Genomic DNA, 230,686 nt, shown 5'->3' on the forward strand with positions numbered 1-230,686 from the left:
TGCGAACCCACTCGAACCCTGCTCTAAAGAGGAGTTTCTCCGCCTCCTTCGCTGTGAGAACTACTTGCTTAGCCAACGCTTACCGGCATTGACGTGGTGAAGACGCGTCGCTTGGCAATGCGCTTGATCTCGGCCGGACGCAGCGTACTCCAATACAAGTCGATTGCCTCCTTGATGTTCTTCATCACCTCATCGAGGCTATCGCCTTGGGTGTGGCACCCCTTCAGCTCTGGCACGTAGGCGAAGTAGCCGTCCTTGTCGTGCTCGATGATGACTTGTAGTGTGTGGTTCATGGTCGATGAGCAAATGTAGCCCGACGCCCCACCTTTGCCGCACCATGTCCAACATGATCGCAGCGGTTACCGAGGTCCGCATCACCAACAAAGGCAAGCACCCCCTGCCGCAGTACGCCACGCCGCACAGCGCCGGCCTGGACCTGCGCGCCAACCTGGAGACCCCGATCGTGCTGGCCCCCGGCCAACGCGCGCTGATCCCCACCGGCCTGTACCTGGAACTGCCCGAGGGCACCGAGGCCCAGGTGCGCCCCCGCAGCGGCCTGGCCTTCAAGCACGGCATCACAGTGCTCAACAGCCCCGGCACCATCGATGCCGATTACCGCGGCGAGGTGGGCGTGCTGCTGGTCAACCACGGGCACGAGCCCTTCACGGTGAACGACGGCGAGCGGGTGGCCCAATTGGTGGTGGCGGCGTACGTCAGGGTCGCATTCGCGGAAGTTGATGACCTTCGCGGCTCGGATCGCGGGACGGGCGGCTTCGGCCATACCGGGGTCCGCTGAGCAGAGAAGCCGAATGAAGATCATCGTCCCCATGGCGGGCATGGGCAAGCGGATGCGTCCGCACACCCACACCACCGCCAAGCCCCTGCTGCCCATCGCGGGCAAGCCCATTGTGCAACGTCTCGTGGAGGACCTGGCCGCCGTGGCCGGGGAGCCCGTGGAGGAGGTGGCCTACATCGTGCACCCCAGCTTCGGCGCCAAGGTGGAGCAGGGCCTGGTGGCCATCGCCGAAGCGATCGGGGCCAAGGGCAGCATCCACTACCAGGAAGTGGCGCACGGCACCGCCCATGCCATCCTCTGCGCCGAGAGCGCCTTGAGCGGCCGCATCATCGTGGCCTTCGCCGACACCCTCTTCCGCGCGCAGCTGGAATTGGACAAGGACTGCGACGGCGTGATCTGGGTGAACAAGGTGGACGACCCGCGCCCCTTCGGCGTGGTGAAGCGCGACGACCAGGGCATCATCACCGAATTCGTGGAGAAGCCCCAGGTGTTCGTGAGCGATCTCGCGATCATCGGCATCTACTACTTCGCCGATGGCGGGCGCCTCCGCACCGAGATGCAATACCTCATCGACAACGACATCAAGGAGAAGGGCGAGTACCAGCTCACCAACGCCATGGAGAACATGAAGCGCAAGGGCGCTCGTTTCAAGGCCGGCGCGGTGGACGTGTGGATGGACTGCGGGAACAAGAACGCCATGGTGGACACCAACACCAAGGTGCTGGGCTTCATGAAGGACGACCCCGCCCTGGTGAGCAAGAGCATGAAGGCGGTGAACAGCGTGGTGATCCCGCCCTGCTTCATCGGCGACGGCGTGGAGCTGGCGAACAGCATCGTGGGCCCGAACGTGAGCGTCGAGGAGGGGGCCCGCATCAGCGGCAGCGTGGTGCGCGACTCGATCCTGCGGGGCGGGGTGCGTGTACAGGACGCGGTGATCGCCAACAGCATGATCGGCGAACGCGCGAGCGTGACCGGCCGTGCCATGGACCTGAGCCTGGGCGACGACGCCACCGCTGGGTGAACGGGCGCCGGATGTGCGACCTTTGTACCCCTCGGCGGGATCGATGTCCCCGGCTATCTTGAGCCGACCAAGCCGCATCCGCCCCTCCCCGAACCGACCCTGCATGCGCCATCCCCTCCCGCTCCTGAGCCTGCTGCTGGTGCTGGTCACGGCTTGCGGGGGCACGCGGCAGGCCACCGTCGCCCCGCCGGCCGGCGGCCACGCGGAGCCCGGCGACCACACGCAGGCCAGCGACCAGCGCGCCCGGGTGATGCGCCTGTTCATGGACGCCTCGCAGGCCCGGTTGAACGGCCAGCCCGGCAAGGCCACCGCCCTCTTCGAGCAGTGCATCAAGCTGGACCCCGCCAACCACGCCGCCATGTTCGAGATGGCCAAGCTGCTGCACATGCAGCAGCGGCCCACCGAAGCGCTCGCCTGGGCGAAGAAGGCGCAGTCCGGCGACCCGGACAACATCTGGTATCGGTTCCTGCTGGCCGACCTCTACGGGCAGTACGGTCAGTTGGACCGATCGGCCGAGACCTTCCAAGGCATCGTGGACCGCTGGCCCGAGCGGCATGAGGTCCGCTTCCAACTGGCGCACACCCTGGCCATGGCGGGCCGCACGGATGAGGCGCGCAAGGTGTTCAAGGACATCCGCACGCATCTGGGCAATGGCGAGGAGGTGGTGACGCAGGAGTACGGCATGCTGGCCAACGCCGGCAGGCTGCAGGAGGCGCGGGAGGTGCTGGAGACCGCCTTGAAGGACGACCCGGACAACGTGGCCTATCTGGGCATGCTGGCCGAGCTGTGCGACGAGATGGGCGAGGGCGAGAAGGCCCTGGAGCTGTACCGCCGCGTGCTGGAGGCCGACCCGGACGACAGCATGACGCGGCTGGCCCTGGCCGAGCACTACTACGCCAAGGGCGATATGGACCCCGCCTTCGAGCAGCTGGGGCTGGCCTTCGGCGACCCCGACCTGGACGTGGACCCCAAGATGCAGGTGTTGCTCGGATTCTTCGAGATGAGCACCGGTGGCACCGACGACAACAAGGACCTGGTGCGGCGGGCCTACACGCTGATCGACGTGCTGGAGCGCACGCACCCCGAAAGCGGCAAGCCCAGCACCATCCGCGGCGATTTCCTGATGCGGGACGGGCGCATCCCGGAGGCGCGCGATGCGTTCCGCAAGGCCCTGGTGCATGAGAAGGACAAGTTCCCCATCTGGATGCAGGTGCTGCAGATGGACCTGCAGGCCGGCGACCACGCGGCGCTGCGCGATGACGCCCAGACCGCCGCCGAGCTCTTTCCCACCAGCCCCGAACCGTGGCTCTACCTGGGCATCGCCCAGTCCCAGTTGAAGGCCTACGACCCGGCCATCGAGGCACTGGTGACGGGCCGCGACCTGGTGGTGGACAACGACCCCTTGCTGGCCTCGTTCTGGACCAGCCTGGGCGACACCTACCACAGCGCGGGTCGGCACGACCGCAGCGACGAGGCTTTCGACCAGGCCCTGCGCCTGGACCCGCGCAACGCCACCACGCTGAACAACTACGCCTACTACCTGAGCCTGCGCGGCGAGAAGTTGGAGCGAGCCCGGGAGATGAGCGAGCAGAGCAACAAGCTGGCCCCGGGCCAGACCTCCTTCGAGGACACCTTCGCCTGGGTGCTGCACCGCATGGGCCGCCATGCCGAGGCGCGCACCTGGATCGAGAAGGCCCTGGCCAGCGGCGGCGCCACCAGCGGCGAGGTGGTGGAGCACTACGGCGACATCCTCTATGCCTTGGGCGACCGCGCCGGTGCGGTGGAGCAGTGGCGCAAGGCGCTGGCGCTGGGCGGTGCCAGTGAGGCCATCGGCAGCAAGGTGAGCTCCGGTCGGCCCGCCGAATGAACCTGCGGCCCATGACCCGGCCCGCCGCCCGTCCCCTCCGCTGCATCCTCGGCCTTCTCCTGCTCCTTGGCCCGGGCTGTCGTCCGGTGAAGCAGGTGTTCCAGGCGGACCGTGAGCTGCCCCTGCGGTCGGCGGAGAAGGTGGTGGAGAACGCGCTCGCCGCCCTGCCGGCCGATGTGCATTACTTCAGCGCCAAGGCCGATGTGGACCTGGTGATGCCCGATGCGTCCCGCTCCTTCCGCAGTGCCGTGCGCCTGGTGACCGACAGCGCGCTGTGGGTGAGCATCACTCCGGCGCTGGGCATCGAGGTGGCCCGTGCGCTGGTGACGGTGGACAGCGTGAAGGTGCTCGACCGCCTGAAGGACACCTATTTCGTGGGCGGTCGCGACAATGCCTGGGCGCGGTTCGGCATCGATCCGGACCTGGACCTGTTGCAGCAGGCGCTGCTGGGGCGGCCCATCGGGCTGGACCCTCGGGAGAAGTACCGCGTCGACCGCGAGGATGGACACTATGTGCTCACAAGCCGGGAGAAGCGCCGCTTCGTGCGGGCCGCGGAGGACATCCTGCCCGGGGACACGCTGGCCGACGACCGCGACATGAAGGAGCGGCGCCTGGAGCGCACCCTGCGCAAAGCGGGCGAGCGCGAGGCCGTCGTGTTCCGCTACTGGGTGGAGCCCGATAGCTTCCGGGTGGTGCGTGTGCTGGTGAGCGACCTGGCACGCGATCAACACGCCGATGTGCGTTATGCGGAGGTCGGCACGGGCGAAGCGCCACCCTTCCCCCACCGCATCTCCCTTTCTTTGTCCGACCCGGTCCGCCATGCCTCAGGCACCCTGCAGCTCACCCGCATCGACACCATCGGTCCGCTCCAGCTCCCCTTCCGGGTGCCGGAGAAGTTCGTCCCGATGGAGTAGGCGCCTGCTCGCCGGCCTGCTGCTGCTGCTGCTGCTGGTGCCCGGTGCGGCGCAGGACCGCAAGAAGCTGGAGAAGAAGCGCGATGCGCTGGACAAGCAGATCCGCACCACCAACACCCTGTTGGAGCAGGCGCGCAAGGAACAGCAGAGCGCCGAACGGCAGCTGCAGCTCCTGGACCAGCAACTTCGGACGCGCCAGGAGCTGATCGCCACGCTGGGCGGCGAGGTGCGCGAGGCCGACCAACGCATCGCCGAGGACGAGGCGGTGGTGAAGGCCCTGGAGGAGGACCTGGGCGTGCTGCGCGGCGAATACGGCCGCATGCTGCACTATGCCTACCGCAACCGCAGCGCCTACGACCGCCTCAGCTACCTCTTCGCCGCCGAGAGCTTCCAGCAGGCCTGGAAGCGCAGCCGCTACCTGGACCAGCTGGCCGAGCACCGCCGCCGGCAGGTGGAGCAGATCACCGCCACCCAGGCCGACCTGGAGGCCCGCATCGCCCGCCTGCGCGACCTGCGCAGTGAGAAGACGTCCCTGCTCGGCGAGCAACAGCAGGAACGTGCGCGGCTGGACCGCGACAAGGACGGTCGCGAGACCACCCTCGCGCAGCTGCGCAAGGAGGAGAGCCGGTTGAAGAGCACGCTTCGCAAGCAGGAAGGCCAGCGACGCGACCTGGACGCCGCCATCCGCAAGGCCATCGAGGCCGAACTGAAGCCCAAGGCCGGCGGCACCACCAGCAAGGGCGGCAAGCTCGACCTCACACTGACCCCCGAAGCGCGGGAGCTGAACGCCGACTTCGAGAAGAACAAGGGGCGGCTGCCGTGGCCCGTGGCCAAGGGCGTCATCACCAGCCGCTTCGGCAAGCAGCCGCACCCGGTGCTCAAGGGCATCGTCATCGAGAACAACGGCATCGACATCACCACCGAGAAGGGCGCCTCGGTCCGGGCCTTGTTCCGCGGGGAGGTGAGCAGTGTGATCGTGATCCCCGGGGCGGGCAAGGCCGTCATCGTCACCCACGGGGCCTACCGCACGGTGTACAGCAACCTGCGCGACGTGGCGGTGGCCAAGGGCCAGAAGGTGGACACCAAGCAGGCGGTGGGCACGGTGCTCAGCGAAGAGGGTACGGCCGTGGCGCACGTGGAGATCTGGAAGGTGACGGCCGAGGGCCTGGTGAAGGTGGACCCCTCGCCCTGGCTCGCACAGCCCTGAGGGGAAGCCCCGATCGGGCTACTTTTGTGGCGGCCAGCGCCCCACACCACCGGACGCCCGCCCAACGACCATGAAACTCGGCATGTGGGAGATCATCCTCATCGTTCTGGCGCTGCTGTTGTTGTTCGGCGGCAAGAAGATCCCCGAACTGATGCGCGGGCTGGGCAAGGGCATGAAGGAGTTCAAGGACGCGCAGAAAGGAGACGCGCCCTCGGACGAGAAGCGCTGAGCCTGCCGATCCGCTGATGCGCCCCACCCGCACCCTGCGTGAGGCCCGGGAGGCCATGGCCTCGGGGACCACGGTGCGCGCCCTCACCGAGGCGGCGCTCGCCGAGGCCCGGCGGCAGGCCCACCTCAACGCCTTTCTGGAGCTCTTCGAGGAGAGCGCGCTGGCGCAGGCCGACCGGGTGGATGCCGCGGTGCGCCAAGGCACGGCCGGACCGCTCGCCGGGCTGATGCTCAGCATCAAGGACAACATCTGCTACAAGGACCACCGAGTGGGGGCCTCCAGCCGCATCCTGGAGGGCTTCACGAGCCTCTACAGCGCCACGGTGGTGGAACGGCTGTTGGCGGCCGGCGCGGTGATCATCGGCCGCACCAACTGCGACGAGTTCGCCATGGGCAGCAGCAACGAGAACAGCGCCTACGGGCCGGTGGCCAACCCGCTGGACCCCACGCGGGTGCCGGGCGGCTCCAGCGGTGGCGCCGCGGCCAGCGTGGCCGCCGGCATCGTGCATGCGGCCTTGGGCAGCGACACGGGCGGCAGCATCCGGCAGCCCGCCTCCTTCACCGGCACGGTGGGGCTGAAGCCCACCTACGGCCGGGTGAGCCGCTACGGCCTCATCGCCTTCGCCAGCAGCTTCGACCAGATCGGGCCCTTCGCCCGCACGGTGGAGGATGCCACGGCGGTGTACAACGCCATGGCCGGGCAGGACCCGCTGGACAGCACCACCAGCGCCCGGCCCTCCCCGCCCGTCACGCTGCGCGATCCCGGCACCCTGCGCATCGCCTACTACCGCGAATGCGTGGAGCGCCCCGGGGTGGCCCCGGCGGTGCGCGAGGCGATGACCGCCCTGGTGGAGCGCCTGCAGGCCGAAGGCCACCGGGTGGAACCCGCCGAACTGCCCCTGCTGGACCACCAGGTGCCCACGTACTACATCATCGCCACGGCCGAGGCCAGCAGCAACCTGGCCCGCTTCGACGGCATCCACTACGGGCACCGCAGCAAGGCCGCCAAAGGGGTGGAGGAGACCTACCGCCTGAGCCGCAGCGAGGGCTTCGGCCCGGAGGTGCAGCGTCGGATCCTGCTGGGCACCTTCGTGCTGAGCGCCGGTTACTACGACGCGTACTACGCCCAGGCCCAACGCGTACGCCGGCTGATCCGCGATGCCACCCTGCGCACCCTGGCCGACCACGACCTGATCCTACTGCCCACCTGCCCCATCACCGCGTTCGAGCAGGGGGCGTTGACCGCCGACCCCATCGCCATGTATCTGCAGGACATCTTCACGGTACAGGCCAACCTGGCGGGCAACCCGGCCATCAGCGTGCCGCTGGGCACCGATGGCCAGGGCCTGCCGTTCGGGGCGCAGCTCATGGCCGCCCCTTTTAGGGAGGAGGTGCTCCTGCGGGCCGCAGCCCACCTGCTGCCCGCCTGACCGGCACGGGGTTATCCACACCCTGTTGGATCGGGGGCGATCCGCTACATTTGCCCTTCGTTTTCCGAACGGGCACCGCCGTGCAAGCGCTCAAGGACCACTCCATCGAATTCGTCGGGCTGAAGGACGGCCTGCACGACTTCCGGTTCGTGCTGGACGATGCCTTCTTCGCCGCCGCGGCCGACGAGGAGCTGCATGGCGGGGCCTGCACGGTGGACGTCAAGCTGGACAAGAACCCCAACCTGCTGGTGGCCGATCTGCACATCGCGGGCACCGTGCGCATGGACTGCGACCACTGCAACGCCCCGCTGGACCAGCCTGTGGACGGCAAGCTCCGGCAGGTGTACCACCTCAACGGCCGGCAGCGCTTCGACGGGGACGACGACGTGATCGGCCTGGACCCGGCGGACCATGCGATCCAGCTGAGCCACCCCATGTACGAGTGCCTGCGGCTGGCACTGCCGGCCCGGCGCGTGCACGCCCCGGGCGGGTGCGACCCGGCCGTGGACTCCATCCTGAACGAACAGCACGCAGGCCCGGCGGGGAACGACCCGCGCTGGTCCGCGCTCAACGCCTTGAAAGACAACCGCTGACCTGAACTCCTGAGCCATGCCCAATCCGAAGCGACGCCATTCCAAGACCCGCACCATGAAGCGGCGCACCCACCAGCGCGCCGGCACCCCCACGGTGAGCAAGGACCCCAACACGGGTGAGATGCACCTGCGCCACCGCGCCTACAAGGTGGGCGAGGACCTGTACTACCGCGGCAAGGTGGTGGTGAGCGGCACGGCCGCCGAGTGAACCCACCGGTGAGCTTTCTTCGCGCCTTCCGGCCACGATGAGGATCGGACTGGACATCATGGGCAGCGACCATGGGCCCGAAGTGCCCATGAAGGGAGCCGTCATGGCCGCCCGCGAGCTGCCGGCCGACGTGCAGCTGGTGCTGATCGGCGACCCGGAGGCCATCGCCGCCGGGCTGGCCCGTGAGGGCGTGGACCCCGCGCGCTTCGAGGTGGTGGCCAGCCACAACGACATCACCATGCAGGACAGCGCCACCAAGGCGCTGCAGTCGAAGCCGGAGAGCAGCATCAGCCTGGGCTTCGGGCTGATGAAGGCCGGCCGGCTGGACGCCTTCGCCAGCACGGGCAACACCGGCGCCATGCTGGTGGGCGCCGTGCTGAGCGTGAAACCGATCCCGGGCATCATCCGCCCGTGCATCCCCAGTGTGGTGCCCAAAGAGAACGGACAGTACGGGATCATGCTCGACGTGGGGGCCAATGCCGACTGCAAGCCGGACGTCCTCACCCAGTTCGGGCTGCTGGGCCACCTGCTGGCCAAGCACGTGTACCACATCGACGAACCCAAGGTGGCCCTGCTCAACATCGGCGAGGAGGACAAGAAGGGCAACGCCACCGCCCTGGCCGCCTACGGCCTGATGAAGGAGCAGACGCAGTACACCTTCATCGGCAACGTGGAAGGGCGCGACCTCTTCAACGACAAGGCCGACGTGATGGTCACCGACGGCTTCACGGGCAACATCGTGCTGAAGGCGGTGGAAGCCTTCCACGACCTGCTGAAGCTGCGCGGGGTGCACGAGCCCTTCTTCGACCGGTTCGACTACGAGAACTACGGCGGCCTGCCCGTGCTGGGCGTGAACGGCAACGTCATCATCGGCCACGGCATCAGCAACGAGGTCACCATCAAGAACATGGTCCTGTTCACCCGCGACGTGGTGGAGAGCCGCTTGAACGACCGCATCCGCGAAGCGCTGGTATGAGCCGCCGCATCACCGCCGCCGTCACCGCCGTGCATGGCTGGGTGCCCGACCGGGTGCTGAGCAACCACGACCTGGAGCACATGGTGGACACCAACGATGCGTGGATCACCGAACGGACGGGCATCAAGGAGCGGCGCATCATGGACCGAGGGGTGGGCACCTCGGAGGTCGGGGTGCGGAGCGTGCAGGCCATCTGTGAGAAGCGGGGGATCGACCCCAAGGAGATCGACCTGCTGATCTGCGCCACGGTGACGCCGGACCACCAGTTCCCGGCCACGGCGAACATCATCTGCGACCGGATCGGCGCGAAGAACGCCTGGGGCTTCGACCTGATGGCGGCCTGCAGCGGCTTCCTCTACGGCCTTACGGTCGCAGCCCAGTTCATCGAATCGGGTAAATACCGCAAGGTGGTGGTGGTGGGCGCCGACAAGATGAGCAGCATCATCGACTACCAGGACCGGGCCACCTGCATCATCTTCGGGGATGGCGGGGGTGCGGTGCTGCTGGAACCCAATGAGGAGGGCCTCGGGATCCTGGACAGCGCATTGCACGCCGATGGCTCGGGCTGCCAGTTCCTGCACCAGAAGGCGGGCGGCTCGGTGAAGCCCGCCACCATCCGCACGGTGGAGGCGCGCGAGCACAACGTGTTCCAGGAGGGCAAGTCCGTGTTCAAGTTCGCCGTCACCAACATGGCCGACGTGAGCGCCCAGGTGATGGAGCGCAACGGGCTCACCGCGGCGGACATCACCTGGCTGGTGCCGCACCAGGCCAACCTGCGCATCATCGACGCCACGGCGCGCCGCATGGGCTTGGACGACAGCAAGGTGATGATCAACATCGGGCGGTACGGCAACACCACGGCGGGCACGCTGCCCCTGTGCCTGTGGGAATGGGAGCCCCGATTGAAGAAGGGTGACAACCTGATCCTCAGCGCCTTCGGTGGCGGATTCACCTGGGGGGCGGTGTACCTGAAATGGGCCTACGGGGGGTGAACCCCGGGACGTGATACATTGGCGGTCCTTTGGCGGCCGACCGACCGCCGGAACGGCTGAACGAACAATGAGCGAACCGATGAACCTAGCGCAGATCCAGGAGCTGATCAAGTTCGTCGCCAAGAGCGGCGTAAGCGAGGTGGAGATCGAGCAGAAGGACTTCAAGATCACGATCAAGACCCCGGCGGGCAGGAAGGAGGTGCAGGTGATCGCCGCACCGGCCCCGGTCTATGCGCCACCCGCTCCGGTGGCGGCCGCTCCGGTGGCAGCCCCGGCCCCACCCCCAGCAGCGCCGGCCCCCGCCAAGGAGGAAAGCCGCTACGTGACGGTGAAGGCGCCCATGATCGGCACCTTCTACCGCGCTGCGGGCCCTGGCAAACCGGTGTTCGTCAACGTGGGCGACAGCATCGAGAAGGGCAAGCCCATCTGCATCATCGAGGCCATGAAGCTCTTCAACGAGATCGAGAGCGACGTTTCCGGCAAGATCGTGAAGGTGCTGGTGGACGATGCCAAGCCCGTGGAGTACGATCAGCCACTGTTCCTTGTCGATCCGTCTTAGCCTATTCACCACAGAGGCACAGAGAGCACGGAGGAATGCCAGAAAGGCACGCAGGCACCCCCTCAGCTCAGTCGGCCGTGGTGATGTTCGACTTCTCCGTGTCCTCCGTGCCTCTGTGTTGAACCAGACCGGAAGCATCCCATGTTCAAGAAGATCCTCATCGCCAACCGCGGCGAGATCGCCCTCCGCGTGATCCGCACTTGCCGCGAGATGGGCATCAAGACGGTGGCGGTCTATTCCACCGCCGACAAGGAAAGCCTGCATGTGCGCTTCGCCGACGAGGCCGTCTGCATCGGCCCGGCCGTGAGCAAGGAGAGCTACCTGAACATGCCGCGCATCATCGCGGCCGCCGAGATCACCAACGCCGATGCCATCCACCCCGGCTACGGCTTCCTGAGCGAGAACGCCAAGTTCAGCAAGCTCTGCCAGAAGCACGGCATCAAGTTCATCGGTGCCACGCCCGAGCAGATCGAGGCCATGGGCGACAAGGCCACCGCGAAGGCCACCATGATCAAGGCCGGCGTACCGGTGGTGCCGGGCACCGAGGGACTTGTCACCGACATCGCCGTGGCCAAGAAAGAGGCCAAGCGCATCGGCTACCCGGTGATCCTGAAGGCCACGGCCGGCGGCGGCGGCAAGGGCATGCGCCTGGTGTGGAAGGAGGAGGAGTTCCAGGACGCCTTCGAGAAGGCGAGCCAGGAGGCGGGTGCCGCCTTCGGCAACCCGGGCATGTACATGGAGAAGTACATCCTGGAGCCGCGCCACATCGAGATCCAGATCGCCGGCGACCAGTACGGCACCTTCTGCCACATGAGCGAGCGCGACTGCAGCATCCAGCGCCGCCACCAGAAGCTCGTGGAGGAGACGCCCAGCCCCTTCATGACCAAGGCGCTGCGCAAGAAGATGGGCGAGGCCGCCATCAAGGCCGCCGCGAGCGTGAACTACGAGGGCGTGGGCACCGTGGAGTTCCTGGTGGACAAGGACCGGAACTTCTACTTCATGGAGATGAACACCCGGATCCAGGTGGAGCACACCATCACCGAGGAGGTGATCGACTACGACCTGATCCGCGAGCAGATCAAGATCGCCGCCGGCATCCCCATCAGCGGCCTCAACTACGAGCCCACGCGCTGCAGCATCCAGTGCCGCATCAACGCGGAGGACCCCTTCAACAACTTCCGGCCCACGCCCGGCAAGATCACCAGCTACCACAGCCCGGGCGGCCACGGGGTGCGGGTGGACACGCACGTTTACGCCGGCTACACCATCCCGCCGAACTACGACAGCATGATCGGCAAGCTGATCGTGAGCGCGCAGACGCGGGAGGAGGCCATCACCAAGATGGAGCGGGCCCTGAGCGAGTACGTGATCGAGGGGGTGCACACCACCATCCCCTTCCACCTGCAGCTGATGCAGAACGAGAAGTTCCGCGCCGGGGAGTTCACCACCAAGTTCCTGGAGGACTTCGAGATCAAGCGGCCGGGCTGAGGGGTGAGAGGACCGGCCGTTCCGGCACCGGCAACGGGCATCCGCAGCGTGGGCGGGCGGCCTACCTTCACAGCATGCGGTGGCCTCTGCCGATCGTCCTGCTCCTGCTGTCCATGGCGCTGCGCGCCCAAGAGGCGGCCACCGACCGGGTGGAGCCCGCCACCATCACCATCGGACCGGGCCTGGGCTTGGACTTCGGCGGGTTGGGCGCACAGCTCAGCGGGCGTCCTCTGCCGATGCTGAACCTGCTGCTGGGCGTGGGCTACAACCTGAACGGGGCGGGCATCAACGCCGGCGCGGCCTGGCGCATGCTGCCGAAGAAGCGGTTCTGCCCGTATCTGGTGGGGTTGTACGGCTACAACGGGGTGATCAACATCCGGAACGATGAGGAGTACACGAAGACGTACTACGGTCCGTCGGCGGGTTTGGGGCTCGAGATCCATCCGCGGCGGCGCAGCGGACACCTGCAGCTGGCGGTGTTCCTGCCGTTCCGCTCGGCGGAGTTCAACGACGATCTGGAGCGCGTGAAGGCCGACCCGGTGGTGGACCTGCGCGCCGAGCCCCTACCGGTCGCCTTTTCCCTGGGCTACCACTTCGGCCTCTGAGCCGGGCCGGGACAGGCGCCGGGCGGTGAGGCCATGGGCCGTGGCCTGCACCAGCAGCGCGCGCGTTGCGCCCAGTTCGTGGAGCACCTGGACCGCCTCAGCTTCGTCGGCCACGGGGCGGGTATTGCGGCGGGCGTACCACTGCAGCTGCGGCTCCGAGGGGATGCCTTGCAGCAGCACCACCTCGTCCGGCCGCGCGAGGTGGGCGATCACGCGGCCCTGCTCCCAGGCCATGGCGTAAGGAGTACCGGTGGACCGGCCATCGCCGGGGCGGTTGAGCCGGGTGTAGGCCAGCACGCCCAGCAGCACGGTGGCGGCCAGGGGCCACAGGAGCCGTGCCGGTCGCTCGCGGGCGAAGGCCACCAGCGCCCATGCCGCGGCGGTGCACAGCGCGAAGCCCGGCTTCAGCAGGGCGAACTCGTGGATGGCGTAGCGCGTGAACACCAGCAGGTACAGCGCCGCGGGCAGGAGGGTCGATACAAGTACGGTCCGCAGGGGCCGCCAGCGCGGCCGGGCGAGCAGGACGGTGCCCGCCAGCAGCAACAGCAGCGGCCCCCAGGCGGTGAGGAGGTTGCGGCCCATGTGGGCCAGGCCGTCGCCCACACCGGCCGACGCCTCCCCCGGCATCACGCCCCGCTCGGCGTAGCGATGGAGGTAGTAGGCCCACAGGTCATCGGCACCCACCACCGAGGCGTAGAGGCCCAGGCACAGCCCGGTGACCACGGCGGCCACGGCGACCAGGGCCAGGGCGGCCCGCCCCCACGCGGCCTCCCCCTCTTTCCTCCAGCGCAGCAGGAACAGACCGGCCAAAACGGGCACCACGAAGGCGGCCACCCACTCGGTGGCGGCCAGGGTGGCTGTGGCGGCCAGCAGCGGCAGGGCCCACCGCCAGGACGGCCGTGGAGCGCGCCACAGGCCGGCGAAGGCGTGCAGGCACCAGGCCCAGGGCAGCTGCGCGGCCATGTCGCTCATATACACGTTGCCGTGGTACCACAGTGGCGCCGGCATCAGCAGGTAGAGGGTGGCGGCCACCACGCCGAGCGTCCAGCGCCGCGGGTCGGGGGCCTGCATGCGCGCGAGGAAGGCCGCGAGCAGCCAGGCGGTGAGGGCGTGCAGGAGGAGGTTGACGAGCTGTAGGGCCAGGGCGGTGGGCGCGGTGCCCGACAGCGCGAACACGGCGGCCGGGGCCCAGTAGGCCAGGGGCAGGTGCGAGAGGTAGTAGTAGATGCCGTCGGCCTCGGTGAGGTCGTAGTGCAGGCCGGTGACCCCGCGGTCGCCAGGGTGGGGCCAAGTGACCGCCGGGCAGCCATGGTGGCGCAGGAACCCGTCCTGCCGCCACACTTCCTGCACGATGAGGACCAGGGCGGTGCAGAACTCGTGGTTCTTGCTCAATGGCCGGTCCAGCTGCGGCAGGCGGACCAGCACGCTGAGGGCGAAGGCGGCGAGCAGCGCGAACGCGGCGGTACGAGGCACCCGCCGAAACTAGGTGTTGGCCTGCACCCTCTCCCCATCAGCATCGCCAATGGAACGACCACCCACCCTCCTCGCGCGGCCAGCACGGTCTCCACTTCAGCCTTGGCCCGCATGGTCGCGCTTGCGGATGATGAAGTTGCCCTTGGCCTCGCCCCGTTCGTGTTCGGCCGGCGGGTTCAGCTCGATGTCGCGCAGGAAGCTCTTCAAGCGCTCCCACGGGCTCAGGGCCAGGAACTCCCGCTCGCGCCGGGCGTTGCTCTCCTCCTTGGTCTCGAAGCGGATCTCGGGCTTGCCGGGCTCGGCCATGGTCCCGAAGGTATGGCGGACCGGGGGCGGGCCTCAGGGCTCCAGCCCCACGATCTTGCCGTCCTTCATCACCCACACCTTGGTGCCGTGCATCCTGGCCACGCGGCGGGCTTCCTTGGCGGAACGCTTCAGGGCGCGGGTGATCGTGGCGAAGTAGTCGTCCGCTTCAGTCTTTTGCTTGGCCCTGCTCATGGGTGGCGCTGGATCAGGATCGGCGTAGCTCCAGAGTTCTCAAACATGGCCCATTTGTCGGCCAGCGGTTTGTAGGATAGCTCAAAGTTATGCAGGCCGCGGAAAAAGCGCCGACGGACATCAGCCTCAGGCACATGATGACCACCCTGCTTGACGCGATGCGCCACGCGCTTCACGGCCAGTTCCGGGGTTTTCAGCCGCAGGAAAATGACCTCCACGTCATACCCCTGTTGCTTCAGGCGCTTCAGCCGTTCCACGTAGGTGAGTCCGCTCAAGGTACTTTCCAAAGCGAAGGACTCGCCAGCCGCTGAAAGTCGGTCCAGTTCCTGGAGCAGCAAGCGTCCAGCCGCTCTTGCCGCACGTTCCGGCTTCAGTGGGGAAAGACCGGCCGCGATCGAGTCGGCATTGACGAAATTCTCGATGCCCGCATCTTGAAGGAGGTAGTTCCGTGCGAACGTGGTCTTCCCCGCCCCATTGGGCCCTGCAATGATGATGCAACGGGGCTGGGGCTTGGCACGCTTGGCCATGCCTCAAAACTACGCGCCCACCCGCACCTGCTTCTTCACCCCCTTCTCCCCCAACATCTCCTTCGCCGCCGCGACCAAGGCCTTGTCGTCGAAGCCGCACTCGGCATAGAGCTCGGGCTGGGTGCCGTGCTCGATCCAGCGGTCGGGGATGCCCAGGCGTTTGACGTGGGCGCTGTAGCCGTGGTCGCCCATGAACTCCAGCACCGCGCTGCCCATGCCGCCCTGGATGGCGTGGTCCTCGATGGTGATCACCTGCTTGAACTTGGCGAACACCTCGTGCAGCAGCAGCTCGTCGATGGGCTTCACGAAGCGCATGTCGTAGTGTGCCACACTGTATCCCTCGGCCTCCAGCGCATCGATGCCCTTGGCGGCGATGTTGCCGATGTGGCCGATGCTCAGCACCGCGAGATCCGTGCCGGAGCGGAGCTTGCGGCCGGTGCCCACCTTGATCGCCTTGAAGGGCGTCTTCCACTCGGTCATCACCCCTTCGCCGCGCGGGTAGCGGATGCTGAAGGGGCCCTGGTCCGGCAGCTGGGCGGTGTACATCAGGTCGCGCAGCTCCTCCTCGTTCATCGGCGCGCTCACCACCATGTTGGGGATGCAGCGGAAGTAGGCCAGGTCGAAGTTGCCGTGGTGGGTGGGGCCGTCGGCGCCGGCCAGGCCGCCGCGGTCCAGGCAGAACACCACGTTGAGCTTCTGTAGCGCCACATCGTGCACCACCTGGTCGTAGGCGCGTTGCATGAAGGAGCTGTAGATGTTGCAGAAGGGCACCAGGCCCTGCGTGGCCATGCCCGCGCTGAAGGTGACGGCGTGCTGCTCGGCGATGCCCACGTCGAAGGCACGGTCGGGCATGGCCTTCATCATGATGTTGAGCGAGCAGCCGGTGGGCATGGCGGGCGTCACGCCCACGATCTTCGGGTTCTTCTCGGCCAGCTCCACGATGCTGTGGCCGAAGACGTCCTGGTACTTGGGCGGCTGGGGGCTCTTGGGCACCACCTTGATGATCTCGCCGGTCTCCTTGTTGAAGAGCCCCGGCGCGTGCCACACGGTGGCGTTGCCGGCCTCGGCGGGGGCGTAGCCCTTGCCCTTCACGGTGATGGTGTGCAGGATCTTGGGGCCGGGGATGTCGCGCAGGTCGCGCATCACCTTCACCAGGCGCTCCACATCGTGGCCGTCCACCGGGCCGAAGTAGCGGAAGTTGAGGCTCTCGAACAGGTTGCTCTGCTTGAGCAGGGCGCTCTTCACGGCGTTCTCCACCTTCTGCACGATGGCCTGGGCGTTGGGCCCGAACTTGCTGATGCGGCCCAGCAGGTTCCACACCTCGTCCTTCACCTTGTTGTAGGTGTGGCTGGTGGCGATGTCGGTGAGGTACTCCTTCAAGGCACCGACGTTGGGGTCGATGCTCATGCAGTTGTCGTTGAGCACCACCAGCATGTCGGTGCCCGCGCCGCCGGCGTGGTTGAGGGCCTCGAAGGCCTGGCCGGCGGTCATGGCGCCATCGCCGATCACGGCCACCACCTGCCGGTCGGCCTCCCCCTTCAAGCGGCTGGCCACGGCCATGCCGAGCGCGCCGCCGATGGAGGTGCTGCTGTGGCCCACGCCGAAGGTGTCGTACGGGCTTTCGCTGCGCTTGGGGAAACCGCTGAGGCCCTTATGGATGCGGTTGGTGTGGAACACCTTGCGCCGGCCGGTGAGGATCTTGTGCCCGTAGGCCTGGTGCCCCACGTCCCACACCAGCTGGTCGTAGGGTGTGTTGAACACGTAGTGCAGGGCCACGGTGAGCTCCACCACGCCCAGGCTGGCGCCGAAGTGGCCGCCCTTGACGCTGACCACGTCGATGATGAAGCGGCGCAGCTCGTCGCACACCTGCTCCAGCTGGGGCTCGGGCAGGGTGCGCAGGTCGGCCGGGAGCTCGATGCGCTCGAGCAGGGGGTAGGTGCCGGGGGGCTGTTCCACGCGGTGGGGGCGATGGGGAAGCAACAAATGTAGCGGAAGGGCTGTTCGCGGGCCGGACCATGAACGGCATGCTGTGGGCGATCCGTATGCGCGGGGGTGGTGGTGCGTGGGACCGCTCCATACATTAGCGCCCGCTCGACGGAACCCTCCGGCGCCCCACGGATGTCGAACCCCCAGGATTACCTGCCCATCGCGCTGCAGACGCTGATCGCCGTCGGCTTCGTGGTCACCACCCTGCTGCTCACCGGCAAGATCGGTCCCAAGCGGGCCGGCAAGCACAAGGAGGAGAACTTCGAGTGCGGCATCGAGCAGTACGGCAACGCGCGCAGTCCGTTCTCGGTGAAGTACTTCCTGATCGCCATCTTGTTCGTGCTGTTCGACGTGGAGATCATCTTCCTGTATCCCTGGGCCGTGAACTTCAAGGACCTGGGGATCGTTGGCTTCGTGGAAATGGTCCTCTTCATCTTCTTTGTGGTGGCCGGCCTGTTCTACGTGATCCGCAAGGGGGCCCTGGAGTGGGACCGATGAACCTTCAGCCATGAAGCAGGACGACATCGCCCCCCGCCCCGCCCTCGGCAAGCCCACCATCGTGCCCTCCCCCGAAGGCCATTCGGGTCCGGGGTTCATGACCGTATCGCTGGAGAAGGCGGTCGGCATGGCGCGCAAGAACAGCATCTGGCCGCTGCCCTTCGCCACCAGCTGCTGTGGCATCGAGTTCATGGCCACCATGGGGGCCAACTACGACCTGGCGCGGTTCGGCATGGAACGGCTCAGCTTCAGCCCGCGGCAGAGCGACCTGCTGATGGTGATGGGCACCATCGCCAAGAAGATGGCGCCCATCCTGCGCGACGTGTACACGCAGATGGCCGAGCCCAAATGGGTGCTGAGCGTGGGCGCCTGCGCCAGCAGCGGCGGCATCTTCGACACCTATAGTGTGCTGCAGGGCATCGACCGGGTGATCCCCGTGGACGTGTACGTGCCGGGCTGCCCCCCGCGCCCCGAACAGATCATCGACGGCATCCTGAAGATCCAGGAGCTGGTGGGCCAGGAGGGCATGCGCCGCCGCTACAGCAAGGAGTACGAGGAGCTGTTGAAGAAGTACAAGATCGATTGAGCGTGCCCGCCTTCACGATACAGGCCGAACGGGATCAGCTGGTGGTGGACCGGCTGCGGGCCGCCTTCCCGGACGGGGTGGTGGCCGACAAGCAGTTCCACGACATGCGCTGCATCACGGTGCGCAAGGACGTGCTGCATCCGGCGCTGCGACTGCTGCGCGACGAGCTGGACTTCAACTTCCTCACCACCCTGTGCGGCATGCACCATCCCGGCGGCGATGGAGAAGAGGAGCGCCTGGGCCTGGTGGTGCACCTCAACAGCTTCCGCCACCGTCACCGCATCCGCCTGAAGGCGCACACGGCGATGAAGGACCCGGTGTTCCCCACCTTCACCGACCTGTGGCCCACCACCAACTGGATGGAGCGCGAGGCCTGGGATTTCTTCGGGATCTCCTTCACGGGCCACCCCAACCTGAAGCGCATCCTCAACATGGAGGACTTCCCGGCCTTCCCGCTGCGCAAGGACTATCCGCTGGAGGACCCCACGCGCGAGGACAAGGACAACAGCATGTTCGGCCGATGAGCACCCCGATGCGTCCCGACCACTGGCAGCACGACCTGGTGAAGGCCGACGAGCACAAGGAGCTCAACGTGCTGAACCTGGGCCCCACCCACCCGGCCACGCACGGCATCTTCCAGAACGTGCTGACGATGGACGGCGAGTACATCCAGAGCGCCGAACAGACCATTGGGTACATCCACCGGGCCTTCGAGAAGCTGGCCGAGCGCCGGCCCTTCTACCAGATCACCACGCTCACCGACCGGTTGAACTACTGCAGCTCGCCCATCAACAACATGGGCTGGCACATGACGGTGGAGAAGCTGCTGGGGATCCAGACCCCCGAGCGGGTGGACTACCTCCGCGTCATCGCCATGGAGCTGTCGCGGATCGCCGACCACATCATCTGCAACGCGGTGATCGGGGTGGACACCGGGGCGCTCACCGGCTTCACGTACATCTTTCAGGACCGCGAGCTCATCTACGACATCTTCGAGGAGATCTGCGGAGCGCGGCTCACCACCAACATGGGCCGCATCGGGGGCTTCGAACGCGACTTCCCCGAGGCGGCCTGGCGCAAGATCCGGCACTTCCTGGAGCACTTTCCCAAAAAGCTCAAGGAGTTCGAGAGCCTGCTCGCGCGCAACCGCATCTTCATGGACCGCACCATCGGCTGCGGCGCCTTCCCGCTGGACCGTGCGCTGGCCTACGGCTTCACCGGTCCCAACCTGCGCGCCTGCGGGCTGGACCACGACGTGCGGGTGATGGACCCGTACTGCAGCTACGAGAAGTTCGACTTCACCATCCCCATCGGCACCGGCGGCGACACCTACGACCGCTTCATGGTGCGGCAGAGCGAGATGTGGGAGAGCCTCTCCATCATCCGCCAGGCCGTGGAGAAGTGCGACCGCCTGGCCGACAAGACCACCTACAAGGCCGACGTGCCCGAGTGGGTGCTGCCGCCCAAGGAGGAGGTCTACAACGAGATGGAGGCCCTCATCTACCACTTCAAGATCGTGATGGGCGAGAGCGAGGTGCCGGTGGGCGAGGTGTACCACTGCGTGGAGGGCGGCAACGGCGAGCTGGGCTTCTACCTGGTGAGCGACGGCGGACGCACCCCCTTCCGCCTTCATTTCCGCCGCCCCTGCTTCATCTACTACCAGGCCTTCCCCGAGATGGTGAAGGGCGCCATGCTGAGCGACGCGATCCTCACCATGAGCAGCATGAACGTGATCGCGGGAGAACTGGACGCATAGGCCCATGCACCGCAACGACGCAGCGGTCGCAACGGAACCGCAACGGACCGTGGAGGAGAACGATCTCGCTACCCGGGTGCTCGACGCGGCGTTCAAGGTCCATCGCGCATTGGGCCCCGGCCTTCTGGAAAGCGCATACGTGCATTGCCTGCTCCATGAACTGAAGATGACCAGACTCTCGGTCCTTCATCAACATCCGCTGCCCTTGCGTTACGGCGATGTACAGTTGGATGCGGGCTATCGGTTGGACCTGTGGGTGGAGAACAGGCTGATCGTCGAGGTGAAAGCGGTCGAAGAGCTTCACCCGATCCACACGGCCCAGTTGCTCACCTACCTGAAGCTCACGGGCAACCGGCTCGGATTGCTGATCAACTTCAACGAGATCCTGCTGAGGGACGGTGTCCGCAGGATCGCCAATGGAATGCCACAATGAAGCTGCGTTCGTCGTTGCGACCGCTGCGCCGCTGCGGTGAAAGAACAGGCTCTTCCGGCCGGACCTCGAATACTTATTTTGTCGCATAGATGTCCGTCCGCCTCACGCCAGTCACCACCACCGAAGGCGTGGCCCCGTTCGCCTTCAACGAGGCCGCGCTGGCCGAGTGCCGCGCCATCATGGCCCGCTATCCGGAGGGCCACACCAAGAGCGCGCTGATCCCCATCCTGCACATCGCCCAGGCCGGCAACGACGGCTGGCTGAGCGTGCCCGCGATGGACGCGGTGGCCGCCCTGATGGGCATCCGCCCGATCGAGGTGTACGAGGTGGCCAGCTTCTACAGCATGTTCAACCTGCGCCCGGTGGGCCGGCATGTGCTGGAGATCTGCCGCACCACCCCGTGCATGCTGCGCGGCGGCGACGCGCTCATCGCCCATGCGGAGAAGCGGCTCGGCATCCACGCGGGGGAGACCACCAAGGACGGGCTCTTCACCCTGAAGGCCGTGGAATGCCTGGGCAGCTGCGGCACCGCGCCCATGCTGCAGTGCGGCGCGAAGTACCACGAGGACCTCACCCCGGAGGCGTTCGACGCGCTGATCGAGCAGCTACGCTCGACCACCCTCCGCAGCAACTACACCGACCGCTGACCATGGGCCGCAAGCTCCTGCTCGAACACGAGAACGTCCCGGGGATCGCGGGGCTGGAGGTGTACCGCGCCAAAGGCGGCTACCGCAGCGTGGAGAAGGCCCTGCGCACCATGAGCCCCGAGGCGGTGGTGGAAGAGGTGAAGAAGAGCGGCCTGCGAGGTCGCGGTGGTGCGGGTTTCCCCACGGGCATGAAATGGAGCTTCCTGGCCAAGCCGCCCGGCGTGCCCCGCTACCTGGTGGTGAACGCCGACGAGAGCGAACCCGGCACCTTCAAGGACCGCTACCTGATGGAGCGGATCCCGCACCTTCTGATCGAAGGCATGATCACCTCCAGCTTCGCGCTGGGGGCGAACCTCGCCTTCATCTACATCCGCGGCGAGTACTTCTTTGTGACCCGCATCCTGGAGCGGGCCATCGATGAGGCGCGCGCCGCCGGCTGGCTCGGCAGGAACATCCTGGGCACCGGCTATGATCTGGAGATCCATGTGCACGTGGGGGCTGGAGCCTACATCTGCGGGGAGGAGACGGCCCTGCTGGAGAGCCTGGAGGGCAAGCGCGGCAACCCGCGGATCAAGCCGCCCTTCCCGGCGGTGAAGGGCCTGTACGAGTGCCCCACCGTGGTGAACAACGTGGAGACGATCGCGGCCGTGGTGCCCATCGTGAACGACGGCGGCGAGGAGTACGCCAAGATCGGCGTGGGCCGCAGCACCGGCACCAAGCTCATCAGCGCGGGCGGCAACATCCGGCGGCCCGGGGTGTACGAGATCGAGCTGGGGGTGAGCTGCGACGAGTTCATCAACAGCGACCAGTGGTGCGGCGGGGTGGACGGCCGGGCCTTCAAGGCGGTGGTGCCGGGCGGCAGCAGCGTGCCCATCGTGCCCTACGAGCTCTTCCTGCGCACGGCCACCGGGGAGGCCCGCCTGATGACCTACGAGAGCCTGAGCGACGGGGGCTTCGCCACCGGCACCATGCTCGGTTCCGGCGGGTTCTACGCCTACAATGACGCGCAGTGCATCGTGCGCAGCACCTGGAACCACACGCGCTTCTACCACCACGAGAGCTGCGGCCAGTGCAGCCCCTGCCGCGAGGGCACCGGGTGGATGGAGAAGGTGCTGCACCGTATCGAGCACGGTGAGGGCCGCCGGGAGGACATCGACCTGCTGTGGGACATCCAGCGCCGCATCGAGGGCAACACCATCTGCCCGCTGGGCGATGCCGCCGCCTGGCCCGTGGCCAGCGCCATCCGCCACTTCCGCGATGAGTTCGAGTTCCACGTGCGCCACCCCCAGAAGGTGAAGGACCCGCGGCACTTCGAGAAGGAACCGTTCGTGCGCACGCCCAAGCCCGCAGCCGTCTAAGCCATGCCGAAGGTCACCATCGACAACATCGAGATCGAGGTCCCCCGAGGGCACCACGATCCTGCAGGCCGCCCGCATGATCGGCGAGCGCGACAAAGCGCACCGCCATGTGGTGCCGCCCACGATGTGCTACTACAGCAAGCTGAAGACCAGCGGCGGCTATTGCCGCACCTGCATCGTGAAGGTGACCAAGGGCAGCGACAAGGACCCGCGCCCGATGCCCAAGCCGGTGGCCAGCTGCCGCACGGCGGTGATGGACGGCATGGTGGTGGAGAACACCACCAACCCCGACCTGCTCGACGCGCGCAAGGGCGTCACCGAGTTCCTGCTGATCAACCACCCGCTGGACTGCCCCATCTGTGACCAGGCGGGCGAGTGCCACCTGCAGGACCTGGGCTACGAGCATGGCCTGAGCAAGAGCCGCTACGCCTTCGAGCGCCGCACCTTCGAGCCCATCGACATCGGCGACACCATCAAGCTGCACATGAACCGCTGCATCCTGTGCTACCGGTGCGTGAAGGTGGCCGAGCAGCTCACCGACGGACGGGTGCACGGGGTGATCAACCGCGGCGACGTGGCCGAGATCAGCACCTACATCCAGGAGGCCGTCGACAACGACTTCAGCGGCAACATGATCGACGTGTGCCCGGTGGGCGCGCTCACCGACCGCACCTTCCGCTTCGCGAGCCGCGTGTGGTACACCAAGCCGATGGACGCGCACCGTGACTGCCCCACGTGCAGCGGTCGTGTGGTGCTGTGGATGAAGGGGGACGAGGTGCTGCGTGTCACCGGCCGCAAGGACCAATGGGGCGAGGTGGAGGAGTTCATCTGCAACGGCTGCCGCTTCGACCACAAGGATGTGAAGCACTGGACGGTGGAGGGCCCGCGTGCGGTGGACCGCCACAGTGTGATCGGCGCCAACCATTATGAGCTGGCGCAGAAGCAGAAGCTCCTCACCAAGGCCGCCCCGGACAGCACGCCCGTGGGCCGCCCCAACGAACTCCCCGGCCGATGATCGCCATCGTGATCTTCCTGGTGGCGCTGCTGCTGGTCACCCTCGGGGTGGCCGCCTATGCCACCTATGCCGAGCGCAAGGTGGCAGCCTTCATGCAGGACCGGATCGGCCCGGACCGGGCCGGGCCCTTCGGCCTGCTGCAACCCATCGCCGACGGGGTGAAGATGATCATGAAGGAGGACTTCATGCCGGCCTCGGCCAACCGCTGGCTCTTCTTCCTGGGCCCGGCCATCGCCATGACCACCGCGCTGCTCACCGGGGTGGTGATCCCCTGGGGCGGCACCCTGGACCTGGGCGGCACCGCCTTCAAGCTGCAGGTGGCCGACCCGGACATCGGCATCCTCTACGTGTTCGCCATGGTGAGCATCGGGGTGTACGGCATCATGCTCGGCGGCTGGGCCAGCAACAACAAGTACGCCCTGTACGGCGCCATCCGCGCCGCCAGCCAGATGGTGAGCTACGAACTGGCCATGGGCATGAGCATCGTGGCCCTGGTGATCCTCACCGGCAGCCTGAGCCTGAACGACATCGTGGAACAGCAGCGCGCGGGGCTGTGGAACATCGTGTACCAGCCGCTGGGCTTCCTGCTGTTCGTGATCTGCGCCTTCGCCGAGTGCAACCGCGCGCCGTTCGACCTGCCGGAGTGCGAAACGGAGCTCGTGGGCGGCTACCACACCGAGTACAGCTCCATGAAGCTGGGCTTCTACCTCTTCGCCGAGTACGTCAATATGTTCATCAGCAGCGCGGTGATCAGCACGCTGTTCTTCGGCGGCTACGATGTGCCCTTCCTGGACGGGCTGGGGCTGCCGCAGAACGTGACGGTGGTGCTGGGCACGGTGGCGCTCTTCCTGAAGATCACCTTCTTCATCTTCCTGTTCATGTGGGTGCGGTGGACACTGCCGCGCTTCCGCTACGACCAGCTGATGAACCTGGGCTGGAAGAGCCTCATCCCCCTGGCGATCCTCAACGTGCTGCTCACCGGCGTGGGCTATTACCTGAAGAACGGCATCTGAGCCATGGCGACCCCGATCACCCAGCCGCTGACCAAGCGCTCCCAGGTGGTGAGCCAGAAGCGGATGACGCTGATGGAGCGCATCTACCTGCCGGCCATCATCAAGGGCATGGGCATCACGCTCAAGCACTTCTTCCGGCTGCGGAAGGCCACGGTGAAGTACCCCGAGCAGCTGCGTCCGATGAGCCCGGTGTACCGCGGCATGCACGTGCTGAAGCGGGACGAGCAGGGCCGCGAGCGCTGCACGGCCTGCGGCCTGTGCGCGGTGGCCTGCCCGGCGGAGGCCATCACCATGGTGGCCGCCGAGCGCAGGAAGGGCGACGAGAGGCTGTATCGCGAGGAGAAGTACGCCGAGGTGTACGAGATCAACATGCTGCGCTGCATCTTCTGCGGCGACTGCGAGGACGCCTGCCCCAAGGAGGCCATCTTCCTCACCGACCGGCTGGTGCCCACGGACTACACGCGCGGCACCTTCGTGTACGGCAAGCAATGGCTGGTGGAGCCGCTGGACCCCGCCCTGCGCGTGGATGTGAGCAAGCGGCAGCCCAAGGCGGTGGCCGAATTCAAGAAAGACCGCAACTTCGCGCACAATCGCTGAGGCCCACGCCGGCATGCTCACCCTCTTCACCCTCTTCGCGGCGATCTCGGTGCTGAGCGCCCTGGTGGTGGTGGCCGCGCGCAGCCCGGTCAACAGCGTCATCGCCCTCATCGTCTGCTTCCTGAGCATCGCCGGCCACTACATCCTGCTGAACGCCCAGTTCCTGGCGGTGGTGCACATCATCGTGTACACCGGCGCCATCATGGTGCTGTTCCTGTTCGTCATCATGCTGCTCAACCTCAACCGGTCCACCGAACCGCAGAAGTCCCTGGCCACCCGCGTGGCGGCCGTGGTGGCGGGCGGGCTGGTGCTGCTGACCCTGCTGGCGGCCGTGCGCCAGGGCATCAGCGTGGAGCCTGCGCGTGACTTCGACATCGGCACGGGCCTGGTGCGCAGCGTGGGCCGCAGCCTGTTCAACGAGTTCCTCCTGCCCTTCGAGGTGAGCAGCGTGCTGTTCCTGAGCGCCATGGTGGGCGCCGTGATGCTGGGGCGGAGGGAGAAGAACCCGCAGGCCGCATGAACGAGGTGGTGAGCGCGATCCGGCTGGTGCCCCTGGAGCACTACGTGATGCTCAGCTTCGCGCTGTTCAGCATCGGGCTGGCGGGCGTGCTGTTCCGGCGCAACACCATCATCATCCTGATGTGCCTGGAGCTGATGTTCAACAGTGTGAACCTGCTGCTGACGGCCTTCAGCGCGCACCACAGCGATCCGGGCGGGCAGGTGTTCGTCTTCTTCATCATGCTGGTGGCGGCGGCGGAGGTCACCGTGGGCCTGGCCATCCTGGTGATGATGAAGCGGAACGTGGACAGCGTGGACATCGACCAACTCAACCGCCTGCGATGGTGAGCGCGCAGCTGCTGGCCCCCCTGGTACCCGCCCTGCCCCTGGCCGGCGCGGTGATCATCGCCGCACTGCGCCGCCGGCTCAGCGGGCATGCCGCCGGCCTGCTGGCCACGGCCCTCATCGGGGGCGCCTTCCTGTGCAGCGTGTTGCTGTTCCTGGGCTTCGACCCGGCGGGCGGGGCGCAGGTGGCGCACCTCTTCGACTGGATCCGCGTGGCCGACATGCGCATCGGCCTGGCCTTCCAGGTGGACGCCCTGAGCCTGACGATGATGCTGATCGTGACGGGGGTGGGCACGCTCATCCACCTCTACAGCATCGGCTACATGCACGACGACCCTCGGCAGAGCACCTTCTTCGCCCTGCTGAACCTGTTCACCTTCGCCATGCTGCTGCTGGTGATGGGCGCCAACTATGCGGTGACCTTCATCGGCTGGGAAGGCGTGGGTCTGTGCAGCTACCTGCTGATCGGCTTCTGGTACACCAACCCGGCCTACAACTACGCGGCCCGCAAGGCCTTCGTGATGAACCGGGTCGGGGATGTGGGCTTCGTGCTCGGCCTGGCCCTGGTGTTCCAGGTCTTCGGCACGCTGGACTACACCACGGTGATGGAGCGCGCGGACGGCTTCGCCACGGGCGCCCCGGCCCTCACGGCGATCACCCTGCTGCTCTTCGTGGGCGCCATCGGCAAGAGCGCGCAGCTGCCGCTGTTCACCTGGCTGCCGGACGCGATGGCGGGCCCCACGCCGGTGAGCGCGCTGATCCACGCGGCCACCATGGTCACCGCCGGCATCTTCCTGCTGGTGCGCAGCAGCGCGTTGTTCGTGCTGGCGCCGCTCACGCAGGACGTGGTGCTGGTCACCGGGCTGGTGACGGCCCTGTGCGCCGCCACCATCGGGGTGTTCCAGAACGACATCAAGAAGGTGCTCGCCTACTCCACGGTGAGCCAGCTGGGCTACATGTTCGTGGCGCTGGGCCTGGGGGCCTTCAGCGCGGGCCTCTTCCACGTCACCACGCACGCCTTCTTCAAGGCACTGCTCTTCCTGGGCGCAGGCAGCGTGATCCACGCCCTGGGCGGCGAGCAGGACATCCGGCGCATGGGCGGGCTGCGCACCGCCACCCCGTCCACCTACCGCACCTTCCTGGTGGGCACGCTGGCCATCGCTGGCATCTTCCCCCTCAGCGGCTTCTTCAGCAAGGACGCCATCCTCGCCCACGCCTATCAGCACAGCCCGTGGATCTACGCCCTGCTGGTGGCCGGTGCGGTGCTCACCACCTACTACATGTTCCGCCTGCTCTTCCTGGTGTTCTTCGGCAGCTACCGCGGCCAGGCCCACCCGCACGAGAGCCCCGCGGTGATGACCGCACCGCTGTGGGTGCTGGCCGTGCTGAGCGTGGTGGGCGGGGCGCTGAACCTGCCCCATGTGTTCGGCGGGCACGAGCCCATGAAGCACTTCCTGGCCACCGCCGCATCGGGCGTGGGCCTGGAGCACCTGCACCTGAGCGCCCTGCTCGAATGGTCGCTCATGGGCTTCAGCACGGCGCTGGTGCTGCTCACCATCTGGATCGCCTACGGCCGCTTCGCGAAGCAGGCGACGCTGGACCCCGAGGCCGATGCCCTGCCCGTGCCGCAGCGCTGGGCCGCGCGCAAGTGGTACCTGGACGAGCTGTATGAACGCCTGTTCGAGAAGCCTTACGGCTGGCTGAGCACCAACCTCTCCGCCTTGATCGAGCAGCGCGTGATGCAGCCACTGATGGTGGGCGTGGGCGGCACCGCCGAGCGCATCGGTGAACTGCTGCGCCGCGTGCAGACCGGCAACCTGAGCACCTACCTGTTCGCCATGGTGGCGGGCCTCCTCCTCTTCCTGTTCCTCACCCTCAACGGCCTGTGATGCTGCTCGCCGCGCTGCTGCTGCTCCCCTTCGTCACCGCCACCCTGCTGCTGGTGGCGCGCCCCGAAGCGCAGGCGCGCATGCTGGCCATGGTCAGCACGCTGGTGACCGCCGTGGTGGTGCTGCTCATCTGGGCCGGATATCCGGGCACCTCCGTCACGGTAGTGGATCGGGATTGGGCGCCGGCGATCGGCCTGCGGCTGGTGCTGGGCTACGATGGCATCGCGCTGCTGATGCTGGTGCTCACGGGCCTCATCTTCCCCTTCATCATCGGTGCGGGCTTCAAGCAGCAGTTGGACCGTCCCGCCACGGTGAACGCCCTGCTGCTGTACGCGCAGAGCTTCCTGTTCGGCGTGTTCGCCGCGCAGAACGCCTTCCTGTTCTACATCTTCTACGAACTGGCGCTGGTACCCGTGTTCTTCCTGCTGCTGTTCTGGGGCGGCGAGCACCGGCGCACCATCACCGTGCGCTTCTTCCTGTACACCCTGCTGGGCGGCCTCAGCCTGCTGTTCGGCCTGGCCTGGTGCGTGCTGCAGACGCCCGCCCCGTACAGCGCCGACTTCACGGCGTTACACGCCCTGCGCCTTGGCACCGATGTGCAGCTATGGCTCTTCTGGGCGCTCTTCCTGGCCTTCGCCATCAAGCTGCCGATCTTCCCCTTCCACAGCTGGCAGCCGGACACCTACACGATGGCGCCGCTGCAGGGCACCATGGTGCTGGGCGGGGTGATGCTGAAGATGGGCCTCTACGGGATCCTTCGTTTCGTGATGCCGATCGTCCCCGAGGGCGTGCTGTTCTGGCGCGACCTGGTGATCTGGCTCAGCATCGGTGGCGCGCTGTATGCCGGGGCCATCGCCTTCCGCCAGCGCGAGCTGAAGCGGCTGGTGGCCTGGAGCTCCCTGAGCCACGTGGGCCTGCTGTGCGCCGGCCTGTTCGCGTGGAACAGCTACGGGGTGAGCGGGGCGCTCTACCAGGCCCTGGCCCACGCGGTGCTGCTCGTGGGCCTGCTCTACATCGTGGGCGCCGTCACCGCCCGCACCGGCACCGGCGACCTGGGGGCCATGGGCGGCCTGAAGCTGCGCACCCCGCGCCTGGCCGCGCTCTTCCTGCTGGTACTGCTGAACGCCGTGGCCCTGCCGCTCACCCAGAGCTTCGTGGGCGAATGGCTGATGTTCAACGGGCTGTGGCAGCACAATGGATGGATGGCCTTCGCAGCGGCCTGCACCATCGTGCTGGGCGCCATCTACATGCTGTGGGCCTATCAGCAGGTGATGCTCGGTCCCGACAGCGGCCGGCCGGCGCTGGCCGACGCCGACCGCGACGACCACCTCTACCTGGTGCCGCTGATCGCCATCAGCCTGGTGCTGGGCGTGTACCCCGGCCCCGTGCTGGACCTGCTGGAGGCCCCCGTGCAACAGATGCTCAACACCCTCACCGCCCTGAACTGAGATGAGCGCGTTGATCCTGACCTCGGTGCTGGGCGTGCTGCTGCTCTACCTCGGCGTGTTCGGCCACAAGCGGCTGCTGGCCCCTGTGGCCGTGCTGGGCCTGCTGGGCGCCATCGGCGTATCGGCCACCGGCTGGTGGATGGACGTACCCCTGTTCTCCCACATGGTGCGGTTCGACAGCGCCGCCGCGGCCTTCAACATGGCCATGACCGGCCTCACCATCCTGCTCTTCCTCTTCGGTGTGGACTACTATGCCCGCATGGAGCGCGACGTGGCGGAGCATTACGCGCTGATGGTCTTCTCCCTCACGGGCGCCTTCCTGCTCACCAGCTACACGAACCTGCTCGTCCTCTTCCTGGGCATCGAGGTGCTCAGCATCCCGCTGTACATCCTGGCGGGCGGCAAGAAAAGCAGCTACCGCAGCGGCGAGGCGAGCTTCAAGTACTTCCTGCTGGGCTCCTTCGCCACGGCCCTGTTCCTGATGGGCATCGCGCTGGTGTACGGCGTCACCGCCAGCTTCGACCTGGGCCGCATCCAGGAGGTGGCCGTGGCGCAGGGTGCGGCGCCCACGCCCCTCTTCCTGCTGGGCCTCTTCTTCATCACCATCGGCCTGTCGTTCAAGGTGGCGGCCGTGCCCTTCCACTTCTGGAGCCCCGACGTGTACGAAGGCGCCCCCACGCTGGTCACCGCCTTCATGGCCACGGTGGTGAAGATGGCCGCCTTCGCCGGTTTCCTCCGCCTGGTGCAGTTCACCGCCCTGCCGCCCACGCTCGCCACCGCCCTCCTGGTGATGACGGTGCTCACCCTCTTCATCGGCAACATCGTGGCGCTGCGGCAGACCAACTTCAAGCGCCTGATGGCATACAGCAGCGTGGCCCACACCGGCTTCCTGCTGCTGGTGGTGCTGGGCCACACGGCCGCCAGCACGAGCACCCTCTTCTACTACACCTTCACCTACGGCCTGGCCACGGTGGGCCTCTTCGTGGTGATGACGCTGGTGAAGCGGGCGGCCAACGGCAGTGAGGAGGTGCGGAGCTTCCGCGGCCTCTATCAGGCGCGGCCCTGGCTGGCGATCACCGCGCTGCTGCTCTTGTTGAGCCTGGCGGGCATCCCGCTCACGGCCGGCTTCGTGGCCAAGTACCAGGTGTTCCTGCTGGCGCTGCAGGCCGGCTTCCTCAAGACCACCGTCCTCGCCGTCGCCATGGCCCTGGTGGGCATCGCCTACTACATCGTGGTGGTGCGCGAGGCCTTCACAGCGGACGAGCAGCCGCTGGAGGTGCAGGTGACCCCGCTCAACGGCCTGGTGGTGCTGCTCTGCGGCATCGCCGTGGTGGCGCTGGGGGTGTGGCCGATCCAGTTGCCGTAGGGGGAGCGGACCTACGCTCCAGGGTATGCCGGTCACCGACCCTCGACCCTACCCCCGCCCGAAGCGTTCCCGGTACGCCTTCTCCAATCCCTCCCGGTGCTCCGGCGCCGCGATGCCGATCAAGGCCTGCGCGCGCTGCTGCAGGTTCCGGCCGTAGAGGTAGGCCACGCCATGCTCGGTGACCACGTAGTGCACATGGGCGCGGGTGGTGACCACCCCGGCGCCTTGCTTCAGGAAGGGCACGATCTTGCTGGCGCCCTTGCCGGTGGTGCTGCACAGGGCGATGATCGGCTTGCCGCCCTCGCTCAGCGCAGCGCCACGCATGAAATCCATCTGGCCGCCCACCCCACTGAACTGATAGGTGCCGATGCTGTCCGCGCACACCTGACCGGTGAGGTCCACCTCGATGGCGCTGTTGATGGCCACCACCTTGGGATTCTCGCGGATCACCTTGCCATCGTTGACGTACTGCGCATCGAGGAAGGTGAAGAAGGGGTTGTCGTCCACCAGGTCGTAGAGGCGGCGCGTGCCGAAGGCGAAGGCGGTGGCCACCTTGCCGCGGTGCTTCTTCTTGTACTTGTTGGTGATGACGCCGCGCTCCACCAGGTCGATGATGCCGTTGGAGCACATCTCGGTGTGGATGCCGAGGTCCTTGTGGCCGCCGAGCGCGCCGAGGATGGCGTCGGGGATGGCACCGATGCCCAGCTGGAGCGTGCTGCCATCTTCGATCATGGCGCTGACGAGCTCTGCCACGCGCCGCTCCCTCGGGCCGATCTGCGCGGCGTAGTCCACCTCGGGCAGCAGGTCGTTCACCTCCACCAGTGCGGCGAACCGGCTGATGTGCACGTGGCCGTCTCCGAGGGTGCGCGGCATGTTCGGGTTCACCTGCGCGATCACGGTGCGGGCGTTGCGCACGGCACTGCGGGCCACGTCCACGCTCACCCCCAGCGAGCAGAATCCATGGCGGTCGGGCGGCGACACCTGCACCAGGGCCACATCCAGCGGGAGGATCCCACGATCGAAGAGGCGCGGGATCTCGCTGAGGAAGACCGGCACATAATCCCCATGGGGGCCGTCCACCATGCTGCGCATGTTGGCGCTCACGAACAGGGAGTTCAGGAAGAAGGGCCCTTGCACCTCGGGCCGGTCGAAGCCGAGGTCGCCGAATGTGCTGATGGCGGTGAGCTCCACGTCACGCAGCTCGGCGTGGCGATCGAGCAGCGACCGCACCAGGCGTACGGGCGTGGCGGCACTGCCGTGGATGAAGACGCGGTCGCCGCTGTGTACCAGGCGCACGGCCTCGGTGGCGGACATCCACGGGAGGGACATGCCACAAAGGTCGGGGTGCGCAGTGGTCTGCGGGCCGGATGACGGCCAAACGGGGTCTCCACGGTCGCTCGCGGTTCCAAGGATGGGAGTTCACTTGCTCTTTCATTTATTTTCCATGGAATATATTTGCAGGCGAAATGAACGAAGCCCTCTGGAGCGCTGTTCCAGGATCGGGACCGACCACGACAGCACCATGGACCGCAAGGACTTCCTCCGCAAGAGCCTCATGGGCACGGGCATGCTCGTGAGCGGCACGGCCGCTGCGCAGCTGATGCAGAACGACATCGATGAACTGAGACCCCTGGAGCCGGTGGGCTTCGACCACCTGCCCCCAACACCCCCCGAACGCATGGGCAACATGGTCCTGCACCGCGCCGGCGACCGCGGCACCGCCGACCACGGCTGGCTGAAGGCCAACTTCAGCTTCAGCTTCGCCAACTGGTACGACCCCACCCGCATGCACTTCGGCGTGCTGCGCGTGATGAACGACGACATCATTGCCGCGGGCAAGGGCTTCAGCACCCACCCGCACGACAACATGGAGATCATCACGATCCCCCTGAATGGCGCGCTACAGCACAAGGACAGCATGGGCAACACCAGCATCATCCACGCGGGTGAAGTGCAGGTGATGAGCGCCGGCACGGGGATCCTGCACAGCGAGTTCAACCCCTACGGAGACCGTGATGCGAACACGCTGCAGATCTGGCTCTTCCCGAAGAGGCGGCAGGTGACCCCGCGCTACCAGCAGATGACGCTGGACCCGAAGGACCGCGTGAACCAGTGGCAGCAGGTGCTGAGCCCCGACCCGGATGATGCGGGCGTGTGGATCCATCAGGACGCCTGGTTCCACATCGGCAAGTTCGACGCGGCGAAGACGACCACCTACGACGTGAAGCGCACCGGCAACGGCGTGTACGCCTTCGTGATCGAGGGCAGCGCCACCGTCAATGGCCAGCAGCTGGGCAAGCGCGATGCGCTGGGCGTGTGGGACACCGCCACGCTGAACATCGAAGCGGGCCCCACCGGCGCGGAGATCCTGCTCCAGGATGTGCCGATGCAATTATCCTGACGCGATCGCCACGGGATCGTACGGGCGCATCATGATGCGCCCTCTGCAACCAAAAAACAACCACCTCAACAACCATGGAAACAGCCACTGCGACCACCACCAAGTGGGCCATCGACCCCAGCCACTCCGAGATCCAGTTCAAGGTGAAGCACCTCATGATCAGCACGGTCACCGGGAGCTTCAAGGAATTCGGCGCCGACGTGGAGCTGGAAGGCGATGACCTCAGCAACGCCCAAGTGAGCTTCTGGGCCAACACCGCCAGCATCTTCACCAACGACGAGAAGCGCGACGGCCACCTGCGCAGCGGCGACTTCTTCGACAGTGAGAAGTTCCCCAAGCTGAGCTTCACGAGCACGCGCATTGAAGGCAGTGGGAACACCTGGAAGGTGACGGGCGACCTCACCATCAAGGACGTGACCCGGCCCGTGACGCTGGACGTGGCGTGGAGCGGCCAGGCCAAGGACCCCTGGGGCAACGCCAAGGCCGGCCTGAGCCTGAGCGGAAAACTGGATCGCAAGGAGTTCGGCCTCACGTGGAACGCGGCGCTGGAGGCCGGCGGAGTGCTGGTGAGCGACGAGGTCCGCATCGTGGCGGAGGTGCAGCTGGCCAAGCAGGGCTGAGCCCGACGCACGCCCACGGGGTGAAGGGCCTGCTCCACAAAGGGCGGGCCTTTCGCGTGGAACGGCCGAACGATCCGCATCTTGCGGCATGGCCGCTCCGCTGACCACCCCCGAGATCCTCGACCTGCGACGCGCACTGCCCCGCACCACGGGCCCGGAGCGAGGCCGGATGCTGGAGGCCGCGATGGCCCGCCACCCGCGCTCTTCGACCGCCCTCAAGGAATGGCACGACCTGCTGCTCTTCCTCCTGGCCCACCCGGCGGATCAGGCGGAACATGACCAGGCCATGGTCGCCCTGTCGCGCGTGATGGAGCGCACACGGTCCGGCGGCCCGGGCCCCGGCCTCACGAACAGTGGCGTGGCGGGCACCCCCATCCAGGGCATCTACAGCCTGTCGCTCGTGCGGTGGATGCTCTCGCGATGGAGCGCGCACATGCGCCGGGTGGCCACGGACGCGACGCTGGATGATCTACGCGAGACCCTGCGCCCCCTGCTGCCCCAGGCCGAGCAGGAATCCGTGGACCGGCCGGTGGAGGATAGCACCGAGCTGATGGCCGCGCTTTTCAGCCCCGATCCGCACCGACAGCTATCCGCGCTGGTCAACATCCTGGACGGGCTGCCTGCTCCCGAAGCGCTGCGCGAGGCGCTGTGGAGCCGGATGCTGATCACCGTGGCCGTGGACGGCCCCCCGGGCTGCGACCTGACCACGGCCCGCGCACCGGCGGCGGCGCCCTTCTGCCATCCGCACGGGCTGAGCAAGGGGGTGGACCTCCGCGCCGTGCTGGACAGCCCGGTGCCGCCACCGCTGCGGCTCACCGCGGCGCAGCAGAAGGACCTCGTGGACACGGCACGCACCGTGCTGGCCGTGCAGGAGCGCGAGACCGACCCGGTGACCTGGGCCGGCGCGGTGGAGCTCTTCGACCTCGGCCGGGGCTTGCGCATCGCGCTCTTCCACCTGGATGCCGCGCATCGGCTGCCCTTCGACAGCTATGTGGGCTTCATGGCCTTCCGCAACGGCGTGGCCCTCGCCTACGGGGGCGCTTGGATCTTCCCGGGCCGCAGCAAGGTGGGCATCAACGTGTTCCCCGCCGTGCGCGGGGGCGAGAGCGCCTGGTTCTTCGCCCAGTTGCTTCGCCTGTACCACCAGCGCTTCGGCGTGGCCTGCTTCGAGGCCGAGAACTACCAGTTGGGCCACGACAACCCGGACGGGCTGAAGAGCGGCGCCTACTGGTTCTACTACCGGCTCGGCTTCCGCCCGATGACACGGCCACTGCAACGCCTGGCGGAGCGGGAGTTCAGCAAGCTCGCCTCGCGCAAGGGCCATCAGGTGCCGCTGAAGCTGCTGAAGGACCTCGTTGCCGAAGGAATGGAACTCCCGGTGGGCGCGCAGAACGGACCCGTACTGGACACCGCCTCGCTGTCCGCAGCCCTGCCGGTGCGTGTGGCGGGCCTGCACGGCGGCGACCGTGTGCGGGCGATGCGGTGTGCGCTGGAGCGGCTCTGCCGCTGCCTGCCGGTGGGGGACCTGAGCACATGGACCGCGGACGAGCGGACGGCGCTGTACCTGTGGGCGTTGCCGCTGGACCTGATCGACGACCTGGAGCGCTGGAGCCTGCCGGAGCGCCGGGCCCTGGTGGCACTGGTGAAGGCCAAGGGCGAAGCCACGGAGACCCGCCATCAGCTGCTGCTGCGGAAGCACGCGCGCCTGCGTGCCGCCTGGGCGACGGTGGCCCGGTGACCGATGTCACTGTTCCGGTGGTGCCTCCGTGCCCAGCTTGGTGGTCCCAAACCCAAGGGCCATGGCGAACGCTCACTACGACGTGCTGATCATCGGCGGAGGTACGGCCGGCATCATGACGGCCGCACAACTGCACCGCAAGGACAGAAAGCTGCGCATCGCCATCCTGGACCCCGCCCGGGACCACTGGTACCAGCCCGCCTGGACGCTGGTGGCGGCGGGCACCTTCGCCATGAAGGACACCCGGCGCGAGGAGGCCACCGTGGTGCCCGAGGGCGTGGACCTGATCCGCGAGGCCGCCGCCTCATTCGAACCGGACGCGAACACGGTGCGCACCACCAACGGCAGAGGCTACACATACGGCCATCTCGTGGTGTGTCCGGGCATCAAGCTCGACCTCGACGCGCTGCCCGGCCTGCGCGAGGCCCTGGCCACCGATGTGGTGTGCAGCAACTACATCGACCCGGAGAAGACGCGGCGCGTGATGGAGGACTTCACGGGCGGTGTGGCCGTGTTCACGCAACCCGCCACGCCGATCAAGTGCGGTGGCGCGCCGCAAAAGGCCGCCTACCTGGCCGACGAGTTCTTCCGCAAGCGCGGTGTGCGCGACCGCACCAAGCTCGTCTTCGCCACCCCGGGCTCGGTGATCTTCGGCGTGCAGCCCTTCCGCGCGGCGCTGGAGGACGTGGTGCGCAAGAAGGAGATCATCCTCAAGACCTTCTACAACCCGATCCGCATCGATCCGGAGAAGCAGGAGATCCACTTCAAGTGGAGCAAGCCCGGCGACAACCACTGCGTGCTCACCGAGGAGCAAGGCCTACCGGAGAAGATCGAGGGGGAGAGCACCATCGTGATGCGGTACGACATGCTGCATCTGGCGCCTCCGCAAAGCGCGCCCGACGTCGTGCGGAACTCGCCCCTGGCCTACGCCGACGGGCCGAACAAGGGCTGGTTGGAGGTGGACATCCACACCCTGCAGCACAAGCGGTACCCCAACATCTTCGGCCTGGGCGATGTGGCGGCGCTGCCCACGGCCAAGACGGGTGCGGCCATCCGCAAGCAGGCCCCGGTGGTGGTGGCGAACATCCTACAGCGCATCAAGGACGGCGCGTTGAGCACCGAACAGTACAGCGGCTACAGCAGCTGTCCGCTCGTGACAGGATACGGGAAGATGCTCCTTGCCGAGTTCAAGTACGACAACGTGCGGGACAGCGACCCGCTGCTGAGCCGGTTCTTCGACACCAGCAAGCCCTTATGGAGCATGTGGGTGCTGAAGAAGTACCTGCTGCCCTGGCTGTACTGGAACCGGATGCTGAAGGGGACCATGTGAGGTCCGTTCCGGGGCCGACCGGCTATCTTCGCAGCCCGTTCGAAAGCCCTGATGGACAAGCGTTTTCCGCAGTACGACGAGCTCGACCTGCCCAAGGTCGCCGAGGAGGTATTGACCCAGTGGGAGGCCGAGGACACCTTCGGCCGCAGCCTGGAACTGCGCAAGGATGCGCCGCCCTTCGTGTTCTATGAAGGCCCACCCAGCGCCAATGGACTTCCCGGCATCCACCACGTGATGGCGCGTGCCATCAAGGACATCTTCTGCCGCTACCAGACGCAGAAGGGCCACCGCGTGGACCGCAAGGCCGGCTGGGACACGCACGGCCTGCCCATCGAACTGGGCGTGGAGAAGGAGCTCGGAATCACCAAGGAGGACATCGGCAAGAGCATCTCCATCGAGGAGTACAACGCCGCGTGCAAGAAGGCCGTGATGCGCTACACCGATGTGTGGAACGACCTCACCAAGCGCATCGGCTTCTGGCTCGACCTGGACAAGCCTTATGTCACCTACCACACCAAGTACATCGAGAGCGTGTGGCACCTGCTGAAGCAGCTCCACGACCAGGACCTGCTGTACAAGGGCTACACCATCCAACCTTATTCGCCCGCAGCAGGCACGGGCCTCTCCAGCCACGAGCTCAACCAGCCCGGCACCTACAAGCCGGTGAAGGACACCAGCGTGGTGGCGCAGTTCAAGGTGAAGCGCGATGCGAACAGCGAGTGGCTCTTCAAGGACGCCTTCGGCGACGTGTTCATCCTCGCGTGGACGACCACACCCTGGACCCTGCCCAGCAACTGCGCGCTCACCGTGGGCCCCAAGCTGGACTATGTGCGCGTGAAGACCTTCAACCCCTACACGCACGCGCCGCAGACGGTGGTGCTCGCGAGGGCGCGGTTGAACACCTACTTTAAGGAGGACCACAAAGACGCCTGCTTCGACGACCACAAGAAGGATGGCAAGAACATCCCGTGGAGCATCGATGGTGAGTTCTATGGCCACCAGCTCGAAGGCGTGCGCTATGAGCAACTGCTGCCCTATGCCACACCCGAGGGCGGCGATGCGTTCAAGGTGATTAGCGGCGACTTCGTGACCACAGAGGATGGTACCGGTGTGGTACATACGGCGCCCACATTTGGTGCGGACGATGCGCGGGTAGCAAGAGAACACAGTATCGCACCGATGCTCGTGCCCCCGGTTGAACCCGTGACCGAGTTCGTTCTCGGCCCGACCGGGTATTTCGCATTGCCTTTCTCTGGCTCCACCTTCTATCAAGCATTCGTTTCTGGCGCGACCGTCTCAAACATCGCCCAATCGGGAAGCTTGAGTCAGCCTGAAAAAGTCACACTAACAACCTACTGGAACAAGGCTCAACAACGGCCTCTCAATCATGAGGAAATCGTGCAGGTGATCAGCCTCACAAAGCCTCATGCCCAAGAGCTAATTGGCGAACAGTGGAATAAAGCCAGAGAGGGTAAACTTGTTCCTCTCGTTGACTTGCAGGGTCGTTTCAATTGGGCGGTTCGAGACTTCGCAGGCGAGTACGTGAAAGCCGAGTACTACACCGCTGAAGAACTGGTCGCCGAGGCCGAGAAGCAGGGCCGCGACAAGTACCTCAGCGTCGATGAGCGCATCGCCATCAAGCTGAAGACGGAGGGCCGCGCCTTCAAGGTGGAGAAGGTCGAGCACAACTACCCGCACTGCTGGCGCACCGACAAGCCCGTGCTCTACTACCCGCTCGATAGCTGGTTCGTGCGTGTGACCGCGAAGAAGGACCGCCTGATCGCGCTGAACAAGACCATCACCTGGAAGCCCGAAAGCACGGGCACGGGCCGCTTCGGCAATTGGCTGGAGAACCTGCAGGACTGGAACCTGTCGAGATCACGCTACTGGGGCATCCCGTTGCCCATCTGGCGCACCGCCGATGGCGATGAAGAGCTGTGCATCGGTTCGCTGAAGCAATTGAAGGAGGAGGTCGCCAAGTCTTTGAAAGCAGGCGTGATGAAGGAGGATCCATACGCTGCGTTCAAAGTCGATGACATGAGCGACGCCAACTACGACACGGTGGACCTGCACCGTCCTTACGTGGACCACATCGTGCTCGTATCGCCCAGCGGCAAACCCATGCACCGCGAGACGGACCTCATCGATGTGTGGTTCGACAGCGGCGCCATGCCCTACGCGCAGTGGCACTACCCCTTTGAGAACGAGGCCACCTTCAAGGAGAAGTTCCCCGCTGCGTTCATCGCGGAAGGTGTCGATCAGACGCGCGGCTGGTTCTACACCCTGCACGCCATCGCCACGCTCACGCAGGACAGCGTGGCCTACAGGACCGTGGTGAGCAACGGCCTGGTGCTGGACAAGGTGGGGCAGAAGATGAGCAAGCGCCTGGGCAACGCGGTGGACCCCTTCAAGACCCTGGACCAGTACGGCGCCGATGCCGTGCGCTGGTACATGATCAGCAACGCCTCGCCGTGGGACAACCTGAAGTTCGACGCCGAAGGCATCACCGAGGTGCAGCGCAAGTTCTTCCGCGCGCTCTTCAACACCTACACCTTCTTCGCGCTCTACGCCAACATCGACGGCTACGACGGTACCCGTGAAGCCGCGTTCACCGAGAGCGACCGCTGGATCCTCTCACGCCTCAACAGCGTGCTGAAGCTGGCCGATGCGAGCTACGCGGACTACGAGCCCACCATCGCTGCGCGAGCCATCCAGGACTTCGTGGTGGAGGACCTCAGCAACTGGTACGTGCGCCTCAACCGTCGCCGCTTCTGGAAGGGCGAGCTGGGCGCCGATAAGAACGCTGCGTTCCGGACCCTGCACCGCTGCCTTGAAGTGGTGGCGATGCTCAGCGCGCCCATCGCACCGTTCTTCAGCGACCGCCTGTACCGCGACCTGAAGGGATCGAGCGTTCACCTCAGCGATTGGCCGAAACCTGACGAGTCGCTCATCGACACTGAACTCGAGCAGCGCACCGCGCTCGCGCAGAAGCTCACCTCGCTGGTGCTGAGCATCCGCAAGAAGGAGGGGCACCGCGTGCGTCAGCCACTGCAGAAGATGCTGGTGCCGGTGACCGATACCGCCATGCGCACGCGCCTCGAGGCCATCCGCGACCTCGTGCTGAGCGAAGTGAACGTGAAGGAGCTGGTGATCCTCGATGCGAGCGAGAGCAAGCTCAGCAAGAGGATCAAGCCTGATTTCAAGAAGCTCGGTGCCCGCATGGGCAAGCTGATGAAGAGCGTGGCCGCTGCGGTGAACGCCTTCGACCAGGCGCAGATCGCCTCGCTTGAAGCCAACGGCCGCATGCCGTTGAACGTGGAGGGCCAGGAGGTGGAGCTCCTGCGCGACGACGTGGAGATCACGGCCGAGAACGTGCCGGGCCTCAGTGTGGCCAGCGATGGATCGCTCACCGTGGCACTGGACATCACACTGACGGAGGAGCTGATCAGCGAGGGCATCGCCCGCGAGCTGGTGAGCCGGATCCAGACCCTGCGCAAGGAAAGCGGATTCGAGGTGACGGACCGCATCGAGGTCCGGATCGGGGCGGGTGCGGAGGGTCCGGTCTCCGGGGCCGTGATGCGCCACGGCGCCTACATCGGCGCCGAGGTTCTTTCCTTAACCCCTGTGGATCAGCTACTTGGCGACCCCGATGGCCTGGCCGGTGCGGTGGTGCACCCAGTGGACCTGGAGGATGGGGTGGGATGCCGGATCGCCTTGTCCCGCGTGGCCTGGTAAGCCCCCGGGGGCTATATTCGCGGATCCTTAATCCGGAGGGTCCCATGGCCAAGAAACCCACCCCCAAGTCCGCCGCAAAACGGAACGCGCCGAAGAAGAAGCCAGCCAAGCCCTTGAAGAAAGCGGCCAAGCCGGCCAAGAAGGCCGGCGAGCCCCAAGCCCGTGGCGAAAAAGGCCGTGAAGAAGGTGGTGAAGAAGGCCGCCCCTCCCAAGAAGGTGAAGCCCCTTGCGAAGAAGGCCGCGCCGGCCAAGAAGGCGAACGCCAAACCGGCCGCGAAGAAGCCGGTAGCCAAGAAGGTGGTGGCCAAGAAGCCCGTACCCGTGAAGAAAGCCCTGACGAAGAAACCCGCCGCCGCTCCGAAGCCTGCCGCGAAGCCCACGCCGAAAGCGGTGAGCAAACCGGCCCCCGCGCCCAAGCCCGCTCCCGCCCCGAAAGCGGTGGCTGCGCCCAAGCCGGTGCCCGCACCCAAGCCTGCGCCGGTGGCCAAGGCCCCGGCTCCGGCCCCCAAACCGGCTCCTGCCAAACCCGAACCCCGATCCAGGTCCGCCAAGGCGGCCACCGAGAAGGAGGAGAAGTCCTCCGCCCCTGTGGTCCGGATGAGCGGAGCCCCCGTGATGCCCAAGGCCGCCCCGATCGTCAAGAAACAAGTGTCCACGTTGGAATCCGCAGACAAGGAGCGCTACAGCGATGATGAGCTCGAGGAGTTCAAGCAGATCATCCTCAAGAAGCTGGAGGAAGCGCGCAAGGACTACGACCTGCTGAAGCAGACGCTGGCGAACACCGACAACAACGGCACGGACGACACGAGCCCCTCGTTCAAGATGATCGAGGACGGCAGCGAGACGCTGAGCCGGGAGGAGACCGCCCAGCTGGCCGCCCGCCAGGAGAAGTTCATCAAGCACCTGGAGGACGCCCTGTTGCGCATCCGCAACAAGACCTACGGCATCTGCCGCGTCACCGGCCGTCTGATCAGCAAGGAGCGTTTGCGCCTGGTGCCGCACGCCACCCTGAGCATCGAGGCCAAGCAGCAGATGGGCAGCTGATCGCCCGGGCATCAACCCCGAGGGCGTGAAGCGCGCGATGCTGATCACGGCGCTGGTCCTGTTGGCGGACCAGGTGCTGAAGGTGTGGGTGAAGCTCACCTTCTACTACGACAGCGCCATCCCCATCCTGGGCAGCAAGGGCTACCTGCACTTCATCGAGAACCGCGGGATGGCCTTCGGGCTGGAGTTCGGCGGCGACAGCGGCAAGCTGCTGCTGACGCTCTTCCGCATCGCGGCGGTGGTGGTGATCGCACTGATCATCCGGAACGCCGTGCGCAAGGGGGCCTCCACCGGGCTGGTGCTGAGCCTGTCCTTGATCCTGGCCGGCGCGCTGGGCAACATCATCGACAGCACCTTCTACGGGGTGCTGTTCAGCGCCAGCACGCCGTTCCAGAAGGCGGTGCTGCTGCCCGAGGGGGGCGGCTACGCGCCGCTGCTCCACGGGGCGGTGGTGGACATGTTCTACTTCCCGCTGTGGGAGGGCCGGCTGCCGGCCTGGCTGCCGCTCTGGGGCGGTCAGCACTTCGTGTTCTTCCGGCCGGTGTTCAACCTGGCGGATGCGGCGATCACCGTGGGCATGGGGCTGTTCATCCTGCAGCAGCGCCGACCGGCCCTAGCCGCGCCCGCAGGGCCGCCCCCGGGACCCGAAAGCCCCGCCGAGGCCGCACCGCCGGCTCAGTAGCTGGTATCGATCCGCAGGCCGAAGAGGCCCTGCATGCCCACACCGCTGCGCACCCCCACACCGGGCACGTCCCAGAAGGTGACCATGGGCCGCAGTTCGTGGTACAGGTGCACCATGCGCCAGAAGCCCCGCTTGCGGCCCAGCCGCAGGTCGATGCCCAGCGGGATGTAGCCACCGTACCAGGCCCCGTCGCCCTGTGCGTAGCGCTCGCGGCGCGTTTCATCGGTCAGTTCCTGGTAGGCGAGCTCGCCGTTCCCGGAGGCGCTCTCCAGGGTGCGGTCGATGCGCTCCTCCACGGTGATCTCGCTGTTGAAGGCGGCCCCGCCCAACACCCCGATGCCCCCGAAGAAGGTGACCCGGTTCGTGTTGCGCGTGCGGAACAGCAAGCTGGCGTCGAAGGCCAGCAGGCTCGCCTGGAACCCGCTGGTGATGGTGCTGGTGCGCACGCTGTCCACCGCATAGGCCTGGCCGGTGACCACGGAGGTGAGGGTGTCGTAGGCCGCGCGGTCGGTGCGGGACCAGCTGTTACCGGTGGTGACGCCGGGCACGAAGGTGTAGCCCAGCCGCAGCTCGGGGCCGCGGCGCCGGCCGTTCACCACGCGGCGGCCGAGCACAATGCCCAGGTCCATGGCGATGCTCACCGAGCCATAGCCCTGCATCAGCAGCTGCTCCTGGTGGCTGCTGAGGTCCTGGCCCAGGATCCGCGACCCCTCCGTGAGGCCCCGCAGCTCCGCGATGGAGAAGGGGGTGAAGGTGCTGCCGAAGGCGCCGATGGCGGCCTGTCCGTAGGCGACCGCGGGCGTGCGGGTGCTGTCCTCCTCCTGGGCCATGGCGGAGAACGGGACCATCAGCATGGCGACCAGGGCGGTGCGGGTGCGGAGCATCATGGGGTGTGAAAGTGGTGGAACATCAAGGTAGTGCGGACGGTTCGCCGCGCCCATGACGGCCCTCAGGCGCTTGCGGGCCAGCGGTACAGGTCACTCCCCTGGCCCAGGGCGTCCCGCGGCTTCCTGCCGGCGCATCCACTTCGGCTTGCGCGGCGGACCCCAGGTGAAGGCATAGCCCATGCGGAAACCGATGTAGGCCAGGTGCCCGGAGAAGGTGCCTTCTGACCGCTGCGCCGTAAGGCCGTACATATTGTACCCACCTCCCCAGAAGGGGGTTGCGGATGCACGACCCTCCAAGGTCAGCATGAGCCGGTCGAGGCTGGGCAGGCTGTAGGATGCGTTCAACCGGAAGCCCACCAACGGAAAGATGTCCAGCCCGGCCCCCAGCCCGCCAATGAAGACGCCGATGGTGCCTGTATCCGTGGAGGCCGTATACCCGAAAACGGTGGTGATATCCGTGTTCCAGCGCGGGTTGATGCCTGCTTCCACGGTGGCGTCCAGGCGCCAGCGTTCCCGCACATGCAGCGGGATGCCCGCGAAGGCCAGGCACTCCCAATAGTAGAACTCCGGCAGAAAGCGGTTCTTGCCTTCCACCCGGGCCGTGGTGGATCCCGGTGGGGTTCCGTGCGCGGGGTCATCCACCTGCGCCTCCACATTGAAGAACGGCTGGGTCACATCCACCAGGGCCCCGTACGACCATCGCTTCCGCGTGTGGCGTTCGTAGGAGAAGCCGACGTTCCACTGCGTGAGCCCGACGATCCGCAGCTCGCGCGGCGGGCCGCTGGTGTGCGTACTTCGGGGGGGCAGGGACCAGAACCGCCCGACCGAGATGCCGAAGGCGTTGTTGGTCCAGACTTCACGCACCGGCTCTTGAGCGGCGGCCCCGAACGAACGGGCCAGAAGGACCGCCGTGAGCGTCCCGCACGAGGTCCTCCGGACGGTGCTCATCGTTCACTCCGCTTTGCGCAAATGACGGGGCACCTTGCCCGGCCCGAAGCCCAGAGCGTAGTGCGCCTTCAGGCCGATGTAGTTCATGCCTTGCTTCCAGGTGCCGCGGCTTTCACTGCTGGTGCCCGGATAGGCCAGGTAGGTGCCGCTGTTGAAGTCGTCCACCCTCGACCACTGCACGAAGGCAGTCACCCCCAGGCGGTTCTTGTTCGCGAACTGCCACTCCTTGCCCAGTCCCAGGCGCAACAGCGGTACGAAGCCATTGCGGTGCTCAGCGGTCATCGTGAAGATGGTGTACCGCACCCCTGCGCTATCCGGGTGGGTGACGCTGCGTGATCCGAATCGCGGATAAAAGTCAAGCTGCGACCATCCCACACCAACAGCAAGATGCACGATGAAAGGTGATCGCGATCGAGAAATGGCATAGTCGGCGCCCAACCAGAGCCCCATCAACCCCATCCGTTCTGCTTGATAGGTTTCCTGCCGTGTGAAGTGGTCTACCCGATCAGGACAGGTCTAGGTCAAATGTAAGTGTGGTTGTTGGTGTCGAAATGAGGGGTCCAGGGGAGACTCATCACTCGTTGTTCTGTTGATATCTCAGGCTGCCACGCGGTAGCATGCTGCTGGTGTGCGGTAGCCGAGCGAGGAGTGCTTGCGCTTGTTGTTGTAGCGTTCGATGAAGCGGGCGCAGCTCTGGTAAAGTGCGATACCATCCATGGGCGGAGCCAGGTACAGGTGACCGTGCTTGAGCGTGCGCCAGAAGCGTTCGATGAAGACGTTGTCGATCGCGCGCCCCTTTCCGTCCATGCTGATAAGGACGCCTTCAGCCACGCCTCCCTTGCGGAACAAGGCCGTGTACGCCTCGCTGGTGAACTGGCAGCCTTGGTCGCTATTTATGATCTCTGGCTTACCGTGCATGGCGATCGCTTCGCTGATCATGCCCGTGACCCACTCGGCTTCCATGGTGTTGGAGATGCTCCAGTTGAGCAGGTAGCGGGTATGCACGTCGATCACCGCGACCATGTACATGAAGCCTCCCTTCACCGGCAGGCAAGTGATGTCCACGGCCCACACCTGGTTGCGCCGCTCGATCTTCAAGTCGCGCAGCAGGTAGGGGTGCTTGTACTTGGCCGCATCGATCACGGTGGTGCGCGGCATGCAGTACACGGCCTTGTTCCGCATCAGCCGCATGAGCCGCCGCACGCGGGCGCGCCCCACGGCAAAGCCATGGTCGGCCAGGTCCTTGGCCAGCATACGCGTGCCCTTGGCGGGGTCTTCCAGGTGGAGCAGGTCCATCAAACGCATGAGCTGCAGGTCCTCGTCAATGACTGGTCGTGGGGTGTAATAGAGCCCGCTCCGGTGGATCTCCAGCACAGCGCATTGCTTGCTGATGCTCAGTCCTCCCTGGTCCCCAGGCTTGGTCGCCAGTTCGCGGTCCACCAGCGTACGCCGCACATCCAAGGGCATCACAGCAGTTTTTTTTTGAGCCAGTTCACCGTCACGGTGAGTTCGCCGATCTGCTGATGAAGCTGCGCCTTCTCCTGTTCATGGGCCTTGGCGTCCACCACTGGGCCATCACCGAACACCTGCTCGGCGCCCTCCAGGAACTCCTTCTTCCAAGCGGCTATCTGCGTGGGATGCAGCCCATGGCGCTGGGCCAGTTCGCTCAATGTCTCGCGCTCTTTAAGCGCTTCCAGCACCACCTTCGTCTTGAAGGCGGGGCTATGCTTGCGGTAGGTCTTCTTCATGGTGCCGTTCAGAAATGTACTGACCGCCACCTGTCCTGATTCACCCTACCACCTCACTTCGGCGAGGGTCATAAAAGCCGGTTCTTCGGACTACCCCCAGAGCAACGAAAAGGTCGACTCAAGTTTCCGATGTTTTCAACATGCTCAGGTTCCCTGCGCCGATCGGGCAAGGGATCATATGACCACAGGTGCAAGTCGGGTCTGTTCAGGGAACTGTGTCAATTGACCTTTGTTGATGTTGTTGTAGTGGATTTCAACGAGGGGGTTCGGGGGAGACTCACAACTTGTTCGTTGCTGTTGATCGGGTGTTGATCCGGTCGGTGAAGAGGATCTCGATGGTCAAGTATATGGACCGCCAGTTGAGCAGGGGACGCTGCCACTTATCGCGGGCGATGCGCTGCTGCACAAGAAAGATAAGCTTGAGCACCGCGAGATCGCCATCGAAGACCCGCTTGGTCTTGGTGGCCTTGCGCAATTGGGCGTGGTAGCCCTCGATGATGTTGGTGGTGTAGATCAGCTTGCGTAGTGGCTCGGGGTAGCCCAGGAAGGTGCTCAGACGCGGCCAGTTGTTGGTCCAGCTCTGCACAGCTCGTGGGTAGCGCTCTTCCCACTTGGCGGCGAAGGCTTCCAGGGCCAATAGCGCGGCCTGCTCGTTGGGGGCCTTGTAAATGGGCTTCAGATCGGCCAGCACGTTCTTGATCTCCTTGGAGCCCACATGGCGTAGCGTGTTGCGGATCTGGTGCACGATGCAGCCCTGCACGGAGGTGTGCGGGAACACCGCCTCGATCGCATCGTCGAAGCCCTTGAGGTTGTCTGTGCAGGCGATCAGGATGTCCTGCACCCCGCGCTGCTTCAGGTCGCTGAGCACACCCAGCCAGTGCCGCGCGCCCTCGCTCTCCTCCACGTACATGCCCAGCACGTCCTTGTACCCATCGAGGTCCACGCCCAGCACGGTATACACCGCGCGGCTGCGCACCTGGCCCTCGTGCTTGATCTTGAAGAAGGCCGCGTCCAGCCACACGATGGCGTAGATCGGCTCCAGCGGGCGGGCCTGCCACCTGCGCAGTTCCTCGATCACCGTGTCGGTCACGGCGTTGATCAGCGCGTCGTTGGTCTCCACTCCGTAGATCTCCCGCATATGGGCGCTGATGTCGGAGTAGCTCAACCCCAGGCCGTACATGCTCAGGATCTTCTGGTCCAGCTCGGCGTTCAGTACGCGCTGGCGCTTCTCCACCATGCGCGGCTCGAAGCTCCCATCGCGGTCCCTCGGCGTGGCGATCTCCACCTGCCCGCCGGAGGTCTTCAGCTGCTTGGGCGTATACCCGTTGCGCCGGTTGCCTTCCTGCTCCGGGGCCTTCAGGTGCGCGTGCATCTCACCCTTCAGGCTGGCTTGCACCACGCGCTTGATCATGTCGGTGAATGCCCCGCCCTCGCCCAGCAACGGCTTGCCAGCGTAAATGGCCTCGGCGATCTTCTGCTCCCAGGGCTCAAGCTCGATGTCATACTTGCTCCGCTTGGGTTTCCAGGGTCTCTTCTTCTTGGTCGGGTCTTCCATGGTTCGTGTCGGTTGGTTGAAGGTCGGGATCTTCAGCCAACTGACACAGTTATCCTAACAGTCTCTGCAAGTCCTTTCTTTTCACGATCCATTAACAACGGTTCTTGCCTCGTTCCATCGCGCCGACCATTCATATAATGACCTGAACCCTGATCCAAGGTCCTGTATGCTTTTCGACTGCACAGGCAATGGGCCTTGCGGCCAGGTTTGGGTGCGTTCGGTATTCCGGCTTGCCGGTTGGGCGGTGAGCGGAGGTTCAATGCCTGTCCGACCGTAATGTCGGATGACAAGTTGGTTGCAGTAGGCGCAGAACAAGCGCAGCTTGCACCACTGCACCACCCTGATGTGGAACCATGTTCGCCGCGCTTAATCCAGGTAGTTCCTACCCGCAGCGGTCAGCTTGAGTACGAAGAGCAATGCTCAGCGGGTGAGGACCGTAGCGATCATGTTCACCCCGACATCCCGGGCGAACTTGGCGGTATGCCAGCCCACGTTCAGGGCGATCTGGTAGAGGCTTTGTGTGTCCTTGCGCAGAATCGCTTGCTTGAGCTGCTGAAGCCTGGGAACATCATCCCCGATCATGGCGAGCACATTGGCATCCTGCAATTCCACCTCCAGCCGTTTGGCCTCTTCCTCCAAGGCACGCCATTCCGCCTCACCAAACTCGGGCAAGGGCTCATTAAAGTTCAAGCGGAGCTGAACGTGCCGGTTGTACCGCAGGTCCAATTGGGTCATCACAGGACCTTCCACGCGGGTAAGGAAGGCATCCTGGAATCGTTGGGTGGGCACTGCGGTCACCTGGACCTTGATCTTCTGGTACTTGCTCCGGACCAGGTCCTTGGAGATGTAGGTGATCAACCGGGTGTGGAACGTTGTGTTCGTGCAGAGGTACTCGTTGTCATAGGACATCAGCACCAGCTTCTCGGTGAATGCGGTGCGCACCCCGTTGGCCTCCTCACAGTTCCCGACCTCCAGATTCCCGTTGAAGAAGAGGATCTGATTCGTGCGTACCTGCTTGGGGTTCACCTTGAACTCCACATCCAGGCGTTCCAGCTTATCACCAATGGCCTGCCGGCCACGGCCCTCTGTTCGCTGCAGGATGTACAGGTGATGGACGTACACGTAGAAGTCGTTGATATCGAAGCCCTTCAAGAAGGCGAACCGGGCTGCGGATTCCTTCAGGGAACGCAGCGTCAACGGGTTGAGGATGCGGTCGATCTCCAACCGGAAGCCGAAGTATCGTTCGAGGTTGGTCATGATCCGATTTACGACCGTGGAAGGTAGAGATCAGCCTCCAGCAAACCAGCCTCCGCCGATCGGATCCTTGGGATCCTTAACCGCCTCGACCGGAACAAGCGCACCCGCCGAATGGACCGTGCTGCATTCTCGTGATATCCAGTCAACAGGGATCGCGCAGAACCAGCATACGTGCTACCCACCACACTAGTCCGAGCGCACGGGCTCCGCCTGCCTCTTTACCTATTCACTTAAAACCCCCAAACCCACCCCGCCCGCGCCTAGCGCGGGCCCTGGACCAAGGGCCTGCCGCCGCGCCTCCGGCGGGCGGGCCTCGCTGTACAAAAAGAACCGGATCGGGACCCACGTGGAAGAACTTGAGGGGTGAGGGGCGGGGGCAGTTGCACCAACGCGATGCAGCGGGTTAGTGGGCTGGGTGACAGGTCGCCGGTACCTCGAACCCCCTTCCACTCGCCCAAGTCGACCATTTGCTCAACCACATATACCAGTTGAGCGATCCGATGTTCAGATCTGCCCGCTAGTCATATTCCTTGCCTGACTATCTTCACCTCACTTGAACAAGTCGCCATGAGAACTTCCTCTACCATATTGGCTGCGCTGATCTTCCAGGCCTTGTCCTGCTCCAACACCCTGTTCGCGAACGACCACTCTCCTGGGCTCTTGTCCGAATTGAACGGCGGCAACCGCTCGGTAGCCCCAGCGGGTTTCGAGGAGAACAAGGGCCAGGTGACCACCACCACGGGAGTGCCGGCCCCTGAGGTGCGCTTCCGCTACACGCAGGGTGGCACCACCCTCTTTCTGCTACGCACCGGCATCGCCTACCAGTTCAACCGGCTGCACCGGCCTGTGGGCCTGGATGAGTTGGAGGAGGAGGCGCGCTTCGACCCCACCAAGCGAATGCAGCACGACGCCTTGCGCGCGGAGACGCGGGTGGAGTCCTACCGCATGGACATGCTGCTGGAGGGCGCTGACCCGGATGCTCGGGTGAGCACTGAGGGCCGCAGCACCGATTACACGCAATACTACACGCACGATGTGCTGGATGTGCACACCTACCGCCGCATCACCTACCACGAGGTGTACCCCGGCATCGATTGGGTGCTGTACACCACCGAGGAGGGCATCAAATACGACTTCGTGGTGCGGCCCGGTGCCGACCCGGCGCGAATCATGCTGCGCTTTCTGCACCACGAGGAGCTACGCGTAGAGGCCGATGGATGCCTGACGCACGGCAATCGCTTGGGTCGCTTCACGGAGGCGGCGCCGGTGAGCTACCAGAACGGTCATTCGGTGGGCACCCGCTTCGTGCTCCAAGAGGATCACCAACGGCCCGGGCAGGCCCTGGTGCATTTCGACCTGGACCCCTACGACCGCAGTAGCACTTTGCGCATCGACCCCGCACGCATTTGGGGGACATACTATGGGGGTAGTGGCTTTGATTACGGCTACTCCTGTGCGGTAGATGGTGGTGGCAATGTCTTGTTGGCAGGTGAGACGCATTCTCCGAACGCGATTTCTTCAGGAGGCCATCAGCTCATCGCAGGTAGCGTGGTTGATGGGTTTCTGGTAAAGTTCGACGGATCTGGTAACCGGCTTTGGGGCACCTATTATGGCGGCGAAAGCTGGGATTCAGGTAAATCATGTGCTGTGGACGCAGTAGGTAATGTATTCTTAGCTGGTTACACGGCGTCATTAAATACAGTCGCTAGCGCTGGGCATCAAAATTCCATTGGTGGCAATAACGATGCGTATCTCGTGAAGTTCAATGGAGCGGGTATCCGGCAATGGAGCACATATTACGGTGGCCCAGGTGATGATATTGGCTACTCATGTGCGGTAGATCTCAGCGGCGAGGTTTATCTATCAGGATATACGGAGTCTTCGTCCGCAATCGCAAGCGGCGGCCATCAAAACACCTTTGGTGGTCTGCGTGATGCTTTCTTGGTGAAGTTCAGTGCATCTGGGATTCGGCTATGGGGCACCTACTATGGCGGGAGTGCATTTGAGGATAGCTATGCCTGTTCCGTGAACAATAGTGCCCAAGTGTACCTCGTAGGGGTGACGGAATCAACGGCTGACATTGCCTCCGGCGGTCATCAGAACGTGTTTGGGGGTGGCCTAGTCGATGCATTTATCGTGAAGTTTGATGCGACAGGCGCCCGTCAATGGGCCTCATATTATGGTGGCCCAGGTGATGATGGTGGTGTCGCTTGTGCTTTTGACGTCGATGGAAGCGCGTATATGGTGGGGGCTACGACATCCGCAACAGATATAGCGAGTGGTGGTCATCAAGGATTTTTGGCTGGCGATTGGGATGGCTTTGTCGTAAAATTCGATGGTACTGGCATTCGTGAATGGGGAACATATTATGGTGGTATTGAGGAGGAAAGAGCACTTTCCTGCGCAGTAGATGACAATGGAAATTTGTACGTAGCAGGTACCACAGAGTCTGCAACCGGTATTGATAGCCTTGGCTTCCAAAATGTATTCGGCGGGGATATTGATGCATTCTTGGTTAAGTTCAGCTCCACGGGTGCGCGAAGCTGGGGCACCTATTATGGGGACACTGGCCTAGATAGGGGCTTTTCCTGTTCCACTGATGGAAGTGGGTCTGTCTACGTAGCTGGCTCTACGTTCTCGAGTACTGCGCTCGCCAGTGGTGGGCATCAGGATACGAATGGCGGTGGTTTGGACGCCTTCCTTGTGAAGTTTCAGGGCGGAACTGGTGTGGGAATTGGAGAGGTTGGGTCCGTTTCCATTGATGTCTACCCCAATCCGGGCGTTGGCCTCTTCACCGTGCGGCTTGAGCAGCCACCCGGTCCGGGCGTTCGCTATCGAGTGCTGAATGCGGCGGGTACTACAGTGCTCGCGGGTCGCCTCACGCAGCAGGTCGCCACCATTGACATGATTGTGCAGAGCACTGGGGTTTACGTCCTTCAGCTATTAACGGCAGATGGGGTCCGCAGTGCGCCGCTTATCCGGTATTGAGGTGGGGCGCCTGTGCCCTGCGGGGTGTGGCAGTTCCTCGCTACGGGTGAAGCGAGGCGATTTACCCTCGGCGGACGCGGTCAAGCCGTGATCAAGTCCCCTCCTTGTGCGGAGCAGCGGTCGCTCGCTGCTCCGCACAAGGAGGGGTGCGGGGAGGTTATCGCTTCGTGGGGTTCACGGCGTGACCGAGGTGATACCTCCCCCGACCCCTCCTTGCCCGGCGCGTGGAGCGTCCCACGCGCAGGTGGGGGGTTCATTGCGGCACGCCCGAAGGGAGGCGTGGCCCTCTCCCCGAGCCGGACGGGATCACCGGACGACGCCATGGGATCACAGGACGATGCCGGGCGATCATGAGATGTCGCCGTCCGATCATGGAACAACGCCGGCTGATCATGGGACGCCGCCAGCGGACCACAGGACGACGGCGTGTGATCATGTGACGCCGCCAGCGGACCACCGAACGATGCCGGGCGATCATGTGACGATGCCATCGGACCACAGGACGATCGCCTGCGACCATGTACCGACGCCATCGGACCACCGGACGATCGCCGGTGATCATGTACCGACGCCTTCGGACCACCGGACGCTCGCCTGTGATCATGTGACGATGCCATCGGTCGATAGGACGACGGCGGATGATCATGTGACGAGGCCATCGGACCATAGGACGATGCCGCGCGATCATGTGACGACGGCGCGGAATGGGACCGTGGACCCCGGGGGCGGGGGTGCGGAGGGCGGGTGCGATGCGATCCGCTGAAGCCCTTGCCGGGCGCAGGCAGTGGGCGGGTTGCTCCCGGCCCGCCGGGACCGGAACGGAACCCCGGCCAGCCGGGAGCGCGGCAACGGGCCGCCCCCCCTGCTACGCTAGAAGGGCCACAAACCAATGCTCTTGTGGGTACAGCATCGAAGGCCCTCACACATGAACAAGGTGTACTACACCGTGAAGCTCGGGCACACCCGGGTAACGTTCGAGGCCTTGGTGGACAAGGTGCGGACGAACATCAGCCGGCTCACCGGCAACGCGTCCTACGCCACACCGATGCCCGCCCTGGCGGTGCTGACGGCGGCGGCGGACCGACTGGATGCGGCCGTGCAGGCCTACGAGTTCACCCGCAGCCGGCTGGACAAGCAGGAGCGCGACATCGCGTTCGCCGAGCTGAAGGGCCTGCACAAGGACCTGGGGGGCTACGTGCAAACGGTGAGCAACGGCGATCCGGAGCTGATCACCAGTGCCGGTTTTGAAATGGAAGCGCAGGGCAAGCCGCTGGGCCTGCTGCCGGCGCCGGTGGACGTGCGCGCCACGGCGCCCCAACCCGGGCAGCCTGGAGCCAACTCTTCATCTTCGGCGAGGGTCACAAAAGCCGGTTCTTCGGACTACCCCCCAGGCGGTTCTTGTTCGCGAACTGCCACTCCTTGCCCAGCCCCAGGCGCACCAACGGCACGAAGCCATTGCGGTGCTCCGAGGTCATCGTGAAGATGTTGTACCGGATGTCCGGTTGATCGCGGGTCTGGACGCTACGGGCACCAAAACGTGGATAGAAGTCCAAGCTGGACCAGCCAAGTCCGAAGCCAACGTGCACATAGGGTAACTGAGGGCCTCTGGATAGGCCCAGATCGCCAGTGGCCCAGGCCACCGCCAGCCCCATACGCTCGGGGGAGTAACCCTCACGCTGTGAGGGATAGTCAACACCATACACTTCCTTGGCGTTGATCTGCCACCTGAAGGTGAACGGGAGCCGGAGGTACTCGAGGCCCACCCCGAGTGCCAGCCTACCGCTCCCCACCCGTTCCCGAACGCCCAAGGACAGGCCATAGCCATGGCGTATCGGCCGCTCATCAGGTCGTAGGGGCCCGATTGATGATCGAACTCGACCGCCCCGCCATAGAGGATGTTCCCGGAGACCACCATCGCCTTGGAAGGCTCGTCCTGCGCCATGGTCCGTGCAGGAGCCAGCCATCCTCCGATCAAGTACACAGCGAGAACGAGCGCCCATGAGCGCCAAGATTATGCGGCGCGCGGTCGCGTTGTCCGGATCGGTCGAAGACCGCACTTCAGCCGCCCGTGGTGAGCGTGCGAGCACCCTGGCCCTGAACAAAGCCCTTCCGCACCAGCAGCTCCGCGATCTGCACGGCATTGGTGGCGGCGCCCTTGCGCAGGTTGTCCGCCACGATCCACAGGTTGAGGGTGCGGGGCTGGCTCTCGTCCCGGCGGATGCGGCCCACGAAGACCGCATCGCGGTCGTGCGCGATCAGCGGCATGGGGTATTCATCCTTCGCCGGCTCATCGCGCAGCTCGATGCCGGGAGCCTCGCTCAGCAGCCGGCGCACCGCGTCCAGCTCGAAGTCGCGCGCGCACTCGATGTTCACCGCTTCGCTGTGGCCGCCGGTGACGGGCACGCGCACGGCCGTGGCGGTGACGCGGATGGCGGGGTCGAGGATCTTCCTGGTCTCGTTCACCAGCTTCATCTCCTCCTTGGTGTACCCGTTGTCGGTGAACACATCGCAGCGCGGGATCACGTTGCGGTCGATGGGGAAGGGATAGGCCATGTCGCCGCTGATGCCCTTGCGCTCGTTCTCCAGCTGCTGCACGGCCTTCATGCCCGTGCCGGTGACGGCCTGGTAGGTGCTCACGACCACGCGCTCCACGCCGAAGGCCCTGTGCAGCGGCGCCAGCGCCATCACCAGCTGGATGGTGCTGCAGTTGGGGTTGGCGATGATGCGGTCGTCCGCGGTGAGCACGTCGCCGTTCACCTCGGGCACCACCAGCTTCTTGTCGGGGAACATGCGCCAGGCGCTGCTGTTGTCGATCACCGTGCAGCCCACTTCGGCGAAGCGCGGGGCCCATTCCAGGGAGGTGGCGCCTCCGGCGGAGAACAGGGCGAGCTGGGGACGGGCGGCGATGGCGGCCTCCATGCCGATCACCGGCACCTCGCGCCCGCTGAACCGCACCGTGCGTCCGGCGCTTCGGTCGCTGGCCACGGCCAGCAGTTCGTCCACGGGGAAGCGGCGCTCCTCGAGCACCTTGAGCATGACCCCACCGACCAGCCCGGTGGCACCGACGACTGCGACCTTCATGATGAGCGGTTCACGTTCAACGCGGGTCGAAAGTACTACCTTGCCTCCCACGCCGAACGCCATGATCCGCGCCACTTTCCGCGCCTTGTCGGGCTCGTTCGCCGCCCTGGCGACGCTGGTCGCCTCCGCCCAGTTCACGGACGACTTCGACGACAACGACTACACCAACGGGCCGGTGTGGAACGGGGATGCCGCGCTGTTCGTGTGCGTGGGCGGACAGCTGCGCAGCAACAGCCCGGGCGCGGCCAACTACCACCTGAGCACGCCCAGCACCCAGGCCGCGGGGGCGCAGTGGGAGTTCTTCATCAACCTGAAGTTCGCCACCAGCGGCGCCAACTACGCGGACGTGTACCTGATGAGCAGCGCCGCCGACCTGGCCAGCGGGGTGGACGGCTACTACGTGCGCATCGGCGGCACGCAGGACCGGGTGGAGCTGTTCCGCAGCGATGCGGGCGCGGGCACTGCGCTGATCGCCAGCGCCGACGGCATCGTGAACAGCAGCAGCGACAACCCCTTCCGCATCCGGGTGAAGCGCGATGCCGGCGACCTGTGGACCCTGGAGACCGACGATGGCGCCACGGGCACTTACGCCCTGGCGGGCAGCGCCACCGACGCCACGCACGGCAGCTGCACGCACTTCGGCATCCGCATCGAGCAGAGCACCGCGGCCAGCCCGGTGAACAACCATTTCTTCGACGACATCGGCGTGGGCCCGATCCCGGTGGACGTGACGCCGCCTGCCGTGGTGAGCGTGACCGCCACGAGCGCCACCAACGTGGACGTCGTCTTCAGCGAACCCCTGAACGGCGCCGCCCTCGGCAGCTTCGACATCCTGCCCTTCATCGGGGTCAGCGCCGCGGTGCTGGATGGTCTGGACCCCGCCCTGGTGCACATCACACCGGGCATCGCGCTCACCAGCGGCAGCACCTACACCCTGGTCGCCAGCGGCGCCGAGGACCTGGCGGGCAACGCGGCCGCATCGAGCAACACGGACTTCAGCTGGTTCGTGCCCGATGAGGCGCTGCCGGGCGAGGTGGTGATCAACGAGATCCTCGCCGACCCCACGCCCGTGTTGGGCCTGCCGGAGGCCGAATACGTGGAGGTGCTCAACACCAGCAGCACCAAGACCTTCGACCTGGGCGGTTGGACCTTCAGCGACGGCGGTACGCCGGCCGCGCTGCCCTCGGTGCTGCTGCCCCCCGGCACCTTCGCCATCCTCACCGACGACGCGAACGCGGCCTTGTTCGCGGGTTTCGGCACAGTGGTGTCCATCGGCAGCTTTCCGGCGCTGAACAACGACGGCGACCCGTTGGCGCTGCGCGACGACAACGGCCAGCTGATCGACACGGTGACCTACGCGCTGGCGTGGTACAACGATGCGGTGAAGGACGACGGTGGCTGGAGCCTGGAGCGCCGGGACCCCACCACACCGTGCAGCAGCGCGGCCAACTGGACGGCGAGCACCGATCCGCAGGGCGGCACCCCGGGCGCGCAGAACAGCGTGTTCGCCATCGTGCCCGACACGCAGGCCCCCGCACTGGTGGCCGCGCAGGTGCTGACGCCCGACCAGCTGAGGCTGCTGTTCAACGAGCCGATGGACCTGGCCTCCCTGGCCGCCGGCACCTACACCCTGGACCCGCCCGTGGCGGTGAACACCGTGGTGGTGGAGAACCCGCTGGCCGTGCGGCTCGACCTGGCCGCCGCGCTGGTGGTGGGGCAGCTGTACACCGTGACCGCAGCCGATGTACAGGACTGCCCCGGCAATGCGATCGGCACGGCCAACACCGCGCAACTGGCCCTGCCTGAAGCCCCGACCGCCGGCGATGTGGGTGATCAACGAGCTGCTGTACGACCCACGCACCGGCGGCAGCGACTTCGTGGAGCTGTACAACCGCAGCAACAAGACGCTGAGCCTGGCCGACCTGGTGCTGGCCAACGAGACCGACGGCCAGATCGGGAGCCCCCTGCCGGTGAGCACGCTGCCGGTGCTGCTGCTGCCCGGGCAGTACGTGGTGCTCACCGAGGACCTTCCCTACCTGGTGAATACCTATCCGCAGACCGTGGCGGAGCGCGCCCTGCAGACCGACCTGCCGAGCTACAACAACGGCGAGGGCGTGGTGGTGCTGCTGGCCGCCGGGGGCGATACGCTGGAGCGCTTCGCCTACGACGACGACCTGCACTTCGAGCTGCTGAACAGCATCGAGGGCGTGAGCCTGGAGCGCGTGGACCCGGCGCGGCCGGCGGAGGACCGCACCAACTGGCACAGCGCCGCAGAGCTCGCGGGCTGGGCCACGCCGGGCTTCCTGAACAGCCAGTTCAGCGAGGCCCCGCGGCCCACGGCCGAGCTCACCATCGAGCCGGCCATCTTCAGTCCGGACAACGATGGGTTCCAGGACCTGCTGACGGTGAGCTACCGCTTCGAGCAGCCCGGCTTCACCGGCACCCTCACGGTGTTCGACCTGGCCGGCCGCCCCGTGCGCGAGCTGCTCAACAACGCGCTGCTGGGCGTGGAGGGCGCGGTGAGCTGGGACGGCATCCGCGACGACGGCAGCAAGGCCCGCATCGGCCCTTACGTGCTGGTGCTGGAGGCCTACGACCTGCAGGGCGAGGTGGAGCGCATCCGCCGCACGGTGACGCTGGCGCACCGGTTGAACTGAGGGGCCTAGGGGGCGTCGGCCGCGGCCTTCGCCGCCTTCTCCAGCTTCTCCAGCCGCTCCACGATGCGGTCGAGGTTGCGGAAGTGGATGTAGCTCTTGCGGTACTTGGCGGCCTCCCACGCCGGTGAGCCCATGTAGGCCTCGCCCGCCTTGGTGTCCTTGCTGATGCCGCTCTGCGCCGCGATGATGGTGCCATCGGCGATCTTCAGGTGGCCGATGATGCCCACCTGCCCGCTGAACATGCAGTTCTTGCCGATCCTGGTGCTGCCCGCCACCACGCCGCCGGCCGCGTAGTAGGTGTTCTCACCCACCTCCACGTTGTGCGCGATGTGGATGAGGTTGTCGAACTTGACGCCCCTGCGCAGGATGGTGCTGCCCAGCGTGGCCCGGTCGATGGCGCAGTTGGCCCCGATCTCCACATCGTCCTCGATGACCACGTTGCCGATCTGCGGGATCTTCGCCGCCGCGTTGGGCCCCGTGGCGAAGCGGAAGCCGTCGCTGCCGATCACCGTGCCACTGTGAATGATGCAGTTGGCCCCCACCACGCAATCCGAGTAGATGGTGACGTTGGCGAACACGGTGCTGTTGTCGCCGATGCTGACGTTGTCGCCGATGTAGGCCTGCGGGTAGATCTTCACGTTGTGGCCGAGCTTCGCGTGGGCGCCGATGTAGGCCAGTGCCCCGATGTAGCAGTTGTCGCCGACCGTGGCGCCGGGCTCGATCACCGCCTGCGTGGAGATGCCCTTCTTGTCCAGCTTGATCGTGTTGTACATCGCCAGCACCTTCGCGAAGGCGGCCTGGGCATCGGGCACGCGCACCAGGGTGGTCTTCACCGGGGCGGTGAGCTCAAAGGCCTGGCCGATGATCACCACGCTGGCGGTGGTGCCGTACACATACTGGGTGTAGGAGGGGTTGGCGAGGAAGGACAGGGAGCCCTCGCCCCCCTCCTCGATCTTCGACAGCCGGCTGACGGTGGCGTTGGGGTCGCCTTCCACGGTGCCTTGGAGGAGCTGGGCGATCTGCGCGGCGGTGAACTGCATGGGGAAATGATGTGGGGCCAAGGTAGGGGGGAGAGTGGCGAGTGGCCACCCGCGATCCTGCGTGCCAAGTGGCGAGTTGGCGAGTTGGCGAGTGGCGAGTGGCGAGTGGCGAGTGGCGAGTTGGCGAGTTGCGAGTGGCGAGTGGCGAGTGGCGAGTAAATGCCCCAGTTCCGGCGCGCTTCGCCGAGGGGCATTTACTCGCCACTCAAAGGCCGCAGGCCGAACTCGCCACTCGCCACTCGAAGGCCGCAGGCCGAACTCGCCACTCGCCACTCTTCCCATCTTGGCTCGAAGACGGATCATCACGGGCCCAGCCCATCCCCGATCTTCGCCCTGCATGTCCATCGACGTCCGCGAGAAGGTCCGCCTGCTGCCGCACACCCCCGGCGTGTATCAGTTCTTCGACGCGGAGGGCTCCATCCTCTACGTGGGCAAGGCCAAGGACCTGCGCCATCGCGTGGGCAGCTACTTCGCCAAGGACCATACCGACGGCAAGACGCGCCTGTTGGTCCGGAAGATCGCGGACCTGCGCGTGATCCACGTGCCCACCGAGTTCGAGGCGCTGCTGCTGGAGAACAGCCTCATCAAGCAGCACCAGCCGCGCTACAACATCCTGCTGCGCGACGACAAGAGCTTCCCCTTCATCCGCGTCCGCAACGAGCACTTCCCCCGCGTGGAGGGCATGCGCAACCCCGAGGAGGACGGCAGCGCCTACTTCGGCCCCTACGCCGGTGTGCGCACCATGAAGACCGTGCTGGGCCTCGTGCACAAGCTCTACAAGCTCCGCACCTGCAGCTACGACCTCTCCCCGAGGAACATCGAACAGAAGAAGTTCAAGCGCTGCCTGGAGTACCACATCGGCAACTGCAAGGCCCCCTGCGAAGGGCTGCAGTCGCAGGCCGAGTACGATGCGAACATGGAGCAGGTGTTGCAGATCGTGAAGGGGCGGGTGAGCGGGCTCATCAAGGTGCTGAAGGAGCAGATGCACGGGCACGCCGAGCGGCTGGAGTTCGAGGCGGCCGAGGACTACCGCCAGAAGCTGGAGCGGCTGGAGCAGTACCGCGCCAAGAGCATCGTCGTCAACCCCGACATCGGCGACGTGGACATCTTCGGGCTGGTGAGCGACAGCGGCAGCACCTACGTCAACTACATGCGCGTGATCGACGGCGCCGTGGTGCACGGCATCACCATCGAACTGAAGCGCAAGCTCGATGAGAGCGACGTGGAGATGCTGCAGGCCGCCATCGCCGAGCTGCGCCAGCGCTACAAGAGCCTCGCCCCGGAGGCCATCGTGCCCTTCGGGCCGGAGATCGAGGTGCCCGGCGTGCGCTTCACCGTGCCACAGCGCGGCGACAAGAAGCAGCTGCTCGACCTCTGCGAACGCAACGCCCGCTACTTCATGCTGGACAAGCAGAAGCAGGAGAAGCTCACCGACCCGGAGGGCGCCACCACCCGCATCCTGGAGCAGCTGCAGCAGGACCTGCGGCTCAGCGAGCTGCCGCGCCACATCGAGTGCTTCGACAACAGCAACACCCAGGGCACCGATCCCGTGAGCGCTTGTGTGGTGTTCAAGGACGCCAAGCCCAGCAAGAAGGACTACCGCCACTTCAACATCCGCACGGTGGAGGGGCCGGACGACTTCGCCAGCATGGAGGAGGCCGTGGAGCGCCGCTACAGCCGGCTGGTCACCGAGGGCGAGCCGCTGCCGCAGCTCATCGTCATCGACGGCGGCAAGGGCCAGCTGGGCGCGGCGCTCACCGCCCTGGAGCGCTTGGGCCTGCGCGGAACGATCGCCATCATCGGCATCGCCAAGAAGCTGGAGGAGATCGTCTTCCCCGGCGACCCGGTCCCGCTGCACATCGACAAGCGCAGCTCCTCGTTGAAGCTCATCCAGCACATGCGCAACGAGGCGCACCGCTTCGGCATCACGCACCACCGCGGCAAGCGCAGCAAGCGCATCATCCGCACCGGGCTGGAGGAGATCCCCGGCATCGGCCCCGGCACCGCGCAGAAGCTCCTCACCCGCTTCGGTAGCCTCAAAGGCATCCGCGAAGCCCTGCCGGAGGATGTGACGGCCGTGGTGGGCGCAAAGAAGGCGGAGGCGGTGATCCGGGGGTTGGCGGAGGGGAACTGAGCAGAGCATGGCGTGCGTTTCAATACTCCTCCCCTACCGCATTTCAGCAGAAGCCGATGAAGTGGAGCCGCTGAACGCGGCCATCGCCAGCATGACCGGGCAGACCTTCACGGACTGGGAGCTGCTCCTCATCGACAACGCTTCCTCCGCGGAAAGCGCAGCCATCGCGCAGCACTGGGCCGCGCGCGATGCGCGCATCACCCTGGTGCACGAGCCCCACGTCGGCATCGCGCACGCGCTGAACACCGGCCTGGCGCATGCACGAGGCTCCCTCATCGCCCGCATGGACGCCGATGACGTGAGCCATCCGGAACGGTTGGCGAAGCAGGTGGCCCACCTGGAGGCTCATCCGGACATCGGCGTGCTGGGCACGGCCACACGCTTCGCCAGCACGGTGCCCGAGCACCGCGGCATGCTGGCCTATGTGGCGTGGCAGAACAGGATCCTGAGCCCGGATGCGCACGCCGTGAAGCGCTTCGTGGACGCGCCGCTCGCCCACCCCACGGTGATGTTCCGCCGCGCGTTGGTGGAGCGGCACGGCGGCTACGCTACCGGTCCCGTGCCGGAGGACCACGAGCTGTGGCTGCGGTGGATGGACGCCGGCGTGCGCATGGCGAAGCTGCCCGACGCGCTGCTCACCTGGACCGACCACGCGGCCCGCCTGAGCCGCACGCATCCGCACTACAGCGTGGACGCCTTCTTCCGCACGAAGATGCATTGGCTCGCGAAGTGGCTGCTGCGCACCCTGAGCGGGCGGCCGGTGATCGTGGCGGGCACCAGCGCCCTGTGCCGCGAGCGCGCGCAGCGGCTGACCGCCGAGGGCATCCCCATCGCGGCGTTCACGGACGTGAAGCCGCGCGCCGTGCCGGGCCACGCCTTCGTGCGCAGCGACGCACTGCCGCCCGCGGGCGAGGCCTTCGTGGTGAGCCTCATCAGCCAGCGCGGGGCGGGCGACCGCATCGCCGCCTTCCTGGCCGGCCGCGGGCTGGTGGAGGGCGAGGACTTCGTGCTGGCGGCCTGACGGCGCGCCTGCGCCGCGGCGTTCCTTTGCCCCATGGAAGCCACCCCGCACGTGGTGAGCCTGGAACGGACCGCCGGCCTGCGCGCAGCGTTCCATCGGGGCGTGCTGCGCGACCCGGCGGTGCGCGCCCGGCACCTGCACCGGCTGGCCGACGCGCTGGAGCGGCTGGAGGCCGATGTGCTGGAGGCCATGCGGGGCGACATGGGCAAGCCGCCGATGGAGGCCTACATGGCCGAGGTGGGCGTGGCGGGCGAGGAGCTGCGCCACGCGGCGCTGGAAGTGGTCCGGTGGTCCAGGCCCCGCCCGGTGCCCACCCCCTTCAAGCTGCAGGTGAGCAGCAGCAGCATCCATCCCTGCCCGCTGGGCGTGGTGCTGATCGTGGCGCCGTGGAACTACCCGCTGCTGCTGGTGCTCGCCCCCCTGGCGGCGGCGCTGGCGGCCGGCAACTGCGCGGTGGTGAAGCCCAGCGAGGACGCCCCGCGGACGGCGGCCCTGGTGGACCGCCTGGTGCGCGAGGCCGGCCTGGAGGAACTGGTGCACGTGGTGCAGGGACCGGGCCATGCCGTGCTGCCGCCCCTGCTGGACGCGGTGCGCTTCGACCATGTGTTCTTCACCGGCAGCGCCGCCGTGGGCGCGCGCATCGCCGCCCAATGCGCCCCGAAGCTGGTGCCCGTCACCCTGGAACTGGGCGGCAAGAGCCCCGCCATCGTGGACCGCAGCGCGCACCTGCCCGGCGCGGTGCGCCGCATCGCGTGGAGCAAGTTCTTCAACGCCGGGCAGACCTGCGTGAGCACCGACCACGTGCTGGTGCACGCCGACCGGTACGAGGACTTCCTGAAGGCCTTCGCGCAGCAGGTGGAGCGGATGTTCGGTCCCGACCCGCAGCGCAGCCCCGACCTGGCCCGGATCGTGAACGACCGGCGCTGGCAGGTGCTGCGCGGCCACCTGGACCACGGGCGCGTGCACCTGGGCGGCGGCCACGACCGCGCCACGCGCTACATGGCCCCCACGGTGCTCACCGAGGTGCCGCTGGACAGCCCGCCGATGCGCGAGGAGATCTTCGGCCCCCTCCTGCCCGTGCTGCCCTGGCGCGACCGCGATGAGCTGGCCGCCCTGACGGCGCGGAACCCCGAGCCGCTCAGCGCCTACCTCTTCGCCCGCGACGCCGGGCTGGAGCGCTGGTTCACGAACGAGCTGCCCTTCGGCGGCGGCTGCATCAATGACACCATGGTGCACTTCGGCAACGCGCAACTGCCCTTCGGTGGGGTGGGGCGCAGCGGTCAGGGGCGCTACCACGGCCACGCCGGCTTCGACCGCTTCAGCAACCTGAAGGGCGTGATGCACAGCAACGACCGGCTTGACCCCGGCGTCCGCTATGCGCCCTACCGGCCCTGGCAGCTCAAGGTGCTGCGGTGGCTGTTCCGGTGAGCGCCGGCGGCGGTGACATCCGTCACCGGCCCGGCGCGCGGGCTGCGGAGAGCTTTGCGGCATGGATGCCCGCACCACACCCCTGTCCCTGGCCCTGCTGCTGCTCACCGGAACCCTGGCCCCGCCCGCCGACGCGCAGGTGATCGCAGACCGTTCGCTCGTGCTGGAGGAAGTGACCCTGGCCGGCATGCCGGGCCTGCAATCCTTCGCCTGGGGCACGCACAACGGCGAGTGGCTGCTCCTGGGCGGCCGCACGGACGGGCTGCACCGCCGCCAGCCGCCGGTGGCCTTTCTGGCGGCGGACAACAACACGACCGCGTGGGTGGTGGCGCCGGCCACGGGGCAGGTGTGGAGCGCACCGCTGAGCACCCTGCCCACCGGGCTGTTCGAGCAGCTGCAGTGCACCAACATGGAATCCGCGCAACGCGACAGCATGCTCTACATCGTGGGCGGCTACGCGTACAGCGCTACGGCGGGGGACCACATCACGCACGACCGGCTGACGGCCGTGCATGTGCCCAACGCCATCGCGGCCATCAAGGCGGGCACTTCGCTCGCGCCGCACTTCCGGCAGCTCGCCGATGCGCGCATGGCCGTCACCGGCGGCTACCTAGGGCGGCACAATGACCTCTTCCTGCTGGTGGGCGGGCAGCGCTTCATCGGCCGCTACAATCCGATCGGCCCTGACCATGGGCCGGGTTTCGTGCAGCAATACACCAATGCCATCAGACGCTTCCGGATCAGTGACGACGGGGTGAACCTGTCCATCACCGACTTCAGCGAAACGGTGGACACCGTGAACCTGCACCGCCGCGACTACAACCTGGTGCCGCAGGTCTTCCCCGACGGCACGCACGGCTTCACGGCCTTCAGCGGCGTGTTCCAGTACGTGGACGATGTGCCCTGGTTGAACACGGTGGACATCACCGACAGCGCGTACACGGTGGTGCCCGGCTTCGAGCAATGGCTGAACCAGTACCACACGGCGCACCTGCCGATGCACGACGCCACGGACAACAGCATGCGCACGCTCTTCTTCGGCGGCATCGGCCGCTACCACTATGTGAACGGCGTGCTGGTGGACGACCCCACCGTGCCCTTCGTGAACACGATCAGCCTGGTGACGCGCGCGTCGGACGGCACGATGGTGGAAGAGGCCGTGGGCACCATGCCCGGTCTGCTGGGCGCCAGCGCCGAGCTGATCCCTTCGCCGGGCCTGCCGATGACGGACCATGAGGTGCTTCAGCTGGACCAATTGCCGCCGGACAGCGTGCTGGTGGGCCACATCGTGGGCGGCATCGAGAGCACGGCCGAGAGCATCTTCTTCATCAACACCGGCACGCAGAGCGATGCCAGCACCCGGCTGTTCCGGGTGTGGCTGCTGCCTTCGGCCAGCGCGGTGGGGGATGTGAGCGGCACCGATGACCAGGCCCTCACGCTGCGCCGCATGGAGGCGGACCGCCTGATCGCCGTGCTGCAACTGCCCGCCGGTGCGCGCACGGTGGTGGACCTACTGAACAGCGCCGGCCGCCGTGTGCGGGGCATCGCGGAAGCACAGCTGCCCAAGGGCCGGCACGAGCTGGTGGTGGACCTGCGCGGCCTGGCCCCGGGGGCCTACACGGTGGAGGCCCGCACCCCGGACCGCCGCTGGAGCGCCCGCTTCGTGCGCTGAGTCAGGCGAGCACCTGCTCGGCGCGCTTGGGCCGCAGGCGGTCGCGCACCAACCGCAGGTGGGCCTGGTCGCACTCCAGCGTGGCGGTCACGCGCACCGGCAGCCGGGTGATCCAGTGCCGGTGGCCGGTGATGCCCTCGCGGGCGCAGAACTCGTCCACATGATGCAGGAAGTGCTCCGCGGTGGTGGGCGCGTCGGGTCCGAAGAAATCCCAGTGGAAGCGCAGGAGCGGCATGGCGGCGGGTGGGCTACTTTGCACAAATGTGGACACGTCGACCCGTCGCCCGCATGGGGTGTCGCCCTGTTGGTCGGTCAGGCGAACCAACCGCTGATGCGGCGGAACCCGCCCAAGCGCCAGCCGAAATGCTGTTCACAGCGGACGACGACATCGTGCAAGGTGCATGGCTCGACGCCTTGCGCACGCAGCTGCAGGCTCACCCTTCCCACGTGGCGCACATGCCGGACCAGCTCCATCCAACATCGCCAGAACGGGATGTCCGGGTCATAGATGTGGCCCGGCTCGCTGCTCACCCCATTGAGCTCGATGATGCTGAAGCTTCCCGCACGCAGAGCGTTCTCGTCGAAGCATCGCACATCCATCCGGCCATAGTGCACACCCGCGGCGGCGGCGATGACCCGATCGACCGCCTGCTCCAGTTCCGGGGTGCGCAGATGGCCGGCGTCCATGAAGCGGGTGCCCCGGCAGTGGTTGCCGATCGGCTCCACCCTGATGGTGTGGCCCGGTGGAGGCACGGAGCGCAGCAGGTCGGCCGCGTAGGACCCGAGGCGGCCGATCTGCTGGCGGCCGCGATGGGTGCGGGCGAGCAGGGAAGCCACGTTTTGCGCACCATCCCCGGTGACCGATAGGAACCGTTTGCCGGTGATGGAGAGGAGCGTCGTGCGCGCATGGCCCGGATCGCGCACGAACAGGAGGCCGTATTCGTGCTCACCCTGCGCCAGGTCCTGGATGAGCATGTCCTGTTGTGCGTGCTCGATGGCCGCCCAGAGTTCGGCCCCGTCCCGGACCAAGCACACACCTTGACCGCGTTCACCCACATCCGGTTTCACGATCATCGGGAAGCGGATGCCGGCGGCCCCCATGTGGTCGGCCACCGCCTGCGCGGGGGTCCCGGGGGTGACCAGGATGGTCGTGGGATAGCTCCCCCGGGGCAGAAGCGCGTAGATCGCGCTTTTCCGCTCGCCGAAGAAGCCGCCTAGATCGATGGCCGGGTTCACATTGGTGAAGAAAGCCGCCCGGCGCATGCGGACGGCCTGCCAGAGGTAGAGGGGGAACACGGGCAGGTAGATCGCCCACCACGGCCAATGTTCGTGGTTCAACCGCTGGGCGAGCCGTCGCATCATCCGATCATGCGCACGGTGCGCTGCGCGCCGTTCACCAGGTCGTGCATGTGGAGACGCCATTCGCGTTCGTTGTGCACCACCGTGGCCAGGCACACCGTCTCAAGCCCTCCTGGCCGCGCCATGCGGATGGTGCGGTCCTGCGCCGCCAGACCCTCACCGCCGCTCTGGTGGAAGCGCATCAATCGGTCTTCCGGCATCTCTCCTTCGGTCCGGTCCATGGCCTGATGGAACCACGCCTCCCGCTGGCGGCGCGTGTCCGCATCGTACAACGTGGCGGAGGACCAGATCCTGGGCAGGCCGGGGTCCCGTTCCACCTGTTCCAGGTCGCCGCCGGTCCAGACGAGGTCGGTCACGGATGGCTTCTGGTGACCGATGACCACCAAGGTGAACGGTTCGAGACCGGTCGGGTCGAAGCCCTCAAGGAACGATCGGAGCCCGCCGGCCTTGGCGAAGAGCAGGGGCACAAGCCCGCGGCTGTGTCGGTAGGGTCCGCCGGGCGGATGCGCGCGATGCCCGCCGTTCAGGAGGTTCAGGCTGTAGCCGTCCGCCGAGGTCAGGATCCAGGTGCCACCGCTCCGCTCATCCACCGGATAACAGGCGCGCAGGGTCGTGTCCTGCACGGGGAGGCCCATGCCGCCGCGGTACCGCGATTCGTCGCGGCTGGACGCCATGACGAAGCCGCCCGGGTGCGGCAGGTAGGTGAGGGTGCACATCAGCGCGCGCGATGATTGCGCGTGGCGGCCGCCACCCCGAGCTCCACGGGATGGGCCACCTGTGGCAACTGCTGCTGAAGGACGATGCGCACCATGGCCATGTGATGCACGCAATGGTCGGCCACGTAAGTGAGCTCGCGCACCAGGCTCGTGGCCTGCCGAAGCGAGCCCTCATCATCGGGCAGCTCACACTCCAGGGTGAGGGGCGCGTCCCCCCGGATGCGTTGGACCTGGTCCAGGCACCAGGCGATGGCCGCGCGTGCGGCCTGCACCCGGCGCTCCATCTGGGGGTCGCGCTCCCGACGATCGTAGTTCAGCAGTCCGCTTTCGCGCTGGCGCAGCAGACACTGGTAGCACTCCACCACGTGCCGGATGTGCTGACCGATGGTGCCACCGAAGAGCAGCTCACGCTGCTGGGATAACGCGGCATCATCCAGTTGGTCCAGCAGGTCGTCCGCTTGATGCAGCAGCGCGCGGTTGTAGGCGATGGTGCGGTGCATGGATGCTCGGGTTCGGTCCGAACGGGGTTCAGCGGGTCCGAAGGGCCGTGCGCAGCTGGTCCCGGTCGCGCCAGAGCGCAAAGGAACTGCATCCGGCCACGAGCAGGGCCAGAGCGAAGAGGGTCCCTCCGTCGCCCATGATCTCGACGCCCAGAACAGTGAGGTGGCTCATGAGGGCGCCGCCCATGATGGCCAGCGCAAGCCCTGCGCCCACCCAGGCGGTGCGGGGCGGGATCAGCAGGACCGCCGCGAACAGTTCGGCCACGCCGGACGCGATCCGCCCCCAGGGCTCCATGCCCAGCGTGCTGAAGATGTGGACGGACTCCGGCGCGGCGCTGAACTTGAACCACAGCGTCTGTAGGAGGATGACGGCCGCGGCCACGTCGGGCAGGCGGAGGAGGACGGGTTTCAGGGTGCGCATGGGATGAGGTCGATGATCAGGGCCGGTGCTTGAAGGCGGCCCAATGGCGATCGGCGGCGGGCAGGAGCCGATCCTCCGCCTTGTTCCAATCCTCCAGGGTGTTGGTGAAGAAGCGGTTGTAGAACAGGAACACCCGCCCGTCCTTCAGCTTGAAGGTCTCGGGGTCCACGACCACCTTTTCGTTCTTGGCCCCCATGGCATAGGCGCACCAACCGCCATAGGCCGGCAGGTAGGAGGCCGGGGCCTTGGCGAACAGGTCGCGGTGCGCCGGGCTCACGAAATGGAAGATGGCACCGCCGTAAGTGAAGGAGAAGCGGGCATCCCCCTTCGCGGCCCGATGGTCCACGGTGTAGGACACAGGGTCGTAGCCGTCCACCCACAGCCCGTCGTCGTCCACGTTGAACCGGGGAAGTGGATCGGACTGTGCGGAGGCACCGAGGAGGGCGATGGCGGCGGCACAGGTGAGGAGCAGGCGCATGGGGTACGGCGTGATGCGGCAAAGGTCCCCCTGCGCACCGGCGCGGAATGTCGGCCACCCGACAAGGGCTCAGGCGAGCCGGATCCTTCGGCGTGAATAGTGCAGCAGACCCTCGCGCTCCAACTCGCCCATCAGCTCGGCCACCGTCTGCCGGGTGCTGCCGATCAACTGCGCGATGTCCTCCTGCCGCAGGTGGTTGGGCACTGATCCGTCCGGCTCGCGTTCGGCGCCGAACAGCTGCACATACCGCCGGAGGAACTCGATCAGCCGGGCCCGCACATCCTTGAAGACAAGGCTGTCATACCGTTGCTCCAACGCGCGCAACTTGTCCCCGATGTGCGAGGCGAGGCGCAAGGAGACCTGGGGGTTCCGGGCGAGCACCTGTTCGAAGTCGCTGCGTGTGAAGGTGCAGATGGACACATCGTCCGTGAGCGCCACGGCATGTTCCCCGGCCCGCGATCCCCGACCCTGTGAGGGCAGGTGGCCGAAGAGGTCATGATCGCCGAGCACATCCTTCACCACCTCATTCCCGTCGCTGTCGGTGTGCACGATCTTCACCGCCCCGGTCTTGAGGATGAAGATGCGGTCGGTGGTGTCCTCGGTGAAGAAGATGTGCTCTCCGCGGCCGGCCTCCTTGTACCGCGAGATGATGCAGAGCTTCGCGATGGCCTCGTCGTCCAGCTGATCGAACAGGCGGTGGTTCTGGAGGTACCAGAACTTCTTCTCGGGGCCGGTGGCGCCTTCTGGTGTCATGGTGGGGGCGGACCCTTGCCGGACCGGTTGAGCGCACCGGTTCTTCGGAGCACCTGCTACTTTGCACAAAGGTGGACACGCTGCTGTACTTCCTGATGGCCATGGTGGCCAGCATCATTGGCTCCCTGCAGGCCGGGGTGGTGAACACGGCCGTGCTGGCGCACACCGTGAAGTGGGGGCGCACTGCAGGGCGACGCATGGCGGTGGGCGGCTCCATCCCGGAGTTCGTGTACGCCGGGGTGGCCTTCTGGGGGGCGGGCTGGTCGGTGGAGGCGCTGGGCCTGGGCTCGCACGGCATCACCCTGGTGATCTCGACCATCCTGCTGGTGCTGGGGCTTTACTTCGTGTTCCTGTTCCGCCCGCGGCCGGCGGGGCCCGGAGAGGACAAGCTGACGGGCGATCTGTGGCGTGGCCTCCTGCTAGGCCTGGCCAACCCGCAGCTGCTGCTGTTCTGGTGCGGGGTGAAGCTGCTCGTCGTAAGCCTCGGCCTCACGCGGGACGGGGCCGCACCCCTGCTGGCCTTCGCGCTGGGCGCCTTCGCCGGTGCGCTGGTGCTGCTGCTGGTCCTGGTGCGGCTGGGCGTGAAGGCGCAGGAGACCATGTCGCCGCAGGGGTTGAGGCGCCTGTTCCGGGGCATCGGGCTGCTGCTGCTGGCCAGTGGGCTCTATGGCCTGCTGCGCGCGCAGGGCTGGATGCCGTGAGACCTCAGGCCAGCCGGTCGCTCAGCAGGCGCATCTCCATCAGGGGGGCCATCTTCTCGTACAGCATGCGGTAGGTGGCCTCGGTGATGGGCATGTCCACCTTCAGGCGCTGGTTGATCTCGTGCACGCACTTGACGGCGTAGTAGCCCTCGGCCACCATGTTCATCTCCAGTTGGGCGGCGCGCACGCTGTAGCCCTTGCCCACCATGGTGCCGAACTCGCGGTTGCGGCTGAAGGTGCTGTAGGCCGTCACCAAGAGGTCGCCGAGGTAGGCGGGCTCGTTGATGTCGCGCGATGGGGTGCACGGCGGCCACGAAGCGTTCGATCTCCTGGATGGCGCGGCTCACCAGCACCGCGCGGAAGTTGTCGCCGTAGCCGAGCCCCACACTGATGCCGGCGCACACCGCGATCACGTTCTTCAGGATGGCCGCGTACTCCGTGCCGTAGATGTCATCGCTGAGCGTGGTCTTCATGAAGCGGCCGTTGAGGGCGGCGCCCATGGTCTTCGCCCGCGCAGGGTCCTGGCAGGCGATGGTGAGGTAGCTGAGGCGTTCCAACGCCACCTCTTCGGCGTGGCAGGGGCCGCAGATGACACCGAAGTCGCGTTCGGCCACACCCCAGTGCTGGAAGAGGTGGTCGCCCACGATCTGGTTGGTCTCGGGCACGATGCCCTTCACGGCGCTGAAGAGCGTCTTGCCGTGGAGCTCGCTCGGATCCAATTGCTCCAGCGTGGCCTTCAGGAAGGCGCTGGGCACGGCGATCACCAGCACATCGGCGGCCTTCACCACCGCATGGAGATCGGTGTCCATGGCCAGGCGGTCCACCTCGAACTGGGCGGCGCTGATGTAGTCGGGGTTGTGGCCGTACTTGGTGATGTGGGCGATGGTCTCCGCGCGGCGCACCCACCAGCCCACCCGTTCGGCATTGGCCGAGAGCAGCTTCACCAGGGCGGTGCCCCAGCTGCCGGCGCCGATGACGGCGATGCGTTGGGCGTGGCTCATGGTGGGCGAAGATCGGTGATGGCCCCCAGCCGACGCACAGGGGCCCCGCGGATGCGCGGACCGTTCGTCGGGACGGTTAGAACGTGACGTCCACCACCACCTCCTGGCCGTCGCGCAGCACGGTGACAGGCGCGGTGTCGCCCTTCTTGAACTGGCCCAGGGCCTTCATGTAGCCCATCATGTCGCCCACCTCCAGGGCGCCCATGCGCACCACCACATCGCCGGACTTCAGCCCGGCGGCGGCGGCGGGTTTTCCCTCGCTGACCCCGTCGATCCGCATGCCCTTGCCGTCGTACATGTAGTCCGGCACCACGCCCAGGGTCACCTTGAAGCGCGGCGTGCTGGCGCTGTCCGCGTCCTGGGTCTTGGTGAAGGCCAGCTTGCCGTCGTCGTTCAGCGTGGTGATGAGGCTCTCGATGTAGCGGGTGACGCGCAGCATGCCGTCGTAGTTGATCTTCTCCTCATCGTCGCTGGGCTTGTGGTAGTCGCCGTGCGTGCCGGTGAAGAAGTGGATGGCGGGGATGCCCTGCAGGTAGAAGCTGGTGTGGTCGCTGGGGCCGATGCCGCTGGTGGTGGTCCTCACCTTGAGCGCGCCGGCCTGCACGCGGGGCAGTTCGGTCCATGCGGGCGAGGTGCCCGCCCCGTTGATGCCGATGCTGCTGTCGGCCTCCAGGCGCCCCACCATGTCGAGGTTGATCATGTAGTTGAGCTCGGCCAGGGGCACCGTGGGGTGCTTGGTCCAGTAGTTCGAACCGAACAGCCCCTTCTCTTCGCCGCTGAAGGCGATGAAGAGGTAGTCGTTGGCGCGGGCCTCGTCCAGCTCGGCCAGGTCGCGGGCCAGCTGCAGCATCACGGCCACGCCACTGGCGTTGTCGTCGGCACCGTTGTGGATGGCGGGCTCGCCGCGGTGCAGGCTGCCCTCATCGCCGAGGCCCAGGTGGTCGTAGTGCGCCGATCGCCACCACATGGGGCTTGCCGTTGTCCAGCAGACCCACCACGTTGTGCGCGGTGCTGGTGGGCCGGTCGATGGTGACGGTGAGCGACACCGGGTTGCCATCGCGGACCAGCTCGGTGTGGCGGTCGCCCTTCAGGAAGACCACGGGAACGGGCAGCGGCGAGGCCTTGGCGCGCAAGGTGGACGAGGGGTCCTCCACGGCCTTGTCGTCGTTGTAGAAGAGCACGCAGCTGGCGCCCAGCTCCACGGCCTTGGCGGCGCGGGCCTGCAGGTCGTGGTAGGCCAGGAACTTGGAATGCGGGTGGATGCCATCGGGCGAGCCCACGGCGATGGCGGCGCACTTGCCCTTCAGGTCGATATCGGCGAAGTCGTTGCGGTCCAGCTCGGGCGCATGGATGCCGTAGCCGCAGCGCGCCACGGTGGCCAGCACGGCCCCGGTGCCCGAGAAGGACAACGGGTGGTACTGCTCGTTGATCGCGAGCCGTTCGCGGCCCAGCTGGAACACCTGCTTGTCGCCCAGCCGGGGCTGCGCGGCGAAGGTGAAGGCCTGCCGGTAGGTGGCGCTGTCGCCATAGGGCATCAGGCCGATGGAGGCCATCTTCTGCACGATGTAGTCCCCGGCCATCCGTTCCCCCTTCGTGCCGGCCTCACGGCCCTCCAGCAGGTCGCTGGCGAGGTACTGGACATCGTACTTCATCTGGTCGCGCGCCTCCTGGTCGCCGAGCAGTTGGGCGTGCATCGGCGCGGAGGCGAGGAGCAGGAGGGCAAGAAGGAGCGTGCGGTGCATGGCGTGAAATGGGCCGCGAAGGTACTGGCACGGTCGGGGGTGTGCACCTTTGCGCCATGCGCGCTGCGATCCTTCCCTTGCTGATGACCGCTGTGCTGGCGGGCTGTTCGGAGACCACCCCGGAGGACCGCACCGTGCCCACGCCGGGCGGCCGGTGGACGGACCCGCGGCTGCAGGCCGTGCTGGAGGCGCAGGACCACCGGCGCACGCAGGACCTCTGCGCCCTGCTGAAGGACAGCGTGGCCGGCGTGCGCGAGGCGGCGGCGCTGGCCCTGGCGAGCGTGCAGGACAGCGCGGCGCGCGCCTGCCTGCTGGAGGCCCTGCGCGATGCCGACGCCACGGTGCGCGGTGCGGCGGGCCTCGCCCTGAGCGGAGTGGCGGACAGCGTGGCCCTGGTCGAGCTGCTGAGGCTGGCGGAGCAGGAACCGGACTCCGCGGTGAAGGCCCAGCTCTTCAGCGTCGGCTTCGCGGCCGAGCTGCGGCTGCACAAGCACGACCCCGACTGGTTCATCAGTTATCTGGAGAGCGACGAGCGCGGCATCCGGTTGCGTGCCGCGCAAAGCCTGTCCCGTCTGCCGCGCGAGGTGCTGGCCCCCACGGCGCACAGCGTGCTGCATGCCGTGCACGTGGAGCGCGACCCGGCCGTGCGCCAGTTCCTGGTGGCCTCGTTGAAGCACCATGCCCTGCCGGCCGTCACCGATACGCTGCTGCGGCTGGTGCAGCGGGACAGTCTGCCGCAGGTGCGGATCGCTGCGGTCCGTGCGCTCGGCGCCAAGGAGGACACGCTGCTGGCCCCCGTGCTGCTCGAGCGCGCGACCACCGACCCCGACCCCGGGGTGCGTCGGGTGGCCGTGGAGCAACTGCAGCGCTACCACCTGCACCTGGACGGCGACGCCATCTGGAAGGCCGCCCAGGAGAGCGCGGACTACCGGGTGAAGCTGCCGTTGTACGGGCTGGTGATGAAGCACGCCGGTCCGGAGACGCGCGTCATCTGCCGCATGCTGATGGAGAGCATGCGACGCCAGGACCTGGGGCCCTACCTGAACGCGGCGTTGTTGACCGCGATGGGACCCGTGCTGCCGCAGGACACCTTGTTGGCGGTGGTGCTGGGCGACCGGCCGGCCGTGGAACGACAGGCGGCCCTGGAGGCCTCGATGGCGCAGTTCCAGGAAAAGCTCAAAGCGGGGGAGATCGACCAGGCGGGGCGCGACAAGTGGCTCGTGGGGCAGTTGCGGCAGGTGCTGACCGCGGGCGATGCAGGCCTGATCGCCGCGGTGTGCGAGCGGCTCGCCGAGGAGCGGCCGGAGGTGCTCCGGCAGCTGCTCACCGAGGCCGTGGTGGCGCAGGTGCGCGGCGCGCTGCATCCGGTGCGCGACCTGGAAACGCTGCAGCTGTTGGACCAGGCCCTGGCCCGGCGCGACGGGAAGGGATCACCACCACATGCCGCGCCGCTGTTCAACCATCCGATCGATCGGGCGCGGCTGGGCCTGCTGCGCGATGGTCAGCGCTACCGCATCGTCACGGCCAAAGGCACCATCGTGCTGGCGATCGAGCCCGCCACGGCGCCGGGGAGCTGCGTGGCCTTCGATTCGCTGGTCACGGCCGGCTACTACGATGGCAAGGCCTTCCACCGCATCGTGCCCAACTTCGTGGCGCAAGGGGGCTGCCCGCGTGGCGACGGCTTCGGCGGCATGCCGTGGACGCTGCGCACCGAGGTGGGGCCGCAGGGCTTCGTGGAAGGGGCCGTGGGCCTGGCCTCCGCCGGGCGCGACACCGAGAGCTGCCAGTTCTTCATCATGCTCTCCCCCGCCCCGCACCTGGACGGCCGCTACACGCGGTTCGCGCGGGTGATCAGCGGGCTGGAGGTGGCCCGGCGCTTGGAGGTGGGCGATGTGATGACCAAGGTGGAGCAGGTGCGGTGATGCACACCTGCGGCCTGGGCCGATCCACACCGCCGACGGAAGCCCGCTGTGAAGGCAACCAGGCCGGGGCCTGTTCGTCCGGGTTGTGATGCGGAACCTGACCATGCTGCTCGGCACGCTCCTCATGGCGACCCCATGGAGCTCCAGCCCCGCACAAAGCCTTCAGTGGGCCGGGCAATGGGCTGGGACGTACAACGCGCCTGTCCTGGCCATGTGCACGGATGCCTCGGGGGATCTCTGGGCAACCGGTTTCTATCAAGGGGACACGGACTTCGACCTCGGTCCCGGGACCATGAACCTGTCCGGCTCACCCGGCGGTGCTTGGATCCCGATCGCCAAGTACGACCCGAGCGGCTCGCTTCTGTGGACGGGCCGCCTCGGCAATGGCACGCCCGGATCTGCCTTGACCTGGGGCTCCAACATCGCATCCGACGACGCGGGGGGCCTCATCGTGGCCGGGCAGTTCTCAGGAGCCAGTGACTTCGACCCCGGTCCGGGGCAATACATGTTGGATGACATTGATCTGGACCTCGTGTATAAGTCCGATGTGTTCGTTGCCAAACTGGACACATCAGGGGCGTTCCACTGGGCGGTCCAGTTCGGAGACTCCGCGACCGACCACTGCCGGGACATGGTCCTGGACGGGGACGGGAACATCCTGCTCGCCTTCGATCTGGCGGATACGGCCGATATGGACCCCGGGCCAGGGACAGACATCCTGCCTGTGCCGAGCCCTGGGACCGACGTACTGGTGAAGCTGGATCCGAACGGCGGGCTGCTTTGGTACCGCGATCTCGGTGCCATCGGTCCAATACCATGGATCGCCTTAGGGACGGACACGAACAACACCATCTGGGTGACCCGTAACGGGGATATCCGCACGTTCGATGAACAAGGCAACCTGCTCTGGGCCTTGCCCATGGAAATGATCCCCGTGGACATGGCCGTGGACGAACACGGCAATGGCCTCATATGCGGTTCATTCGAAGGCACGTTGGATATGGACCCCGGGCCAGGAGTGACGACCGTATCGGCCAGTGGTAACTCCGATCTGTTCTGCGCCAAGTTGGATCCCACAGGTGATCTGGTCTGGTCAATCCACTTGGGCGGCTCGGCATACACCACCGGTACCGGGATCGCGCTCGGGCCCGATGGGCATGTTCACCTGACCGGCATTTATCAAGCACCGCTGGACCTCGATCCCGGTCCAGGGACGTGGCCGGCGGTCCATTCCGGTGAGGGGGATATCCTGGTCATCACGTTGGACAGCACGGGCGCTTTCCTGAATGGATCCACTCTTTCCGCGCCAGGCTTGGACAATGCTTACGGCTCCGTGGTCCTCGCGTCATCGGACCTGGTCCTTTACGGTTCCTTTGAAGGCACGTTGGACGTGGATCCAGGACCGGGGGTCCTCCACCTCAACAGCTCGGCTTATTCGGACGGGTTGATCGCACGCTATAGCGGGATGGCCACCTCGGCCGGGCAAGGCGCCGACGAGCACCATGCGCGCGCGATGCCGAACCCCACGGACGGAGCCCTGTGGTTGCTGGACCTACCACCGAACACATGCGGGGTAAGCGTTCTGAACGCGCAGGGGGCGGAGGTGATGCGCATGGCTCCGACCAAGGGAGACCGATCGATGCGCCTGGACCTGAGCCCCTTGGCCGCGGGGCTTCACCACGTCCGGGTGTTGACCACGAGCGAGGTGGTCACGATCAAGGTGGTGCGTTCCGGTAACTGATCCCTCTCGGTCGAACTTCTCCGGCCGCATCTGTGGGAAGAGCAGGCATGTGGTGGCCCGGCGCTTGGAGGTGGGCGATGTGATGACCAAGGTGGAGCAGGTACGATAGCCGCAGCGTCGCACAGGCGTCCCGCCTGCGCAGGTGCGAGGCATAGGCAGGATGCCTGTGCGACCTTACTCGAACTTCTCCGGCCGCATCTGCGGGAACAGCAGCACCTCCTGGATGGCGGGGTTGTTCGTCAGCAGCATCACCAGGCGGTCCACGCCGATGCCCACACCGCTGGTGGGCGGCATGCCGTACTCCAGGGCACGCAGGAAATCCTGGTCGATGAACATGGCCTCGTCATCGCCGCGCTGCTGCAGCTTGAGCTGCTCCTCGAAGCGTTCACGCTGGTCGATGGGGTCGTTGAGCTCGCTATAGGCGTTGGCCAGCTCGAAGCCGTTCACGAACAGCTCGAAGCGCTCGGTGAGGCGCGCATCGTCGCGGTGCTTTTTGCACAGCGGGCTCATCTCCACCGGGAAGTCGGTGACGAACGTGGGCTGGATCAGCTCCGGCTGCACCAGGGCGCTGAAGAGCTCGTCGATCAACTTGCCCTTGCCCATCATGGGCGCCACCTCGATGCCGTGCTGCACGCAGAGCCGGCGCACCGCCTCCTCGTCCATCGCCAGCACATCGGCGCCGGTCTTCTCCTGAATCGACCCGCACATGGTGATGCGCTTGAAGGGTGCGGCGAAGTGGATGGTGTTCGCCCCGAAGGTGGCCGTCGGGCCTCCGTTGGCCGCGACGCACACCCGCTCCAGCATGCGCTCCATGTAGTCCATCATCCAGCGGTAGTCGCGCCAGGCCACGTACAGCTCCATGATGGTGAACTCCGGGTTGTGCGTGCGGTCCATGCCCTCGTTGCGGAAGTTGCGGCTGAACTCGAACACGCCCTCGAAGCCGCCCACGATGAGGCGTTTGAGATAGAGCTCGTTGGCGATGCGCAGGTAGAGGGGGGTGTCCAGCGCGTTGTGGTGCGTGACGAAGGGGCGCGCGGCGGCACCGCCGGGGATGGGCTGCAGCACGGGGGTGTCCACCTCCAGATAGCCGCTCTCGGCCATGAAGGCGCGCATGGCGCTGACGATGCGCGAGCGCTTGAGGAAGGTGTCCCGCACGCCGGGGTTCACGTTCAGGTCCACATAGCGCATGCGGTAGCGCTGTTCGGGGTCGGTGAACGCATCGTGCACCTGGCCCTGGTCATCGGTCTTCACCACGGGCAGCGGGCGCAGGGCCTTGCCCAGCACGGTGAGCCGCTTCACATGCACGGTGATCTCGCCGGTGCGGGTCTTGAAGACGTGGCCCTGCACACCGAGGAAGTCGCCCAGGTGCAGCAGGTGTTTCCACACCTCGTCGTACAGGGTCTTGTCCTCGCCGGGCGACACTTCGTCGCGGGCCACGTAGATCTGCTGGTCCCCGGTGTGGTCGCGCAGCACGGCGAAGCTGGCCTTGCCCATCACCCGCACGCTCATCAGGCGTCCGGCGATGGTCACCTGGGCGGGCTCGCCGCCCTCCGTGAACAGACCCTTGACCCGGTCGGCCGTGGCAGTGACCGGGAATTCGGCCGCGGGGAAGGGGTCGATGCCGAGGGCGCGGAGCTTCTGCAGCGCGTCGCGGCGAACGAGCTCCTGGTCGGAAAGGGCGTGGGACATGATCGGACGGAAGGGGCCGCGAAGTTACCGGGCAACTCACGAAGCCGCCCGACCGTATGAGCGGCCTAATTTCGACCCGTCAACGCCACACCATCCCCGCCGGGCTCCGGCGTTCCGCGCATGCACACCCTCATCGACGCCTTTCCGAAGCAACTGAAGGAAGCCCTGGAGATCGGCCGCAAGGCCCAGTTGAAGCCTGCCGGCGGGCCGTACGGCAACGTGGTCGTCACCGGCCTGGGCGGCAGCGGCATCGGCGGGCGCATCGCGGCGCAGCTGGTGCACAAGGAGGCCAGGTGCACCATCGAGGTGTACAACAACTACTACCTGCCGGGCTACGTGGACCACAAGAGCCTGGTGATCGCGTGCAGTTACAGCGGCAACACCGAGGAGACGCTGGCCGCCATGGAGCAGGCATTGGGCAAGGGCGCCCGTGTGGTGGTGATCACCAGCGGGGGCACCATGCTGGAGATGGCGAAGGCCCGGGGCCTCGACCACATCGTGATCCCCGGCGGCAACCCGCCCCGCACCATGCTGGCCTACTCGCTGGTGCAGCAGTTCTTCGTGCTGCATCACTTCGGCATCATCGGCGACGGCTTCGAGGGCGCGATCCGCACTGCGGCGAACATGCTGGAGGACGAGAAGGAAGCCATCAAGAAGGCAGCACTGACCCTCACCGAGCAGCTTTTCGGCAAGCGGTTGGTGATCTACAGCGAGGCGAGCACCGAGGCGGTGAGCATCCGCTTCCGGCAGCAGGTGAACGAGAACAGCAAGGAGCTCTGCTGGCACCACGCCATCCCGGAGATGAACCACAACGAACTCGTGGGCTGGGCCGGAGGCAAGGACGACATCGCCGTGCTGATCTTCCGCCACAAGGAGGATCATGAGCGGAGCCAGATCCGCATGGAGATCAACAAGGAGGTCTTCCGCAGGCACACCCCGCACATCCACGACGTGTGGAGCCAGGGCGACACGGCCTTCGCACGGCAGCTGTACCTGATCAACCTGGGCGACTGGGTGAGCTTCTACTGGGCCGAGAAGAAGGGGGTGGACCCCACGGAGATCGCGGTGATCAACATGCTGAAGGGGAAGCTGGCGGAGGTGAAGTGATCGGCCTCACCGCAGAGGCGCCAAGACGCAGAGGGCGCAAAGGAATGATGCATAACGAGATCAGTTCGCAGATCATTCAGGCTTCTATCGAGGTTCATCGCGAACTGGGTCCTGGTCTACTCGAGGGCGTCTATGAGCTGTGCCTAGTACAAGTCCTAAAGGACATGGGCTTACGTGTCGAACAACAGGTTCCGGTGCCCATCGCATTCCGCGGCAAAGACCTGGGGGCGGTACTCCGGCTTGACCTGATCGTCGAAGGCCTGGTCATCGTTGAAGTGAAGGCTGTTGAGGCCTTGCACGATAGTCACATCGCTCAGTTACTGACCTATCTGAAGTTGACGGGATGCCAGTTGGGCTTGCTCATCAACTTCAATGAAGCGCTTCTGAAGAAAGGCCTGCGTCGCGTGGTGAACGGGCTACCAGAATAAGGCCGTCCTTGGCAATGCCTTGCGACCTTTGCGACCCCGCGCCTCTGCGGTGAACATGCGACAGATCCACTTCCGCGACCTCGGCCTCATCGACTACGCTGCGGCGTGGGACCTGCAGAAGCGGCTCTTCCAGGAGACGATCGACATCAAGCTGGCCAACCGCACGCTGCCTGTGGAAGAGCAGCGGCCGACCCGGGACCACCTGCTGTTCTGCGAGCATCCGCACGTGTACACCCTGGGCAAGAGCGGGCAGCAGAGCCACCTGCTGTTGAACGAACAGGGCCTGCGGGAGAAGGGCGTGCAGTTCTTCCCCATCGACCGCGGAGGCGACATCACCTACCACGGCCCCGGGCAGTTGGTGGTGTACCCGATCCTCGACCTGGACCATCACTTCACCGACATCCACCGCTTTCTGCGCACGTTGGAGGAGGCGGTGATCGGCACGCTGGAGGCCTATGGAATCCGGGCCGGCCGCATCACAGGGCTCACCGGGGTGTGGCTGGACGCCGAGGACCCGGTCAGGGCCCGGAAGATCTGCGCATTCGGCATCCGCGCCAGCCGCTGGGTCACCATGCACGGACTGGCGCTGAACGTGAACACGGACCTGACCTACTTCGGGAACATCGTGCCCTGTGGCATCCGCGACAAGGGCGTCACCAGCATGGCGCACGAGCTGGGCGAGGCGGTCGACCTGGACGCCGTGAAGCAGCGGATGACCCTGGAGCTGGCCGACCTGTTCGACGTGGAGCTGGTGGGAACACCCCGTTGAGCACCGCGCCCTACCTTCACCGCATGCCGCTGGCATCCACGCCCATGGAGCGGTGGGAGCGCGACCTGCAGGTCGCGCTCTTCCTGCTGGTGGCCGTCTGCAGCTTCCACCTGCAATGGGCCTTCCATGGAGAAGACCCGGTGCGCTTCCTGAGCCACAAGACGGACACCCTGGGCTATTACCAGTGGCTGCCAGCGGTGTTCGTGGACCATGCGGTGGACAAGATGTACTGGTGCCACCAGCTGGAGGACGGCCGGTGGCTCAGCATGTTCACCCTCGGGGCCGCCGTGCTGTGGGCGCCCTTCTTCCTGCTGGGCCATGCCGCGGCCTGGGCCTTCGGCTATGCGATGGACGGCTTCTCCGCGCCGTACGCGGTGGCCTTCATGTTCGGCTCGGCGCTGTACGCCGGGGCCGGCTGTGTGGTGGCCTTCCGGCTGGCACGCGGGTACAGCGCCACCATGCCCGCGTTGGCCGCCACCGTGCTGCTGTTCGCCGGCACCAACCTGTTCCACTATGCCGTGGTGCAGAGCAGCATGTCGCACCTGCTCTCTTTCCTGCTCATCGGCACCTACGCGTGGTGCTCTGTGCAGTTGCTCCATGGAGGCCGCGCGGTGCATGCCCTGCTGCTGCCCGTGAGCGGCGCCCTTCTCCTGCTCATCCGTCCGTTGAACGGGATCTGCCTGCCCCTGCCCCTGCTGCTGGCGGGTGGCGTCAGCGGGCTTGGGGTCCTGTGGAGGAATGTGCTGGAGCACCGCCGGGCCTTCCTGGTGGGGTTGGGCCTTTCGCTCGTGCCCTGGATGCTGCAGATGGCCTACTGGTTCCAGGCGACGGACCAGCTGCTCGTCTTCACATACGGCCGCAAGGGAGAGCACTTCGAGTGGGACCGGATGGTCCCGGGCATGGTGCTGTTCAGTGTCCGCAACGGCTGGCTCGTATACTCCCCGCTCTTCATCCCCGTGCTGGCCGTGCTGGTACGCGCGGCCTGGGTGGGCCGACCTCCGGCACGCACCGTGCTGCTCCTGGTGATGGCCACACTGCTGCTCTACAGCGCATGGTGGTGCTGGTTCCTGGGATGCTCCTTCGGGCACCGCGGGTTCGTGGACCTCTACGGCCTGCTGGCGGTCCCGCTGGCATGGGCGGTGGGGGCGGTCCAGCGGCGCGGCCTGTCCGTCCGGCTTTTGGCCGGCATCGTGGTGGTGGTCCTGCTTCACCTTAACATGGGCCTCACCGCGCGCTACGAATGGCTGTGGTCCGAGCCCGGCTGGACCTGGCAACACCTCTTCGCCGAGGTATCAGCCCTGCTGCGGATCGGTGGGTGAGGGATTCAGCGGTGCAGCCATCGCGCGGCAAGCCGCCCTCCGTCCGAGCACGTCCACAATACGGTGAACACACCTGGCGCACATCCGCCCAGGTCGACCACGACCGAGGAGCCGCGCGCATCCAGGGATCGGGCGCGCTGACCGGTGGAGGTGAACACATCGACACGGCCACCGCAAGACCGTGGCGGGCACACCGTGATCGAGCCGGGGAACGGCCCTTGCGCGACGAGGAGGCGATCCGGCGTGGCCTCTTCCGCCGTTCCGGCGATCGGTTCGGCCAAGGGACTGCTCCACAGTCCTCGACCGAAGGTGGCCGCATAGAGCCTGTCCGTCGCGTAGCTCACTTCCAGGTCGTTCACCTGCACGCGCGGCAGACCGTGGTCGTAGGCGGTCCAATCCTGCAGGCCATCCTCCGTCCGGAACACGCCCAGGTCGGTGCCGATGTATACGGCGTTGGTGCTTCCCGCCACCGGTGCGATGCAATTGACCGGCACGTTGGGCAGAGTTCCCGAGATGTTGGACCAGGAGACGCCCCCGTCATCCGAACGGAAGACCTTGGTCCCTGCCGTGTATCCACTGAAGGTGACCCATAGTCCGGAGGCGTCCGCCGCACTGACCGCCACGCTGGTCATCGCCAGTCCGGGCACACCGGAAATCGCGGAGGTCGACCGCACCATCCAGGTCGATCCCCCGTCCGTGGTGCTGTACAGGGTGTCGTACGTGGCAGCGTGGATGACCGCGCTGTTCGATGGGGCGATGGACAGCGAGCGCAGGGGTGTGCTGCTGTTGAGCGAGGAGATGGGCATCCACGAAGCGCCTTGATCGGCCGTGCGCCAGACCTCGTTCAGGCCGATGAGCAGGACATGATGGTCCGCCGGGTCCATCACCAGGGGCGTCACCCATGCGCCCGGGCCGTAGCCATGCTGTTGAAGAAAGTCCGAGAACCCCGGAATATTGTCGGCGATGCGCTCGCGGCTGGACCAATTGTCGACCGTTCGGTATAGCAGTCCGGTCAAGGCGCAGGAATACTGCACGTCAGCGTCCAGCGGGTCGATGATGCACTCCATGTGATCGCCCGGGATGTGATCGGTCCAGGATCCGCCCTGGAGCTGCTTCAGACCATTGTCCTGCAACCCGCAAAGCGCCCTGTTGGGCTCGCTGGCGGACAGGCCCACCCGGTACATCTGGCTGATGCCCATGCCACTGCTGCGGTCGTACCAGGTGAGCCCTTGGTCGTTGGTGAGGTGCAGACCGCCGTCACTGCAGGCCAGGACAACCTGGGGGTACTGGGGGTGGAAGACCAGGCAATGTTTGTCCGAGTGAAGGAAGGGCGTGCCGTTGGGATTGTGTTGCGCATCGGTGGTCCACATGCTGTTGAGCTGCCAGCTCGCACCGGCGTTCCCACTGCGCCAGAAGTTGATGCCACCGATCCATTGTCGCACGGGGTCCAGCGGATCCAGTGCGGCGACCAGGTCGAACACGCCCTGCCCACCGCACGCCGATGCATCGAAGCTTCTGTTCAACAGGTTGTTGGAGCAGGTGCCATCGATCGCCTGCGTGTAACTGGCGCCACCGTTGGTGGAGTAGTGCACGCCTTCCAAACCACCGAGGCCCTGCAGATCGGCGGCCACGGCCATCACCAGGTCGGGCATCGCGGGGGTGACGGCGATGGCGATGCGGCTCGCTCCGCTGAACGCGGAGACCTGGGACCATGTCGTTCCTCCATCCACGGACCGATGGACCTGTGCCCACCCGGCCGCGCTCAGGGTGGATGCATGAAGGACGTCGGGGTCGTCCGGCTTCAACTCCAGGTCAATGAACCAGCCCGTCAGCACGTTGGTCCAAGTGGCGCCCGCATCCGTGGTGCGCCAGACCCCGTTCGATGTGGCGGCGAACAGCACCTGGGGGTTCGTGGGATGGATGATCAGTCGACCGATCAACCGTTGATCCTCCAACGCCATCTGTAGGCCCGTGGGGGACCACGTCGCACCTCCGTCCACGCTCTTCCACACACCGATGCTCTTGGTGCTGGAAGGCACCACCAAGGCCGTTTCCGCATCCCCCGTGGCGATGTAGAGCACGTCCGGGTCGGTCGGATCGACCGCGATGTCACTGACCCCGAGCACGGGCATGTCGCTGTTGGCGGTGGCCCAGGAGAGCCCTGCGTCCTGTGTTCTCCACAGCCCCCCGCCTGGAGTGCCGGCCCAGAACGTGGCGGGGTCCGTGGGATGAAAGGCGATGCAGTTGACGCGTCCCAAGCCACCGAAGCCGGCGAACGCGAAGCTGGTCGGGCCCTCCTCCACCCAGTCGGCAGCGGCCTTGGGAGCGGCGGGATGCGCGGACACGTGGTCGGCCCACGCCTTCATCAGCACATCACTCGAAGGGAAGCGGCCATCGGGCAGCACGCGCGGTTCCCAGTAGGCCTCCCAGCGTTTGTACTTGGTGAAGCCGGATCCGCGCAGGACGGGACGCTCGGCGAACCGAGCCTCGAACGACGCGCGCAGGACATCGAAGGGCGGACCGGACTGCGCGCAGGGCTCCCCGTCCGGAAAGGCCCAGCATCCCACGGTCACGGCACCAAGGATCACATTGCGCCAGCTCATGTGCGTCCGGCCGTGTCCAGCCCGGCCATTACGAATGTAGTGCCCACCCCGGTGCGGACCGACGCCCGGCCTTCGCGCGAGGCCCTACCTTCGGCCATCCCTGCCCGCCATGCGCCTGCTGAAGAAGATCCTGCTCTGGACCATCGGCCTCGTCGCGTTCCTGATCGTGCTGGCCTATGCCACCGGCAACGGCCACATCCCCCGTGGCGTGCGCTACACCTACCTCATCGGCCGCACGGCGCCGGAGATCGACGACCGCGACTTCTTCCCCTACAGCACCATCCCGAACGCCGCGCCACAGCCCTGGCCCACCGGCGCGCGATACGGCCGCCTGGCCCTGAAGCCCGAGCAGGAACAACAGCTCAACGAGCTTTACAGCGTGGGCTTTGCCGTGTTCCAGCACGACAGCCTCATCTTCGAGAAGTACTGGAACGGCTGGGACGCCGACAGCGTCAGCAACAGCTTCAGCGTGGCGAAGAGCTACGTGAGCGTGCTCACCGGCATCGCGATCAAGGAGGGCGTGATCACGAGCGTGCAGCAGCCCGTGAGCGACTTCCTGCCGGAGTTCACCGCGATGGACCCCTGCCACGGGGCGATCACGATCGAGCATGTGCTGACCATGAGCACCGGGCTGGACTGGGGCGAGAGCGGCGCCGACCCCTTCAGCGACAACGCCAAGGGATACTACGGCACCAACGTGCGCGAACTGAGCCTCGACCAGCCCTGCCGAATTGCGCCCGGGCAGGAGCTCGACTACATCAGCGGCGCCACACAGATCATGGCCGAAGTGCTGGAGGCCGCCTGGAAGCGTCCGCTGGACGAACTGGTGGCCGAGAAGCTCTGGGGGCCGCTGGGCTGCGAGCATCCGGCATCCTGGGGCAAGGACCGCGCGGACGGCGACTTCAAGGCCTTCTGCTGCCTGTACGCCACGGCGCGCGACTTCGGCCGCATCGGCCAGCTATATCTGGACAGCGGGATGTGGAAGGGCCGCGAGATCGTGCCGCGCGACTTCTTCCTCGCTTCGGTGACGCCGGCGAAGGTGATGGACAAAGGCCGGCCCAACGCCCGCTACGGCTACTTCTGGTGGCTGGCCGAGCTGGAGGGCAGGCCCATCCACTACTGCCGGGGCTTCCACGGCGAGTACGTGGTGGTGATCCCGCATGAGGACCTGGTGCTGGTGCGCACCGGCATGAAGCGCGAGGAAGTGAACGAGGAGGGCCACCCGCAGGACGTGTTCCACTGGATCGCGATCGCCCGCGAACTGGCCGGGCGCAAGGGTTGACGGTCGATGCGCAAGGACATCCACCCCCCCAAGGTCGAAGGCGTGGCCATGGCCGTGGTGCGCGAGCCGGACCCCGAAGGCGGCGAAGGCTGGTACGTGTATCTCGTGAACCGGAACGGCTTCGCCCTGGAGAACGTGCTCATCAGTTCGCGCGGCTACGGCGAGCTCGCAGGCGAAGCGCGTCGCACCAGTGAGATGCGGCACTTCCTTGGAAAGCTCGGTCCACAAAGCTGGGCGCGCATCGAACCCATCATGGAGGAGCTCTTCGGCCTCAACAACCAGTACTGGCTGAGCTTCTATGCGAACGGACAACTGCACGACAAGAAGTACATCTTCCTGCCGGAGAGCATCCAGGAGGCCAACTTCACCCCGCTGCCGCTGATGAAGGTGCGCGGGGTGATGATCGAATGAGCACCGCACCGATGCCGCGCCGTCGACCGTTGCTCCTGTTCGCGCTGCTGCTTGCGGTGGCCGCCGCCGCGCTCACCCTGCTGCGGCGCGATGCCGTGAAGCAGGAGCTCCGCGACCTGCGCGATACCGTGCGACGGCCCGCCGGACCCGCTTCGAAGGCCATGCCCTCCGAAGGCGGCGCACCCCTCATATCCGACGGCCGCACACTGACAACGAACGACCCGCCGCCGTTCGATCGGCCGGTGGCCGCACGCTCCGGACCATCCATCGCCATCGGCGACCGCAGGGTGCGCCCCAACCTCCACTTCGACATGGAGTCTTCGGCGGACAGCGCCATGCTGGTGAGCGGGACCGCGCGAAGCGGGCGACGTTCAATGTATCTGCGCGCCACTGATGAATATGGCCCCTCCATCCGACGACGGGCCGGTGATGTGGGCGCACCGCTCACATCGATCGGGGTGGGTCTCTGGTGTTCTTCGAACGAACCGGGCCTCTCGATCGTGGTCACCATCATCCGCGGCAAGAACGAGATCGCCTGGTTCGGGAAGGACCTGAAGGCGCATGAGCACACGCCTCGGACCTGGCAACGCCTTCAAGCGGAGTTTCCCCTGCGGGGGTCCGGGGTTTCTCCGGATGATGTGGTGACCTTTTATCTGTGGAACCGTCATCACCACGAAGTATGGATCGACGACATGGACGTGGTGTTCCGCAGCGGGGATGTCCTGGGCCGGGACAGCATCCGCGCGCACGACCTGGAGGACAGCGCTCGCACGACCCGTCCGCTACCCTTCGCCACCGTGGAGTGCCTGGGTGCGGCGGATCCCGTGCAGGCCGGTGTGCGGGTCGGCGATGCCCCGCCTGAAGCGACCGCGCTCATTGCGCTGCCCGACGGGCCCTACCGGTGGCGCTACGCTCCGGGTGACGGCGTCGCGCGATTGATCGATGGCGCCGGACAGGCGCGCTACCTCGTGCGCCCGTGGTGCACCACCACCGGCGATCTGCTCGGCTTCGAGCGGGTCCAGGTGTCCGCTGATCCAGGCGGGCTGCGCATCGTGGGATACGACGTGGACCCCGCAGCGGACGGCGGCCACAGGGTCGCTGATACACCCGCCCCCCGCGGCGCACTGATCCGCATCACCGCCCCATGAACCGCGCGCGCTCCCTTCCGCATCGCATCGCCATGGCCTTCGGCGCAGGTCTGCCCTTGCTGTTCGCGGCCTGTGGCGTGCGGCCCGCGCAGGGGCCCGGTGCGCTGCAGGAGTTCACCGCCCTCACCAACTGGCCGGTGAACGACACCGGTGTGGCGGTGATCGCGATGGACTACACCGATGCGCTCGACAGCGGCTTCGTGGTGCCCAGCGCACGCCAGGTGGCCGAAGGGCGCTTCACCTTCCGCTTCACGTTGCGCGACACCACCGGCACGGGCGCGCGGTTCCACTACAAGCTTTACTACCTCAACGACAGCTACAAGTTCACCCACACGGCCCCTGACGGTAAGCAACACCACCTGGCCCACGAGAACTTCTACGGCAGCTGGGAGGATGCCGGCGAGGGGTTCCGCCTGAGCCCTCCGGCCTCCAGGGAGGGCATCACGGTCACCGACGCGTTCCGCATCCGGGGCGATCCGCGCGACCAGCCCGAACACCGCGATGACCGGGGCCGGCCGGCGCGCTGGTCACGCAACCCACGCGTCGGCGAGTACGTGCTCATGCTCGTGGTGGTGCCCGAGACCGACTTCGCCCGCACACCGCCCGCCGCAGAGGTGCAGGACATCCGCCGCACGCTGGAAGGGCGGCACATGGACCCTTTCTGGTACTGGATCAGCGGCCCGGGCGCACGCCTCAATGGGGCGGAGGTGCGCATCGCGTCCCAGCGGCTGAAGGTGGAGGCGCGACCCCCGCTCGGCGCAGGCATTCATGTTCGGCCCGAACACGCAGGGGACCGATCGGCCTTCTCGGCGGTCTGCGGCAACGACCCGAAGCTCTCAGCCCAAGCACCGTTCGAGCAATTCATCCACTACGTGGACGCCAGCACGCGGTTCGCCAACATCCCGCTGATCGCCGATGTCCTGGGCAACGAATACACCCCGGCGGACCACGACCGCTACCGCTGCTTCTTCCCCGCGGACCAGATGGTGGGCCTTCGCCCCATGGTGGCGCCTACGCCGTGCAGCACGGTGCGCAGCGATCCGGAGCGCCACGTGATCGAGCTGCGCAACCCCGCGAGCACCGATGGCGACTGGCGCAAGGAGAACGTGGGCATCCGTTCGCGGCACGGCCTGGCCTATGGCCGCTACCGCGTGAAGTGCAAGCTCACGCGGCTGCTGAACGACTCGGACATGTGGGTGGGCCTCACCAACGCCATCTGGCTCATCTACGACGGGGCGCCAGGCGGTCTGCGCCGTCCATGCGGGAAGGACGGCTACATGGCCAACTACTATGGGGGCGACAACGACCAGCGCGTGCCCCGCGTCGCGTACTCGGAGATCGACTTCGAGATCCTCAAGACACCATCGTACTGTCCGGACCGCGCCTTTCCGCCCACCTACCCGCAGCAGTTGGCCCTGCCGGACGACCGCAACGCCTGGACCTACAGCACCAGCGACACCCGCACCGACGGCCGAGGCATGATCACCGTGGCCTGCACCAACTGGGACATGGCCTGCCACGACCCCGAGGACTTCGACGTGGGTTGCCACGCGATCGATAAGGATGGCAACACCTATGTGAACCATCGCTGGGACCACAACTACCGCGCGATCACCCAGAAGACCGAGGCGCCGGACCGCGAGCTCTTCGGGGGCGACCACTACTGGTTCGAGATCGACTGGCGGCCGCAGGAGATCTTCTGGCGCATCGGCCCGGACCTGGAGCACCTGCGCACCGTGGCCTACATGAACAACACGGTCACCGAGGTGAGCAACGTGCAAATGCATCTGATCGTGACCCAGGAGTGGCACAACACGCGCTGGTGGCCGGGCACGCCGTTCGACCAGGGCTACATCCCCTTCCCCGCCAAAGACCTGGTGGGCGAGGTGCAGGAGGTGATCATCGAATGATCCGCGCTCCACACGTGCTTCTGCGTTCGTTGGTGGTCCTGTCCGCGACGATGCTCTTCCTGTGGCCGCATTGGCATGCCGCGCTGCGCGATCCCGGGGCTTACAGCTTCAACGTGGGATATGACGGCACGAAGAACTACTTCACCGTGGCCTGGCATCTGAAGCATGACAGCAGCATGCTGGCCTTCGAGGGGATGAACGCGCCCTTTGGAGAGCACATCGACATGCCGGACGCCATTCCACTGCTGAGCAACGGGCTTCGGGTCGCATCGCTCCTGCAGCCGTCCCTACGGGAGGAGGGTGTCACGGCAGTGAACCTGTTCATGCTCATTGGCATCCCGCTCACCGCGATACTGATCATGGAGGTGATGCTCATCCTGCTCGTGCCCTGGTGGTTCGCTATGATCGCCGCGGTCGGGATCGCGCTCACCTCACCGCAGCACTTCCGTCTCCTCGGACATTATGCGCTCGCCGCATCGTGGGTGATCCCGCTCATGTTGCTGCTTGTCCTTCGCTGGGAGCGCGGCGGGCGCCGGTGGGGACCGCTCGCCCTGCTCATCGGCGTGCTCCTGCTCGTCCATGCGGTCCACCTGTATCTCGCGGCCATGGCGGCGGGAATGGTCGCGCTCCATGGCCTTTGGATGCTGGGGCGTCAAGGCGGGCTCAGGCCATCCCTCCGCCTGCTTGCCAGCGCCGCTCTTCCGGTCTGCATCTATATGCTCCATCTGAAGGCCACGGACCCGCACCCCAACAGACCGGAGCACCCCTCCGGGTTCACGGAGTATACGGCCGACCTGGGCGGACTTCTCCGGCCCTATGAATGGGTGGCTTCGCCCCTGGACACCGCACTGTTCGGAGAGCCGGTACAGATCACGCAGGAGGCGCAGTGCTACCTGGGCGCCGCTACGTGGGTCGGTGGTCTGGTCCTGCTGTGGCTTGGGCTTTGGCTTGTCCTTGCCCGAAGGCGCACGGGAGGTGCACAATGGCCCGCCATCCCGAGCCCCGTGCGCCCCGTGGTCGGGCTCTTGTTCGCTTCCTTCATGTTGTTGCTCTTCGCCTTCGGGCTCCCTTTCGTTTGGCTTCCGGATGATGTGCTATGGCATATGCCCCTTATCCCCCAGTTCCGCGCCCCGGCACGATTCGCCTGGCCGTTCTTCTTCGTATGCGGGGTCGCCATACCGGCTCTGCTCTGGCACATTCGGAGAACCGCCACTTCGATGGCACCGAAACGCTTGGCGACTGTTGCGCTGTGCGCATTCCCGGCCCTGGCCCTGTTCGAGGGGTATTATTTCCAGAACTTCTTCGGCCGATGGGCCTCGGAATATCCGAACGAGTTCTCCGAAGGAGGCGCGCCACCCGGCATGAACGAACTGTTGATGTCCATTCCTGCCGACCGGCCTCGTGCCCTCATCCCGTTGCCCTATTTCCAGCAGGGCGGCGAGTACCTCTCGATCCCCTATGAGAACCCCTCGTTGCGCGCCGCATGTGTCTTCGCCTATCGCACCGGTGTGCCGATGCTGGCCGCGAGCATGTCCCGCACATCCATCGATGAGGTCCGTGAGCAGATCGGTCTGCTAACACCGCCATGGTATGATCGTCCACTGGGGAAGCGGTTCAACAGCACCGACGAGTTCTGGTTGTTGACCTGTGGTTCCCCGCTGAAAGAGGCGGAGTCCCGGCTGTTGCAGGATGCCACATCCATCGGAAAGGCCGGTGATCTCACCCTTTGGAAGATCAGCTATTCCGACTTGTTCAAGGATGAACGCCAGCAGATGAGCGCCCGTGTGCGCGGGATGCTGGACAGCTTGATCTTGAGCGAAGGGCGGTTCGTCTCGGACACGGATGCGATCGTCATTCACAGGAGCTTTGATGACCGCAGCGCTCACAGGGCCGTTGCTGGAGGGGCCTACGAAGGCGTGAAGAGCGACCACAACGTCATTCTGGACGTGGCGGCAGGGACCCTGCGCCCCGGAAGGCGTTACGCCCTCAGCTTCTGGTACTATAACCGGGGCCCGCAGAAATGTCACGCGTTCATCGGCGTTCGGTTCAGGGACCCCATGACCGGCAGCGAGTCCTATGCCGCAACGGCTTCCGCTATCGGAGCCACCACGCTATGCGACGATTGGTCGTTGATCCGGTCGGAGTTCGATGCACCCTCTCGCGAGCTGGAGGTCGGCCTGGTCATCAACGGGTCGACCCCTCGTGCGGACAGCATCTGGGTGGACGAGGTGCTCCTTCGCGAAGTGTCCGTTGACGTGGTCGCGCCGCTCGGAAAGGGGCTCGAAGACGGTCTGCTCTGGAACGGTGAGTTGATCCTGCCACGTCCCTGATGAGGCGCGTCGGCGCTCCGGGTACACTGCTGCAGGCAACGCCGCCTGGCAGCCCAGGCCATGCATGCTGTGAAGCGGACCGCGCCGCTCTTTCGAGCATCGTGCGCGCTCGACCAGGGACCTTCGGTGCGGGCCCGATCAGAAGGCCGGAGGCACCTCCTGTTCGAGGAAGTCGACCGTGATGGCGCCAAGGTCGACCCGGCCTGATCGGTTCCAATAGTAGATGCTGAGCACGTCACCGCGGCTGAACAGCTCAGGGGTCAGGTACAGCACGGAGAGATACGGCGCCCCCCCTTCCGGCCGCACCACGCTGCTGAGGTCGTAGCCCCGATATCCATAGGAGTGGTCGCCACGGTCCATGGTGATGACGAAGGCGCCGTCGGCCCCTGGACCGATGGAGTGCACAGTGGCCTTCAGGGAGACCCGGAGGTGGGCTCCATCGGTCAGCTCCTCGAAGGGGATCCGGATAGCCGGACTGAACGCGTCGGGGCCCTCCATGACGTGGTGAACATCGGAGAGCTCCTCCAGGCCGGGTGCGTTATTGAGCAGCACCCGATCGCCCAGGATGGCCGCCTTGCGAACGACCCGATGAACGGGTAAGACGAGCGGGTCCGTAGGCAGGGGCGCCATGCGGTCCACGAGCAACCGTTGGTCCGCGTCGGGAATGCCATGGGTCATCCCGAAGATCGCCGCGTAATAGCTGAAGCTCATCCGTGAACCCGGGAGAAGCCCGACATAGGCCTGCCAGGTCTGGAAAAGCGAAAGACAAAGTACACCGGCGAGTGCGGCATGGCACGGCCAGCGCAGCCCTCGCGGCCATGTGGCCGAACCTTGGATCAATGCGCCCAAGGGCACCGCAAGAACGGCGATGCTCTGCATCAACCCACGGTGGCCGAAGCTTTCAGAATACCACCAGTTGGACCAGCTGGTAACGACATAGGTGTTGAGCGAGACGAAGATGACCAGGGACCATGCGGCCTCCGGACCGACCCTCCAGGTCCGAAAAAGCCCAACGACGGCAAACACCATGAGGGGGGTGTAAACGAACCACCCCTTGCGGAATCCGAACAGGGCTTGGATGGTGTAGGGCGGGAAGAACCGGAAACCCTCATCAGGGCTGGCGTAGCTCATGTGAAGGAACTCCCCGGACGCCAGCTTCCAATAGACCAATTGCGCGGATCCGACACCGAGGATGACGAGACCGGCGATCATAAGGTCCGTTCGATGCATCCGGATCCGCTCCAACGCTTTCCGCATGAACTGGCGCGGCTTTGCGTCCAGGCTCCACAGGAGGGGGATGACGACCAGCACGATCTCCACGGGCCTGATCAAGGCGGCGATGCCAATGATCGCCGCGCACAGCACCAGATACCCCCTCCTGCCCGTAGCCTGCCAACGGATGGTCGCATACAGTGTGCCCGCATGCAGGCTGAACAGATAGACATGCGACATGGTGTTCGAGAAAAGAACCTGGTGCAGGTAGTTCGTGGCGAGCACCACCAGGACCAGGGTGACCGAGACCACGCGGTCCGTCCACCAATGGGCCAGTACGGCGGCCAACCACCTGAGCCCTATCCACACGTAGACCATCTCGCCCGCCACCAGCGCGAGCTGATACGGTCGTGAGAATCCATCAGCGGCATATCCGAACAAGGGGGCGAGGACATGGCCGAGGGCGAAGAACGGCGCCCACAGCACGGAGAGGCCCATGGTGTACTTCATGACCCAATGGCCGTTCTCCACCTGATGCGCCTGATAGAATCCCCCGCCGCCCAGTCCCCCGTACTGGTCCAGCGCCTGGTGAAGCCATTCCTGGTCGAGGAGATAGGGGTCGTTGTGGATGAGCACTGCGGGCAGATACAGGTAGTAGCCCAGTGCGTCCCACGAGATCACATTACCGGGAGGGTCCCGAAAGAGCAGAAGGATGAGCAACATCCAAAGCGCCACGACCGTCCAACGAGCCCATGGACCGGCCTCGTTGCGACCAGCGGCCCAAAGACACACGCGGGCAATAGGACCCTGTTCCCGGGTGATCATTCACAAGCCGTACTTGATGATGCACCAGATCGCTCGGAAGCCGTCCTTCCAGCCGATCTTCTTGCCCTCGGCGTAGGTGCGGCCGTAGTAGCTGATGCCCACCTCGTAGATGCGGATGCCCTTCACGCGCGCCAGTTTGGCGGTCACCTCCGGTTCGAAGCCGAAGCGCTGCTCCCGCAGGTCGAGGCCCTTGGCGATGTCGCTGCGGATCAGCTTGAAGCAGGTCTCCATGTCCGTCAGGTTCAGGTTGTTGAACGCGTTGGACAGGAAGGTGAGCACCTTGTTGCCGATGCTGTGCCAGAAGAAGAGGATGCGATGCGGATGGTGGCCCATGAAGCGGGAGCCGAAGACCACATCGGCGAACCCCTCCACCACGGGGCGCAGCAGCAGGTTGTACTCGCGGGGGTCGTACTCCAGGTCGGCATCCTGCACGATGAGGTACTCCCCGGTGGCCTCGCGGATGCCGCGGTGGATCGCGGCTCCCTTGCCCACGTTGCGCGGCTGCTCGAAGAACCGGATGCCCAGGGACGGGTGCTCGGCCATGTAGGCCTGCACGGCCGCAGCCGTGCCATCGCGGCTGCCATCGTTCACCACGATCACCTCCTTGGTGATGCCGTGGTCCAGCACCACCTCACGCACCTTTTCGAGGATGCGGTGGATGGTGCGCTCCTCGTTGTAGGCCGGAATGATGATGGAAAGTCGTCCTGGCGTCTGCATCAGCGGCGAAGATCGGTGGCCAGGTTCAATGCCGCACCTCTAACACCGCTATGCCCAGTTCGATAGGAGGCGAGGGAACGTAGGGCCATGCAAGATATCGGACGGAGTCCCCAGGGAAAAGCCGTCCGGTGAACAACAACTCCACGCCGGTACGCCGGGGTCGTCCATAGGTCGGCGTCTGCAAATGTGAGGGCACGCTCAACTGTGACAGGATCCTTCCGTTGCGCCACACCTGCATGATGTGACCGATCCAGTTGGTGTTCCCATGCTCCGTGGCATCTATGTGGCCCGACAGTAAAAAGGGCGGTGCACCCAAGCTATCCTTCACCACCCACGTCAACGAGGGGAACACCTCCCCCGCATGGTCTCCTCCGGTGAACGCCGCGGAATGGACCGTATGTGTGAAGGGCCCTAGCGCACGGGCATCACGGTAAAGGGCCAGGCGGGTGGCATCCCAATGGACCACGAGCCGCCAATGCACGCTGTCCACCAGATGATGCGAATCGGCCTCCACCAGGTAGAGGTCGGCCGGTTCGAACAGGGTATCACTGCGCTGCTGATGGCTCAACGCATACAACTGCCGGGAGTGGATGTAGTAGCCCATGCACCCCGCTGTCTCGAAACAGGTGCGGACGGTGAGGTGCCCGCGCTCACTGGAGCGCTGCTGAACGATGTCCTCGATCAGGTCCACCGCTTTCCGGAGCTCACCGGTGGAGTACCACTCCACCGAATGGGTGAGGTTGGCGGCCCGCACAGAGTGCACCGTGAGAGGCAGGGCGAGGACCAGGGCGAACGTCCCGGCCCATCGACCAGGAGGACGCCAGGCCTGCAAGGACAGGACCAGCAGCACGGCGGCCAGGGGAAGAAGGTTCAGCGCTGTTCGCGTCCGGGGCAATGGAACATCGAGCCAAGCATGCTGCACGAGGAACGCGAGCACATTGAGGACCAACATGAGCACGACGAGGGCCATCGTACGCTCCTCGGTCGTAAGCGTCCTGCGATGACGGGGGATGGCCATCATCACCGCCAATGCCATGGACACCGCATATACGCCCGCCCACCGTAGCGGGGCGATGGGCGATGACAGGCGGTACAGGGCCTGCTCCATCAAGGTGGCGATGCTGCACGACCAGAAGGCCTCACATCCATAGTTGAGCGAACCCGCGCCATGCAGGGCGAACAGGTTGGACAGCATCAACAGGACGGGGGGGGTCGTGGACACCACAAGCACACCGAGTCGAAAGCGGACGAGCTTCACATCATCGCGTTGCCATAGGGATAACAGGGTCCATGCCCCCGCGAAGGCCAGCAGGAAATTGATCATGATGATGTGCGCGAGCGCTGCCAATGCGGCGAACACGCAAGCCCTGAGGAAGACCGAGCGCTGGCCACGACGCAGATGATCGACCGAGGACCAAATTGCGAGAAGCAGAAACGCATTGCCCATGGCATAGCCTCGCGCCAGGGAGAAAAAGTCCAACAGGTAGGGATGCATCACCAGCAACAGGAAACCGCCCACCATGAGGCCCGGCGCCACGGACCCCTGCGCAATGCGCAGGGCCGCGTAGAGATAGCCCGCGAAAGCCAACACGCTCGGAAGGCGCAGCGCGGCTTCGGAATCGCCGAGTAAACGCTCACAGAGCCACATCCCCCATACGTTCAGCAGATGGTGATTCCCCCCCATCTGATCGAACTCCCTAAGGAAGAACACGTTCTTGCGCACATGCTCTAGATAAGTATAGGTCTCGTCATAGCTGAATGAGACGAGGGCGCTGCGTAACGCCACATACCCCAACAACAGGGCGGCCAACACAAGCAGTATCGCGGATGCCGCCTTGTTCGAACGATCATGCGCATTCATGTCCGCCCAAGGATACGGCAGCCCCCGGGAAGCGGGTGATGGCTGGTTCTTGGCCGAGGCCAGGAAACGTGGAGCGCACAGCGCGGAAAGTTCAATAGGCACGTGCGGGCGGGGACGCTGAACGAACCGTCCGTTCGCCATGGGACTGGGCCGGTCACTGAATGACCCTCGTCGTCGGAGCACCCCGCTCACTACCGCGACCCAAGGGGCCGCGCCTTCGACAGGTATGGATGGTAAGCAGGTTGTTCCCCCCGGATGGAATTGGAAGCCCGATCCCTTGCAGTATCACACCACCATCTCCGGCTCGTTCCCCATGGCCACCAACCGGCCCTCTGTCTTGGCGCGGATCTCCTCCACGGTCACGCCCGGGGCGCGTTCGAGCAGCACGAAGCCGTCAGCGGTGATGTCGAACACGCCCAGGTCGGTCACCACCTTCCTCACACAGCCCACACCGGTGAGCGGCAGGGTGCAGCGCTTCAGCAGCTTGCTCTCCCCGGCCTTGTTGGTGTGCAGCATCACCACGATGATGTTCTGCGCACTGGCCACCAGGTCCATGGCGCCGCCCATGCCCTTCACCATTCTGCCGGGGATCTTCCAGTTGGCGATGTCGCCGTTGTCGGCCACCTCCATGGCGCCCAGCACGGTGAGCTGCACCTTCTGCGCGCGGATCATGGCGAAGCTGGTGGCGCTGTCGAAGATGGCCGCTCCTGGTTTGAGGGTGACGGTCTGCTTGCCCGCGTTGATCAGGTCGGCGTCCTCCTCCCCCTCGAAGGGGAAGGGCCCCATGCCCAGAATGCCGTTCTCGCTCTGCAGCTCCACGTGGATGCCCGGTGGGATGTAGTTGGCCACGAGGGTGGGGATGCCGATGCCGAGGTTCACGTAGAAGCCGTCGCGCAGCTCGCGGGCGATGCGCTGGGCCATCTGTTCCTTGGTGAGCGCCATGGGGTCAGGGCTGGATGCGGTGGATGCGCACCTGCACGGTGCCGAACTGTACGGCCCTTCGCGGTGCGTTCCAAAAGTAGAGCACATGCCGCACCGCACCGGGCACGGGCCGCAGCACACGCAGCGCGGTGAAGCGCTCACCGCGCCACCGGGGTCGCTGCAGTGCAGGCCGCACCTCCTCATGCTCCAGTTCGCGGCCCGTGCTGTCCTGCGCCACCACGGCCAGCACCAGGTCGTGCAGGGGGCCGTCCGCGTTCAGCGTGCACGATACTTCGACCGCGCGGGGTTCCGAGGTCGCCGGCACGACCACCAGGTCGAAGTAGCCTTTGGGCCGGAGCGGGGGGTCGACCATCAGGCTGTCCACCGGGGTGATCGCCAACGGGCGGACGCGCCGCAGCAGATGCAGGCCCGTTCCGCCGTGCACATCCTCCACGATGAAGCCCTGCATCGCGGCATCGAGGTGTCGGCCGTCCGCGATGCGCACATCGTGCAGACCGGCGGGAAAGTCCGTCGTGTGCGGCACTGGCGCACCGTAGGTCCTTCCGTTCAACGGCACGGCAAAGCCCAATTGGTGGTAGGCACCAAGGATCGGCGGGCGGCCCAACTGGCGTTCGAGCACCGCAATGCGCTCCAGGAAACGAGCGGGTACGCTCTGCTCGGCCCAAAGCGCGGTGTGATCCACGTTGATGCCGACCAGGGTGCGCCACGGTAGCCACAGGAGGGCGATCGCCGCGAAGCGGAGCTGGGGCCGGCGCAGTGCGGCACCGTCGAGCCCGTGGGCGACCACCATCAGCCAAAGCGGCACCAGATGAAGCCCGGCCCTGTCCTCAGCGTGGTTGACGCCAAGCCACCCGGCCATGGCGACACGCACCAAGGCATCGCCCAGCAGCAGGCCGGCGAACACGGCCAAGGGTGTCGCCCAGCTGCGGCGCCGCGCCACGTCGACAGCGACGGCAAGCACCACGAGCATCACCGCACCGCGCCACGGCCACCCGTCCGTGCCAAGCACCCAGCGGCACAACGAGGCCACGGTGACGGCCACGAAGCCTTCCGTGCTGCCGTGATAGAGCAGGCCCTGTGCCCGCAGGTCGAAGGCATGGTCGACCGCGATCAGGAACGGCACGATGCCCACGACGGACCAGACCGCGACCTGGACGCGGTGCAGCGAGGCGTTGCGCAGAACGATGATGCCGATGCCGGCCAGCACCACACCCCACAGCGGGATCAGGGCCAGCACGGCGGCGTTGGCCAGCGCCAGGCCCGTCAACGCCTGCAGGAGGGCGATCGTCCGGCGCTCGCGCATCCAGCGGACAAGCCCGTCGAGCGCCATGGCGAGGAAGGCCAGCTCCAACGCGTAGCCACGGAAGAGCGCGAAGAACTCGAACACGAAGGGACTGGCCAGCAGTGCGGCCCAAGTGCACCCGCGCACAACGCGATCGCGCAGGCCCCGGCCCAGCCGCCAGATGGCCCAGGCATACAGCGGAAAGGCCAGCAGGCTCCCCAGCCGTGCGCAAAGCAGGGAGGTTCCGAACAGGTGCACGAAGAGCGCACCGATGCCCGAGCTCAGCACATGGTTGTTGGCATCGGGATGGGCGTGCGGTGGAAGAAAGACGCCGGGCTCCGCATACCAATAGAGCGATGCGCACTCATCGTGGACAAGGGGCACCATCGCGGCACGCGCCACAAGGATCGCCCACAGCGCGAGCGCGGTGAGGGCATAAAGCCGTTCGTCGCGCCGACCGTTCGCCATGCGGCGGGGTTGATCGCTCAGCCGCGCTTGCGCACGGTGCGCTGTTCGATGCGCTTCTCGTACCGTTCGCCTTGGAAGATGCGGTGCACGAAGATGCCCGGCGTGTGCACGTGATCGGGCTCGAGCTCGCCGGGCTCCACCAGCTCCTCCACCTCGGCCACGGTGATGGTGCCGGCCATGGCCATCATGGGGTTGAAGTTGCGGGCCGTGTGGCGGTACACCAGGTTGCCGAGCCGGTCGCCCTTCCAGGCCTTCACCAGGGCGAAGTCGGCACGGAGCCAGCGCTCCATCACGTACATGCGGCCGTCGAACTCGCGCGTCTCCTTGCCTTCGGCCACCTCGGTGCCGTAGCCGGCCGGGGTGAAGAAGGCCGGGATGCCCGCGCCGCCTGCACGGCAGCGTTCGGCGAGGGTGCCCTGCGGGATCAGCTCCACTTCCAGTTCACCGCTCAGCATCTGGCGCTCGAACTCGTCGTTCTCGCCCACGTAGCTGCTGATCATCTTCCGGATCTGCCGTGTGCGCAGCAGCAGGCCGAGTCCGAAATCGTCCACCCCGGCATTGTTGCTGATGCAGGTGAGGCCCTTGACGCCGCTTCGCACCAGGGCCGAAATGCAGTTCTCCGGGATGCCGCACAGCCCGAAGCCGCCCACCATCAGGGTCATGTCATCGCGGATGCCTTCGAGGGCCACGTCGGCATTGGCCACCACCTTGTTCATGCTCATGGCATAGGGAATGCGGCGAAGATAGCCGGAGGCACCGGCCGGCCGGCCTCACTCCCAGGTCGGACCATCGTCCTCGATGGGCCCTTGCTGCAATCGTCCGCGGCAGTCGAGCAGCTCGGTATCGAAGCCGGCCGGCCGCTCGAAGTCGGCGGTGGACAGACCGATGGTGCTGTCGGCGTACACCTTGTTCATGTAGTAGCCGTAGATCGGCAGGGCCATGTTGGCGCCCTGGCCCTTGTCGGTGCTGCTGAAGCGCACACTGCGGTCCTCCGCGCCGGTCCACACGCCGGTCACCAGGTCGGGGGTGATGCCGATGAACCAGCCGTCGCTGTTGTTCTGCGTGGTGCCGGTCTTGCCCGCCATGGGCGCCTTGATGTTGGCATACTTGGCCCGCGGGCCACCGCTGCTGCGGATGCGCATGCCGGTGCCGACCACCTTGCCGGTGCCGCGGTTGTAGGCGCCGTCCACCACGCCCTTCAGCAGGTTGAGCATGATGTAGGAGGTCTGTTCGTCCAGGGCCTCCTCGGTGCGCGGCACCAGGTCGAAGATGGTGTTGCCGTTCTTGTCCTCGATGCGGGTGAAGAGCACCGGCTCGATGTACACGCCCTTGTTGGCGAACGCGGCGAAGGAGCTGGTCATCTCCATGAGGGTGAGGTCGGCCACGCCCAGGCACAGGCTGGGCACGGGCTCCAGCGGACTGTTGACGCCCATGTGCCGGGCGAGCACGGTCACCGCCTCCGGGCTGTACTGCTTCATCAACCAGGCGGTGATGGTGTTGATTGAGTTGGCCAGCGCGTACTTCAGGGTGACGAGGCCGCCATACTTGGCATCGCTGTTCTTGGGGCACCAGTCCGGCTGCCCCTCGGGCATGTCGAAGCACACCATCTGGTTGGGCAGCTCCTTGCAGGGGTCGAGCCCTTCGCGGATGGCGGTGGCGTACACGAAGGGCTTGAAGGTGGAGCCCACCTGGCGACGCGCCTGTTCCACGTGGTCGTACTGGAAATGCTTGAAGTCGATGCCGCCCACCCAGGCCTTGATGAACCCGGTGCCCGGGTCCACGCTGTACAGGCCGCTCTGCAGGAAGCTCTTGTAGTAGCGGATGGAGTCCATGGGGCTCATCAGCGTGTCCACTTCACCACGCCAGCTGAACACGCGCATGGGTACGGGCTTCTCGAAGAGGGCGGGGATCTCCTTCTCGGGCACCACGGGCCACCACGTGTCGCAGCCGCCGAGCTCGGGCCTGCAGTGGAAGTGCTTGCGACCCTCGTGCATGGCCTGTTCGATCACCCGGGCAGGCCGTTCGCAGTTGGGGCACTGCTTCCCGGTGAGGTTGCGGTAGCGCACGCTGCGCTTCATGGCCGTCTCCAGGATGCCGGCGATCTCCTCCTCGCTCACGCGGAAATCGAAGGGGCGGTTCTTCTTCTTCGCCAGGTCCTTGAACAGGTCGGGCTGCAGTTCGCTGCGCAGGTGCTCGGCCAGGGCCCACTCGCCATACGCCTGCATGCGGGGGTCCAGCGTGGTGTACACCTTCAGGCCATCGGTATAGAGGTCGTAGGGTTCTCCGTCAGCGTTCGCGAAGCGGAGCTTCCCCTCTTCGTCCGTGGAGGCCAGCAGGGCCTGCAGCTTGGCCCGCAGCACCTCGCGGAAGTAGGGGGCCGGGCCTTCGGCGTGGTCGATCCGCTGGAACCGAAGGCCGAGGGGCAGGGCCTTGAGGGAGTCATAGGCCATGCGGTCGATCATACCGGCGCGTTCCATCTGGGAGAGCACCACCATGCGGCGGTGCAGGGTGGTGTCCGGCCGGCGTACCGGGTTGAAGAGGGCCGGGTTCTTGCACATCCCCACGAGCAGGGCGGCCTCCTCGATCCGCAGGCTGTCAGCGCTGGTGTTGAAGTACACATGCGCCGCACTGCGGATGCCCACCGCCTGGTTGATCCAATCGAAGCGGTTGAGGTACATCGCGATGATCTCGTCCTTGGTGTACTGGCGCTCCAGCCGCACGGCGATGATCCACTCCTGGAACTTCTGGAAGATCCGCCGGAAGCTGCTGGCCGGCCTCTCGGTGAAGAGCATCTTGGCCAGCTGCTGGGTGATGGTGCTGGCCCCGCCCTTGCTGCCCATGTACGCCGCGGCGCGCGCGGTGCCGCGCAGGTCGATGCCGCTGTGCGCACGGAACCGTTCGTCCTCCGTGGCGATCAGGGCGTTCACCACATGCGGGCTGATCTGATCGTACTTCACCGGGATGCGGTTCTCCCGGTAATACTGGCCCATGAGGGTGCCATCGCTGAACAGGATGGCGGTGGCCAGGTCGCTGCGGGGGTTCTCCAGGTCGTCGGTGCCGGGCAGGTCGCTGGCGCCCGCCACCAGAAGGGCCGTCACGATGCCCAGGACGGGGCCGACCAGCACCACCCAGAGCAGCAGGGGCAGCAGGCGGCGCTTGCGCGGAGCGCTCATCGGTGGACGAAGTTAGTGGCGGGCCTGTGAGGGGCTGATGCTGACGCCCACATCGAGCACGCCGTGAAGGGTGTCGTGACGCATCGCCTGTTCCAGGCGCAGGCAGTAACGGCCCGAACGCGGGAAGCGGTCGCCCAGGCGATACAGGATGTGGGCCTGGAAGCGGTCGGCGAAGATGTAGCCGGTGCCACGGCCATACCACTGGCCCATGGGGTCGGCCAGCTGGCATTCCACCGTGTCGCGCCAGACCCGTCCCGCCGGGTCCGTGAGATCCACGAACAGATAGAGGTCGTTGTACGGATAGTCGCCGGTGTGGCGCACATCGATGAACACGTCATGATGGCTCACCGTGTCGGTGATACCGAAGCAGAAGGTGGGCGCATAGGCGTTGTGCCAACCGTGGGCCGGCAGCGGCACGTCGCTCTGGTAGATCTCCGTCCGACCGCACGCGGCCAGGGTCACCAGCAGCAACAATGGGATCAAGGCGCGGTTCACGCCTGCGGTGGTTGGGCGGGCGGTGGGCCGGCAGGCTTGTCGGGGCGTGGTCCACGGTCGCGGCGTCCGCGGCGGTCACGTCGTCCACCTCGCTCGCCGCGCGGCTCGCCTTCGCCCTGCGGGCGAGGGCTGGCCTTTCGGGGTTCAGCACCGCTCCCTTCGGGTTTCGGCCGGGCCGGACCGCCCTCGCGGGGCCGGTCGCGGTCCTTGCGTTTCTTGCCACCGCGCTTGCCACCGCTCGCCCCGCGCGACTTCATCTTCTGGTCGAACCGGGTGAGCTCGTCCTGACCCACCACGTTCTCGTAATCCGGCGCCTTCTCCGCAGGCACGGCGGGCGCGTCCACCATGTTCAGGTCCACCTCGGGCTCGATACCCTGCTTGTTCTGCGCCAGGATGTCGCGCACCACCTCCACGGGGAAGGAGGCCATGATGAAGGGCTCGCCGGGGCGCTTGAAGCCGTAGAACATGCGCTCGGTGAAGATGTCGGTCTTGATGTGTGCGCCGGTGCCCTGGCGCGTCTTGAGCTTGGCGTTCTGCGAGGGATAGCTCTTGATCGCCTCGATGTACATGTCCAGCTCGTAGTTCAGGCAGCATTTCAGCTTGCCGCACTGGCCGGCGAGCTTCTGGGGATTGAGGGCCAGCTGCTGGTAGCGGGCCGCACTGGTGGTCACGCTCCGGAAGTCGCTCAGCCAGGTGCTGCAACACAGTTCACGACCACAGCTGCCGATGCCACCGATACGGCCTGCCTCCTGCCGGGCACCGATCTGCTTCATCTCCACACGAACATGGAACCGGTCGGACAGGCGGCGCACCAGGTCACGGAAGTCGATCCGCTCCTCGGCGGTGTAGTAGAAGGTGGCCTTGGTGCCATCGCCTTGGTATTCCACATCGGTCACCTTCATGTCCAGCCGGGCCTCGCGGGCGATGACTCGAGTGGCGAACAGGGTCTCGTCCTCCAAGGTGCGGGCGGCGTGCCAGCGGTCCAGGTCCTCCTGGGTGGCCTGGCGGATCACCTTGCGGAGTTCGAAGGTGTCCTGTTCCTTCTCCTTGCGTGCCATCTGGGCACGCACCAGTTCGCCGGAGAGGCTCACCACCCCGACGTCGTGGCCTGGACTGGCCTCCACCACCACGGCGTCACCGGGCACCACGCCCAGCGAAGGCGGGCAGCGGTAGAAGGTCTTGCGTGTGTTCTTGAAGCGCACCTCCACCGCATCGAAGGGCTGCTGGCCTTGCGCCAGGGGCACCCCCGTGAGCCAGTCAAAGACCCCGAGCTTGTTGCACCCGCTGGTGCTGCAATAGCCGTTGCTCTTGCACCCGGCCGGTTTACCGTCCGCTCCGCTGCTGCAGCTCGCACATCCCATCCCTCTGATGCTCCGGTGATCGCGCTCCTATGAACGATCGGGCCGGCGCGGCACGAAGATAACCGCCGGAGCGAGGCGCTGCGCACCTCACGCGCGCAGGGTGCGGTGCACGCTGTAGCTGAGGTCCATGAAGAGCACCTTGGGGTTTGCATTGCGTTCCAGATGCTGATGCGCGGTCTCCAGTTCGTTCCGCAGGCCTTCGGCGCGATGCTCCGAGAGCATGGCCGCGAACCGGGGGATGAACTCCTCTTCCTGACCCACGGCGCGGACCAGATCGGGGGCTCCGGCCGCCCGCAGCAGGCTCATGCGCACCAGATGGAGACCGTACCGCATCAGGCCTTTCTGCCGTTCGCGGCCCATGCGGGCGAAATGCTCGGCGAACTCGGCCGCCTCGTGCACCTTCAACCCATAGCAGGCCCGCATCCAATCGCGGAACAGCACGAAGAGCTCCTCCTCGCTCTTCTCGGCCATGGCCGAGGCCTCCAGCAGGTCGCCACCGCTGCGCACGACACAGGCGCGGACCTCCTCGGGCCTCAGGTCCGGGTGGCGTTCGCGAAGAGCCTGGGCGAGGTCATCCTCGTGCAGGGCGGGCACCTTCACCAATTGGGCCCGGCTCAGGATGGTGGGCAGCACTTGGTCCGCCTCTGAGCCCACGAGCAGGAACACGGTCCCGGGCTCCGGCTCCTCCAGGACCTTCAGCAGCTTGTTGGCGGCCGGGGGGTCCATCAGTTCGGGCAGCCACACGAGCATCACTTTCCAGCGGCCGCTGTAGGCCTTGAGGCTCAGCTTGCGGGTGATCTCCGCAGCAATGTCCACGCCCATGCGCAGCTGCTTGTTCTCCCCATCCAGTTGATCCCGCCAGATGGCCGCGTCCAGAAAGGGCTCCTTGAGCACGGCGGCGCGCCATTCCGGAAGCAGGTGCTCGCAGGTCCTTGGCTTCTTCTCCTGGAAGAAGATCGGGAAGCTCAGGTTCAGGTCGGGGTGCGCCAGCTTGTCCATTTGCCGGCACACCGGACACTCGCCGCAGCTATCGGCAGGCCCCGGGGCCTCGCAGAGCAGGTAGCGCGCATAGGCCAGGGCCAGGGCCAGGTTACCGCTGCCGCGAGGCCCCAGGAAGAACTGCGCATGGGGCACACGTCCCTCGCGCGCATTGCCGATGAGCCGCGCCTTCAAGGCCGTTTGACCGATGATCCGACTGAAGCGCACGGGACGAAGGTAGAAGGTGAGTGCCGGGTATCAGGAGGCGTTGCGTGTTGCTCGGTTGTGTGGGACGCGTTGCAGACGCAACGAACGCGCAACACGTCAACGCGCTAACACGCAACGACCTCCTCTCACTTGGTACTTTCGCCGCCATGCTCACCATGGCCACCTTTTCCTTCGCCGGCAAGAAAGCCCTTGTCCGCGTGGACCTCAACGTACCCCAGGACGCCACCGGCAAGGTCACCGACGACACGCGCGCACGCGCCATCGTGCCCACCGTGAACAAGATCCTCAGCGACGGGGGTAGCGCCATTCTCATGAGCCACCTGGGCCGTCCCAAGGGCAAGGTGAACCCCGCCATGAGCCTGAGGCCCGTGGCCGCACACCTGAGCGGCTTGCTGGGCAAGCCCGTTCATTTCGCCATCGATTGCGTGGGCCCCGACGCCACGGCCAGGGCCGCAGCCCTGAAGCCGGGCGAGGTACTGGTTCTGGAGAACCTGCGCTTCCATCCTGAGGAGGAGGCGGGCGATGAGGCCTTCAGCAAGAGCTTGAGCGAGCTGGGCGACGTCTACGTGAACGATGCGTTCGGCACGGCCCATCGCGCACACGCCAGCACTACGATCGTGGCGAAGTTCTTCCCCACTTCCAAGTTGTTCGGCTACCTGATGCAGGCCGAGATCGACAGCGTGGGCAAGGTGTTGGGCACCCCCCAGCGCCCAATGACCGCCATCGTGGGCGGCAGCAAGGTGAGCAGCAAGATCGATGTGCTGCAGAACCTCATCGGCACCTGCGATGAGCTCATCATCGGCGGTGGCATGGCCAACACCTTCGTGAAGGCGATGGGCGGCCAGACCGGCGCCAGCCTCGTGGAAGATGACCTGCTCGACACCGCCCGTCGCATCATCAAGGACGCCGAGGCCAAGGGCGTGAAGCTGCACATCCCTACCGATGCCGTGGTGGCCGATGCCTTCGCCGAGACCGCCAACACCGACCAATGCGCGGCCAACGCCGTGCCCGACGGCTGGATGGCCTTGGACATCGGTCCCAAGAGCATCGAGGCCTGCCGTGCCGCCATCCTCCGCAGCAAGACGCTGCTGTGGAACGGCCCCATGGGCGTGTTCGAGATGAAGCCCTTCCAGCAAGGCACCATCGCGATCGCGCAGGCGGTGGCGGATGCGACCAGCAAAGGCACGTTCAGCCTGGTGGGCGGCGGCGACAGCGTGGCCGCGGTGAATCAGTTCGGCCTGGCCGACAAGATCAGCTACGTGAGCACCGGCGGCGGGGCCATGCTCGAGTATCTCGAAGGCAAGGTGCTGCCGGGGATCGCGGCGGTGCAAGGTTGAACAGGCATCCTGCCTGTTCCTTGGACCCATGGTGACGCTCGAGGACATCACCCCTGCGGACATCATGCGCATCCACCGCGGCCTGTCGCACCCGGAGTTGATGGGTCTGGGGTGAACGGTGTCGCGCAGAGCTGGTTTCCCAGCTTCCCAGCTTGCTGGCCGGTGAAAGGGGGCGTACCTTCGCGTCATGAAAATGACCTTTGAGCTCCCGCCCGACCTGGTGACCCGGTTGAAGATGAAGGCCGCGCAGGATGGGTCGAAACTGAAGGACCTGATCGCGGAGGCCTGTCGCCGCCTGCTGGCCGAGGAGGAGCGCCCCAGGAAGCGCAAGCTCCAGGGAAGTCCCTTTCCGGTGATCAAGGGCGGCAAGTCGAGAAATGCGGAGGACTTCTCTCCGGACCGGGTGGACGAACTGCTCTGGGGCGGCACGCGATGAGCAAGCCCACCCTTCCCGATGTCAACGTGTGGCTCGCATTGAGCCTGGAGGCACATCCGCTGCATCCGAAGGCCATGCACTGGTTCGAAGGTGCGCGGACCGGCTCCGTTCACTTCTGCCGATACACCCAGCAGAGCACCCTGCGCCTGCTGACCGCGGCTGCCCTTACCAGCCCGCTCGGTCTGAGCCCGCTCACCAACAAGGCGGCCATCAAGGCCATGCAAGGGATGCTGGATGATCCGCGCATCGCGTTCGCAGATGAGCCCGTAGGTCTTCATCCCGCCTGGATGGAGCTCGCTGCGACCAGCACCGCGTCGCCCAAGCTCTGGATGGATGCCTATCTGGCCGCCTTCGCTCGAACAGGTGGCTATGCGTTGGTGACCAACGACAAGGCGTTCAAGCAGTTCGAACATGTGCCCGTGCAGCTTCTTCGATGATCGGTGATGATCGCCCTCCACCCCATCACCCCCGCGGACATCACGCACATCCACCGCGGCCTGTCGCACCCGGAGGTGATCCGCTACTATGCCGTGCGCTTCATGACCCTGGAAGCCACGCAGGAGCAGATGGACTGGTACGCCACCATCGAGCGTGAAGGCACCGGCAAGTGGTGGGCGGTCCGGTCCGCGGAGGATGGTGAGTTCCTCGGCGCCATCGGCATCAACTTCATCCACCCGGTGCATAAGCGCTGCGAGTTGGGCTACTGGCTGCTGCCGGAGCATTGGGGCAAGGGCATCAGCAGCGAGGCGCTCGGCCGTGTGCTGGACCATGCGTTCCACACCCCGGGGCTGCACCGCGTGACGGCCGAAGTGGAGCCGGAGAACAGCGCAAGCGCCCGGGTGCTGCTGAAGCACGGGTTCCGGCACGAGGGCACCCTGCGGGAATGCGAGCGCAAGGACGGCCGGTGGATCAGCCTGGACCTGTACGCGAAGCTCGCCCCTGATCAGGGCTGAGGCCGGAAGCGCTACCTTCGTCACACCCACGGACCCGGCCTCGCGCACCAGCGGTGTCGATCACCCCACGGGACCAACATTTCCGCATGGCCGATTCGTTCAACAAACGCGAGCAGGAAAAGCGCCGTCAACAGAAGCAGGAGGAAAAGGAGCGCCGTAAGGCCGAGCGAAAGGCCAACAGTGCCGGCGGAGGCCTGGACAACATGATCGCGTACGTCGACGAGCACGGCCGGATCACCGACACCCCGCCCGACCCCACGAAACGTCAGGAGGTCAAGGCAGAGGACATCGAGCTCGGTGTGCCCCGCCGCGAGGATGTGCCGCCCGAACCGCTGAAGGGCCGGCTGGACCGCTTTGATGAAGGCCGGGGCTTCGGATTCATCCAGGACAACGGCTCGCGCGAGCGCTATTTCGTGCACATCAGTGCCATGCTCGAGGAGGTGCGCGTGGGCGACACGGTCACCTTCGAGCTTGAGCGTGGCCCGCGTGGCATGAACGCCGTCCGCGTGAAGAAGGCCTGACCAGGCGGCCGCGCCCCGGTGCTCACAGGCGCTCTTCCAGCTCCTGTTCCACCTGTTCCAACGTTCGGCCCACCCACTTGGCCTCGCCCAGCGCGGGCACGAGGAGCGGTGCGAAGGCGCGAAGCGGGGTCGCGACCACCGACCCATCGAGCGCCTCGTGGACAGCGCTCCGGCGCGCGCCCTGCCACGCGGCGAACAGATTGATGAGCACGCTCAGCACGAAGGCCTTCCGGACCAGGGCGAAGGCCACCCCGGCCACCTTGTTGGGCAGACCGAGCTGTGCCGCGTCGATGGCCGTGGTGAGCGCACGCCCCAACACGTGCACCGCCAGCAGCACCACCAGGAAGGTGACCAGGAAGCTCACCACCTCCTGCGCTGGGTCAAGGCCGAGCCAGGCCGCCACCCGATCATTGAGGTGAAGGCCCGCCCAGATGCCCGCCACCCAGGCCAGCAGACCGGCGAGCTCGCGCACGAACCCATGCAGGAACCCCTGCACGGCGCCAATGCCCAGCAAAGCCACCAAGACCCAGTCCAGCCAGTTCATGGATGTGAATGTGGTGAATGTGCGCGAGGTGACGATGCGATCGGTCCGATGGCATCTTTGCGCCCCGCAGGAAGCCACATTCGCTCATTTCCACCTTTTCACATTCCACCCTTTTGGACCTCACCTTCGACAAGCGATGGCGCGACCTGCTCAAGCACATGGAGCAGCGGTTCGGCGTACCCGTCGACCTCAACGGGTTGATCTTCCTGGTGGGGGTACAGGAGCTCGGGCAGCACGCCCGCGAGTTCAAGAAGGACGAGAAGGTGAACCTCATGCACATCGGCATCTGCGTGTTGCTGCTGCCCTACGGCTATTACAGTGAACTGGGGCGCGATGCTGATGGTTGGCCGCACTTCGAACGCGCGCGGGAGCTGCCCCCTCTTTCCGACAAGGAACAGGAGCGTCTGATGAAGGAGGCCTTGCTGGACTACTTCGAGCGCTGATCACGGTCACGCGCTAGCCCGTGCGTGGTCACTGCCCGCGCGAGCACGAAGGATGGGATCATGAACGGCCGTTGTGCCCGCTGACCGAACTCGCGGGCGGCACTGCGCACTACGGTGTCACAGGCACCAGGGTCACCTCCTCCTCGGCGGTCTCCTCCTCCACGATCTTGATGATGCCCTCGCCCACCGCACTGTCCTTGAAGCTCACGATGTCCAACACAGCGAAGCCGGCCTGGCCCTGCTCGTAGAACCCGGTGAAATCGAACTCGACCCAGCCATCATTGCCGGTGAGCTTTTCCTGGGTGAGGCGCGTGGGGTCGCCCAGGGGATATACCGGATCGGCGTACAGCTTCACGTAGGCCTCGGGCACCGCGCTGCCGTTCTGGTCCTGGATCCGGATACGGGCGATGGTGGGCTTCTCCTTGTTGCAGGAGGGCAGCAGTGGCCAGCACAACAGCACGGCCAGCGTCATCACCGGGGCACGAAAGGTCGATCGCCTCATCGCAGTACTTTTGGGCGCCTGGCCAGCGAAGGCTCGGCGAACCTCAAAAGTAGCGCCCAAAGCGATGTTCCTGCAAATCACCCCGACCAAGCTCACCGTCGCGCTCGCGATCCTGATGCTCCCCGCCACCCTGCCCGCTCAGAGCGCCAAAGGCATCAAGGGCACCGCCAAGCGCCCCCGCGTGGAAGTGCGCACCAGTTGGGGAACGATGATCGTGGAGCTCTACAATGAGACCCCCCAGCACCGCGACAACTTCCTGAAGCTGGTAAAGGAGCACTACTACGACAGCCTGGTCTTCCACCGGGTGATCCCGGGCTTCATGGTGCAGGGGGGCGACCCGGACAGCAAGCGCGCCGCGGCCGGCATGCCGCTGGGCACGGGGGGGCCGGGATACACCGTGCCGGCGGAGATCCTCCCGGGCCTCTACCACACGAAGGGCACCCTGGCCGCAGCCCGGCAGGGCGACCAGGTGAACCCCACCAAGGCCAGCAGCGGCAGCCAGTTCTACATCGTGCAGGGCCGCCCCTACCAGCCACAGGAGATGGACATGATCGCCAAGCGCAACGCCACGATGGGGACCCCGGTCACCTATGACGATGCGGCCAAGGCGCGGTATGCCAGTGTGGGCGGCGCCCCTCATCTGGACGGTGCGTACACCGTGTTCGGCGAGGTGGTCGAAGGGCTCGATGTGGTGGACAAGATCGCGGCCGTGCAGCGCGATGGCCGCGACCGCCCCGCCGAGGACATCCGGATGTGGATGAAGGTGCTGCCATGAGCATCCAGGAGCGCATCCTCGCTCTGGAGGCCGAGGTGAAGGCCGCCGCCGCGGAGTCGACCGAAGCGGTGGAACGCTTCCGCGTCGCCTTTCTGGGCCGTAACGGAGCGGTGACCGCGCTGTTCGACGATTTCAAGCAGCTGGCCGCCGAGGAGAAGAAGGCCCTCGGTCAGCGCCTCAACCAGCTCAAACAGGCCGCGCAGGCCCGATTGGATGAACTGAAACTGGCGGTGGACCAGCAGCGCGTTGACCACGCGGGACTGGATGATACCACGCGGCCGGCAGCCCTTGATCCGGCCGGCAGCCTGCACCCCATCACCCTGGTGCGCCGGCGCATTGTGGACATCTTCGCCCGCATCGGCTTCACCGTAAGCGAAGGCCCTGAGGTGGAGGATGACCACCACAACTTTGGTGCGCTCAACTTTCCGCCCGAGCACCCTGCGCGCGATATGCAGGACACTTTTTTCGTGGCTCCCGGGACGGGCGCCCCGGCAGCTGCAGCGGACGCCCTGGCCCTGCGCACCCACACCAGCAGCGTGCAGGTGCGGGTGATGGAAGGTCAGCGGCCGCCCATCCGCACGGTGAGCCCCGGGCGCGTGTACCGCAACGAGGCCATCAGCGCGCGGGCCCACTGCATGTTCCACCAGGTGGAGGGTCTCTACGTGGACAAGGGTGTGAGCTTCGCCGAGCTGAAGGGCACCCTGGACCATTTCGCCAAGGCCATGTTCGGGCCCGAGGTGGTCATCCGCATGCGGCCGAGCTACTTCCCCTTCACCGAGCCCAGCGCCGAGGTGGACATGAGCTGCACCATCTGCGCCGGCGCGGGTTGCACGGTGTGCAAGCACAGCGGATGGGTGGAGATCATGGGCTGCGGCATGGTGGACCCCGCCGTGCTGAGCAATTGCGGGATCGATCCGCTCGTCTACAGCGGCTTCGCCTTCGGCATGGGCGTGGAGCGCATCGCCCAGTTGCGCTACCGGGTGCCCGATCTGCGCCTCTACTGGGAGAACGACGTCCGCTTCCTGGAGCAGTTCAGCGCGGAGGCTTTCCGCGGCTAGCGCGTCCCGCATGCAGGCGTCCTCCGCATCCAACGCCGCTCCAACGCACGCCACGGATGTCTTGATCGTGGGCGGCGGCCCCGGCGGATGCACGGCGGCGCTGCAACTGGCGCGGCACGGCGTGCGCTGCACGCTGATCGAGAAAGCCGTGTTCCCCCGGGACAAGGTGTGCGGCGATGCACTGAGCGGGAAGGTGATGCGGGTGCTGGGGCGCATCGACCCCGGCCTGGTGGAACGGGTCAACGCCAATGCCCACCGCATGGCCAGCTGGGGGGTCACCTTCGTGGCCCCGGGAGGCCGGTCGCTTCGCGTGCCCTTCTCCCGCCACACTGGCGTGGGCGAGCCGCCAGGAGCGATCCTGCCGCGGATGGACTTCGATGCGATCCTCGTTGACGCGGTGCGGCGCGGCCAGGCCACCCGCCTCCTGGAAGGCACACAGGCCGTCTCCTACACGCGCACGGGCGGTGGCTGGGAGGTCCTCGCACGCGGTGCCCAGGGACCGGCCACGATCCGTTGCCGGCTCCTCCTCGCGGCGGACGGTGCCCACTCGCACTTCGCGCGCCAGGTGGCCGGCCTGCCCATGGAGCCGCGCCACCACGCCGCCGGGGTACGCGCCTACTACCGCGGCATCACCGACCTCGACCCGCACGGCTTCATCGAGCTGCACTTCCTGAAGGAGCTGCTGCCCGGTTACCTCTGGATCTTCCCACTGCCCGGAGGCCGTGCCAACGTGGGCCTGGGTCTGCGCAGCGATCACGTGCGGACACGCCGGCTGGACCTGAAGGCCGAGCTGGAGCGCCTCGTCACCACCCACCCCACCCTGAAGCACCGGTTCGCGAACGCCGCGGCCGAGGGACCCGTGCAGGGGATGGGGCTTCCCCTGGCCAGCAAGCGCCATCCCTTGAGCGGCGAGGGCTACCTGCTGATCGGCGATGCCGGGCACCTCATCGACCCCTTCACGGGCGAGGGCATCAGCCATGCGATGATCAGTGGCGCGCACGCCGCCGATGTGGCGCACGAGGCCCTCCGCGAGGGTCGTACGGACCCTGCGTTCCTCAGGACCTACGATGCGCGTGTGTGGAAGCGCCTGGGCCAGGAACTGGCCATCAGCACCCGGCTACAGGACCTCGCCCACCGGGCATGGTTGTTCGACTTCGTGGTGAAGCGCGCGAACCGCAACCCCGCTCTGGCGGACACCATCAGCAGCATGTTCACCGACCTCGACCTCCGGGCGCGGCTCAGGAAGCCCGGCTTCTATATGGACCTGGTGCTGGGCCGGAAGGTCAAGGGCTGACCCAGCGAGCGACCCTGCGCTCCCCGTTCACATCGAGAACGGCCAGGTAGGCACCGGCCCGCCATCCAGCCGTTTCCACGCGAAGGGTCGATGGGCCCTCGGCCAGGGAGACCTGCCGTTCAAGAAGTCGCCGACCCATTGGATCGAAGCATCGCAAAAGACCCTGCTCCTCGATGCGCGAAGCGACCTGGAACTGCACCGCGTTCGGCAGCACCGTGGCCGTCAGCTCGGTAAGCTGTTCTTCGGGCAATTGCACGAGGATGATCTTCTGCCGGTCCACTTCGTTCAGGCCATCCAGGTCAACCGTACCACCATCGAGGGCGATCACCCACTTCATGTCCCCCGTATTGCTGGCGCCATTGAACACCTTCGAGCCGGGTGCGAAGCGGATGCGCGCGCCGGGGCCGAGCCGGGTGTGAAGGTCCTGTCGACCCGTGATCCCGGGCCCCTCCTTCAAGACCACCATGCCGTGCATCACCAGTTCACCACCGTATCCGATCACCACATCACTGCCGGTAAGCAACGCCAGCATGCCGCGGTTGCCTTCTCCATAATGCAGGGTGGCGCCCGCAGCGACCTCCAAGGTGCTGCCCCTGCGGAACATGAAACACGAACGCGACCCTTCGAAACCCAGGTGACCATCCTGGTGCACATAGCGATCGCCATCACCCCAGAACAGTTCCACGATCTGCCAAGCGAGGCAGAGGTCGGCACCGTTGTTCACCACCGTGAGCGTGTGGAAGACACTGTCGTTGTTGAGCACCGCTCCCCCGCGCAGCTGGGTGAATGGCTGAAAGTTGAAGCCGGTGTACGGTTCCAGTGTGAGCGTTACCGCGGTGGGCTGCGCCACGTTCGGCAGTGGTGTCACATCGAAATAGCTCACATGCGCCGGCGAGGGGTAGGTCGTGTCCTCATACATCACCAGGAAATTGGAGCCGCTCACCGGCCAAAGGGTGAAGCTGGCAGGGCCTGTCTGGAACTGGGGCAGGTCCGCCTCCACAAGCCGATCCAGGTTCCCCTGCTGAAGCAGGTCTTCCGCCCACGGCCACAGCAAGCGGAACTGTTGCCCGGGACCAGGGGAGGCCAGCGTGAACTTCAGGACCAGCTCTCGCAGCGCATTGTCCGTAAAGCCCTCCGTGGGCACACAGAGGGAGAGCGGCGACCCGAACTGACCGGACCCATAGCTGGCTTGATACCAGCGCAGGTCGCTTCCCGCTCCTGTGCTGTCCGGTATGCGCACCGCCGCGCGGATGCCCGAGCAAAGGCCCTCCGTGCAGGTCGCGCCCTGATCAAGGGTCGTACCCGACAGGGGAAAGCCATCGACCACGAAGGCGTACTGATCATCGGCGACCAACGGTATCGCGGTGGCCGAGTCCATGAGCAAGCGCAGGAACACCGGTCTGGCAGGGTCGGCATCATCGAAGTCGATCCGGGCCTCCACATCCTGGCCAATGACATGCGCAAGGGAGAGACAGATGGTGCTGTCCACCGGTCCGTTCCACGTGTCGTCAAGCGTCTGGTAGGCCTCCCAGTCGGCATAGGTGAGCACCACGACCGTCGTGTCCCATGGGCAGGTACGTGTGACCGTGTCGGAAGCCTGAAAACCCGGTAGGGTGATCTGTGCGGAGGCGACGAAGGGAAGCAGCACGAGCAGGCTTATGGAACGAAGCTTCATGCGAGCGGCATTTGCATGAAGATAGGTCGAACGCATGGGATGCTGCCCGGGTGGTCATACAGACCGCTTCCGCCACCACTCCATCACGGTCACCGCCTGAAACAGCCCGGCTTCAACGTGGACCTGGTCCTCGGGCGCCGGATCAGCGGCTGAGCGGGTTCTGCCCCGCTGGATCCCCGGCCTTACCTTGGCTTCCGGCCACCTCCTGATGCGATCGCTCCTCTTATTCCTGTCGTCCGCGCTGTTCACCGGCCAGGCCTTCGCCCAAGGGACGTGGACGACGCTGAACATCCCGCCTTCCGGGCGCCACGACGACGTCTTCTTCATCAACGACACGGTGGGCTGGGCGGCGGGCGGTCCGGCCGGCACGATCCGCCGCACCGAGGACGGTGGCGCCACGTGGGACCTGCAGTACACCTCCGGACAATACCTGCGCAGCATCGAGTTCATCGATGCCCAGCACGGCTATTGCGGATCCTTGAGCGGGTCGCTGTTCCGCACAGTGGACGGCGGGGCCACCTGGACCGATGTGGCCCCACTGATCACCCCACAGCCGCCCGGCATCTGCGGCCTCTCCGCACCCGCTCCGACCACCATCTATGGCGTGGGACTCTGGGCCTCTCCGGCGTACGTGGTGAAAAGCAGCGATGGCGGCTTCAGCTGGTCCTTCATCAACATGGGCGCACACGCCACGGCGTTGGTGGATGTGCACTTCATCAGCGCGGACACCGGCTTCGTCACCGGCACGGCCGCGCCGGCGGGCAACGGTGGCGTCATCCTGTACACCACGGACGGGGGGCTCAGCTGGCAGCCGAAGCACTTCACCGGGGTCACCTCGGACATCGTGTGGAAGATCCAGCGGCTGGACGCGGACCACTGGTACGCCTCGGTGTACAGCGAACCGATGAACGACGACACGCGCCTGCTGCGCAGCACCGATGGCGGGCAGACGTGGAGCACCATCGTGGCGGCCAACAGCTATACCTACGTGGAGGTGGTGGGCTTCATGGACACCCTGCAGGGCTGGGTGGGCGGGGGCAACCTGCTGTACGGCACCACCGATGGCGGCCTCACCTGGGCGCTGGAGACCGTGGGCAACAACTACAACCGCTTCTTCCGCCTCAACGATTCGCTGGCCTACATGTCCGGCACCTACATCTACAAGTACTCCAGGGACATTGGCACGGGCACGAACGCGGCCGTTGCGGCGCCGGAATACCATGCGCTCAGCGCCACGCCCACGATCACGGACGGGCCCTTGATCGTCGTGCTGCGGCTGGACCGCAGCACCATCGCGGACCTGAGCGTGCTGCGGGCGGACGGCGGTCTGGTGCGGCGCCTGCTGCATGCGCATAGCGCCCTTGGCGAGCACAGTTTCTCCGTGGACCTGGCCCAGGAGGCTCCAGGCACCTACACCGTGGTGCTGAAGACCAACGAGGGACTGCGCTACGTGAAGGTGGTGGTGGAGAGGTAGCGCTATGCCTGAGACTGAGTTGGCCGAGGACACCACTATCAGCCTCTACTTTCGTCTTTGAGATACCATCTGCCGTGAAAGCGATCGTCTCTGCCCTGATGGCGCTCATCCTGACTGCATACGTGCATGCACAGATCCCCTCCGTGGCCTGGACACGCTCGCTTGGAAGCGGCTATTCGGACGCCGGGCACTTTATCCATCAGTTGCCCGACAAGAGCTTCTTTCTTGCAGCAACGAGCAATTCCGCAGATGGACAACTCGGCAACACCTCGGGGCCGGCCAACGGGGAGGTGGTATTCATCGGCCTCGACAGCTTAGGACAAATGCAATGGGGAAACCGCATCGGTGACCTCGGCCTCGTTCAGATCATGCATGGCGCCGTGATGCCCGATGGGAACTTTGTCTTCGCCGGTAGCATCTACGATGCAGGGCAGGTGATCATCGATAGTTGGGGCGACAAAGATCTCTGGGTCGTGAAGGTCACCCCCGCCGGCTCTGTGATCTGGGAGCGCTTCTATGCTGGCCTTGTGGACCAGAACGACCAGGGGATCCATGTAGCCGCACGATCGGATGGGGGTTGCTTCGTTTCCGGATTCCGCGGACAAAACGACTGGGAAGCGTGGGTCATCGCCTTGGACAGCGCTGGCACTGAACTATGGGAGAGCACTTATGGCGGCAGCTCCGTGGACATTGGTCAATCCATCATAGCTACTGCGGATGGCGGTGCCCTTCTCGCAGGGTGGACCGGATCCAGTGATGGCGACGTGAGCACGCCGCTCTATGGTCAATACGATGGTTGGCTGGTGAAGCTCGATGCGAACGGGGATATCGAATGGGACCGCACGTATGGCGGTTCGGCCGTGGATCAATTCCTCGACATCCGTGGCTTGTCGGGCGGGGACTACCTTGTCCTTGGCACATCGAACTCTTCCGATGGAGATCTTCCGCAGAACCACGGTAACTGGGATGTGTGGCTCATGCGCGTGGACGCCTCTGGTGCGATCATATGGAGCCGTTCCTACGGCGGAAGCCTTCCGGATAGTCCGTCTGACATGATCCCATATCAAGGAAACTGCCTGATCGCGGGAAGCACCACCTCATCCGATGGAGATGTTAGCGTTTGCTACGACGTGTTGGTGAACCAGGCGCCCTATGGTGGCGGGGATGGCTGGCTCCTATTGGTGAACCCAAATGGTGACCTGCTCTGGGAGAAGTCCGTGGGCGGAAGTGATGGAGATCTCCTATACGCACTTGCGCCTACTGACGATGGCTTCGTCGCGACTGGGATGTCAATATCGGCGGACCACTTCGTTCCTGGGAACGTGGCTTATCAGGACATCTGGACCGTGCGGTTCAATGGAAAGAGCACCCTGCTCACTGGCACGCTCTACGTGGATGCGGACAACGATACCAGCATCAGTGTTGACGATCCCCGTATCGGTAGGCGGCTGGTGGAGCTGAGCAACAATGCCGAACTAGCCCTTTCAGAAGCCAGCGGCCATTATGAGTTCGCGGTGAACGGCCCGGCCCAGCACATCATCACAGGCCCAACGATCGCGCACTTCACACAAGACCCAGCCACGCACTCCCCAAGCACTACGGGCAATGAACCAGCAGTGAGCGGCCTCGACTTCCGGTACACGGCCATGGTACCAGCGCAGGATCTCCAGGTCTTCCTCACGCCCGTCTCACCCTTCCGTCCAGGCTTCCCCGTCCGCTACGATGTGCTCTGCCGCAACGTGGGAACGACGAGCATTGGCGCAGACCTCAGCCTCGCGCTCGATGATGGCCTCGACTTCGACTCCGCGTCGATCGCACCAGGAAGCATCAATGGCAGCATGCTCACGTGGGCGCTCGGACCGTTGCTTCCGCTACAGAACATCCAACTCGCCGTGTACTGCACGCAATCCATTGGGGACACGCTGGGAAGCCCGGTGACCACCACGACGGAGATCACGCCCATCGCAGGCGATCTCGTTCCCGGGGACAACACCGTTACCACGAACAACCAGGTCACCGGCTCCTTCGACCCCAACGACATTCTGGTGGAACCGACCGAAATGCTCGTGAGCGCATTGGCCGATGCCGTTCTGGACTACACGATCCGGTTCCAGAACACAGGCACCGATACGGCATTCACCGTTGCTGTGGAAAACCACCTGCCAGCGAACGCGTACCTGCCCAGCTTCGAGCTCATCGACGCTTCGCACCCATTGGCGCTGACCTACTACGACTTCGATCACAAGATGCGCTTCCAGTTCGACAACATCCTGCTGCCGGACAGCAACGTGAACGAATTGATGAGCCATGGTTTCGTCCGCTACCGCATACGACCTCGTACCGATCTCCTTGTCGGCGATTCCATCCGGAATACCGCCGCGATCTTCTTCGACCTCAATGCCCCAGTGATCACGAATACGGCGCGAACAGCGATCATCACCACTTCGGATACCACCGCGGCGGATGCAGTCGCGCAGATGCACCTGATGCCCAATCCGGCGGCTGATCATGTTCTGCTTGCCGTGGAAGAGGACTTGGTCGGTGGCCTGCTCCAAATGCGCGATGCCAGCGGACGCATGGTATTCCAGGAGAGGGTGTTATCAACCCGGCAGACGTTCGATCTCTCCCGCTTGGCCGATGGGCATTACTTGTTGATGGTGCGCGCGGATGGCGCAGCACATAGGTGCAAACTGATCAAACAGGCCCGTTAGGCCGGGCTCAACTTCAGCATGTTCGCCATGCCCTTCTCAGCGATGGGCATGCTGGCGATGTTGATCACCAGGTCGCCCTTCTGCACCTGATTGCGGCGGCGCAGCAGGTGCTTGATGTCGGCGATGGTGTGGTCGGTGCTGACCGTCTTGTCGTAGTAGTGCGCGCGCACGCCCCACACCAGGTTCAGCATGCACAGGATGGCCGGGTTGCTGGTGAAGGCGTAGATGTTGGCCTTCGGGCGCATGCTGCTGATCTTGAAGGCGGTGTAGCCGCTGTGGGTCATGGTGACGATGGCCTTCACGGGCATGGCCTCGGTCATGCGCACGGCGGCGATGCTGATGGCGTCGCTCACCGTGCGTTCGTTGCTCTCCAGGGGCGGGTTGGGCACGTTGTACATGCCCTCGGCCGTTTCCATCTCCACCAGGATGCGGTTCATGGCCTTCACCACCTCCACGGGGTGTTTGCCCACGCTGGTCTCGGCGCTCAGCATCACGGCATCGGCATGATCGAGCACGGCGTTGGCCACATCGTTCACCTCGGCGCGGGTGGGCGTGATGTTGGTGATCATGCTCTCCATCATCTGCGTGGCCACGATCACCGGGCGGTGCATGGCCAGGCAGCGGCGGATGAGGTCCTTCTGCACCAGCGGCACCTTTTCCATGGGGATCTCGACCCCCAGGTCGCCGCGGGCCACCATCAGCGCATCCGATTCCCGGATGATGTCGTCGATCTCCAGCAGGGCCTCGGGCTTCTCGATCTTGGCCACCACCCTGGCGTGCTTGTCCTGGGCGCGGATGATGTGCTTGAGCTCGATGATGTCGCGTGCGCTGCGCACGAAGCTCAGGCCCACCCAGTCCACGTTCTGCTCCAGGGCGAAGTCCAGGTCCTTCAGGTCCTTGTCCGTGAGGCAGGGCAGGCTCACCTTGGTGTTAGGCAGGTTGAGGCCCTTGTTGGCGCTGAGCGGCCCGCCGTTGAGCACGCGGGTGGTGACCCGGCTGCGGCCGTCGGTGGACACCACCTCCAGGCGGATCTTGCCATCGTCCAGCAGAGCGATCTCCCCGGGCTTGACGTCCTGTGAGAACTGCGTGTAGGTGGTGCTCACCAGGCCGGGACGCCCCTTCACGGGTTCGGTGGTGATCACCAGCTCGCTGCCGTCGGGCAGGTCGATGGCCCCGTTCTCCATCTCGCCCACGCGGAGCTTGGGGCCCTGCAGGTCCGCCAGGATGGCCGTGTTGAGGCCGAGCTCCTCGTTGAGCCGGCGGATGTTGGCGATGAGCTCGCGATAGAAGTCGTAGGAGCCGTGGCTGAAGTTCAGGCGGGCCACGTCCATGCCGTTGCGCATGAGCTCGCGGAGCACGTCGACCGGCGCACTGGCCGGTCCGATGGTGGCGACGATCTTGGTCTTGGGGTCGTTGTGGGGCATCGGGGTCACTGCAGGAGTTTGTGGCCGGCGCGTAGCTGGTCGAAGGGCACCGGGTAGGCGGCCAGCACGAACTCTGCGGCGCGTACACGTTCCAGCAACTCCTCGGGCGCCTCGGGCGCCTGCTCGTCCACCACCAGGAAATAGTCGGCCGACCGCTGGTCCTTGATGAGCGGGCCCGCGCCTCCCCGGTTGTTCACCAGGGTGTAACGCACCTGCGTCTCGGGGTCGTCATGGTCGAAGGCCGCGTGGCGCGAGGTGCCCTCCGCTGAACTGTCGAGGATGTCGCGGTCGCGGCGCGTCAGGGCGATCCCCAAGCTCAGGTTCAGGGACCAGCACAGCCGGTAGTCGTTCACATGGCTGCTGATGCCGATCACGTGCACTTCGGGGTCGGGCTCCACATCAAGGCGGATGCGCGTGGTCTTGGCCATGGACGGTCAAAGGTAGGCCTGGCGCGAGGGGTGGCCGCGAGCCCGGGCCCCCACCTATGCACCACGGGGTGTTACCCACCTTGGTCGGGCGTGGTGCTCGGCACCTCCCTGTCGGCGCCTCCTTCGCGGGGCCGTCCGCCCCGGCCGCGGCCTCGACCACGACCGCTGCTGCGCCGCTTCTCCATGGTGCGGAAGGCGGCGTCGGCGGCCTCCTGTTCGGCCTTCTTCTTGCTGGGGCCTCGCCCGCTCCCGCGCACATCGCCGTCCACCTTCACCTCGCAGAGGTAGGTCTTGCCGCGGACACCGCGGCCTCCTTCCTCGGTGATGTGGAAGTCCACCCGCTTGCGGTGTTTCTGGCCCCACTCCAGCAGGCGGCTCTTGTTGTCGCGGTCCTCCTTCTCCAGTTCACGCAGGTCGTACTGGCTGATGATCAGCTTGACGATGGCCTTGCGCGCCCGATCGAAGCCCTGCTCCAGGTAGATGGCGCCGAAGATGGCCTCTAGCGCGTTGCCGGGCACGCTGGTCTCGTGCCCCCGGGTGACATTGCTCTCCATCACCTTGCCGATGTCCACCCGGCGGGCCAACTCGCTCAGTTGCTGGCGGCTCACGAGCTTGCTGCGCATGCGGGTGAGGAAGCCCTCGCCCTCCTTGGGGTAACGCTCGAAGAGCAAGCTGCCCACCACCGCGTCCAGGATGGCATCGCCGAGGAACTCGAGGCGCTCGTTGTCGGGCAGGTCGGGCCGGTCCTCGGGCACCGCGCTGCTGTGGCGCAGCGCCTGCTTGTACAGGACCAGGTCGGCGGGGCGTATGCCGAAGGAGCGCTTCACCCAGGCCAGGATGCGCCGGTCCTCGGCCGAGGCGCGGGCGCGGAGCAGCAGCGAGCGGATCAAGCGGTACTAGCGGTACTTGCGGAAGATCACCGCGGTGTTGTGGCCGCCGAAGCCGAACGTATTGCTCATGGCGGCGTTCACCGTGCGCTTTTGCGCGGAGTTGAACGTGAAGTTCAGCCGGTGGTCGATCTCGGGATCGTCCGTGAAGTGGTTGATGGTGGGGGGCACCGTGTCGGTGTGCACGGCCATGATGGCGGCCACGCCTTCCACCGCCCCGGCTCCGCCGAGCAGGTGCCCGGTCATGCTCTTGGTGGCGCTGATGTTCAGCGCGTAAGCGTGCTCGCCGAATACACGCTCAATGGCCTTCACCTCCTGCGGGTCGCCGATCGGTGTGCTGGTGCCGTGGGTGTTGATGTAGTCGATGTCCGCAGGTGCGAGACCGGCGTCCTTGAGGGCGAACTTCATGCACAGCTCCGCGCCGAGGCCTTCGGGGTGCGGGGCGGTGATGTGGTACGCATCGCTGCTCATCCCCCCCCCGATCACCTCGGCGTAGATCTTGGCCCCCCGGGCCAGCGCGTGATCCAGGTCCTCCAGCACGATGGCCGCGCCGCCCTCGCCCAGCACGAATCCATCACGGTCCTTGTCATAGGGCCGGGACGCCGTGGCCGGGTCGTCGTTGCGGGTGCTCATGGCGTGGAGGGCGTTGAAGCCGCCCACGCCCGCCTCGTAGATCGCCGCCTCGCTCCCGCCGGTGACCACGGCCGGGCACAGGCCCAGGCGGATGGCGTTGAAGGCGTCGATCAAGGCGTTGTTGCTGCTGGCGCAGGCGCTGGCGGTCACATAGCTGGGGCCGCGGAGCGTATGCTTCATGCTGATCAGCCCCGCCGCGCTGTCCGCGATCATCTTGGGGATGAAGAACGGGTTGAAGCGCGGGGTACCGTCGCCCTTTCCGAAGCCGATGCACTCGTCCTGGAAGGTCTTCAGCCCGCCGATGCCGCTGCCCCAGATCACCCCCACGCGGTCGCGGTCCAGCTTGTCGGAGAGCAGACCGCTGTCGGTGATCGCCTCATCGGCGCACACCAAGGCGAACTGGGCGTACGGGTCGGTCTTGCGGGCCTCCTTGCGGTCCATGAACGCCTCGGCATCGAAGCCCTTGACCTCGCATGCGAAGCGGGTCTTGAACTTCGATGCGTCGAAGCGCGTGATGGGCGCGGCGCCGCTTCGGCCGCTCACCAACCCCTCCCAGTAGGCGGCAAGCGTGTTGCCGATGGGGGTGAGCGCGCCCAGACCGGTCACAACAACGCGTCTGAGCTGCATGGGGAGAGCCCGATGGGCCCGGGCTTACTTCGCGTTCTTCTCCACGTAGTCCACGGCCTGACCCACGGTCTGGATCTTCTCGGCCTGGTCATCGGGGATGGCGATGTTGAACTCCTTCTCGAACTCCATGATGAGCTCGACGGTATCGAGGCTGTCAGCGCCAAGGTCGTTGGTGAAGCTCGCCTCCATGTTGACCTCGCCCTGGTCGACCCCGAGCTTGTCCACGATGATTGCGATGACCCTGGATTTGATGTCCGACATGACAGTGTCGTTTAGTTGATGAGGGTGCAAAGGAAACACTTTTTCGATGCGGCCTCCGTCACCGGACCGACAGGTAGGGCACCAGCACCTCGACCAGCGGCTTGCGCATCAGGTCAGGCACACGGCAGTCGGGGGCCGCAAAGCCCATGGGTATCAACAGGTAGGGCCGTTCATTGGCCGGGCGGTCCAGCAGGCGTGTCAGAAAGTTCATGGGGCTGGGCGTGTGGGTGAGGGTCACCAGGCCCGCGTGCTGCGCCGCCGCCAGCAGCAGGCCACAGGCCAGCCCCACGCTCTCCTCCACGTAATAGTGCTTGCGGCGCGTGCCATCCGGGTTCTGCCCATGAGCCTGCTTGAAGACCACCACCAGCCAGGGCGCGGCCTCCAGGAAGGGCTTGTGCCAATCGGTGCCCAGTGGGGCCAGATCGGCCAGCCATTCGACGGACATGCGCCCGTGGTAGCTGGCGTGCTCCTCCTCCTCGGCCGCCTCGCGGATCCGGCGTTTCAGTTCAGGGTCGCCCACCAGGCAGAAGGTCCAAGGCTGCTTGTGCGCACCGCTGGGCGCGGTGGAGGCCGTGGCGATCAGCTCCTCCATCAGCTCCCGCGGCACCGGCCGGTCGCTGAAGTGACGCACGCTGCGGCGGTGGGCCATCAGTTCGCGGAAAGCGACGGCCCTCCGGAGCATGTCCTCCGCGGGATATTCGGTCGGGAGATGGGGCACGGTACGGGGTCCTTCCGGGCTGCTCATGCCTCGAAGGTCGGCACTGGCGCGGAGTGCGCACCTTCGCAGCGTGAAGCGCATCGCCATCCTGGCCTCCGGAAGCGGCAGCAACGCCCAGCGGCTCATCGAGCACTTTCAGGGCTCTTCCGTGGCCGAGGTGGTGCTGGTGGCGGGCGACCGCCCCGAGGCCGGGGTGTTCGCCCGTGCGTGGGACCTGGGCGTGCCGAGCTACCGCTTCACCCCGGCCCAATTGCGGGATGGCACGGTGCTCCGCGAGCTGCAGGCGCTGCGTGTCGACCTGGTGGTGCTTGCTGGTTTCCTGCGCCTGGTGCCCGCGGAGCTGGTCCGAGCCTATCAAGGCCGCATGGTCAACATCCATCCCGCCTTGCTTCCCCGCCATGGCGGCCGGGGCATGTGGGGCCACCATGTGCATGCGGCAGTGCTGTCGGCCGGCGACACCGAGAGCGGCATCACCATCCATCGGGTGAACGAGCGCTACGATGAGGGCGAGCACCTCTTCCAGGCCCGCTGTCCCGTGCTGCCCGGCGATACGACCGAGACCCTGGCCGCGCGCATCCACGAACTCGAGCATGAGCATTTTCCCCGGGTTGTTGAGAGCCTTGTTGATCCCAAGATGAACCCATGAACCGCGAGTAGCGAGTGGCAAGCCGTGTATGCGCTCGCCACTCGCTACTCGTTACTCCAACCCATGCAACTCGACCCGGCACAGATCGGAAAGGCGTTCCTGGTGCTCTTCGCAGTGATCGACATCGTGGGCGGCATCCCGCTGATCCTGCAGGTCCGCCAGAAGGCCGGCCGTATCTACCCCCTGCGGGCCACCCTGGTGAGCCTGGGCATCATGGTCACCTTCCTGTTCGTGGGCGAGGGCATCCTGCGCGTGGTGGGTGTCGACGTCCGGTCGTTCGCCGTGGCGGGTTCGTTGGTGTTGTTCTTCATCGCCCTGGAGATGACCCTCGGCATCCGGCTCTTCAAGGAGGACACCTCCGCCCCTGGCCTGCCCAGCGACGACCCCAAGGTGTACAGCATCGTACCGCTCGCCTTTCCGGTGATCGCCGGGGCCGGCACCATCACCACCATTCTGTCGCTGCGCGCCGAGTACGCCCCGGTGAACATCCTGGCGGCCATCGTGCTCAACATGGGCCCGGTGCTGCTGGTGCTCTTCCTCACCAACCGCATCGAACGGCTGCTGGGCCGCGTGGGGCTCATCGTCATCCGCAAGGCCTTCGGCGTCATCCTTCTGGCCATCAGCGTGAAGCTGTTCACGGGCAACATCACCTACCTCTTCCCGGCGACATGAGCGTGCAGGTGACGGCCTACACGGACGGCGCGGCCAGCGGCAACCCGGGGCCGGGCGGCTATGGGGTGGTGCTGGAGAGCGGCAGCCACCGACGCGAGCTTTGGGGCGGATACCGCCACACCACCAACAACCTAATGGAGCTGCTGGCGGTCATCGCCGCGCTGGAGGCCCTGAAGCGACCCGGCATGGAGGTGACCGTGGTGAGCGACAGCAAGTACGTGGTGGACAGTGTGGAGAAGGGCTGGGTGTTCGATTGGGAGAGGAAGGACTTTGCCAAGCGAAAGAACCCCGACCTCTGGAAGCGGTTCCTGAAGGTGTACCGACAGCACAAGGTGCGCTTCCACTGGATCCGCGGCCACAACGGCCACCCGCAGAACGAACTCTGCGACCGCCTGGCGGTGGCCGCCCGCGAGCAGCGGGGCCTGCCGGCGGACGAGGTGTACGAACAGCTGGGCGAGGGCGGTTGAGCACGCGCACTACCATCTGTGTTCATCCGTGTCCATCTGTGGTTCCGACGGCCGCTCGGCGAGGGTGGTTGATCACCACCACCGTGCGGCGCCCTATTTTCGCCCGCCATGCCGCGCAAGCTCTACGCCCACATCAACCAGGCCGGCGCCCCCGTGGTGCTGGAGCGCCGCACGCCCGACGGGCCCTGGGTGCCCGAAGGCACCGCCGACCTGGACCTCAGTGCAGCGGACAAAGGCACCTTCAGCGTGCTGCTGGACGGTCGGTCGGTGCGCGCCACCGTGGTGAAGGAGGACCGCGCGGCGGGTGTGGTGAAGTTGCGGATCGGCGGCAAGCTCTACACCGTGCGGCTGGAGGACGAGCGCGCCCGCCTGGTGCAGGCCCTCGGGTTGGACAAGTCCCGCGGCGGAGTGGTGCCGGAGCTCAAGGCTCCCATGCCGGGGCTGGTGCTGAACGTGCTGGTGAAGGCCGGTGACGTGGTGCGCAAGAACGACGCCCTGCTGGTGCTGGAGGCCATGAAGATGGAGAACGTGATCAAGGCCCCGGGCGATGCCGTGGTGGCCCAGGTGCATGCCGTGCAGGGCAAGGCCGTGGAGAAGGGCCAGTTGCTGCTCGGCTTCGCGCCCGTGAGCTGAACGCACATCACGCATCCGGATCGCGTTCGGCGCGGAACTTGCCGCGGTCACCGACCTGATAGCGGACAGCGTCCGCCCCTGTCGGCCGAACTACCTTTCGCACATGGACCGCAAACGCTTTCTCACCCGCTCGCTGCAGGCCGCCGCGGGCGTGGCCTTGGCCCCTGCCGTGCTGCGTGCTTCCGCTTCGGGTGCCGGTGATCTGCACTTCGTCCAGGCGCCCCTGCCCTATCCCTACGAGGCGCTGGAGCCGCACATCGATACGCTCACCATGCAGATCCACTACGGCAAGCACCATGCGGCCTACGTGAAGAACGCCAACGAGGCCCTGGCCGCCGAAGCCGTGCCGGCCACCACCGCCGAGCAGCTCTTCGGCACCATCGGTGGGGTGAGCACCAAGCTGCGCAACAATGCCGGTGGCGCCTGGAACCACGACCTCTTCTGGAGCAGCATGGCGCCTGGCCGGGGCGGCGACCCGGGCGGCGCGGTGGCGGATGCGCTCGCCGGCGCCTTCGGGTCGCTGGAGAAGTTCAAGGAGGACTTCTCCGAGGCGGCCATGAAGCGCTTCGGCAGCGGCTGGGCGTGGCTGGTGCTGCAGGAGGGGAAGCTGGCCATCGGCAGCACGCCCAACCAGGACAACCCGCTGATGGAGGTGAGCGACCTGAAGGGCCGCCCGCTGCTGGGACTGGACGTGTGGGAGCACGCCTACTACCTCAAGTACCAGAACAAGCGCAACGAGTATGTGGCCGCCTGGTGGAACCTGGTGAACTGGGAGGCCGTGGCCGGCCGGATGGGTTGAGCGGTCCGCTCAGTCCTCCACCAGCTCGATGTCGAAGTCCACGAGATCCACGAACTGCTGCACCCGCTGATCGATGTCCTCGCGGGTGATCTCCGCCAGGCGTTCGATGCCGAACTTCTCGCAGGTGAAGCTGGCCAGGGCGCTGCCCACGATGATGGCGCGCTTGAGGTTGTCGAAACTGTGATCCTGCGTACGGGCCAGGTAGCCGATGAAGCCCCCGGCGAAGGTGTCACCGGCGCCCGTGGGGTCCACCACATCCTCCAGCGGCAGAGCGGGCGCGAAGAACACGCGGTCGGGACCGAAGAGGAGGGCCCCGTGCTCCCCCTTCTTCACCACGAGATATCGGGGGCCCATGGCCAGGATGCGCGCCGCGGCCTTCACGAGGCTGTGCTCACCGCTCAACTGGCGCGCCTCGGCGTCGTTGATGGCCAGGATGTCCACCCGCTGGATCACCCGCTTGAGGTCCTCCAGGGCGCTGTCCATCCAGAAGTTCATGGTATCCATCACCACCAGGGCCGGACGCTCGGCCATCTGGTCCAGCACCTTGGCCTGCACCTTGGGGTCCAGGTTGCCGAGCATCACGTACGGGGCCTGGGTGTAGGTGGTGGGCAGCTTGGGGTCCAGGTCCAGCAGCACGTTCAGCCGGGTCTCCAGCGTGTCGCGGCTGTTCATGTCGTAGTGGTAGCGGCCGGCCCAGAAGAAGCTCTCCTTACCCGGCAACACCTCCAGCCCCTGCAGGTCCACCCCCCGGCGGCGCAGGTCGTCCATCACCGCAGCGGGGAAGTCATCGCCCACCACGCTCACTAGGCCGATCTTGTCCAGGAAGATGCTGGCCGCCAGGGAGATGTAGGTGGCGGCCCCGCCCACGGTCTTCTCGGCCACGCCGAAGGGGGTCTCGATGCGGTCAAAGGCGACGGTGCCGACGGTGATGAGCTGCATGGGGAGGGGGGCGGGTTGGTTCACGCAGAGGTGCAGAGGGCGCGGCGGAGGGTCCGCCAGATCCCGGGCGGATACACTCCTTCAAAAGGAAGAAAGCCGCTCGCGCGGCTCTCTTCATTCGCTCCCCGGGCTGGACTTGAACCAGCGACCCCATGATTAACAGTCATGTGCTCTAACCAGCTGAGCTACCAGGGAAGGTGTCCGTTGAAAACGGAGCGCAAATGTAAGCCGCGCCCGGGCATCGGCCAAGTGCCGGGGCCGCCCGATCGGGGAAGGCCCGTTCCCGCCACTTGCTGACCACCGCCCGCCACTTGCTCATCCCGCCTATGGAAGGCCTGGGGGCCGCGGCAGTTTTGACCCATCGAACGCCAACGACCCCACCCCATGAACGCCCGCCTCCTCCTCACCACCGCCGCCACCATCCTCTCCGCCGGCTGCCTGTTCGCCAGCAAGCAGGTCACCTTCCACGGCAAGATCGAGACCCTCGACGGCGGCGCCCGCCGCACCGTGGTCCTCGTGGAGCGCGCCAACGGCGAGCTCGATAGCCTGGTGGTGGGTGCCAACGGCAGCTTCAAGCTCCAGGTGGAGGCCGACAGCCGGCTGCGCCTCACCTTCCGCCAGAACGGCTACATCACCAAGGTCGTGGAGGTCAACACCATCAACGCCTTCCCCAAGTTCAAGGCCGAGAACGACCGCGACGTCCGCTTCTCCGTGGAGCTCATGCCCCAGAGCCCCTCCAACGACCTGGTCTTCGCCGCGCCCGTGGGCCACATCACCTTCATCAAGGGCAGCGGCCTCATGAAGGTCCACTACGACCACACCCTGGTGACCCTGCCCGCCACGGACGTCACCGCCGCTCGCTGATCACATCACTCCATGGGACGGGGGTCCTGTTGACGATGGAGGGGCTGCCTGAGGGTGGCCCTTCCGCGTTCCGCAGGAAAAGCGAAGAGGGCCGCCCCTTCCGGAACGGCCCCCTTGCCGGAGTTCGTGGCGGATCAGGCCGCCTTGGCGCCGGTGGCCAGGAGCTGGAAGTCGTTGAGGACGACCTCGCTCACCTGGCGCTTCTGCCCGTCCTTGCCTTCGTAGCTGCGGTGCACCAGGCGCCCCTCGAGCACCACGCCGGTGCCCTTGCGCAGCATGCGCTCCACCATCTCGGCCGTGCGGCCCCAGGCCACCACGGTGTGCCATTGGGTGGTGCTCACACGGTCGCCGTTGGCGTTGCGGTGGCTGCTGTGGGTGGCCACGCTCATGCGGGCCACTTTGCGTCCTTGCGCGATCTCGCGCACTTCCGGATCGTACCCGAGGTGGCCGATCAACTGCACTTTGTTCTTCAGGGTGTTCATGACCTCGTTGGGTTTGGGGGTTGATGAGGGGTCGTTGAATGGTCGGAGGACGTGATCAGGCGGCGGCCTCCACGGCGGGTTCGTTCTTGTTCACCACCTGGAACTCGCTGAGCACCACTTCGGTGATGTAGCGCTTCTGGCCGTCCTTGCCTTCGTAGCTGCGGTGCACCAGCTTGCCCTGCAGGGCCACACGGCTCCCTTTGTGAAGCAGGCTGCCCACCTGATCGGCCTGGGCGCCCCAGGCCACCACGGTGTGCCACTGGGTGTCGGTGATGCGCTCACCGCTCTTGTTGGTGTAGCTCTCGCTGGTGGCGACGCTCATGCGGGCCATCCGGCGTCCGCCGTTCACCTCCTTGATCTCCGGGTCGTTGCCCAGGTTGCCGATCAGCTGCACAAGGTTCTTCATCGTGTTCATGGTCTCAGGTGTGTTTGAGGGTTTGTGTGTTCGTTCTATGTCGGCTTGTCGTAGAAACCGCTGCAAACCTTCACCCCTCGATCACCCGGACTCGGTAAGTCGTCATTTGTATGCGACAGCAGTCGTTTGCCACCATTTGTTGGACGGATATTCCCGGGTGGAAAGGCTGCTGATCTTCAGTACCTTGCTGGGCACGCGGACCCGTTGATCCCCCGGCAGGCAGCGGAAGCGCCGAACGAGGCGTCAACGGCTACGGAAACCACCTGAACGGTGCGTGAACTCACCGAGCGCGAGCTGGTGGAAGGCTGCCTGCGCGAAGACCGTCGCAGTCAGGAGGCCCTCTACACGCGGTATGCGCGGCGCATGTACGCCGTGTGTCTCCGCTATGCCCGGCACGAGCTGGAGGCGCAGGACATGATGCAGGAAGGCTTCGTGCGGGTGTTCGACAAGCTCGGCGGCTTCAGGCAGGACGGTTCGTTGGAAGGATGGGTCCGCCGCATCATGGTGCATACCGCCATCAACCAGTATCGCCGTAAGTCGTTCCAGCAGGAGCGCTTCGGGCTGGAGAAACTGCCGGAGGACCCGGTGGCGGCCACCGCCCTGGCCGACCTGGGTGAACGCGAGCTGCTGGCGCTGGTGGCCGGACTGCCGGACGGCTACCGGACGGTGTTCAACCTGTTCGCCATCGAGGGCTACGACCACGCGGAGATCGCATCCATGCTGGGCTGCGGGGAGAGCACCTCGCGCAGCCAGCTGGCCAAGGCGCGCCGCATGCTTCAGGAACGCATTCACGCCATACACCAGACGACCCATGAGGGAAAGGCATCCGATCGATGACGTGTTCCGACGCGGCCTTTCGGCCGCCGAGGTGGAGCCCCCTGCCGCGGTGTGGGAGGGTGTGATGCGCCAACGTGCCGGGCGCCGGCGCCTGGTGGTGGTGTGGCGTCGCTTCCGGTGGATGGGCCTGCTGGCCTTGCTGGTGGGGGCTCCTGTCGTGTGGTGGGCCACCACACCGGCCTCCGTTCGCCCTGCACTCGCCGCCGTCCAGACGTCCGAACCACGTTCCGACCCATCGGGTGCTGCCACAGGAGTCCTCCCCGGCGCATCCATGCCCGACCCCGGAACGAACACCCCGCCGCCCCCCTCTCCGGCCCGGATGACGGATACCCCGTCCACAGCCGGTCCCGCCACGACCAGGAAGGCCGAAAGCCGCCCGGAGGTCGCCGCCGTCCGCCCGGAAGAGACCCTCGCTCCCATCGCACCGGTGGGAACGACCAGCCATGTCGGGGCCTCCGAACACAACGGACGCGAGCGGGTCTCCTCTGGAGCGCGCGAGGTCCCCGAGAGGGAACGCAGCGCATCGACGAGCACCTTCGGCGGCTCGGCGGCAGGGGCCCTGCGGATGGCGGACCGCTTGACCGGTGGCGACGCGGAGCGCATGCAGGGAAGGCGCCCGGATGTGCGGCACGCCATGCCCACCGCGGCTCCAAGTTCACGCACCCCGCCCACCGGCTATGTGCTGCCCCGCGCGGACTGGTGGCTGGCCGTGGTGGCCGGGCGATACGACCGAACGCGGCGTTGGAAGGGCAGTGACGTCGAACTGGTGAACGCGCGCTCGGCCGTGGAGGGCCACGCCGGTGAATGGCATTGGGGGCTGTGGGCCGGGCGTCGGTGGCGGTCGGGCACCTGGTTCGGCGCCGGGGTCGAGCACACCGGTGGCCGCAGCGCTTACGAACGCTTCGACCAAAGCCAGCAGGTGAGCGCGTTGGTGAATACCAGCGTGGTCATCTTCGATAACACGGTGCTGGCCACCCAGAGCGATACCCTCTTCGTGGTTCAGGAGCGGTCCGAGACCACGGCGATCACAGGCAGGTCATCCACCTGGCGTGTGCCACTGTTGCTCGGCTGGGAGCGAGGTGTACGCCGGTGGGTGTTCGGCGCCCACCTGGGGCTTGCCGCGGAATGGCAGCGCATGCGCGAGGGCTACCTCTTCGTGGAGGAGTTGAGCGAAGGGGGCGCTGTGGTGCAGCGCACCGAGCGCGTGCGCGATGCGGACCGGTCATTCGGCCTGGTCTCCGCTCAACTCGCGCTGGATGGCGGATTCCAGCTCACCGAGCATTGGCGGATCACCGCCGGGCCGGTCTATCAGGCGGGCTTGGGCGTCGTCCTCGGAGAAGGCGCCGTTCAGGCTCTTCCCGCGCGACTGGGTGGACAACTGCGGCTCAGCATCGATCTTCCGCACCGGAACCGATGAAAGGAACGTCCTCCATCCTCGTGCGAGTAGCGCTGCTTGCGCTGGTGCCGATGCTGGGCGCCCGTAGTTTGGCGCAAGGCCAACCCTGTGGGGCGGGTGTCACGGTCCAGGTGACCGCAACCCCCACGGGTGCCCATACTTGGTCGTTGGTGGCCACGGTGGATGGGGCCTCGGCCGTATACAACTACGCCTGGAACCCCGGAGATGGCCAAGGAACCTCTGGCGGTGGCACCGCGTTCGATCACACGTTCGGGGCACCGGGGTCCTATTTGATGTGCGTGAGCGTGGATGTGCTGGACCAACAAGGCGATTTCTGCACCGCCACGGGATGCGTGGTGATCAACAACACCGGGCTGCCTCCGACCGTGTGCGACTCCACGGAGCTCGATTTCGCGGGCAGCTTCGACAATGGCACCTTCACCTTCGCGCTGGAGAGCATCATCACCACGCCCATAACAGGGGTCGTATGGGACTTCGGCGATGGCGCTACTGGCTCCGGGACGTCCGTCTCCCACAGCTTCACCGGCAACGGGCCATACGCCGTGTGCATGACAGTGACCCTGCTCGACGCCGTGCTGCAGGACAGCTGCACCGTGCAGTCCTGCAACTGGGTGTACTTCGGGCCCGACACCATCCCCTGCGGACAGGTGTTGCAGCCTGATTTCGACCACCTGATCAATGGGAACACGGTGGCGTTCATCAACACCTCACTGACGTCCGGCGCGCTGCCCAACCTGTTGTGGGACTTCGGCGACGGCACGACGAGCACGGAGCTGCAGCCCGTGCACACCTATGCGCTTCCGAACCTCTACTCCGTGTGCCTCTCCGTGACCATAGATGGTCCTCTGGCCCCCGACACCTGCACGTTGTCCGTGTGCCTGCCCGTTGAACTGATGCCGCTTGTGGGCATCGACGAGGAGGACGCCCACGTGTTCACCGTTTCGCCGAACCCCTGTGCCGACGTCCTTGCCGTACGCTCGGAGCCGGGCTCCGCGATGTGGTCCGTAGAGGTGCTTGACACGCAAGGACGACGTTGCTGGTCCGGGACGCTGAACACGGGCCTTGACCATGTGGACGTTTCGGGCTTGAGCGCCGGACCCTACCTGTTGCGCGTGCGGAATGGACAACGTGCGCGGGCCGTGCGCTTCCTGAAGGAATAGACCCGGGCGCCGCGTGTGGTCCGATGGACGTCTACGGTCATGTAGCCCCACGCCCATGAACCTCCGCGCCCTTACCCTTGCTTCGATCGCCAGCCCGCTGCTGGTGCTGGCCAACCCCTGTGACAGCCTCGTCGCGGACTTCCAGGCCGACATCATCGGCACGACCGTCACCTTCACCCCGGGGGGGGGGCCCGGGCGCGGGGGGGGGGCGCGGGGGGGCAGGGAGGCGGGGGTTGCCCTTGGGGGCGGCCCAGGGGGGGGGGGATCGACAACTCCTGGAGCTATCAGTGGGACTTCGGCGATGGCACTGGAGATTGGACGCCGACAACGACGCACACGTACCCGGGCGCCACCGTCTTCCAGGCGTGTCTGAAGGTCTGGACCTGGGACCCCCTGGCGCAGGACACCTGTTTCGCCACCTCCTGCCAGATCATCGACCTCACCGGCGGTGACCCCTGCGCCCAGCTGCAGGCCGGCTTCTTCGCCAACGCGGGACCGGGCTTCGTGCAGTTCTCCAACGCCACTACCGGCACGGGCCTCTCCACCTCCTGGGTCTGGAGCTTCGGGGACGGCAGCACCTCCAACGACCCACAACCCTTCCACACCTACGCACAGCCGGGCACTTACACCGTCTGCCTCACCGCCATCAGCATCCTCCAACAACCCGGCGGCGGCGTCATCACCTGCGTGGACAGCACCTGTGCGCCGGTGATCGTGCCAGGGACCAACAACCCTTGCGACAGCCTCAACGCCGACTTCCAATTCAGCGCACAGGGCACCTACGTGGCCTTTCTGCCACAGGTGATCGACAACACCTGGAGCTATCAGTGGGACTTCGGCGATGGCACCTTCGACTGGGGCCCCAACGTGAACCACCCCTATCCCGGACCCTCCGTCTTCCAGGCCTGCCTGACCGTGTGGACCTGGGACCCCCTGGCGCAGGACACCTGTTTCGCCACCTCCTGCCAGATCATCGACCTCACCGGCGGTGACCCCTGCGCCCAGCTGCAGGCCGGCTTCTTCGCCAACGCGGGACCGGGCTTCGTGCAGTTCTCCAACGCCACTACCGGCACGGGACTCTCCACCTCCTGGGTCTGGAGCTTCGGGGACGGCAGCACCTCCAACGACCCACAACCCTTCCACACCTACGCACAGCCGGGCACTTACACCGTCTGCCTCACCGCCATCAGCATCCTCCAACAACCCGGCGGCGGCGTCATCACCTGCGTGGACAGCACCTGTGCGCCAGTGATCGTGCCAGGGACCAACAACCCTTGCGACAGCCTCAACGCCGACTTCCAATTCAGCGCACAGGGCACCTACGTGGCCTTTCTGCCACAGGTGATCGACAACACCTGGAGCTATCAGTGGGACTTCGGCGATGGCACCTTCGACTGGGGCCCCAACGTGAACCACCCCTATCCCGGACCTTCCGTCTTCCAGGCCTGCCTGACCGTGTGGACCTGGGACCCCCTGGCGCAGGACACCTGCTTCGCCACCTCCTGCCAGATCATCGACCTCACCGGCGGTGACCCCTGCGCCCAGCTGCAGGCCGGCTTCTTCGCCAACGCGGAACCGGGCTTCGTGCAGTTCTCCAACGCCACCACCGGCACGGGCCTCTCCACCTCCTGGGCCTGGAGCTTCGGGGACGGCAGCACCTCCAACGACCCACAACCCTTCCACACCTACGCACAACCTGGCACTTACACCGTCTGCCTCACCGCCATCAGCATCCTCCAACAACCCGGCGGTGGCGTCATCACCTGCGTGGACAGCACCTGTGCGCCGGTGATCGTGCCGGCCAGCAGTGGATGTGACAGCACCTACGCGGCGACCTACACCGCTATGGTCGCGGGCAGTTCGGTGGCCTTCTATGGACTCTCCACGTTGCCCACCGTTGGGTGGTCGTGGGACTTTGGCGATGGGACTTCGGGCGGTGGCCAGAACACGCAGCACGTTTATCCCGGACCCGGTGCATACTACGCCTGCCTCACCACGTGGTATTGGGGGCCACTGGGGCAGGATACCTGTTGGGCCACGCACTGCCAATGGATCAGCATCGCTTCCGCGGCTTCCTGCGACAGCCTGTTCGTAGCGGACTTCGAATGGACGGGGCTGGGCACGGCGATCGCCGTCCAGAACACCACCCAGGCGAACGGGCCCATCCTGTCCGTGAGCTGGGACTTCGGCGATGGCGCCACGGCCACGGGCGGATCGGCCGCCCACACCTATGCAGGACCGGGCACCTACACGGTATGCCTGACGGTGGTGGGCCTCGACCCCTGGGCGCAGGACAGCTGCACGGTGGTCCTCTGCGAGAACGTGCTCGTGGGCGGCCTGGCCATCGGGGTGGGCGGGCAGGGTCCGACGCCCGTTCTGGTGCCGCAGCCGTTCACCGACCGGTTGGTGGTGAGCGGGCTTTCGGGCAGCACGGTGAGCGTGGAACTGGTGGACGGCACAGGACGGACCGTGCTGCGCGGTGCGGGCCGCGCTGGATCCGAACTGGAACTGAACACCAGCAGCCTCGCGCCCGGGGCCTATGCCGTAATGATCACGGTCGACGGCCTCGTCGTTCGGTCGCGTGCGGTCAAGGCATGGCGTTGACCGCGGGGCACGCCTATCTTGGCGCCCCAACCGAGACCGCGCCGATGAGCATGCGCAAGACCATCCTGGTCCCCACGGATTTCACCAAAGTGGCGGACTGTGCCATGAACCACGCCATGAAGCTGGCGGAGCGCGTCGATGCCGGCGTGACCCTTCTGCACATCGTGGATAAGGCCACCCTGACGGACGAGGCACGGACCAAGCTTGAGATGGAAGCCAAGCGGGCCTCGCAATGGAGCGCGACCGTGCAGGTGGACGCCTTGGTGCGGGTGGGCAACGTGTACGAGGACATCGGTGAGGCCGCCGCGGAGATCGGTGCTGCCTTGATCATCATGGGCACTCATGGCATGCGAGGCATGCAGTTCATCACCGGAAGCCGGGCGCTACGGGTGATCACCAATAGCTCGGTGCCTTTCATCGTGGTGCAGGAGCGCAACATCAAGTCGGAGGGATACCGGGACATCGTGGTGCCCCTCGACCTGCACAAGGAGAGCCGGCACAAGCTCAGCCTGGTGGCCGACATGGCCAAGTACTTCAACAGCAAGGTGCATGTGGTGGTGCCCAAGGAGAGCGATGAGTTCCTCCACAACCAACTGCATAATCACATCAAGTTCGCCGGGCAGTTCCTGCGCGAGCGCGGCATCGAACATGAGGCCCACATCCTTCAGGAGGACAGCGACGACTTCGTGAAGGGGGTGATCCGCTATGCGGTGAAGATCGACGCGGACCTCATCGCCATCGTGAACATGCTTCAGAACAGCATCTTCGGGGTGCTGGGCGTGCCCAACGAACAGGAGATCATCACCAACGAGCCGATGATCCCTGTGATGTGCATGAACCCCTTGAACAACACGACGTCCGATATGCCGATCTGGGGGCCATAGGCCTCAGGCGCGCATGCCGATCACCAGGATGTCGTCCACTTGTTCGTGGGCGCCTTTCCAGTCCATGAAGGCCTCCAGCAGGGCGCGTTTCTGGGCCTCGAGCGGCTCGTTGCTGATGGCCACCAGCAGTTCGCGGAAGCGGCGGTAGAGGAACTTCTTGCCTTTGGGCCCGCCGAACTGATCGGCATAGCCGTCGCTGAAGATGTAGACCACATCGCCCTCTTGCAGTTGGATGCGGTGATCGGTGAAGGACTGGCCGTGCAGTTCGAAGCCCCCGATGGGGATCTTGTCCGGTGCGTATTGGATGACGTCACGGTCGCGGACCAGGTAGAGCGGGCAGTTGGCCCCTGCGTATTCCAGGGTCCGGGTATCAGGGTCGAACACACAGAGCGCCATGTCCATCCCATCGCGCACGATGGATTGGTCGCGGTCCTTGTGCAGCGCATCGAAGGCGATCCGGTTCAGCGAGCGCAGGATGGTGCTGGGGTGGAGGGCCTCGCTTTCGCGCACCGCCTGATTGAGGCCGTTGTGGCCTACAAGGCTCATGAACGCCCCGGGGACACCATGGCCGGTGCAGTCCACCGCGGCGAACACCGTACGGTCGGCCACGCGCTCGAACCAGTAGAAGTCGCCCGAAACGATGTCCTTGGGCCTGTAGAACACGAAGGAGCGTGGCAGCAGTTCGCGGATCTTGCGCTCCGGCGGCAGGATGGACTCCTGCAGACGTTTGGCGTAGCGGATGCTGTCGGTGACGTTCTTGTACAGCTCCACCACCTTGCGGCTCTGGCGCTCCACCTCCTCCTTTTGGCGCACCACCTCCTCGGTACGCTCCCGCACCTTCTGCTCGAGGACCCGTTCGCGTTCGCCCAGCTCGGCGCGCATCTTCAGCAGGGCGTGGCCCAGGACATCCTCCTCGCTCAAGGGCTTGTAGTCGGCGTCGAAGTCACCGGCGGCCACCGCGTGGCTGAAGTCCGTGGTGCGTTTGAGGCCCTCGATCAGCCCCATGAGGGCGCTTGTCATCTCGCCGATCTCGTCGTTGCCGGTGCGGATGCGGCCCCGTGGGAACACGCCCCGGCCGAGGCCCAGGAGCACGGTGCGTAGCCGTTGCACCGGGCCCACGATGCCCCGGATGATCACCACCGCCACGATGAGCCCCACGGCGATGAGGCCCATGCCCAGATAGAGCACGAAGAACTTCAACGAGTCGAAGCTCCTGATCATGCCGCTGCTCAGCTGGCGGCGCTTGCTCTCCTGCATGGCCAGCAGCACATCCAGGTCGGCAAGCACCTTGTCCGTCTGCTCATCCAGCGGCCCACCCTCCTCGGCCAGGTCGTTGCGCTCCAGGAAGACCAAAGGATCGCTGTAGCTCTCCATGTCGGGCAGCATCTCCTTGATGCTGCCATGCAGCAGGAACATGGCGTCCATCTCGCCGAACACACGGTTGGCCAGCTCCACCTCCTCGCGGTCCCAGTTGGCAGATAGGGTGTCGATCCGGTCCAGGAGGGCGGGCAGGTCCTCACCGGTGACCTCCACCAGAGAGGTTTTCTCCCGGGCGTCCGGGCGGCTCTCCACCAGGGCCCAATGCTTGACCAGCATGTGGGCGTTCACCACCAGGTTGCGCAGCCGCACCAGGGCATCGACGCTGGGGCTGTACACCTGGTTGATCTCGTCGTTGATCTGCCGGCTCCGCTCCAGGGTTCGGTTGGTGAGCAGCAGCACCAAGGCGGCAAAGAAGATGAACAGGCCGAAGCCCATCCCGATCTTCCTGCCGATGGTCATGCGCAGCCTGGCCATGGCGGTCAGCGGTCCTCCTCCGGACCCAGTTCCTCGAAGAGTTTACGGTAGTGCTCGGAGCGTTCGGCGTCCTGCAGGCTGTAGTAGATCCCCTCGAGCCCCAGGAGCGTTTCGCGGCGCTTGGGGTTCATCCGGAACGCCTTCAGCATGTACGGGAGCGCCTGGAGGAAGAACTCGCGGCTCACCTCCTGGATCCGCTGCAGACTGGGGATGTCGTACTCCGCCCCGACCCGCTGGATGTTGTACACGCCCCGGTTGTAGTAGAGCGTGGCCAGGTTGTAGTTGGCGCCGTAGTTGCCGGTGTCGATCCGCAGCACCTGCTCATAGGTGGCCACGGCCTTGTCGTACCAGGACAACTGCTCCCTGTCCTGGTTGTACAGCTTGGTGTATACCGTACCGAGCGCGTTGTGGAATTCCACATCCTTGGCCGCGCGATCGGGTGGTGCGCCCCGGCGGTCGGTGGCAGCGGTGTATTTGCCATACAGCGCGAGGGCGTCGTCCGGCCTCAGTTCGTTCAGGGCCCTGGCCGCATCGTTGAAGTAGGTCTTGCTCAGGAAGTCATATGCCTGTGCCGCGTTCTCTGTGTAGTCACCACCCTGATCGTGGGCCAGGCAGCGGTCAAGGCTCGCCAGCGCGCTGTCCCGATCGGCCTCGCCCTGCGGGGTGCCGGTCTTTGCCTTGTAGAGGTCTTTGAGGATGAAGCCACGCAGCAGCCAGGCCTCCGGGTCGCGCTGGTGGCCGGGCTCCAGCACCGCCTCGTCCACCAGGGCGCGGGCCTCGTTGAGCGCCCCGGCCTGGTACTTGCGCAGCGCTTCGGCCAGCAGGTCCGTCTGCGCCACGCCCAGCGCTGGCAGGGCGAGCAGCAGGAGGGCGGTATGGAGGCGGCCGCTCATGTCATTCCACCACACGGTGGGCCAGTTGTTTGAGGGTCAGGGCCACTTCCAGCTTGTGCTTTCGCGCGTTGGTCACGCTCAGCTCGTACTTCAAGGTGCTGGCCACCTTCACGAAATTGGCCACCGCGCCATCCTCCAGGGCATCCGAGTACTCCGTGACGATCAGGGTGGGCTTGTTGGCCAGGTTGCGATAGATCTCCGGCATCAACGCCAGGTCGTGCTGGCCCACGAACAGGATATGGCAACGGTCGACGTTCGGTGAACGGGGCAGCTTGCGCACCTCGATGGGCTGTTTCCCGATGGCCTTCGTGCTGTACTTCTTGATCAGCTCCTGGTACAGGTTGGCCCCACCGATCACACCGATCACGAAGGTGCCCGAGCTCATCCCCGGGTCCTTCCACTCCACCAACTTGGCGATGTTGTAGATGTAGCTGGCCTGCACAATCGCCGTGGTATCCTTCTCCACGTCCAATTGAGGCGGGGCGGCTGCGAGCACCGGGCCCACCAACAGAAGCATCAGCGCACGCCATGCCCATGCCGGCATTGTCCGCGGGCTACCTTTGCCCGTCGCGTCCCACATGGCCATGATCTTCCCCAACAGCGGGCAAAGTAGATGCCGTTGGAAGGCCTGTTCGGCGCTGGCCCTCAGCATCTTTTCACACGGCATTGTTCACGGACAGGCCTCGGACCTGTCCCGCTTCGAAGCGGAGGCCCGCGAGAACGCAAGAGGATACGAGTGGCTGACGTGGAGCTCCACCGCCATCGGGCATCGCCTCACGGGCAGCCCGCAAGGCGCGCGCGCACAAGCGGCGGCCGACAGCCTGTTCCGCCTGGCCGGCGTGGCCCGCGTTTCCCAGCACCCCTTCGCTGCCCAGGCGTGGGCGCGTGGCACCGTGATGCTGAAGCTGAGCGATGATGTGGGCACGGAGCACCTGGCGGCCGTGGCCTTGGCCCAGACCCCGGACAGCGCCGATGTGGAGGGCGAACTGGTGGACCTGGGCAATGGACTGGCGGAGCAGTACACGCAGCTGAACGACCGCGTGGCCGGCCGCGTGGTGCTCATGAACATCGGCCTGGTGGACGCGCCCAACGGCACCGGCAACCTGCACCGGAGCGAGAAGGCCGCCTTGGCCATCCGGCATGGCGCCATCGGCATCGTGTTCGTCAATAACGTGGACGGCGGGGTGCTGCTGACGGGGACCGCCTCCATCGACGGGGCCACCATCCCGGTGCCCGCTGCCTGCATCGCCTCCGAGGACGGACGGCGGATCCGCGAGCGCCTCCAAGCGGGTGCTTCCCTGCGCGTCGGCCTGCGGATGACCAATCGCATCGGCACCGTGCAGGCGCGGAACGTGGTGGCCGAGATCCCGGGATCGGACCTCGCGCAGGAGGTGGTGGTGCTCGGCGGTCACCTGGACAGCTGGGACCTCGCCACGGGTGCCACGGACAATGGGTTGGGTGCCTTTTCCATCGTGGACATGGCCCGTGCCGTGGTGGCCAGCGGGCATCAGCCCCGGCGCACCCTGCGCTTCGTGCTCTTCATGGGCGAGGAGCAGGGCCTCCTTGGTTCAGAAGCGATGATGACCGATCTCAAGGCCTCCGGTGAACTGGAACGCGTGCGGTGCATGATCAACATGGACATGACCGGCGATCCCTTCGGCTTCGGCGTGGTGGGGCCGGCGGGCTGGGGCCCGCTGGTGGACACGCTGATGGCACCGATCCATGCGATGGACACGGCGTTCAGGATGGACCTGAAGGAGCGGGCCTGGCTGCACAGCGACCACCAGTCGTTCCTGCTCGCCGGCGTACCGGTGATCAACCCGCTCTGCGACCTGGGCGGGCACGTGTACGGCTGCTACCACAGCAGCTGCGACGACGTGCACCTGGTGGACCCGCGGGACATGGTGAACAACGTGCGCTTCGTGGGGGCCTTGTTGCTGCAATTGGCCGATGCGCCCGCACTTCCAGGGCACTTCACGGAACAAGAACTGGGTGCACGGTTACGCGCGGACGGGCTGGAAGAAAAGCTCCGGATGGCCGGGCAATGGCGCTGGTGAGGGACCGCCCCGGTCAGGCCTTGCCCCCGCCGCCTTTGTCAGGGGTGACCACGCCCTCAAGGTCCCGGTCGAAAAGATAGAGACCGCCCTTGTCGTTCCCGATCAGGTTGAGCTTGTCGATGAGCGTACGCGCCAACGCCTCCTCCTCGATCTGCTCACTGACGTACCACTGCATGAAGTTGTGCGTGGTGTAGTCCTTCTCCTTGAGGCAGGTGTCCACCACTTGGTTGATGGTGGCCGTCACGTGCGTCTCGTGCTCCAGCAGGCTGCGGAAGATGTCGGTGATGCTCTTGAAGTCCGTGGAAGGCTGCTTAAGCGCAGGCACCAAGGCCCGGCCACCGCGTTCGTTCACGAACTTGATCAGCTTCAGCATGTGCATGCGCTCCTCGTCGCTGTGGCGGTACAGGAAGGCGGCCGTTCCGCTGAGGCCCTGGTTCTCGGCCCAGCTGGCCATGGCGAGGTAGGCCTGGCTGCTGCTGGCCTCAATGGCGATCTGCCCGTTGAGGGCGGTCTCGATCTTCTTGGATAGCATGGTGCAAAGGTAGCGGGCCGATCAGCGGTTGTTGAAGTGGTTCATGGCTTGAGCGACGCCAAGCAGGCCCACCTGCACCACCGCCTTGGAAGCCAACTCCAAACGCTCGGGCAGCTGAGTTTGTTCCTCGGCTGTCCAATGGGCCAGGACGAAGTCGCTCTGGCGTCCACGTGCAAAATCACTTCCAATCCCGAAGCGCAGTCGCGGGAATGCCTCCGTGCCGAGCACCTCGATGATGTGGCCGAGGCCGTTGTGGCCGCCCGCCCCACCGCTGGAGCGAAGGCGCACCTTGCCGTACGGCAGGGCCAGGTCATCGCTCACCACCAGCACCCGCTCCACGGGCACGTCCTCCTGGTCCATCCAGTAGCGCACGGCCTTGCCGCTGAGGTTCATGAAGGTCTGGGGTTTCACCAGGATGAAGGTGCGCCCCTTGTGACGGAATTCGGCGTGGTCGGCGTAGCGGGCCGGGCCGAACCGCACCTCGAAGGACCGGGCCAGATGGTCCAGCACGTCGAACCCGATGTTGTGGCGGGTACCGGCGTATTCCGGGCCGGGGTTGCCCAGGCCCACGATCAGGTGCTTCATGGGGTTCAACGCGCACGGACCCCGTGGGTGCGGGGTCCGTGCAGGGGGTGTTCGGCCCGATGGGCCGGGTCATCACTTCTTGGCGGCGGGCTTGGCCTCGGCCTTCTTGGCGTCGGCAGCAGGAGCGGCGGCGGCCGGGGTGGCAGCGGCGGCAGCGGCCGGGGCGGCCTCGGCCTCCTTCTTCGGCACGCTCACCTTCAGCACCACCTCCTCGGGTTTGTTCAGCACCTCGATGCCGGCGAACTTCAGGTCGCGCACCCGCACGTTCTGGCCGATTTCCACATGCTCCACATCGAATTCCAGATGCTCGGGGAGCTGGCTCGGCAGCCCCACCACATCCAGTTTGCGCAGCGTCTGGTTCAGTTTGCCGCCTTTGCGCACACCGGCGGGCTGTCCCTTCAGGCGCAGGCTCAAGGTCACGCGGGCCGGCTTGTCCTCGGCCATTTCGATGAAGTCCGCGTGCAGGATGGCGTCCGATACGGGATGGAACTGCGTTTCCTGCAGCTTGGCCATCACCTTGCGGCCTCCCAGGTCCAGCTCGATGCGATAGGCGTCGGGGGTATGCACCACCTTGCCCAGGGCCGCCTCGTCGGTGGCGAAGTGGGTGACAGGGCCACCGCCGTAGAGGACGCAGGGCACCTGCTTCTCGCGGCGAAGCTGGTCGGCGTTCTTGGTGCCGGTGGTGGTGCGCACGGCGCCGGTGAGTTCTACCTTCTTCATGGGTCGGGGGGTTAGGCGATGATGAAATGGCTGCTGATGCTCTCGTGGCTGCGGACGCGCTTGATGACGTCCGCGAACAACTGGGCCACGGTGAGCTGCTTGATCTTGGTGGTGCGGGCCAGCTTTTCGGGCCCGATGGGGATCGTATCGGTGACGATGAGCTCCGACAGGCTGGAGCGTTGCAGGCGGTCGCAGGCCTCGCCGCTCAGCACGGCGTGCGTGCACACGGCGCGCACGCTCTTGGCACCCAGGTCGGTCATCATATCGGCCGCCTTGGTCAGCGTGCCGGCCGTGTCCACCATGTCGTCGATCAGCACCACGTCCTTGTCCTTGACGTCGCCGATCACGGTCATCTTCTCGATCTGGTTGGCCACTTTGCGCTGCTTGTAGCAGATGGCCATATCGCAGCCCAGGTGCTTGCTGTAGGCGTTGGCCCGCTTGGTGCCGCCGGTGTCGGGCGCCGCGATCACCAGGTCCTTCAGGCCGAGCTCCTTGATGTAGGGCAGGAAGATGCTGCTGGCGAACAGGTGGTCCACCGGCACCTCGAAGAAGCCCTGGATCTGGTCGGCGTGCAGGTCCATCGTCATCACGCGGTCCACGCCGGCGGCGGTCAGCATGTTGGCCACCAGTTTGGCGCCGATGCTCACCCGCGGCTTGTCCTTGCGGTCCTGACGGGCGAACCCGAAGTAGGGGATCACCGCCACGATGCGTTTGGCGCTGGCACGCTTGGCGGCATCCACCATCATCAGCAGCTCGAAAAGGTTGTCGCTGGGCGGAAAGGTGCTCTGCACGATGAAGACCAGTTCGCCGCGCACGGTCTCCTCGAAACTGGGTTGGAACTCCCCATCGCTGAAGCGGCTGACGGAGACCTCCCCGAGCCGCTCGCCGGAAAAGGCGGCGATCTTCTCGGCCAGGTACCGCGTGGCGGTACCGCTGAAGATCTTGGCGGATTCGTACATGGCTTCCCGCGAAAGGGCTGCAAAGGTAGTGATCTCCGGGAGGTTATCAACGATCGTTGGTGGACCCAAGGCAAGGGGGTGGCCGCGCCTTTGAGCGACCTTCGTGGCCGACCTCATTCCGGATGCCCGCCCGACGCCCCTCCCCCACCGACGGTGAACTGGCCCCGCGCGTGCTGGCCGCCGTGCGGCGCGCCGGCCATGCCGGGGTCACCAGCCAGCAACTGGCCCTCCAGCTGGGCTTCCGCGACAAGGACCAGCGCTACTTGCTCTATGACGCCCTGGAGTCCCTTTTGGACGACGGTCGGGTCCGCAGTGGTAAAAAGGGACGGTACATCGCGGCCGGCGGGGCCGACACCCTGGAGGGTTCCATCGATATCATCGGCAGCGGGGGCGGCTACGTGCGGCCCGATCCGACCGGCGACATGGGCCAAGGCGACGTGTTCGTGCACCCCCGGAACGTGGGCACTGCGCTGCACGGCGACACGGTGCGCGTGAAGCTCACCGGTGGTCGTGGGTCACGGCCCGAAGGACGGGTGGTGGAGGTGCTTCGCCGCCGGAGAACGGAATTCGTGGGCACCGTGCACCTGCGTCAGGGGCGATTGATGCTGGTGGCCGATGACCAGCGGGTGCAACGCCCGTTCCTGATCCCGGTCAACGAGGGCCGTGGAGCCCGGGAGGGCGACAAAGCCATCATCGCCCTGGGCGATTGGAAGGACGCCCGTGACCTGCCGCGCGGCAGCGTGGTGCGTGTGCTGGGCCGCGCAGGGGAGCACCAGGTCGAGATGCACGCCATCCTGGCCGAGTTCGGACTGCCACTGGAGTTCCCTGAGAGCGTCCTTGCCGCGGCCGCCACGATCCCCGACGGATGCACTCCCGAGGAGATCGCCCGCCGACGGGACATCAGGAGCATCCCCACCCTCACGATCGATCCCGAGGATGCCAAGGACCTGGACGACGCCCTGAGCGTGAGACGGTTGGACAACGGTCATTGGGAGGTGGGCGTGCACATCGCCGATGTGAGCCACTATGTGCACCCCGGTTCCGTGGTGGACATGGAAGGGGCCGCGCGCGCCACCAGTGTCTACCTGGTGGACCGCGTGGTGCCCATGCTGCCCGAGCGGTTGAGCAACGACCTGTGCTCGCTCAACCCTCACACGGACAAGCTGAGCTTCAGTGCCATCTTCGAGCTGGACGACCGCGCCCGGGTGAAGGCCGAGTGGTTCGGACGCACGGTGATGCGAAGCCAGCGGCGGTTCGCTTACGCAGAGGCGCAGGCGATCATCGACGGGGCTGAGGGCGAGTTCGGCCCGGCGGTGCTCACCTTGCATCGCCTGGCCCAGGTGCTGCGCACGGATCGGATCGCCAATGGCGCGCTGGAGATCGGCGGCAACGAGGTGAAGTTCAGGCTGGACGAGAAGGGGCGGCCGATCGAGGTGTACCAGAAGGTGATGGGGCCGGCCAACTGGTTGATCGAGGAGTTCATGTTGCTGGCCAACAAGCGTGTGGCGGCCTGGGTGAACAAACAGCGCAAGGGCGGCGCGCCCCCGTTCGTGTACCGTGTTCACGACCTGCCCGATGCCGAAAAGGTGGAACAGCTGCGCGCGCTGGCCCGCAGCTTCGGGCACGAGCTCAGCGTGGGCAAGGGCGAGGACCTGCCGCACGCGATCAACCGGCTGCTGCGCGCCGTGAAGGGCCGCGAGGAGGAGAATATCATCAAGCAGGTGGCCATCCGAAGCATGGCCAAGGCCATCTACAGCACGGACAACATCGGCCACTACGGGCTGGCCTTCGAGCACTACACCCACTTCACCAGCCCCATCCGCCGTTACCCGGACCTGCTGGTTCATCGCGCCATGGCGCACTACCTAGGGGGTGGTCGCCACCTGGACAAGGAGGTCCTGGAGGTGAGCTGCCGGCACAGCAGCAACATGGAAAAGCGGGCGGCCGACGCCGAGCGGGCGAGCATCCGCTACAAACAGGCCGAGTATCTGCTGGCCCGCGTGGGCGAACGTTTCGAGGGCACCATCAGCGGCCTCACCAACTGGGGCATGTACGTGGAGCTGAAGGCCAACCGCTGCGAGGGCATGATCCCGCTGCGCGAACTGCCCGGCGATGCATACCGCTTCGATGCCGAGCGCTATCAGGTGGCCGGGCTGCGCACGGGCCGTCGGTTCCGCTTGGGTGACGAGGTCGCCGTCCGCATCAAGGCGGTGGACATGGACCGCCGCACCGTGGACCTGGTGTTGGACGAGGCACGCGGGGCAAGGCCACCCGCGAAAGGGCGCACTAAACGAGCTTGAGGCGGCGCGACAGGTCGTCCTTGTAGCTTCCTCCGATCGGGATCACCTTCTTGTCGTTCTCCAGGATCAGGTTCGGCTGCTCGATGGCCACGATCTTGTCGATGCGCACGATGAAGGAGCGGTGCACCCGGGCGAACTCGCTCTCGGGCAGCTTGCCCTCGATGTCCTTCATGGTGCTGTGCACCGTGTAGCGGGCGTTGAGCGTGTTGATCACCACGTAATCCTTCAGCGCCTCGATGTAGTAGATGTCGCTGATGCGCAATTTCACCAGGCGGCTGTTGCTCTTCACGAAGAGCAGGTCGTTGGCACTGCCCTGGTTCTCCACCAGATTGAACAGCAGGTCGCGCTCCTTGAGCACCTCGGCCTCCTTCTTGTGCTTGTACAGCGCCATCTCGATCGACGTGTGGATGTCGATCTCCTTGAAGGGCTTGATGATGTACCCGTAGGGCTGGGTGACCTTGGCCTTGTTCAGGGTGCTCTCATCGGCATACGCCGTGAGGAAGATCACCGGGATGTTGGTCTCCTGGCGGATCTGTGTGGCGGCCTCGATGCCGTTCATCTCCCCCTTGAGCATGATGTCCATGAGGATGATGTCCGGTTGCGCCTCGACGGCAAGCTTCACGGCCTGTTCGCCCGTGGCAGCGGCACCCACGACATTATAGCCCAGCTTCTTGAGGCTGTGCTGGATGTCCTTGCTCACGATGCTTTCGTCCTCAACGACCAGGACATTGGTCTGGGCCATGTGCGCACGCTACTTGATGCGATCAAAAGTAAGGAAATACCGCACCCCGGGGCCGCTGTGGCGTTCCAGGCGGGCATCGAGCTGTTCGCTCAGGGTGGCCACGAGCTGCAGGCCGAGGTTCGAATCGCGTTCGGCGTCGAAGCCCACGGGCAGCCCGATCCCATCATCGGCCACCTCCACGGTGACGCGCCCGTCGTGGCTGGACAGCGCGATGGTGATGACGCCCGCCGCGCCGTCCGGGTAGCCGTGCTTGAGGGCGTTGCTGATGAGCTCGTTGAGGATGAGCCCGCAGGGGATGGCCTGGTCCAGCACCAGCTCCACGCGCTGTAGATCGGTGCGCAGCTCCACCTTGCCGCTGAGGCTGTAGCTGAGCACCAGGTTGCGGGCCAGCCGATCGATGTACGTCGACAGGTCCACGCTGCTGAAGGTCTTGTTCTGGTAGAGGCTCTCGTGGATGAAGCTCATCGAGCGGATGCGGTCCTGGCTCTCGCGGATGAGGTCGAGCATGCGCGGATCGTGCCCCACGTAGGCGGTCTGCAGGTTGAGGATGCTGCTGATGATCTGAAGGTTGTTCTTCACACGGTGGTGAACCTCCTTGAGCAGCACCTCGTTCTCGCGCAGGCGTTCGATCAGCTGCCGCTCGGCCTCCTTCTTGTCGGTGATCCCGTATGCCAGGCAGCTGATCTCAGCCACTTGTCCGTCCACACGGATGGGGTTCAGGAAGTTCTCCACCCAGCGCGTGCGGCCATCGGTGTCGTGCATCTCCACCTCGAACTGACGGGGCTTGCCCTTCATGGCGGCCTCGTAGTGCGCGCGGATGGACCGGCGCTCGGCGGGGGCCACGCGTTCGAGCATATGCTCCAGGAAGGCGTCGCCCACACGCGGTGTGTAGCCGAAGGCCTCCGCGCTGCTGTCGCGGAAATGATCGTTCAACGAGGTGATGCGGAAATCCCGGTCGAGGGTCCACACCATCATGTTCGCGCTGTTCTCGAAGATGGCCGTGAGGCGGGCGGCCTGATCGCGCACGGTGCGCTCGGCCAGCTTCTGCTCGGTGATCTCGTGCCCCACGCCGAAGACCTCGCGCACGCGCCCATCGGCGCTGAACACCGGGCTCAGGAAGACCTCGTTGCTCACATATCGCCCCTGTGCATCGGTGAGCTCGGTCTCGAAACGGAGCGGCCGGCCGGTGAAGGCCTCCCGGTACTTCTCCTCCCAGAACGCGTGGTACGCCTCGCCCGCGAAGCGCCGGCGGGGGATGTTGCCGTCGTGGTTGATCTCCGGGCGCGTGCCGTACAGGCGTTCGATCATCCGCGCATAGCCCTGGTTGAAACTGGTGAGGGCGATGCGCTCGTCCACGCTCCAGAACATGTGCTCACTGCTCTCGAAGAGCGCGCGCAGCTTGGCTTCCTGTTTCTCCACCTGCCCGCGGGCCTCCTGCTCGCGGGTGACATCCCGGAAGATACCGCGCGTGGCCACGGGCCGGTCGTCGACCCGGCGCACGTTGCGATTGCCCACCACGGTGATGCGTCTTCCATCCTTGGCCAGCAGCACCGTGGTGATGGTGCCGCCCGGATCCCCGGCGAAGGCCTCCTCGAACTGGGCACGATAGGCATCCCGATGGTCCGGATGCACCACGTCCCATACCGTGAGGTCCGCGATCTCATGGGCGGCATAGCCCAGCGTGTCGCGCCAGGCCCTGTTCACGTACTCGAAGCGACCCTCGGGCGTCACGCTCTGGATGAGGTCCGTAGCGTTCTCGAACAGGTCGCGGTATCGCTCCTCGCTGGCCCGCAGCGCCTCCTGATCGCGCTTGGCGTGGGTGATGTCGCGGCTCACGCCCATGCTTCCCAGGAGCGATCCCTGCTCATCGTACAGCCGTGATGCGGCCAGGAAGGTGAGGAAGACCTCGCCGCGATGGTCGATGTTGTGCACCTCGCCGGCGAACGCACCGTGCGCGTTCAATTCGGCCTGGATGCGCAGATGCTCCTCTTCCCGGGCATAGAGCATGCGTGCGGGACGTCCGAGCACCTCCTCCGCCTCGTAGCCGAAGCGCACCATGGCCGCGGGATTGAACTCCGTGATGAGCCCGGCCTCGTCCACGGCGATGATCATGTCCAGGGAACTGTCCACCAGGCCGCGGGCGAACCGGCGCGACCGACGCAGTTCGTCCTGTGTGCGGCGGTGGTCCATGATCTCCTGCCGCAGCACGCGGTTCACCTCCTCGGCCATCTGGGCGCGCAGGCCCGCATGCATCGTGGCCCGCATGCGCTCCGCATCGCGCAGGTGCACCTGAACGGCCGGGTCGCTTTCGTGGAACGTGCGGGAGGCGGACAGGAGCACGCGTGACCGTGAGCCGTCGGCCCGCACCAGGTCCAGTTCCACGGGGGCCCCCTCTCCATCGCGCTGCGCATCGGTCAGACAGCCGGACAGCACGGAACGCTGGGGGGGGTCGACGGCATCAGCGAGGACCGCGCCTGTGCTGGTTACGCCCAACAGCAGGTCCGCGGCGGGATTGCCATAGCGCACAAGCCCGTCCTGCACGATGAGGATGCCCTCGGGGGCATGCTCCACGAGGCGGCGGTAGTTGTCCAACAGCGCCTGCTGTTCCAGCTCGGCCTGCACCTGGGGCGACCGGTCGATCAACGTGCCGGCGATGGTGGTGATGCCTTCCTCGGTCCGGTCCAGGTAGACGTTCTCCAGCACATGCACGGTGCGGCCGCTGTAATGGCGCAGGCGGATGGTGTGGTTGATGAGGTGACGGCGCTCGGTGAGTTCGCGCAGGTAGTCCGCGCGGTCCTCTTCGTTCAGGTACAGCACGGTGGCGTTCACCCGCATCAACGCATCGCGATCGGGATAGCCCAGGATGCGGGCCATCGAGGCGTTGCACTCCAGGAAGCGCCCGTCCAGCGTGGTGCGGAACACCCCGGCCATGTTGCGGTCCACCAGGTCCTCGTACTGCCGCCGAAGGTCCAGGTAGGCCTTGGCCAGCTCCTGGGTCCGTGACGCGTCCGCTCCGGCCGTTCCGCTCATCGGGTCGAACTTACACAGGGGGCTGTCGATCGCGTCTGCCTCCGATCACGGGGCGTCGCCTCCGCTCTCGAACGGCGGCGGTACGCGGGTGCCATCGATCTTCACCTCCTGGCCGTCCTTGTAGCGGATGGTGATCAGCAGTTGCCCTTCGGGCGACCAGTGCTCGAAATCGCCCTGCTGAAGACCCATCGCATAGCGACCCTCCAGGCGCAGCTGCCCGTTGGGCCACCACCACCGATGCCGTCCGTTGGGCTCACCGCCCACGAAGGAGCCCTCGAAGCTGCGCTTGTCGTTCTCATAGGTGTGGCGCCACTCCCCTTCTTTCAGCCCGTCCTGGTAGGCACCCTCCTCGGTGTGGTCGCCCACGCGGTAGAACCACGCGCCCTCACGCTTGCCGTCGATGAACTCGCCCTGCGTGATCACGTTGCCCTCTTCATCATATTCCACCGAGGCACCATCCTCACGGCCTTTCCGGTAGTTCTCCTCTCGATGCAGCTTGCCGCTCTCGTAGAACCACTTCCAGAGGTTCTGGGCCTGGCCCGCCTGATAGCGCCCCTTCTGCTCCACGGCGCCACTTCGATGGAAGAAGGTCCACTCCCCTTCCCGTTTGCCGTCCTTGTACTCGCCTTCAGCGCGCTTCTCACCGGTCACATAGTACTCCGTCCAACGGCCCTGGGGCACACCACGCTCATCCACCGGGCCCTCGCGCATCAGGCGGTCGTCGGTGTAGATGGCCGCGGACCGCACCTGGCCCTGCTCGTCGTACTCACGGAACAGACCTTCCCGGGTGCCTTGCTTGCTGTAACTGCCGATACTGGCCACACGCCCGTTGGGGTGATAGGTGTTCTTGATGGTCAGCGTCATCGCCGCGCGTGAGCCGGTGTCCACCTGGTCCTGATCATACTTCACCATCTGCTTCAGGCTGCCGCTGGCGTCATACTCCTTGTAGATGCCCTGCCGCTTGTCGTCCACATAGGTGCATTCCCACTTCACCTTGCCGTTGGCATGGAACTCTTTCCAAGGTCCCTGCTTGAGCCCGGCGGCATCGATGCGGTTGATGGCCTCGCGCTTGCGGAGCATGCCGCCGCCGTAGCTCAGCAAGGCCACCAACCGGCCGTCCTCGGCATACTCGTACCCCCTCCCCTCCTCCTTGCCGGCCACGAAGGGCACCACCTTGTGCACCTGTCCGTTCGCATGATAGTAGGTGCTGTTGCCCTCGCGCACATCGGCCACGAAACGTTCTTCGCTCACCAGGGCCCCGGAGGCGTCGTACTTGCGCTGCGCGCCGTCCTTCCGCCCATCGGTGTATTCGATCGTGGAACTGAGCCAGCCCTCCGGCGCATAGAACTTCCACAGGCTGTCCAGTTGGAACCGTTGGCGGCCGCCCTCGGAGCGCAGCACGCCGTTCTCGTAATAGGTCTTCCAGTAGCCTTCGGGCTTGCCATCCACCAACATACCCTCGCTGCTGATGGTCCCGTTGGCATGACGGTATTGGGTGAAGCCGTCCTGAGCGGTCGTCACAAAGGTGGAGCACACCGTCACGGTCACGACGATCATCCGATACACAGCACGTATCCCATAAATACTTTCTTTAAAGAGAATAGATGATATAGTAGGGGCTGTGAACACGGTGGATGATCGGTGGGCCGTCCGCTTGCACGAACGGGTTATCAAAAGTAGTTCACCGCAACGGGCTGCCTTGTGGATGACCGATACCGTGCTGAGCCGCGGTGGACGTGGAACGGGCATCGGCCATCCACGATCGTGGAGAACGGCCGCTGGCGGTGTGGTTGAAAACCCAGGGAGCATGAACGGGTCTGTTCCGGTGGGATCCCCGGTGCACAACCCGGTAGAAGATCCGCTTGCTGTTGACGATCCCTTGGCGTATGGCGCCGTGGACAACTTGTGGGTCGAAAAAGTTGTTGGTCGATCATCCACAGCGATCGACCACGATCGACGATCGGATCGTGGACAAGTGGGCCGGGGTATCTTTGAGGCATGGCACAACACATCGCCGTAGGCAGCGATCATGCGGGCGTGGACCTGAAGCACGCGGTGAAGGAACACCTTCGGTCACGCGGGGTGGAGGTGACCGACAAGGGCACCCATGTGCGGGAGAGCGTGGACTATCCGGACCATGCGCATGCGGTGGCGGCCGCTGTGGCTGCGCAACAGGCCGAGCTGGGCATCCTCATCTGCGGCAGTGGCAACGGGGTGGCCATCACGGCCAACAAACACCGGGGGGTGCGGGCAGCCCTCGCCTGGCTGCCTGAGCTCGGCCGCTTGGCGCGCGAGCACAACAACGCGAACGTGTTGGCCCTTCCGGCGCGCTTCATCAGTGTGGAGCAGGCCCTGGCCGTGGTCGATGCCTTCCTGGATGCCCGCTTCGAAGGAGGCCGACATCAGGTGCGGGTGGAGAAGATCGAACAGGCATGAGGCGGCTCCTGGGGTGCGGGCTCGTCGCCGTCATGCAGCTGGGTGCCGCTCAGGCCCAGGTGGACAGCATGGCCCTCCGATATGCCTCCACCATCACGGCGGCGGACCTCATGCGTCACTTGGGCATTCTGGCCAGCGATGCCTATGAGGGCCGGGAGGCCGGCCAGCGCGGGCAGAAGATGGCCGCGGAGTACCTGCGCGAACAGTTCCAGGCCTTCGGCATCCCCGAAGTGCCCGATGGCGCGGGCCGCGGCGTCAAGCAAGGCTATTTCCAGCCCTTCGTGCTGGAGGTGAGGCGCCCCGGTGGCATCGTGGTGATGGTGGCGGGCAAGCCGTTCCGCTATCTGGAGGGGATGTTCTACTTCAATGAACGGTTGGAGCAGGAGCTGCGCGTGGAACAGGCGCTGCTGGTGTGCGCACCGGCCGGGCTCCCTCCGGACACCGCGCTGCGCGGCCAGGACCTCAAAGGCAGGGGCCTGCTGGTGGTGGATCGCGGGTCGAGCGGGACCTCCCCCCTGGCCACCATGAGCGCATGGACCGCGGCCGCCGAGCAGGCCGGGGCCTCGGTGCTCTTCTTTGCCACACCGGCCTTCGAGGAGCTCCGCAGCACTTACGGCCATCACCTCTCCAGTGCGCGCATGCGGCTGGCGGGCGATGAAGGTGAGCGTGCCCGGCGGCGGCCCGAGCGCGCGGGCGCGTTGCAGGTGATCGTCGCGGGACAGGCCCTGAGTGACGCCTTGCTCGACCGCGCGGGTTGGACCCGGGCCAGCCTGCTGAAACGCGCCCGCCGCCGCCTGATCACGGCCTCTTTCGCACCGGACCTGGTCCTGAGCGCCACGCCGCTGCGAAGCGAGCTGATCAGTGAGAACGTGCTGGCCTATGTGGAAGGCCGTGACCACAAGGATGAGCTTGTCGTGGTGACCGCGCACTACGACCACATCGGGAAGGATGGCACCGAGGTGTACAACGGGGCCGACGACGATGGCAGCGGCACGGTGGCGCTGTTGGAGCTGGCCGAGGCGTTCGCCCGCGCCAAGGCCGAGGGCCAGGGCCCGCGACGCAGTGTGCTCTTCATGCCGGTGAGCGCCGAGGAGAAAGGCCTGCTCGGTTCACAGTACTACAGCGAGCATCCGGTGTTCCCGCTGGACCGCACGGTGGCCGACCTCAACATCGACATGATCGGTCGGCGGGACAGCGCGCATGCCACCGGCGCGCCCTATGTGTATGTGATCGGCAGCGACCGCATGAGCACCGAGCTGCATGCGATCAACGAGCAGGCCAACCGCACCTACACCGCGCTGGAGCTGGACTACACCTACAACGCGCCCGACGACCCCAACAAGTACTACTACCGCAGCGACCACTACAACTTCACGCGCAACGGGGTGCCGGCCATCTTCTACTTCAGCGGCGTGCACGAGGACTACCATGGCCCCGGGGATGAGGTGGACAAGATCCTGCCTGACCTGCTGGAGGAGCGCACACGTCTGGTGTTCCATACGGCGTGGCTCCTGGCCAACCGGGCGGAACGGATCGTGGTGGACCGTCCCGAAGGGGGCAAGTAGGCCCTAGGAGGCCTGCGGCTGCTCGGCGAGCAGGTCCTGCAGGAAGCGATCGAGGTTGCGCTTGTAATGCGAGTAGTGCTCGCCCGTCCCCGGCCCGTAGAATCCCGTGCGGATGCGCCGCACCTTGCCCTGCCGGTCGATGAAGATGCAGGTGGGGTAGCTCATCACGTGGTCCAGGAAGGGCAGCTTGGCGCTGGCGACCTCCTTGTTGGCATTGCCGGCGTACACGATGGGGTACTTCACCTGCAGGCGATCGCGGAAGTGCTTCAGCGCAGCGATGGAGCGTGCCTCGTCCTCGTACTTCTCGAAGGCGATGGCGATCACCTCAAGCCCGTTGGCATTGTGCTTCGCGTACAGCTCGTCCAGCAGCAGCGTCTCGTCCACGCAGTTGGGGCACCAGCTGCCCATCACCTGCACCATGAGCACCTTGCCCGCGAACCGGGCGTCCTTGGGGCTCACCTGGCCGCCATCGATGTCCGGGAACCGGAAATCAACCATGTCATGGCCTTCCTTGAGGAAGGTGAGCGAATCCGGGTCGCGCAGGTGGAACCGCGGATCGCGTACGGCGATCCAGGGCTCCTGCCAGTGGGTGCCGCTCCAATAGCGGCCGATCAGGCTGTCGTTGCGCAGCTGGGCCTTGAAGAGGAAGGCGTGCGAGCCGTCGAAGCACGAGAGCTTCAAGGAGTCGCCGGCCACCACGCCTTCCAGGAAGCGGTAGTCGCCCGTTTCGGTCCCGAAGGTGCCGGTGAGCAGTCCGTCCCGCTGGGTGAACAGGCCCAGGGCATCATAGCCCTCCGGGGTGCCATGGCTGAAGTGGGTGCGCCATTGTCCGGAGAGGTCGCCCATGGGGCTGCCGGCGAGGTCGAAGCGCTGTGCAGGGCCGCACCGGGCCGTGAAGGCGATGCGGTAGTCGGGACCCTTGAGGTAGTTATGCCAGTGGCCGGTGATGGTGCTGTCGTTCACCAGCCGTCCGCGGAACTCCGAATCGAACAGTGGCATGCGCACCCGGATGGAGTCGGCGTGCAGGGTGATGTCATCCACGGCGATGCGCTCCTCCCCGTTGTGCACCACCATGCGCCACGCGCTGCTGTCGTGCTGCAGGTCGAAGAGGAAGGGCAGCTCCTGGCCGTTCAGGTCCAGCGCCATGCGCCAGGAGCCCGTGCGTGGTGCGGTGGAGCTGTGGTCGGGCCTGCTGGAGCACCCCACCCACCCCAGGGCGACGAGCAACAGGAACAGGGCGGTGCGCAAGGCCATGGAAAGGCCGGCAAAGCTAGAAGCCTGCGCGGACCGGAGATGGTCGCTTGCGTCGACGGCGGGGAAACCTACAGGTCGAAGGTGATGCCCTGCGCCAGCGGTAGCTTGCTGCCGTAGTTGATCGTGTTGGTCTGGCGGCGCATGTAGGCTTTCCAGGCATCGCTTCCGCTTTCGCGGCCACCGCCGGTCTCCTTCTCCCCGCCGAAGGCGCCGCCGATCTCCGCACCGCTGGTGCCGATGTTCACGTTGGCGATGCCGCAGTCGCTGCCCGCCGCGCTCAGGAAACGCTCGGCCTCGCGCAGGTCCAGCGTCATGATGGCGCTGCTCAGGCCCTGCTTCACGTTGTTCTGGATGGCGATGGCCTCCTGCAGGTCACCGCTGTACTTCAGCAAGTAGAGGATGGGCGCGAAGGTCTCCTCCTGCACGATGGCCATGTCCGGCGTGGCCTCCACCACGGCGGGCTTCACGTAGCACCCGCTCTCGTACCCCTTCCCCTCCAGCACGCCGCCTTCCACGGCCAGCCGACCGCCTTGCGCCTTGGCGGCCTCCAGGGCGTTCAGGTACATGGTGACGGCGGCGGTGTCGATCAGCGGGCCCACGTGGTTGCGCTCGTCCAGGGGATCACCGATGCGGAGCTGCGTGTACGCGTTCACCAGCTTCTGCTTGAAGGCGTCGTACACCGCCTCGTGGATGATGAGGCGGCGGGTGCTGGTGCAGCGCTGGCCGGCCGTCCCCACCGCGCCGAAGACGCAGCCGATGAGGGCCATGTCCAGGTCGGCCTTGTCGCTGATGATGATCGCGTTGTTGCCGCCCAGTTCCAGCAGGGAACGACCCAGGCGTTCGCCGACCGCCGCGCCTACGGCCTTGCCCATGCGCGTGCTGCCCGTGGCGCTCACCAGGGGGATGCGTCCATCGTGGCTCATCCATTCGCCCACTTCACGACCGCCGTTCACGATGCTGCTCACGCCCTCGGGCACACCGTTGCGCTTGAACACGTCCGCGGTGATGTGCTGGCAGGCGATGCTGCACAGCGGGGTCTTCTCGCTGGGCTTCCACAGGGTGACGTCGCCGCAGACCCAGGCCAGGGCGGTGTTCCAGCTCCATACGGCCACTGGGAAGTTGAACGCGGTGATGATGCCCACAAGCCCCACCGGGTGCCACTGTTCGTACATGCGGTGGTCCGGACGTTCGCTATGCATGGTGAGCCCTTGCAGCTGGCGGCTCAGGCCCACGGCGAAGTCGCAGATGTCGATCATCTCCTGCACCTCGCCCAGGCCTTCCTGGTAGCTCTTGCCCATCTCGTAGCTCACCAGTTTGCCCAGGGCGGCCTTGTGCTTGCGCAGCTCTTCGCCCAACTGACGTACCACCTCGCCGCGCTTGGGTGCGGGCCAGGTGCGCCATTCGGCAAAGGCCTTCTGCGCGGTCGCCACCACCTGATCATACTCGGCCTTTGTGGCCCCACGCACGCTGCCGATGAGCGCGCCATCCACCGGGCTGTGGCTCTCGAGCACTGCACCGCTGCCCGGGATCCATTGGTTGCCGGTGGACACGCCGGGGTTCTGGTCCTGGACGCCGAGGGTGCGCAGCAGGTCGCCGATCCGTGGGCTGGGGAGGGTCATGGTGCTCATGGTGGTGAAAAGGGGCGCAAAGGTAGATTCCGGGTACAGGGGTCACCGGTGTGTTGGGTCACCAGGCCGACGCTACGACCGCCTGATCGCCCTTTGGATCAGTAAGCGGCTGAAAATCAGGGAGATGGGCCCCTCTTCGAACGACCGCCACGATCGCTCCGGGATCGCCGTTCGGGTGACACGGAGAGGTGCACCACTGCACGCCCCCCTTCAACGCAACAGAACGAAGAAAAACAGGCTTCTCAGACGGTCGCCTTGCGGAAGAGGTACAATGAGCTTGATGTGGGTCGGTCGGAAAGGGCGCTCACCAAGTTGGACCAAGCACCGAACAGCACACCGCGAAGCAGCGCCATGACCGCACCGTGGCCGCGGTACCGTTCGCTGAGCAGGGCGATGTAGGGTGCGTCCAGCCACATGGGTCGCACCGCGATCGGTTCGAAGCCATGTTCGGTCACGAGCCGATGCATATCGCTCCGCCGGAAGTGGGAGAGGTGGCGCGGAACGTCGTATGCTGCCCATGCGCTCCCGTAGTGCTGCGCGTCCCAGCTTTCGCGATCGGGCACGGCGATCACCAACAGGCCGTCATCCGCGGTGAGGGCATAGAGCCGTTTCAGGGTACCACGAAGGTCAGGCAGGTGCTCCAGGACGTGCCAGAGGGTGACGACATGGAACTGCTCCCGTCCGGGTACTTGGTCCAGGGAGGGCACTACCGGGATCGCGTGGTGGGCAATGGCCTGTTCACGGGCTTTCAAAGCGGGCTCCACCCCGGATACCAAGTACCCCCTGCGCTTGAGGTGGCCGAGGAATTCGCCGGTACCACATCCCACGTCCAGCACGCGGCCGTTGGTGCGGTGGGTGGCCACCAGGGCATGTTTGCGGGCAAGGGCCCAGCGACGGGCCACTTGGTACAGTCGATCGGACAGGGTCCGACGGCTGTTGCTGTGGCTGATGTAGTCGGCGCTTTCGTAGTAGCGTCCGATCACCTGCTGTGTGGGCCGCGGGTTGGTGAACCTGAACCCACAGGAGGCGCAATCCACCAGCTGGAAGCGCTCGTGGGAGATGGAATGGTCCTCGACCGTCAGGGCAGGTAAGGGGCTCGCCGCCCCACACAGGGGGCAGCGGTCCAGGGTTTCGTGGGTGTGTTGTTCCACGTGGAACGATCGATCGGTCATCGGCCCATGTAAACGAGCAGGACACTGATGTCCGCTGGTGAAACGCCGCTGATGCGACTGGCCTGCCCTAGGGTGGTGGGTCGCACCCGGTCCAGTTTCTGCCGCGCCTCGATGCTCAACGAGGTCAGCTTGGCGTAGTCGAGGTTCACATCCAAGGGAACGTGGTCCAGGCGGTTCATGCGCTCCGCCAGGTCGCGTTCGCGCTCCAGGTAGCCCTCATACTTCACCTGGATCTCCACCTGCTCGATCGCCTCCTCGGCCAGGTCGGTCGCCTCCGTTCTCCAGTCCTCTCGACGCTCGAACAAGGGCTCGAGATCGCCATACGTGAGCTGGGGTCGGGTGAGCAGGTCGAACAGCCGGGTACGCTGTTTCACGGGGGTGGTTCCACGTGGAACGATCACCGCGTTGGAGGCTTCTGGCGCCGGGCTTTCGGCCTTTAGGCCGTCCACCAAGGCCTGGCTGAGGCGCTGCTTGCGCTCCACCCGGCGCAGACGCTCATCATCGGCCAGGCCCAGGGCGTGGCTGCGCGGGGTCAACCGCAGGTCGGCGTTGTCCTGCCGCAGCAGGATCCGGAACTCCGCTCGGCTGGTGAACATTCGGTAGGGCTCCTCGGTACCCTTGGTGATCAGGTCATCCACCAACACCCCGATGTAGGCCTCGTCCCGATCGAGGACGAAGGGGTCCTTCTCGCGCAGCTTCAGGTGGGCGTTGATGCCTGCCATGAGGCCCTGGCAGGCGGCCTCCTCGTAGCCGGTGGTGCCGTTGATCTGCCCGGCGAAATAGAGGCCCTCCACCAGTTTCGTTTCCAGCGTGTGCCGCAGCTGGGTGGGGGGGAAGTAATCGTACTCCACCGCGTAGCCGGGGCGGAACATGCGGGCGTTCGCGAAGCCGGCGATCTTGCGCAAGGCGGCCAGCTGCACCTCCTCCGGCAGGCTGGTGCTGAAGCCGTTGATGTAGGTCTCCACCGTGTCCCAGCCTTCTGGTTCCACGAAGATCTGGTGGCGCTCCTTGTCGGCGAAGCGGTCGATCTTGTCCTCGATGCTGGGGCAGTAGCGGGGGCCGATGCCCCGGATACGCCCGTTGAACATCGGGCTGCGGTCGAAGCCGGTGCGCAGGATGTCATGCACCTCGGGACTGGTGTAGGTCATCCAGCAACTCAACTGCCGCTGCAGTGGTCGGGTGGTGGGGGAGTAGCTGAATTTGGCCGGTCGTTCATCCCCCGGCTGCTCTTCCATCGCGCTGTGGTCGATGCTGCGGCCATCCACGCGGGGCGGGGTGCCGGTCTTCATGCGACCGGCCTCGAAGCCCAGTTCCACCAGCTGCTCGGTGATGCCATGGCTGGCTTTCTCGCCGGCGCGTCCGCCCCGATCTGGCGCTCGCCGATGTGCATCACCCCGTTCATGAAGGTGCCGCTGGTGAGCACCACGGCACGGCAGGCGATGCGCATGCCCAAACCGGTGACCACCCCAGCCACACGCCTGTCCGCCACCTCGATGCGCACCACGCTGTCCTGCCAGAAGTGGACGTTCGGGGTCTGTTCCAGGAGGCGGCGCCACTCGGCAGCGAAGAGGTTGCGGTCGTTCTGGGTGCGGGGGCTCCACATGGCGGGTCCCTTGCTGCGGTTCAGCATGCGGAACTGCACGGCGCTGCGGTCGCTCACCAGGCCGCTGTAGCCCCCAAGGGCGTCGATCTCGCGCACGATCTGGCCCTTGGCCACGCCGCCCATGGCGGGGTTGCAGCTCATCTGGCCGATGACGCCCATGTTCATGGTCACCAGCAGCACGCGCGAGCCGAGGTTGGCTGCGGCGGCCGCGGCTTCGCATCCGGCGTGGCCGCCGCCCACCACCACCACGTCGTAGGTGTCCATCACGCTCATGGAGTGATCGTGGAAAACCCGGTGTGTTCCACGTGGAACGATCGTGGAAAACTCCGAGCCCTCCCGCAAGGTCCGCGCCCTGTCGGGAAGAGCCGATGAGGGTGTGGTAGCCGGTGGATCAACGGCTGTGGTAAAAGAGGAGGCTGGCCTTGGCCAGCGTGTTCGCGTTCAGGGTATAGCCCACCAAGGCGGGGCTGGCCTGGGCGTCCAGTCCCAGCTTCTCCACCCCCAAGGCATGCACCGTGACCACATACCGGTGGGCGCCATGGCCCACGGGCGGGCAGGGGCCGCCGTAGCCCATCCCGCCGAAGTCGGTGCGGCTCTGCACGGCCACCTCGGGTATACCGGGCATGCCCGGGGTGCCGGCGCCGGTCGGCAGCATGGAGGTGCTTGCGGGCAGGTCGAAGACCACCCAGTGCCACCACCCACTGCCAGTGGGCGCGTCGGGGTCGTACATCGTCACGGCGAAGCTCTTGGTGCCGGCGGGGGCGTTCGCCCAGCTCAGCTGGGGGCTCTGGTTCCTGCCGGTGCAGCCGAAGCCGTTGTACACCTGCTGGTCGGTGGCCTGGCCGCCCACATCGGTGCTGGTGAGGGTGAAGGTCTGGGCCACTAGGGAGCCGCTCACCAGAAGCGGGGCCAGGAGCAGGAGGGTGCGCATGGGGCTGGAAAGGATCCCCGAAGGTACTTCGGCGCGGCGAAGGCTCACGGGGCGTCCATCCGCCACCAGGTGACGCTGCGCGGGTGCAGGGCCACGCTGTACACAAAGGCGCCGATCAAGCTGCCCATGGCGATGCCGGTCATGGCGAAGAGCAGGGTGAACACATCGGTGATGGCGCCCGCACCCGTGGCCAGGCCGGTGACGCTGCGCAGGCCGAAGCTGCCCGGCGCCAGCAGCCAGAAGGCGGGCAGCAGGGTGACGATGGCCGGCGGACCGGCGAAGCGGAACTCGATCACCAGGGCGGTGATGGTCATGGCCGCCGCGCCGAAGAAGGCCGTGCTGGCGCCATCGATCAGCTGGCCGCTGAGGGCCTGGGCCGCATAGGCCGCCACGGCCGTCACCAGCATCCAGCCGAAGGAGCGGCGGTTGCTGCTCTGGTGCACGTGCAGCCCCACGGCGAAGACCAGCACGCCCAGCCAGGGCAGGGCGGCGTTGATACGGCCGGGCCATTGGGGCAGGTCCACGGCGCTGTCCGGATGCTCGAACAGGCCGATGCCGCCCACCACCCCGAAGGCCAACAGCACCAACTGCGCGAAGCCGGCCACCAGGCGGCTGGCCCCGCTGATGGTGTTGCTGTAGGCCAGCTCGATCACGGCCACCGTCAGGGTCAGGCCCGGCAAGAAGGTGATCAAGGGCGGGATCAGCAGGTTGGTGGCCCGTTCCGGGACGCCCAGGTGAAGGGCGTAGGCCACCACGGCGCTCAGCACGAACGAGGCCACCACGGGGGCCACCGCGGCCCAGGCGGGACGTTTGCGCACCCCGTGCATCAGCAGGGCGCAGGCCAGGGCCAACGCCGTGCTCAGGGCCAGCCCGTGCAGGGTGGGGCGCAGCAGCACGGCCACCCCGATGCTGGTGAGCAGGTAGCCGCCGATGGAGCCCCAGGCCCCGTACCGGTGGGGCCAGCGCCACACAGCCTCCAGGCGCTCCAGCCCGGCGGCGGGGTCCAGCAGGCCCTGCCGGGCCTCGCGGGCGATCACCAGCACCTCCTCGATCTGGTCGAACCGCAGGGTACCGATGCGGTAGGGGCCCGTAGCCAGATCCACCTTGTGCTGGCCGCCCTCATCCAGCTCCAGAAAGAGCACCGTAGGCAGCACGAAGGCCGTGAAACCCCGCACACTATGCGCGCGGGCGATCAGTCCCAGGTCCCGTTCCACGAAGGGGGCCGCATTACCAGCTGCCAGCTCCGCCTGCCCCAGCCGGGCCAGAAAGCGCAACAGGACCTCGCGGTCCACCGGTGAAGCGGGTGCGGCCATGGGTCGGACGAAAGTAGGGGAGGGGCTCCATGCGAAAGGGCCGCACAAGTCGGCCCTTTCCGTTCCCGAGGTTCAGGTCACTCGGCGGTCATGTTCTCCAGGCCCTGCAAACGCACCGGGTCCTCCAACGGCGTGTCGGTGTCCGGGCCGCCGCCGGCCTGCGTCGGCATCAGTTCCGCCCCTTGGTGCTGCGCCACGTTCGGCATTCCGGTGTTCGTGCTGCCCGCCGGGGTGTCGCTCGTGATGTCCACGGACGTGCTGGACAGTCCGTTGCCCGTGGCGGTCAGTTCGGCGCCCAGGCCTCGGGCATCATTCACCGCGGAAGCGGGTGCGGCGCCGTCGGGGCGGTCCGGTCGGATGGGTTCGTCCTTGGTGCAGCTGGCCAGCGTGGCGCAAAGGGTGAGGGCGACGAGGCTGCGGAGGGTGAGGGCCGTGTTCATGATAGTGCGTGTGTGGTTTGGTCGTTTCGTGGTGACGGCATAAACGTTCACCGCCCGGGACCGCAGCCCATGCGGCGTTGCGCAGGTGGCGGGGGTGGGTGAGCAGGTGGCGGACACCTACCGCAGCAGCTACACCTACGATGCCAACGGCAACATCCTGACGGCCGACCGCTGGGACCAGAGCGGGGCGCAGTACGATGCGCTGAAGTACAAATACCAGGGGACGGTGCCGCCGATCAACCCGCCGACGCCCTCGAAACTGATCCGCAACCGGTTGTATGAGCTGTACGATGATGATGTGGACCCCAACGACGATGGGGCCACGGAGGACATCATGGCGGTGAACGACCCGAACACCACCCCGCCGCTCACCCCGGAGCTGTCGCACGATGCGGGGTTGAACAGCACCTCGAACTACCACTACGACCAGCTGGGCAACCTGATCCACGACGAGCGCGAGCAGATCGATGTCATCCAGTGGACGGTGGCCGGCAAGGTGAAGGCCGTGACGCGCACGACAGGCAGCACCCTGCAGCCGTTGGAATTCGCCTACGGCGCCAGTGGGCAGCGCATCAGCAAGCAGGTGGGCGGCGCGGTGGGCGACCCGGGTGTAAGCCCCTCTCTGGCGCGGGTCTTCCCCTGATCTCTGGCGCGGGAGCTAGGCGTGGGCGGTTTGTGCGAGAGGGGCCGTCCTCCCGTGCCTTCGGCGCCATAACGCAGACCTGATCCACGACGAGCGCGAGCAGATCGATGCCATCCAGTGGACGGTGGTCGGCAAGGTGAAGGCCGTGACGCGCACGACAGGCAGCACCCTGCAGCCGTTGGAATTCGCCTACGGCGCCAGCCCCTCTCTGGCGCGGGTCTTCCCCCTGATCTCTGGCGCGGGAGTTAGGCTGGGGCGGGCTGTTGCGGGCAGGTGCCGTCCCCCCGTGCCCCTAAATCGCGCAACTCTACACTTGCCCACGATAGATCTCCGAAGAAGACTGAGCGGGACTGCAGGTGAATCAGATGCGCAACAGGCTCAAGGCCTACAACACGGTTCGGCACTTGCGGTCCCCTCGGACCCGAGGCTCGGATGGAATACCTTTACTGGGCGAACCACCAGGTCATGGCCGCGCTCCAGCTACAAGCCGAGATCCAGCAGTTGCTCAGCAAGGAGAAGAAAATCTCCGTGCTCGAAGTGATCCGAATACACTTGCGCCAGGAAGAATCCCAGGAGGACGACCTGACCGATGAGGAGGTCGCTGAGCTGGAGGAGCGCTGGGCGCGCAGATTGAGCGGGAAGAGCACCGGGCATTCGGCCGAGGAGTCCAACCGAAGACCGCGTGCCGCTCAAGCCAAGGATGAAGCGATATAGGGTGATCGTACAACATCTCCAACACGGCGCTCGACCCCAACGCGGATGTCACCAAGCGCTTCCAGATCGTGAAGTACACCAACTCGGACAAGAACGTCATGAGCAGCAAGGGCTCGAACCTTCTGGTGTCGGGGTTCTTCCGGTCGCTGACCTTCTCGAACGACCAGTTCCTGATCACCATCACCGACGCGCTGAACGACCCGCTGCCGAAGACCTCCGCCCAGGCCACCGAGAGCAAGGGCGGCAGCGCGCTGGAGAACGCCGACAAGTTGAAGAAGCTGAAGGAGCTGTTGGACGCCGGCATCCTGACGAAAGCCGAGTACGACGCCGAGAAGAAGAAGCTGCTCGGCACCCCCTGACCGCATCCTGTCGATCCCCACCCCGTGACCCGCCTGCTCGCACCGCTCTTCTTCGCCGCCGCCCTGGCCTGCCTGTTCCTGGGCTTCGCCGAGCTGCGCACGGCCGAGGGCCCTGTGGGGCAGCAGAGCGGCTGGGACCGTCTGCTGGGCCAGGTGCCTGACCTCAGCGCCTGGGCCACCGGTGAGGTCGCGGAGGACGTGGAGCCCACACCACGGTCCGCTCCCCCTGCGGCGGCCGATGAAAGCCCGGCGGACCGGGCGCGCCGGTTGCTGCGTGAACAGGCGGACCGTGCTCCCGATCCAGTGCGGCCACCGGCCGAGGAGCCCGGAGTGCCAATGGACCTCTGGCTCGTGTGCGCTGTGCTCTGTGCCCTGGCCGGAGCGCTATGCGCGGTGCTGCGGCACGCGTGGGTGCCGGTGGCCACGGCGGCCTGTGGCATCGTGGGCGCCGGAGCGTTGGCCATCGGGCATTGGCAATGGGCCACGCGCCTGGCGGAGGAGGGCCTGCCCGCATGGCGCATCGACGCCGGTGTCGTGGAGGCCCTGCCGGCCACCGGGTTGTGGGCGGCCGTGGCTTTTCTGGTGGCGGCGGCCGTGGCGGGCCTGCTGCCGATGATCGTGCCACAGCTCACCATGCCGTCGGTGGCCGCGCCACCCCCGGCCATGCCCCGTCCAGTGCCCCATGCCGCACCCGTGGCCCGGCCCGCACCCGCCCCTGCTCCTGCACCCGCCCCTGCACCCGCCCCTGCCCCTGCCCCTCCTCCTGTACCTGCCCATACCACCGTCCCCATTTCGGAAGAACCCCCTCGCCCTGCTTCCTCTGCACCTCTGCGTGAGGCCCGGCCCGAAAGCTCGTCTCCTCCCCCCGCCCCTGCTCCTGCCCCTGCCCAACCCCCACCCCGCATGGACCAACCGCACGCCCCCCACAGCGCACCGCCCCCACAGGCCCCTTCGGCGCTGGACCTCTTCACCGGCTTCGCGCGGCCCTACTTCGCGCTCATCGACGGCGGGGCGCTGTTCCGCAAGCCCTTCCGGATCCTCTACATGGTGCTGGCGGCGCTCAACCTGCTCAGCATCCTGGGGGTGTTGGCGGTGATGTTCAAGGGTGGTGTGGCAGGCATCCTCATCGGCCTGTTCGGCCTCTTCGGTCTGTGGATCGGCTTCCAGCTCTGGTGGGACCGCAAGGACCGCATCAACCAGTTCGTCAGCCCGGGGTCGGAGTTCGTGGCGCTGCCGGTGTTCTCGCACTTCTTCCAGACCTGCGGCGAGTGGTTCGGCACGCTGATGGCCATCGTGGGCACGGGCGCCTCCCTGGTGATGGCGCTGCTGGGGCGCAGCGGCGGTCACGGTCGCAGCCCGCTGGACATGTTCACGGCGATGGCCGGCGATGCGCCCCTGGTGGGCCTCATCGCCAGTCCGCTGCTCGGCTTCCTGATCATCATCCTCACCCGTGCCATCGCCGAGCAGATCCGCGCGTTGGTGGCCGTGGCCAACAACACCAAGGCCATCGAGGTGAACACGCGCAAGGCCTGAGGGCCTGTTGGGGATGTCTTGAATGATGGGCGCCGTGACCATGTGGTGGTCAGGCACAGCCGAAAAATGGTCGCATAGCGGGGCCTACGGGGCCATTGTTCGGCAAAGCATGGGCGGAAAAGGGGCCGGAGAGCGCAGTTGAAGAGGTCCCCAACAGGCACCAAGCCGCCGCTTTCCAGATCGGGGCCGCCGGGCTCACAGCGGAGCGTGCCCGGGCCGGGCGATCGGCGGTGCTTTGGGGCATCAACACGAACGCCATGACGCCCAAGCACCTCCTCGCCGCCCTGTTCTGCGCCACCCTGCTCCACAGCACCGCCCAGGTGACCATCGCGCCCCTGCCGCCGCATGCACCCCGGACCCTTGCGGCGCAGCTGCACGCGGCGCTGGCACCGCACGGGCCGTCCACGGCACCGTGCACGGTGACGGTGATGGACTACGCCGAAGGCCGCCACGGCAGCGGCGCCGCCCTGGTGATGGGGCAGTCGCCCGCCTACTGGCTGGTGCTGGTGGTGCAGCGGCACGATGGCCGGGGGCATGCGGAGCGCACCGAACTGCACGTGCAGGGCGGTGATGCCGCGGAACTGCTGGAGGCGGTCGCCGAGCGCATGGACGCATGGGCCGGGCGCTCCGGGCCTTGGGGCACCGAGGAGAACGCACCGGCGCAGGCCCGACGCGATCGTTGATCCACCGTGAACTGTGGATCAAGACACGGCAACGCCCGCGGCATGTGGAAAGATCCCGCGAACTTTGACCGGATGGACCGTTCACCCCGTTGGTGCATGCGAGCCGCCCTGGCCGCGCTGCTCGTCGGCGCAGGCGGTGGGGTGGTGGGGCAGTGCAACGTCACCATCACACCTTCAAACACCTCGCCCTGTCTGGGGGACACCATTGGTTTGTCGGCGTTGGTTGTGGGCCTGAATAGCCCATTCACATATACCTGGTCGGTCGCCGGGGGAAGTGGAACCTTTTCTGCGACGAACACTTCATCCCCTCAGTTCAGTCCGAGTAGTGCTGGAGCAATGACCATCACGGTCTTGGTGACCGATACCACCGGAGCGACCTGCTCGGACACCCAACTCCTGAATGTAACCAATGCGTCCATCGCCAGCTTGACGGCGATCACTGGAAACGGTGTGACGTTCGTGAATTTCTTCGGCGTTCCGACGTTTTCATACTGCACAGGTAGTTCGTGGGCCTTTGATTTCATGCAAATGGGGTCCACCTTGCCCGGGGCCACCTACTCGATCACTTGGGGCGACGGTACAGGCACGGGGGTTCTACCCATGCCCTGGAACACCCTGAGCCACACGTATTCAGGGTTTGGCACCTACGTGCTGACCTACACTGTGTTCGATGCGAACGGCTGCTCGGATACGGAGGTCTACAACATCTATATCGGGCAGTTCCCTGTAGCGACGTTCGCTCCAGTGGCCTCCTATAGTGGGATCTGTGCGGGGGACCAGCTTTCATTCACATTGACGCCGGGGCCGAACAACAGTCCGGGCACGACCTACACGATAGACTGGGGAGATGGTGTGGTGCAATCATTTCCGCATCCTCCGCAGTCTGCGCATGACCATGTCTACGCGAACACCTCCTGTGGTCAGCCGAACAATTCATTCCTGATCACCGTGACGGTGACCAATCCATGCAATACGTACACGACGACCTCTGGCCCCTATCCCGTCTCCGAGGCACCAATGGCCGACTTCGACATCATCCCATCTCCCGCCTGTGTGGGTGCGACGGTGCAACTGATCGGTCAATCCGAAGGACAGAACGCATATCAGCTTCCTGGTACCCAGACCGTGGTATGCGATCCGGCCGCTCAGCTTTGGATGGTCTCGCCAATGACCGGAGTGAGTTTGTCACAATTCCCCGGAAACCCGAACGCAACGGTTGTCTTTTCACAACCAGGGATCTATGACGTAACGCTGAATGTGAACAATCCGGCCTGCGGAACAGATGATCTGGTTCAGCAGATCTGCATCGAGCCCCCGCTCGTACCCACCTTCGACACCACGCAGGTGGGGCTGTGCAACCCGGTGACGTTGAACCTGCAGAACACCACCGACCTCACCGACAACTGCAGTGTGCAATGGGACTGGGTGGTGAGCGGCTCGGGCTTCTGTGGCGCCACGGCGGCCTGGCAATGGACCAATGGCGGCGCCACCAGCGCCTCGCCGTCGATCCAGTTCACCGCGCCCGGCACCTACGCGGTCCGCCTTCGTGCCTTCAATAGCTGCGGCTGGCAGCAAAGCGCGCCGGTCACCGTCACGGTGTTCGATGACCCTGTGGTCCAGCTCGGTGGTGCGCTCTCGCTTTGTGAAGGGGACGGGGCCAATCCGGCGGCCACCTACACCACATGCGGCACGCCCATCCTCACCTACCTGTGGAGCATGCCCTCGGCCACGCCGTCGAGCTCCACCCTGCCGATCCCCGGCCCGGTGACGATCAACGCGAGCGGTACCATCTCCGTGACGGTCACGAGCGTGTGCGGACCGGTGACGGCGAGCAACCCGGTGATCGCCAATCCCGATCCACCGGCCAGCATGGTGCCACCCGGGCCCATCGACATCTGCCAGGGACAGCCGCTCACCCTCGGCGCCACCAATGTGCCCGGCGCCACCTTCGTGTGGACCTCGCCCCTGGGCGTGACCTTTGCGACGGACACCGTGGTGATCCCGGCCGTGGGCCCGGCGGAGGACGGCCTGTGGACCGTGGTCGCATACCTGGGCGTGTGCGATGGGCCGCCCGCGACGGTGGACGTGAACATCATCCTGGCGCCCGTGCTCGGCGTGGTGGCGAACCCCTCGACGATCTGCGTGGGCGACAGCAGCACCCTGGTCGCGGTGAACGCCACGAGCTACACCTGGTCCATCGGCAGCGCGCCGGTGGGCTCGGGCAGCACCCTGGTCGTGGCGCCCACGGCCACCACCTCCTACACCGTGGAAGGCGATGTGGGCGGGTGCATCAGCGAGCTCGATGTCACCGTGACGGTGAATCCGCTGCCCGCCGCGAACGCCGGCCCGGACCTCACCGCCTGCGATCAGCCGATCCCCATCACGCTGCTGCCCATCACCCCGGGAGGCACCTGGAGCGGCCCGCACGTGGTGCCGCCCGATCAGTACCTGCCGAGCGGCATCACACCGGCCAACGACCCCGACACGCTGGTGTACACGGTGACCGATCTCAACGGCTGCGTCAACAGCGACACCATCACCGTCACCGTGGTTCTGCCGCCGGCGCCGGTGACCGCCGGCCCCGACACGCTGATCTGCCTCAACAGCGGCGACCTTCAGCTGGTGGCCGACCAGCCTGGCGGAACGTGGAGCAACAGCACGTGGGTGAACGGCGCGGGTCTTTTCACCCCGGGTGCGGTCTCGACCGAGTTGGTGGTCTACACCGTGGGCGCGGGCTCCTGTGCGGTGGACGACACGGTGCAGGTGCAGGTGGTGCCCGGCGCGTCCGTGGATGCCGGGCTTGACGACCAGCTTTGCGTGAACGACCTGGCCGTGCAACTGGCGCCGAATCCGCTGGGCGGCACCTGGAGCGGCAACGGTGTGAACGCCACCGGTCTGTTCGATCCGGCGCTGGCCGGGCCCGGTGCGCAGCTGCTCACCTACACCTATCCCGACCCCAACGGCTGCATCGTGGTCGACCAGCTCACTGTGCAGGTGGACCCCCTGCCGGTGTTGAGCCTCACCATCGACACCACCTTCTGCGACCAGCCCTTCGCCCAGCAACTGCCCGCATCGCCCCCGGGCGGCACGTGGAGCGGCCCCAATGTCACCGCGTCCGGACTGTACACGCCCAATGGCGTCACCCCGCCCAACGACCCCGACAGCCTTCTTTACACGTACCAGGACCCCAACACCCAGTGCATCAACAGCGCGTGGACCACCGTCAACGTGGTGGTGCCACCCTTCATCGCCTTTGCGGGCAACGACACCTCGGCCTGTGTCGGCGATGCGCCCTTCCCGCTGGTGGGTGATCCGCCTGGCGGCGACTGGAGCGGTGCGTACGTGCTGCCCGGCTACGCCTTCGACCCGGCCGTGGTGGGCACGTACATGCTCACCTACACCGTCGGCTCGGCCTCGTGCGAAACGCAGGACCAGGTGGACATCACGGTGGACCCGCTGCCGCCCAGCTTCGCCGGTGCGCCGCTCGTGCTGTGCGTGTACGACCCCGTGCAGACCCTGCAGGGCACGCCCGCCGGCGGGGTGTGGGACCGGCCGAACACCTTCGACCCCGACACGCTCCCGCTGGGCCCTTCGCTCTTCTGCTACACCTACACCGATCCGGCGACCGAGTGCGACAGCACGCACTGCACCACCGTCACCGTGGAACCCATTCCCGTGGCGGACTTCAGCCTGCCTGACAGCGCCTGCGTGAACGCGCAGGTCGACTTCCTGAACGGCACCGCCTGTGGGTGCACCTGGACCTGGGACTTCGGCGACCTCAGCCTGCCCAGTACGCAACAATCCCCCCAGCATGTGTACTCGGCCATCGGTACGTACACCGTGCAGCTGGTGGCCACCTCCGGGGCCGGATGCAGCGACACCATCAGCCAGCCGCTGGTGATCACCGAAGCGCCCACCGCACAGCTCACCTGGACCGTGGCGGACAGCTGCGGCGACGGCCTGGTGCAGGTGACCAACGACCTGGTGATGGTGAACACCACCCACACCTGGTGGGTGAACGGCGTGGTGGTGAGCAACGCGGTGCAGCCGGGACCCTTCGCCCTGCCGGGGCCGGTGTTCGCGGACACGCTGTACACGCTGGTGTACGAGCAGAGCAACTTCTGCGGCGCCGATCGCGACACGCTGCTGGTGACCCTGCACCCGCTGCCAGTGGCCTCCTTCGGCACAGATCAACTGATCTACTGCCTGGCGGACACCGTGTTCATCGGCAACGACAGCTACGGCCTGGTGGACTCGGCGTACTGGCAGCTGGGCGACGGCACCGTGAGCACCAACGGTGCGCCCACCTGGTTCCACCAGTACGTGCAGGACAGCACCTGGACGATCACCCTGGAGGTGTACAACGAATGTGGCGCCGACACCGCGACCTGGTCCGTCACCGTGCTGCCCAACCAGGTGACGGCCTTCTTCAGCACCGACACGGTGATCGGCTGCGCGCCCGTCACAAGCACCTTCACCAACTTCAGCGTGGGCGACACGGCCAGCATCTGGTATTTCGGCGATGCGAACAACACCACGAGCATCAGCACCAACACGGCCTTCACCTACACGGATCCGGGCACCTACACCGTGCAGCTGGTGGCGCTGGGCTGCGGGGTGGACACGGCCACGCAGGTGATCGAGGTGCTGGCCCTGCCGGTGGTGGACGCCCTCAGCGACCCCACCGTGTGCCTGGGCGAGGCGGTGAGCTTCAGCGCGAGCGGCGCGGGCCTCGTGGGCCTGCTGTGGTCCTTTGGCGACGGCAGCTTCGACTCCATCCCCAACCCCACGCACACGTATGCCGCAGCGGGCACCTACGACGTGATCCTCACCGTGGTGAGCAACATCACACTGTGCCCCTCGGCGGACACGATCCAGGTGGAGGTGGTGGAGGCCCCGGTGCTGGCCCTGAGCGTGGCCGACACCGTGTTCTGCGTGCCCTTCGACCTGACGCTGAGCGCCACCGGCACCACGGGCAGCAACCTGAGCTATGTGTGGACGCTCGGCGGCGACACCGTGTCGTACAGCCCCAGCCCGCTGCCGCAGGCCATCACCGCACCGGGCGCCCAGCTGATCACCGTCACCGTGGAGGACCTGCTCACCGGCTGCCGCGACAGCACGGCCCTGACCGTGGTGGGCCTGGAAACGCCGGTGAGCGGCCTGCTGCTCGATCCCTACGACCCGTGCGGCGACCCCGCCCAGCTGGTGGCCACCAGCACGAGCACCCCGCCGCAGGCCACGCTCGCGTGGAGCATCAACGGCCAGCTGGTGGGGCAGGGGCCGGTGCTCGCCACGCCGTACAGCACGCCCGGCACGCACACCCTGGCGCTGGTGGCCGAACTGCCGGGCCCCTGCGCGGACACGGCCACCACGACCTTCACCCTGCTGGAACGCCCGCTGGCCGGCTTCGATCCCGGGCCCGCCTGCCTGGGGCAGGCCATCCCCATCACCGACACCAGCAGCAACGCCGTGGCCTGGTGGTGGTACCTCAACGGCGCGTTCGTCGGCAATGATCCCGCGGGCAGCGGCCTGGTGCCGTCCGGCCTGGGCAACGACACCATCGCCCTGGCGGTGACGAGCCCGGATGGCTGCCGCGACAGCACGTGGGTGGTAGTGGATGTCAACGCCCCGCCGCTGGCCGTGCTGATGGCCGATCCGCAGGCCGACTGCGAGACGGTGCTGCTCAACGCCGCCTTCGCGCCCAACAGCACGTACGTATGGTTCGTCAACGGCCAGCCCTACAGCGCGGAGCGCGCGCCACCGTACTACCTGCCCGCCGATGCCACGGACGCCGTGGCGTTCACGCTGGTGGTGACCAGCACGGACAGCTGCAGCAGCACCGATGAGGTCACGGTGTACCCGCCCACCTGCGTGAACGTGCCCAACGCCTTCACGGTGGACGGGGACGGCAACAACGAGCTGTTCTTCCCGGTGGTGTATCCGGCGGCGCGTTTCCGCGCGTTCAGCATCTTCAACCGGTGGGGCGAGCTCATCCACCAGTGCGCCGGCACGGTGGTGCCGTGGGACGGCACGGTGAGCGGCGTGCGCGCCCAGGACGGTGTGTATGTGTGGAAGCTGCGTTACAGCGACGGCAACAACAACGAGCTGGAGAAGGTGGGGCACGTGACCTTGTTGCGATGAGGGGGGAGCGCCACCGCAATCGGACGATCGAGCTGCGTAGATGTAGCCGACCGTTTCGTCAGGTGGTCATGGTCACATCCTTCGGGGCCGCGCTCGTAGGATGCGACAGAGGCGGTGGTGCATCGGAGACCACCGAGGCGGACACGACACGGTATCGCGTGCTTTGTGAAGCCGTGAAGTCCGTTTACCGCACCCATCCGGATAGTGCATGGGCGTTGCTTGAACAGGCGGAAGCGACGGCTGCACGCATCGGAGGGGACAGTCTGCGGTACGACGTCGAAGACCTGCACTATGAGGTTCTTCAGGCCCGGTATGACACCAGCGCCCTTCAGTACCAATTGGGTCGGATCGCCGATCGTGAGCGCAACGGTGCACGTGTGCCTCTGATGCATGCGTGGATGAATCTGGCCCTGAACCGCCTTCAAGCGGGCGACTTCCCTGCCGCGGACAGTCTGCTTCGTCTCGCTCGTAGCGAGGCCCTCGCCCTGAACGACAGCATCGATCTTGCCCAGACCGGATGGATGTTGATGAACGTGCTGAGCATGACCGGTCATCCGGATTCAGCCATTGCCATCGGCAGAGAGGTGCTGCGCACCCCACCGACCGGTTCCGTCAGGCCGATCATCGAACTGGTGCGCCTGGACCAGGCCATCGCCTACATGGGGAACGGGGATGTGGACAGTGCGGACCACCTTTTCCGGGCAGGCCTATCCTCGGACTGGGTGATGAACAACCCGCATATCTGGCAGGCCGGCGCGGTGAACTATGCCGAACTGAAGACGAACCGAGGAGACCTCGCTGGAGCGTTGGATCTCCTCCTCGCGTCCGAAACGAAATTGGCCGCGTTGGGCGATACCCTCCAACTCGCGGTCCTGAAGATGAACATGGGGAGCCTGCTCGCCGCCTTGCATCGACCGGAAGAGGCCCACGCGGCTTACGCGGATGCGCGGAAGTACGCCATGGTCGTGGGCATGGAGGATATCTCCACCACGACACTAGGACTGATGGCCCTGCTCAGGTTGAACAGGGATGGGCGCATCCACAGTGCATCGGCCATGGTCGGCGAAGCATCTGTCCGCTCGGACCTGAAGACGTTGCAGGAGGCGCTGGGTGCGGCGCGCGCGAACGCCAATCAGCGTTTCGTCGACCTCTTCCTGACGGGAATTGGATCGGCATTTCTCCGGCTCGGGGACCTTCATCGTGCCCGCCTGACGGTGGACAGTGCACTGTGGGAGGCCCGGAAGAGGCGCGATCGGAGCACGCTTCGGGAAGCGCTGCTTGTGTCCGGAGACATCCATAGGAGCCAAGGCTTGCTCGAGGACGCGGACCGCGCCTATTCAGAGGCGCTCCGCATCTGTCGTGATGTCGGGGAGAAGCAGCACACCATCCGGACTTTGGACCGCTTGGCTGCGGTGTACGAAGCAGGGGGGCGAACAGGGTCGGCACTTGCGGCGACCAAGGAGGCGAAGGACATTCAGCTCCGGCTCTTCACGGACAGCACCATGAATGAGGTGGCACGGTTGGAGGCCCGGGCCGCTTTCGAGAAGAAGCAGATGGCCGACAGCCTCGCCCACGTGCAGCAGCTCGCCCTGGAGCGCGCCGAGGCCGCTTCACGCATCGAGCGGCAGCGCACGCGCACCCTGGCGGCCGCGGGTGGCGGGGTCCTGCTGGTGCTGGGCGGTGGGGCGGCCTTCGTGCTGGACCGCCGCCGCCGGAAGCAGGAGTTCGCGCGGCGCACGGCCGAGCTCGAACGCGAGGCCGCCCGCTTCGAGACGCAGGCCCTGCGCAGCCAGATGAACCCGCACTTCATCTTCAACGCGCTCAACTCCATCGCCGGCTTCATCCAGGGCAACGATCCGGACCGCGCCCAGAGCTTCCTGGCGCGCTTCGCCCGGCTGATGCGCGCCGTGCTGGAGAACAGCCGCTTCGCCGAGGTGCCGCTGGACAAGGACCTGGAGGTGCTGCGCGCCTACATGGAGCTGGAGCGCATCCGCGCCCAGGGCAAGTTCGATTTCAGCATCCGGGTGGACCCCGCGCTGGACCCTGCGGACGTGCTGGTGCCGCCCCTGCTGGCGCAGCCCTTCGTGGAGAACGCCATCTGGCACGGCGTGGCGGGCAAGGAGGGCGCCGGCCACATCGCCGTGCATGTGGAGCGATGGGAGGGTCAGCTGTGCATCCGCGTGGAGGACGATGGCGTGGGCCGCGCGCAACCGCGCAGCGCGGTCAGCAAGGAGAAGACCAGCCTGGGCACCGCCATCACGCGCAGCCGGCTGGACCTGGTGCGGAAGCAGAAGGGCGCATCGGCCGGCTTCGCGTATGTGGACGTGCCGGTGGGCACGCGGGTGGAGATCCACCTGCCGCTGGAATTGGCGGCTTAGGTCCGCGGAGGTCCCGTCGCTGGCCGTGCCGCTTGGCCGAACGCGGGTCGGATGGTAGCTTGCGGTGCGCGGTGCTGATCGCGTTTGCCCATGAGCGGGAACCGGACCACGGCGGCGATCATCGACGATGAAGCGATCTGCATCATGGCGTTGGAAGGCCTGCTGCGCCGCCGCCATCCCGAACTGGACCTGGTGGGCACCGCGGCCGATGTGCCCGGTGGCGTGGCGCTGGTGAAGGACAAGCGTCCGGACCTGCTCTTCCTGGACGTAGAACTGGGCGACATGACCGGCTTCGATCTGCTGAAGGCCGTCGCCCCGCTGCGTCCGCAGGTGGTGTTCACCACCGCGCACGAGAGCTATGCGGTGAAGGCCATCCGCTTCAACGCGCTGGACTACCTGCTGAAGCCCATCGACCCCGAGGAGCTGGACGACGCGGTGAACAAGGCCGTGCGCGAGCGCGTCGGCCATGCGTCCGCACCGGACCGCATCGCACCATTGCTGGGCACGCTGATGAGCGACCGCCAGCTGGCGCTGCCCGATGCGGGCGGCCTGGTGGTGGTGCACTTGGACGACATCCTGTACTGCACCAGCGACAACAACTACACCTCGGTGAACGTGCGAGGCGACAAGAAGCCGCTGGTGGTGAGCCGTCCGCTGAGCGAGTTCGACGCCTTCCTCGGCGGGCAGGGCTTCGTGCGCATCCACCAGAGCCACCTGATCAACCGCAAGCACATCCGCCGCTACGTCAAGGGCGAGGGCGGCGAGGTGATCATGAGCGACGGCGCCAACCTGCCGGTGAGCCGGAGGCAGAAGGCCGAGCTCATGGAGGTGCTGGAGCGCCTGTAACCTAGAACGCAGGCCGGGCTGGGTGCCGGATCCTCGCTCCACCCTGCCGGATCCTCGATCGCCATGGAAGGGGCCGTGCGGCCGCTGGAATTTTGGTCCGTCACCGCACGATCACCCATCAACCGAAGCACCCATGGCCACCCGCATCCCTTCCCTCCGCACCCCTTTCGTCCGCGGCCTCGCCGCCTTGCTCCTCTTCACCGCCACATCCCTAGCGGCCCAGACCGAAGGGCTGGAGGCGCACATCCGCCAGCTGGACCGCCTGATCGCCCAGGCCGCCGCCGAACAGAACTACGCCGCCGCCGCCGGGCTCCAGCGCGACCGCGCCAACTGGGTGGCCTTGCAGGAAGCGATCGACCATCACGACGCCGCCCGCATCCTGGCGCTGCAGCAGGCCCTGGCCAACCCATACGTGTACACGGCCGGCGGCTCCGCCCAGCGCCCGGCGGAGGCCGCACCCGCCGCCGGCGGCCCCGAGTTCCTGCACCAGGTGTACACCCGCGAGACCGACGGCAGCTACAAACCCCTGGAGAAACAGGAGGCCAGCAACGCCTCCTCCGGCGGCGGCTACGGCGGCTTCGGCGGTCGCGTCTCATCGAAGAAGATCCCCGGCGACCGCTCCAACGTGCGCTTCGCGGCCACCGCCCTGCCCCGCTTCGTGGTGAAGACCTATCCGGGGCAGGACCCGTCGGACATCATCGAGCTGGTGCGCTTCGAGGTGCGCGGCGCCCGCAAGGACCGGTACGTGGACATGAGCAAGAGCAGCCACGCCTTCTACCACCACTCGAGCAGCGAGGTCACCGACAACCGCATGCGCATCGCCTTCACCCACCTGGGCGACCAGGTGTACGAGATCGCTCTTGACGCACCGCTGGCCGCCGGCGAGTACGCCTTCATGAACGGGCAGAAGGTCTTCGCCTTCGGCGTGAACGAATGATCCATTGATCGATCACACCCCTGCAAAGCTCCAAGTCAACCCTCATCCGAACGACCAACTCAACACGACCATGAACATCGCTCGACATGCTGCATGCACAGCCCTCTCATTTCTGATCGCTGCATCGGCCATCGGCCAGCACCACCGCATCGGCTATGCCGAATTCGTCAACGCGGGACAGTGGGACACGATCACCCAATACGTGGTCACCTTTGATGCTCAAGGTCGCGAGACGACCCGGGACTATAACGTGTTCGACCAGCTAACGGGGAACTGGAACCTGGCCGGTCGGATCACAACGACATGGACCTCAGGAGGCCAGCGCGCCACGTGGACATACCTGGCGTTCGACCAGCTCATGGGCACGATCCTGGCCGGGGATAGTTCGGTGTACGGCTATGATGCGCAGGACAGTTTGGCGCAGGCCGAGCGCTATACCTGGCTCTCCGGGGCCTGGCAACTGACGCGCAGTGTGAACGTGTTCAGGGGGCCGACCGGCGCCCAGGACAGCCTGCTCCATTTCGTCCATGATGGGGGAGTGCCCGTCCTGCGATCCCGCGATCGCGTGACCAATGATCCGCTGGACCGGCCCATCGGCATCGTGGCGGACACGCTGGGTGTGGTGTGGGTCACCACGGACAGCACCATGATCATCTACGACACGGACGGACGGGTCGGGCAGGTCACCAAGATCGAGCTGTTCGCCACCACGGAGCAGGGTGAACGACGCACCTACACCTACGATGCCCAGGGCTTTCAGGACCGCATTGATCGCGAAAGCAGGCCCCCGGGCGGTGCGTTCGAACTGAAGGGGTGGACCTTGTTGGACCCGGCCGGGGACGGCCTGTACAACACGGTGGATACGGTATGGGACGTGCTTGCCCAGGCATGGGCACCAGGGTTCCGCATCCACTGGGAGGACGCGACCACCGCGGTCCCGGAGCTCGTGCGGTCGACCAGCCTGCGCGCCTTCCCCAACCCGGCCACCGACCAGGTGTTCCTGCCCGACCTCGGGGCGGGCGTGGCCGTGGACCTGATCGCGGCGGATGGCCGGGTGATCACCGGCGGGCGTACCGAAGCGCTCGGGTCGCTGGATATCGGCGACCTTTCGCCCGGGCTCCATGTGATCAGGGCCTTCACCACCAACGGCTCGATCGCCACCACCATCATCCTCAAACACTGATCCCATGATGCTCCGTACGATCCCACTTCTTGCCCTGATGACCGCCGCTCCATGGAGCGCCCGCGCCCAGGAGACCACCGGAGGCCCGTGGGTCGGCTTCCATGCCGGAGTGCTGCTGGGCCCCGCACTGGGCAGTGGCAACACCACCGTCTCCAACGGCACCGACGACCGTTCGCAGGCCTTCTGGAACCCCGCGTTCGAGAACGAACGCATCCGCACCAAGTACACCCGGCTGATGACCGGTCCGGTCTTCGGTGTGCAGGGCGGCTACGACCGGCGTATGGGCAACTTCGTCGTGGGCGGGTCGTTGGCCTTGATGCGTTCCAGCGCCAAGGCGGAGGAGGACCATGCGCTTTCGGCCTCCACCCCGTTCGTCGCCGTGAGTGAGGAGCGCGACCAGCGCCTCACCTTCTTTGGCCTGCTGCGGGCCCGCGCCGGCGTGGTGCTCAAGGATCAGTGGCTCGCCTTCGGCGGGCTGGGCCTCTCCTTCGGCACGGTGCGCTACCGCTATGACATGGACTCACCCGGCAGCAGCGACTACCACGAGGTGGACGAAGGTCGTGTGGCGGTGGGGTGGAACCTGGGCCTGGGCCTGGAGCGCCACATCTGGAAGCAGCTCACCGCGCAGGTGGAGTACAGCTTCAACGGCATGGGCAAGCGCACCTACGCCACCGACCCCAGCGGCCGCTCCGCCAATCTGGACACGCACTTCGACGTCACCTTCCGCGACCATTACCACACCGTGCTGCTCGGTGCGCGGTGGTACTTCACGCATTGACCGGCGCGAGATCGCAGGCAAGAGGCGGCGCCCACCGGGCGCCGCTTCCTTTTCCACCGGATCCTCACCCAGCCCCACCGGATCCTCTGCCGCACAAGGAAAGCGCAGCCCACCAGGGGAGTTTTGACCCGTCGCACTCGACGAACCACACAAACACCCTGGTCACCATGAACACGCAAGCCACCTTCCGCCTTCTTCTCCTCACCAGCACGCTGTGCGGGATCACACCCCACCTGGCGCCCGCGCAGGACGCCGATCCCGCCCCGGCCTTCGGCAAGGGTCACGTGGCCCTCAACGCCGGCATCGGTCTGGGCGGCGTGCGCCCCGGCTACTACGGCAACTACAACGACCACTACAGCAACAGCCCCACCTTCTGCCTCAGTGCCGAGGGGGGCGTGGTCAAGGCCGGACCCGGTGTCATCGGCGTGGGCGGCTTCCTGGCCCACCGCTGGACGCGCCGCCTGGAGGAGGACAGCTACGGTAGCGTCACCTATACCTACGACGAGCGCTGGACCCGCACCACCATCGGCGCGCGCGTGGCCTGGCACCTCAGCGAATACGTGCCCGCGCACAAGCTGGACCTGTACGCCGGTGTCATGTTGGGCTACGCCATCGTGGGCTACCGCAACGAGAGCACCCGCACGGTGAACGGCGAGACCACGACCTACAGCACCAACAGCCGGCCGCGCCGCGGCTATGGCGACTGGAGCACCTTCGTGGGGGCGCGCTACTTCTTCACGCGCAACGTGGGCGCCTATGCCGAGCTCGGCTATGGCGTCAGCATCATCAACCTCGGCGCGGCGGTCCGCTTCTGAGGTGAGCGGTGGGTCCGTTCCTGCGTGGGAACGGACCAGGACGGCGCCCCGGCGTTCTGCGGAACGGCCGGGGCGTTCGTTCGGAGGCATCAAGAATTTCCTCATACTTGCCTGATATCCGTCGATCGCGCCACCATGCCGAGCCTTGCATCCCGGTCCTTGTTCGTAGCCTGTGTGCTTTTGGTGGCGATGGGGGCCGGTGCCCAATCAGCGGTCATGGCGAAGTACCGCCGAAGTTCCTTGCACATGGTGCTGGTGGAGGCGGGGGACTTCCCGAACAAGGAGGTGGTGACCAAGGCCTACCATGAGCAGCCCTTCCCCGACAAGTACAACGACCATCGGGTCGCCTCGAACGTGCTGGACGTCACCAAGTACCCCGTGTCCCAGACCGATCGGCTATTGGCCGGCCGGCGCGCACAGAACAAGGGGCAAAGTTCCATGCTCGGTGCGCTGAGCGAGGTCACCGGGGGCCTCAGCGCCGGGGTGCTCGACAGTGCGGCCAAGGACGTTCCCATCCAAGCCGAGCGCTTCATCAAGGAGACGAAACTGGCGAACCAGCTTGTGGCCAAGTGGTTCAACCGCAAGGAGGACGGCACCATGGACGGGGCCTTGGTGGTGGAGCGCGGCGCCTATGGTGCATCGCAGACCGACTACCTCATCGCCCAGGGGGCGGCCAACACGGATGCGTTCAAGGGCGCCGTGGGGGACGAGATGATCCCCAACACCTTCGTGTTGTTCTCTAAGCTCAATTTCGTGGCCAACGAGCCGGTGGCCCGGGCGATCCTCGAGGGCACCCTCGAGAGCGTGGACACCACCCAGTTGCTGGGTCAGCTGGCCCTCGCGTCGGCGCGCGCGACCTACCAGGCCACCAAGGACGGATACTCGGTGTGGACCACCTCATGGCTCTACCAGCTGGTCTGGAATGACAGCACCCAGGCCGTGTTCTGGAAGGACCTGTGGATGGACGGCCGCAACGTGGACAGCGTGAGGAAGGCGGCGTTCGACAACACCGACCTCTTCAACCTGGTGTTCGTGGGAAGCGACAAGTCGCGCACGCTGGTGGCGGCGAACCTGGACCAGGGCGGCGAGATCGACCAGGTGGTCCGGCAGGCCACCGTGCGGAACGTGGACGCCACGATCGCCAAGCTCCAACGGGAGTACGATGTGTTCAAGCCCCGGGTCCCGGTGCTGACCACCGCTCCTGTGACGGCCTTCATCGGCATGAAGGAGGGCCTGGATGGTGGGGAGAAGTTCGAGGCCCTCGAACTGGTGGAGGACCCGAAGACCGGCAAAAGGACCTACAAGTCCGTGGCTACCGTGAAAGTGGAGCGGGGCAAGGTGTGGGACAACCGCTTTGCGGCGGGTGAGCAGCGCGCCTCGGCGGACGGTGCACCGGTGCTGGACCGCACCCATTTCAGCGGATCGGACAAGGTGCAACCCGGGATGTTGTTGAAGCAAAAACGATGATCATGAGAACACGAGCTCTATTCCTCCCTTTCTGCGCCCTGCTGATGGTGGGCGCGGCGAACGCACAAGGCAAGAAGGCCGACAAGGACACCGAGCAATGGCGGTACGAACTGGAAGCGGTGAACACCGGCGGCCAGGGCACCTACCAGGTGAAGGTCTGGTCCTACAGTAAAAATGCCACGGTAGCCACCGAACAGGCCAAGAAGAACGCCGTGCACGGGGTGGTCTTCCGGGGTTTCCCCGGCAAGGACCGTGTGCCCGGGCAGAATCCGCTATGTGGCCCAAATCTCGAGCAGGAACATGCGGACTTCTTCCGGGAGTTCTTCAAGGATGGCGGCAAGTACATGAAGTTCGTGCAGGTCACCAACGGCGGGATGGTCGCCGAAGGCGACCGGCTCAAGGTGGGCAAGGAGTACAAGATCGGTGTCATCGTGTCGGTGGATGCCGCCAACCTGCGCAAGGACCTGGAGGCTGCGGGGATCTGCAAGGGCCTTGGTAGTGGATTCTGAACACGCACCCATGAAAGCACTGATCACCCTGCTCGCTCTGGCGCTCGCATCCGGCCTGTCCGCTCAGGAGCGGGTGGCGGGTCACTACACCTACCGGTGCCGTTGCATCGGTGTGGAGCTCGATGGGTCGCAGACCATTCTCGCCTGGGGCCAGGGCCGCAACCGCTTCGACGCCGTGGAGCAGGCCCAGAAGAACGCGGTCAACGAGGTGCTCTTCAACGGGATCCGCGAAGGGCAGCCCGGCTGCGAGCAGCGGCCGCTCCTCTTCGAGGTGAACGCGCGGGAGAAGTACGAGGACTACTTCAACACGTTCTTCGCCGATGACGGACCCTACAAGAAGTTCGTTTCGCTGAAGGACGAACGCATCGGCCAGAAGTACCACCGCAACAAGAAGAAGGCCGAGGAGACCAAGACGGTGGAACAGGCCGTGCGGGTCCTGCGCGCCGAACTGAAACAGAAACTCATCACCGACGGCATATTGAAATGAGAACCCATCGCCACCTCTTTGCCGGCGCGCTGCTCCTGCTCGCCACCTCCCTCTACGGTCAGGCCAAGAAACCCACCATCATGGTGGTGCCCAGTGACAACTGGTGCGTGCAGAACGGCTTCGTCCAGGAGTTCGACAACCAGGGCAAGCCGACCAAGGCCCCGGACTACAAGCGGGCGCTACAGGAGAGCAGCGACCTGCTGCTGGTGATCAGCAAGATCAATCAGCTGATGACCGACCGCGGCTTCCCGCTGAAGAACCTGGAGTCGAGCCTGAAGACCCTGGAGGCGGAGGCCGCCGAAGATGCCATGAACACCAGCAAGAGCGGGAGCGGTGTCAGCGAGACCCCCATCGACAAGCTGAAGAAGGTGGCCAAGGCGGACATCTGGATGCAGATGACCTGGACGGTGAACGAGGTGGGGCCCAAGCGGTCGATCACCTTTAACCTGCAGGGGCTGGATGCCTACACGGACAAGCAGGTCGCCGGCGCCAGCGGCACGGGGCCGCAGAGCTACACGAGCGAGCTGGCGGTCCTGCTGGAGGAGGCCATCCTCTCCCAGCTCGACCTGTTCAACGGGCAGCTACAGAAGCACTTCGAGGACATGTTCGCCAACGGCCGCGAGGTGTCGCTGCGGATCAAGAAGTGGGATTCCTTCAGCGGCGACCTTGAGAGCGAGTATGGCGGCCAGGAGCTGAGCTCGGTGATCGAGAACTGGGTGTCCGAGAACACGGTCCAGAAGCGATTCTCGCTGTCGGATGCCACCGAGAACAGGATGCTCTTCGAACAAGTGCGGATCCCGTTGTACGATGCGGCAGGCAAGCCGACGGACACTCGGGGCTGGGCCAAGGGCCTGCAGAAGTACCTCAAGGAGACCCACCAGATCGAAAGCAAGCTGATGATGAAGGGACTGGGACTGGCCACCCTGGTCATCGGCGAGAAGTAACCCCCCCCCAACGCCGAACCCATGCGCACGCTCCTGTCCACCCTCCTGCTGTCCACGGTGCTCACCGGGGCCTACGCCCAGAACGACCTGGGCAAGATGGATGATGCCGGCCGCATCGTCCTCACCCCTTATGTGCCCGACCAGGCGGAGGGCATGACGGACATCGCGCGCAATGCCCTGCTCGACAAGCTGGGCCGGGTGGCCACCGAGAACGGCATGGGCGGCTCGGCGATGGACCGGCGCTTCCTGCTGGCGGCCAACGCCGTGGTCCTCACCAAGGACATCACCCCCACGGCCCCGCCGATGCAGGTCTACACCCTGGACGTCACGCTGTACATCGGCGACGGGATGGAGGGCACCTTGTTCGCCAGCCACACGGTGACCCTGAAAGGGGTGGGGGAGACCGAGAGCAAGGCCTACCTGGCCGCCTTGAAGGGGCTGAAGCCCAAGGACCCGTCCTACCAAGCGTTCCTCGACAAGGGGCGCGCCCGGATCATTGAATGGTACAACACGCGCTGCGACTTCATCATCACCGAGGCCAAGGCCCTGGAGAGCAAGGCCGACATGGACGGGGCCATCGCCAAGCTGATGAGCGTGCCCGAGGTCTGCGCCGAATGCTACACCAAGTGCAAGGCCCTCGTCGGACCCTTGTACCAGAAGAAGATCGACCGCGAATGCGACATCATCCTGGGCCAGGCGCAGAGCGCGTGGAACAGCAGTCAGGACGAAGCGGGCGCCCGCGAGGCCGGGGACCTGCTCGCCCGGATCGATCCGTACAGCAAGTGCCGCACGGGCGCGGGCCAGCTTATGGACAAGATGCTCGCCGAGATGAAGAAACGCGTGAAGGACCTGGACGAGCGGGAGTGGCGCCTGAAGCTCAAGGAGCAACAGGACGGGGTCGACATCGAGAAGGCCAGGATCGAAGCGGCCCGTGCGGTGGGGGTGGCCTATGGCAACAACCAACCCCAGCACACCTACAACATCCGCACGTGGTGGTGAGCGCCCTCGTCGGCGAGCGCTCGCAGCGCTGAGCGCAACGACGTATCGCCTTGTCGGGCTCCCGAACGAGCCCGCCGGTGATACCTTGGGCATGTCCCCCATGCCCGCCCCCACCGATCCCCGCACCGTGTACGGGCTGGCCCAGCTGGCGCGCGCGGTGCAGCGGCAGATCGAAGCGGCCGCCGGGGGCCGCACCTTCTGGGTGCGCGCCGAGCTGGCCGGCCTGAAGGTGAACCGCCACGCCTACCTGGAGCTGGTGGAGCACCGCGGCGGGGCGCGCGTGGCCGTGATGCGCGGCGTGATCTGGCAGGACACCCTGGCCCGCATCCGCACCGGCCTGGGCGCCGAGGCCGATGCCATCCTGAAGGAGGGCGTGGAGATCCTGTTCGAGGCCCGCACCACCTACCACCTGGTCTTCGGTCTCAGCCTGGTGATCGAAGCGGTGGATCCGGCCTTCAACCTGGGCGCCCTGGAGCGCCGCAAGCAGGCCACCCTGGCCACCTTGGAGCACGAGGGCCTGCTGGACCTCAACCGCACCCTGCCCGTGCCGCGCGTGATGCAGCGCATCGCGCTGGTGACCTCGGTGGGCTCGGCCGCCCACGCCGACTTCACCCGCCACCTGGCCGACAACGAGCACGGCTTCCGCTTCCATGTGCAGGTGTTCCACACCGCCGTGCAGGGCGACAACGCCGCCTACGAGCTGGGCCGTGCCGTGGCCCGCATCGACCCCGCGCGCTTCGATGCGGTGGTGCTGGTGCGCGGCGGCGGCAGCAAGCTCGATCTGGAGGCGTACAACGACCTGGCGCTCGCGCGGGCGGTGGCGCGCCTGCCCCTGCCGGTGCTCACCGGCATCGGCCACGACGTGGACATCACCGTCATCGACCGCCTGGCCAATCGCCCCTTCAAGACCCCCACCGACGTGGCCGACCACCTGGTGGACCACGCGCACGGCTTCGCGCAGGCGCTGCTGGACCGCATGACGGCCCTGCGGCATCAGGTGTTCGCGGCCTTCGCCGACCACCGCACGGCCTTGCACGCGCGGCAGGGCCGGCTGGCGCACGCGGCGGCGGCGCGCGTGGGCACCGAACGGCGCCGGGTGGATGGTGCCGTTCGGGAGCTGGTCTCCGCGCCTGTTCGCCGCCTGCGGCAGGTGGAGCGCGTGCGGCTAGCGGAGGCCGGGGCGCTCGTGGCCCGGTCGGCGCAACAGGGCCTGCACCTGATGGCCAGCCACCTGCGCGGGCTCGAGGACGCTATCGGGCTGCTGCGCCCGGAGAAACTGCTGCTGCGGGGCTTCAGCATCACCCGCCTGCACGGTGCCGCAGTGAACGATGCGGCGGCCCTGCGCCCCGGCGACGAGGTGGTGACGACCTTTGCGCACGGGACCACCCGGAGCACCATCACCGCCGTGGAGCACGATGGCTGACGAGCGACTCACCTACGACACCGCCTACGCCGAACTGGAGGCCATCATGCGCGACCTGCAGGAGGACCGCATCGGGGTGGACGAGCTCACCGCCAAGGTGAGGCGCGCCGTGGAACTGGTGGCCTTCTGCAACGCCCTGCTGCGGTCCACCGAGGAGGAGGTGGAGCGCATCGTGAAGCAGCTGGGCCAAGGCTGAGGGCACCCCACAGGGGAATGTTGATCATCGCTCGTGCGCACCCCTGCGGCCGGGGCGGTGTGCGCTGGACCTTCGCGGCGCTTTCCATGACCGACCGCTCCACCGTTCTGCTGCTCGACCGCCTGAAGGCCCTGGGCACCCGCAAAGTCCGTTTCGCCTACGATGTGCGGGGCCACAGCTACGTCACCACCGGCGTGGTGGCGCCCTACGCCCCGGAGAGCGGCCGCGAGGAGGGCACCGACCTGGGCGCCGTGCTGCGCCACGCGCTGGAGCACGACGGGGTGGTGAGCGGCGTGCGCGGTGCCGACGGGCGGGTGCGGTTCACCAGCTGCCGCCTGTTCACCGACGTGCACAATGCCGTGGTGTTCGCGCGGGCGCAGCGGCAGCCGGCGGTGTACAACTGGAACCGCGAGGAGGAGGTGGGGGTGGAAGGGGTGGCGTACCCACTCCCCTGATCCACCCCGTCCCTACCCCCGTTCGCACGACCAGGTACCGGTTCCGCACGGGATCAAGGGCGCTTCGCCCTGATCCACCTAGGTTGCTGGACCATCCCTGTTCCATGCGCACGCCCGTTCCCGCCCTTGTGCTCCTGCTCGCCGCCTGTGGCGCCCGTCCGTCCGCCGACACGACCGCACCGCCCGACCGCGGCCCGCTGGGGCGCGACAACATGGCCTACCGCTGGGGCAGTGTGGCCCTGGAGGGCACCGCCAACGACACGGAGAACAACAAACCGCGCCCGCCGGTGAACAGCCGTATGCTGGCCCTGCCGATGATCGCGCAGTTCGACGCCTGGAGCCGGTACGACAGCGTGGCCGAGCCGGTGCATCTGAAGGCTGAACGGCGTCCTGCGGCGGAGCGGATCCTCGCCAACAAGGAGAAGGCCATCAGCTACGCGGTATGCCGCACGCTGTGTGTGGTGTATCCGGCGGACAGTGCGCTCTTCCTGGGCCGATTGAAGGAGTTCGGCTACGACCCCGACGACCGCAGTCTGGACCCCGCCACCCCGCAGGGCATCGGCAACTTGGCGGCACGCGCGGTCATCGAGGCCCGCAAGGACGACGGCAGCAACATGTTCGGCACGGACCCCCGCGCGGACACGCTCTATGGCGACTACACGCACTACACGCCGGTGAACCCGCCGGACAAGTTGAACGACATCGACCGCTGGCAGCCCAAGTACTTCACCCTGGAGGGCAGGCGATGGGCGCCGGGATGCCTGGCGCCACACTGGGGTCATGTGCGGCCCTTCGCGCTGGACAGCGCCGGCCAGTTGCGCCCGCCCGCCCCGCCGGTGATGGGCGACAGCCTGCTGGAGGCCCAGGTGCGCGAGGTGGTGGTTCTGCAGGCCGCCCTCACCAACGAGCAGAAGGCGCTGGTGGAGTTCATGCGCGACGGGCCCCGCAGCGTGCAGCAGGCGGGCCACTGGCTCATCTTCGCCCGTGACGTCAGCGTGCGCGACAAGCACGACCTGGACCGGGACGTGCTGATGTACTTCCTCGTCACCACCACGGCCATGGACTGCTTCATCGCCTGCTGGGACGCCAAGATGTTCTACGACAACAGCCGGCCCTACCAGCAGGTGCACGCCCTCCTGGGCGACGAGGACATCGTGGGCTGGGGCGGCCCGCACAAGGGCATGCTGAAGATGAAGGGCCGTGACTGGCGACCCTATTCACCGGACTACTTCCTGTGCCCGCCCTTCCCGGCCTATCCCAGCGGCCACAGCACGGTGAGCGGGGGCTGCAGCAGGGCGCTCGAACTGTTCACCGGCAGCGACCGGTACGGGGCCCAGGTACGGCTGCTGCCGGGCTGGCTCACCGAGCCGGGCATCACGCAGGACAGCATCACGCTGGACTTCCCCACCTTCAGCAGCACGGCCGAGCAGGCGGGCTTCAGCCGGGTGTTGGGCGGCTACCACATCGAGTTCGACAACGTGGAGGGCCTGGAGCTGGGGCGCCGGGTGGCGGAGGTCACCTTCGCCAAATGCAAGGCCCACATCGATGGGCGCGCCAAGCCGGAGGCCTGACCGAACGGGCCCTTAGTCGAGCCAGGCGAGGTACTTGTCCTCCAGGGCGCGCATGGCGGCCTTCTGCGCCTTGGTGCGGTCGGTGTGGCCCAGCAGGTGCAGCAGGCCGTGCACCATCACGCGGTGCAGTTCGTGCCGGGCGCTGACGCCGTACTCCGCGGCGTTCTCCCTGATCCGCTCAAGGCTCATCAGCACATCGCCGTTGGCGCCGTTGCTGCTCTCCACCGGGAAGGTGATGACGTCGGTGTGGTCGTCGTGCCGCAGGTAGGTGCGGTTGTAGGCCAGCAGGGCCTTGGAGCCCATGGCCACGAAGCACACGCGGTCGATGCGGCTGCCGTGGTCGGCGGCCACGCGCTGCAGCCAGTGGCGCAGGCGCGTACGGTCGCGGAAAGGGTCGGGGACGTCCTGGACGAGGAAGGTGACCGGGTGGGCCATCACTCCTTCACGGCGGCGGTGCTGAAGGCCATGGCCACGGTGGCGCCGTTGTCGCTGAAGGCGATGTCGTCGGCCAGGGCGCGCATCAGGAAGACGCCGCGTCCGTGGGGCTTCTCGATGTTCTCCGGGTCGGTGGGGTCGGGCAGATGATCATGGTCGAAGCCCGCACCCTGGTCCTTCACCACGAAGACCACGCGGTCGCTGTCCACGAGGTAGCCCACGGTGACCTGCTTGGAGGCGTCCTGCCGGTTGCCATGGTGGATGGCGTTGTTCACCGCCTCGGTGAGGGCGATGAGGATGTTGCCGTAGTGCGACTCGTGCACCTGCAGCCGGCCGCACACATCATCGATCATCTTCTCCACCAGGGCGATGTTCTCCGCCCGGCTGGGGAAGTCGATCCGCTCGGTGAACTGGACGTCCTCGGTCAGCGCCGTCATCGCTTGGTTCAGGGTGTGTCAAAAGTACCGAAATAGTCGTTCACACGGTCCCGGTAGTACGGCTTGAGGCCGGCGGGCACGGTGCGCAACAGTTCGGCCTCGCGGGCCTTGCGCTGCTGGTAGTCGAAGAAGCGTGCGGGGTCCTCGGCGGGCCGTTCGCGGCCTTCGTTGCTGGTGCGCTTCTGGTCAAGTTCACGTTCGCGCTCGGCCTTCTCGGCCTCCAGCAGGCGGGTCATGATGTCCTGCTGGCGGCGCAGGGTCTCGGGGGTGATGTTCTTGTTGACGATGTCCTTCTCCTGGCGCTCCATCTGCTCGGCCAGTTTGTTGAGGCCGTTGCCGGCGCCGCTGCCGTCCTTGTTGAGCTCCTGGGCCATGCGCTGCATCTCCTTGCGGATGGCGGCCTGCTGGGCGGCGAGCTGGGCCAGCTGCTGGCTCATGCCCATGCCCGGGGTCTTGCCGCCGGGATTCTGCTGCCCGGGCTTCTCGCCCTTCTTCTTGCCCTCCTCCATGGCCTTGCGCATGGCGTCGAGCTGTTTCTGCATGGCCTCCTGCTGGGCCTTCATCTTGGCCATGCTGGGCTTCTTGCCCTGGCCGCTGCCCGTGCCGCCCGGCTTGTTGCACTGGCCGTTGCCCTGCATCTGGCTCTGCATCTGCTGCTGCATCTGTTGCAGGGCCTCGTCCAGCAGCAGGGCCAGGTTGTTCAGGGCGGTCATGGCGCGCTGCTGGTCCTCGGCGGCCATGGGCTTGTGGCGTTCGTTGGCGCGCGCCTCGCCCACATGCTCCAGGGCCTCGTCCATGTGGCCGTTCACCGCGTTCATCTCCCGGTTCACCGTGCCCTGGATCTGCGGCACGCGTTTGCTGAGGGCGAAGAGGCTGTCCTCGATCACCTTGGCGCTGCTGCGCAGTTCGCGCTGTTCGCGGCCCAGTTCCAGGAAGCGCGGGTCGCGCACGCCGGTGGCCTTCAGCCCGTCCATCACCCGCTCCTGGTCGAAGCTCAGCTCCACGATGTTCTCCAGCAGCTGGCGCAGCGCGTCCATGTCCTCCTCCTGTTGTTGTTGCTGGCCGCTCTGCATGGCGCTCTTCATCTGGAAGGCCATCTGCTTCATCTGGTCGGAGGCGTTCTGTTGGCTCTGGCCGGCCTTCTGGTTCTGTTTCTTGTCCAGCTGCTCGCTGCTCTGCTGCTGCTGCTGCTGGATCTGCTCCTCGGTGGGGGCGGTGTCCGGCAGGTCCAGGGGCTTCTCCAGCTCCTGGTTCTTCTTCTCCAGCTCGTCCACCTGTTCGCGGATGTCCTCGAAGGCCTTGTTCAGCGAATCCTGCCGCTGCTGCAGCTCGTCCTGGGGCTGATCGCCGGCCTTGGTGTCCTCGGCCAGCTTCTCCTGTTCCTCGGCCAGCTTCTCCAGCTGCTCGGCGATGTCCTCGGCTCGCTGTTCCACCTCCATCTGCTTGAAGAGCTCCAGGCTGCGGTCGAGCTCCTTCTCGATGTCCTCCTGGCTCATCTTCATCTCGTCCAGCTTGTCGAGCAGCTTCTCCTTGTCCAGCTTGTCGAGCATCTCCTGCATCTGGCGGTAGAGCTCCTTCATCTCCTCGCTCAGCACGTCCTCGAAGAGCTCCTGCAGGCGCTGCTGCTTCTCCAGCACGCGCTCGTCCACTTGGCGGAACTCCTGCTGCTGCTGTTGCTGCTGGCGCAGCTGTTCGGTGGAGCGTTCGATGTTGCGTTCCAGTTGCTTCTGGCGGTCGAGCAGCTTCTGCATGCGCTGCTGGTCCTGCCAGTCGGGCTGCTTCTTGTCCAGCAGGTCGCGGCGCATGCGGTCCAGTTCGCGCTGCAGGTCCTGGGCCTCCTTGATGCCCTGCTTGAGGTCCTGGGCGATGGCCTCGCTCTGTTCGGCGCGCTGCTGGGCGAGGGCCTCCAGGGTGGGCGCTTCGAAGACCAGGGTGGCGCTGCGGGTGCGTTTGGCGCCGTTCACCCCGTCGTTGTCCCACACCTCGAACCAGTACTCCACCTTGTCGCCGGGCTGCAGGGGCAGGTCGATGAGGTCCCAGGCGTGGAGGAACTCCTGGCGCACCTGCCGGCGGTCCACGGAAAGGTCCTGCACGCCCTCGCGCCGGTCGGCGGGCACGCTGTCGCCGCCGGTGATGAAGCGGTAGGCGAACTGCAGGCGGGTGAAGCCGTGGTCGTCGCCGATGGTGCCGCGGAAGTAGCGGCGCTTGAGGGCGGCGCTGTCCACGCGCTCCTCCACGGCGATGGTGGGGTGCAGGTCGGGCACCACCTCGATGCGATGGTCGGGGGCGTCGGCGGGGCCACGCTCGCCGTGGCGCGGCAGCATGCGGTAGGTGAGCGGTTGCAGCACGCGCCGGCTGGCGGCGAAGCGGTCGTTCTCCGCGGGGCTCAGCCGGTAGGTGCTGTCGGCGAAGGCCAGGTCGAGCTGCTGGGCGCTGCGGGTGCCGATGCTCCAGGTGAGGCGGCTGCCCGCGGGCACGGTGGCGTCGCCAGCGGTGCGCAGCTGCTCCTTGGGCAGGCCCAGGTAGGCGGGCGGTTCCACGGTGAGCACCACATCGAGCACGGCGGGGTCGGGCATCACCGTGAGCAGGAAGTCCTCGCTGGTGAAGCCCTCGGCGGTGAGCTGGAAGGGCGTGTCGCGCCCCACGTTGCGGAAGCGGTGGCGGAAGCGGCCCACGCCGTCCTTCACCAGGGGGATGGCGCGCCCATCGACCAGCACATCCACCTGCTGGGGCAGCACGGCGCCCTCCACGGCCACCTCCAGGTCGAAGTCCTGCTGCTCGGGCACCTCCAGGCCGGGGTTGCGCACCACGAATCGGAAGGGCGCCTCCGGAGCGAAGGAGCTGCCGTGGCGGATGAGGCGCTGCGTGGGGCCGGAGATGAAGGAGGGGGCGGCCACCAGCAGGAGGAGCAGCACCAACAGCGGGGGCAGGGCGAAGCGGAGGTAGCGCGTGTTGCGGCGCAGGTCGATGGCGTTGGCGAAGGGGATGGGCCCCAGTTCGCGGCTGCGCTGGGCGATGCTGGCCTCGATGAGGTCGCGGTGACGGGGGTCGTGCGCGGCCTGGTCCTTCAGCTGCAGGGTGTTCAGCAGCTTATCCTTCACCTCCCCGAAGTGGGCGCCGATCATGCGGGCGGCCTCGGCGTGGCTGATCACCGGTCCCAGGCGGAAGAGCTTCACCAACGGCCAGGCGATGAAGCGCGCGAGCACGGCCGCTGCGGCCAGCAGGTAACCGTAGAAGAGCGCGGTGCGCACGCCGGTGCCGAAGCGGCCCACGGCCTCGAGCCCCGCGGCCAGCAGATAGGCCAGCACCAGCAGGCCCACGCTGTACAGGGCCCCGCGCAGCAGCTGGTCCTTGTAGTACTTGCGCGTGAACGCGTCGAGCTTGGCGATCAGCAGGTCGTGGTCGGGGGCCATCGGCGGTGGCGCGGGCGCGCCGTGGTGTAAAGGTAGGGGAGCCGCCAGGGGGCGCGGCCCGCCATCAGTACACCGCAGGGTGTTAAAAGGATCGAAGGGTGGGCGGACGGTTCACCGGACCACCACGCGCTGCACGGCGCGCACCCCGGCCGGGTCGCTCACCTCCAGCAGGTAGCTGCCCGCCGGGGTGCCGCGCAGGTCCAGGTCCACCGGTAAGCCGGGCACCAGCTCCACCGGCAGTTGGCGCACCGTGCGGCCGCCCAGGTCCAGCAGGTGCACGGTGCTGCGGCCGGCGCGCAGCCCGTCGGCCAGCAGGGTGAAGCGGCCATCGCTCGGCACCGGGAACACCCGCAGGCGCACCCCTTCGGTCAGCTCCTGCTGGCCCACGGTGACCAGGGTGTACGACGCCTCCACCGTACAGCCGTCCGCCGTGGTCACCGTCACGCTGTACAGGCCGTCGCCCTGGCTGAACACGAAGGCGCCGTCCGCGTTGGGGAGCGCCGTTCCATTGTAGGTCCAGGCGTAGGTGGCGAAGCCGTTGTCCGTGAAGAGCACGCCCGCATCGTAGGTGATGGCGATCACCGGGCACACCACCAGGGTGTCGCTGATGCCGCTGCAGCCGAACCCGTTGACGCCGCTGGCCCAATAGCTGCCGGCGCCCAGCGCCTGGATGCACAGGCCGGTGTTGGGCAGGGTGTCGCCGTCCAGGAACCACAGCACGTTCACCAGGCTGGTGTCGGTGAGGCAGAGCGTCTGGGTGAGCTCGCTGTAGCTCAGGCTCATATCGGGCGCACCGTACACCACCACCACATCGGTGTCGTGGAACACCTGTTGCACGCTCTCGGAGACCACCAGGCTGCCCACCGTGCCGCCCGCGATGCTGAAGGGGTAGTTGCCTGCACCGATCAGCGGTAGGTTGTAGGTGCCCAGCGCATCATCCTGGCTCACGGGGTCCTCATCGAAGAACGCGATCGAGTACGGGCCGTCGTTGAGCGGAAGTCCCAGGCCGTTCCAAGTGGCGTTGTCGGTATCGTCCTGCGTGCTGCCGGTCACGGTCTGGCCGTTGCCGTCGGTGAGCACGAAGTACAGGTCGGGGCTGCCGGTGCAGCCGATGAGCGGAAGGTCGGGCTCCTCCACATCGCCGCACCAGTTGCCGTTCACGCCCAGCAGCGTCGCCACGTCCAGCGTGTAGCCGCCGATGGTGGTGGTGAGCGTGGTGGTGTAGGTGCCGGGCTGGTCGTAGGTCACCGGCGGCGGGTTCGCGCCGGTGGCGGTCTGCCCGTTGCCGAAGACCCAGTCGTGCATGGTGGGGTCGGGGCTGCCATCGATCAACGCGGTGTAGGTCACCGTCACGGGTGCGCAGCCAGAGCTGGGGGTGAAGCTGTAGCCGGTGTTGCCGCCGGTGCCGGGCAGCACGTTCAGCAGCACCGCGAAGCTCTCGGGCACGCTCACTTGTATGCCGTTCAGCGAGACCTGCGCCAGGATGTCGATGGTGATGGCGTAGGTACCGGCGCCCAGGGCGGTGCCGCAGATACGCGCGCAGCCGAACTGGGCCTGCTGCGGGTAGTAGACCCCGAGGGGATCGCTGGTCTCGATCGCCAGGCCGAAGGGCACGCCGCTGATGCCGGTGATGGTCATCTGCTCGAAGTCCACCGTGAAGCCGGTGCCCGGGTCGGTGAAGGAGGGCGGCAGCCAGAAGGTGAGGTCGGCCTGGTAGGGCACGCCGGCGGTGGCATCGGCTGGCTGCAGTGGGCACAGGCTGGGGTAGGCCGGGCTCACCGTGCAGCTACTGTCCGGTGTGCAGCCAGGGCATTGGCCGTAGGCGATGGGGGCGAGGAGCAACAGGAGCGCGAACGGCAGGAGGCGAGGCATGGGGTGCGGGTGGAGGCCCAAGATATCCGGATCGGACTCAGCGTCCGCGGCGGATGGTCGGCTTACGGGCCAAGGGCTTCCTGGTCTTCGGCGGCAAAGTGTCCACGTAAGCGAGGGACAGCTTCACCCACTTGTCCAAGGCCCCCTTTGTGGACACCGCCCGGGCCTCCACGAACACGAACCCCTTCATGTTCTTGTGCCCGTAGGTCATGGGTTTGGCGCCGGGCCAATGGAGGATCTCCTCAAGGCGCTCGCCATCGAACCGGACCATCAGTTCGTTCTTGTTCGTAAGGCCCAGGCTCATGTGCCCGTTCACCATGAAGGCCACACCGCCGAACATCCGCTTGGGTTCGGCCTCAACGCCATGCGCGGCCAGCGCGTTGGCGATGCGTTGTTCGAAGAGGGGGGCGTGCGGCACGCCGGTGAAGGTGTGGGAAAGCGAAGGTGGCGAAATGTTCCGGCCGGTTGGTCTGCGAACGCCGGCCTACGAAGAGCATCGCCTTCCATGGCTTGGCACAATACAGTGGAACGACCTGTTGTGGTTGACCGTACCGGGAGTGCCCAGACCGGCACCCGCTACCTTCGCGGACCTGTTCGACCCTGTGCCCGGTCCCTGCCGCCGGAGCGCATGTGCGGAAGAACACCTGAACGCATGTCCGTCCGAGTCCGCTTTGCCCCCAGCCCCACCGGCCCCCTGCACATGGGCGGTGTGCGCACGGCCCTGTACAACGTCCTCTTCGCCCGTAAGCACGGTGGCACCTTCCTGCTGCGCATCGAGGACACCGATCAGCAGCGCTTCGTGCCCGGTGCCGAGGAGTACATCCGCGAAGCGCTGGACTGGTGCGGGCTGACGCCGGATGAGAGCCCGTGGACCGGTGGCCCGGACGGGCCCTACCGCCAGAGCGAGCGCAAGGCGATGTACCGCCAGTATGCCGAGCAGCTCATCGCCGCGGACAAGGCCTACTATGCCTTCGACACACCCGAGGAGCTGGAGGCCATGCGCGCGCGGCTTCAGGCCGCAGGTGTGGCGGCCCCGGCATACAACGCGGTGACGCGTGAGCACATGAGGAACTCGCTCACCCTGAGCGCCGACGATGTGAAGGCCCGCCTGGCCGCTGGCGAACCTTACGTGGTGCGCCTGAAGGTGCCGCGCCATCAGGAGGTGCGCTTCGAGGACCTGATCCGCGGCTGGGTGGTGGTGCACAGCGCCAACATCGACGACAAGGTGCTCTTCAAGAGCGACGGCATGCCCACCTATCACCTGGCCAACATCGTGGATGACCACCTCATGCGCATCACGCATGTGATCCGCGGCGAGGAGTGGTTGCCGAGCGCGCCGCTGCACGTGTTGCTCTACGAGGCCTTCGGGTGGGAGCGCCCCGCTTTCGCCCACTTGCCGCTGATCCTGAAGCCTGACGGCAACGGCAAGCTCAGCAAGCGCGACGGCGACCGCCTGGGCTTCCCGGTTTTTCCGCTGAACTGGACGGACCCCGCCAGTGGCGAACAGAGCAGCGGCTATCGGGAGCGGGGATACTATCCGGAGGCCTTCGTGAACATGCTGGCCCTGCTGGGCTGGAACCCCGGCGGCGATCAGGAACTCATGAGCATGGCCGAGATGACGGCCCTGTTCGACCTGGGCCGCGTGCACAAGGGGGGCGCCCGCTTCGATCCGGAGAAGACCAAGTGGTTCAACCAGCAATACCTGCGGAGGCGGCCCGATGCGGTGCTCGGCGAACAGCTCCGCGGGCGCCTGCAGGCCGTGAAAGGCTTCGACACCACGGCCGAGCGTGCCGCACAGGCCACCGCCTTGCTGAAGGAGCGCGCCACCTTCGTCGACGACATGCTGGAAGGCCTCTACCTCTTCAGTACGGGTTCGCCCTTGAAGGACAACGCGGAGGCCGAAGCGGAGCTGCGGAAGCGCTGGAAGGGCGAGGCCGCCCCGGCACTCGAGGCGTACATCGCCCGGCTGGAGGGCATGGCTGAACTGAGCCCCGCCCTCCTGGAGTCCGCCTTCAACGAAGTGCTAGCGGCCCACGGTCTGAAGGTGGGCCAGGTGATGCCGCTGTACCGCCTGTTCGTGGCGGGCCGCATGCAGGGCCCCGGGATGTTCGATGTGAGCGTGTTGTTGGGCCGAGCCGAGGTGGTGGCCCGCTTGAAGGCCGGTCTGGAGCACTGCCGCGCATGGGCCTGATCGAAGTGAACGGCATCCGGGTGTTCGCCTACCACGGCTGCCTGGAGGAGGAGGCCCGCATCGGCGGCCGGTATCGGGTGGACGTGCAGGTGCAGGGCGACCTTTCCCGCGCTGAGTTCAGCGATGCCTTGGGCGACACCATCGATTACGGCCGCATCACGGCGCTCGTGAAGGAGGCGATGGCCGTGCGCAGCCGGCTGATCGAGCATGTGTGCCGACGGATCCTGCTGGCCCTGCAGCAGGAATGGCCGGGGCCGTATCGTTGGCGGGTGCGGGTGGAGAAGGAGGCCCCTCCGGTGAACGGCGATGTCGAGCACGTGGCCTACACCCTGGAGGGATAGCCCCCGCCTCAAGGCCATCCCCTATCTTCGCGGCCGCCCGCTCCCGGGCAGTTCAAGGGTCACGTGGCCGAGTGGCTAGGCAGAGGTCTGCAAAACCTCGTACAGCGGTTCGACTCCGCTCGTGACCTCCGAAAGGATCCCCCGCCTCCGGGGGATCCTGCTTTTCGGCCCGTCGCTACCTTGTGCCGAACAACGATCGGCCCCGTTCCGCGTTAGGTGGACGCCCGTTCCCGACCATGAGCCTTCTTCGTACCCTGTTCCCACTTTCCGCCGCGCTCCTCACCACCTCCATGTCCGCCCAGTTGGCCATAGGTGAATGGCGCGACCATTTCCCCTACCGGCAGACCCTGGCCGTGGCCGAAGGCGAGGGCAAGGCCTGGTGCGCCACGCGCAACGCCGTGTTCGCCTACCACCGGCCCTCCGGCGAGATCGAGCGCTTCACGAAAGTGAACGCCCTGAGCGATGTGGATGTGAGCGTGCTGAACTACAACGCGGCCGTGGGCGGCCTGCTGGTGGCCTATCGCAACGGAAACCTCGACCTGATCCGCGGAGGCACGGCCAGCAACCTCAGTGACATCAAACGCAGCAACATCATCGGCGACAAGGGCGTGTACGATATCCACTTCGAAGGGACCTTGGCCTACCTGGCGTGCGGCTTCGGCATCGTGGTGGTGGACCTGGAGGCGCTGGAGGTGCGTGAGACCTGGTTCATCGCCCCGGGCGGCACACAGGTGAAAGTGAACGACGTGGCCTTCATCGGTGATTCCATCTATGCGGCCACCAACACCGGTCTGTTCGCCGCCTACCGGTTCGCGCCCAACCTGGCCGCGTTCACCTCGTGGCAGCAGCGCACGGAGCTGCCCACGCCATCGGGCCCCTTCAACGCCGTGGTCGAGGTGGGCGGCCGGGTCGTGGTGAACTACCACAACGCCGGCGCCACCGACCGGGATACGGTGTACTTCCGGGAGGCCGGGGTTTGGCAGCGGCTCACGCATGCCTTCGGGCGCCAGAACACCAGCGTTCGGGCCAGCAGCGATGGCTCCATGTTGCTTCTTTGCCAGAACGAGGCCATCTCGCGCTATGATTCCGTGCTCTCCTTCGTGTGGTTGTACAACAGCTATGTGGACGACCTGCCGATGTCGGCCGCCATGGCCATCCCCTCCGCCGACGGCGATGGTATTTGGGCGGCCGACCGGGCGCAGGGACTGGTGTACCTGATCACCGGAGCTCCCGGAGCGCCGCTGTCCCCGCCAGGTCCATCCACTGTCTCCGCGCTCCGGATGTCATCGTCCAAAGGCGGCCTGTATGTGGCCACGGGAGGCGTTCAGAGCAACTGGACCAACCAGTTCCGCAAGGAGGGGGTGCATCAGTTCTTCGGAGGCCAATGGTCCACGACCGATAGGTTCAACGACCCGCTGATGGCCACCGGTGCGAATACCTATGGAGGGGCGGTCAACGACCTCATGGCCGTGGCCGCCGACCCGGAGGACGCTGACCATGCGTTCGTCGGCTCATGGGATGATGGCGTGCTGGAACTGCGCGGCGGGGCGGTCCAGACGATCCACAATGCGGACAACAGCAGCCTCCAGGTGAACCCGGCCTTCGGCGCCGACAATGGCGTGCAAGTGGCGGGCCTGGCCTTTGATGCGGAAGGCGACCTGTGGGCGACCAACAGCAACTGCGCCGCCCCGATCAGTGTCCGCACGGCCGGGGGCACCTGGCGTTCGTTCGCCCCGGGCGCGGTGCTCAACAACAACAGCTTGTTGAGCGATATCCTGCCCGCCCGGCAGAACCGCCTCAAATGGGTGATCCGACCGCGCAGCAACGGCATGCTCGTCTTCACCGACAACGGCACGCTGAGCGACCCCGGCGATGACCAGTACAAGGTGCTGACCACGGCGGAGGGCATTGGGGGTCTGCCATCCATGGACGTGTTCAGCATGGCCGAGGACCTGGACGGTGAGGTCTGGGTCGGCACCGGCAAGGGCGTGGCGGTGTTCTACACGCCGGATGCGGTCTTCGGCGGTGGCGATTTCGACTGCCAGCAGATCCTGATCGAGCAGGGCGGCAATGTGCAGATCCTCCTGGAGACCGAGTCGGTGAGCGCGATCGCAGTGGATGGTGCTGACCGCAAGTGGCTCGGCACCCTGAGCAGCGGCGTGTTCCTGGTGTCACCCGATGGCACGGAACAACTCCACCACTTCACCGCCGAGAACAGCCCGCTGCCGAGCAATACCATCACCAGCCTGGCCATCGACGGGGAGAGCGGCGAGGTGTTCTTCGGGACCGACCAGGGCATCGTGAGCTACCGCGGCACGGCCACCGAAAGCGGGGTCACCAATGCGTGCGCGAAGGTCTTCCCCAACCCGGTGCGCGAAACGTACACAGGTCCCATTGCGATCACCGGACTTGTGCGCGACAGTGATGTGAAGGTGACCGACGTGGCCGGCAACCTGGTGTATCGGACCACCTCTGATGGAGGCCAGGCCATCTGGCCGGGCACCGACATGAGCGGAAACCGGGTGAGCACAGGCGTGTATCTGGTGTTCGCCTCCGATGCGGACGGCAACACCAAGTGCAACACCAAGGTGCTGGTGGTGCGCTGAGAGGCACCATGTTGCATACCACCCGGGCCCTGGTGCTCCGCACCATCCGCCACACGGACAGCACCGTTGTGCTGAAGGCGTACACAGGGGCCTTCGGGCTTCGTAGCTACCTGGTACGCACGCCGAAGGGCGCAGGACGCAGGAACGTCGCAGCGTTGCTTCAGCCGCTCAGCCGCCTGGAGCTGGTGGTGGACGAGCGGGCCGACCGCGACCTGCATCAGGTGCGGGAGCTGAGGCTCCATAGACCCTACCAGCGCGTGCCCGGTGATGCGATGCGTATCGCCCTGCTGCTCTTCATCCAGGAGCTGCTGGCCCGCACGCTGCGCGAGGAATCGGGTGATCCCGGGCTTTGGGCTTTTCTGGAGGATGCGCTGGAACTGCTGGACGGCGCTGGCGAAGTGCGCGACCTGCCGTTGCGTTTCGTGCTCGGCTACGCCGCGGCCTTGGGCTTCGCGCCCGCACCACCGGAGGAGGAGGCCCCCTATTTCGACATGGTCGAAGGGCGCTTCACCGCGGAGCTGCCCCTGCATGCCCAGGCGATCGCTCCACCGCTCACCGCGGTGTTCGCCGCGTGGTTGCCGGGTTCGCTGGATGAACCGGCGCCGGTCGCCATGGCCCCTGGTCAGCGCCGTGAGCTGTTGGATGCGCTGTTGCGCTATGTGCGACTGCATGTGCCCGGGGCCCATGAGCTGCGCTCGCCGGACGTGCTTCATCAAGTGCTTGGGTGAGCCACGGGTATCTTCGGCCCGGCCGCTCGTCCATGTCCACGCACCCGCTCCTGCCTTTGGGAGGCCTGCTGGCCTTGGCCGCGTGCGCCGATGCCCCGTTCAGGATGACCGCACCACAGCCGCCCATCGCCGCGCGCGAACCCCACGCCATCACCACGCACGGCCACACGCGCCAGGATCCCTATTTCTGGATGCGCCTCACCGAGGCCCAGCGGGAGTCGGCCGAGCCCGATGCCCATACAGGCCGTGTGGTGGCCCACCTGGAAGCGGAGAACGCCTACACCAAGGCGGTGCTCGGCCCGGCGAACACCTTGCGCGAGGACCTCTTCAAGGAGATGAAGTCCCGGATCAAGGAGACCGACCTCAGCGTGCCCTATCGGGAGAACGGGTATTGGTACAACCACCGGTTCGAGGAGGGCAAGGAGTATGCGATCCACATGCGTGCTCCGGTCGGGCCCGACCGTGACCGCGTGCCCGAGGCCTTCACCGACATCTTCGACGAGAACGTGATGGCCGCAGGGGTCGAGTACTTCGACCTGGGCGACTACGAACCGGGGCCGGACAACAGGCTGGCGGCCTACAGTGTGGATACCGTGGGCCGGCGGCTCTATGGGACCCGCTTCCGCGACCTCACCACCGGTACCGACCTGCCCGATGTGATCGCGAACACCAGCGGCGGCGGGGCCTGGGCCGATGACCGGACCTTCTTCTACACCCGCAAGGACCGCACCCTGCGCAGCTACAAGGTGTTCCGGCACGTGCTCGGCACCGATCCCGTGCAGGATGTGGAGGTCTTCCATGAAAAGGACCCGGCCTTCAGTTGTGAGGTGTACCGCAGCCGCAGCGACCGCTTCGTGATCATCACCACCGAGAGCACCCTGGCCAGCGAGCACTGGCTGTTGCCGGTGGACCGACCGATGGACGCGTTCGCGCCGTTCCTTCCGCGGGAGGACGAACATGAGCACAGCGTGTTCCATGTGCCCGCCCACGAGGGGACAGCGGGCCATTGGTACATCCTCACCAACTGGGAGGCGCGGAATTTCCGCTTGATGCGCTGCGAAGAGGCCGACCATGCGCACAAGGAGCGGTGGACGGAGGTGATCCCGCACCGCGAGGAGGTCCTGCTGGAGGATGTGGACCTGTTCCGCGACCACCTGGTGGTGAGCGAACGTCGTGAAGGCCTCACGCACTTGCGTGTGCGCCGCTTCAGCACGGGCGCCGAGCACGAGATCGCCTTCCACGATCCGGCCTATGTCACCTACACGGGCACCAATCCGGAGTGGGACACACACCTGCTACGCTACGGCTATACCAGCCTGACGACCCCGAGCGGCGTGTACCAGCATGACATGAACACCGGCACCGACACCCTGCTCAAGCAGCAGGAGGTGCTGGGCACGTTCCGCTCGGAGGACTACACCAGTGAACGCACATGGGCCACTTCGGCGGACGGAACGCGTGTGCCGGTGAGCCTGGTGTACCGCATGGGCACGGAGCGTAACGGCAGCGCCCCCGCGCTCCTCTACGGCTACGGCAGCTACGGCATCAGCATGGAGCCCACCTTCAGCAGCGCACGCCTCAGCCTGTTGGACCGGGGCTTCGTGTTCGCCATCGCCCATGTGCGCGGCGGCGAGGAACTGGGCCGTGCGTGGTACGAGAACGGCCGCATGGAGCACAAGATGAACACCTTCACGGACTTCATCGCCTGTGCCGAGCACTTGGTGCGCGAGCGGTACGCCGACCCTACGCGCGTGTTCGCGATGGGAGGTAGCGCGGGCGGCCTGCTCATGGGCGTGGTGGTGAACCTTCGGCCCGACCTGTGGAAGGGCATCGTGGCCGAGGTGCCTTTTGTGGACGTGGTGACCACGATGCTCGATGACAGCATCCCGCTCACCACGGGCGAGTTCGATGAGTGGGGCGACCCCAAGGAGGAGCCGGCCTATCGGCGGATGCTCAGCTATTCACCATACGACAATGTGCAGGATGCGGCATACCCTGCGATGCTGATCACCACCGGCTTCCACGACAGCCAGGTGCAGTACTGGGAGCCGGCCAAGTGGGTGGCGCGCCTGCGCGACCACCAGCAGGGCGGCGCGCCGATCCTGTTGCACACCAACATGGACGCCGGCCACGGCGGAGCCAGCGGACGCTTCGAGCGGCTGAAGGAAGTAGCCCTGGACTACGCGTTCGTCCTCTGGCAGGCCGGGCTTTCGGAAGCGAAGTGAAGGGCGCCTCAGATGGCGATGCGCTCGGCGTGCACGATCTCCTCGGGAACCATGGGGATCACCGACACGGGCTGTTGCGGGTCCCGCTGAAAGCGCTCATAGTCGCGCACACTGGCGAAGTAGATGCGCTGCACACCACCGGTGTCCACCTCCCACACCACACCGAACACCTCCTTGCCCGAGCGGAGCTTGAAGCGGCAGTGCGTGTGATAGAGCTCGCGGATATCGGGGCGTTCCATGGGATGGAAGGACACCCGAAAAGTAGCGGGATCGGCGGGGGCTGCGGCGTGCGTTTTTTGAACAGGAGCGTTCATCCTGTTGATAAAACGACGGGGCTGTTCCTGCTAGTACTTGGCCGTCAAGCGCATGCGCCGATCAGCCTTGCTGCTTGGCCACCTTGATCTTCTTGCCCGGAGCCAGCTGCTTGGAGTTCAGCCCTTGGTTGAGGCGCTTGAGGTCCTCGACCGTCACCCCCGGATAGCGCTGTGCGATGCCCCACAAGGTGTCGCCTGGTTGCACCGTGTGATAGATGTAGTCCTCCACAGATGGCTTGCGCGGTTCCGCGGCCGGTGCCGCTTGTGCCGGAGCGGGCCGTTGCTCGGCAGTCGCGGTCACGGTGCGTTCGATGCGCAATCGCTGCCCGGGTTGGATGCGGTCGCCGCGCAGGCCGTTCCACGCCTTCAATTGCGTCACGGTGACACCGTTGCGTGAGGCGATGCTGCCCAGGGATTCGCCGCTGCGCACCACGTGCGTGCGCACCACCACCTCCTGCTGCGCCGCGGCTGCGGGTGCGGCCACGGGGGTGGCCATCCCCGCCAGGTAACGATAGCGCAGGCTGTCCTCGCGGTCGATGAAGGCGCCCACGATGTCGCGCGGCATGTACAGCGTCACCGGCTGATCGGGGTCTGGCACGAAGCCCTGCTTGAACACCGGGTTCAGCTCACGCAACATCGTTTCGTCCGAGCCGGTGAAGCGGGCCAGGTCGGCCAGGGTGAGCGGATAGCACACCTGCACGGTGTCCACTTCGTAGGCGCAGAAGTTGGGCGCGATGGGGTAGAGGTTGTGGTCCGCGGCGTGCTCGAAGATGTAGTTGACGGCGATGAAGGCCGGCACGTACCCGCGGGTCTCCCTCGGCAGATGGTCATACACCTCCCAATAGTCCATCCGGCCACCGCTGCGGCGGATGGCCTTGTTCACGTTGCCGGGTCCGCAGTTGTAGGCCGCCAGCGCCATCTCCCAGTCGCCGAAGATGCGGTGCAGGTCCTTCAGGTAGCGGCAGGCGGCCTCGGTGCTCTTGTACACATCGCTGCGCTCGTCCACGTAGCTGTCCACCCGCAGGCCATAGAGCTTGCCGGTGCCCACGATGAACTGCCAGAGGCCCACCGCGGCCGCACGGCTGCGGGCGCCGGGGTGGAGGGCGCTCTCCACCACGGCCAGGTACTTCAGTTCGTGGGGCAGCCCATGGCGCTCCAAGGCCTCCTCGAACACCGGGAAGTAGAGCTGGGCCAGGCCCAGCATGCGGCTGGTCTGCTCGCGCTTGCGCACGGCGTAGAGGTCGATGTACGACTGCACCACGCTGTTGTAAGTGAGGGCGAAGGGGGTGCGATGGTCCAGCACGGTGAGCCGACGCCGCATCTCCTCGGGCGGGTAGGTGGGCACCACGTTCGGTGAAAAACCGTGGTGGTTCAGCGCCGCCGTGTCGGCCGTGAAGCGGTCGTTCATCACCCACGGCAGGTGGGCCAGGTCGTCCAGGCGTTGGAGCACCGGGTCGTCGGCCGGCAGTGGTGGGGTGTCCTGGGCCGGTTGGGCGGCGATCGCGAAGGGCAGGGCCGCGCCCAGCAGCGCCGCGAGGCGCAGGGCGCTCCGGGGTCCCGTCGGAAGGCGGAAAGCGTTCATGGTCAAGGACAAAGTAAGGTTAATACGCAGGGGCTCCCGGCTTGTTATCCACGCCGGTCGTCCACGGCCCGATGTGGACGGCGCAAGGACCGGGCCGTGATGCGGCTACGCCTTTTCCTTCCGCTCCTTCTCCCGCTTCTGTGGTTGCAGCGGGTTGGCGCCAATGGTCTTGAAGTGCTCGCGGGCCCGCAACACATCCACGGCCAGCCACACCGCATGGCGGAAACTACCCTCATCGGCCACGCCCTTGCCGGCGATGTCCAGCCCGGTGCCGTGGTCGGGGCTGGTGCGCACGATGGGCAGGCCGGCGGTGTAGTTGACCCCATGGCCGAAGCTCAGCGCCTTGAAGGGGGCCAGGCCCTGGTCGTGGTACATGGCCAGCACGCCATCGAAATGGCGGTACGCACCGCTGCCGAAGAACCCGTCGGCGGCATAGGGCCCCATGGCGGTGATGCCCTCGGCCACCAGCTGGCGCGCGGCGGGCAGGATGCGTTCGCGGTCCTCGGTGCCCAATGTGCCACCGTCGCCCGCGTGGGGGTTCAGGCCCAGCAGGGCCAGCCGGGGGTTGGCGATGCCGAAATCGCGCAGCAGGCTCTGATGGAAAAGCCGGGCCTTGGTCACGATGCGGTCCGTGGTGATGGCCGCGGCCACGTCCTTCAGCGGGATGTGGCCGGTGACCGTGCCCACGCGCAGGCCGTCGGCCACCAGCACCATCAGCACCTGGTCCACGCCCGCCACATGGGCCAGGTATTCGGTGTGACCAGGGTGGGCGAAACCGGCGGCCTCCATGCTGTGCTTGTCGATCGGGGCGGTGACGAGCACGTCCACCTTGCCACCGGCGAGGTCCTGTGTGGCGGCCTCCAGGCTTCGGATGGCGTAGGTCGCCAGCGGACCGCTGGGGCGGCCGAGCTCCAGGGGCAGCTCGTCGTCCCAGAGGTTCACGAGGTTGAGCTTGCGGGGCAGGGCCTCGGCCGCATCGTTCACCCGGTGGAACTGCACCTCCTCGAGGTCGAGCAGCTTACGGTGCAGGCTTACGGCCTTGGCCGAGGCGTACAGCACCGGGGTGAGTTCCTGCAGCATGCGGGCGTCCTCAAAGGTCTTCAGCACCACCTCGATGCCGATGCCCTGCAGGTCGCCACAACTGATCCCCACGCGAACGGGGCGGCGTTCGCTGCTCATGCCTTGGCGCGGCGTTGGAGGAAGTCCACCAGCAGGCGCACGCCCGTGCCGGTGCCGCCCTTGGGGCGGTAACCATCGCGGCGGGTGAGGAAGGCCGGCCCGGCGATGTCCAGGTGGATGAAGGGCCGCGTGGTGAAGCGCGCCAGGAACTTGCCGGCCGTGATCATGCCTGCGCTGTCGCTGCCCAGGTTCTTCAGGTCGGCGATGTCGCTGTCCAGTTCTCGGTCGTACTCCTTCCAGAAGGGGAAGTGGGCGATGCGCTCGTGCACGTGGTCGCCGGCGGCCTTCAGGCGGTCGAAGGCGCGTTCGTCCGCCGTGCCCATGGCCACGATGCCCTGTGTACCGATGGCGCGGGCGGCGGCTCCGGTGAGGGTGGCCACCGTGATGATGGTCTCGGCCTGGTAGCGTTCGGCGTAGCTCAGCGCATCGGCCAGCAGCATGCGGCCTTCGGCATCGCTGTTCATCACCTCCACGGTGAGGCCGCTGTGCATGCGCACCACATCGCCGGGGGCGAAGGCGTTGCCGCCGGGCCGGTTGTCGGTGGCCGGCACCAGGGCCACCACATGCACGGGCAGTTCGAGCAGCGCGGCCGCAGCGATGGCGCCGGCCACGCAAGCCCCGCCCGCCATGTCGCACTTCATGTAGTCCATGCTGTTGGGCGTGGGCTTCAGGCTCAGGCCACCGGTGTCGTACACCACGCCTTTGCCCACCAGCACGATGGGTTTGGCGTTCACGGCCTTCTTCGGCTTGTATTCCAGGATGCTGAAGGTGGGCGGGTCCACGCTGCCCTTGTTGACGGCGAGCAGACCGCCCATGCCCAGGGCCTCGATCTGCGCCTTGTCCAGCACCTGGAACTTCACCTGCGCGTTGCGGCAGAGGGTGCGCAGCTCGCTGGCCAGCTGCACGGCGTTGAGGGAGGAGACCGGTTCGTTCACCAGGTCGCGCACGGTGCACACCGAGGCCACCAGGTCGTTGAGGCGCTCCACGGCGCGGCGGTCGATGTCCGGATGCACCAGCCGGATGCGATCGGGCCCCACGGGGGCCTTGCCGGTCTTGAACTTGCGGTAGCTGTAGGCGCCGAGCGCGAGCCCTTCGGCGAGGGCGAGCAGGAGCTCGGCATCCTCGTGCAGGCCCATGAGCTGGGCTTCGGAGCGCTTGGCAGCGGCCAGGCGTTCGGCCATGAGGGCGCCGGCGCGGCGGGCGTTCTCCAGCACTTCAGCGCGCGGGGCCTTGGCGGGGTTGTGGGCCAGCACCAAGCGGCCGCTGACGTCCAGGGCGGCCAGGCCGTCTTCGCTGGCGAGCTGCTCGCCGAGGTAGTGCTGGTCGGCGCGCTCGAGCTCCAGCTCGCGCAGGCGGGTCTTGCCGGCCACCAGGGCCAGCGTGTCGGCGCCGGCGGTGGGCTTGGTGGCCTTCTCGAAGGTGATCATGGGCGGGGTGCGACCGCGGAACGGCGGTCCGGCCAAAGATAGCCGTCACCCTTCCGGCGAACCCGGCCGCGCACCAAGCACCGCCCTTGCACGTTCCATTCCCACCGGCCGTCGCTTCCCACGCGCGCGAGGTCCGGAAATGGCGACCTTTGACCGACGATGCCCCGCCTGCGCCCCCTGCTCTTCCTCGTCGCCCTGCTCACCGCCGGGGGAGCGTTCGCCACGCACAACCGCGCCGGTGAGATCGTGTACTGCGTGGACCCGGCCAACCCGCTGCGGTACTTCGTGCAGATCATCACGCATTCCAAGACGAGCGCGCCGGCAGACCGGCCCGAGCTGGAGATCTACTGGGGCGACGGGTCCAGCGACACGCTGCCGCGCATCTCCATCACCCCCATCATCGGTGCCGACGCCCAGCGGAACGTGTACGAAGGGGTGCATGTGTTCAATGGCCCGGGCCAGTACATCCTGAGCTTCGAGGACCCCAACCGCAACGAGGGGGTGCTCAACATCCCCAACTCGGTGAACCAGACCTTCTGCGTGAAGTCGATGCTCACCATCGGCCCGCTCACCGGCGGCAACTGCAGCGTCAACTTCTTGAACAGCCCCCTGCAGGACGCCTGCCTCAACACCCTGTGGGCGCACAACTCGGTGGCCTTCGATGCCGACGGCGACAGCCTGAGCTACGAGCTGCTGGTGTGCGCCGGTCTGGGTTGCGACCCCATCCCGGGCTACGAGTACCCCCAGGAGGTGTCACCCGCGCCGGACATCTTTCAGATCGATGGCCAGACCGGCACCCTGTTCTGGGATTCCCCGCAGATCACCGGCGAATACAACATCGCCTTCCGGGTGCGCGAATGGCGCAAGGTGAACGGCATCTACTACGAGGTGGGCTGGGTGGTGCGCGACATGCAGGTCACCGTGGGCCCGTGCAGCAACCAGCCGCCTGTGGTGGACCCCGTGCCGGACACCTGCGTGGTGGCGGGCACGGTGCTCACCGTGAACGTACAGGCCAGCGACCCCGATGCCGCCCAGAACGTGACGCTGTCGGCCTTGGGCGGCCCCATGGTGCTGCAGCAGAGCCCGGCCACCTTCCTGGCCGGCGCGCCGGACAACCCGGTGAGCGGTGTGTTCACCTGGAACACGGTGTGCGCGCATGTGCGGCTGCAGCCCTATCAGGTGGTGTTCCGCGCCAGCGACAACGGCAACCCGGTGGTGCTGGAGGACTATGAGCCGATGAACATCACCGTGGTGGCGCCCGAGCCGGAGAACCCCACGGCCACACCGCTGGTGGACGCGATCCAGGTGGGCTGGGATGCCAGCGTGTGCACCAACGCCGCCGGCTACCGCATCCACCGCCGGGTGGGCCCCTTCCCCTTCACACCGGCGCATTGCGAAACGGGCGTGCCGGCCTACACGGGCTATCAGTTCATCGGCAGCGTGGCCGGCAGCGGCACCACCACCTTCACGGACGACCAGGTGCTCTTCGGCGTGCAGTACTGCTACCGCATCACCGCCTTCTTCAGCGACGGGGCCGAGAGCTACAGCAGCGAAGAGGTCTGCGCCTTCCTGGAACGCACCGTGCCGCTGATCACGCAGGTGAGCGTGGGCATCACCGACGGCAGCACCGGGCAGGACAGCATCCGCTGGACCAACGCGCCGGACCTGGACACCGTCGCCACCCCGGGTCCCTATCAGTTCCAGCTCTTCCGCGGCGACGGCTTCGGTGCGGCCAACACCCTGGTGCACACCAGCGCGCTGCACCCCTTCCTGATGCATCCGGACACCGCCTTCGTGGACAACGGCCTCAACACCGCGGGCCAGCCGCACACCTACCGGGTGGAGCTGTTCGGTGCGGGCGGCACGGTGCGCATCGGCAGCAGCGACCCCGCGTCCAGCGTGTTCCTCAGCGCGGCCCCGGACGATGAGCGCATCGAGCTCAGCTGGCAGGCCAATGTGCCCTGGACGAACAGCAGCCACGCGGTGGACCGCTTCGACGGCACGCAATGGGTGCAGATCGCCACCACCGCCGAACCGCTGTACACCGATACCGGGCTGGTGAACGGCCAGACCTACTGCTACCGGGTGCGCACCAGCGGCGCGTACGGCGACCCGTCGGTGATCGCCCCGCTGATCAACTACAGCCAGGAGGCCTGCGCCGAGCCGGTGGACCTCACCCCGCCCTGCGCCCCCACGCTCTCCCTGGACAGCGACTGCGAAGCGCTGCTCAACAGCCTGGCCTGGACCAACCCCAACAACAGCTGCGCGGACGACACGTGGTCGTACACCATCTGGTTCACCGACTCGCTCGGCGGCACGCTGGTGCCCATCGCCACGATCCTCGGCGCCACGGACACCACCTTCACCCACGTGAACGGCAACAGCGTAGCGGGCTGCTACGCGGTGACGGCCACCGACAGTGTGGGCAACGAGAGCCTGTTGAGCGACACGCTGTGCGCGGACAACTGCCCGCTCTACACGCTGCCCAACGTGTACACGCCCAACGGCGACCGCACGAACGACTTCTTCGTGCCCTTCCCCTACCGCGGGGTGGAGCGCATCGACCTGCAGGTGTTCAACCGCTGGGGCAACGTGGTGTTCACCACGGAGGACCCGGCCATCGGCTGGGACGGTACCAACCAGAAGAGCGGGGAGACCTGCCCCGACGGGGTGTACTTCTACATCTGCACGGTCACCTTCGCGCGGCTCACCGGATCGGAGCAACTGCAATTGAACGGATACGTGCACATCCTGCGCGGGCAGGGCAGCGGCAACGTGAACTGATGTTCACCGGCATCGTGGAGGAGGTGGGCCGGGTGCTGGCCATGCGGCCCGAGGGGGGCAACGTGCATTTCGACATCGCCGCGCGCATGACCCCCGAGCTGCGGGTGGACCAGAGCGTGGCGCACAACGGTGTCTGCCTCACCGTGGTGGCCCTTGTCGGCGACCGCTACAGCGTGACGGCCGTGAAGGAGACCTTGCAACGCACCACGCTTGGCGCCTTGCGCGTGGGCGATGGCGTGGACCTGGAGCGCAGCCTGCGCCTGGGCGATCGGCTGGACGGGCATCTGGTGCAGGGCCATGTGGATGCGGTGACGGCCTGCCTCGATGTGCGCGAGGAGGCGGGCAGCTGGCGCTTCACCTTCGCGTTGTCACCCGCGCACCGTCACTTGGTAGTGGCCAAGGGCAGCATCTGCCTCAACGGCGTCAGCCTCACGGTCGCGGAACTGCAACCCGACCGTTTCGCAGTGGCCATCATCCCCTACACCTACCACCACACGGTGTTCCACGCGCTGCGGCCCGGCGACGCGGTGAACGTGGAATTCGATGTGCTGGGCAAGTACGTGGAGCGGATGATGGAGGATCGAGGATGATCGCGTGAACGCGCTCTTGCGCGTGGCTCGCTCCACGCCCCGAGAAGGGAGGGGCCTTGCCGCAATGAACTCCCCTCCTGCGCGTGGATCGCTCCACGCGCCGCACAAGGAGGGGCTGGGGGAGGCAGCAACTCAGGAACCCCCGGATCACATCGGAGCGAAACCTCCCCGTGCCCCTCCTTGTGCGGAGCAGCGAGTGTTCGCTGCTCAGGAGGGGGCTTGATCGCGTGAACTCCCCTCCTGTGCGTGGATCCCTCCACGCGCCGGGCAAGGAGGGGCTGGGGGAGGTGGCCGGAAGCTGGAGGCTAGCGTCTGGTGGCCTGTGGCCGGAAGCTGGAGGCCACGTCCACCGCTGCCGTCAGGTCGTCTCTTCGCTCAGCTTTCCTCTTTCAGCTTTCCCGATTCCTGTTCTCACCGCACCACAACAGCTCGCCTTTCGTCTCCAATCCGCAGGACACTGCTACACCTGTTCCACCGATGTTGTACCGCACGATCGTCCTGTACGTGCGGTCCGCGGCCTGATCCACTCCGCCGATCAGGTCGGGGCCACCTGCTCCGTGGAGCAGCTTCATCCATCGGAGATCCTGTGCATGGGAGCACATGGTGAATAAGTCCATACCCGCCCACACCCGCCCGCGCAGCTTCATCGCTTCACGAGCACGGCCCGCAGTCCATCGGCCTCCACCACATAGAGCCCGGCGGCCAGGTCGGCCACGGGCAGGGCCACGCGCCGGTCGGCGATGGGGCGGGCGGCCCAGGCGCGCACCACGCGTCCGTGCAGGTCGGTGATGCGCACCTCGGCGGTGCCTTGGCGCGTGCCGCCCAGGTAGAGCAGGGCATCGCCGTTGGTGGGGTTGGGGTACAGCACGGCCCGGTCGTCCGTGTAGGCCAGCGAGGGCACACGCAGCACCAGGTTCTGGCCGCTGATCAGCCAGGTGTCGGGGTCCAGCAGGGCGCTGTCCGCCTGGAAGGGCAGCCAGAAGCTGAAGGCCTGGCCGCTGCTGCTGTGGTCCAGCACCAGCAGGCTGTCCTGCGTGATGTTCTTGAACCGGATGGGCACGGGCATCTCGAAGAAGTCCACGCTGGGGTGCGAGCTGCTCTGGTGCAGGAGCAGGTCCACCTGCCCGCTGGCATCCTGGGTCCATTCCACGGTGTAGGTGGGGTGGCCTTCGCCGGTGAACCAGTCGGCCATGAAGCCGTCGAGGTCCTTGCCGCTGGCGGCCTCCAGATGGGCCTGCAGATCGCTGGTGCGGGCGCTGCCATAGGCCAGGGCGGGGTCGTCGAGGTAGTTGCGGCAGCCGGCGAAAAAGGCGCTGTCGCCGCAGACCCAGCGCAGCATGTGCAGGAGCATGGCGCCCTTGCGGTAGGTGAGACGCGCACTGAACAGGCGGCCGATGTCGGTGGTGTCGCTCACGAACACGCTGCCATCGGGCAGGGCGGTGATGTCGTCCACCTGCGCGCGCGTCCAGCCGGGCCAGTAGCTCGGCGCGAGGGTCTCGTAGCACAGCCCGCTGAGGTAGGTGGCGAAGCCCTCGTTGAGCCAGAGGTCCTGCCAGCTTCCGCAGGTCACTTTGTCGCCGAACCACTGGTGGGCCAGTTCGTGCGCGGCCAGCTCGTAGCTCCAGCCACCCATGAAGGTCATGGTCTGGTGCTCCATGCCGCCGCCCCAGCCGAACTGGGCGTGGCCGTACTGCTCATCGGCGAAGGGATAGGTGCCGAAGCGATCGCTGAAGAACGGCATCTGCTGGGCCACATCCCCCGCCACCAGTTGCGCCATGAAGTCGTCCTGCGGGTACGCGTAGGTCCACATGGGCACGGTGTCATCCGGCAGGGTGATCTGGATCTGGCTCACCGCGTAGTCACAGGTGGCCGTGGCGATCAGGTAGTAGGCGATGGGGTGCCGATGACGCCAGTGGTGGGACCGGTGCGTTCCGCCGTTCACGTCGGTGACGGAAAGCAGCACGCCGTTGCTCACGCCCTCGTAGGCGGCCGGTACGGTGAGCCACACATCGATGGAGTCGATCTTGTCGTTGAGGTCCTGCTTGCACGGCCACCAGTCGCGGGCGCCGTAGGGCTCGCTCAGGGTCCACTGGGCGGTGTTGCCCTGCGGGGTGCCCACCGCGAAGGAGCCGAAGCCGCTGCCACTGGGTGCGCCGCTGTACACCACCGTCACGCTGTCCAAGGCTCCGGGGGCGAGGGTGGCGGGCAGGTCGATCAGCAGCGCACCGTCGGTGGTGTGCGTCCAGGTGAGCGGGTCGGCACCATGCAGCACCGCGCTCACGTGCAGTGCGCTGTCGGCGTCGAAGCGCAGGAGGCTCAGCGGGGCCGTAGCGGTGAAGTGGCTGCGCACCGTACCGCTGATGAAGTTGACCGCGGGGTCGAGGGTCCACTCCAGGCGGTGGTAGTGCAGATCGTAGCCCCATGTGGGCGTGCCGCTGCGCAGGAGCTGTGCGATCCCGTGGCGTTCACGCCAGGCCAGTTCGTCCACCACGGCCTTGTCCCAGGCCACTTGGGCCTGTGCGGAGCCGGTGCATGGGGACAGGAGGAGCGCGATGCACACCAGCGCTGGGGCATGGAACAAAGTGGTGGTGCGCATCCCCGAAAGGTACGGCGGGGAAATGTCCATGTGTCCATGTGCCCATGTGCTCAGCCCGCAGGGCGGGACAAGTCGTGCCCATGCGGGGCAGCGGGTCAGCGGACGGCCTTCAGGATGGCGCGCACGGCCTCACTGCGGCCCATGGTGTAGAAGTGCAGGCAGGGCACGTTGCGGGCGGTGAGCTCCCGGGCCTGCTGGATGCCCCATTCGATGCCCACGCGCTTGACCTCCTCGTCGGTGCGGCACTTGGCCAGCTCGGTGCTGAAGGCCACGGGCAGGTCCAGGTGGAAGGTCTTCGGGATGAAGGCGATGTGCTTCCGGTTGGTGAGGGGCTTAAGGCCGGGGATGATGGGCACGGTGATGCCTTCCGCCCGGCAGCGGTCCACGAAGGCGAAGTACTTGGCGTTGTCGAAGAACATCTGGGTCACCAGGTACTCGGCGCCAGCGTCCACCTTCTGCTTCAGGTAGGCGATGTCGGTGTCCAGGTTGAGCGCTTCGGGGTGCTTCTCCGGATAGCAGGCCGCGCCGACGCACAGGTCGGTGGCCGCGGTCTCGGTCTCCTCTTCGTGCAGGTACTGACCGCGGTTCAGGGCGGCGATCTGGCGGATGAGGTCCACGGCATGGGCGTGCCCATCGCGCTCGGGCACGAAGTGGCCCTCGTTCTTCACCGCATCGCCGCGCAAGGCCAGCACGTTGCCGATGCCCAGGAAGTTGAGCTCGATGAGGGCGTCCTCGGTGTCCTCCTTGCTGAAGCCGCCACAGATCAGGTGGGGCACCGTGTCCACGCTGTATTTGGCTTTGATCATGGCGCAGATGCCCACGGTGCCGGGGCGTTTGCGCAGGCGGATCTTCTGCAGTAGACCGTGGCCCATCTCCTTGTAGATCACCTCCTCACGGTGGTAGGTGACGTTGATGAAGCTGGGGCCGAACTCCATCAGCGGGTCGATGCCCTCGTAAATGGAGCGGATGTCGCGGCCCTTGAGCGGCGGCAGGATCTCGAAGCTGAAGAGCGTGCCCGTGGCCTTGCGCAGGTGGTCGGTGACCTTCATGGAGGGCGGCGAAGATAAAGGAACGCCCCGCGGGGCGGGGCGTTCGGCTCAAGGGGCGTGGCCCTCAGCGCAGGAGGGTCACATGCCCGGCGTACTCCTTGCCGTCGCTGCGGGTGAGCACGTAGTAGTAGGTGCCCTCGCTCACGTCCTTGGGTGACCACTGGTTGCGGTAGCTGGTGCTCTCGTATACCGTCTGGCCCCAGCGATTGAACACCTTCAGGTCCGAGTTGGGGTAGTACTCCACCCCGGTGAACTCCAGGTTATCGTTGTCACCATCTCCGTTCGGGCTGAAGACGTTGGGCACGAAGATCTCCGTGGGGATCACCGTGAACAGGTAGGTGATCGTGTCCGTGCACCCGTTCGCGGTGGTGACCAACAGCGTGATGGGATAGATGCCGGGCTCGTCGAAGGTGATACCGGCCGTGTTGCCGGTGCCGGTTCCCTGGCCACCGAGGTCCCACAGCCATTGCGTGATGGGATCCTGACTGGTGCTGCCATCGCTGAAGATCGCTGGTGTGCCCGGGAACACCGGGCCCGGAGGCGTGGCCACGATGCCGGCGTCAGGCACCGGGGCCGTCAGCACGTTCACCGGGGCCGAGGTGCCCTCGCAACCGTCGGCGCTGGTCACCGTCACGGTGTAGGTGCCGGTGTTCACCGTGATGGTGGGGTCCTGCGAACCGGTGTTCCACTGATAGGTGGGGAAGGGCTGGGTGGTGCTCAGCACGGTGGGGTCATCGCCGCAGGAGAAGAGGTTGCCGGCGATCACCGGCTGGGGGCTTTGGCCCTCCACCACGGTGACGGTGTTGCTGCCGAAGGTGCAGTAGCCGGCGGTGACCTCGACGCTGTAGGTGCCCGGGCCCACCAGCACGCTGTTGCCGTCGAAGCCGTTGCTCCACGCATACGTGTCGTAGAGGGGGGGGATGGTGAGGACGACGCCCTGCCCGTTACAGGAGATCGTATCGCCACTGATCACCGGCGCGGGCAACGTGGTGAAGAACACGTCCACCACGATGTCGATGGTGGTGGTGAGCGGCGGGGTGCCGTTGTCCGTGGCCGTGAAGGTGATGGTGTGGAAGCCGGCCTCCAAAGGCGTGGGGGTGAACTGCCCTTGCACGATCACCGAGTTGTTGCCGCTGGTGTTGAGCACTTCGGTGTAGCCCGAAAGCGTGGGTGCCGTCGAGCTGGCCACAGTGACCTGCCCTTGTTCCGGAGCGATGAAGTTCATCTCGATGTCCACCAGTTCGCCAGTGCACACACGCACCGTGTCGCACAGGAAGGTGCTGCTGGCGATGGGCGGGATGTTCTGGGTGCTCACCGCCGTGGTGAACACGAAGTTCTGGTCATCCAGCCAGTCCACACCATCGGGGCTGCCGAAGGGGCCGTCGTAGGTGATGCCGGGCTGGTCGAAGGTGCCGAACTGGATGTAGTCGATGGCGTTGCCGCGGTTGGCGCCCACCACGGCGGGGATGCCGCCGAAGCCGTTCACACCTTGGGAGGCGGCCCCGGTGGTCCACTGCATGTCCTTGTAGCAGAAGCTCACGTTCTTGCCCACGCCGATCACAGGATCGGTGCCATCGGTGATGATCAGCTGGAAGGTGTTCTGCTTGTCGGTCTGTGAGGCGAAATAGCCCACGGCCACCCAGTTCACATACAGGGCGGTGGGGGTCACCTTGTACAGGACCTGCCCCCCGTTGAGGCCCAGGCCGTCATCGCCACGGGTGTCCACATCGGCCCAGAAGGGGGCCACCATGATGAACTCGTTGTTCGGGAAGGGCGAGGCGCTGAAGGTGAAGTACGGGTTCTGGAAGGAGATGTTCCCGTTGTTGTTGATGTACAGGGTGTTGTACAGGTCGCCGTAGAGGTTGAACTGGAAGGGGATGGTGATGGCGGCGGAGGACCCGTCGTCGTTCGGGGTCATCGCCAGCTGGTAGGTGCTGTCGGGCGCGATCCAGCAATTGCAATCGCCGTTCACTCCGCCCCCACCGCCCTTGGGACGGGCGGGCGGGGCCTTCGAGGCCTGCACGCGTGGGGTGATGGGCTGCTGCGTGGGCCGCACCAGCTCGAAGGTGGCAGGTAGTCGGCCTTCAGCCTTCAAGGCGTCGTACTCGGCCATGGTGAGCTTCACCTGGGCGCTCACGGTGAGGTGCAGCGCAAGTCCGGTCAGCAGAAGGGTCGTGTGTCGCATTTGGATCGATCGGGCGTTATTTCACCAGGTTCACGTGGCCCACCCACTCCTGCTTTTCAGCGGCAAAAACGGGCCGACCGATCAGGCGCCAGGTGTACACCCCGGTGGGCAGGATCTCGCCGCCGCCCTGTGCGCGGCCGTCCCAGCCCTGTTCGATGTCGTTGGTCTTGAAGATGAGCTGGCCCCAGCGGTCGTACACCTCGAAGGTGTGCTCCTCGGGCACCATGTCCGCCAGCACCGGCTGGAACAGCTCGTTCAGGTTGTTCCCGTCCGGCGTGAAGGCGTTGGGGATGTAGATGGCGGGCACGTACACGGGCACCACCTTGCAGAGCGAGTCGGTGCAGCCGTACTGGTCGGTGACGCGCAGACACACCTCGTGATCGTCGCCGATCACATCGCTGAACTCGTAGTAGAGCGTGCGCTCGGTGGCGGTGTCGGTGCCGTTGAAGGTCCAGGACCAGATCACGGCCTCCGGATCATCGCTGGCGAAGTAGATGCTCGCGTTCTGCTCGGTGCCTGGGTTGGGGCTGAAGATGAAGGTGGCCAGGGGCGCGGGGTCCACGGTGACGGCGCCGGGCACCAGCAACTGGTCGGTGCAGCCCTGCGGGGTGGTGATGGTGAGGCCCACGGTGTACCAACCGGGCAGTTCATACAGGTGTTCCACGCTGTCGCAGCTCAGGGTGTTCGCCCCGTCGCCGAGGTCCCACACGCAACTGCCGCCCAGATAGATCGGGTCCGTGGTGTTGGTCAGGGTGGTCTGCAAGGGGTGGCATCCGCTGTCGGGTTCCACGGTGAAGGAGATCACCGGCAGGGGGTTCACGGTCACCTGCACCAGCGCGGTGTCGGTGAGCAGCGAGCAGGTGCCGATGCCATAGGCCACGTAGGCGTAGGCGCCGCTACTATCGGCCGCCGGGTCGAGCACCGGGGCGTGGGCCAGCATGCCGGGGTCGAGCCAGTTGCCGCCGGTATCCGGGGATCCGCCCAGCAGGGGGAAGAGCTGCGTCACAGGCCCATCGAAGCAGATGACCAGGGTGGCGTCCTGCCCGGCGTCCGGCAAGGGGTCCACAGCGAGTGTCAGTGTGGCGGTCAGGGTGGGGCATGGTGCCGTGCCGGTCACCGTGTAGGTGTACACACCCGGGGCATCGGTGGCGGCCAGGAAGGTGCCCGGGACCGGTTGCTGGTTGGGGTCGCTCCACTGGCCGGTGGCGTCCGGCGTGCCGCCCAGGGTGGCGAGCATGTCCAGCAGGGGGGCGTCGCTGCATAGGGTCAGCGAAGCGTCCGTGCCGGGGTCCACGGCTTGCGGAATGTCCACCGTCACGAAGGCCGTGTCGTTGGGGCAGGGGCTGGTGCCCGGCACGATGTAGCGGTACACGCCGGCCGGGTCGACCCCGGGGTCGAGGGTGCCGGAGAACACGCTGCCATTGGGGTATTGCCAGCCGCCGGAGGCCATGGGACCGCCCGGGATGTTCAGGAAGAGGTCGTCCTGTCCATCGCTGGTGCAATAGGCCAGGGCCACATCCTGCCCGGCGTTCACGCTGGCCTGGGTGGTCATGGTCACCGTGCCGCTGGCCGCGCAACTGCTGCCCTGCCCCACGGCGTAGAGGTAGGCCCCGTCGAGGTCCACCCCCGGGTCGAAGGTGCCGCTGTGCACGTTGCCGTTGGGGTCGGTCCAATCGCCGGTGTTGGGTGGGTTGCCGCCCAGCAGGGTCAGCATGTCCACCGGAGCGTCCAGATCGCACACGGTGAGCGAACCCGGGGTGATCAGCGCGCCCTGCTGCACCTCCACCACGATGTTGAGCGTGGAGGTCATGGACGGCACGCCATCATCGGTGCCCTGCACGGAGATGATGTGGAAGCCCACATCGGCCGGGGTGGGCAGGATATCGATGGTGATGGTGGCCGCCAGCCCGGGCACCAGGCTGGTGATGGTGAAGTTGGAGAGCGTGGTGGAGCTGGCCGAAGGGGTGGTGATCTGGTTGGGCTCCGGCGACAGGAAGGTGACGTCCAAAGTGGCCAGGTCGCCCACGCACAGGATGATGGAGTCGCACACGCTCTGACCGCTGATCACGGGGGGCACGTTGGCCGTGGTGATGTCCGTGCTGAAGCTGAAGTACTGATCGTCCAGGAAGCTCACTCCGTCGTTGAGGCCGAAGGGTCCGTCATACGCGGTGCCGGGCTGGTCAAAGCGGCCGAACTGGATATAGTCCACGCCGTTGCCCTCGTTCGCGCCCACGCTCGCCGGGGTGCCGCCGAAGCCATTGGTGCCTCCGCTGGCCGAGCCGGTGGTCCACTGCATGTCCTTGTAGCAGAAGCTCACATTCGCGCCGTTCGGCACCACGGGGTCCGTGCCGTCGGTGATGATCAACTGGAAGGTGTTCACCTTGTCGGTCATCTGGCTGAAGTAGCCCACGTTCGTCCAGTTCACGTACATGGCCGTGGGCGTCACCTTGAACTGCACGATGTTGTTGCCGAAGCCCGGCCCACGCAGGTCCACATCCGCCCAGAAAGGCGCCACCATGGTGTAGCCGTTGAAGGGGAAGCCGGTGGAGCTGAAGGTGCCGTAGTACTGGCCGAAGCTGACGTTGCCGTTGATGTTGATGTAGACCGTGTTGTACAGGGTGCCGTACAGGTAGAATTGGAAGGGAAGGACGATGGGGCCGTAGCTGCCGTCATCGGCGTTGTGGAAGCCGCTGGCGTCCCACTGGGTGTTGTTGTCGATCGTGGTGTAGTTGGCGTCCGGCATCACCCAGCAGTCGCAGGTGCTGCTGCCTCCGCGCTGCACGTACGGGTCCGGGGCGGGGGTGACGCCGGTGTTCGGCGCGGGGGGGAAGGTGGCCAGCTTCCACGCGTCGTAGCTGGCCTGATCGTGCGGGGCCTGGGCCGCGCCGCCCAGGGCGGTCAGCACAAGAAGGAGGGTCGCAAGGTGCCGCATGTCCGGTTCAGCGAATGATGTTCACGGTGTTGCTGTAGGCCCGGGCCTTGCCCGCTAGGTCCTCCACCTCGATGGCGTAGAGGTAGGTGCCGCTGGGGCAGGGGTGGCCCTGCAGGTCGTTGCCGTCCCACGCACGAAGGTCGTTGGACGTGAACACCAGGGCGCCTGTGGCCCCGCTGAAGATCCGCACGGCCACGCGTTGATAGTGGCTGCCCTGCGGCACCCACTGCTCGTTCTCCCCGTCGCCGTTGGGGGTGAACACGTTCGGGATGAAGAGCACCGGCTCGGCCACGGCCTCGTTCAAGGGAGAAGGTTCCGGTTCCGCCACGGGCTCCTCCTGCACAGGTGTCTCCGGCTGTGCCGGACGGTCCTCGCCCCGGTTCAGCTCGCGCAGCACCTCCTGCACCACCTGTCGCCCCTCGGGCTCGGAAGTGAACGTGGCGATCGGTTGCGTTCCAGCTGGGGAGGGGACGTCGGCTTGAACCTCCGGGTGTGCTGCTACGGCCCCTGTGTTCCCTTCGGAGCGCTCCGGCGTGCTCGCCGCATGCAGGTCGTGCATCCGGGCGTCGTCCGGTCGGGTGCTGGCTTCGGGTCGAGCACGATCGGCCTGAGGTGCGGTGGTGGTCGCTGGCGCTTCGGGACGTTGCGCCGCGGTCTCCGCGGGGGCGGTGGAGCCCGTCGTGGTTCCCGCCGCCCCGTCCTGGGTCGTCGTGGCCGGTGCATCGGTCGGGGTCACCGGCGCCTGTAGCGTGACCGCGGTGCGCTCGGCATCGGGGGCGGATGGGCTTTCGGCGGCCAGGTACAATCCCCCGGCCACCAGCAGGGCAGCGGCCCCACCGGCCACCCAGCCGAGCAGGGAACTTCCGCTGGCGGCGGCGGCGCCGTGGCCCAACTGGCCTTCGATGGCGGTCCAGGCGGCGGTCGGCACGGGCACCTCGTGGCCGTTGAACCGGTCACGGAGCAGGCTGTTCACGGGGTCGGCCAGGGTCACCTGGTGCTCGATGGCGTCCCACACGCCGGGGTCCACCTCGGCCTCGTGGCCGCTGAACCGCTCGCGCAGCAGGTCGCTCACCAGGTCGGTGCTGGTGGCGGCGCCCAGGGCCAGCTGGCTGGTGATGGCGTCCCAAGCGGCCGGCGGCACGGCCACTTCATGGCCGGCGAAACGGTCGCGCAGGACCTCGATCAGTTCATCCTTCCGCTCCATCGCCATAGATGTCGGCCGCCTCCTTGGGCAGCAGTTTGCGCAGGTAGGCCCGTGCTTTCATGAATTGGCTCTTCGAGGTGTTCTCGCTGATGCCCATCATCTCGCTGATCTCCTTGTGGGCGTAACCCTCGATGGCGAACAGGTTGAAGACGGCGCGGTAGCCGGGGGGCAGGGCCTGGATCAGCTCCATGAGCTCCCCGGTGCTCATCTGCCCCAGCACTTGGGCGTCCTCGCTGTGCAGGTGCTCGGCCTCGGTGAGGTCCAGGCTGTGGTCGTAGGGCTTGTTGCGCCGGATGTGGTCCAGGGCGGTGTTCACCATGGTGCGGGCGATCCAGCCGCCCAGGGGGCCGTCGCCGCGGTAGTGGTCCATTTTCTGGAACACCTTCACGAAGCCGTCCTGCAGGATGTCCTGGGCCTGTTCCCGTCCTGGGGCGTAGCGCATGCAGATGCTCATCATCTTACGGGCGTAGGCACGATACAACTCCTTCTGGGCCAAGGGCTCACCCTTCAGGCATCCGGTCACGAGCTGTTCGTCCGTCATGGCGTCCGTGGGGAATGATGCGATCGGCGGGCGAAAGGTTGCCCGGGCCCCTGCAAGATAAGGCCCTTCCTGCCCGCGAAGCGCGGGGAAGGCCGACAAACCCGGCATCCCGGAGCTCGGGATCGCAGGGCCCTACGGGTTGGTGGAGCGCACGAAGCGCTGCACGCTGCTGCCCCCGGCGCCGCTGACCCGCACCATGTAGGTACCCACGGACAGCCCGCTCAACTCAAGCGTGAGCGGCTTGCTGGTGACGGCCACGGACCGGATCACACGGCCGTCGAGCTCCATAAGATCAACCTGTGCCGCGCCCTCGTCCGGGAGGAGGATGTTCAGCTGGTCGACAGCGGGGTTGGGCGCCAGGGAAAAGGCGATCGGTCCACGTTCGTTCAGCGCAGTGGCCCCGGGGACGACCTCAACCACCACCTTGTAGGTGCTCTCGAGCGGGATCAGGTCATCGTTCTGCCCCAGGTAGGTGACCTGATGGTAGCCGATGTCCTGCGCCTGGGCATCGATCTGGGCAAGGACCTCGATGTGATCCGCCACGGGATTGTTCAGCTGCACGAACGAGTTCAACGTTCCGCATGAGGCCGTCGCGGAGACCAGTTCGCCGGGTCCTCCGGCCAGGATCAACATCTGAAGTTGGACCGTCTGGCCCACCTGCACGGCGACCGTGTCGCATCCGTAGGTGCTGGCGAAGATCGGCGGTACACCAGCGGTGTCGGCGATGTTCAAAAGGAAATGGGTGCTGTCCAGCCAGTCCACCTGATCATTCGCCAGGAAAGGACCATCGTATGCGATGCCGGGGGCATCGTAACGGCCGACTTGTGCGTATTCCACACCATCGCCCAAGTTCACGCCCACGCTAGCGGCCGTGCCTCCGAATCCGCCCATGCCACCTGAGGCGGCCCCGGTGGTCCACTGCATGTCCTTGTAGCAGAAGCTCACATTGTTCCCGAACGAGACCGCGGGGTCGATCCCGTCCGTGATGATCAACTGGAAGGAGTTCACCTTGTCGGTCATCTGGTTGAAGTAGCCCACGTTCGTCCAGTTCACGTACATCGCCGTGGGGGTCACCTTGAACTGCACGATGTTGTTGCCGACGCCCGGCCCACGCAGGTCCACATCCGCCCAGAATGGCGCCACCAATTTGATGGTGTTCGCCGGAAAACCAGTGGAAGTGAACGAAATGTATGGGGTTCCGAAACTGACGTTCCCGTTGATGTTGATGTAGGCCGTATCGACGGCCGTACCGAATAAGTCGAAGGGGAACGGCAGTGCGATCGGGCCGTGGCTGCCGTCGTCAGCATTCTGGAAGCCGGTGGCGTTCCAGGCCAGGTTATTGTCGATCGTGAAATAGCTGCTGTCCGGCTGCACCCAGCAGTCGCAGGGCTGTCCGCCTCCTTTCGGCAGGACGCTGGAGGGCGCTGGGCCGCTGCGATGGGCGGGTGCGGCCGCAGCGGTCGAGGCCAAGGTCGACTTCCAGGCCTGATAGGCGTCGGCGTCCTGAAAGGATTGCGCGGGGACCAAGGACGGGAGCACCACCAGCATGGCGAAGGTTGAGCGGAGCTTCATGGGACTGGTTCGGGCCAAGCCGAAGATAGTGATCCATCCTGATCGAGGGTCCGTGCCTCGCGCGCGGAGGGCTACCTTTGCACGCCTTTTCCGGACCCGGCCATGGAACACATCCGCAACTTCTGCATCATCGCCCACATCGACCACGGCAAGAGCACCCTGGCCGACCGGCTGCTGCAGATGACCGGCACCATCGCCGACCGCGACATGCAGGCCCAGGCGCTGGACGACATGGACCTGGAGCGCGAGCGGGGGATCACCATCAAGAGCAAGGCGATCCAGATGGACTACGCCCTCAATGGGAAGAAGTATGTCCTGAACCTGATCGACACGCCCGGCCACGTGGACTTCAGCTACGAGGTGAGCCGCAGCATCGCCGCCTGCGAGGGCGCCCTGCTGATCGTGGACGCCACCCAGGGCATCCAGGCACAGACCATCAGCAACCTGTACCTGGCCCTGGAGCACGACCTGGAGATCATCCCCATCCTGAACAAGATGGACCTGCCCTCGGCGAACCCCGAGGAGGTGAAGGACCAGATCGTGGACCTGCTGGGCTGCACCCGCGAGGAGATCCTGCCCGCCAGCGGCAAGACGGGGCAGGGGGTGGACAAGGTGCTGGAGGCCGTGGTGGCGCGCATCCCGTCCCCGAAGGGCGACCCCAACGCCCCCTTGCAGGCGCTCATCTTCGACAGCGTGTTCAACAGCTTCCGCGGCATCATCGCCTACTACCGCGTGATGAACGGCACCATCCGCAAGGGCGACAAGGTGAAGTTCTTCAACACCGGCGTGGAGTACGGCGCCGACGAAGTGGGCATCCTGCGGATGGACATCAGCCCGCGCCCCGAGGTGAAGGCCGGTGACGTAGGCTACATCATCAGCGGCATCAAGACGGCCAGCGAGGTGAAGGTGGGCGACACCATCACCCACGTGGAGCGGCCCTGCGCCGAGGCCATCCACGGTTTCGAGGATGTGAAGCCCATGGTGTGGGCGGGCATCTTCCCGGTGGACACCGACGACTACGAGGAGCTGCGCGATGCCATGGAGAAGCTCAAGCTCAACGACGCCAGCCTCACGTGGGCGCCCGAGACCAGCGCGGCGCTCGGCTTCGGCTTCCGCTGCGGCTTCCTGGGCCTGCTGCACATGGAGATCATCCAGGAGCGTTTGGAGCGCGAGTTCGGCATGACCGTGATCACCACCGTGCCCAACGTGAGCTACGTGGTGACGCGGACCAACGGCGAGGTGCTGGAGGTGCACAACCCCAGCGAGCTGCCCGAGGTGATGCACATCGAGACCATCGAGGAGCCGTACATCAAGGCGCAGGTGATCACCAAGGCCGAGTACACCGGGGCCATCATGACGCTGTGCATCGAGAAGCGCGGCATGCTCACCGGGCAGAACTACCTCACCACCGACCGCGTGGAGCTCACCTTCGAGATGCCGCTCGGCGAGGTGGTCTTCGACTTCTACGACAAGCTGAAGACCATCAGCCGGGGCTACGCCAGCTTCGATTACCACCCCATCGGCATGAAGGAGAGCGACCTCATCAAGCTCGACATCCTGCTGAACGGGGAGCGGGTGGACGCGCTGAGCGCGCTGATCCACCGCGACCACGCGCAGGAGCTGGGCCGCAAGATGTGCGCGAAGCTCAAGGAGCTGCTGCCGCGCCAGCAGTTCGAGATCCCCATCCAGGCCGCCATCGGCGCCAAGATCATCGCGCGCGAAACGGTGCGCGCCCTCCGCAAGGACGTGACCGCCAAGTGCTACGGAGGTGACATCAGCCGCAAGCGCAAACTGCTGGAGAAGCAGAAGGAGGGCAAGAAGCGCATGCGCCAAGTGGGCACGGTGGAAGTGCCCCAGGAGGCCTTCCTGGCGGTGCTCAAGCTGGACTGATCGGTCCGCCCGGCGGATCGTCAGGTGGCATGGCCCTCACTGCGCCAGCACCCGCACCGCCCCGATCACTTCTTCGTCGCGCATGAGCCGCAGGATATAGGCCCCCGCGCCGAGCCCCTCACGGAACAGGGTGACGCTTCGCCCGGTCGGTCGCAGCACGCGCAGCACCCGCCCGCTCACGTCCACCAGCTCGATGCGGTGCTGCGCGGTGAGCATCTCGGAGATCTGCAGCACGGCCATCTCGTTCATCGGGTTGGGTGCGAGCCGCAGACTGGTGCCCCCTGCATCGGGCAAGCTGTTGGCGGTATAGGTGTACGGATCGCTCAGGGCCACGCAGCCGTATGCGCTGGTCACCTGCACGGTGTAGTCGCCGTTCTGGGTGGGCAGGAGTTGCGGCAGGGTGTCACCGGGCAGCAGCAGTCCGTTCAGGAACCACTGGTAGTGGATGCCGGCGCTGGCCTCCAGCACGTCCGGCGCTGGAGAGTTGACCAGGGCTTCATGCAGGCTGCAGTCCACCAGGGTGTTCAGCACCGTGTTAGTGATCACCGGGGGGTTGAGGTCGAAGTAGATGGCGGCGCTGTTCTCGATCGTCGTCAGATGCGGGAGTCCGTTGTCGAGCGAGATGCGGAACTTCACGAAACCCTGGCTCGCCTGGAGGTCGGCGCCGCTATCCGGCAGGGCGATCCCTTCGAACCGGAATTCCAAGGTGCCGTCCGCCCGGATGAGCACATCCGTTGGTGAATGGGAGTATCCGAGCAGCGTCACGCTCGCGGGGTCGAGGTCCACGTCGAGCACATCGCGGAGGATCACATCCATGGCGGGTGCGTTGCCGGTGTTCTGGAAACGGATCGTGTAGTCGAGGTGGTCCGTGGCGATATCGATCGCTCCCTGATCACCGACCCCTTTAGGGGACACCTGCTTGTCGTTCGGGTCCCAGGCGCAGGTCACCGTGTCGGTCCAGAGCGATGTGGTGGTCTGCACCACCACGCCCCCGATGCTCGCTTCGAGCGTGCAGGTGTTGGTCACGGGCATTCCCAGCAGGGCGAGGGCAGGACCCTCCACGATGAGGTGGGCGCCGTAGGTCGAATAGTAGTACAGATCATCGAACGACCAATGGACCGTGCGGCCCACGACGGAGTCGGGCGCCGGGGATGCGGAGTGGAAGGTGAAGGCGGTATCGAGCTCGACGGCGAGGTGCCCATCCGGGATGGTGGTGCCCAGGTTCGTTGCCTGCACGAAGAAGGAGGAATAGCTGTCGCACATGTACAGCGAACCCACGAGCGTGGGCTCGAGGTTCGTTACGATCACGGCCGGTGTGAAGCCGAAATCGTTGCCGGTGCTCACAGGGTTCAGCGCGTCGAGCGCGATGTGGTATTCGCTGGAATCCGTGGTGAGCGCCCAGAGGGTATCCGGTACAAGAGAGGACAGGACGAAGTGGCCCGGGGCCAGGCTGAACGAGTATGCACCGGTGGTATCCGTCATCGGGTAGCCGCTGGATGGATCGCACTGGGACAGCACGAAGGGCAATGGGCCTTCACCCGGGTCGCGCACGCCATCGGCGTTCAGGTCATGCCATACCTGCCCTTCGGCCCTGTAGGGCGAGTTGAACAGATTCTCCAGCCAGGCAGCGCTGCCGCTGGCGGCACAGGTCACCACATCGAGCGCGCCATCCCCGCTCACATCGGCCAGGATCAAGTGGTCCCTGCCGGTGTGCTGTGCCGCGGTCGCGAGCGTGAGCATGCCGCCCATGGTGCCGTTGCCGAGGTTGAGCCGGATCACGAGATCGCCGTTCTGGAGGAGCGCGACGAGGTCGGGATGGGTGTCCCCATCCATGTCGCCCAGCGTGTACGCGACGGCGGGGCAAGGCATGGCCTGGATGAGCGACAGGGTCCCATTGCCGACGCTCATGAACGCGATGGAATCACCATTGAACAGGATCAGCTCCTCCTGCCCATCCTGGTCAAGGTCATGCGTAGCGATCCCGGGCGAATTCATGCTGCCATTCGAATACGCCCGGATGGGTGCGATCACCCCCGGAGCGGTCGGTTGTGGGGCGCCGGTCCCATCGTTCAGGTTCCATCGCACTGAATCAGTTCCCAGCATCGTCGCATGCCACCAGACGAAGTCGGGATGACCGTCGGCATCGACCCGGCAGAGGGTGACCCCGGTGGGCAGGTTCCCCGCGTCGAGCCAGTGCTCCTGTTCGGACCAACCATTGCCGGTGTTCAGGTTCACCATGACGGGACCTCCGGAATAGCGAAGCACGTCGTTGTCGCCATCCAGGTCCAGGTCGCGGATGCATGGCACGATGGCCCCGGGGATCAGGCCGAAGTAGTTGTTGCCTACCGCTGTGATGGAATCCCCATTGATCACGCTCATCACGAACTGCCGGCGTGTGGTGCCCGTGTTCGGGTCGCGCCATTCAAGCAGCAGGTCTGGGGGCCCCCCACCGTCGAGTTCGGCCACATCCACCCGGGAGATCCCCGAGGCGGACACCCAGTACTCAATGGGCTGATGCCTCAGATCACCCCCAAGACCCACATGTCCGGCCAATTGCAACGGCCGTGGCCCCTCGAGGGTCGGCCCCCAGGAGGTATTGCTACAGACGATCACCTGGGTGCCGTGAAGCGCAAGGCACAAGGGGGCGGCCACCGAATTCAGGCGCAGGAGGCCACCACCGCCGGAGAGATGCAGCTGCAGTGCATGGTTGCCGAGGCCCAGTACATCGGGGGTCTGGTCTCCATCGGCATATCCCACGGCGTAGGGCTGGAACAGGTTCGAGACCATGATGTCCCCGGCATAGGTGAACGTCCCGGAACCGTCGTTCACGCACCTCACCAGCTCATCCGGCAGTCCGAGGTTCCAGGAGAGGTACCAGAGGTAGAGGTCCAGATCGCCATCCCCCTCCATGTCCATGAGCTTGAGGGAGGTGGTCTTCGCGCCTGGATAGACCACCTGGAGGGCGGGTGTGATGGGGCCGAAGTTGCCGACACCGTCGTTCAACGCGCGGTACGCGTCACTGTCCAGCCCCGCCAACAGCATGTCGGTATCGAGGTCACCATCGATGTCCGCGAGCAGGATATGATCACCTGGTGGTGTGCCGGACAGCACATGTGTCGTGAAGGCGCCTGAGCCGTCGTTCTCGAACCAGCGGAGCGCGGAGTACGCGATGGCCAGGTCCGTATCCCCGTCCAGGTCGAGGTCGCCCAGGTCGAGGAAGTTATCGAACCGCGGGTGTTGCGGGGTGGGGACGATGCCTGTGGCGAGGATGAGTTGGCCGGGGCCGTAGGACATGCCGCCGGTGTTCTCTGACCAACTGATGTTGACACCGGCCGCATCATGCGCATAGATCAGGTCCAGGTCCATATCGCCGTCCAGGTCGGCGGCGCGCGCGAGGAACACTTCGTTCAGGCCGGACAACAGATCGGCCATCGCAGCGAAGTTCCCGCCGCCAAGCCCTTGTGCCCAACGCACGGCTCCCGATGTGCGGAAGGGCAGAAGCAGGTCGTGGTCGCCGTCCCCGTCCAGATCGACGAAGTGGATGGACGTGAGGCCGTCCGCGTTCCCCAGGTTCCGGGTGACCTGGTAGGTGCCCGGGGCGACCTGCTCCTGAACGAGAAGCCCGGCGGAGGTGGCGCGCAGGACATCCCCATCGCCGTCGCCATCGAGGTCGAGGATCGCCAACGCACTGGCCTCCGCGGGATGAATGAACCGATGTTCCAGGCCCACCTGGGCGTGAAGCGAGGTGATGACCAGGCTTGCAAGAAGGATCGCAGGGATGCGCATGGCGAGGTGTTCGCAGGTAAGACGCATCCATGGAGGGAAGGATGCTTGCTATTCGGTCCCGTCATGCCATGGGCCACCACGGCCCGAAGCGGTCGAGCGGGCCCCATTCGGGCTCGATATCCGGTTCGCGGTGCAGGCGGCACCGCATGGTCGCTTTGGCTATCTCTTCAGGCACCGTCCTCGCGGTTGGTGCGCGCGACGAGTCTAGCGCACCACGACCCGCACCGCCCCGATCACCTCTTCGTCGCGCATGAGCCGCAGGATATAGGCCCCCGCGCCGAGCCCCTCACGGAACAGGGTAACGCTTCGCCCCGTCGGTCGCAGCACGCGAAGCACCCGTCCGCTCACATCCACCAGCTCGATGTGGTGTTGCCCGGTGAGCGGCTCGCTCAAGTGCAGGACCGCCTGATCGCCCATCGGGTTCGGCGCCACGCGCAGGGTGCGGCCGGCGGCTTCTGCGACGTCCGTGAAGATGTAGGTGTACGGAGCGCTCAAGGCCACGCAGCCGTACTCGCTGGTCACCTGCGCGGTGTAGTCGCCGGTCTGGGTGGGCAGGAGCTGCGGCAGGGTGTCGCCGGGCAGCAGCACTCCGTTCAGGAACCACTGGTGGTGGATGCCGGCACTGGCCTCCAGCACGTCCGGCGTGGGAGAGCCGATCAGGGCCTCATGCAGGCTGCAGTCCACCAGCGTGTTCAGCACCGTGTTCGTGATCACCGGGGGGTTGAGGTCGAAGTAGATCGCGGCGCTGTTGGTGATCGCGGTGAGGTGCGGGGATCCTGCAATAGGCTTGATGCGGTACTTGACGAAGCCGTGGCTCGCGGGTTCGTTCACGTTGCTGTCGGGCAGCAGGATGCGCTCGAAGCGGAAGAGTGCCACCTGCTGGGCGTCCACCTGGATCCGGGTGAGGTCGTGCGAGGCGGCCAGCACCTCCATGGTCAGCGGGTCGAGGTCGGCGTCCAGGGTGTCCAGCAGCTGCACGGTGAAGGCGGTATCGGTGCCGGTGTTCTGGAAGCGGACGGTGTACTCCAGCCATTCCTGGTCGATGGGCACTGCGCCGGTCAGGCCGAAGCCCTGTGGGGTCACCAGCTTGTCGTTGGGGTCGAAGGCGCAGGAGACCGTGGTCTGGAACGGCGGCTGTTGGAAGATGATGGGCTGGTTCGCGGCCGTGACGGTGTAGCCGTATCCGGCCACGGACCCCACGGGCCCTACTGTGAGCACGATGGTCGCCTGGAACTCTTGGAACCAACCAAGACTATCGATGTACCAGTGGATGTGGTGGTTCACGATGGAGTCCGGTGTCGGATAGGCGCCGTCAATGGTCATGTCCGGCTCCACCACGAAGTCCATGTGGATGCCCTCGGGAATGAAGGTGCCGTTGTTGCGGAGGGTGAGCCACACCACCACCTGATCGTCGCAACGCAGTACGCCGCTTCGGGTAAGCGTGATGAAGGGCAGCGTGTCCTGGATGGCGGGTGCCAGGCCGATGTCGAGCCCCGTGGCGATGGGCTGTTGCACCGTGAGGGAGGCCTGCAAGGTGTCGGGGTCGTTGGTCACCGCGTAGAGGGTCGGCGGCGTATGCCACACGTTCCAGGTGCCGGTATCAGCGGGCAGGTCGTAGTCGCCCGCGCTGTTGGTCCACACCAGCACCGGGTTGGCGTCGGTGCGCACCAGGCGGAAGGGGATCTTCAGATCGGTGCTATCCAGGTGGGAATCCACATCGTAGTCCATGAACACCGAGCCGCGCAGGCGGAAGGCGTTGAAGAAGAGGTTCTCCTGCCAGCTGATCGTGCGGAAGCGAGCCGTGATCAGGTCGGGCACCGCATCGTTGTTGATGTCCTCGTACACCATCGCCGCAGCGCTCTCGGCCGTGGGGTCGATCAAGCTGGCCCCGCCGATGGTGCCATCGCCCACGCCGAGATTGTAGTAGGTCTGGTGGGTGTAGCCATTGCTCATGGCCCACAGCACATCGGGGATGGCATCGCCGTTGACGTCGCGCATCAGGATGGCGCGTGGCTGCGGGGCGGTCACTCCATTGAACAGGAGCGTTCCGTTGACCAAGGCCCCGGTGCCATCATTGTAGAACCCGTGTATCTGGATGCCGCCGACAATGACCGCCGCATCGGGATCGCCGTCGCTGTCCAGGTCGCCCAAGGCGAACTTCGCATAGGCGAGCGCAGGGGTGCTGATGGCGGAGAAGCCGCCGGCCCCATCGCCGATCAACGTGGAGAAGCCTGGTGTGGTCAGGATCACCAGGTCCATGACCCCATCGCCGTTCATGTCCGCTGCGCGCACCTCCCCGCCCACCAACAAGGGTTCGGTGTGCGGAGAGAAAGATCCGGAGCCGTCGTTCTCGAACCATTGGTCCGTGCCGATGAGATCAAGGTCGGCATCGCCATCCAGGTCCACTTCGGCGCGGCTGACGCCGAGGCCCGGCAGGGTGTCCGGTGTCCAGGAGCTTCCCCCCGCGACGTTCCACAGGATGGCCCGGTCGGCCTTGTTGGTGATGATGTCCAGGAGGCCGTCGGCGTCCAGGTCGGCCAGCCGGCTCACGGTCACTTGATCGGCGAATGCCGTCACTTCCTGCTGCCGGCCGAAGGTGCCGTCCCCATTGTTGGCGTACCAATGGATCCGGTCATCGTAGCGGCTGGCGGTCACCAGGTCCTTGTCGCCGTCGAGGTCGATGTCGCCCGCGCTGAGGTCGTAGGCCCCGCCCATGGTCTGGCAGAAGCGCTCGCGGGGCGCGAAGGTGCCGGCGCCCGTGTTGGGGTACCAGCCCGCCAGGTCCATGCCGCTGCACTGCATCAGGTCCACGAGGCCATCGCCGTTGAGGTCGGCGCCGTGGTAGCTGGTGCCCACCAGGTTGTAGCCGCTCACCTGCTCCACGTTGGCGCTGGTCCAGGTGCTGCCGCCATCGTTGCGCAGGATCCGCACATCGCAGCTGGTACCGCTGTCCATGCTGAAGTCCATGTCGCCGTCGCCATCAAAGTCACCGAGGGCTTCGGGGATGCCGCTGGGGATGGTGTCGCCTAGGGCGAAGGTGCCGATGCCGTCGTTGGCGAACCATACGGTGCCGCCCGGCAGTCCGAAGGCGATGAGGTCGTTGTCGCCATCGGCGTCCACATCGCCGCACCGAGGCGTGCTGGGCTGCGCCAACGGGTTGATCGCTTGCTGCGGACCGAAGGCGCCGGCGCCCAAGCCCTTGTACCAGCCCATTTGTGGGTTGGTACCGCCGATGACAAGGTCCTTCAGTCCATCACCGTCGAGGTCGGCGTGTGCCACGGCCAGGCTGGTGGTGGTGCCCAGTGGTCCCAGGGAGGCTCCCACCGTGAAGGTGCCCCCGCCCTGGTTCAGTAGCAGGTCCACGCTGTTGGCCTGCCGGATCACATCGTCCACGTCGCCATCCCCGTCCAGGTCCTCCAGCAGCCGGGCCGGCGTGCCTGCGGGGCAGTAAGCGCCCATCAGGGTCACCGCGCCGGTGCCGTCGTTCCGGTACCAGCTATTGTCGACCACCAGGTCCGCGTAGCCGTCCGCATCGATGTCCCGAAGCATCACCGCGGCAGCGCCGTTGATGCTTCCCGTGAACATGATCCGCATCGGCCCGAACGCACCGCCGCCCA

Annotated in this window: 193 protein-coding genes, 2 tRNA genes and 5 pseudogenes (2 of these 200 cut by a window edge); 112 read left to right on the top strand and 88 right to left on the bottom strand. The window is 66.1% G+C overall.

Annotation, left to right across the window (positions count from 1 at the left end; all coding sequences use genetic code 11):
- Positions 1-76, bottom strand: the start of a protein-coding gene (locus IPJ87_14050; protein MBK7942974.1) for a type II toxin-antitoxin system HicA family toxin. The gene continues 122 nt to the left of window position 1, outside the view; 76 of the gene's 198 nt are visible here — the first part of the coding sequence; the start codon lies at positions 74-76; the stop codon falls past the left edge of the window.
- Positions 69-293, bottom strand: coding sequence for a type II toxin-antitoxin system HicB family antitoxin (locus tag IPJ87_14055; protein MBK7942975.1), 225 nt, complete (start codon positions 291-293; stop codon positions 69-71). Before IPJ87_14055 ends, IPJ87_14050 begins: the two co-directional genes overlap by 8 nt.
- A gap of 53 nt (positions 294-346) precedes the next feature.
- Here IPJ87_14055 and dut point away from each other — a divergent pair, with 53 nt between their 5' ends.
- The 14 genes from dut (at position 347) to IPJ87_14125 (ending at position 12,884) form a co-directional block, all read left to right on the top strand.
- On the top strand, positions 347-796 hold the full coding sequence (gene dut, locus IPJ87_14060; protein MBK7942976.1) for a dUTP diphosphatase: 450 nt from the start codon (positions 347-349) through the stop codon (positions 794-796).
- Between the two features lie 13 nt (positions 797-809).
- On the top strand, positions 810-1,817 hold the full coding sequence (locus IPJ87_14065) for a nucleotidyltransferase (protein ID MBK7942977.1): 1,008 nt from the start codon (positions 810-812) through the stop codon (positions 1,815-1,817).
- Positions 1,818-1,920: 103 nt separating this feature from the next.
- On the top strand, positions 1,921-3,684 hold the full coding sequence (locus IPJ87_14070) for a tetratricopeptide repeat protein (GenBank protein ID MBK7942978.1): 1,764 nt from the start codon (positions 1,921-1,923) through the stop codon (positions 3,682-3,684).
- An 11-nt stretch (positions 3,685-3,695) separates the two neighbouring features.
- On the top strand, positions 3,696-4,598 hold the full coding sequence (locus IPJ87_14075) for a DUF4292 domain-containing protein (protein ID MBK7942979.1): 903 nt from the start codon (positions 3,696-3,698) through the stop codon (positions 4,596-4,598).
- Positions 4,599-4,635: 37 nt separating this feature from the next.
- Positions 4,636-5,805, top strand: coding sequence for a peptidoglycan DD-metalloendopeptidase family protein (locus IPJ87_14080; GenBank protein MBK7942980.1), 1,170 nt, complete (start codon positions 4,636-4,638; stop codon positions 5,803-5,805).
- 70 nt (positions 5,806-5,875) lie between these two features.
- Positions 5,876-6,034 carry a twin-arginine translocase TatA/TatE family subunit gene (gene tatA, locus IPJ87_14085; GenBank protein MBK7942981.1) on the top strand — a complete coding sequence of 53 codons (159 nt, stop codon included), beginning with the start codon at positions 5,876-5,878 and terminating at the stop codon, positions 6,032-6,034.
- Positions 6,035-6,050: 16 nt separating this feature from the next.
- On the top strand, positions 6,051-7,463 hold the full coding sequence (gene gatA, locus IPJ87_14090) for an Asp-tRNA(Asn)/Glu-tRNA(Gln) amidotransferase subunit GatA (GenBank protein ID MBK7942982.1): 1,413 nt from the start codon (positions 6,051-6,053) through the stop codon (positions 7,461-7,463).
- Between the two features lie 50 nt (positions 7,464-7,513).
- Complete coding sequence (locus IPJ87_14095) at positions 7,514-8,056, top strand: DUF177 domain-containing protein (protein MBK7942983.1); 543 nt, start codon at positions 7,514-7,516, stop codon at positions 8,054-8,056.
- A gap of 16 nt (positions 8,057-8,072) precedes the next feature.
- On the top strand, positions 8,073-8,264 hold the full coding sequence (rpmF, locus tag IPJ87_14100; protein MBK7942984.1) for a 50S ribosomal protein L32: 192 nt from the start codon (positions 8,073-8,075) through the stop codon (positions 8,262-8,264).
- A gap of 37 nt (positions 8,265-8,301) precedes the next feature.
- On the top strand, positions 8,302-9,240 hold the full coding sequence (gene plsX, locus IPJ87_14105; GenBank protein ID MBK7942985.1) for a phosphate acyltransferase PlsX: 939 nt from the start codon (positions 8,302-8,304) through the stop codon (positions 9,238-9,240).
- Positions 9,237-10,232, top strand: coding sequence for a ketoacyl-ACP synthase III (locus IPJ87_14110; GenBank protein MBK7942986.1), 996 nt, complete (start codon positions 9,237-9,239; stop codon positions 10,230-10,232). Before plsX ends, IPJ87_14110 begins: the two co-directional genes overlap by 4 nt.
- A gap of 79 nt (positions 10,233-10,311) precedes the next feature.
- Positions 10,312-10,791, top strand: coding sequence for an acetyl-CoA carboxylase biotin carboxyl carrier protein (gene accB / locus IPJ87_14115; protein ID MBK7942987.1), 480 nt, complete (start codon positions 10,312-10,314; stop codon positions 10,789-10,791).
- Positions 10,792-10,932: 141 nt separating this feature from the next.
- On the top strand, positions 10,933-12,279 hold the full coding sequence (gene accC, locus IPJ87_14120) for an acetyl-CoA carboxylase biotin carboxylase subunit (GenBank protein ID MBK7942988.1): 1,347 nt from the start codon (positions 10,933-10,935) through the stop codon (positions 12,277-12,279).
- A 74-nt stretch (positions 12,280-12,353) separates the two neighbouring features.
- Positions 12,354-12,884: a hypothetical protein gene (locus tag IPJ87_14125; protein MBK7942989.1), complete on the top strand. Its 531-nt coding sequence runs from the start codon at positions 12,354-12,356 to the stop codon at positions 12,882-12,884.
- Here the strand turns inward: IPJ87_14125 and IPJ87_14130 are convergent.
- The 5 genes from IPJ87_14130 to IPJ87_14150 form a co-directional block, all read right to left on the bottom strand.
- Positions 12,843-14,357 carry a hypothetical protein gene (locus IPJ87_14130; GenBank protein ID MBK7942990.1) on the bottom strand — a complete coding sequence of 505 codons (1,515 nt, stop codon included), beginning with the start codon at positions 14,355-14,357 and terminating at the stop codon, positions 12,843-12,845. The two genes, IPJ87_14125 and IPJ87_14130, sit on opposite strands and share 42 nt — an antisense overlap.
- Before the next feature lie 96 nt (positions 14,358-14,453).
- On the bottom strand, positions 14,454-14,663 hold the full coding sequence (locus IPJ87_14135) for a hypothetical protein (GenBank protein MBK7942991.1): 210 nt from the start codon (positions 14,661-14,663) through the stop codon (positions 14,454-14,456).
- Positions 14,664-14,696: 33 nt separating this feature from the next.
- Positions 14,697-14,855, bottom strand: coding sequence for a hypothetical protein (locus tag IPJ87_14140; protein ID MBK7942992.1), 159 nt, complete (start codon positions 14,853-14,855; stop codon positions 14,697-14,699).
- On the bottom strand, positions 14,852-15,382 hold the full coding sequence (locus IPJ87_14145) for a zeta toxin family protein (protein ID MBK7942993.1): 531 nt from the start codon (positions 15,380-15,382) through the stop codon (positions 14,852-14,854). The genes IPJ87_14140 and IPJ87_14145 overlap by 4 nt, the downstream gene beginning before the upstream one ends.
- A 9-nt stretch (positions 15,383-15,391) precedes the next feature.
- Positions 15,392-17,338: a 1-deoxy-D-xylulose-5-phosphate synthase gene (locus IPJ87_14150; GenBank protein ID MBK7942994.1), complete on the bottom strand. Its 1,947-nt coding sequence runs from the start codon at positions 17,336-17,338 to the stop codon at positions 15,392-15,394.
- Positions 17,339-17,500: 162 nt separating this feature from the next.
- On the opposite strand from IPJ87_14150, the gene IPJ87_14155 reads away from it, so the two are divergent.
- From IPJ87_14155 to IPJ87_14225, 15 genes and pseudogenes are all read left to right on the top strand, one after another.
- Positions 17,501-17,866 carry an NADH-quinone oxidoreductase subunit A gene (locus IPJ87_14155; protein MBK7942995.1) on the top strand — a complete coding sequence of 122 codons (366 nt, stop codon included), beginning with the start codon at positions 17,501-17,503 and terminating at the stop codon, positions 17,864-17,866.
- Between the two features lie 10 nt (positions 17,867-17,876).
- Entirely contained in the window at positions 17,877-18,452 is a 576-nt protein-coding gene (locus IPJ87_14160; GenBank protein ID MBK7942996.1) for an NADH-quinone oxidoreductase subunit B, read from the top strand.
- A gap of 2 nt (positions 18,453-18,454) precedes the next feature.
- The gene (locus IPJ87_14165; protein MBK7942997.1) at positions 18,455-18,976 is read left to right on the top strand and encodes an NADH-quinone oxidoreductase subunit C; all 522 of its coding nucleotides are present in this window, start codon (positions 18,455-18,457) and stop codon (positions 18,974-18,976) included.
- Positions 18,973-20,208 carry an NADH-quinone oxidoreductase subunit D gene (locus tag IPJ87_14170; GenBank protein ID MBK7942998.1) on the top strand — a complete coding sequence of 412 codons (1,236 nt, stop codon included), beginning with the start codon at positions 18,973-18,975 and terminating at the stop codon, positions 20,206-20,208. The genes IPJ87_14165 and IPJ87_14170 overlap by 4 nt, the downstream gene beginning before the upstream one ends.
- 49 nt (positions 20,209-20,257) lie before the next feature.
- Positions 20,258-20,641: a GxxExxY protein gene (locus IPJ87_14175; GenBank protein ID MBK7942999.1), complete on the top strand. Its 384-nt coding sequence runs from the start codon at positions 20,258-20,260 to the stop codon at positions 20,639-20,641.
- 89 nt (positions 20,642-20,730) lie between these two features.
- Positions 20,731-21,288: an NAD(P)H-dependent oxidoreductase subunit E gene (locus IPJ87_14180; GenBank protein ID MBK7943000.1), complete on the top strand. Its 558-nt coding sequence runs from the start codon at positions 20,731-20,733 to the stop codon at positions 21,286-21,288.
- A gap of 2 nt (positions 21,289-21,290) precedes the next feature.
- Positions 21,291-22,646: an NADH-quinone oxidoreductase subunit NuoF gene (gene nuoF / locus IPJ87_14185; GenBank protein ID MBK7943001.1), complete on the top strand. Its 1,356-nt coding sequence runs from the start codon at positions 21,291-21,293 to the stop codon at positions 22,644-22,646.
- A gap of 3 nt (positions 22,647-22,649) precedes the next feature.
- Positions 22,650-23,661 (top strand): annotated as a pseudogene (locus tag IPJ87_14190) ((2Fe-2S)-binding protein).
- On the top strand, positions 23,658-24,674 hold the full coding sequence (gene nuoH, locus IPJ87_14195) for an NADH-quinone oxidoreductase subunit NuoH (GenBank protein MBK7943002.1): 1,017 nt from the start codon (positions 23,658-23,660) through the stop codon (positions 24,672-24,674). The pseudogene IPJ87_14190 and the gene nuoH overlap by 4 nt, the downstream one beginning before the upstream one ends.
- 63 nt (positions 24,675-24,737) lie before the next feature.
- Positions 24,738-25,271, top strand: a complete 534-nt coding sequence (locus tag IPJ87_14200; GenBank protein ID MBK7943003.1) for an NADH-quinone oxidoreductase subunit I — start codon at positions 24,738-24,740, stop codon at positions 25,269-25,271.
- A 13-nt stretch (positions 25,272-25,284) separates the two neighbouring features.
- Complete coding sequence (locus IPJ87_14205) at positions 25,285-25,791, top strand: NADH-quinone oxidoreductase subunit J (GenBank protein ID MBK7943004.1); 507 nt, start codon at positions 25,285-25,287, stop codon at positions 25,789-25,791.
- Positions 25,788-26,117 carry an NADH-quinone oxidoreductase subunit NuoK gene (nuoK, locus tag IPJ87_14210; GenBank protein ID MBK7943005.1) on the top strand — a complete coding sequence of 110 codons (330 nt, stop codon included), beginning with the start codon at positions 25,788-25,790 and terminating at the stop codon, positions 26,115-26,117. Before IPJ87_14205 ends, nuoK begins: the two co-directional genes overlap by 4 nt.
- Positions 26,114-28,003, top strand: coding sequence for an NADH-quinone oxidoreductase subunit L (gene nuoL, locus IPJ87_14215; protein ID MBK7943006.1), 1,890 nt, complete (start codon positions 26,114-26,116; stop codon positions 28,001-28,003). The genes nuoK and nuoL overlap by 4 nt, the downstream gene beginning before the upstream one ends.
- Positions 28,003-29,451, top strand: a complete 1,449-nt coding sequence (locus IPJ87_14220; protein ID MBK7943007.1) for an NADH-quinone oxidoreductase subunit M — start codon at positions 28,003-28,005, stop codon at positions 29,449-29,451. The genes nuoL and IPJ87_14220 overlap by 1 nt, the downstream gene beginning before the upstream one ends.
- Position 29,452: 1 nt before the next feature.
- On the top strand, positions 29,453-30,817 hold the full coding sequence (locus IPJ87_14225) for an NADH-quinone oxidoreductase subunit N (protein ID MBK7943008.1): 1,365 nt from the start codon (positions 29,453-29,455) through the stop codon (positions 30,815-30,817).
- A gap of 48 nt (positions 30,818-30,865) precedes the next feature.
- Here IPJ87_14225 and IPJ87_14230 read toward each other — a convergent pair whose 3' ends face one another.
- Complete coding sequence (locus tag IPJ87_14230) at positions 30,866-32,146, bottom strand: acetyl-CoA hydrolase/transferase family protein (GenBank protein MBK7943009.1); 1,281 nt, start codon at positions 32,144-32,146, stop codon at positions 30,866-30,868.
- Between the two features lie 193 nt (positions 32,147-32,339).
- Between IPJ87_14230 and IPJ87_14235 the strand changes: the two genes are divergently transcribed.
- The 8 genes and pseudogenes from IPJ87_14235 to IPJ87_14270 all read left to right on the top strand — a co-directional run bounded on the left by IPJ87_14235 (position 32,340) and on the right by IPJ87_14270 (position 42,367).
- Entirely contained in the window at positions 32,340-33,218 is an 879-nt protein-coding gene (locus tag IPJ87_14235; protein MBK7943010.1) for a pirin family protein, read from the top strand.
- Between the two features lie 74 nt (positions 33,219-33,292).
- Positions 33,293-33,838: a YceI family protein gene (locus tag IPJ87_14240; protein MBK7943011.1), complete on the top strand. Its 546-nt coding sequence runs from the start codon at positions 33,293-33,295 to the stop codon at positions 33,836-33,838.
- A gap of 88 nt (positions 33,839-33,926) precedes the next feature.
- Complete coding sequence (locus IPJ87_14245) at positions 33,927-35,576, top strand: hypothetical protein (GenBank protein ID MBK7943012.1); 1,650 nt, start codon at positions 33,927-33,929, stop codon at positions 35,574-35,576.
- A gap of 61 nt (positions 35,577-35,637) precedes the next feature.
- Positions 35,638-36,906, top strand: a complete 1,269-nt coding sequence (locus IPJ87_14250; GenBank protein ID MBK7943013.1) for an NAD(P)/FAD-dependent oxidoreductase — start codon at positions 35,638-35,640, stop codon at positions 36,904-36,906.
- Between the two features lie 51 nt (positions 36,907-36,957).
- Positions 36,958-38,070 (top strand): annotated as a pseudogene (locus IPJ87_14255) (class I tRNA ligase family protein).
- A gap of 15 nt (positions 38,071-38,085) precedes the next feature.
- Entirely contained in the window at positions 38,086-40,641 is a 2,556-nt protein-coding gene (locus IPJ87_14260; protein ID MBK7943014.1) for an isoleucine--tRNA ligase, read from the top strand.
- Between the two features lie 615 nt (positions 40,642-41,256).
- Positions 41,257-41,685: a TraR/DksA family transcriptional regulator gene (locus tag IPJ87_14265; protein MBK7943015.1), complete on the top strand. Its 429-nt coding sequence runs from the start codon at positions 41,257-41,259 to the stop codon at positions 41,683-41,685.
- Between the two features lie 37 nt (positions 41,686-41,722).
- Entirely contained in the window at positions 41,723-42,367 is a 645-nt protein-coding gene (locus tag IPJ87_14270; protein MBK7943016.1) for a lipoprotein signal peptidase, read from the top strand.
- On the opposite strand, the gene IPJ87_14275 is transcribed toward IPJ87_14270, so the two are convergent.
- The 7 genes and pseudogenes from IPJ87_14275 to IPJ87_14305 form a co-directional block, all read right to left on the bottom strand.
- On the bottom strand, positions 42,361-43,254 hold the full coding sequence (locus IPJ87_14275) for a hypothetical protein (GenBank protein ID MBK7943017.1): 894 nt from the start codon (positions 43,252-43,254) through the stop codon (positions 42,361-42,363). The genes IPJ87_14270 and IPJ87_14275 overlap by 7 nt on opposite strands.
- Before the next feature lie 90 nt (positions 43,255-43,344).
- Entirely contained in the window at positions 43,345-44,202 is an 858-nt protein-coding gene (locus tag IPJ87_14280; protein ID MBK7943018.1) for a hypothetical protein, read from the bottom strand.
- Between the two features lie 3 nt (positions 44,203-44,205).
- A complete protein-coding gene (locus IPJ87_14285) occupies positions 44,206-44,484 on the bottom strand; it encodes a hypothetical protein (protein MBK7943019.1) in 279 nt (92 codons plus the stop codon).
- Positions 44,485-44,799: 315 nt separating this feature from the next.
- Positions 44,800-45,669 (bottom strand): IS3 family transposase, encoded by an 870-nt coding sequence (locus IPJ87_14290; protein MBK7943020.1) that lies wholly within the window; start codon positions 45,667-45,669, stop codon positions 44,800-44,802.
- Entirely contained in the window at positions 45,669-45,950 is a 282-nt protein-coding gene (locus tag IPJ87_14295) for a transposase (GenBank protein ID MBK7943021.1), read from the bottom strand. Before IPJ87_14295 ends, IPJ87_14290 begins: the two co-directional genes overlap by 1 nt.
- 355 nt (positions 45,951-46,305) lie before the next feature.
- Positions 46,306-47,448, bottom strand: a pseudogene (locus IPJ87_14300) (IS256 family transposase).
- 477 nt (positions 47,449-47,925) lie between these two features.
- Entirely contained in the window at positions 47,926-48,762 is an 837-nt protein-coding gene (locus IPJ87_14305) for a hypothetical protein (GenBank protein MBK7943022.1), read from the bottom strand.
- A 567-nt stretch (positions 48,763-49,329) separates the two neighbouring features.
- On the opposite strand from IPJ87_14305, the gene IPJ87_14310 reads away from it, so the two are divergent.
- Together IPJ87_14310 and IPJ87_14315 are read left to right on the top strand one after the other, a co-directional pair.
- Positions 49,330-51,750 carry an SBBP repeat-containing protein gene (locus IPJ87_14310; GenBank protein ID MBK7943023.1) on the top strand — a complete coding sequence of 807 codons (2,421 nt, stop codon included), beginning with the start codon at positions 49,330-49,332 and terminating at the stop codon, positions 51,748-51,750.
- A 925-nt stretch (positions 51,751-52,675) separates the two neighbouring features.
- A complete protein-coding gene (locus tag IPJ87_14315) occupies positions 52,676-53,230 on the top strand; it encodes a hypothetical protein (GenBank protein MBK7943024.1) in 555 nt (184 codons plus the stop codon).
- A 578-nt stretch (positions 53,231-53,808) separates the two neighbouring features.
- Here IPJ87_14315 and IPJ87_14320 read toward each other — a convergent pair.
- On the bottom strand, positions 53,809-54,831 hold the full coding sequence (locus tag IPJ87_14320) for an aspartate-semialdehyde dehydrogenase (protein MBK7943025.1): 1,023 nt from the start codon (positions 54,829-54,831) through the stop codon (positions 53,809-53,811).
- Positions 54,832-54,892: 61 nt separating this feature from the next.
- Between IPJ87_14320 and IPJ87_14325 the strand changes: the two genes are divergently transcribed.
- The 5 genes from IPJ87_14325 (at position 54,893) to IPJ87_14345 (ending at position 64,783) form a co-directional block, all read left to right on the top strand.
- Positions 54,893-57,616 (top strand): lamin tail domain-containing protein, encoded by a 2,724-nt coding sequence (locus IPJ87_14325; protein ID MBK7943026.1) that lies wholly within the window; start codon positions 54,893-54,895, stop codon positions 57,614-57,616.
- Between the two features lie 1,249 nt (positions 57,617-58,865).
- Positions 58,866-60,662, top strand: coding sequence for an excinuclease ABC subunit UvrC (gene uvrC / locus IPJ87_14330; protein MBK7943027.1), 1,797 nt, complete (start codon positions 58,866-58,868; stop codon positions 60,660-60,662).
- 7 nt (positions 60,663-60,669) lie between these two features.
- Positions 60,670-61,683, top strand: a complete 1,014-nt coding sequence (locus IPJ87_14335) for a glycosyltransferase family 2 protein (GenBank protein MBK7943028.1) — start codon at positions 60,670-60,672, stop codon at positions 61,681-61,683.
- Positions 61,684-61,716: 33 nt separating this feature from the next.
- Positions 61,717-63,111, top strand: a complete 1,395-nt coding sequence (locus tag IPJ87_14340) for an aldehyde dehydrogenase family protein (protein MBK7943029.1) — start codon at positions 61,717-61,719, stop codon at positions 63,109-63,111.
- Between the two features lie 61 nt (positions 63,112-63,172).
- A complete protein-coding gene (locus tag IPJ87_14345) occupies positions 63,173-64,783 on the top strand; it encodes a T9SS C-terminal target domain-containing protein (GenBank protein MBK7943030.1) in 1,611 nt (536 codons plus the stop codon).
- Position 64,784: 1 nt separating this feature from the next.
- On the opposite strand, the gene IPJ87_14350 is transcribed toward IPJ87_14345, so the two are convergent.
- From IPJ87_14350 to IPJ87_14380, 7 genes are all read right to left on the bottom strand, one after another.
- Positions 64,785-65,018, bottom strand: coding sequence for a hypothetical protein (locus IPJ87_14350; protein MBK7943031.1), 234 nt, complete (start codon positions 65,016-65,018; stop codon positions 64,785-64,787).
- Positions 65,019-65,095: 77 nt separating this feature from the next.
- Positions 65,096-66,145, bottom strand: a complete 1,050-nt coding sequence (locus tag IPJ87_14355) for a hypothetical protein (protein MBK7943032.1) — start codon at positions 66,143-66,145, stop codon at positions 65,096-65,098.
- Positions 66,142-66,858, bottom strand: coding sequence for a hypothetical protein (locus IPJ87_14360; protein ID MBK7943033.1), 717 nt, complete (start codon positions 66,856-66,858; stop codon positions 66,142-66,144). The genes IPJ87_14355 and IPJ87_14360 overlap by 4 nt, the downstream gene beginning before the upstream one ends.
- Positions 66,858-67,358 (bottom strand): DinB family protein, encoded by a 501-nt coding sequence (locus IPJ87_14365; GenBank protein MBK7943034.1) that lies wholly within the window; start codon positions 67,356-67,358, stop codon positions 66,858-66,860. Before IPJ87_14365 ends, IPJ87_14360 begins: the two co-directional genes overlap by 1 nt.
- Positions 67,359-67,386: 28 nt before the next feature.
- Complete coding sequence (locus IPJ87_14370) at positions 67,387-67,779, bottom strand: DoxX family protein (protein ID MBK7943035.1); 393 nt, start codon at positions 67,777-67,779, stop codon at positions 67,387-67,389.
- A gap of 16 nt (positions 67,780-67,795) precedes the next feature.
- A complete protein-coding gene (locus tag IPJ87_14375; GenBank protein ID MBK7943036.1) occupies positions 67,796-68,257 on the bottom strand; it encodes a YHS domain protein in 462 nt (153 codons plus the stop codon).
- 69 nt (positions 68,258-68,326) lie between these two features.
- Positions 68,327-69,010 carry a Crp/Fnr family transcriptional regulator gene (locus IPJ87_14380; GenBank protein MBK7943037.1) on the bottom strand — a complete coding sequence of 228 codons (684 nt, stop codon included), beginning with the start codon at positions 69,008-69,010 and terminating at the stop codon, positions 68,327-68,329.
- 71 nt (positions 69,011-69,081) lie between these two features.
- Between IPJ87_14380 and IPJ87_14385 the strand changes: the two genes are divergently transcribed.
- The gene (locus IPJ87_14385) at positions 69,082-69,711 is read left to right on the top strand and encodes a hypothetical protein (GenBank protein MBK7943038.1); all 630 of its coding nucleotides are present in this window, start codon (positions 69,082-69,084) and stop codon (positions 69,709-69,711) included.
- A 4-nt stretch (positions 69,712-69,715) separates the two neighbouring features.
- On the opposite strand, the pseudogene IPJ87_14390 reads toward IPJ87_14385, so the two are convergent.
- From IPJ87_14390 to IPJ87_14400, 3 genes and pseudogenes are all read right to left on the bottom strand, one after another.
- Positions 69,716-70,712, bottom strand: a pseudogene (locus IPJ87_14390) (NAD(P)H-dependent glycerol-3-phosphate dehydrogenase).
- A 76-nt stretch (positions 70,713-70,788) separates the two neighbouring features.
- A complete protein-coding gene (locus IPJ87_14395) occupies positions 70,789-71,679 on the bottom strand; it encodes a M20/M25/M40 family metallo-hydrolase (protein MBK7943039.1) in 891 nt (296 codons plus the stop codon).
- Entirely contained in the window at positions 71,633-72,454 is an 822-nt protein-coding gene (locus IPJ87_14400) for a hypothetical protein (protein MBK7943040.1), read from the bottom strand. The genes IPJ87_14395 and IPJ87_14400 overlap by 47 nt, the downstream gene beginning before the upstream one ends.
- A 56-nt stretch (positions 72,455-72,510) precedes the next feature.
- Here IPJ87_14400 and IPJ87_14405 point away from each other — a divergent pair, with 56 nt between their 5' ends.
- Positions 72,511-74,376 (top strand): peptidylprolyl isomerase, encoded by a 1,866-nt coding sequence (locus tag IPJ87_14405; protein MBK7943041.1) that lies wholly within the window; start codon positions 72,511-72,513, stop codon positions 74,374-74,376.
- A gap of 88 nt (positions 74,377-74,464) precedes the next feature.
- Positions 74,465-76,117 carry a T9SS type A sorting domain-containing protein gene (locus tag IPJ87_14410; protein ID MBK7943042.1) on the top strand — a complete coding sequence of 551 codons (1,653 nt, stop codon included), beginning with the start codon at positions 74,465-74,467 and terminating at the stop codon, positions 76,115-76,117.
- 174 nt (positions 76,118-76,291) lie between these two features.
- Here IPJ87_14410 and lysS read toward each other — a convergent pair whose 3' ends face one another.
- The gene (gene lysS, locus IPJ87_14415) at positions 76,292-77,806 is read right to left on the bottom strand and encodes a lysine--tRNA ligase (protein ID MBK7943043.1); all 1,515 of its coding nucleotides are present in this window, start codon (positions 77,804-77,806) and stop codon (positions 76,292-76,294) included.
- Between the two features lie 120 nt (positions 77,807-77,926).
- On the opposite strand from lysS, the gene IPJ87_14420 reads away from it, so the two are divergent.
- From IPJ87_14420 to IPJ87_14435, 4 genes are read left to right on the top strand one after another with little or no spacing between them, the layout of a single operon-like run.
- The gene (locus IPJ87_14420; protein MBK7943044.1) at positions 77,927-78,913 is read left to right on the top strand and encodes a bifunctional phosphoglucose/phosphomannose isomerase; all 987 of its coding nucleotides are present in this window, start codon (positions 77,927-77,929) and stop codon (positions 78,911-78,913) included.
- A 44-nt stretch (positions 78,914-78,957) separates the two neighbouring features.
- Positions 78,958-79,341: a GxxExxY protein gene (locus IPJ87_14425; protein MBK7943045.1), complete on the top strand. Its 384-nt coding sequence runs from the start codon at positions 78,958-78,960 to the stop codon at positions 79,339-79,341.
- Between the two features lie 55 nt (positions 79,342-79,396).
- Entirely contained in the window at positions 79,397-80,110 is a 714-nt protein-coding gene (gene lipB / locus IPJ87_14430) for a lipoyl(octanoyl) transferase LipB (protein ID MBK7943046.1), read from the top strand.
- A 23-nt stretch (positions 80,111-80,133) separates the two neighbouring features.
- Positions 80,134-81,429, top strand: coding sequence for a hypothetical protein (locus IPJ87_14435; GenBank protein ID MBK7943047.1), 1,296 nt, complete (start codon positions 80,134-80,136; stop codon positions 81,427-81,429).
- Positions 81,430-81,434: 5 nt separating this feature from the next.
- On the opposite strand, the gene IPJ87_14440 is transcribed toward IPJ87_14435, so the two are convergent.
- A complete protein-coding gene (locus IPJ87_14440) occupies positions 81,435-84,002 on the bottom strand; it encodes a hypothetical protein (GenBank protein ID MBK7943048.1) in 2,568 nt (855 codons plus the stop codon).
- Between the two features lie 139 nt (positions 84,003-84,141).
- Here IPJ87_14440 and IPJ87_14445 point away from each other — a divergent pair, with 139 nt between their 5' ends.
- Genes IPJ87_14445 through IPJ87_14465 form a run of 5 tightly spaced genes read left to right on the top strand, consistent with a single transcriptional unit; the run spans position 84,142 to position 91,113 of the window.
- Positions 84,142-85,314, top strand: coding sequence for a serine hydrolase (locus tag IPJ87_14445; protein MBK7943049.1), 1,173 nt, complete (start codon positions 84,142-84,144; stop codon positions 85,312-85,314).
- Positions 85,315-85,320: 6 nt separating this feature from the next.
- Complete coding sequence (locus IPJ87_14450) at positions 85,321-85,725, top strand: hypothetical protein (GenBank protein ID MBK7943050.1); 405 nt, start codon at positions 85,321-85,323, stop codon at positions 85,723-85,725.
- An 11-nt stretch (positions 85,726-85,736) separates the two neighbouring features.
- Positions 85,737-86,873: a hypothetical protein gene (locus IPJ87_14455; protein MBK7943051.1), complete on the top strand. Its 1,137-nt coding sequence runs from the start codon at positions 85,737-85,739 to the stop codon at positions 86,871-86,873.
- The gene (locus tag IPJ87_14460; protein ID MBK7943052.1) at positions 86,870-88,783 is read left to right on the top strand and encodes a hypothetical protein; all 1,914 of its coding nucleotides are present in this window, start codon (positions 86,870-86,872) and stop codon (positions 88,781-88,783) included. The genes IPJ87_14455 and IPJ87_14460 overlap by 4 nt, the downstream gene beginning before the upstream one ends.
- A complete protein-coding gene (locus IPJ87_14465) occupies positions 88,780-91,113 on the top strand; it encodes a hypothetical protein (protein ID MBK7943053.1) in 2,334 nt (777 codons plus the stop codon). Before IPJ87_14460 ends, IPJ87_14465 begins: the two co-directional genes overlap by 4 nt.
- 138 nt (positions 91,114-91,251) lie before the next feature.
- On the opposite strand, the gene IPJ87_14470 is transcribed toward IPJ87_14465, so the two are convergent.
- The 10 genes from IPJ87_14470 to IPJ87_14515 form a co-directional block, all read right to left on the bottom strand.
- Entirely contained in the window at positions 91,252-93,048 is a 1,797-nt protein-coding gene (locus tag IPJ87_14470; protein ID MBK7943054.1) for a hypothetical protein, read from the bottom strand.
- A 102-nt stretch (positions 93,049-93,150) separates the two neighbouring features.
- Entirely contained in the window at positions 93,151-93,867 is a 717-nt protein-coding gene (locus tag IPJ87_14475) for a glycosyltransferase family 2 protein (protein MBK7943055.1), read from the bottom strand.
- Positions 93,868-93,892: 25 nt separating this feature from the next.
- Positions 93,893-95,677: a hypothetical protein gene (locus IPJ87_14480; GenBank protein MBK7943056.1), complete on the bottom strand. Its 1,785-nt coding sequence runs from the start codon at positions 95,675-95,677 to the stop codon at positions 93,893-93,895.
- A gap of 336 nt (positions 95,678-96,013) precedes the next feature.
- Positions 96,014-96,670 (bottom strand): CoA transferase subunit B, encoded by a 657-nt coding sequence (locus tag IPJ87_14485; protein ID MBK7943057.1) that lies wholly within the window; start codon positions 96,668-96,670, stop codon positions 96,014-96,016.
- A gap of 4 nt (positions 96,671-96,674) precedes the next feature.
- Complete coding sequence (locus IPJ87_14490) at positions 96,675-98,420, bottom strand: hypothetical protein (GenBank protein ID MBK7943058.1); 1,746 nt, start codon at positions 98,418-98,420, stop codon at positions 96,675-96,677.
- Positions 98,421-98,437: 17 nt separating this feature from the next.
- Positions 98,438-99,136 carry a CoA transferase subunit A gene (locus tag IPJ87_14495; GenBank protein ID MBK7943059.1) on the bottom strand — a complete coding sequence of 233 codons (699 nt, stop codon included), beginning with the start codon at positions 99,134-99,136 and terminating at the stop codon, positions 98,438-98,440.
- 54 nt (positions 99,137-99,190) lie between these two features.
- On the bottom strand, positions 99,191-101,593 hold the full coding sequence (locus IPJ87_14500; protein MBK7943060.1) for a transglycosylase domain-containing protein: 2,403 nt from the start codon (positions 101,591-101,593) through the stop codon (positions 99,191-99,193).
- A 12-nt stretch (positions 101,594-101,605) separates the two neighbouring features.
- A complete protein-coding gene (locus tag IPJ87_14505; protein MBK7943061.1) occupies positions 101,606-102,088 on the bottom strand; it encodes a gliding motility lipoprotein GldH in 483 nt (160 codons plus the stop codon).
- A complete protein-coding gene (locus tag IPJ87_14510; GenBank protein MBK7943062.1) occupies positions 102,085-103,449 on the bottom strand; it encodes a hypothetical protein in 1,365 nt (454 codons plus the stop codon). Before IPJ87_14510 ends, IPJ87_14505 begins: the two co-directional genes overlap by 4 nt.
- Before the next feature lie 87 nt (positions 103,450-103,536).
- The gene (locus IPJ87_14515) at positions 103,537-104,655 is read right to left on the bottom strand and encodes a DNA polymerase III subunit (GenBank protein ID MBK7943063.1); all 1,119 of its coding nucleotides are present in this window, start codon (positions 104,653-104,655) and stop codon (positions 103,537-103,539) included.
- Positions 104,656-104,801: 146 nt separating this feature from the next.
- Between IPJ87_14515 and IPJ87_14520 the strand changes: the two genes are divergently transcribed.
- The 5 genes from IPJ87_14520 to IPJ87_14540 all read left to right on the top strand — a co-directional run bounded on the left by IPJ87_14520 (position 104,802) and on the right by IPJ87_14540 (position 107,902).
- Positions 104,802-105,992 carry a phosphoglycerate kinase gene (locus tag IPJ87_14520; GenBank protein MBK7943064.1) on the top strand — a complete coding sequence of 397 codons (1,191 nt, stop codon included), beginning with the start codon at positions 104,802-104,804 and terminating at the stop codon, positions 105,990-105,992.
- Between the two features lie 193 nt (positions 105,993-106,185).
- Positions 106,186-106,428 (top strand): hypothetical protein, encoded by a 243-nt coding sequence (locus tag IPJ87_14525; protein MBK7943065.1) that lies wholly within the window; start codon positions 106,186-106,188, stop codon positions 106,426-106,428.
- Positions 106,425-106,865 carry a PIN domain-containing protein gene (locus tag IPJ87_14530; GenBank protein ID MBK7943066.1) on the top strand — a complete coding sequence of 147 codons (441 nt, stop codon included), beginning with the start codon at positions 106,425-106,427 and terminating at the stop codon, positions 106,863-106,865. The genes IPJ87_14525 and IPJ87_14530 overlap by 4 nt, the downstream gene beginning before the upstream one ends.
- Before the next feature lie 6 nt (positions 106,866-106,871).
- Positions 106,872-107,381 carry a GNAT family N-acetyltransferase gene (locus tag IPJ87_14535; protein MBK7943067.1) on the top strand — a complete coding sequence of 170 codons (510 nt, stop codon included), beginning with the start codon at positions 106,872-106,874 and terminating at the stop codon, positions 107,379-107,381.
- An 86-nt stretch (positions 107,382-107,467) separates the two neighbouring features.
- Positions 107,468-107,902, top strand: coding sequence for a cold shock domain-containing protein (locus tag IPJ87_14540; protein ID MBK7943068.1), 435 nt, complete (start codon positions 107,468-107,470; stop codon positions 107,900-107,902).
- Positions 107,903-107,924: 22 nt separating this feature from the next.
- On the opposite strand, the gene IPJ87_14545 is transcribed toward IPJ87_14540, so the two are convergent.
- Positions 107,925-108,446, bottom strand: coding sequence for a CvpA family protein (locus IPJ87_14545; GenBank protein ID MBK7943069.1), 522 nt, complete (start codon positions 108,444-108,446; stop codon positions 107,925-107,927).
- A 158-nt stretch (positions 108,447-108,604) separates the two neighbouring features.
- Between IPJ87_14545 and IPJ87_14550 the strand changes: the two genes are divergently transcribed.
- Complete coding sequence (locus IPJ87_14550; GenBank protein MBK7943070.1) at positions 108,605-108,889, top strand: hypothetical protein; 285 nt, start codon at positions 108,605-108,607, stop codon at positions 108,887-108,889.
- A 109-nt stretch (positions 108,890-108,998) separates the two neighbouring features.
- On the opposite strand, the gene IPJ87_14555 is transcribed toward IPJ87_14550, so the two are convergent.
- The gene (locus IPJ87_14555) at positions 108,999-109,361 is read right to left on the bottom strand and encodes a hypothetical protein (protein MBK7943071.1); all 363 of its coding nucleotides are present in this window, start codon (positions 109,359-109,361) and stop codon (positions 108,999-109,001) included.
- A 94-nt stretch (positions 109,362-109,455) separates the two neighbouring features.
- On the opposite strand from IPJ87_14555, the gene IPJ87_14560 reads away from it, so the two are divergent.
- Genes IPJ87_14560 through IPJ87_14570 form a run of 3 tightly spaced genes read left to right on the top strand, consistent with a single transcriptional unit; the run spans position 109,456 to position 112,518 of the window.
- Positions 109,456-110,166, top strand: a complete 711-nt coding sequence (locus tag IPJ87_14560) for a peptidylprolyl isomerase (protein MBK7943072.1) — start codon at positions 109,456-109,458, stop codon at positions 110,164-110,166.
- On the top strand, positions 110,163-111,224 hold the full coding sequence (gene pheS / locus IPJ87_14565; GenBank protein ID MBK7943073.1) for a phenylalanine--tRNA ligase subunit alpha: 1,062 nt from the start codon (positions 110,163-110,165) through the stop codon (positions 111,222-111,224). The genes IPJ87_14560 and pheS overlap by 4 nt, the downstream gene beginning before the upstream one ends.
- A gap of 10 nt (positions 111,225-111,234) precedes the next feature.
- On the top strand, positions 111,235-112,518 hold the full coding sequence (locus IPJ87_14570; protein ID MBK7943074.1) for a geranylgeranyl reductase family protein: 1,284 nt from the start codon (positions 111,235-111,237) through the stop codon (positions 112,516-112,518).
- On the opposite strand, the gene IPJ87_14575 is transcribed toward IPJ87_14570, so the two are convergent.
- Positions 112,508-114,193, bottom strand: a complete 1,686-nt coding sequence (locus IPJ87_14575) for a hypothetical protein (GenBank protein ID MBK7943075.1) — start codon at positions 114,191-114,193, stop codon at positions 112,508-112,510. The genes IPJ87_14570 and IPJ87_14575 overlap by 11 nt on opposite strands.
- A gap of 208 nt (positions 114,194-114,401) precedes the next feature.
- On the opposite strand from IPJ87_14575, the gene IPJ87_14580 reads away from it, so the two are divergent.
- Entirely contained in the window at positions 114,402-115,667 is a 1,266-nt protein-coding gene (locus IPJ87_14580; GenBank protein MBK7943076.1) for a hypothetical protein, read from the top strand.
- Positions 115,668-115,765: 98 nt separating this feature from the next.
- Complete coding sequence (locus tag IPJ87_14585; protein MBK7943077.1) at positions 115,766-118,378, top strand: T9SS type A sorting domain-containing protein; 2,613 nt, start codon at positions 115,766-115,768, stop codon at positions 118,376-118,378.
- Here IPJ87_14585 and pyk read toward each other — a convergent pair.
- The 6 genes from pyk to IPJ87_14615 all read right to left on the bottom strand — a co-directional run bounded on the left by pyk (position 118,375) and on the right by IPJ87_14615 (position 123,383).
- A complete protein-coding gene (gene pyk, locus IPJ87_14590) occupies positions 118,375-119,802 on the bottom strand; it encodes a pyruvate kinase (protein ID MBK7943078.1) in 1,428 nt (475 codons plus the stop codon). The two genes, IPJ87_14585 and pyk, sit on opposite strands and share 4 nt — an antisense overlap.
- 5 nt (positions 119,803-119,807) lie before the next feature.
- Entirely contained in the window at positions 119,808-120,230 is a 423-nt protein-coding gene (locus IPJ87_14595) for an IPExxxVDY family protein (GenBank protein ID MBK7943079.1), read from the bottom strand.
- Between the two features lie 71 nt (positions 120,231-120,301).
- The gene (gene rnc, locus IPJ87_14600) at positions 120,302-121,120 is read right to left on the bottom strand and encodes a ribonuclease III (GenBank protein ID MBK7943080.1); all 819 of its coding nucleotides are present in this window, start codon (positions 121,118-121,120) and stop codon (positions 120,302-120,304) included.
- 6 nt (positions 121,121-121,126) lie between these two features.
- The gene (gene fabF, locus IPJ87_14605) at positions 121,127-122,377 is read right to left on the bottom strand and encodes a beta-ketoacyl-ACP synthase II (GenBank protein MBK7943081.1); all 1,251 of its coding nucleotides are present in this window, start codon (positions 122,375-122,377) and stop codon (positions 121,127-121,129) included.
- Positions 122,378-122,401: 24 nt separating this feature from the next.
- Positions 122,402-122,638 carry an acyl carrier protein gene (locus IPJ87_14610; protein MBK7943082.1) on the bottom strand — a complete coding sequence of 79 codons (237 nt, stop codon included), beginning with the start codon at positions 122,636-122,638 and terminating at the stop codon, positions 122,402-122,404.
- Positions 122,639-122,696: 58 nt separating this feature from the next.
- The gene (locus IPJ87_14615; GenBank protein ID MBK7943083.1) at positions 122,697-123,383 is read right to left on the bottom strand and encodes a nitroreductase family protein; all 687 of its coding nucleotides are present in this window, start codon (positions 123,381-123,383) and stop codon (positions 122,697-122,699) included.
- Between the two features lie 43 nt (positions 123,384-123,426).
- Here IPJ87_14615 and purN point away from each other — a divergent pair, with 43 nt between their 5' ends.
- The 5 genes from purN (at position 123,427) to IPJ87_14640 (ending at position 126,573) form a co-directional block, all read left to right on the top strand.
- Positions 123,427-124,002, top strand: a complete 576-nt coding sequence (gene purN, locus IPJ87_14620; GenBank protein ID MBK7943084.1) for a phosphoribosylglycinamide formyltransferase — start codon at positions 123,427-123,429, stop codon at positions 124,000-124,002.
- Positions 124,003-124,065: 63 nt separating this feature from the next.
- Positions 124,066-124,674: a MarC family protein gene (locus tag IPJ87_14625; protein MBK7943085.1), complete on the top strand. Its 609-nt coding sequence runs from the start codon at positions 124,066-124,068 to the stop codon at positions 124,672-124,674.
- Positions 124,671-125,141 carry a ribonuclease HI gene (gene rnhA, locus IPJ87_14630; protein ID MBK7943086.1) on the top strand — a complete coding sequence of 157 codons (471 nt, stop codon included), beginning with the start codon at positions 124,671-124,673 and terminating at the stop codon, positions 125,139-125,141. The genes IPJ87_14625 and rnhA overlap by 4 nt, the downstream gene beginning before the upstream one ends.
- A 108-nt stretch (positions 125,142-125,249) precedes the next feature.
- Positions 125,250-125,774, top strand: coding sequence for an acetyl-CoA carboxylase biotin carboxyl carrier protein subunit (locus tag IPJ87_14635; GenBank protein ID MBK7943087.1), 525 nt, complete (start codon positions 125,250-125,252; stop codon positions 125,772-125,774).
- Between the two features lie 202 nt (positions 125,775-125,976).
- A complete protein-coding gene (locus tag IPJ87_14640) occupies positions 125,977-126,573 on the top strand; it encodes a superoxide dismutase (protein MBK7943088.1) in 597 nt (198 codons plus the stop codon).
- Between the two features lie 9 nt (positions 126,574-126,582).
- On the opposite strand, the gene IPJ87_14645 is transcribed toward IPJ87_14640, so the two are convergent.
- A complete protein-coding gene (locus IPJ87_14645) occupies positions 126,583-127,512 on the bottom strand; it encodes a sugar kinase (GenBank protein ID MBK7943089.1) in 930 nt (309 codons plus the stop codon).
- A 121-nt stretch (positions 127,513-127,633) separates the two neighbouring features.
- Positions 127,634-127,707, bottom strand: a tRNA-Asn gene (locus IPJ87_14650).
- Between the two features lie 189 nt (positions 127,708-127,896).
- Between IPJ87_14650 and IPJ87_14655 the strand changes: the two genes are divergently transcribed.
- Positions 127,897-128,376 (top strand): hypothetical protein, encoded by a 480-nt coding sequence (locus IPJ87_14655; GenBank protein ID MBK7943090.1) that lies wholly within the window; start codon positions 127,897-127,899, stop codon positions 128,374-128,376.
- A 134-nt stretch (positions 128,377-128,510) separates the two neighbouring features.
- On the opposite strand, the gene IPJ87_14660 is transcribed toward IPJ87_14655, so the two are convergent.
- Complete coding sequence (locus IPJ87_14660) at positions 128,511-128,858, bottom strand: single-stranded DNA-binding protein (GenBank protein ID MBK7943091.1); 348 nt, start codon at positions 128,856-128,858, stop codon at positions 128,511-128,513.
- Positions 128,859-128,913: 55 nt separating this feature from the next.
- On the bottom strand, positions 128,914-129,273 hold the full coding sequence (locus IPJ87_14665; protein ID MBK7943092.1) for a single-stranded DNA-binding protein: 360 nt from the start codon (positions 129,271-129,273) through the stop codon (positions 128,914-128,916).
- Between the two features lie 363 nt (positions 129,274-129,636).
- On the opposite strand from IPJ87_14665, the gene IPJ87_14670 reads away from it, so the two are divergent.
- The 5 genes from IPJ87_14670 to IPJ87_14690 all read left to right on the top strand — a co-directional run bounded on the left by IPJ87_14670 (position 129,637) and on the right by IPJ87_14690 (position 136,175).
- Positions 129,637-130,110 carry a sigma-70 family RNA polymerase sigma factor gene (locus IPJ87_14670; GenBank protein MBK7943093.1) on the top strand — a complete coding sequence of 158 codons (474 nt, stop codon included), beginning with the start codon at positions 129,637-129,639 and terminating at the stop codon, positions 130,108-130,110.
- Positions 130,085-131,527: a hypothetical protein gene (locus IPJ87_14675; protein ID MBK7943094.1), complete on the top strand. Its 1,443-nt coding sequence runs from the start codon at positions 130,085-130,087 to the stop codon at positions 131,525-131,527. The genes IPJ87_14670 and IPJ87_14675 overlap by 26 nt, the downstream gene beginning before the upstream one ends.
- The gene (locus IPJ87_14680) at positions 131,524-132,687 is read left to right on the top strand and encodes a PKD domain-containing protein (GenBank protein MBK7943095.1); all 1,164 of its coding nucleotides are present in this window, start codon (positions 131,524-131,526) and stop codon (positions 132,685-132,687) included. The genes IPJ87_14675 and IPJ87_14680 overlap by 4 nt, the downstream gene beginning before the upstream one ends.
- A gap of 504 nt (positions 132,688-133,191) precedes the next feature.
- On the top strand, positions 133,192-135,291 hold the full coding sequence (locus IPJ87_14685; protein MBK7943096.1) for a PKD domain-containing protein: 2,100 nt from the start codon (positions 133,192-133,194) through the stop codon (positions 135,289-135,291).
- A 50-nt stretch (positions 135,292-135,341) separates the two neighbouring features.
- The gene (locus tag IPJ87_14690) at positions 135,342-136,175 is read left to right on the top strand and encodes a universal stress protein (protein ID MBK7943097.1); all 834 of its coding nucleotides are present in this window, start codon (positions 135,342-135,344) and stop codon (positions 136,173-136,175) included.
- A 3-nt stretch (positions 136,176-136,178) separates the two neighbouring features.
- On the opposite strand, the gene IPJ87_14695 is transcribed toward IPJ87_14690, so the two are convergent.
- Genes IPJ87_14695 through IPJ87_14705 form a run of 3 tightly spaced genes read right to left on the bottom strand, consistent with a single transcriptional unit; the run spans position 136,179 to position 139,367 of the window.
- Positions 136,179-137,969, bottom strand: coding sequence for a SpoIIE family protein phosphatase (locus IPJ87_14695; protein ID MBK7943098.1), 1,791 nt, complete (start codon positions 137,967-137,969; stop codon positions 136,179-136,181).
- Positions 137,970-137,974: 5 nt separating this feature from the next.
- Entirely contained in the window at positions 137,975-138,862 is an 888-nt protein-coding gene (locus IPJ87_14700; protein MBK7943099.1) for a hypothetical protein, read from the bottom strand.
- A gap of 1 nt (position 138,863) precedes the next feature.
- Positions 138,864-139,367 (bottom strand): YfiR family protein, encoded by a 504-nt coding sequence (locus tag IPJ87_14705; protein ID MBK7943100.1) that lies wholly within the window; start codon positions 139,365-139,367, stop codon positions 138,864-138,866.
- Positions 139,368-139,446: 79 nt separating this feature from the next.
- Here IPJ87_14705 and IPJ87_14710 point away from each other — a divergent pair, with 79 nt between their 5' ends.
- Positions 139,447-140,919, top strand: a complete 1,473-nt coding sequence (locus IPJ87_14710) for a M28 family peptidase (protein MBK7943101.1) — start codon at positions 139,447-139,449, stop codon at positions 140,917-140,919.
- Between the two features lie 13 nt (positions 140,920-140,932).
- Here the strand turns inward: IPJ87_14710 and IPJ87_14715 are convergent, their stop codons facing one another.
- The 4 genes from IPJ87_14715 to IPJ87_14730 form a co-directional block, all read right to left on the bottom strand.
- Positions 140,933-141,451 carry a ferritin gene (locus IPJ87_14715; protein ID MBK7943102.1) on the bottom strand — a complete coding sequence of 173 codons (519 nt, stop codon included), beginning with the start codon at positions 141,449-141,451 and terminating at the stop codon, positions 140,933-140,935.
- Between the two features lie 21 nt (positions 141,452-141,472).
- The gene (locus tag IPJ87_14720) at positions 141,473-142,036 is read right to left on the bottom strand and encodes an aminoacyl-tRNA hydrolase (GenBank protein MBK7943103.1); all 564 of its coding nucleotides are present in this window, start codon (positions 142,034-142,036) and stop codon (positions 141,473-141,475) included.
- Positions 142,037-142,108: 72 nt separating this feature from the next.
- Positions 142,109-142,756, bottom strand: a complete 648-nt coding sequence (locus IPJ87_14725; protein MBK7943104.1) for a 50S ribosomal protein L25 — start codon at positions 142,754-142,756, stop codon at positions 142,109-142,111.
- A gap of 11 nt (positions 142,757-142,767) precedes the next feature.
- Complete coding sequence (locus IPJ87_14730; GenBank protein ID MBK7943105.1) at positions 142,768-143,715, bottom strand: ribose-phosphate pyrophosphokinase; 948 nt, start codon at positions 143,713-143,715, stop codon at positions 142,768-142,770.
- 122 nt (positions 143,716-143,837) lie between these two features.
- Here IPJ87_14730 and rnr point away from each other — a divergent pair, with 122 nt between their 5' ends.
- Positions 143,838-146,015, top strand: coding sequence for a ribonuclease R (gene rnr / locus IPJ87_14735; GenBank protein MBK7943106.1), 2,178 nt, complete (start codon positions 143,838-143,840; stop codon positions 146,013-146,015).
- Here rnr and IPJ87_14740 read toward each other — a convergent pair.
- Genes IPJ87_14740 through IPJ87_14750 form a run of 3 tightly spaced genes read right to left on the bottom strand, consistent with a single transcriptional unit; the run spans position 146,002 to position 151,344 of the window.
- Positions 146,002-146,757, bottom strand: a complete 756-nt coding sequence (locus tag IPJ87_14740) for a response regulator (GenBank protein MBK7943107.1) — start codon at positions 146,755-146,757, stop codon at positions 146,002-146,004. The genes rnr and IPJ87_14740 overlap by 14 nt on opposite strands.
- A gap of 9 nt (positions 146,758-146,766) precedes the next feature.
- Positions 146,767-149,787, bottom strand: coding sequence for a PAS domain S-box protein (locus IPJ87_14745; protein ID MBK7943108.1), 3,021 nt, complete (start codon positions 149,785-149,787; stop codon positions 146,767-146,769).
- A gap of 45 nt (positions 149,788-149,832) precedes the next feature.
- Positions 149,833-151,344, bottom strand: a complete 1,512-nt coding sequence (locus IPJ87_14750; GenBank protein ID MBK7943109.1) for a toxin-antitoxin system YwqK family antitoxin — start codon at positions 151,342-151,344, stop codon at positions 149,833-149,835.
- Between the two features lie 441 nt (positions 151,345-151,785).
- Here IPJ87_14750 and rpiB point away from each other — a divergent pair, with 441 nt between their 5' ends.
- Positions 151,786-152,223 carry a ribose 5-phosphate isomerase B gene (gene rpiB, locus IPJ87_14755; GenBank protein ID MBK7943110.1) on the top strand — a complete coding sequence of 146 codons (438 nt, stop codon included), beginning with the start codon at positions 151,786-151,788 and terminating at the stop codon, positions 152,221-152,223.
- A gap of 32 nt (positions 152,224-152,255) precedes the next feature.
- The gene (locus IPJ87_14760) at positions 152,256-153,788 is read left to right on the top strand and encodes a M28 family peptidase (protein ID MBK7943111.1); all 1,533 of its coding nucleotides are present in this window, start codon (positions 152,256-152,258) and stop codon (positions 153,786-153,788) included.
- Between the two features lie 3 nt (positions 153,789-153,791).
- On the opposite strand, the gene IPJ87_14765 is transcribed toward IPJ87_14760, so the two are convergent.
- From IPJ87_14765 to IPJ87_14795, 7 genes and pseudogenes are all read right to left on the bottom strand, one after another.
- Positions 153,792-155,042 (bottom strand): TlpA family protein disulfide reductase, encoded by a 1,251-nt coding sequence (locus IPJ87_14765; protein MBK7943112.1) that lies wholly within the window; start codon positions 155,040-155,042, stop codon positions 153,792-153,794.
- Between the two features lie 68 nt (positions 155,043-155,110).
- Positions 155,111-156,670: an aldehyde dehydrogenase family protein gene (locus tag IPJ87_14770; protein ID MBK7943113.1), complete on the bottom strand. Its 1,560-nt coding sequence runs from the start codon at positions 156,668-156,670 to the stop codon at positions 155,111-155,113.
- A 242-nt stretch (positions 156,671-156,912) separates the two neighbouring features.
- Positions 156,913-157,842: a class I SAM-dependent methyltransferase gene (locus tag IPJ87_14775; GenBank protein MBK7943114.1), complete on the bottom strand. Its 930-nt coding sequence runs from the start codon at positions 157,840-157,842 to the stop codon at positions 156,913-156,915.
- Positions 157,839-159,712, bottom strand: a pseudogene (gene mnmG / locus IPJ87_14780) (tRNA uridine-5-carboxymethylaminomethyl(34) synthesis enzyme MnmG). The gene IPJ87_14775 and the pseudogene mnmG overlap by 4 nt, the downstream one beginning before the upstream one ends.
- 124 nt (positions 159,713-159,836) lie before the next feature.
- Entirely contained in the window at positions 159,837-160,376 is a 540-nt protein-coding gene (locus tag IPJ87_14785; protein MBK7943115.1) for a YbhB/YbcL family Raf kinase inhibitor-like protein, read from the bottom strand.
- A gap of 44 nt (positions 160,377-160,420) precedes the next feature.
- Positions 160,421-161,689, bottom strand: coding sequence for a threonine/serine exporter family protein (locus IPJ87_14790; GenBank protein MBK7943116.1), 1,269 nt, complete (start codon positions 161,687-161,689; stop codon positions 160,421-160,423).
- Positions 161,690-161,766: 77 nt separating this feature from the next.
- Positions 161,767-162,129 (bottom strand): hypothetical protein, encoded by a 363-nt coding sequence (locus IPJ87_14795; protein ID MBK7943117.1) that lies wholly within the window; start codon positions 162,127-162,129, stop codon positions 161,767-161,769.
- Positions 162,130-162,223: 94 nt separating this feature from the next.
- On the opposite strand from IPJ87_14795, the gene IPJ87_14800 reads away from it, so the two are divergent.
- The 5 genes from IPJ87_14800 to IPJ87_14820 all read left to right on the top strand — a co-directional run bounded on the left by IPJ87_14800 (position 162,224) and on the right by IPJ87_14820 (position 166,061).
- Positions 162,224-162,772, top strand: coding sequence for a hypothetical protein (locus tag IPJ87_14800; GenBank protein ID MBK7943118.1), 549 nt, complete (start codon positions 162,224-162,226; stop codon positions 162,770-162,772).
- Between the two features lie 465 nt (positions 162,773-163,237).
- On the top strand, positions 163,238-163,486 hold the full coding sequence (locus IPJ87_14805; protein ID MBK7943119.1) for a hypothetical protein: 249 nt from the start codon (positions 163,238-163,240) through the stop codon (positions 163,484-163,486).
- A gap of 98 nt (positions 163,487-163,584) precedes the next feature.
- Complete coding sequence (locus IPJ87_14810) at positions 163,585-163,845, top strand: SHOCT domain-containing protein (protein MBK7943120.1); 261 nt, start codon at positions 163,585-163,587, stop codon at positions 163,843-163,845.
- A gap of 957 nt (positions 163,846-164,802) precedes the next feature.
- Positions 164,803-165,378, top strand: coding sequence for a hypothetical protein (locus tag IPJ87_14815; GenBank protein MBK7943121.1), 576 nt, complete (start codon positions 164,803-164,805; stop codon positions 165,376-165,378).
- 257 nt (positions 165,379-165,635) lie between these two features.
- Positions 165,636-166,061: a hypothetical protein gene (locus IPJ87_14820; protein ID MBK7943122.1), complete on the top strand. Its 426-nt coding sequence runs from the start codon at positions 165,636-165,638 to the stop codon at positions 166,059-166,061.
- Positions 166,062-166,369: 308 nt separating this feature from the next.
- Here the strand turns inward: IPJ87_14820 and IPJ87_14825 are convergent, their stop codons facing one another.
- Positions 166,370-166,585: a hypothetical protein gene (locus IPJ87_14825; GenBank protein ID MBK7943123.1), complete on the bottom strand. Its 216-nt coding sequence runs from the start codon at positions 166,583-166,585 to the stop codon at positions 166,370-166,372.
- A gap of 76 nt (positions 166,586-166,661) precedes the next feature.
- Between IPJ87_14825 and IPJ87_14830 the strand changes: the two genes are divergently transcribed.
- From IPJ87_14830 to IPJ87_14905, 16 genes are all read left to right on the top strand, one after another.
- A complete protein-coding gene (locus tag IPJ87_14830; GenBank protein ID MBK7943124.1) occupies positions 166,662-172,202 on the top strand; it encodes a PKD domain-containing protein in 5,541 nt (1,846 codons plus the stop codon).
- 173 nt (positions 172,203-172,375) lie between these two features.
- Positions 172,376-174,580, top strand: a complete 2,205-nt coding sequence (locus IPJ87_14835; protein MBK7943125.1) for a histidine kinase — start codon at positions 172,376-172,378, stop codon at positions 174,578-174,580.
- Between the two features lie 90 nt (positions 174,581-174,670).
- Positions 174,671-175,426 carry a response regulator transcription factor gene (locus IPJ87_14840; GenBank protein MBK7943126.1) on the top strand — a complete coding sequence of 252 codons (756 nt, stop codon included), beginning with the start codon at positions 174,671-174,673 and terminating at the stop codon, positions 175,424-175,426.
- A 133-nt stretch (positions 175,427-175,559) separates the two neighbouring features.
- Positions 175,560-176,363 carry a hypothetical protein gene (locus tag IPJ87_14845; protein ID MBK7943127.1) on the top strand — a complete coding sequence of 268 codons (804 nt, stop codon included), beginning with the start codon at positions 175,560-175,562 and terminating at the stop codon, positions 176,361-176,363.
- Between the two features lie 70 nt (positions 176,364-176,433).
- Positions 176,434-177,546, top strand: coding sequence for a T9SS type A sorting domain-containing protein (locus IPJ87_14850; protein MBK7943128.1), 1,113 nt, complete (start codon positions 176,434-176,436; stop codon positions 177,544-177,546).
- Between the two features lie 4 nt (positions 177,547-177,550).
- Entirely contained in the window at positions 177,551-178,324 is a 774-nt protein-coding gene (locus IPJ87_14855) for a porin family protein (GenBank protein MBK7943129.1), read from the top strand.
- 167 nt (positions 178,325-178,491) lie between these two features.
- The gene (locus tag IPJ87_14860; GenBank protein ID MBK7943130.1) at positions 178,492-179,139 is read left to right on the top strand and encodes a hypothetical protein; all 648 of its coding nucleotides are present in this window, start codon (positions 178,492-178,494) and stop codon (positions 179,137-179,139) included.
- Positions 179,140-179,385: 246 nt separating this feature from the next.
- Positions 179,386-180,606, top strand: coding sequence for a hypothetical protein (locus IPJ87_14865; GenBank protein ID MBK7943131.1), 1,221 nt, complete (start codon positions 179,386-179,388; stop codon positions 180,604-180,606).
- A gap of 2 nt (positions 180,607-180,608) precedes the next feature.
- Positions 180,609-181,115 carry a hypothetical protein gene (locus IPJ87_14870; protein ID MBK7943132.1) on the top strand — a complete coding sequence of 169 codons (507 nt, stop codon included), beginning with the start codon at positions 180,609-180,611 and terminating at the stop codon, positions 181,113-181,115.
- A 10-nt stretch (positions 181,116-181,125) separates the two neighbouring features.
- Positions 181,126-181,602: a hypothetical protein gene (locus IPJ87_14875; protein ID MBK7943133.1), complete on the top strand. Its 477-nt coding sequence runs from the start codon at positions 181,126-181,128 to the stop codon at positions 181,600-181,602.
- A complete protein-coding gene (locus tag IPJ87_14880) occupies positions 181,599-182,546 on the top strand; it encodes a hypothetical protein (GenBank protein MBK7943134.1) in 948 nt (315 codons plus the stop codon). The genes IPJ87_14875 and IPJ87_14880 overlap by 4 nt, the downstream gene beginning before the upstream one ends.
- Positions 182,547-182,567: 21 nt before the next feature.
- Positions 182,568-183,545 carry a hypothetical protein gene (locus tag IPJ87_14885; protein MBK7943135.1) on the top strand — a complete coding sequence of 326 codons (978 nt, stop codon included), beginning with the start codon at positions 182,568-182,570 and terminating at the stop codon, positions 183,543-183,545.
- Positions 183,546-183,645: 100 nt separating this feature from the next.
- On the top strand, positions 183,646-184,968 hold the full coding sequence (gene xseA / locus IPJ87_14890; GenBank protein ID MBK7943136.1) for an exodeoxyribonuclease VII large subunit: 1,323 nt from the start codon (positions 183,646-183,648) through the stop codon (positions 184,966-184,968).
- Positions 184,961-185,164: an exodeoxyribonuclease VII small subunit gene (gene xseB, locus IPJ87_14895; protein ID MBK7943137.1), complete on the top strand. Its 204-nt coding sequence runs from the start codon at positions 184,961-184,963 to the stop codon at positions 185,162-185,164. The genes xseA and xseB overlap by 8 nt, the downstream gene beginning before the upstream one ends.
- A gap of 86 nt (positions 185,165-185,250) precedes the next feature.
- A complete protein-coding gene (locus IPJ87_14900) occupies positions 185,251-185,619 on the top strand; it encodes a hypothetical protein (GenBank protein ID MBK7943138.1) in 369 nt (122 codons plus the stop codon).
- Between the two features lie 104 nt (positions 185,620-185,723).
- A complete protein-coding gene (locus IPJ87_14905; protein ID MBK7943139.1) occupies positions 185,724-187,190 on the top strand; it encodes a vanadium-dependent haloperoxidase in 1,467 nt (488 codons plus the stop codon).
- Positions 187,191-187,202: 12 nt separating this feature from the next.
- Here the strand turns inward: IPJ87_14905 and ybeY are convergent, their stop codons facing one another.
- From ybeY to IPJ87_14930, 5 genes are all read right to left on the bottom strand, one after another.
- Positions 187,203-187,625, bottom strand: coding sequence for an rRNA maturation RNase YbeY (gene ybeY, locus IPJ87_14910; GenBank protein ID MBK7943140.1), 423 nt, complete (start codon positions 187,623-187,625; stop codon positions 187,203-187,205).
- Positions 187,625-188,062, bottom strand: coding sequence for an ATP-binding protein (locus IPJ87_14915; GenBank protein MBK7943141.1), 438 nt, complete (start codon positions 188,060-188,062; stop codon positions 187,625-187,627). Before IPJ87_14915 ends, ybeY begins: the two co-directional genes overlap by 1 nt.
- Positions 188,063-188,070: 8 nt before the next feature.
- Positions 188,071-191,475, bottom strand: a complete 3,405-nt coding sequence (locus IPJ87_14920; protein MBK7943142.1) for a DUF4175 domain-containing protein — start codon at positions 191,473-191,475, stop codon at positions 188,071-188,073.
- A 111-nt stretch (positions 191,476-191,586) separates the two neighbouring features.
- The gene (locus IPJ87_14925) at positions 191,587-193,347 is read right to left on the bottom strand and encodes a hypothetical protein (GenBank protein ID MBK7943143.1); all 1,761 of its coding nucleotides are present in this window, start codon (positions 193,345-193,347) and stop codon (positions 191,587-191,589) included.
- Positions 193,348-193,384: 37 nt separating this feature from the next.
- Complete coding sequence (locus IPJ87_14930) at positions 193,385-193,765, bottom strand: TfoX/Sxy family protein (protein MBK7943144.1); 381 nt, start codon at positions 193,763-193,765, stop codon at positions 193,385-193,387.
- A 234-nt stretch (positions 193,766-193,999) separates the two neighbouring features.
- Between IPJ87_14930 and IPJ87_14935 the strand changes: the two genes are divergently transcribed.
- The 6 genes from IPJ87_14935 (at position 194,000) to IPJ87_14960 (ending at position 201,438) form a co-directional block, all read left to right on the top strand.
- Positions 194,000-195,538, top strand: coding sequence for a glutamate--tRNA ligase (locus IPJ87_14935; GenBank protein MBK7943145.1), 1,539 nt, complete (start codon positions 194,000-194,002; stop codon positions 195,536-195,538).
- The gene (gene folB / locus IPJ87_14940) at positions 195,529-195,879 is read left to right on the top strand and encodes a dihydroneopterin aldolase (GenBank protein ID MBK7943146.1); all 351 of its coding nucleotides are present in this window, start codon (positions 195,529-195,531) and stop codon (positions 195,877-195,879) included. The genes IPJ87_14935 and folB overlap by 10 nt, the downstream gene beginning before the upstream one ends.
- A gap of 57 nt (positions 195,880-195,936) precedes the next feature.
- Positions 195,937-196,007 (top strand) — tRNA-Cys (locus IPJ87_14945).
- 108 nt (positions 196,008-196,115) lie between these two features.
- Positions 196,116-198,485: a hypothetical protein gene (locus IPJ87_14950; GenBank protein ID MBK7943147.1), complete on the top strand. Its 2,370-nt coding sequence runs from the start codon at positions 196,116-196,118 to the stop codon at positions 198,483-198,485.
- A gap of 8 nt (positions 198,486-198,493) precedes the next feature.
- Positions 198,494-199,213 carry a recombination protein O N-terminal domain-containing protein gene (locus IPJ87_14955; GenBank protein MBK7943148.1) on the top strand — a complete coding sequence of 240 codons (720 nt, stop codon included), beginning with the start codon at positions 198,494-198,496 and terminating at the stop codon, positions 199,211-199,213.
- Positions 199,214-199,317: 104 nt separating this feature from the next.
- Positions 199,318-201,438, top strand: a complete 2,121-nt coding sequence (locus IPJ87_14960) for a S9 family peptidase (protein ID MBK7943149.1) — start codon at positions 199,318-199,320, stop codon at positions 201,436-201,438.
- An 8-nt stretch (positions 201,439-201,446) separates the two neighbouring features.
- Here the strand turns inward: IPJ87_14960 and IPJ87_14965 are convergent, their stop codons facing one another.
- The 4 genes from IPJ87_14965 to IPJ87_14980 all read right to left on the bottom strand — a co-directional run bounded on the left by IPJ87_14965 (position 201,447) and on the right by IPJ87_14980 (position 205,940).
- The gene (locus IPJ87_14965) at positions 201,447-201,677 is read right to left on the bottom strand and encodes a hypothetical protein (protein ID MBK7943150.1); all 231 of its coding nucleotides are present in this window, start codon (positions 201,675-201,677) and stop codon (positions 201,447-201,449) included.
- Between the two features lie 136 nt (positions 201,678-201,813).
- The gene (locus IPJ87_14970) at positions 201,814-203,334 is read right to left on the bottom strand and encodes a LysM peptidoglycan-binding domain-containing protein (protein ID MBK7943151.1); all 1,521 of its coding nucleotides are present in this window, start codon (positions 203,332-203,334) and stop codon (positions 201,814-201,816) included.
- Between the two features lie 105 nt (positions 203,335-203,439).
- The gene (gene pdxA, locus IPJ87_14975) at positions 203,440-204,513 is read right to left on the bottom strand and encodes a 4-hydroxythreonine-4-phosphate dehydrogenase PdxA (GenBank protein ID MBK7943152.1); all 1,074 of its coding nucleotides are present in this window, start codon (positions 204,511-204,513) and stop codon (positions 203,440-203,442) included.
- On the bottom strand, positions 204,510-205,940 hold the full coding sequence (locus IPJ87_14980; GenBank protein MBK7943153.1) for a peptidase M17: 1,431 nt from the start codon (positions 205,938-205,940) through the stop codon (positions 204,510-204,512). The genes pdxA and IPJ87_14980 overlap by 4 nt, the downstream gene beginning before the upstream one ends.
- Positions 205,941-206,099: 159 nt before the next feature.
- On the opposite strand from IPJ87_14980, the gene IPJ87_14985 reads away from it, so the two are divergent.
- Both IPJ87_14985 and IPJ87_14990 read left to right on the top strand, forming a co-directional pair.
- Positions 206,100-208,724, top strand: coding sequence for a gliding motility-associated C-terminal domain-containing protein (locus IPJ87_14985; protein MBK7943154.1), 2,625 nt, complete (start codon positions 206,100-206,102; stop codon positions 208,722-208,724).
- A complete protein-coding gene (locus IPJ87_14990) occupies positions 208,724-209,314 on the top strand; it encodes a riboflavin synthase (GenBank protein MBK7943155.1) in 591 nt (196 codons plus the stop codon). Before IPJ87_14985 ends, IPJ87_14990 begins: the two co-directional genes overlap by 1 nt.
- Positions 209,315-209,703: 389 nt before the next feature.
- Here the strand turns inward: IPJ87_14990 and IPJ87_14995 are convergent, their stop codons facing one another.
- The 8 genes from IPJ87_14995 to IPJ87_15030 all read right to left on the bottom strand — a co-directional run bounded on the left by IPJ87_14995 (position 209,704) and on the right by IPJ87_15030 (position 221,393).
- Positions 209,704-209,886: a hypothetical protein gene (locus IPJ87_14995; protein MBK7943156.1), complete on the bottom strand. Its 183-nt coding sequence runs from the start codon at positions 209,884-209,886 to the stop codon at positions 209,704-209,706.
- 71 nt (positions 209,887-209,957) lie between these two features.
- On the bottom strand, positions 209,958-211,910 hold the full coding sequence (locus IPJ87_15000) for a peptidase M1 (GenBank protein MBK7943157.1): 1,953 nt from the start codon (positions 211,908-211,910) through the stop codon (positions 209,958-209,960).
- A gap of 95 nt (positions 211,911-212,005) precedes the next feature.
- The gene (gene metF, locus IPJ87_15005; GenBank protein MBK7943158.1) at positions 212,006-212,959 is read right to left on the bottom strand and encodes a methylenetetrahydrofolate reductase [NAD(P)H]; all 954 of its coding nucleotides are present in this window, start codon (positions 212,957-212,959) and stop codon (positions 212,006-212,008) included.
- A gap of 64 nt (positions 212,960-213,023) precedes the next feature.
- Positions 213,024-215,144, bottom strand: a complete 2,121-nt coding sequence (locus IPJ87_15010; protein MBK7943159.1) for a gliding motility-associated C-terminal domain-containing protein — start codon at positions 215,142-215,144, stop codon at positions 213,024-213,026.
- A 16-nt stretch (positions 215,145-215,160) separates the two neighbouring features.
- Positions 215,161-218,076 (bottom strand): gliding motility-associated C-terminal domain-containing protein, encoded by a 2,916-nt coding sequence (locus IPJ87_15015; protein MBK7943160.1) that lies wholly within the window; start codon positions 218,074-218,076, stop codon positions 215,161-215,163.
- A 7-nt stretch (positions 218,077-218,083) separates the two neighbouring features.
- Positions 218,084-219,280: a gliding motility-associated C-terminal domain-containing protein gene (locus IPJ87_15020; protein MBK7943161.1), complete on the bottom strand. Its 1,197-nt coding sequence runs from the start codon at positions 219,278-219,280 to the stop codon at positions 218,084-218,086.
- A complete protein-coding gene (locus tag IPJ87_15025; GenBank protein MBK7943162.1) occupies positions 219,264-219,821 on the bottom strand; it encodes a sigma-70 family RNA polymerase sigma factor in 558 nt (185 codons plus the stop codon). The genes IPJ87_15020 and IPJ87_15025 overlap by 17 nt, the downstream gene beginning before the upstream one ends.
- 132 nt (positions 219,822-219,953) lie before the next feature.
- The gene (locus tag IPJ87_15030; protein ID MBK7943163.1) at positions 219,954-221,393 is read right to left on the bottom strand and encodes a T9SS type A sorting domain-containing protein; all 1,440 of its coding nucleotides are present in this window, start codon (positions 221,391-221,393) and stop codon (positions 219,954-219,956) included.
- Positions 221,394-221,495: 102 nt separating this feature from the next.
- Here IPJ87_15030 and lepA point away from each other — a divergent pair, with 102 nt between their 5' ends.
- The gene (lepA, locus tag IPJ87_15035) at positions 221,496-223,283 is read left to right on the top strand and encodes an elongation factor 4 (protein ID MBK7943164.1); all 1,788 of its coding nucleotides are present in this window, start codon (positions 221,496-221,498) and stop codon (positions 223,281-223,283) included.
- Positions 223,284-223,319: 36 nt separating this feature from the next.
- Here lepA and IPJ87_15040 read toward each other — a convergent pair whose 3' ends face one another.
- Entirely contained in the window at positions 223,320-227,069 is a 3,750-nt protein-coding gene (locus IPJ87_15040; protein MBK7943165.1) for a VCBS repeat-containing protein, read from the bottom strand.
- A gap of 204 nt (positions 227,070-227,273) precedes the next feature.
- Positions 227,274-230,686, bottom strand: partial view of a T9SS type A sorting domain-containing protein gene (locus IPJ87_15045; GenBank protein ID MBK7943166.1) — the 3' portion only. 223 nt of this gene lie beyond the right edge of the window; 3,413 of the gene's 3,636 nt are visible here — the last part of the coding sequence; the start codon falls outside the window, past its right edge; the stop codon is at positions 227,274-227,276.

It is taken from the genome of Flavobacteriales bacterium (assembly GCA_016713875.1).
Lineage (GTDB): Bacteria > Bacteroidota > Bacteroidia > Flavobacteriales_F > PHOS-HE28 > PHOS-HE28.

Coding starts and splice junctions, on each gene's coding strand:
- IPJ87_14870 (MBK7943132.1), top strand. CDS start 180,609: ATGAGAACACGAGCTCTATTCCTCCCTTTCTGCGCCCTGCTGATGGTG.
- accC (MBK7942988.1), top strand. CDS start 10,933: ATGTTCAAGAAGATCCTCATCGCCAACCGCGGCGAGATCGCCCTCCGC.
- IPJ87_14580 (MBK7943076.1), top strand. CDS start 114,402: ATGCGATCGCTCCTCTTATTCCTGTCGTCCGCGCTGTTCACCGGCCAG.
- IPJ87_14465 (MBK7943053.1), top strand. CDS start 88,780: ATGATCCGCGCTCCACACGTGCTTCTGCGTTCGTTGGTGGTCCTGTCC.
- accB (MBK7942987.1), top strand. CDS start 10,312: ATGAACCTAGCGCAGATCCAGGAGCTGATCAAGTTCGTCGCCAAGAGC.
- IPJ87_14865 (MBK7943131.1), top strand. CDS start 179,386: ATGGTGCTGGTGGAGGCGGGGGACTTCCCGAACAAGGAGGTGGTGACC.
- IPJ87_14510 (MBK7943062.1), bottom strand. CDS start 103,449: ATGGGATGTGCGAGCTGCAGCAGCGGAGCGGACGGTAAACCGGCCGGG.
- IPJ87_14280 (MBK7943018.1), bottom strand. CDS start 44,202: ATGAGCACCGTCCGGAGGACCTCGTGCGGGACGCTCACGGCGGTCCTT.
- IPJ87_14615 (MBK7943083.1), bottom strand. CDS start 123,383: ATGAGCAGCCCGGAAGGACCCCGTACCGTGCCCCATCTCCCGACCGAA.
- IPJ87_14795 (MBK7943117.1), bottom strand. CDS start 162,129: ATGAACACGGCCCTCACCCTCCGCAGCCTCGTCGCCCTCACCCTTTGC.
- IPJ87_14785 (MBK7943115.1), bottom strand. CDS start 160,376: ATGCGCACCCTCCTGCTCCTGGCCCCGCTTCTGGTGAGCGGCTCCCTA.
- lysS (MBK7943043.1), bottom strand. CDS start 77,806: ATGTCCCACGCCCTTTCCGACCAGGAGCTCGTTCGCCGCGACGCGCTG.
- IPJ87_14850 (MBK7943128.1), top strand. CDS start 176,434: ATGAACATCGCTCGACATGCTGCATGCACAGCCCTCTCATTTCTGATC.
- IPJ87_14125 (MBK7942989.1), top strand. CDS start 12,354: ATGCGGTGGCCTCTGCCGATCGTCCTGCTCCTGCTGTCCATGGCGCTG.
- IPJ87_14485 (MBK7943057.1), bottom strand. CDS start 96,670: ATGGCGCTCACCAAGGAACAGATGGCCCAGCGCATCGCCCGCGAGCTG.
- rnhA (MBK7943086.1), top strand. CDS start 124,671: ATGAGCGTGCAGGTGACGGCCTACACGGACGGCGCGGCCAGCGGCAAC.
- IPJ87_14920 (MBK7943142.1), bottom strand. CDS start 191,475: ATGGCCCCCGACCACGACCTGCTGATCGCCAAGCTCGACGCGTTCACG.
- IPJ87_14555 (MBK7943071.1), bottom strand. CDS start 109,361: ATGACGCTGGCCGTGCTGTTGTGCTGGCCACTGCTGCCCTCCTGCAAC.
- rpmF (MBK7942984.1), top strand. CDS start 8,073: ATGCCCAATCCGAAGCGACGCCATTCCAAGACCCGCACCATGAAGCGG.
- IPJ87_14340 (MBK7943029.1), top strand. CDS start 61,717: ATGGAAGCCACCCCGCACGTGGTGAGCCTGGAACGGACCGCCGGCCTG.
- folB (MBK7943146.1), top strand. CDS start 195,529: ATGGGCCTGATCGAAGTGAACGGCATCCGGGTGTTCGCCTACCACGGC.
- IPJ87_15020 (MBK7943161.1), bottom strand. CDS start 219,280: ATGGAGCGGAAGGATGAACTGATCGAGGTCCTGCGCGACCGTTTCGCC.
- IPJ87_14670 (MBK7943093.1), top strand. CDS start 129,637: ATGTACGCCGTGTGTCTCCGCTATGCCCGGCACGAGCTGGAGGCGCAG.
- IPJ87_14695 (MBK7943098.1), bottom strand. CDS start 137,969: ATGGCCAGGCTGCGCATGACCATCGGCAGGAAGATCGGGATGGGCTTC.
- IPJ87_14365 (MBK7943034.1), bottom strand. CDS start 67,358: ATGCACCGCACCATCGCCTACAACCGCGCGCTGCTGCATCAAGCGGAC.
- IPJ87_14395 (MBK7943039.1), bottom strand. CDS start 71,679: ATGTGGTGGCGATCGGCGCACTACGACCACCTGGGCCTCGGCGATGAG.
- dut (MBK7942976.1), top strand. CDS start 347: ATGATCGCAGCGGTTACCGAGGTCCGCATCACCAACAAAGGCAAGCAC.
- IPJ87_14320 (MBK7943025.1), bottom strand. CDS start 54,831: ATGAAGGTCGCAGTCGTCGGTGCCACCGGGCTGGTCGGTGGGGTCATG.
- IPJ87_15000 (MBK7943157.1), bottom strand. CDS start 211,910: ATGCGCACCACCACTTTGTTCCATGCCCCAGCGCTGGTGTGCATCGCG.
- IPJ87_14550 (MBK7943070.1), top strand. CDS start 108,605: ATGGAGCAGCGGTTCGGCGTACCCGTCGACCTCAACGGGTTGATCTTC.
- uvrC (MBK7943027.1), top strand. CDS start 58,866: ATGTCCATCGACGTCCGCGAGAAGGTCCGCCTGCTGCCGCACACCCCC.
- IPJ87_14635 (MBK7943087.1), top strand. CDS start 125,250: ATGCCGCGCAAGCTCTACGCCCACATCAACCAGGCCGGCGCCCCCGTG.
- IPJ87_14760 (MBK7943111.1), top strand. CDS start 152,256: ATGCAGCTGGGTGCCGCTCAGGCCCAGGTGGACAGCATGGCCCTCCGA.
- IPJ87_14140 (MBK7942992.1), bottom strand. CDS start 14,855: ATGAGCAGGGCCAAGCAAAAGACTGAAGCGGACGACTACTTCGCCACG.
- IPJ87_14720 (MBK7943103.1), bottom strand. CDS start 142,036: ATGAAGCACCTGATCGTGGGCCTGGGCAACCCCGGCCCGGAATACGCC.
- IPJ87_14560 (MBK7943072.1), top strand. CDS start 109,456: ATGTTCCTGCAAATCACCCCGACCAAGCTCACCGTCGCGCTCGCGATC.
- IPJ87_14585 (MBK7943077.1), top strand. CDS start 115,766: ATGGCGCTCATCCTGACTGCATACGTGCATGCACAGATCCCCTCCGTG.
- IPJ87_14900 (MBK7943138.1), top strand. CDS start 185,251: ATGACCGACCGCTCCACCGTTCTGCTGCTCGACCGCCTGAAGGCCCTG.
- IPJ87_14345 (MBK7943030.1), top strand. CDS start 63,173: ATGGATGCCCGCACCACACCCCTGTCCCTGGCCCTGCTGCTGCTCACC.
- IPJ87_14420 (MBK7943044.1), top strand. CDS start 77,927: ATGCACACCCTCATCGACGCCTTTCCGAAGCAACTGAAGGAAGCCCTG.
- IPJ87_14275 (MBK7943017.1), bottom strand. CDS start 43,254: ATGATGCTCCGCACCCGCACCGCCCTGGTCGCCATGCTGATGGTCCCG.
- IPJ87_14970 (MBK7943151.1), bottom strand. CDS start 203,334: ATGAACGCTTTCCGCCTTCCGACGGGACCCCGGAGCGCCCTGCGCCTC.
- IPJ87_14250 (MBK7943013.1), top strand. CDS start 35,638: ATGGCGAACGCTCACTACGACGTGCTGATCATCGGCGGAGGTACGGCC.
- IPJ87_14950 (MBK7943147.1), top strand. CDS start 196,116: ATGAGCCTTCTTCGTACCCTGTTCCCACTTTCCGCCGCGCTCCTCACC.
- IPJ87_14740 (MBK7943107.1), bottom strand. CDS start 146,757: ATGGCCCAGACCAATGTCCTGGTCGTTGAGGACGAAAGCATCGTGAGC.
- IPJ87_14645 (MBK7943089.1), bottom strand. CDS start 127,512: ATGCAGCTCATCACCGTCGGCACCGTCGCCTTTGACCGCATCGAGACC.
- IPJ87_14530 (MBK7943066.1), top strand. CDS start 106,425: ATGAGCAAGCCCACCCTTCCCGATGTCAACGTGTGGCTCGCATTGAGC.
- nuoF (MBK7943001.1), top strand. CDS start 21,291: ATGGGCCGCAAGCTCCTGCTCGAACACGAGAACGTCCCGGGGATCGCG.
- IPJ87_14240 (MBK7943011.1), top strand. CDS start 33,293: ATGGAAACAGCCACTGCGACCACCACCAAGTGGGCCATCGACCCCAGC.
- IPJ87_14675 (MBK7943094.1), top strand. CDS start 130,085: ATGAGGGAAAGGCATCCGATCGATGACGTGTTCCGACGCGGCCTTTCG.
- IPJ87_14990 (MBK7943155.1), top strand. CDS start 208,724: ATGTTCACCGGCATCGTGGAGGAGGTGGGCCGGGTGCTGGCCATGCGG.
- IPJ87_14110 (MBK7942986.1), top strand. CDS start 9,237: ATGAGCCGCCGCATCACCGCCGCCGTCACCGCCGTGCATGGCTGGGTG.
- pyk (MBK7943078.1), bottom strand. CDS start 119,802: ATGCCCCACAACGACCCCAAGACCAAGATCGTCGCCACCATCGGACCG.
- ybeY (MBK7943140.1), bottom strand. CDS start 187,625: ATGGCCCACCCGGTCACCTTCCTCGTCCAGGACGTCCCCGACCCTTTC.
- IPJ87_14915 (MBK7943141.1), bottom strand. CDS start 188,062: ATGACGGCGCTGACCGAGGACGTCCAGTTCACCGAGCGGATCGACTTC.
- IPJ87_14355 (MBK7943032.1), bottom strand. CDS start 66,145: ATGATGCGACGGCTCGCCCAGCGGTTGAACCACGAACATTGGCCGTGG.
- IPJ87_14750 (MBK7943109.1), bottom strand. CDS start 151,344: ATGATCGTCGTGACCGTGACGGTGTGCTCCACCTTTGTGACGACCGCT.
- nuoH (MBK7943002.1), top strand. CDS start 23,658: ATGATCGCCATCGTGATCTTCCTGGTGGCGCTGCTGCTGGTCACCCTC.
- IPJ87_14860 (MBK7943130.1), top strand. CDS start 178,492: ATGAACACGCAAGCCACCTTCCGCCTTCTTCTCCTCACCAGCACGCTG.
- pdxA (MBK7943152.1), bottom strand. CDS start 204,513: ATGAGCAGCGAACGCCGCCCCGTTCGCGTGGGGATCAGTTGTGGCGAC.
- IPJ87_14875 (MBK7943133.1), top strand. CDS start 181,126: ATGAAAGCACTGATCACCCTGCTCGCTCTGGCGCTCGCATCCGGCCTG.
- IPJ87_14490 (MBK7943058.1), bottom strand. CDS start 98,420: ATGGCGAACGGTCGGCGCGACGAACGGCTTTATGCCCTCACCGCGCTC.
- IPJ87_14830 (MBK7943124.1), top strand. CDS start 166,662: ATGCCCTGGAACACCCTGAGCCACACGTATTCAGGGTTTGGCACCTAC.
- IPJ87_14265 (MBK7943015.1), top strand. CDS start 41,257: ATGCCCAAGGCCGCCCCGATCGTCAAGAAACAAGTGTCCACGTTGGAA.
- IPJ87_14715 (MBK7943102.1), bottom strand. CDS start 141,451: ATGCTATCCAAGAAGATCGAGACCGCCCTCAACGGGCAGATCGCCATT.
- rnr (MBK7943106.1), top strand. CDS start 143,838: ATGCCCGCCCGACGCCCCTCCCCCACCGACGGTGAACTGGCCCCGCGC.
- IPJ87_14690 (MBK7943097.1), top strand. CDS start 135,342: ATGCGCAAGACCATCCTGGTCCCCACGGATTTCACCAAAGTGGCGGAC.
- IPJ87_14790 (MBK7943116.1), bottom strand. CDS start 161,689: ATGGCCGCACCCGCTTCACCGGTGGACCGCGAGGTCCTGTTGCGCTTT.
- IPJ87_14665 (MBK7943092.1), bottom strand. CDS start 129,273: ATGAACACGATGAAGAACCTTGTGCAGCTGATCGGCAACCTGGGCAAC.
- IPJ87_14810 (MBK7943120.1), top strand. CDS start 163,585: ATGAGCAGCAAGGGCTCGAACCTTCTGGTGTCGGGGTTCTTCCGGTCG.
- IPJ87_14730 (MBK7943105.1), bottom strand. CDS start 143,715: ATGTACGAATCCGCCAAGATCTTCAGCGGTACCGCCACGCGGTACCTG.
- IPJ87_14205 (MBK7943004.1), top strand. CDS start 25,285: ATGCTCACCCTCTTCACCCTCTTCGCGGCGATCTCGGTGCTGAGCGCC.
- lepA (MBK7943164.1), top strand. CDS start 221,496: ATGGAACACATCCGCAACTTCTGCATCATCGCCCACATCGACCACGGC.
- IPJ87_14770 (MBK7943113.1), bottom strand. CDS start 156,670: ATGAGCACCATGACCCTCCCCAGCCCACGGATCGGCGACCTGCTGCGC.
- IPJ87_14995 (MBK7943156.1), bottom strand. CDS start 209,886: ATGAAGCTGCTCCACGGAGCAGGTGGCCCCGACCTGATCGGCGGAGTG.
- IPJ87_14775 (MBK7943114.1), bottom strand. CDS start 157,842: ATGACCGATCGATCGTTCCACGTGGAACAACACACCCACGAAACCCTG.
- nuoK (MBK7943005.1), top strand. CDS start 25,788: ATGAACGAGGTGGTGAGCGCGATCCGGCTGGTGCCCCTGGAGCACTAC.
- IPJ87_14595 (MBK7943079.1), bottom strand. CDS start 120,230: ATGGCCAAGACCACGCGCATCCGCCTTGATGTGGAGCCCGACCCCGAA.
- IPJ87_14370 (MBK7943035.1), bottom strand. CDS start 67,779: ATGCGCACCCTGAAACCCGTCCTCCTCCGCCTGCCCGACGTGGCCGCG.
- IPJ87_14520 (MBK7943064.1), top strand. CDS start 104,802: ATGCTCACCATGGCCACCTTTTCCTTCGCCGGCAAGAAAGCCCTTGTC.
- IPJ87_14655 (MBK7943090.1), top strand. CDS start 127,897: ATGAACGCCCGCCTCCTCCTCACCACCGCCGCCACCATCCTCTCCGCC.
- IPJ87_14225 (MBK7943008.1), top strand. CDS start 29,453: ATGAGCGCGTTGATCCTGACCTCGGTGCTGGGCGTGCTGCTGCTCTAC.
- IPJ87_14955 (MBK7943148.1), top strand. CDS start 198,494: ATGTTGCATACCACCCGGGCCCTGGTGCTCCGCACCATCCGCCACACG.
- IPJ87_14145 (MBK7942993.1), bottom strand. CDS start 15,382: ATGGCCAAGCGTGCCAAGCCCCAGCCCCGTTGCATCATCATTGCAGGG.
- IPJ87_14575 (MBK7943075.1), bottom strand. CDS start 114,193: ATGAAGCTTCGTTCCATAAGCCTGCTCGTGCTGCTTCCCTTCGTCGCC.
- IPJ87_14500 (MBK7943060.1), bottom strand. CDS start 101,593: ATGAGCGCTCCGCGCAAGCGCCGCCTGCTGCCCCTGCTGCTCTGGGTG.
- IPJ87_14935 (MBK7943145.1), top strand. CDS start 194,000: ATGTCCGTCCGAGTCCGCTTTGCCCCCAGCCCCACCGGCCCCCTGCAC.
- IPJ87_14765 (MBK7943112.1), bottom strand. CDS start 155,042: ATGGCCTTGCGCACCGCCCTGTTCCTGTTGCTCGTCGCCCTGGGGTGG.
- lipB (MBK7943046.1), top strand. CDS start 79,397: ATGCGACAGATCCACTTCCGCGACCTCGGCCTCATCGACTACGCTGCG.
- IPJ87_14680 (MBK7943095.1), top strand. CDS start 131,524: ATGAAAGGAACGTCCTCCATCCTCGTGCGAGTAGCGCTGCTTGCGCTG.
- IPJ87_14525 (MBK7943065.1), top strand. CDS start 106,186: ATGACCTTTGAGCTCCCGCCCGACCTGGTGACCCGGTTGAAGATGAAG.
- IPJ87_14245 (MBK7943012.1), top strand. CDS start 33,927: ATGGCCGCTCCGCTGACCACCCCCGAGATCCTCGACCTGCGACGCGCA.
- IPJ87_14825 (MBK7943123.1), bottom strand. CDS start 166,585: ATGAAATCAAAGGCCCACGAACTACCTGTGCAGTATGAAAACGTCGGA.
- IPJ87_14260 (MBK7943014.1), top strand. CDS start 38,086: ATGCTCGTGCCCCCGGTTGAACCCGTGACCGAGTTCGTTCTCGGCCCG.
- IPJ87_14375 (MBK7943036.1), bottom strand. CDS start 68,257: ATGCGCCTGCTCCTCACCTGTGCCGCCGCCATCGCCCTCCTCGGTGCC.
- tatA (MBK7942981.1), top strand. CDS start 5,876: ATGAAACTCGGCATGTGGGAGATCATCCTCATCGTTCTGGCGCTGCTG.
- IPJ87_14230 (MBK7943009.1), bottom strand. CDS start 32,146: ATGTCCCTCCCGTGGATGTCCGCCACCGAGGCCGTGCGCCTGGTACAC.
- IPJ87_14985 (MBK7943154.1), top strand. CDS start 206,100: ATGCCCCGCCTGCGCCCCCTGCTCTTCCTCGTCGCCCTGCTCACCGCC.
- IPJ87_14435 (MBK7943047.1), top strand. CDS start 80,134: ATGCCGCTGGCATCCACGCCCATGGAGCGGTGGGAGCGCGACCTGCAG.
- IPJ87_14170 (MBK7942998.1), top strand. CDS start 18,973: ATGAGCACCCCGATGCGTCCCGACCACTGGCAGCACGACCTGGTGAAG.
- IPJ87_14495 (MBK7943059.1), bottom strand. CDS start 99,136: ATGAACAAGGTGGTGGCCAATGCCGACGTGGCCCTCGAAGGCATCCGC.
- IPJ87_14540 (MBK7943068.1), top strand. CDS start 107,468: ATGGCCGATTCGTTCAACAAACGCGAGCAGGAAAAGCGCCGTCAACAG.
- IPJ87_14470 (MBK7943054.1), bottom strand. CDS start 93,048: ATGTTGCTCATCCTTCTGCTCTTTCGGGACCCTCCCGGTAATGTGATC.
- IPJ87_14315 (MBK7943024.1), top strand. CDS start 52,676: ATGAACAAGGTGTACTACACCGTGAAGCTCGGGCACACCCGGGTAACG.
- IPJ87_14625 (MBK7943085.1), top strand. CDS start 124,066: ATGCAACTCGACCCGGCACAGATCGGAAAGGCGTTCCTGGTGCTCTTC.
- IPJ87_14840 (MBK7943126.1), top strand. CDS start 174,671: ATGAGCGGGAACCGGACCACGGCGGCGATCATCGACGATGAAGCGATC.
- rpiB (MBK7943110.1), top strand. CDS start 151,786: ATGGCACAACACATCGCCGTAGGCAGCGATCATGCGGGCGTGGACCTG.
- IPJ87_14965 (MBK7943150.1), bottom strand. CDS start 201,677: ATGGAACGCCCCGATATCCGCGAGCTCTATCACACGCACTGCCGCTTC.
- IPJ87_14235 (MBK7943010.1), top strand. CDS start 32,340: ATGGACCGCAAGGACTTCCTCCGCAAGAGCCTCATGGGCACGGGCATG.
- gatA (MBK7942982.1), top strand. CDS start 6,051: ATGCGCCCCACCCGCACCCTGCGTGAGGCCCGGGAGGCCATGGCCTCG.
- IPJ87_14845 (MBK7943127.1), top strand. CDS start 175,560: ATGGCCACCCGCATCCCTTCCCTCCGCACCCCTTTCGTCCGCGGCCTC.
- IPJ87_15015 (MBK7943160.1), bottom strand. CDS start 218,076: ATGCGGCACCTTGCGACCCTCCTTCTTGTGCTGACCGCCCTGGGCGGC.
- IPJ87_14285 (MBK7943019.1), bottom strand. CDS start 44,484: ATGACCGCTGAGCACCGCAATGGCTTCGTACCGCTGTTGCGCCTGGGA.
- IPJ87_15040 (MBK7943165.1), bottom strand. CDS start 227,069: ATGCGCATCCCTGCGATCCTTCTTGCAAGCCTGGTCATCACCTCGCTT.
- IPJ87_14445 (MBK7943049.1), top strand. CDS start 84,142: ATGCGCCTGCTGAAGAAGATCCTGCTCTGGACCATCGGCCTCGTCGCG.
- IPJ87_14065 (MBK7942977.1), top strand. CDS start 810: ATGAAGATCATCGTCCCCATGGCGGGCATGGGCAAGCGGATGCGTCCG.
- IPJ87_14905 (MBK7943139.1), top strand. CDS start 185,724: ATGCGCACGCCCGTTCCCGCCCTTGTGCTCCTGCTCGCCGCCTGTGGC.
- IPJ87_14410 (MBK7943042.1), top strand. CDS start 74,465: ATGCGGAACCTGACCATGCTGCTCGGCACGCTCCTCATGGCGACCCCA.
- IPJ87_14475 (MBK7943055.1), bottom strand. CDS start 93,867: ATGCAGACGCCAGGACGACTTTCCATCATCATTCCGGCCTACAACGAG.
- IPJ87_14700 (MBK7943099.1), bottom strand. CDS start 138,862: ATGAGCGGCCGCCTCCATACCGCCCTCCTGCTGCTCGCCCTGCCAGCG.
- fabF (MBK7943081.1), bottom strand. CDS start 122,377: ATGCAGCTCAGACGCGTTGTTGTGACCGGTCTGGGCGCGCTCACCCCC.
- xseB (MBK7943137.1), top strand. CDS start 184,961: ATGGCTGACGAGCGACTCACCTACGACACCGCCTACGCCGAACTGGAG.
- xseA (MBK7943136.1), top strand. CDS start 183,646: ATGCCCGCCCCCACCGATCCCCGCACCGTGTACGGGCTGGCCCAGCTG.
- IPJ87_14335 (MBK7943028.1), top strand. CDS start 60,670: ATGGCGTGCGTTTCAATACTCCTCCCCTACCGCATTTCAGCAGAAGCC.
- IPJ87_14745 (MBK7943108.1), bottom strand. CDS start 149,787: ATGAGCGGAACGGCCGGAGCGGACGCGTCACGGACCCAGGAGCTGGCC.
- IPJ87_14220 (MBK7943007.1), top strand. CDS start 28,003: ATGCTGCTCGCCGCGCTGCTGCTGCTCCCCTTCGTCACCGCCACCCTG.
- IPJ87_14290 (MBK7943020.1), bottom strand. CDS start 45,669: ATGCCCTTGGATGTGCGGCGTACGCTGGTGGACCGCGAACTGGCGACC.
- IPJ87_14820 (MBK7943122.1), top strand. CDS start 165,636: ATGACGCCCAAGCACCTCCTCGCCGCCCTGTTCTGCGCCACCCTGCTC.
- IPJ87_14350 (MBK7943031.1), bottom strand. CDS start 65,018: ATGCCGCTCCTGCGCTTCCACTGGGATTTCTTCGGACCCGACGCGCCC.
- IPJ87_14805 (MBK7943119.1), top strand. CDS start 163,238: ATGGCCGCGCTCCAGCTACAAGCCGAGATCCAGCAGTTGCTCAGCAAG.
- IPJ87_14880 (MBK7943134.1), top strand. CDS start 181,599: ATGAGAACCCATCGCCACCTCTTTGCCGGCGCGCTGCTCCTGCTCGCC.
- IPJ87_15010 (MBK7943159.1), bottom strand. CDS start 215,144: ATGCGACACACGACCCTTCTGCTGACCGGACTTGCGCTGCACCTCACC.
- IPJ87_14460 (MBK7943052.1), top strand. CDS start 86,870: ATGAACCGCGCGCGCTCCCTTCCGCATCGCATCGCCATGGCCTTCGGC.
- IPJ87_14180 (MBK7943000.1), top strand. CDS start 20,731: ATGTCCGTCCGCCTCACGCCAGTCACCACCACCGAAGGCGTGGCCCCG.
- IPJ87_14325 (MBK7943026.1), top strand. CDS start 54,893: ATGATCCGCGCCACTTTCCGCGCCTTGTCGGGCTCGTTCGCCGCCCTG.
- IPJ87_14960 (MBK7943149.1), top strand. CDS start 199,318: ATGACCGCACCACAGCCGCCCATCGCCGCGCGCGAACCCCACGCCATC.
- IPJ87_15030 (MBK7943163.1), bottom strand. CDS start 221,393: ATGAAGCTCCGCTCAACCTTCGCCATGCTGGTGGTGCTCCCGTCCTTG.
- metF (MBK7943158.1), bottom strand. CDS start 212,959: ATGAAGGTCACCGACCACCTGCGCAAGGCCACGGGCACGCTCTTCAGC.
- IPJ87_14305 (MBK7943022.1), bottom strand. CDS start 48,762: ATGACCAACCTCGAACGATACTTCGGCTTCCGGTTGGAGATCGACCGC.
- pheS (MBK7943073.1), top strand. CDS start 110,163: ATGAGCATCCAGGAGCGCATCCTCGCTCTGGAGGCCGAGGTGAAGGCC.
- IPJ87_14725 (MBK7943104.1), bottom strand. CDS start 142,756: ATGAAGAAGGTAGAACTCACCGGCGCCGTGCGCACCACCACCGGCACC.
- IPJ87_14980 (MBK7943153.1), bottom strand. CDS start 205,940: ATGATCACCTTCGAGAAGGCCACCAAGCCCACCGCCGGCGCCGACACG.
- IPJ87_14155 (MBK7942995.1), top strand. CDS start 17,501: ATGTCGAACCCCCAGGATTACCTGCCCATCGCGCTGCAGACGCTGATC.
- IPJ87_14855 (MBK7943129.1), top strand. CDS start 177,551: ATGATGCTCCGTACGATCCCACTTCTTGCCCTGATGACCGCCGCTCCA.
- IPJ87_14610 (MBK7943082.1), bottom strand. CDS start 122,638: ATGTCGGACATCAAATCCAGGGTCATCGCAATCATCGTGGACAAGCTC.
- IPJ87_14160 (MBK7942996.1), top strand. CDS start 17,877: ATGAAGCAGGACGACATCGCCCCCCGCCCCGCCCTCGGCAAGCCCACC.
- IPJ87_14135 (MBK7942991.1), bottom strand. CDS start 14,663: ATGGCCGAGCCCGGCAAGCCCGAGATCCGCTTCGAGACCAAGGAGGAG.
- IPJ87_14070 (MBK7942978.1), top strand. CDS start 1,921: ATGCGCCATCCCCTCCCGCTCCTGAGCCTGCTGCTGGTGCTGGTCACG.
- IPJ87_14885 (MBK7943135.1), top strand. CDS start 182,568: ATGCGCACGCTCCTGTCCACCCTCCTGCTGTCCACGGTGCTCACCGGG.
- IPJ87_14925 (MBK7943143.1), bottom strand. CDS start 193,347: ATGCCTCGCCTCCTGCCGTTCGCGCTCCTGTTGCTCCTCGCCCCCATC.
- IPJ87_14270 (MBK7943016.1), top strand. CDS start 41,723: ATGCTGATCACGGCGCTGGTCCTGTTGGCGGACCAGGTGCTGAAGGTG.
- IPJ87_14055 (MBK7942975.1), bottom strand. CDS start 293: ATGAACCACACACTACAAGTCATCATCGAGCACGACAAGGACGGCTAC.
- IPJ87_14075 (MBK7942979.1), top strand. CDS start 3,696: ATGACCCGGCCCGCCGCCCGTCCCCTCCGCTGCATCCTCGGCCTTCTC.
- IPJ87_15025 (MBK7943162.1), bottom strand. CDS start 219,821: ATGACGGACGAACAGCTCGTGACCGGATGCCTGAAGGGTGAGCCCTTG.
- IPJ87_14570 (MBK7943074.1), top strand. CDS start 111,235: ATGCAGGCGTCCTCCGCATCCAACGCCGCTCCAACGCACGCCACGGAT.
- IPJ87_14200 (MBK7943003.1), top strand. CDS start 24,738: ATGACGCTGATGGAGCGCATCTACCTGCCGGCCATCATCAAGGGCATG.
- IPJ87_14310 (MBK7943023.1), top strand. CDS start 49,330: ATGAGAACTTCCTCTACCATATTGGCTGCGCTGATCTTCCAGGCCTTG.
- IPJ87_14380 (MBK7943037.1), bottom strand. CDS start 69,010: ATGACACCAGAAGGCGCCACCGGCCCCGAGAAGAAGTTCTGGTACCTC.
- plsX (MBK7942985.1), top strand. CDS start 8,302: ATGAGGATCGGACTGGACATCATGGGCAGCGACCATGGGCCCGAAGTG.
- IPJ87_14405 (MBK7943041.1), top strand. CDS start 72,511: ATGCGCGCTGCGATCCTTCCCTTGCTGATGACCGCTGTGCTGGCGGGC.
- IPJ87_14360 (MBK7943033.1), bottom strand. CDS start 66,858: ATGTGCACCCTCACCTACCTGCCGCACCCGGGCGGCTTCGTCATGGCG.
- IPJ87_14425 (MBK7943045.1), top strand. CDS start 78,958: ATGATGCATAACGAGATCAGTTCGCAGATCATTCAGGCTTCTATCGAG.
- IPJ87_14535 (MBK7943067.1), top strand. CDS start 106,872: ATGATCGCCCTCCACCCCATCACCCCCGCGGACATCACGCACATCCAC.
- IPJ87_14455 (MBK7943051.1), top strand. CDS start 85,737: ATGCCGCGCCGTCGACCGTTGCTCCTGTTCGCGCTGCTGCTTGCGGTG.
- IPJ87_14400 (MBK7943040.1), bottom strand. CDS start 72,454: ATGCACCGCACGCTCCTTCTTGCCCTCCTGCTCCTCGCCTCCGCGCCG.
- IPJ87_14545 (MBK7943069.1), bottom strand. CDS start 108,446: ATGAACTGGCTGGACTGGGTCTTGGTGGCTTTGCTGGGCATTGGCGCC.
- IPJ87_14450 (MBK7943050.1), top strand. CDS start 85,321: ATGCGCAAGGACATCCACCCCCCCAAGGTCGAAGGCGTGGCCATGGCC.
- IPJ87_14710 (MBK7943101.1), top strand. CDS start 139,447: ATGATCTTCCCCAACAGCGGGCAAAGTAGATGCCGTTGGAAGGCCTGT.
- IPJ87_14295 (MBK7943021.1), bottom strand. CDS start 45,950: ATGAAGAAGACCTACCGCAAGCATAGCCCCGCCTTCAAGACGAAGGTG.
- IPJ87_14660 (MBK7943091.1), bottom strand. CDS start 128,858: ATGAACACCCTGAAGAACAAAGTGCAGTTGATCGGCCACCTCGGGTAC.